This window comes from Nocardia sp. NPDC050406 (assembly GCF_044459025.1).
GTDB lineage: Bacteria > Actinomycetota > Actinomycetes > Mycobacteriales > Mycobacteriaceae > Nocardia.
This window is the reverse complement of the sequence record NZ_JBITIM010000001.1, coordinates 2,354,144-2,581,535: the sequence shown is the minus strand read 5'-3', so window position 1 is coordinate 2,581,535 and position 227,392 is coordinate 2,354,144. Positions and strand designations below refer to the sequence as shown.

211 protein-coding genes, 7 tRNA genes and 3 pseudogenes (2 of these 221 cut by a window edge) are annotated in these 227,392 nt (G+C 67.7%); 103 read left to right on the top strand and 118 right to left on the bottom strand.

The genetic code is table 11. From position 1 onward, the window contains the following. On the bottom strand, window positions 1-47 hold the 5' portion of the coding sequence (locus ACIBH2_RS12330; protein ID WP_397116276.1) for an Lrp/AsnC family transcriptional regulator. The gene continues 436 nt to the left of window position 1, outside the view; 47 of the gene's 483 nt are visible here — the first part of the coding sequence; it begins with the start codon at window positions 45-47; its stop codon lies off the left edge, out of view. A 43-nt stretch (window positions 48-90) separates the two neighbouring features. After that, on the bottom strand, window positions 91-1,014 hold the full coding sequence (locus ACIBH2_RS12325) for a LysR substrate-binding domain-containing protein (protein WP_397116274.1): 924 nt from the start codon (window positions 1,012-1,014) through the stop codon (window positions 91-93). Between the two features lie 159 nt (window positions 1,015-1,173). Between ACIBH2_RS12325 and fdxA the strand changes: the two genes are divergently transcribed. Beyond that, on the top strand, window positions 1,174-1,512 hold the full coding sequence (gene fdxA / locus ACIBH2_RS12320; RefSeq protein WP_397116272.1) for a ferredoxin: 339 nt from the start codon (window positions 1,174-1,176) through the stop codon (window positions 1,510-1,512). Window positions 1,513-1,582: 70 nt separating this feature from the next. Further along, on the top strand, window positions 1,583-2,131 hold the full coding sequence (locus ACIBH2_RS12315) for an LppP/LprE family lipoprotein (RefSeq protein WP_397116270.1): 549 nt from the start codon (window positions 1,583-1,585) through the stop codon (window positions 2,129-2,131). On the opposite strand, the gene ACIBH2_RS12310 is transcribed toward ACIBH2_RS12315, so the two are convergent. Next, complete coding sequence (locus ACIBH2_RS12310; protein WP_397116268.1) at window positions 2,076-3,302, bottom strand: MFS transporter; 1,227 nt, start codon at window positions 3,300-3,302, stop codon at window positions 2,076-2,078. The genes ACIBH2_RS12315 and ACIBH2_RS12310 overlap by 56 nt on opposite strands. Window positions 3,303-3,397: 95 nt before the next feature. Here ACIBH2_RS12310 and ACIBH2_RS12305 point away from each other — a divergent pair, with 95 nt between their 5' ends. Next, window positions 3,398-4,303 carry a LysR family transcriptional regulator gene (locus ACIBH2_RS12305; RefSeq protein WP_397116266.1) on the top strand — a complete coding sequence of 302 codons (906 nt, stop codon included), beginning with the start codon at window positions 3,398-3,400 and terminating at the stop codon, window positions 4,301-4,303. Window positions 4,304-4,394: 91 nt separating this feature from the next. On the opposite strand, the gene ACIBH2_RS12300 is transcribed toward ACIBH2_RS12305, so the two are convergent. Further along, window positions 4,395-4,467, bottom strand: a tRNA-His gene (locus ACIBH2_RS12300). Between the two features lie 84 nt (window positions 4,468-4,551). Continuing rightward, window positions 4,552-5,172, bottom strand: a complete 621-nt coding sequence (orn, locus tag ACIBH2_RS12295) for an oligoribonuclease (RefSeq protein ID WP_397116264.1) — start codon at window positions 5,170-5,172, stop codon at window positions 4,552-4,554. Window positions 5,173-5,352: 180 nt separating this feature from the next. Between orn and ACIBH2_RS12290 the strand changes: the two genes are divergently transcribed. After that, window positions 5,353-7,089: a helicase HerA-like domain-containing protein gene (locus ACIBH2_RS12290; protein WP_397116262.1), complete on the top strand. Its 1,737-nt coding sequence runs from the start codon at window positions 5,353-5,355 to the stop codon at window positions 7,087-7,089. Here ACIBH2_RS12290 and lysA read toward each other — a convergent pair. The 5 genes from lysA to ACIBH2_RS12265 form a co-directional block, all read right to left on the bottom strand. Next, window positions 7,086-8,426, bottom strand: coding sequence for a diaminopimelate decarboxylase (gene lysA / locus ACIBH2_RS12285; protein ID WP_397116260.1), 1,341 nt, complete (start codon window positions 8,424-8,426; stop codon window positions 7,086-7,088). The two genes, ACIBH2_RS12290 and lysA, sit on opposite strands and share 4 nt — an antisense overlap. Window positions 8,427-8,569: 143 nt before the next feature. Beyond that, on the bottom strand, window positions 8,570-9,364 hold the full coding sequence (gene cmrA / locus ACIBH2_RS12280; RefSeq protein WP_397116258.1) for a mycolate reductase: 795 nt from the start codon (window positions 9,362-9,364) through the stop codon (window positions 8,570-8,572). A 28-nt stretch (window positions 9,365-9,392) separates the two neighbouring features. Beyond that, window positions 9,393-9,980, bottom strand: a complete 588-nt coding sequence (locus tag ACIBH2_RS12275) for a VOC family protein (RefSeq protein ID WP_397116256.1) — start codon at window positions 9,978-9,980, stop codon at window positions 9,393-9,395. Continuing rightward, window positions 9,980-12,007, bottom strand: a complete 2,028-nt coding sequence (locus ACIBH2_RS12270) for an FAD-dependent oxidoreductase (RefSeq protein ID WP_397116254.1) — start codon at window positions 12,005-12,007, stop codon at window positions 9,980-9,982. Before ACIBH2_RS12270 ends, ACIBH2_RS12275 begins: the two co-directional genes overlap by 1 nt. Then, window positions 12,004-12,600 carry a PadR family transcriptional regulator gene (locus ACIBH2_RS12265; protein ID WP_397116252.1) on the bottom strand — a complete coding sequence of 199 codons (597 nt, stop codon included), beginning with the start codon at window positions 12,598-12,600 and terminating at the stop codon, window positions 12,004-12,006. Before ACIBH2_RS12265 ends, ACIBH2_RS12270 begins: the two co-directional genes overlap by 4 nt. Window positions 12,601-12,673: 73 nt before the next feature. Between ACIBH2_RS12265 and ACIBH2_RS12260 the strand changes: the two genes are divergently transcribed. Continuing rightward, window positions 12,674-13,318, top strand: a complete 645-nt coding sequence (locus ACIBH2_RS12260; RefSeq protein WP_397116250.1) for a GNAT family N-acetyltransferase — start codon at window positions 12,674-12,676, stop codon at window positions 13,316-13,318. 351 nt (window positions 13,319-13,669) lie between these two features. Further along, window positions 13,670-15,061, top strand: a complete 1,392-nt coding sequence (locus ACIBH2_RS12255; RefSeq protein ID WP_397116248.1) for an MFS transporter — start codon at window positions 13,670-13,672, stop codon at window positions 15,059-15,061. A gap of 37 nt (window positions 15,062-15,098) precedes the next feature. Here ACIBH2_RS12255 and ACIBH2_RS12250 read toward each other — a convergent pair whose 3' ends face one another. Then, window positions 15,099-15,719 carry a TetR family transcriptional regulator gene (locus tag ACIBH2_RS12250; protein WP_397116999.1) on the bottom strand — a complete coding sequence of 207 codons (621 nt, stop codon included), beginning with the start codon at window positions 15,717-15,719 and terminating at the stop codon, window positions 15,099-15,101. A 199-nt stretch (window positions 15,720-15,918) separates the two neighbouring features. On the opposite strand from ACIBH2_RS12250, the gene ACIBH2_RS12245 reads away from it, so the two are divergent. Genes ACIBH2_RS12245 through ACIBH2_RS12235 form a run of 3 tightly spaced genes read left to right on the top strand, consistent with a single transcriptional unit; the run spans window position 15,919 to window position 18,497 of the window. Beyond that, a complete protein-coding gene (locus ACIBH2_RS12245; protein ID WP_397116246.1) occupies window positions 15,919-16,995 on the top strand; it encodes a ferredoxin reductase in 1,077 nt (358 codons plus the stop codon). 17 nt (window positions 16,996-17,012) lie between these two features. Continuing rightward, on the top strand, window positions 17,013-18,161 hold the full coding sequence (locus ACIBH2_RS12240; RefSeq protein ID WP_397116244.1) for a fatty acid desaturase family protein: 1,149 nt from the start codon (window positions 17,013-17,015) through the stop codon (window positions 18,159-18,161). After that, entirely contained in the window at window positions 18,162-18,497 is a 336-nt protein-coding gene (locus tag ACIBH2_RS12235; protein ID WP_397116242.1) for a hypothetical protein, read from the top strand. It begins immediately after the preceding gene. Window positions 18,498-18,552: 55 nt separating this feature from the next. On the opposite strand, the gene ACIBH2_RS12230 is transcribed toward ACIBH2_RS12235, so the two are convergent. After that, the gene (locus tag ACIBH2_RS12230) at window positions 18,553-19,260 is read right to left on the bottom strand and encodes a DUF4254 domain-containing protein (RefSeq protein WP_397116240.1); all 708 of its coding nucleotides are present in this window, start codon (window positions 19,258-19,260) and stop codon (window positions 18,553-18,555) included. 432 nt (window positions 19,261-19,692) lie between these two features. Here ACIBH2_RS12230 and ACIBH2_RS12225 point away from each other — a divergent pair, with 432 nt between their 5' ends. Then, window positions 19,693-20,013, top strand: coding sequence for a hypothetical protein (locus ACIBH2_RS12225; protein WP_397116238.1), 321 nt, complete (start codon window positions 19,693-19,695; stop codon window positions 20,011-20,013). A gap of 329 nt (window positions 20,014-20,342) precedes the next feature. On the opposite strand, the pseudogene ACIBH2_RS12220 reads toward ACIBH2_RS12225, so the two are convergent. The 7 genes and pseudogenes from ACIBH2_RS12220 to ACIBH2_RS12190 all read right to left on the bottom strand — a co-directional run. Further along, a pseudogene (locus ACIBH2_RS12220) lies at window positions 20,343-20,861 on the bottom strand (GTP-binding protein); the annotation flags it as partial. Between the two features lie 40 nt (window positions 20,862-20,901). Beyond that, complete coding sequence (locus ACIBH2_RS12215) at window positions 20,902-21,246, bottom strand: DUF742 domain-containing protein (RefSeq protein ID WP_397116236.1); 345 nt, start codon at window positions 21,244-21,246, stop codon at window positions 20,902-20,904. Next, window positions 21,243-21,671: a roadblock/LC7 domain-containing protein gene (locus ACIBH2_RS12210; RefSeq protein WP_397116234.1), complete on the bottom strand. Its 429-nt coding sequence runs from the start codon at window positions 21,669-21,671 to the stop codon at window positions 21,243-21,245. The genes ACIBH2_RS12215 and ACIBH2_RS12210 overlap by 4 nt, the downstream gene beginning before the upstream one ends. After that, window positions 21,668-24,022, bottom strand: a complete 2,355-nt coding sequence (locus tag ACIBH2_RS12205) for a nitrate- and nitrite sensing domain-containing protein (protein ID WP_397116232.1) — start codon at window positions 24,020-24,022, stop codon at window positions 21,668-21,670. The genes ACIBH2_RS12210 and ACIBH2_RS12205 overlap by 4 nt, the downstream gene beginning before the upstream one ends. Before the next feature lie 219 nt (window positions 24,023-24,241). Continuing rightward, a complete protein-coding gene (locus tag ACIBH2_RS12200; protein WP_397116230.1) occupies window positions 24,242-25,222 on the bottom strand; it encodes an ATP-binding cassette domain-containing protein in 981 nt (326 codons plus the stop codon). Next, window positions 25,219-26,058 carry an ABC transporter permease gene (locus tag ACIBH2_RS12195; protein ID WP_397116228.1) on the bottom strand — a complete coding sequence of 280 codons (840 nt, stop codon included), beginning with the start codon at window positions 26,056-26,058 and terminating at the stop codon, window positions 25,219-25,221. Before ACIBH2_RS12195 ends, ACIBH2_RS12200 begins: the two co-directional genes overlap by 4 nt. Then, entirely contained in the window at window positions 26,051-26,854 is an 804-nt protein-coding gene (locus tag ACIBH2_RS12190) for an ABC transporter permease (RefSeq protein ID WP_397116226.1), read from the bottom strand. The genes ACIBH2_RS12195 and ACIBH2_RS12190 overlap by 8 nt, the downstream gene beginning before the upstream one ends. A 160-nt stretch (window positions 26,855-27,014) precedes the next feature. On the opposite strand from ACIBH2_RS12190, the gene ectB reads away from it, so the two are divergent. After that, window positions 27,015-28,277: a diaminobutyrate--2-oxoglutarate transaminase gene (gene ectB / locus ACIBH2_RS12185; RefSeq protein ID WP_397116224.1), complete on the top strand. Its 1,263-nt coding sequence runs from the start codon at window positions 27,015-27,017 to the stop codon at window positions 28,275-28,277. Between the two features lie 95 nt (window positions 28,278-28,372). Here the strand turns inward: ectB and ACIBH2_RS12180 are convergent, their stop codons facing one another. Beyond that, window positions 28,373-29,251 carry an oxygenase MpaB family protein gene (locus ACIBH2_RS12180; RefSeq protein WP_397116222.1) on the bottom strand — a complete coding sequence of 293 codons (879 nt, stop codon included), beginning with the start codon at window positions 29,249-29,251 and terminating at the stop codon, window positions 28,373-28,375. Window positions 29,252-29,400: 149 nt separating this feature from the next. On the opposite strand from ACIBH2_RS12180, the gene ACIBH2_RS12175 reads away from it, so the two are divergent. Then, on the top strand, window positions 29,401-30,339 hold the full coding sequence (locus ACIBH2_RS12175) for an alpha/beta fold hydrolase (RefSeq protein ID WP_397116220.1): 939 nt from the start codon (window positions 29,401-29,403) through the stop codon (window positions 30,337-30,339). A gap of 36 nt (window positions 30,340-30,375) precedes the next feature. Here ACIBH2_RS12175 and ACIBH2_RS12170 read toward each other — a convergent pair whose 3' ends face one another. Next, complete coding sequence (locus tag ACIBH2_RS12170; protein WP_397116218.1) at window positions 30,376-32,619, bottom strand: serine/threonine-protein kinase; 2,244 nt, start codon at window positions 32,617-32,619, stop codon at window positions 30,376-30,378. Window positions 32,620-32,716: 97 nt separating this feature from the next. After that, complete coding sequence (locus tag ACIBH2_RS12165; RefSeq protein ID WP_397116216.1) at window positions 32,717-33,997, bottom strand: oxygenase MpaB family protein; 1,281 nt, start codon at window positions 33,995-33,997, stop codon at window positions 32,717-32,719. 62 nt (window positions 33,998-34,059) lie between these two features. Here ACIBH2_RS12165 and ACIBH2_RS12160 point away from each other — a divergent pair, with 62 nt between their 5' ends. After that, window positions 34,060-34,671, top strand: a complete 612-nt coding sequence (locus tag ACIBH2_RS12160) for a TetR/AcrR family transcriptional regulator (protein WP_397116214.1) — start codon at window positions 34,060-34,062, stop codon at window positions 34,669-34,671. On the opposite strand, the gene ACIBH2_RS12155 is transcribed toward ACIBH2_RS12160, so the two are convergent. After that, entirely contained in the window at window positions 34,658-35,476 is an 819-nt protein-coding gene (locus ACIBH2_RS12155) for an alpha/beta fold hydrolase (protein WP_397116212.1), read from the bottom strand. The genes ACIBH2_RS12160 and ACIBH2_RS12155 overlap by 14 nt on opposite strands. A 299-nt stretch (window positions 35,477-35,775) precedes the next feature. Between ACIBH2_RS12155 and ACIBH2_RS12150 the strand changes: the two genes are divergently transcribed. Both ACIBH2_RS12150 and ACIBH2_RS12145 read left to right on the top strand, forming a co-directional pair. Then, window positions 35,776-37,221: a DUF1254 domain-containing protein gene (locus tag ACIBH2_RS12150; RefSeq protein ID WP_397116210.1), complete on the top strand. Its 1,446-nt coding sequence runs from the start codon at window positions 35,776-35,778 to the stop codon at window positions 37,219-37,221. Window positions 37,222-37,245: 24 nt separating this feature from the next. Then, window positions 37,246-38,652, top strand: coding sequence for a DUF1254 domain-containing protein (locus ACIBH2_RS12145; RefSeq protein ID WP_397116208.1), 1,407 nt, complete (start codon window positions 37,246-37,248; stop codon window positions 38,650-38,652). On the opposite strand, the gene ACIBH2_RS12140 is transcribed toward ACIBH2_RS12145, so the two are convergent. Continuing rightward, window positions 38,653-38,994: a hypothetical protein gene (locus tag ACIBH2_RS12140; protein WP_397116206.1), complete on the bottom strand. Its 342-nt coding sequence runs from the start codon at window positions 38,992-38,994 to the stop codon at window positions 38,653-38,655. 55 nt (window positions 38,995-39,049) lie between these two features. Between ACIBH2_RS12140 and ACIBH2_RS12135 the strand changes: the two genes are divergently transcribed. After that, the gene (locus tag ACIBH2_RS12135; RefSeq protein WP_397116204.1) at window positions 39,050-39,214 is read left to right on the top strand and encodes a hypothetical protein; all 165 of its coding nucleotides are present in this window, start codon (window positions 39,050-39,052) and stop codon (window positions 39,212-39,214) included. 25 nt (window positions 39,215-39,239) lie between these two features. After that, entirely contained in the window at window positions 39,240-39,782 is a 543-nt protein-coding gene (locus tag ACIBH2_RS12130) for a YaeQ family protein (RefSeq protein ID WP_397116202.1), read from the top strand. Between the two features lie 24 nt (window positions 39,783-39,806). Here ACIBH2_RS12130 and rbsD read toward each other — a convergent pair whose 3' ends face one another. The 5 genes from rbsD to ACIBH2_RS12105 are packed head-to-tail and all read right to left on the bottom strand — an operon-like array spanning window position 39,807 to window position 43,920. Further along, complete coding sequence (gene rbsD, locus ACIBH2_RS12125; protein WP_397116200.1) at window positions 39,807-40,196, bottom strand: D-ribose pyranase; 390 nt, start codon at window positions 40,194-40,196, stop codon at window positions 39,807-39,809. A gap of 28 nt (window positions 40,197-40,224) precedes the next feature. Further along, window positions 40,225-41,163: a ribokinase gene (locus ACIBH2_RS12120; RefSeq protein ID WP_397116198.1), complete on the bottom strand. Its 939-nt coding sequence runs from the start codon at window positions 41,161-41,163 to the stop codon at window positions 40,225-40,227. Further along, window positions 41,160-41,927 carry an ATP-binding cassette domain-containing protein gene (locus tag ACIBH2_RS12115; RefSeq protein WP_397116196.1) on the bottom strand — a complete coding sequence of 256 codons (768 nt, stop codon included), beginning with the start codon at window positions 41,925-41,927 and terminating at the stop codon, window positions 41,160-41,162. Before ACIBH2_RS12115 ends, ACIBH2_RS12120 begins: the two co-directional genes overlap by 4 nt. Window positions 41,928-41,935: 8 nt before the next feature. After that, complete coding sequence (locus tag ACIBH2_RS12110; RefSeq protein WP_397116193.1) at window positions 41,936-42,901, bottom strand: ABC transporter permease; 966 nt, start codon at window positions 42,899-42,901, stop codon at window positions 41,936-41,938. After that, a complete protein-coding gene (locus tag ACIBH2_RS12105; protein ID WP_397116191.1) occupies window positions 42,898-43,920 on the bottom strand; it encodes a substrate-binding domain-containing protein in 1,023 nt (340 codons plus the stop codon). Before ACIBH2_RS12105 ends, ACIBH2_RS12110 begins: the two co-directional genes overlap by 4 nt. A 158-nt stretch (window positions 43,921-44,078) precedes the next feature. Between ACIBH2_RS12105 and ACIBH2_RS12100 the strand changes: the two genes are divergently transcribed. Next, window positions 44,079-45,083, top strand: coding sequence for a LacI family DNA-binding transcriptional regulator (locus ACIBH2_RS12100; RefSeq protein ID WP_397116189.1), 1,005 nt, complete (start codon window positions 44,079-44,081; stop codon window positions 45,081-45,083). 7 nt (window positions 45,084-45,090) lie between these two features. On the opposite strand, the gene ACIBH2_RS12095 is transcribed toward ACIBH2_RS12100, so the two are convergent. The 5 genes from ACIBH2_RS12095 to ACIBH2_RS12075 form a co-directional block, all read right to left on the bottom strand. Next, entirely contained in the window at window positions 45,091-46,212 is a 1,122-nt protein-coding gene (locus ACIBH2_RS12095) for an acyl-CoA dehydrogenase family protein (protein ID WP_397116997.1), read from the bottom strand. Window positions 46,213-46,356: 144 nt separating this feature from the next. Continuing rightward, window positions 46,357-47,355 carry an AraC family transcriptional regulator gene (locus ACIBH2_RS12090; protein ID WP_397116187.1) on the bottom strand — a complete coding sequence of 333 codons (999 nt, stop codon included), beginning with the start codon at window positions 47,353-47,355 and terminating at the stop codon, window positions 46,357-46,359. Window positions 47,356-47,421: 66 nt separating this feature from the next. Continuing rightward, the gene (locus tag ACIBH2_RS12085) at window positions 47,422-48,600 is read right to left on the bottom strand and encodes a cation:proton antiporter (protein WP_397116185.1); all 1,179 of its coding nucleotides are present in this window, start codon (window positions 48,598-48,600) and stop codon (window positions 47,422-47,424) included. Between the two features lie 7 nt (window positions 48,601-48,607). Next, a complete protein-coding gene (locus tag ACIBH2_RS12080) occupies window positions 48,608-49,090 on the bottom strand; it encodes a cation:proton antiporter regulatory subunit (protein ID WP_397116183.1) in 483 nt (160 codons plus the stop codon). Between the two features lie 64 nt (window positions 49,091-49,154). Further along, complete coding sequence (locus tag ACIBH2_RS12075; protein ID WP_397116181.1) at window positions 49,155-49,967, bottom strand: DUF72 domain-containing protein; 813 nt, start codon at window positions 49,965-49,967, stop codon at window positions 49,155-49,157. Between the two features lie 257 nt (window positions 49,968-50,224). Between ACIBH2_RS12075 and ACIBH2_RS12070 the strand changes: the two genes are divergently transcribed. Both ACIBH2_RS12070 and ACIBH2_RS12065 read left to right on the top strand, forming a co-directional pair. Then, window positions 50,225-51,490, top strand: coding sequence for a cytochrome P450 (locus ACIBH2_RS12070; protein ID WP_397116179.1), 1,266 nt, complete (start codon window positions 50,225-50,227; stop codon window positions 51,488-51,490). 10 nt (window positions 51,491-51,500) lie between these two features. Next, entirely contained in the window at window positions 51,501-52,742 is a 1,242-nt protein-coding gene (locus tag ACIBH2_RS12065; RefSeq protein ID WP_397116177.1) for a cytochrome P450, read from the top strand. Between the two features lie 103 nt (window positions 52,743-52,845). Here the strand turns inward: ACIBH2_RS12065 and ACIBH2_RS12060 are convergent, their stop codons facing one another. Then, window positions 52,846-53,283 (bottom strand): DoxX family protein, encoded by a 438-nt coding sequence (locus ACIBH2_RS12060; RefSeq protein WP_397116175.1) that lies wholly within the window; start codon window positions 53,281-53,283, stop codon window positions 52,846-52,848. A gap of 188 nt (window positions 53,284-53,471) precedes the next feature. Here ACIBH2_RS12060 and ACIBH2_RS12055 point away from each other — a divergent pair, with 188 nt between their 5' ends. Beyond that, window positions 53,472-53,972, top strand: coding sequence for a hypothetical protein (locus ACIBH2_RS12055; RefSeq protein WP_397116173.1), 501 nt, complete (start codon window positions 53,472-53,474; stop codon window positions 53,970-53,972). Window positions 53,973-53,984: 12 nt separating this feature from the next. Here ACIBH2_RS12055 and ACIBH2_RS12050 read toward each other — a convergent pair whose 3' ends face one another. Together ACIBH2_RS12050 and ACIBH2_RS12045 are read right to left on the bottom strand one after the other, a co-directional pair. Then, a complete protein-coding gene (locus tag ACIBH2_RS12050) occupies window positions 53,985-54,728 on the bottom strand; it encodes a nuclear transport factor 2 family protein (protein ID WP_397116171.1) in 744 nt (247 codons plus the stop codon). A 90-nt stretch (window positions 54,729-54,818) separates the two neighbouring features. Continuing rightward, window positions 54,819-55,772, bottom strand: a complete 954-nt coding sequence (locus ACIBH2_RS12045) for an aldo/keto reductase (protein WP_397116169.1) — start codon at window positions 55,770-55,772, stop codon at window positions 54,819-54,821. 97 nt (window positions 55,773-55,869) lie between these two features. On the opposite strand from ACIBH2_RS12045, the gene ACIBH2_RS12040 reads away from it, so the two are divergent. From ACIBH2_RS12040 to ACIBH2_RS12030, 3 genes are all read left to right on the top strand, one after another. Further along, entirely contained in the window at window positions 55,870-56,457 is a 588-nt protein-coding gene (locus tag ACIBH2_RS12040; protein ID WP_397116167.1) for a TetR family transcriptional regulator, read from the top strand. Beyond that, window positions 56,454-57,524, top strand: coding sequence for a hypothetical protein (locus tag ACIBH2_RS12035; RefSeq protein ID WP_397116165.1), 1,071 nt, complete (start codon window positions 56,454-56,456; stop codon window positions 57,522-57,524). The genes ACIBH2_RS12040 and ACIBH2_RS12035 overlap by 4 nt, the downstream gene beginning before the upstream one ends. Window positions 57,525-57,626: 102 nt before the next feature. Further along, a complete protein-coding gene (locus tag ACIBH2_RS12030; protein WP_397116163.1) occupies window positions 57,627-58,886 on the top strand; it encodes an oxygenase MpaB family protein in 1,260 nt (419 codons plus the stop codon). A 4-nt stretch (window positions 58,887-58,890) separates the two neighbouring features. Here ACIBH2_RS12030 and ACIBH2_RS12025 read toward each other — a convergent pair whose 3' ends face one another. Continuing rightward, window positions 58,891-59,481: a TetR/AcrR family transcriptional regulator gene (locus ACIBH2_RS12025; protein WP_397116161.1), complete on the bottom strand. Its 591-nt coding sequence runs from the start codon at window positions 59,479-59,481 to the stop codon at window positions 58,891-58,893. A gap of 118 nt (window positions 59,482-59,599) precedes the next feature. On the opposite strand from ACIBH2_RS12025, the gene ACIBH2_RS12020 reads away from it, so the two are divergent. Then, window positions 59,600-60,658 carry a DUF6301 family protein gene (locus ACIBH2_RS12020; protein WP_397116159.1) on the top strand — a complete coding sequence of 353 codons (1,059 nt, stop codon included), beginning with the start codon at window positions 59,600-59,602 and terminating at the stop codon, window positions 60,656-60,658. A gap of 460 nt (window positions 60,659-61,118) precedes the next feature. Then, window positions 61,119-62,597, top strand: a complete 1,479-nt coding sequence (locus tag ACIBH2_RS12015; RefSeq protein ID WP_397116157.1) for an ankyrin repeat domain-containing protein — start codon at window positions 61,119-61,121, stop codon at window positions 62,595-62,597. Between the two features lie 54 nt (window positions 62,598-62,651). On the opposite strand, the gene ACIBH2_RS12010 is transcribed toward ACIBH2_RS12015, so the two are convergent. Next, window positions 62,652-63,293, bottom strand: coding sequence for a TetR/AcrR family transcriptional regulator (locus ACIBH2_RS12010; protein WP_397116155.1), 642 nt, complete (start codon window positions 63,291-63,293; stop codon window positions 62,652-62,654). Between the two features lie 66 nt (window positions 63,294-63,359). Between ACIBH2_RS12010 and ACIBH2_RS12005 the strand changes: the two genes are divergently transcribed. Continuing rightward, a complete protein-coding gene (locus tag ACIBH2_RS12005; protein ID WP_397116153.1) occupies window positions 63,360-64,265 on the top strand; it encodes an alpha/beta fold hydrolase in 906 nt (301 codons plus the stop codon). A gap of 664 nt (window positions 64,266-64,929) precedes the next feature. On the opposite strand, the gene ACIBH2_RS12000 is transcribed toward ACIBH2_RS12005, so the two are convergent. Then, window positions 64,930-65,277, bottom strand: coding sequence for a YbaB/EbfC family nucleoid-associated protein (locus tag ACIBH2_RS12000; protein ID WP_397116995.1), 348 nt, complete (start codon window positions 65,275-65,277; stop codon window positions 64,930-64,932). Between the two features lie 261 nt (window positions 65,278-65,538). Between ACIBH2_RS12000 and ACIBH2_RS11995 the strand changes: the two genes are divergently transcribed. The 5 genes from ACIBH2_RS11995 (at window position 65,539) to xerC (ending at window position 68,883) form a co-directional block, all read left to right on the top strand. Then, complete coding sequence (locus ACIBH2_RS11995; protein ID WP_397116151.1) at window positions 65,539-65,865, top strand: WXG100 family type VII secretion target; 327 nt, start codon at window positions 65,539-65,541, stop codon at window positions 65,863-65,865. Between the two features lie 63 nt (window positions 65,866-65,928). After that, window positions 65,929-66,234 (top strand): WXG100 family type VII secretion target, encoded by a 306-nt coding sequence (locus ACIBH2_RS11990; protein WP_397116149.1) that lies wholly within the window; start codon window positions 65,929-65,931, stop codon window positions 66,232-66,234. 8 nt (window positions 66,235-66,242) lie between these two features. After that, entirely contained in the window at window positions 66,243-67,496 is a 1,254-nt protein-coding gene (locus tag ACIBH2_RS11985; protein ID WP_397116147.1) for a hypothetical protein, read from the top strand. Between the two features lie 2 nt (window positions 67,497-67,498). Next, the gene (locus ACIBH2_RS11980) at window positions 67,499-67,873 is read left to right on the top strand and encodes a DUF6188 family protein (protein ID WP_397116145.1); all 375 of its coding nucleotides are present in this window, start codon (window positions 67,499-67,501) and stop codon (window positions 67,871-67,873) included. A 65-nt stretch (window positions 67,874-67,938) separates the two neighbouring features. Then, entirely contained in the window at window positions 67,939-68,883 is a 945-nt protein-coding gene (gene xerC, locus ACIBH2_RS11975; RefSeq protein ID WP_397116143.1) for a tyrosine recombinase XerC, read from the top strand. Window positions 68,884-69,248: 365 nt separating this feature from the next. On the opposite strand, the gene ACIBH2_RS11970 is transcribed toward xerC, so the two are convergent. From ACIBH2_RS11970 to ACIBH2_RS11865, 22 genes are all read right to left on the bottom strand, one after another. Further along, a complete protein-coding gene (locus ACIBH2_RS11970; RefSeq protein WP_397116141.1) occupies window positions 69,249-70,196 on the bottom strand; it encodes a hypothetical protein in 948 nt (315 codons plus the stop codon). 373 nt (window positions 70,197-70,569) lie between these two features. Beyond that, complete coding sequence (locus tag ACIBH2_RS11965; protein WP_397116139.1) at window positions 70,570-71,214, bottom strand: hypothetical protein; 645 nt, start codon at window positions 71,212-71,214, stop codon at window positions 70,570-70,572. Window positions 71,215-72,595: 1,381 nt separating this feature from the next. Then, window positions 72,596-72,997, bottom strand: coding sequence for a hypothetical protein (locus ACIBH2_RS11960; protein WP_397116137.1), 402 nt, complete (start codon window positions 72,995-72,997; stop codon window positions 72,596-72,598). A 151-nt stretch (window positions 72,998-73,148) separates the two neighbouring features. Further along, on the bottom strand, window positions 73,149-73,661 hold the full coding sequence (locus ACIBH2_RS11955) for a hypothetical protein (protein WP_397116135.1): 513 nt from the start codon (window positions 73,659-73,661) through the stop codon (window positions 73,149-73,151). Window positions 73,662-73,956: 295 nt separating this feature from the next. Continuing rightward, window positions 73,957-74,163 carry a hypothetical protein gene (locus ACIBH2_RS11950; RefSeq protein WP_397116133.1) on the bottom strand — a complete coding sequence of 69 codons (207 nt, stop codon included), beginning with the start codon at window positions 74,161-74,163 and terminating at the stop codon, window positions 73,957-73,959. After that, window positions 74,150-74,329, bottom strand: coding sequence for a hypothetical protein (locus tag ACIBH2_RS11945; RefSeq protein WP_397116131.1), 180 nt, complete (start codon window positions 74,327-74,329; stop codon window positions 74,150-74,152). The genes ACIBH2_RS11950 and ACIBH2_RS11945 overlap by 14 nt, the downstream gene beginning before the upstream one ends. After that, a complete protein-coding gene (locus tag ACIBH2_RS11940; RefSeq protein WP_397116129.1) occupies window positions 74,326-74,658 on the bottom strand; it encodes a hypothetical protein in 333 nt (110 codons plus the stop codon). Before ACIBH2_RS11940 ends, ACIBH2_RS11945 begins: the two co-directional genes overlap by 4 nt. Before the next feature lie 147 nt (window positions 74,659-74,805). Then, complete coding sequence (locus tag ACIBH2_RS11935) at window positions 74,806-75,012, bottom strand: hypothetical protein (protein ID WP_397116127.1); 207 nt, start codon at window positions 75,010-75,012, stop codon at window positions 74,806-74,808. Then, a complete protein-coding gene (locus tag ACIBH2_RS11930) occupies window positions 75,012-75,407 on the bottom strand; it encodes a hypothetical protein (RefSeq protein WP_397116125.1) in 396 nt (131 codons plus the stop codon). Before ACIBH2_RS11930 ends, ACIBH2_RS11935 begins: the two co-directional genes overlap by 1 nt. Then, window positions 75,407-75,874: a hypothetical protein gene (locus ACIBH2_RS11925; RefSeq protein WP_397116123.1), complete on the bottom strand. Its 468-nt coding sequence runs from the start codon at window positions 75,872-75,874 to the stop codon at window positions 75,407-75,409. The genes ACIBH2_RS11930 and ACIBH2_RS11925 overlap by 1 nt, the downstream gene beginning before the upstream one ends. Window positions 75,875-75,876: 2 nt before the next feature. Further along, window positions 75,877-76,125, bottom strand: coding sequence for a hypothetical protein (locus ACIBH2_RS11920; protein WP_397116121.1), 249 nt, complete (start codon window positions 76,123-76,125; stop codon window positions 75,877-75,879). A gap of 2 nt (window positions 76,126-76,127) precedes the next feature. Beyond that, window positions 76,128-76,607, bottom strand: a complete 480-nt coding sequence (locus tag ACIBH2_RS11915; protein ID WP_397116119.1) for a single-stranded DNA-binding protein — start codon at window positions 76,605-76,607, stop codon at window positions 76,128-76,130. A gap of 173 nt (window positions 76,608-76,780) precedes the next feature. Further along, window positions 76,781-77,623, bottom strand: a complete 843-nt coding sequence (locus ACIBH2_RS11910) for a hypothetical protein (RefSeq protein ID WP_397116117.1) — start codon at window positions 77,621-77,623, stop codon at window positions 76,781-76,783. Window positions 77,624-77,629: 6 nt separating this feature from the next. Further along, window positions 77,630-78,004, bottom strand: a complete 375-nt coding sequence (locus ACIBH2_RS11905) for a hypothetical protein (RefSeq protein ID WP_397116115.1) — start codon at window positions 78,002-78,004, stop codon at window positions 77,630-77,632. 23 nt (window positions 78,005-78,027) lie between these two features. Then, a complete protein-coding gene (locus tag ACIBH2_RS11900; protein ID WP_397116113.1) occupies window positions 78,028-78,486 on the bottom strand; it encodes a hypothetical protein in 459 nt (152 codons plus the stop codon). Next, the gene (locus ACIBH2_RS11895; RefSeq protein WP_397116111.1) at window positions 78,483-79,436 is read right to left on the bottom strand and encodes a helix-turn-helix domain-containing protein; all 954 of its coding nucleotides are present in this window, start codon (window positions 79,434-79,436) and stop codon (window positions 78,483-78,485) included. Before ACIBH2_RS11895 ends, ACIBH2_RS11900 begins: the two co-directional genes overlap by 4 nt. Continuing rightward, window positions 79,433-80,278 (bottom strand): hypothetical protein, encoded by an 846-nt coding sequence (locus ACIBH2_RS11890; RefSeq protein ID WP_397116109.1) that lies wholly within the window; start codon window positions 80,276-80,278, stop codon window positions 79,433-79,435. The genes ACIBH2_RS11895 and ACIBH2_RS11890 overlap by 4 nt, the downstream gene beginning before the upstream one ends. Before the next feature lie 3 nt (window positions 80,279-80,281). Continuing rightward, window positions 80,282-80,938 (bottom strand): hypothetical protein, encoded by a 657-nt coding sequence (locus tag ACIBH2_RS11885; RefSeq protein WP_397116107.1) that lies wholly within the window; start codon window positions 80,936-80,938, stop codon window positions 80,282-80,284. Beyond that, the gene (locus ACIBH2_RS11880) at window positions 80,935-82,860 is read right to left on the bottom strand and encodes a hypothetical protein (RefSeq protein ID WP_397116105.1); all 1,926 of its coding nucleotides are present in this window, start codon (window positions 82,858-82,860) and stop codon (window positions 80,935-80,937) included. The genes ACIBH2_RS11885 and ACIBH2_RS11880 overlap by 4 nt, the downstream gene beginning before the upstream one ends. A 152-nt stretch (window positions 82,861-83,012) precedes the next feature. Further along, window positions 83,013-83,252 carry a hypothetical protein gene (locus ACIBH2_RS11875; protein WP_397116103.1) on the bottom strand — a complete coding sequence of 80 codons (240 nt, stop codon included), beginning with the start codon at window positions 83,250-83,252 and terminating at the stop codon, window positions 83,013-83,015. Between the two features lies 1 nt (window position 83,253). Next, window positions 83,254-84,009: a hypothetical protein gene (locus tag ACIBH2_RS11870; RefSeq protein WP_397116101.1), complete on the bottom strand. Its 756-nt coding sequence runs from the start codon at window positions 84,007-84,009 to the stop codon at window positions 83,254-83,256. Then, complete coding sequence (locus ACIBH2_RS11865; RefSeq protein WP_397116099.1) at window positions 84,006-84,242, bottom strand: hypothetical protein; 237 nt, start codon at window positions 84,240-84,242, stop codon at window positions 84,006-84,008. Before ACIBH2_RS11865 ends, ACIBH2_RS11870 begins: the two co-directional genes overlap by 4 nt. Before the next feature lie 606 nt (window positions 84,243-84,848). Here ACIBH2_RS11865 and ACIBH2_RS11860 point away from each other — a divergent pair. Both ACIBH2_RS11860 and ACIBH2_RS11855 read left to right on the top strand, forming a co-directional pair. Further along, on the top strand, window positions 84,849-85,610 hold the full coding sequence (locus tag ACIBH2_RS11860) for a helix-turn-helix domain-containing protein (RefSeq protein ID WP_397116097.1): 762 nt from the start codon (window positions 84,849-84,851) through the stop codon (window positions 85,608-85,610). Further along, entirely contained in the window at window positions 85,607-86,077 is a 471-nt protein-coding gene (locus tag ACIBH2_RS11855) for an NUDIX hydrolase (RefSeq protein WP_397116095.1), read from the top strand. The genes ACIBH2_RS11860 and ACIBH2_RS11855 overlap by 4 nt, the downstream gene beginning before the upstream one ends. Here ACIBH2_RS11855 and ACIBH2_RS11850 read toward each other — a convergent pair. The 3 genes from ACIBH2_RS11850 to ACIBH2_RS11840 form a co-directional block, all read right to left on the bottom strand. Further along, complete coding sequence (locus tag ACIBH2_RS11850; RefSeq protein WP_397116093.1) at window positions 86,068-86,616, bottom strand: HD domain-containing protein; 549 nt, start codon at window positions 86,614-86,616, stop codon at window positions 86,068-86,070. The genes ACIBH2_RS11855 and ACIBH2_RS11850 overlap by 10 nt on opposite strands. Before the next feature lie 39 nt (window positions 86,617-86,655). After that, window positions 86,656-87,588, bottom strand: coding sequence for a tyrosine-type recombinase/integrase (locus ACIBH2_RS11845; RefSeq protein WP_397116091.1), 933 nt, complete (start codon window positions 87,586-87,588; stop codon window positions 86,656-86,658). A 98-nt stretch (window positions 87,589-87,686) separates the two neighbouring features. Next, window positions 87,687-87,760 (bottom strand) — tRNA-Arg (locus ACIBH2_RS11840). A 222-nt stretch (window positions 87,761-87,982) separates the two neighbouring features. Here ACIBH2_RS11840 and ACIBH2_RS11835 point away from each other — a divergent pair. The 8 genes from ACIBH2_RS11835 (at window position 87,983) to ACIBH2_RS11800 (ending at window position 101,032) form a co-directional block, all read left to right on the top strand. Then, the gene (locus ACIBH2_RS11835; RefSeq protein WP_397116089.1) at window positions 87,983-90,025 is read left to right on the top strand and encodes a cytochrome c oxidase assembly protein; all 2,043 of its coding nucleotides are present in this window, start codon (window positions 87,983-87,985) and stop codon (window positions 90,023-90,025) included. 35 nt (window positions 90,026-90,060) lie between these two features. Next, window positions 90,061-90,999, top strand: a complete 939-nt coding sequence (locus ACIBH2_RS11830) for a threonine/serine dehydratase (protein ID WP_397116993.1) — start codon at window positions 90,061-90,063, stop codon at window positions 90,997-90,999. A 111-nt stretch (window positions 91,000-91,110) separates the two neighbouring features. Next, window positions 91,111-91,632 carry a single-stranded DNA-binding protein gene (locus ACIBH2_RS11825; protein WP_397116087.1) on the top strand — a complete coding sequence of 174 codons (522 nt, stop codon included), beginning with the start codon at window positions 91,111-91,113 and terminating at the stop codon, window positions 91,630-91,632. Between the two features lie 85 nt (window positions 91,633-91,717). After that, window positions 91,718-93,394, top strand: coding sequence for an energy-dependent translational throttle protein EttA (gene ettA, locus ACIBH2_RS11820; protein WP_397116085.1), 1,677 nt, complete (start codon window positions 91,718-91,720; stop codon window positions 93,392-93,394). A gap of 688 nt (window positions 93,395-94,082) precedes the next feature. Continuing rightward, window positions 94,083-98,984, top strand: a complete 4,902-nt coding sequence (locus tag ACIBH2_RS11815) for an NAD-glutamate dehydrogenase (RefSeq protein ID WP_397116083.1) — start codon at window positions 94,083-94,085, stop codon at window positions 98,982-98,984. A gap of 89 nt (window positions 98,985-99,073) precedes the next feature. Beyond that, a complete protein-coding gene (locus tag ACIBH2_RS11810) occupies window positions 99,074-99,445 on the top strand; it encodes an acyl-CoA thioesterase (protein ID WP_397116991.1) in 372 nt (123 codons plus the stop codon). Between the two features lie 13 nt (window positions 99,446-99,458). Next, the gene (locus tag ACIBH2_RS11805; protein ID WP_397116081.1) at window positions 99,459-100,133 is read left to right on the top strand and encodes a hypothetical protein; all 675 of its coding nucleotides are present in this window, start codon (window positions 99,459-99,461) and stop codon (window positions 100,131-100,133) included. A gap of 38 nt (window positions 100,134-100,171) precedes the next feature. Continuing rightward, window positions 100,172-101,032 (top strand): virginiamycin B lyase, encoded by an 861-nt coding sequence (locus ACIBH2_RS11800; protein WP_397116079.1) that lies wholly within the window; start codon window positions 100,172-100,174, stop codon window positions 101,030-101,032. A gap of 1 nt (window position 101,033) precedes the next feature. Here the strand turns inward: ACIBH2_RS11800 and ACIBH2_RS11795 are convergent, their stop codons facing one another. From ACIBH2_RS11795 to ACIBH2_RS11785, 3 genes are all read right to left on the bottom strand, one after another. Further along, window positions 101,034-101,678: a hypothetical protein gene (locus tag ACIBH2_RS11795; RefSeq protein ID WP_397116077.1), complete on the bottom strand. Its 645-nt coding sequence runs from the start codon at window positions 101,676-101,678 to the stop codon at window positions 101,034-101,036. A gap of 90 nt (window positions 101,679-101,768) precedes the next feature. Continuing rightward, entirely contained in the window at window positions 101,769-102,086 is a 318-nt protein-coding gene (locus tag ACIBH2_RS11790; RefSeq protein WP_397116075.1) for an AzlD domain-containing protein, read from the bottom strand. Next, window positions 102,083-102,841: an AzlC family ABC transporter permease gene (locus ACIBH2_RS11785; protein WP_397116073.1), complete on the bottom strand. Its 759-nt coding sequence runs from the start codon at window positions 102,839-102,841 to the stop codon at window positions 102,083-102,085. Before ACIBH2_RS11785 ends, ACIBH2_RS11790 begins: the two co-directional genes overlap by 4 nt. Before the next feature lie 76 nt (window positions 102,842-102,917). On the opposite strand from ACIBH2_RS11785, the gene ACIBH2_RS11780 reads away from it, so the two are divergent. After that, window positions 102,918-103,490, top strand: coding sequence for a helix-turn-helix domain-containing protein (locus ACIBH2_RS11780; protein ID WP_397116071.1), 573 nt, complete (start codon window positions 102,918-102,920; stop codon window positions 103,488-103,490). 300 nt (window positions 103,491-103,790) lie between these two features. Here the strand turns inward: ACIBH2_RS11780 and ACIBH2_RS11775 are convergent, their stop codons facing one another. Next, window positions 103,791-104,483: an HNH endonuclease gene (locus tag ACIBH2_RS11775; RefSeq protein ID WP_397116989.1), complete on the bottom strand. Its 693-nt coding sequence runs from the start codon at window positions 104,481-104,483 to the stop codon at window positions 103,791-103,793. A 294-nt stretch (window positions 104,484-104,777) separates the two neighbouring features. Here ACIBH2_RS11775 and ACIBH2_RS11770 point away from each other — a divergent pair, with 294 nt between their 5' ends. The 5 genes from ACIBH2_RS11770 to ACIBH2_RS11750 all read left to right on the top strand — a co-directional run bounded on the left by ACIBH2_RS11770 (window position 104,778) and on the right by ACIBH2_RS11750 (window position 108,673). After that, window positions 104,778-105,194, top strand: a complete 417-nt coding sequence (locus tag ACIBH2_RS11770; protein ID WP_397116069.1) for a globin — start codon at window positions 104,778-104,780, stop codon at window positions 105,192-105,194. A 132-nt stretch (window positions 105,195-105,326) separates the two neighbouring features. After that, window positions 105,327-106,913: an alpha-amylase family glycosyl hydrolase gene (locus tag ACIBH2_RS11765; protein ID WP_397116067.1), complete on the top strand. Its 1,587-nt coding sequence runs from the start codon at window positions 105,327-105,329 to the stop codon at window positions 106,911-106,913. 77 nt (window positions 106,914-106,990) lie between these two features. Continuing rightward, the gene (locus tag ACIBH2_RS11760; RefSeq protein WP_397116065.1) at window positions 106,991-107,269 is read left to right on the top strand and encodes a hypothetical protein; all 279 of its coding nucleotides are present in this window, start codon (window positions 106,991-106,993) and stop codon (window positions 107,267-107,269) included. A 10-nt stretch (window positions 107,270-107,279) separates the two neighbouring features. Next, on the top strand, window positions 107,280-107,723 hold the full coding sequence (locus tag ACIBH2_RS11755) for a DUF5130 domain-containing protein (RefSeq protein ID WP_397116063.1): 444 nt from the start codon (window positions 107,280-107,282) through the stop codon (window positions 107,721-107,723). A gap of 359 nt (window positions 107,724-108,082) precedes the next feature. Further along, complete coding sequence (locus tag ACIBH2_RS11750) at window positions 108,083-108,673, top strand: helix-turn-helix domain-containing protein (RefSeq protein ID WP_397116061.1); 591 nt, start codon at window positions 108,083-108,085, stop codon at window positions 108,671-108,673. A 205-nt stretch (window positions 108,674-108,878) separates the two neighbouring features. Here the strand turns inward: ACIBH2_RS11750 and ACIBH2_RS11745 are convergent, their stop codons facing one another. The 3 genes from ACIBH2_RS11745 to pepN form a co-directional block, all read right to left on the bottom strand. After that, the gene (locus tag ACIBH2_RS11745) at window positions 108,879-109,469 is read right to left on the bottom strand and encodes a ClpP family protease (protein ID WP_397116059.1); all 591 of its coding nucleotides are present in this window, start codon (window positions 109,467-109,469) and stop codon (window positions 108,879-108,881) included. Beyond that, on the bottom strand, window positions 109,466-110,068 hold the full coding sequence (locus ACIBH2_RS11740; protein WP_397116057.1) for a ClpP family protease: 603 nt from the start codon (window positions 110,066-110,068) through the stop codon (window positions 109,466-109,468). Before ACIBH2_RS11740 ends, ACIBH2_RS11745 begins: the two co-directional genes overlap by 4 nt. Window positions 110,069-110,226: 158 nt before the next feature. Next, entirely contained in the window at window positions 110,227-112,815 is a 2,589-nt protein-coding gene (pepN, locus tag ACIBH2_RS11735) for an aminopeptidase N (protein WP_397116055.1), read from the bottom strand. 130 nt (window positions 112,816-112,945) lie between these two features. Here pepN and ACIBH2_RS11730 point away from each other — a divergent pair, with 130 nt between their 5' ends. Further along, entirely contained in the window at window positions 112,946-113,779 is an 834-nt protein-coding gene (locus ACIBH2_RS11730; RefSeq protein ID WP_397116052.1) for a phosphoribosylaminoimidazolesuccinocarboxamide synthase, read from the top strand. A 95-nt stretch (window positions 113,780-113,874) separates the two neighbouring features. Here ACIBH2_RS11730 and ACIBH2_RS11725 read toward each other — a convergent pair whose 3' ends face one another. Then, window positions 113,875-114,570, bottom strand: coding sequence for an NAD(P)H oxidoreductase (locus ACIBH2_RS11725; RefSeq protein WP_397116050.1), 696 nt, complete (start codon window positions 114,568-114,570; stop codon window positions 113,875-113,877). Between the two features lie 119 nt (window positions 114,571-114,689). Between ACIBH2_RS11725 and ACIBH2_RS11720 the strand changes: the two genes are divergently transcribed. Further along, window positions 114,690-115,619 carry an AraC family transcriptional regulator gene (locus tag ACIBH2_RS11720; protein ID WP_397116048.1) on the top strand — a complete coding sequence of 310 codons (930 nt, stop codon included), beginning with the start codon at window positions 114,690-114,692 and terminating at the stop codon, window positions 115,617-115,619. A gap of 74 nt (window positions 115,620-115,693) precedes the next feature. Here the strand turns inward: ACIBH2_RS11720 and ACIBH2_RS11715 are convergent, their stop codons facing one another. The 3 genes from ACIBH2_RS11715 to ACIBH2_RS11705 all read right to left on the bottom strand — a co-directional run bounded on the left by ACIBH2_RS11715 (window position 115,694) and on the right by ACIBH2_RS11705 (window position 118,729). Then, complete coding sequence (locus ACIBH2_RS11715) at window positions 115,694-116,944, bottom strand: RNA polymerase sigma factor (RefSeq protein WP_397116046.1); 1,251 nt, start codon at window positions 116,942-116,944, stop codon at window positions 115,694-115,696. Window positions 116,945-117,001: 57 nt separating this feature from the next. Then, window positions 117,002-117,403 carry a YciI family protein gene (locus ACIBH2_RS11710; RefSeq protein WP_397116044.1) on the bottom strand — a complete coding sequence of 134 codons (402 nt, stop codon included), beginning with the start codon at window positions 117,401-117,403 and terminating at the stop codon, window positions 117,002-117,004. A gap of 105 nt (window positions 117,404-117,508) precedes the next feature. Continuing rightward, window positions 117,509-118,729 carry an NAD(P)/FAD-dependent oxidoreductase gene (locus tag ACIBH2_RS11705; protein ID WP_397116042.1) on the bottom strand — a complete coding sequence of 407 codons (1,221 nt, stop codon included), beginning with the start codon at window positions 118,727-118,729 and terminating at the stop codon, window positions 117,509-117,511. Between the two features lie 170 nt (window positions 118,730-118,899). Here ACIBH2_RS11705 and ACIBH2_RS11700 point away from each other — a divergent pair, with 170 nt between their 5' ends. Next, the gene (locus tag ACIBH2_RS11700) at window positions 118,900-119,535 is read left to right on the top strand and encodes a DsbA family protein (protein WP_397116040.1); all 636 of its coding nucleotides are present in this window, start codon (window positions 118,900-118,902) and stop codon (window positions 119,533-119,535) included. A gap of 248 nt (window positions 119,536-119,783) precedes the next feature. Here the strand turns inward: ACIBH2_RS11700 and ACIBH2_RS11695 are convergent, their stop codons facing one another. Together ACIBH2_RS11695 and ACIBH2_RS11690 are read right to left on the bottom strand one after the other, a co-directional pair. Continuing rightward, a complete protein-coding gene (locus ACIBH2_RS11695) occupies window positions 119,784-120,794 on the bottom strand; it encodes a M48 family metallopeptidase (protein WP_397116987.1) in 1,011 nt (336 codons plus the stop codon). 451 nt (window positions 120,795-121,245) lie between these two features. Further along, window positions 121,246-122,241 (bottom strand): M48 family metallopeptidase, encoded by a 996-nt coding sequence (locus tag ACIBH2_RS11690; RefSeq protein ID WP_397116038.1) that lies wholly within the window; start codon window positions 122,239-122,241, stop codon window positions 121,246-121,248. 174 nt (window positions 122,242-122,415) lie between these two features. Here ACIBH2_RS11690 and ACIBH2_RS11685 point away from each other — a divergent pair, with 174 nt between their 5' ends. From ACIBH2_RS11685 to ACIBH2_RS11670, 4 genes are all read left to right on the top strand, one after another. After that, entirely contained in the window at window positions 122,416-122,889 is a 474-nt protein-coding gene (locus tag ACIBH2_RS11685) for a ribose-5-phosphate isomerase (RefSeq protein WP_397116036.1), read from the top strand. A 162-nt stretch (window positions 122,890-123,051) separates the two neighbouring features. Next, window positions 123,052-123,864 (top strand): Fpg/Nei family DNA glycosylase, encoded by an 813-nt coding sequence (locus ACIBH2_RS11680; RefSeq protein WP_397116034.1) that lies wholly within the window; start codon window positions 123,052-123,054, stop codon window positions 123,862-123,864. A 160-nt stretch (window positions 123,865-124,024) separates the two neighbouring features. Then, on the top strand, window positions 124,025-124,432 hold the full coding sequence (locus ACIBH2_RS11675) for a hypothetical protein (RefSeq protein ID WP_397116032.1): 408 nt from the start codon (window positions 124,025-124,027) through the stop codon (window positions 124,430-124,432). A 100-nt stretch (window positions 124,433-124,532) separates the two neighbouring features. Next, window positions 124,533-124,982 (top strand): hypothetical protein, encoded by a 450-nt coding sequence (locus tag ACIBH2_RS11670; RefSeq protein ID WP_397116030.1) that lies wholly within the window; start codon window positions 124,533-124,535, stop codon window positions 124,980-124,982. A 37-nt stretch (window positions 124,983-125,019) separates the two neighbouring features. Here ACIBH2_RS11670 and ACIBH2_RS11665 read toward each other — a convergent pair whose 3' ends face one another. Together ACIBH2_RS11665 and ACIBH2_RS11660 are read right to left on the bottom strand one after the other, a co-directional pair. Further along, window positions 125,020-125,883, bottom strand: coding sequence for a DUF1542 domain-containing protein (locus tag ACIBH2_RS11665; protein ID WP_397116028.1), 864 nt, complete (start codon window positions 125,881-125,883; stop codon window positions 125,020-125,022). A gap of 45 nt (window positions 125,884-125,928) precedes the next feature. Then, window positions 125,929-126,939, bottom strand: coding sequence for a diguanylate cyclase domain-containing protein (locus tag ACIBH2_RS11660; protein ID WP_397116026.1), 1,011 nt, complete (start codon window positions 126,937-126,939; stop codon window positions 125,929-125,931). A 507-nt stretch (window positions 126,940-127,446) separates the two neighbouring features. Here ACIBH2_RS11660 and ACIBH2_RS11655 point away from each other — a divergent pair. Continuing rightward, a tRNA-Gly gene (locus tag ACIBH2_RS11655) sits at window positions 127,447-127,517 on the top strand. Between the two features lie 57 nt (window positions 127,518-127,574). Continuing rightward, a tRNA-Pro gene (locus ACIBH2_RS11650) sits at window positions 127,575-127,651 on the top strand. A gap of 8 nt (window positions 127,652-127,659) precedes the next feature. On the opposite strand, the gene ACIBH2_RS11645 is transcribed toward ACIBH2_RS11650, so the two are convergent. Next, complete coding sequence (locus ACIBH2_RS11645; RefSeq protein ID WP_397116024.1) at window positions 127,660-128,328, bottom strand: response regulator; 669 nt, start codon at window positions 128,326-128,328, stop codon at window positions 127,660-127,662. 134 nt (window positions 128,329-128,462) lie between these two features. Between ACIBH2_RS11645 and ACIBH2_RS11640 the strand changes: the two genes are divergently transcribed. Both ACIBH2_RS11640 and ACIBH2_RS11635 read left to right on the top strand, forming a co-directional pair. Next, window positions 128,463-129,668, top strand: a complete 1,206-nt coding sequence (locus ACIBH2_RS11640) for a GAF domain-containing protein (protein ID WP_397116022.1) — start codon at window positions 128,463-128,465, stop codon at window positions 129,666-129,668. A 22-nt stretch (window positions 129,669-129,690) separates the two neighbouring features. Then, complete coding sequence (locus tag ACIBH2_RS11635) at window positions 129,691-130,170, top strand: NUDIX domain-containing protein (RefSeq protein ID WP_397116020.1); 480 nt, start codon at window positions 129,691-129,693, stop codon at window positions 130,168-130,170. A gap of 46 nt (window positions 130,171-130,216) precedes the next feature. On the opposite strand, the gene ACIBH2_RS11630 is transcribed toward ACIBH2_RS11635, so the two are convergent. Both ACIBH2_RS11630 and ACIBH2_RS11625 read right to left on the bottom strand, forming a co-directional pair. Then, window positions 130,217-132,790 (bottom strand): polynucleotide kinase-phosphatase, encoded by a 2,574-nt coding sequence (locus tag ACIBH2_RS11630; RefSeq protein ID WP_397116018.1) that lies wholly within the window; start codon window positions 132,788-132,790, stop codon window positions 130,217-130,219. Continuing rightward, on the bottom strand, window positions 132,790-134,382 hold the full coding sequence (locus ACIBH2_RS11625) for a 3' terminal RNA ribose 2'-O-methyltransferase Hen1 (RefSeq protein ID WP_397116016.1): 1,593 nt from the start codon (window positions 134,380-134,382) through the stop codon (window positions 132,790-132,792). The genes ACIBH2_RS11630 and ACIBH2_RS11625 overlap by 1 nt, the downstream gene beginning before the upstream one ends. A gap of 154 nt (window positions 134,383-134,536) precedes the next feature. On the opposite strand from ACIBH2_RS11625, the gene ACIBH2_RS11620 reads away from it, so the two are divergent. From ACIBH2_RS11620 to clpX, 5 genes are all read left to right on the top strand, one after another. After that, window positions 134,537-135,106 carry an FKBP-type peptidyl-prolyl cis-trans isomerase gene (locus ACIBH2_RS11620; protein WP_397116014.1) on the top strand — a complete coding sequence of 190 codons (570 nt, stop codon included), beginning with the start codon at window positions 134,537-134,539 and terminating at the stop codon, window positions 135,104-135,106. Between the two features lie 110 nt (window positions 135,107-135,216). Further along, a complete protein-coding gene (gene tig / locus ACIBH2_RS11615) occupies window positions 135,217-136,611 on the top strand; it encodes a trigger factor (protein ID WP_397116012.1) in 1,395 nt (464 codons plus the stop codon). Between the two features lie 207 nt (window positions 136,612-136,818). Continuing rightward, window positions 136,819-137,400 (top strand): ATP-dependent Clp protease proteolytic subunit, encoded by a 582-nt coding sequence (locus ACIBH2_RS11610; protein WP_397116010.1) that lies wholly within the window; start codon window positions 136,819-136,821, stop codon window positions 137,398-137,400. A 38-nt stretch (window positions 137,401-137,438) separates the two neighbouring features. Beyond that, entirely contained in the window at window positions 137,439-138,116 is a 678-nt protein-coding gene (locus ACIBH2_RS11605; protein ID WP_397116008.1) for an ATP-dependent Clp protease proteolytic subunit, read from the top strand. 283 nt (window positions 138,117-138,399) lie between these two features. Further along, window positions 138,400-139,680 (top strand): ATP-dependent Clp protease ATP-binding subunit ClpX, encoded by a 1,281-nt coding sequence (clpX, locus tag ACIBH2_RS11600; protein WP_397116006.1) that lies wholly within the window; start codon window positions 138,400-138,402, stop codon window positions 139,678-139,680. A gap of 60 nt (window positions 139,681-139,740) precedes the next feature. Here the strand turns inward: clpX and ACIBH2_RS11595 are convergent, their stop codons facing one another. From ACIBH2_RS11595 to ACIBH2_RS11575, 5 genes are all read right to left on the bottom strand, one after another. Beyond that, complete coding sequence (locus ACIBH2_RS11595) at window positions 139,741-140,319, bottom strand: carboxymuconolactone decarboxylase family protein (protein WP_397116984.1); 579 nt, start codon at window positions 140,317-140,319, stop codon at window positions 139,741-139,743. 352 nt (window positions 140,320-140,671) lie between these two features. After that, on the bottom strand, window positions 140,672-141,235 hold the full coding sequence (locus ACIBH2_RS11590) for a hypothetical protein (RefSeq protein ID WP_397116004.1): 564 nt from the start codon (window positions 141,233-141,235) through the stop codon (window positions 140,672-140,674). Between the two features lie 83 nt (window positions 141,236-141,318). Further along, window positions 141,319-141,693, bottom strand: a complete 375-nt coding sequence (locus tag ACIBH2_RS11585) for a nuclear transport factor 2 family protein (protein WP_397116002.1) — start codon at window positions 141,691-141,693, stop codon at window positions 141,319-141,321. A gap of 61 nt (window positions 141,694-141,754) precedes the next feature. Beyond that, entirely contained in the window at window positions 141,755-142,591 is an 837-nt protein-coding gene (fdhD, locus tag ACIBH2_RS11580; RefSeq protein ID WP_397116000.1) for a formate dehydrogenase accessory sulfurtransferase FdhD, read from the bottom strand. After that, on the bottom strand, window positions 142,588-144,909 hold the full coding sequence (locus ACIBH2_RS11575; RefSeq protein WP_397115998.1) for an FdhF/YdeP family oxidoreductase: 2,322 nt from the start codon (window positions 144,907-144,909) through the stop codon (window positions 142,588-142,590). Before ACIBH2_RS11575 ends, fdhD begins: the two co-directional genes overlap by 4 nt. A gap of 1,450 nt (window positions 144,910-146,359) precedes the next feature. Between ACIBH2_RS11575 and ACIBH2_RS11570 the strand changes: the two genes are divergently transcribed. The 5 genes and pseudogenes from ACIBH2_RS11570 to ACIBH2_RS11550 all read left to right on the top strand — a co-directional run bounded on the left by ACIBH2_RS11570 (window position 146,360) and on the right by ACIBH2_RS11550 (window position 152,032). Continuing rightward, window positions 146,360-146,638, top strand: coding sequence for a hypothetical protein (locus tag ACIBH2_RS11570; protein WP_397115996.1), 279 nt, complete (start codon window positions 146,360-146,362; stop codon window positions 146,636-146,638). Continuing rightward, a complete protein-coding gene (locus ACIBH2_RS11565) occupies window positions 146,635-148,362 on the top strand; it encodes a hypothetical protein (protein ID WP_397115994.1) in 1,728 nt (575 codons plus the stop codon). The genes ACIBH2_RS11570 and ACIBH2_RS11565 overlap by 4 nt, the downstream gene beginning before the upstream one ends. A gap of 883 nt (window positions 148,363-149,245) precedes the next feature. Then, window positions 149,246-150,040 (top strand): annotated as a pseudogene (locus ACIBH2_RS11560) (serine/threonine-protein kinase); the annotation flags it as partial. A 236-nt stretch (window positions 150,041-150,276) separates the two neighbouring features. Further along, window positions 150,277-151,098, top strand: a complete 822-nt coding sequence (locus tag ACIBH2_RS11555) for a hypothetical protein (RefSeq protein ID WP_397117025.1) — start codon at window positions 150,277-150,279, stop codon at window positions 151,096-151,098. Window positions 151,099-151,243: 145 nt separating this feature from the next. Beyond that, window positions 151,244-152,032, top strand: coding sequence for a hypothetical protein (locus tag ACIBH2_RS11550; protein ID WP_397117023.1), 789 nt, complete (start codon window positions 151,244-151,246; stop codon window positions 152,030-152,032). A gap of 4 nt (window positions 152,033-152,036) precedes the next feature. On the opposite strand, the gene ACIBH2_RS11545 is transcribed toward ACIBH2_RS11550, so the two are convergent. After that, window positions 152,037-152,831, bottom strand: a complete 795-nt coding sequence (locus tag ACIBH2_RS11545) for an FHA domain-containing protein (protein ID WP_397115992.1) — start codon at window positions 152,829-152,831, stop codon at window positions 152,037-152,039. Between the two features lie 2,686 nt (window positions 152,832-155,517). Between ACIBH2_RS11545 and ACIBH2_RS11540 the strand changes: the two genes are divergently transcribed. Both ACIBH2_RS11540 and ACIBH2_RS11535 read left to right on the top strand, forming a co-directional pair. After that, window positions 155,518-156,357 (top strand): patatin-like phospholipase family protein, encoded by an 840-nt coding sequence (locus ACIBH2_RS11540; protein ID WP_397115990.1) that lies wholly within the window; start codon window positions 155,518-155,520, stop codon window positions 156,355-156,357. A 31-nt stretch (window positions 156,358-156,388) separates the two neighbouring features. Beyond that, window positions 156,389-156,709 (top strand): hypothetical protein, encoded by a 321-nt coding sequence (locus ACIBH2_RS11535; RefSeq protein WP_397115988.1) that lies wholly within the window; start codon window positions 156,389-156,391, stop codon window positions 156,707-156,709. A gap of 84 nt (window positions 156,710-156,793) precedes the next feature. On the opposite strand, the gene ACIBH2_RS11530 is transcribed toward ACIBH2_RS11535, so the two are convergent. Next, entirely contained in the window at window positions 156,794-158,332 is a 1,539-nt protein-coding gene (locus tag ACIBH2_RS11530) for a glycerol-3-phosphate dehydrogenase/oxidase (RefSeq protein WP_397115986.1), read from the bottom strand. A gap of 16 nt (window positions 158,333-158,348) precedes the next feature. Next, a complete protein-coding gene (locus ACIBH2_RS11525; protein WP_397115984.1) occupies window positions 158,349-158,921 on the bottom strand; it encodes a TetR/AcrR family transcriptional regulator in 573 nt (190 codons plus the stop codon). Between the two features lie 118 nt (window positions 158,922-159,039). Here ACIBH2_RS11525 and ACIBH2_RS11520 point away from each other — a divergent pair, with 118 nt between their 5' ends. Further along, the gene (locus ACIBH2_RS11520) at window positions 159,040-160,617 is read left to right on the top strand and encodes an FAD-binding oxidoreductase (protein WP_397116982.1); all 1,578 of its coding nucleotides are present in this window, start codon (window positions 159,040-159,042) and stop codon (window positions 160,615-160,617) included. Then, the gene (locus ACIBH2_RS11515) at window positions 160,614-161,549 is read left to right on the top strand and encodes a diacylglycerol/lipid kinase family protein (RefSeq protein ID WP_397115982.1); all 936 of its coding nucleotides are present in this window, start codon (window positions 160,614-160,616) and stop codon (window positions 161,547-161,549) included. The genes ACIBH2_RS11520 and ACIBH2_RS11515 overlap by 4 nt, the downstream gene beginning before the upstream one ends. A 49-nt stretch (window positions 161,550-161,598) precedes the next feature. Here ACIBH2_RS11515 and ACIBH2_RS11510 read toward each other — a convergent pair whose 3' ends face one another. The 3 genes from ACIBH2_RS11510 to ACIBH2_RS11500 all read right to left on the bottom strand — a co-directional run bounded on the left by ACIBH2_RS11510 (window position 161,599) and on the right by ACIBH2_RS11500 (window position 163,432). Continuing rightward, entirely contained in the window at window positions 161,599-161,961 is a 363-nt protein-coding gene (locus tag ACIBH2_RS11510; RefSeq protein ID WP_397115980.1) for a hypothetical protein, read from the bottom strand. Window positions 161,962-162,090: 129 nt separating this feature from the next. Further along, window positions 162,091-162,762, bottom strand: a complete 672-nt coding sequence (locus tag ACIBH2_RS11505; RefSeq protein WP_397115978.1) for an AAA family ATPase — start codon at window positions 162,760-162,762, stop codon at window positions 162,091-162,093. A gap of 79 nt (window positions 162,763-162,841) precedes the next feature. Further along, window positions 162,842-163,432, bottom strand: a complete 591-nt coding sequence (locus ACIBH2_RS11500) for a helix-turn-helix domain-containing protein (RefSeq protein WP_397115976.1) — start codon at window positions 163,430-163,432, stop codon at window positions 162,842-162,844. Window positions 163,433-163,523: 91 nt separating this feature from the next. Here ACIBH2_RS11500 and ACIBH2_RS11495 point away from each other — a divergent pair, with 91 nt between their 5' ends. The 6 genes from ACIBH2_RS11495 to ACIBH2_RS11470 all read left to right on the top strand — a co-directional run bounded on the left by ACIBH2_RS11495 (window position 163,524) and on the right by ACIBH2_RS11470 (window position 173,536). Continuing rightward, entirely contained in the window at window positions 163,524-164,444 is a 921-nt protein-coding gene (locus ACIBH2_RS11495) for an NAD(P)/FAD-dependent oxidoreductase (RefSeq protein WP_397115972.1), read from the top strand. Between the two features lie 249 nt (window positions 164,445-164,693). After that, entirely contained in the window at window positions 164,694-167,381 is a 2,688-nt protein-coding gene (locus ACIBH2_RS11490; protein ID WP_397115970.1) for a valine--tRNA ligase, read from the top strand. Between the two features lie 71 nt (window positions 167,382-167,452). After that, entirely contained in the window at window positions 167,453-168,823 is a 1,371-nt protein-coding gene (locus ACIBH2_RS11485; protein ID WP_397116980.1) for a bifunctional folylpolyglutamate synthase/dihydrofolate synthase, read from the top strand. Beyond that, entirely contained in the window at window positions 168,820-169,227 is a 408-nt protein-coding gene (locus ACIBH2_RS11480) for a DUF4233 domain-containing protein (protein WP_397115968.1), read from the top strand. The genes ACIBH2_RS11485 and ACIBH2_RS11480 overlap by 4 nt, the downstream gene beginning before the upstream one ends. Before the next feature lie 94 nt (window positions 169,228-169,321). Continuing rightward, window positions 169,322-169,738 (top strand): nucleoside-diphosphate kinase, encoded by a 417-nt coding sequence (gene ndk, locus ACIBH2_RS11475; RefSeq protein ID WP_397115966.1) that lies wholly within the window; start codon window positions 169,322-169,324, stop codon window positions 169,736-169,738. A 486-nt stretch (window positions 169,739-170,224) separates the two neighbouring features. Further along, a complete protein-coding gene (locus ACIBH2_RS11470; RefSeq protein WP_397115964.1) occupies window positions 170,225-173,536 on the top strand; it encodes a translation initiation factor IF-2 N-terminal domain-containing protein in 3,312 nt (1,103 codons plus the stop codon). A 67-nt stretch (window positions 173,537-173,603) separates the two neighbouring features. On the opposite strand, the gene ACIBH2_RS11465 is transcribed toward ACIBH2_RS11470, so the two are convergent. Next, window positions 173,604-174,251 carry a pentapeptide repeat-containing protein gene (locus tag ACIBH2_RS11465; protein ID WP_397115962.1) on the bottom strand — a complete coding sequence of 216 codons (648 nt, stop codon included), beginning with the start codon at window positions 174,249-174,251 and terminating at the stop codon, window positions 173,604-173,606. Window positions 174,252-174,540: 289 nt separating this feature from the next. Between ACIBH2_RS11465 and rplU the strand changes: the two genes are divergently transcribed. The 5 genes from rplU to ACIBH2_RS11440 all read left to right on the top strand — a co-directional run bounded on the left by rplU (window position 174,541) and on the right by ACIBH2_RS11440 (window position 178,737). Further along, window positions 174,541-174,852, top strand: coding sequence for a 50S ribosomal protein L21 (rplU, locus tag ACIBH2_RS11460; RefSeq protein ID WP_397115960.1), 312 nt, complete (start codon window positions 174,541-174,543; stop codon window positions 174,850-174,852). A gap of 41 nt (window positions 174,853-174,893) precedes the next feature. After that, window positions 174,894-175,160, top strand: a complete 267-nt coding sequence (gene rpmA, locus ACIBH2_RS11455; protein WP_397115958.1) for a 50S ribosomal protein L27 — start codon at window positions 174,894-174,896, stop codon at window positions 175,158-175,160. Window positions 175,161-175,279: 119 nt separating this feature from the next. Next, window positions 175,280-176,734 (top strand): GTPase ObgE, encoded by a 1,455-nt coding sequence (gene obgE, locus ACIBH2_RS11450; protein ID WP_397115956.1) that lies wholly within the window; start codon window positions 175,280-175,282, stop codon window positions 176,732-176,734. 39 nt (window positions 176,735-176,773) lie between these two features. Continuing rightward, on the top strand, window positions 176,774-177,925 hold the full coding sequence (gene proB / locus ACIBH2_RS11445) for a glutamate 5-kinase (RefSeq protein WP_397115954.1): 1,152 nt from the start codon (window positions 176,774-176,776) through the stop codon (window positions 177,923-177,925). A 389-nt stretch (window positions 177,926-178,314) separates the two neighbouring features. Then, window positions 178,315-178,737 (top strand): DUF4254 domain-containing protein, encoded by a 423-nt coding sequence (locus tag ACIBH2_RS11440; RefSeq protein ID WP_397115952.1) that lies wholly within the window; start codon window positions 178,315-178,317, stop codon window positions 178,735-178,737. Window positions 178,738-178,853: 116 nt separating this feature from the next. On the opposite strand, the gene ACIBH2_RS11435 is transcribed toward ACIBH2_RS11440, so the two are convergent. Both ACIBH2_RS11435 and ACIBH2_RS11430 read right to left on the bottom strand, forming a co-directional pair. After that, on the bottom strand, window positions 178,854-179,939 hold the full coding sequence (locus ACIBH2_RS11435) for a methyltransferase (protein ID WP_397115950.1): 1,086 nt from the start codon (window positions 179,937-179,939) through the stop codon (window positions 178,854-178,856). A 61-nt stretch (window positions 179,940-180,000) separates the two neighbouring features. Continuing rightward, a complete protein-coding gene (locus tag ACIBH2_RS11430; protein ID WP_397115948.1) occupies window positions 180,001-180,843 on the bottom strand; it encodes an NAD(P)H-binding protein in 843 nt (280 codons plus the stop codon). A 123-nt stretch (window positions 180,844-180,966) separates the two neighbouring features. Between ACIBH2_RS11430 and ACIBH2_RS11425 the strand changes: the two genes are divergently transcribed. Next, the gene (locus ACIBH2_RS11425; protein ID WP_397115946.1) at window positions 180,967-181,449 is read left to right on the top strand and encodes a MarR family winged helix-turn-helix transcriptional regulator; all 483 of its coding nucleotides are present in this window, start codon (window positions 180,967-180,969) and stop codon (window positions 181,447-181,449) included. A gap of 66 nt (window positions 181,450-181,515) precedes the next feature. Here ACIBH2_RS11425 and ACIBH2_RS11420 read toward each other — a convergent pair whose 3' ends face one another. Then, the gene (locus ACIBH2_RS11420; protein ID WP_397116977.1) at window positions 181,516-183,633 is read right to left on the bottom strand and encodes a RecQ family ATP-dependent DNA helicase; all 2,118 of its coding nucleotides are present in this window, start codon (window positions 183,631-183,633) and stop codon (window positions 181,516-181,518) included. Window positions 183,634-183,826: 193 nt separating this feature from the next. Here ACIBH2_RS11420 and ACIBH2_RS11415 point away from each other — a divergent pair, with 193 nt between their 5' ends. Continuing rightward, the gene (locus ACIBH2_RS11415) at window positions 183,827-185,467 is read left to right on the top strand and encodes a hypothetical protein (RefSeq protein ID WP_397115944.1); all 1,641 of its coding nucleotides are present in this window, start codon (window positions 183,827-183,829) and stop codon (window positions 185,465-185,467) included. A 6-nt stretch (window positions 185,468-185,473) separates the two neighbouring features. On the opposite strand, the gene ACIBH2_RS11410 is transcribed toward ACIBH2_RS11415, so the two are convergent. From ACIBH2_RS11410 to ACIBH2_RS11380, 7 genes are all read right to left on the bottom strand, one after another. Continuing rightward, on the bottom strand, window positions 185,474-186,697 hold the full coding sequence (locus ACIBH2_RS11410; protein ID WP_397115942.1) for an RtcB family protein: 1,224 nt from the start codon (window positions 186,695-186,697) through the stop codon (window positions 185,474-185,476). An 83-nt stretch (window positions 186,698-186,780) separates the two neighbouring features. Further along, a complete protein-coding gene (locus ACIBH2_RS11405) occupies window positions 186,781-187,992 on the bottom strand; it encodes a glutamate ABC transporter substrate-binding protein (protein ID WP_397115940.1) in 1,212 nt (403 codons plus the stop codon). A 44-nt stretch (window positions 187,993-188,036) separates the two neighbouring features. Beyond that, entirely contained in the window at window positions 188,037-189,296 is a 1,260-nt protein-coding gene (locus ACIBH2_RS11400) for a glutamate ABC transporter substrate-binding protein (protein WP_397115938.1), read from the bottom strand. 118 nt (window positions 189,297-189,414) lie between these two features. Further along, window positions 189,415-189,828: a DUF4189 domain-containing protein gene (locus ACIBH2_RS11395; protein WP_397115936.1), complete on the bottom strand. Its 414-nt coding sequence runs from the start codon at window positions 189,826-189,828 to the stop codon at window positions 189,415-189,417. Between the two features lie 119 nt (window positions 189,829-189,947). Next, on the bottom strand, window positions 189,948-190,907 hold the full coding sequence (locus tag ACIBH2_RS11390) for an alpha/beta hydrolase (RefSeq protein WP_397115934.1): 960 nt from the start codon (window positions 190,905-190,907) through the stop codon (window positions 189,948-189,950). Between the two features lie 55 nt (window positions 190,908-190,962). Then, a complete protein-coding gene (locus ACIBH2_RS11385; protein ID WP_397115932.1) occupies window positions 190,963-191,715 on the bottom strand; it encodes a glucose 1-dehydrogenase in 753 nt (250 codons plus the stop codon). Window positions 191,716-191,725: 10 nt separating this feature from the next. After that, window positions 191,726-192,853, bottom strand: coding sequence for an LLM class flavin-dependent oxidoreductase (locus tag ACIBH2_RS11380; RefSeq protein WP_397115930.1), 1,128 nt, complete (start codon window positions 192,851-192,853; stop codon window positions 191,726-191,728). A 215-nt stretch (window positions 192,854-193,068) separates the two neighbouring features. Between ACIBH2_RS11380 and ACIBH2_RS11375 the strand changes: the two genes are divergently transcribed. The 6 genes from ACIBH2_RS11375 (at window position 193,069) to ACIBH2_RS11350 (ending at window position 198,892) form a co-directional block, all read left to right on the top strand. Next, window positions 193,069-193,824: a glucose 1-dehydrogenase gene (locus ACIBH2_RS11375; RefSeq protein WP_397115928.1), complete on the top strand. Its 756-nt coding sequence runs from the start codon at window positions 193,069-193,071 to the stop codon at window positions 193,822-193,824. A gap of 34 nt (window positions 193,825-193,858) precedes the next feature. Further along, window positions 193,859-195,556 (top strand): 3-oxosteroid 1-dehydrogenase, encoded by a 1,698-nt coding sequence (gene kstD, locus ACIBH2_RS11370; RefSeq protein WP_397115926.1) that lies wholly within the window; start codon window positions 193,859-193,861, stop codon window positions 195,554-195,556. Between the two features lie 2 nt (window positions 195,557-195,558). Continuing rightward, entirely contained in the window at window positions 195,559-196,290 is a 732-nt protein-coding gene (locus ACIBH2_RS11365) for a glucose 1-dehydrogenase (RefSeq protein ID WP_397115924.1), read from the top strand. A gap of 38 nt (window positions 196,291-196,328) precedes the next feature. Next, window positions 196,329-197,144: an SDR family NAD(P)-dependent oxidoreductase gene (locus tag ACIBH2_RS11360; RefSeq protein ID WP_397115922.1), complete on the top strand. Its 816-nt coding sequence runs from the start codon at window positions 196,329-196,331 to the stop codon at window positions 197,142-197,144. A gap of 24 nt (window positions 197,145-197,168) precedes the next feature. Continuing rightward, window positions 197,169-198,035: a helix-turn-helix domain-containing protein gene (locus ACIBH2_RS11355; protein ID WP_397115920.1), complete on the top strand. Its 867-nt coding sequence runs from the start codon at window positions 197,169-197,171 to the stop codon at window positions 198,033-198,035. 65 nt (window positions 198,036-198,100) lie between these two features. Beyond that, the gene (locus ACIBH2_RS11350; protein ID WP_397115918.1) at window positions 198,101-198,892 is read left to right on the top strand and encodes an SDR family NAD(P)-dependent oxidoreductase; all 792 of its coding nucleotides are present in this window, start codon (window positions 198,101-198,103) and stop codon (window positions 198,890-198,892) included. A 5-nt stretch (window positions 198,893-198,897) separates the two neighbouring features. On the opposite strand, the gene ACIBH2_RS11345 is transcribed toward ACIBH2_RS11350, so the two are convergent. The 3 genes from ACIBH2_RS11345 to ACIBH2_RS11335 form a co-directional block, all read right to left on the bottom strand. Then, window positions 198,898-198,989: transfer RNA gene (locus ACIBH2_RS11345), tRNA-OTHER, on the bottom strand. Between the two features lies 1 nt (window position 198,990). Further along, a tRNA-Glu gene (locus ACIBH2_RS11340) sits at window positions 198,991-199,066 on the bottom strand. A gap of 14 nt (window positions 199,067-199,080) precedes the next feature. Next, a tRNA-Tyr gene (locus tag ACIBH2_RS11335) sits at window positions 199,081-199,161 on the bottom strand. Window positions 199,162-199,426: 265 nt separating this feature from the next. Here ACIBH2_RS11335 and ACIBH2_RS11330 point away from each other — a divergent pair. Both ACIBH2_RS11330 and ACIBH2_RS11325 read left to right on the top strand, forming a co-directional pair. Further along, a complete protein-coding gene (locus tag ACIBH2_RS11330; RefSeq protein ID WP_397115916.1) occupies window positions 199,427-200,269 on the top strand; it encodes a patatin-like phospholipase family protein in 843 nt (280 codons plus the stop codon). Window positions 200,270-200,335: 66 nt separating this feature from the next. Continuing rightward, window positions 200,336-201,708, top strand: a pseudogene (locus tag ACIBH2_RS11325) (FAD-binding protein). Here ACIBH2_RS11325 and ACIBH2_RS11320 read toward each other — a convergent pair. After that, entirely contained in the window at window positions 201,705-203,288 is a 1,584-nt protein-coding gene (locus tag ACIBH2_RS11320; RefSeq protein ID WP_397115914.1) for a FadD3 family acyl-CoA ligase, read from the bottom strand. The pseudogene ACIBH2_RS11325 and the gene ACIBH2_RS11320 sit on opposite strands and share 4 nt — an antisense overlap. Window positions 203,289-203,580: 292 nt before the next feature. Between ACIBH2_RS11320 and ACIBH2_RS11315 the strand changes: the two genes are divergently transcribed. Together ACIBH2_RS11315 and ACIBH2_RS11310 are read left to right on the top strand one after the other, a co-directional pair. Next, window positions 203,581-205,749, top strand: coding sequence for a pyruvate, phosphate dikinase (locus ACIBH2_RS11315; RefSeq protein WP_397115912.1), 2,169 nt, complete (start codon window positions 203,581-203,583; stop codon window positions 205,747-205,749). A gap of 25 nt (window positions 205,750-205,774) precedes the next feature. Next, window positions 205,775-206,566, top strand: coding sequence for a tyrosine-protein phosphatase (locus tag ACIBH2_RS11310; protein WP_397115910.1), 792 nt, complete (start codon window positions 205,775-205,777; stop codon window positions 206,564-206,566). On the opposite strand, the gene ACIBH2_RS11305 is transcribed toward ACIBH2_RS11310, so the two are convergent. Beyond that, on the bottom strand, window positions 206,552-207,655 hold the full coding sequence (locus ACIBH2_RS11305) for a winged helix DNA-binding domain-containing protein (RefSeq protein WP_397115908.1): 1,104 nt from the start codon (window positions 207,653-207,655) through the stop codon (window positions 206,552-206,554). The genes ACIBH2_RS11310 and ACIBH2_RS11305 overlap by 15 nt on opposite strands. A gap of 60 nt (window positions 207,656-207,715) precedes the next feature. Then, entirely contained in the window at window positions 207,716-209,971 is a 2,256-nt protein-coding gene (locus ACIBH2_RS11300; RefSeq protein ID WP_397115906.1) for a M20/M25/M40 family metallo-hydrolase, read from the bottom strand. Between the two features lie 265 nt (window positions 209,972-210,236). On the opposite strand from ACIBH2_RS11300, the gene ACIBH2_RS11295 reads away from it, so the two are divergent. The 3 genes from ACIBH2_RS11295 to ACIBH2_RS11285 all read left to right on the top strand — a co-directional run bounded on the left by ACIBH2_RS11295 (window position 210,237) and on the right by ACIBH2_RS11285 (window position 213,357). Beyond that, entirely contained in the window at window positions 210,237-211,649 is a 1,413-nt protein-coding gene (locus tag ACIBH2_RS11295) for an L-fucose/L-arabinose isomerase family protein (protein ID WP_397115904.1), read from the top strand. Beyond that, window positions 211,649-213,124, top strand: coding sequence for an FGGY-family carbohydrate kinase (locus ACIBH2_RS11290; RefSeq protein ID WP_397115902.1), 1,476 nt, complete (start codon window positions 211,649-211,651; stop codon window positions 213,122-213,124). Before ACIBH2_RS11295 ends, ACIBH2_RS11290 begins: the two co-directional genes overlap by 1 nt. Before the next feature lie 68 nt (window positions 213,125-213,192). Continuing rightward, window positions 213,193-213,357, top strand: a complete 165-nt coding sequence (locus ACIBH2_RS11285; protein ID WP_397115900.1) for a ribbon-helix-helix protein, CopG family — start codon at window positions 213,193-213,195, stop codon at window positions 213,355-213,357. Window positions 213,358-213,361: 4 nt separating this feature from the next. On the opposite strand, the gene xylB is transcribed toward ACIBH2_RS11285, so the two are convergent. The 6 genes from xylB to ACIBH2_RS11255 all read right to left on the bottom strand — a co-directional run bounded on the left by xylB (window position 213,362) and on the right by ACIBH2_RS11255 (window position 221,436). Then, window positions 213,362-214,762 carry a xylulokinase gene (gene xylB / locus ACIBH2_RS11280; protein WP_397115898.1) on the bottom strand — a complete coding sequence of 467 codons (1,401 nt, stop codon included), beginning with the start codon at window positions 214,760-214,762 and terminating at the stop codon, window positions 213,362-213,364. A 15-nt stretch (window positions 214,763-214,777) separates the two neighbouring features. Further along, window positions 214,778-215,800, bottom strand: coding sequence for a zinc-dependent alcohol dehydrogenase family protein (locus ACIBH2_RS11275; protein WP_397115896.1), 1,023 nt, complete (start codon window positions 215,798-215,800; stop codon window positions 214,778-214,780). 62 nt (window positions 215,801-215,862) lie between these two features. Then, window positions 215,863-216,861: a glycoside hydrolase family 172 protein gene (locus ACIBH2_RS11270; RefSeq protein ID WP_397115894.1), complete on the bottom strand. Its 999-nt coding sequence runs from the start codon at window positions 216,859-216,861 to the stop codon at window positions 215,863-215,865. Window positions 216,862-216,988: 127 nt separating this feature from the next. Next, on the bottom strand, window positions 216,989-217,960 hold the full coding sequence (locus ACIBH2_RS11265; RefSeq protein WP_397115892.1) for a tyrosine-protein phosphatase: 972 nt from the start codon (window positions 217,958-217,960) through the stop codon (window positions 216,989-216,991). Between the two features lie 51 nt (window positions 217,961-218,011). Then, window positions 218,012-218,926 (bottom strand): tyrosine-protein phosphatase, encoded by a 915-nt coding sequence (locus ACIBH2_RS11260; RefSeq protein WP_397115890.1) that lies wholly within the window; start codon window positions 218,924-218,926, stop codon window positions 218,012-218,014. Between the two features lie 125 nt (window positions 218,927-219,051). Then, window positions 219,052-221,436, bottom strand: a complete 2,385-nt coding sequence (locus ACIBH2_RS11255) for a PEP-utilizing enzyme (RefSeq protein WP_397115888.1) — start codon at window positions 221,434-221,436, stop codon at window positions 219,052-219,054. Between the two features lie 165 nt (window positions 221,437-221,601). On the opposite strand from ACIBH2_RS11255, the gene ACIBH2_RS11250 reads away from it, so the two are divergent. The 4 genes from ACIBH2_RS11250 to ACIBH2_RS11235 all read left to right on the top strand — a co-directional run bounded on the left by ACIBH2_RS11250 (window position 221,602) and on the right by ACIBH2_RS11235 (window position 225,798). Beyond that, on the top strand, window positions 221,602-223,128 hold the full coding sequence (locus tag ACIBH2_RS11250; RefSeq protein ID WP_397115886.1) for an FAD-dependent oxidoreductase: 1,527 nt from the start codon (window positions 221,602-221,604) through the stop codon (window positions 223,126-223,128). A gap of 102 nt (window positions 223,129-223,230) precedes the next feature. Further along, window positions 223,231-224,391 carry a 3-hydroxy-9,10-secoandrosta-1,3,5(10)-triene-9,17-dione monooxygenase oxygenase subunit gene (hsaA, locus tag ACIBH2_RS11245; RefSeq protein ID WP_397115884.1) on the top strand — a complete coding sequence of 387 codons (1,161 nt, stop codon included), beginning with the start codon at window positions 223,231-223,233 and terminating at the stop codon, window positions 224,389-224,391. Beyond that, window positions 224,392-225,246, top strand: a complete 855-nt coding sequence (locus ACIBH2_RS11240; protein ID WP_397115882.1) for an alpha/beta fold hydrolase — start codon at window positions 224,392-224,394, stop codon at window positions 225,244-225,246. A gap of 30 nt (window positions 225,247-225,276) precedes the next feature. Beyond that, window positions 225,277-225,798 carry a DinB family protein gene (locus ACIBH2_RS11235; protein WP_397115880.1) on the top strand — a complete coding sequence of 174 codons (522 nt, stop codon included), beginning with the start codon at window positions 225,277-225,279 and terminating at the stop codon, window positions 225,796-225,798. A gap of 3 nt (window positions 225,799-225,801) precedes the next feature. Here the strand turns inward: ACIBH2_RS11235 and ACIBH2_RS11230 are convergent, their stop codons facing one another. Next, window positions 225,802-227,392, bottom strand: partial view of a LuxR C-terminal-related transcriptional regulator gene (locus ACIBH2_RS11230; protein ID WP_397115878.1) — the 3' portion only. 716 nt of this gene lie beyond the right edge of the window; the window shows 1,591 of its 2,307 coding nt (coding positions 717-2,307); its start codon lies off the right edge, out of view; its stop codon occupies window positions 225,802-225,804.

The window sequence follows — 227,392 nt, the reverse complement described above, 5'->3', positions numbered from 1 at the left end:
AACTCCGCCAACAACGCGGAATCCAATGCGTCGATCTTGATGGTCATGCCGCATTCTGGCACAGCGCCTCGGCCGCGCCGAAGGCCCGAATCAGCGTGCGCCGCGCTGCCGCTCGAACAGCTCGGCATAGCGCACGAGCAGGTCCGCGGGGTCGGCGGGCGGGGCCTGCCGTCGCCAGATCGCCCGGAATTTGCGGGTAAGCACCGTATCGGCGAGCGGTATCTCGACCAGCGCACCGGATCGCAGATCGGCCTCGGCGATCAGGCGACTGAGAATGGCGGGTGCGAGGCCGGTGCGGGCGGTCGCCAGAATGGCCGCCGCCGAACCCAATTCGGCGGCGGGGCGCGCGGGCTCGGTGGTGGCGGCGAGGATCTCCCAGACCGTATCGCGGGTGCCCGAGCCGGGTTCGCGCCACAGCAGCGCCGTGCTCGCCAGCTGTCGCACCGTCACGGGCTCGCGGTGTCGCGCCCACGGATGCCCGCGGCCGACGACCACCACGAGATCATCGGTGCCGAGTATCTGGTTGCCGAGTTCGGGTGGGGAATGCGGGCCTTCGACGAATCCGAGATCGGCCTCGGCCTCGCGCACCCAGGCTTCCACCTGACGGGAATTGCCGACCTCCAGAGCCACCTGCACCTCCGGGCGGGCCTCGCGCAGCGCCGCGAGCCACTGCGACATGCGGTGGTCGGCAATGGTTTTCGAGGCCGCGATGCGCAGTTTCGGCCGATCGCCGACCCGCAGGGCGGCGACCCCATCGGCGAATGCGTGCGCCGCCGCCAGCATCGGGCGGGCGTGCTCCACCACGGCGCGGCCGTGCTCGGTGAGCGTGGAGCCGGTGGGTCCGCGCTCGAGCAGGCGCAGGCGCAGCCGCCGTTCCAGGGCGGTGATCCGCATACTCGCGGCCGGTTGGGTAATGGCGTGGCGGCGGGCCGCCGCACCGAGGCTGCCCAGTTCCGCCACCGAGACGAGCAGATCCAGCACCTCCAGGTCGGGTGTTCCCGGGGGCAGGGTCATAAGGGTCGATTATGCGGGACCCGGGCCGCTGGCATAAGCGTGGCTTATGGGGTGGTCGGCATTCGACGGCTACCGGACGGCCGTCGGGGCGGCAATGCTCGAGCCGTGCCCTGTCGGCGGCCGGTCGGTCGCGGGGGTAGTGAATCGCGAGGAGAGATCATGACTTTCGTCATCGGAGCGGATTGCGTCGACGTCCTGGACCGGGCGTGCGTGGAGGAGTGCCCGGTCAACTGCATCTATGTCGGTGACCGGATGGCCTACATCCAGCCCGACGAGTGCGTGGACTGCGCGGCCTGCGAACCGGCCTGCCCGGTCGAGGCGATCTACTTCGAGGACGATATGCCCGCCGGGCAGGAGATATTCGTGGCCGAGAACGCGCGGTTCTTCGAGGAACCGCTGCCTGGGCGCACCGAGCCGCTCGGTGCGCCGGGTGGTGAGTCGAGAATCGGCGTCGTGGGTGTGGACACCCCATTCGTCGCGGAGTATCCCCGGGCTTAGCGGGCCGGGTCGTTCGCAGGTCAGAGGCGGTCCGCGAAACGCTCGCCGGGTTACGGGCGATCTTTCGGACATGAAGGCCGAGTCGGGGATTCTGAGTGCGCTGGTCGCGGCAGCGGCGCTGGTGCTGGGCGGATGCGGCGCGTCGCCGACACCGCAGGTGGAACCGTCGAATGTGCCGGTCCAACAGCAGAAGCCGGTCACGCCGGTGGGCAGCGGCCACGGCCTGTGCTTCGACCTGAACTCCGACCTCGCCCGATCCGCCGTGGCTCGCCTGGCCCCGCCGCCGATAGGTGACTGGTCGATCGGGCAGGCGAGCGACGATTCGGTCGACGCGGGCTGCGATGGCGTCCTGTCCTGGATGACCGTCAACACCGACACCAACCACCCGTACACCCATGTGCTGTTCTTCACCGACGGCACCTACCTCGGCACCGCGACGGCCGAGCCGTACATGTACACCATGGTGACCGGCGAAACCCGCGATTCGGTCTCGCTGACCTATCACTGGCTGACAGACACTGACCCGATGTGCTGTCCGCAGGGTGGGCCCAGCGTCGTGACCTTCACACTGGACGGGACGACCGTGCGGGCGAATGGTGAGTTCCCACCGCACAATTGAGCGGTCGCGCCATGGTCAGGGCGGCCACGGCCGCCACACCCGCGGACACCCAGAGCAGCACCGACAGTCCGGCGCCGTCGAGGATCACTCCGCCGAGGAAGGATCCCAACGCGATACTGCCGGTGAAGGCGCCGACAAAGAGGCCGGTGACGGCTTCGCGCCGTTGCGGTGCGGCTTGCACCGCCCAGATCTGGGCGCAGACCGAGACGCCGCCATAGGAGCATCCCCACACCACCAGCACCACGGCGGCGCTGATCGGAGCCGTGCCGACCAGTGGCAGCGCCAGCAGGGCAGCGGATGTGCCGATCGCCAGGACGAGCATCGTCGATCGAACGCGGCGGGCGGCGGCGGCTCCCGCGGCGAAGTTCGCGACGATCCCGCAGAGGCCGTACAGGAGCAGCAGCAGCGAGATACCGGGGCCGTGGACGCCTGACACTTCCTCCAGCGCGGGCCGCACGTAGGTGTAGGCGGCGAAATGCGCGGTGACCAGGAGGATCACCGCGATCAGCCCACGGCGCACCGCCGGAATCGCCAGGAGCGCACCAGCATTCCCGCCCGTTCCGATGTCCTGTTCCGGTGGTAGTGCGGGCAGGAGCGCGGCCAGCCCCGCGGCGAGCGCGAGAGCCGCCAGCGCGAGCGCGGCGAAGGCGATGCGCCACCCCGCCACATCACCGAGGAAGGTGCCGAGCGGGACCCCCAGCACGGACGCGACCGCTACGCCGCTGACGACGATCGACACCGCCGTCCCCGCGCGATGAGCATCGACCAGTCGGGTGGCGAGTGCCGCCGCGAGCGCCCACACCGTCGCCATGGCGAATCCGACGACCACGCGGCCGAGCGCGAGCACGGCGAAACCCGGGGCGAGCGCGGTGATCAGATTCCCGGCGGCGAGAACGAGCGCGGCCGCCATCAGGACGCGACGGCGATCCGCGCCGCCGATCGTCCGAGAGACGAAGGGTGCGGCCACCGCGGCCACGACCCCGGTGACGGCCAGACTGAACCCGGCTGTTCCCGGCGTGATGCCCAGCCCTTCGGACATCGGCGTCAGCACGCCGACCGGAAGCATCTCCGAGGTGACAACGAGAAAGGTGGACAGGGCGAGGACGGCGATCGAGGACCAGCGGCCACCGAATTCGGCTGCGGGCGCTCGTGATTCACGCACAGTGGACATGAATCCAGTCAAGGATGCCCGCCGGGTCGGAACAACAGTGATCAGCTCATTGTTCGATCAGCTGGACTCATCGATGCCGCGACGGAAGGAGTCGGATGCCGGACCTTCCCGTTCGCGAACTGGAATGCCTGCTCGTACTCGCCGAGGAACTGCACTTCGGCCGGACGGCCCAGCGGCTGCGGGTCTCGCAGAGCCGGGTGAGCCAGCTCGTCGCCGCGTTGGAACGCAAGCTCGGGACACAGCTGGTGGAGCGCACCAGCCGCCGGGTGGCGCTCACCGAGAGCGGTGCGGATCTCGTGGATCGCGTGCGGCCGACCTACACCCGGCTGGTCGAGGTGGTCGACAGCGCTCGGCAGGAGGCCCGGCGGGCGGCGCCGATCCGCCTCGGTTTCCAGGGCCTCGCCTACGAGACGATCACCTGGACCCTGGCCCGATTCACCCAGGAGAACCCCGGCGTGGACCTGTCGCTGCGGGAGATACCGCTCGGCGACCCGTTCGGCGCGCTGCTGGCCGGAGATATCGATGCCGCCGTCGCGCTGCTCCCGGTCCGCGAGCCGGGACTGTCGGTCGGATTCGCGTTCCCTCCGGCGCCGCGGATGCTGGCCCTGAGCCATGACCATCCGCTGGCACGGGCGGAGCGAATCGATGCCGAGCGCCTGGCCGACGTGGACCTCGTATCGGTGGACGGACCGGCGCCCGGGTACTGGCGGGATATCCACTTCCCGCGCTTCACACCGCTGGGGAAACAGATCGCCGCTACGGTCCGCGTCGCGACTCTTCAGGAGGGAATGACCCTAGCCGCGACCGGTCGGTACGCCATGCTGACCTGCCGCCCGGTGGCCGAGCGCAACCAGCGCGCCGACCTGCGTTACGTGCGCGTCACCGGCTTCGACGAGGAGTCCAGAATGGCACTGATCTGGCGCTCGGCCCAGCGCCCCGCCCAATTGACGAAACTGGCGGCCCTGTTGGGCACACTCCCCGACATCGCGGAATCGGCGTGAACATCGCACCGGAACGGTGCCGCGGCAGCGGGGTACCCGGATAACGGAAGAGGCCCAGGCCGGAGATTTCTCTCCGGCCTGGGCCTCGCAGGGTGACCGACGGGACTCGAACCCGCGACAGCCAGGATCACAACCTGGTGCTCTACCAACTGAACTACGGTCACCATTGCCGGGTAACTTCCGGCGCGATAGATCGTAACGTGTACCCGCGTTCAGTACCTAATCGGCTGGTTATGCGGATTTTCGGGTCAGTTCGAGGTGGCGGATCCGGGTGGGCCGAGTTCGCTCGCGACGGCCGCGATCTCGGCGGTGGAGGGGCCGGGCGGGGCGACGAAGGCGGTGCGGCGGTAGTACTCGAGTTCGCGGATGGATTCCTTGATATCGGCGAGGGCGCGGTGGGAGAGGCCCTTTTCGGGCTGGCCGAAGTAGATGCGGGGGTACCAGCGGCGGCACAGTTCCTTGATGGAGCTGACATCGATCATGCGGTAGTGCAGGTGCGAATCGAGCGCGGGCATATCGCGGGCGATGAAACCACGGTCGGTGGCAATGGAATTGCCCGCGAGCGGCACGGTGCCGGGGGCGGGCACGTACTGCTTGATGTAGTCGAGGATCTGCTGCTCGGCCTCGGCGAGGGTCACGGTGGAGCGACGGACCTCGTCGGTCAGCCCGGAGCGAGCGTGCATCTCGGTCACCACCGGCGGCATGGCGGCCAGGGCGGCGTCATCGGCGTGGATCACGATGTCCACGCCGTCGCCGAGGATATTGAGGTCACTGTCGGTCACGAGCGCGGCCACCTCGATCAGCTTGTCGCTGTCGAGACGCAACCCCGTCATCTCGCAATCCATCCACACCACGAATTTGTCGGACACTCGGCAAAGGGTAGTCGTTTCGCCCGGGTCTACCTGTTCACCCGGCCGCGTCGGGCGGTCGAAGCGGACCGACCGCGCGTTATCGTTGCCAGCAGATCCGCGCGTGATCAGGCGGTCATTTGTTGTTCGGCGGTGCATTCGGCAGAGCAGGCAGTGGCAGACCATACGGAGGACAGCGCGATGAGCAGCCCGCAGGAAAAGGCAGCGGCGGCACGGAAGGCGGCCGAGGAGGCGCAGCGGGTCGCGGCGGAGGCGGCGGCCGCGGCGGAGGCCGCCGAGCGGGAGGCGGCGGAACAGGAGGCGGCCGAACAGGCGAAGGCGGCGAAAGCCGATGCCGCCAAGGGCGATTCGAAGACAAAGGCGAAAAACGCCGCGGGGGACGATAACTCGTCTGCGGCGCAGACCATTGCCGACGGCTACGCCTTCGAGGGCCTGGCTCTGGAACTGGGGACCGTGGTCGTGGGCGAACAGGTGAATCCGGATGCGCGCGTGCGTATTCCGATGAAGACCATCAACCGGCACGGCCTCATCGCCGGAGCCACCGGTACCGGTAAGACCAAGACCGTGCAGGGCATCGCCGAGCAGCTGTCGGCGGCGGGTGTGCCGGTGGTCGTGGCCGATGTGAAGGGTGACCTCTCGGGTTTGTCGGAGCCGGGCGCGTCCAACGACAAGATCCTGGCGCGGGCCAAGGAGACCGGCGACCCGAACTGGGCCCCCACCGCGTTCCCGTGCGAATTCGTCTCCCTGGGCACCGGTGGGATCGGTATCCCGATTCGCGCCACCATCACCTCGTTCGGGCCAATTCTGCTCAGTAAGGCATTGGGGCTCAACGAGACTCAGGAATCCACGCTCGGCCTCGTCTTCCACTGGGCCGACGGCGCGGGCCTGCCGCTGCTGGACCTCAAGGATCTGCGCGCCGTCATCCAATTCCTCACCAGCCCGGAGGGCAAGGAGGACCTGAAGGGCATCGGCGGGGTGTCGGCCGCGACGGCGGGGGTGATCCTGCGCGCGCTGGTGAACCTCGAGGCCGACGGTGGCGACACCTTCTTCGGTGAACCGGAATTGGATCCGAACGACCTGTCCCGCGTCGATGGCGGGCGCGGCGTGATCACCCTGTTCGAACTCGGGGCGCAGGCGGCCCGGCCGCAGATGTTCTCGACCTTCCTCATGTGGGTGCTCGCCGACCTCTTCCAGACCCTGCCCGAGGTCGGCGACCTGGACAAACCCAAGCTGGTCTTCATCTTCGACGAGGCGCACCTGCTGTTCAACGGCGCGTCGAAGGCTTTCCTCCAGCAGGTCGAGCAGACGGTGAAGCTCATTCGCTCCAAGGGCGTCGGCGTATTCTTCTGCACCCAGCTGCCCACCGACATCCCCAATGCCGTGCTCTCGCAATTGGGCGCGCGCATCCAGCACGCCCTGCGCGCGTTCACCCCGGAGGATCAGGCGGCGCTGTCCAAGACCGTGCGCACCTATCCGAAGACGGCTACCTACGACCTCGAAAAGGCGCTCACCTCACTGGGAATCGGCGAGGCCGTGGTGACGGTGCTGTCGGAGAAGGGCGCGCCCACCCCGGTGGCCTGGACCCGCATCCAGCCGCCGCGCTCGCTCATGGACACCATCGGCGACGACGCCATCAACGCCAAATCCAAGTCGAGCGCGCTCTACGACAAGTACGGCCAGTCCATCGACCGTGATTCGGCCTACGAGATCATGGCCGAGAAGCTCGAAGCCGCCGCCCAGGCCGCCGAGAACGAACCGCCCCCGGCCCGGCCCCGCTCGCGCAAGGCCGCACCGGAGGACGAGTCCATGGCCGAGAAGATCGTCAACAACGCGGCGTTCAAGAACTTCCTGCGCTCGGCCGCGACCGTCGCCGGTCGCGAGATCGGCCGCAGCATCTTCGGCACCAGGAAGCGCTAGCCCACCTCACGGCGCAGCAGATCGTCGATCGTCTCGCGCCGCAACAACTCTCGGCAGCGGCCGCCCGCGATCGCCACGATCGGCGGGCGGCCGACGCCGTTGTAGGTGGAGGCGAGGCTGTGGTGGTAGGCGCCCGTGCACGGGATCGCCAGGACTTCACCGGGCCGCAGGTCGGCGGGCAGCCGGACGTCGGCGGCGAGGATATCGCCCGCCTCGCAGTAGCGGCCCGCGACGGTGGCGATCATCTCCGGTCCGATCGGGTGCCGGTTGGCGACCACGGCGTCGTAGCGCGCGCCGTACAGCGCCACCCGAGGGTTGTCGCTCATCCCGCCGTCCACGGTCACGTAGGTCCGACCGTTGTCGATGTGTTTGACCGACAGCACCCGGTACAGCGTGATCCCGGCCCGCGCCACGATCGCCCGCCCTGGCTCCAAAGCGATTGTCGGGCGCGGGAATCCGTGCCGCACACAGGCGGCGTCGAGGGAGTCGTCGATGATATCGGCGAGTTCGGGCAGATCCAGTTCGGCGTCACCGCAGCGGTAGGCGACCGCGTGCCCGCCGCCGAGATCGAGATCGGTGAGGACGACGCCGTGTTCGTCGCGCACCCGCGCCATGGCGGCGATGAGTCGGCGCACCGCCTCGCCGTAGGGGAAGGTGTCGTGAATCTGCGAGCCGAGGTGGCAGTGGAAGCCGACGAGGCGCAGATTCGGTTGCCGCAGAATGCGTTCCACGGCTTCGTCGGCCAGCGCGCTGCCCACCGGGAAGCCGAACTTCTGGTCCGCGATTCCGGTGCGCACGGCCGGGTGGGAGTCGATGTCGATATCGGGTGAGATTCGCAGCAGCACCCGCTGCGGCGTGCTGGCCAGCGCCGCCAGCAGCGGTATCTCGGTGAGCGAATCGATGACGATGCGCCCGACCCCGGCGCGCACCGCCGCCTGCATCTCGTGGAACGGTTTCCCATTGCCGTGCAGGATGATTCGTTCCGGCTCGACTCCGGCCGCCAGGGCGATGGCGAGTTCACCGGCCGAACACACGTCGAGCGAAAGTCCTTCGGCGGTAACCCATTCGGCCACCGCGCGGGTGAGCAGCGCCTTTCCGGCGTAGATGATCTCCGCGTCCGGGAAGTGCTTGCGGTAGGTGCGGCAGCGGCCGCGCACCTCGTCCTCGGCGAGCACATAGGTGGCGGTGCCGTACTGGTCGGCTATATCGGAGAGCGCGACCCCGCCGACGGTGATGCGGCCGTCGGTGTCGTAGTGGGTGTCGCTCGGCCACACCGATGGCGCCAGGCGCGGCACCATGGTCGATCCCAGTGAAGGAAACATGTCGAGCAGCGTCACGGTTACTCCCGGTGTCGTCCCCGCCGTTCCGTATGCGGGGCCTGACTCCTGGCTACGCCGCTTCCCCGGGGAAGCGGCAGGCCGGTAACGCTGCTCTGACGGGGTGAGGGCCGATCTTGACGGCTTCCTGACCCCTCAGCTGATCAGCTGCCCAGTTTCTTGTAGGCGGCACCGGCCACCATCGAGGTGATGGAGCGCGGGCCGAACTGTCCGGCCAGGCTCATCCCCTTGCTCAATACGCCCGGGACGATGCGCATCTTGTTGCGGGCCAGCCCGTCGATGGACATCTTGGCGGCATTGGCGGCGGAGACCCAGACGAATTCCGGGATCTTGTTGCTGACTTCTTCCTGGTCCGGATTGTCGGTGCGGACCGGGCCGGGGGCCAGCAGCGTCACGTGCACGCCGGTGTCCTTGAGCTCGCCGCGCAGGGATTCGGAGAAGGTATTGGTGAACGCCTTGCTCGCGGCGTAGGTGGCATTGTTCGGAATGGGCATATTGCCCGCCGCCGAACCGGTGATGAGAATGCCGCCCGCGCGCCGCGCCAGCATGCCCGGCAGCACCGCGAGGGACAGATCGTGCACGGCGACGGCATTGAGTTCCATGATGTCGCGCTCGTAGTCCAGATCGAGGTTGGCCAGCGGCCCGAAGGTCGCCACCCCGGCGTTGTTGCACAGAATGGCGATATCGCGGCTGGCCAGCTCCTTGGCCAGCGGCGTGCGCTGTTCGCGGTCGGACAGGTCCACGGCCCGCACCTCGGCGATGACGCCGTACTTCTCGCTGAGCCGCTGCGCCAGCTGGTTCAGCAGCTCCTCGCGCCGGGCGACGAGGATGAGGGAGTAACCGCGCGAGGCGAGCTCCTCGGCCAGGGCGGTTCCGATACCGGAGGAGGATCCGGTGACGACGGCACGGTTGTCGGCGGTGGGTGCAGGCAGGCTCACGCTTGGCGAGCCTACAGAGCCGCGCGGGTCAGCGCGCGGGCGCTTCCATGAAGGCGATACCCCAATCGGTATGGCCGTGCCACACGCTGGCGATGCGGCCGCCCTGGACGGCGGGTTTGGGATCGCCGATGGGGCCGCCCGCCGCGCGCACGGCCGCGACGGTGGCATCGAGGTCCGAAGAGCGGAAGGCGACGCCGACGAGGGCCTCCGGCTGCCCGGAGGTGACCACCTCGACGAACGCCTCGCCGACACGGTAGAAGGCCATCTCGGGGCCGTCCGGGCCGCGCGGGTGGAAGCGGCGGCGGGGTGGATCACCCAGCACCGCTGTGAGATTCGTGATGGCGGTGTCGAGGTCGGGCACCCAGTAGACGACGTGATCAACCTTGGTCACGGCATTGGGGTGCGTCGCTGCGCCGTCCGGGGGACTGCCCTCTACAGGCGATTCGGGGACTCCCAGGAGCTTCATCTCGGCGTGCGTTTCGTCGAAGCCCCAGGACGCCTCGCCGAAGGTGCACGTCAGCTGGCCGACCCGCATCGCGCCGTCGCGGACCGTGAAACCCAGTGCCGCCCAAGCCTGCTCGTCGCCGGGCAGGCCGAGGCGGGTGAGCAGCGCCATTACAGCGCCGCCGCGAGCCGCGTGCCCTGGTTGATGGCGCGCTTGGCATCGAGCTCCGAGGCCAGGTCCGCGCCACCGATGAGGTGCACCTTGACGCCCGCGGACCGCAACGGCTCCTCCAGTTCGCGCACGGATTCCTGTCCGGCGCACAGGATCACGTTGTCGCACTCGATGATCCGGGGGCGCTGGCGCTTCTCGCCGAAGCTGATGTGCAGGCCGCGGTCGTCGATGCGCTCGTAGTTCACGCCGCCGATCTGCTCCACGCCCTTGGCCTTGACGGCGGCGCGGTGCACCCAGCCGCTGGTCTTGCCGAGATCCTTGCCGAACGACGACGACTTGCGTTGCAGCAGCACCACTTCGCGGGCGGCGGGGGAGGGCTTGGGCGTGGTGACGAAACCGCGCACGGTCTCGTCGTCGGTGACGCCCCACTCCTCCTTCCACTCGTCGAGCTTCAGGCTGGGATGGCCGTCGACAGTGAGGAATTCGCTGACGTCGAAACCGATACCGCCCGCGCCGATCACGGCGACCTTCTTGCCGACCGGCTTGCCCTCGCGCACCAGCTCCGCGTAGGTGAGCACCTTCGGGTGGTCGACGCCGGGGATGTTCGGGATGCGCGGCTTCACGCCGGTGGCCAGGATGACCTCGTCGTAGCGCCCGTCGATGAGCTGCTGTGCGGTGGCGCGGGTATTGAGATGCAAACGCACACCGGCGACTTCGATCATCCGGGTGTAGTAGCGGATGGTCTCGTTGAACTCCTCCTTGCCGGGGATGCGGCGGGCGATATCGAACTGGCCGCCGATCTTGTCATCGGATTCGAAGAGGTCCACGTGGTGGCCGCGCTGGGCCAGGCTCACCGCCGCCGAGAGCCCGGCCGGGCCCGCGCCGACCACGGCGAAGCGGCGGGTGCGCCGGGTCGGCAGCAGCTTCAGCTCGGTCTCGTGTCCGGCACGCGGATTCAACAGGCAGGACACGTGTTTCGCCTGGAAGGCGTGGTCGAGGCAGGCCTGGTTGCAGGCGATACAGGTATTGATCTCGTCGGTGCGGGCCTGCTGCGCCTTGTTCACCCAGTCGGGATCGGCGAGCAGCGGGCGCGCCATGGAGATCAGGTCGGCGTCGCCGCGGGTGAGGATCTCCTCGGCGGTCTCCGGCATATTGATGCGGTTGGAGGCGATCACCGGAATGTCCACCACGTCTTTGACTTTCGCGGTCCACTCCACGAAGGCGGCGCGCGGGACCGAGGTCACGATGGTGGGGACGCGGGCCTCGTGCCAGCCGATATCGGTATTGATGAGGGTGGCACCGGCGGCCTCGACATCGCGTGCGACAGCGGCGATTTCGTCCCAGGTCTGGCCGTTCTCCACGAAATCGGCCATGGAGAGCCGGAAGACGATGATGAAGTCCGGGCCGGTGGCCGCGCGCACCCGGCGCACGATCTCGCTGGCGATGCGGCGGCGGTTCTCGGAGTTGCCGCCCCACTTGTCCTTGCGCTTGTTGGTGCGCGGCACCAGGAACTGGTTGATGAAATAGCCTTCACCGCCCATGATTTCGACGCCGTCGTATCCGGCGAACTTGGCCAGGTAGGCGCAGCGGGCGTAATCGTCGATGGTCTGCTCGACGCCCTTGCCCGACAGGGCGCGGGGGCGGAAGGGGTTGATGGGGGCCTTGATCGAGGAGGCCGAGACGCTGCCGGGCATATACGAGTAGCGGCCCGCGTGCAGGATCTGCAGGGCGATCTTGCCGCCCTCGGCGTGCACCGCCTTGGTGATGGCGCGGTGCCGGTAGGCCTCGGTCTTGTTGGTCATCTTCGCGCCGAAGGGCAACAGCCAGCCGGTGCGGTTGGGGGCGTAGCCGCCGGTGATGATCAGGCCCACACCGCCTTTGGCGCGCTCGGCGAAGTAGGCGGCCAGGCGATTGGTGTTCCAGGCGCGGTCCTCGAGGCCGGTGTGCATGGAACCCATGACCACGCGATTGCGCAGCGTGGTGAAGCCGAGGTCGAGCGGTTCGAAGAGGTGCGGGTAGGAACTCATCGCTGAGCACTGCCTTTCTCAGGACGCGGGCGGCCGGGCTGTGCCGCGTGCGGGTCGGTATCGCGCCGCAGGGCGGCGAGCACTTCGTCGCACCAGTCGACGAACCCCTCCTCCACGCGGACGCCCGCGCGCAGGACGAGGTACTGGTGCAGAGCCGCGCCGGAGAGCTGTTCCGGGGCGGAGAAGTCCTTCTTCTCGAACGCCCGGAACAGTTCCAGGCGTTGGGCGTGCTGGTCGCGGTGGCGCTCGACCTCCGCGCACAGGGCCGGGATATCGCCGTGCGAGGCGGCGCGCAGTTTCACGCCGAGCTCATTGCGCATGGGCACGATATCGGTGGGTTCGGCGATCCAGCGGGTGAGTTCGGCGCGTCCGGCGTCGCTGACGGTGTAGACCTTCTTGTCGGGTCGGCCGTCCTGGGCGATGGCTTCGGCGGTGACCCACCCCTGCTCCTCCATCCGCTTCAAGACGCGGTAGATCTGCTGGTGGGTGGCGTTCCAGAAGAAGCCGATGGATTTGTCGAAGCGGCGCGCCAGTTCGTAGCCCGAACTGACGCGCTCGGTCAGCGATACCAGGAGCGCATGTTCGAGAGCCATACCGCCGAGGATAACTGCGACTCTATGTACTATGCAACTTGGTGCATAGTGGTGCGGCGGTACATTCGTCCGCATGGAGATTCGCGCCTTCACCGAGGGCGATCGTGCGGAATTGCGGGGCCTGTTCGCGCGGGCGGGGGAGGGGTCGCCGACCGCCTCGTTGTGGGGTGATCCCGAGTCGGAGGCGTCGATCTATCTCGATCCCTACATGGATCTGGAACCGGAATCGCTGTTCGTCGCGGTGGTCGACGGCGGGCTGGTCGGGTACCTGACGGGGTGCGTGGACAGCTCGGAGTTCCCGGGCGAGGACGAACTGCTCGAACGGGCGATACGAGAACATCGGCTGTTCCTGCGCCGCGGACCCGCGCGGTTCTTCGCCCGCAGCATGCTCGACATGGCGGTGGGCACCCTGCGCCGACAGCCTCGGGCAGGCGAACTGCGCGACCCCCGCTGGCCCGCGCACCTGCACATCAACGTCGCGCCGGAGGCGCGCGGAACCGGTGCCGCGCAAGGGCTGATGAAGCACTGGCTCCAGCGATTGGACGCGCTGGAATCTCCCGGCTGCTATCTCCAGACGCTGGTCGAGAACACCCGCGCGGTGCGATTCTTCGAGCGCATGGGGTTCACCGAATACGGTGAGGCGGCAGCGGTCCCCGGCCTGCGTTACCAGGGCAAACGGGTGCATCAGCGGACGATGGTCCGGACCCGTCGAGCCTAGGGTCTGCCTGCCGTCCGAATTTCTACCGTCGCGAGCCTGACCGTGTGAACGAATGCTGTTGGTGTGAGCGCTATCGGCATTCGCGAACTACATGCCAACTCGGCGAAATATGTCAACGCCCCGAGGCGGGCGTGATGGTCCGCCTGTCGTCGCGCTGGTACCGCGGGGGCGATGCCGAGGATGAAGTGCGGGCGCGGGAGGCCGTAGCACTCGGGCGGTGAGCCGACCGTCGGCGTGGCCAATGTGCTGGCCTTGCTCGTGGACGCGGATGCCGAGGGGTGATCCCTGGTCAGGACCGGTCGGGTGGCGTGTTTTCTGGTGGTAGGTGCGGGCGTCGCATACTCTGCGCAGATGGCGGAGGTTTCCGGGCAGGCGACGATCGGGCAGGCCAGTGCGCGGGGGCAGGTGGTCGCGTGGAGTTTCTGGGATTGGGGCTCTTCGGCTTTCAATGCCGTGATCCTCACCTTCGTGTTCTCGGTGTACCTCACCGACAAGGTCGGCGAGGATCTGCCCGGTGAGATCTCGGCGAGCGCCTGGTTGGGCTGGGCGCTGGCGGCGGCGGGACTGGTGGTCGCGCTCACCGCGCCAGTCAGCGGTCAATGGTTCGACGCGACGGCCAAACGTAAACTCTCCCTTGCGGTTCTGACCGGCTTGACGATTCTCTCGATGACGGCCATGTTCTTCGTGCAGGCCGACTACCACTATCTCTGGCTGGGCCTGGTGCTGTTGGCGCTCGGCTCCGCCTTCTTCGAATTGGCGAACGTCCCCTACAACGCCATGCTCCGCCAGGTCTCCACACCCGCCACCGTCGGCCGTGTCTCCGGATTCGGTTGGGCCATGGGCTATTTCGGCGGCATCTTCCTGCTGCTCATCTGCTATTTCGGCTTCATCAGCGGGGACGGCGACTTCCGCGGCCTCTTCGGCATTCCCACCGACGAGGGCCTCAACATCCGCCTGGTAGCGGTCCTGGCCGCGGTCTGGTTCGCCGCCTTCGCCCTCCCCGTACTCTTCGCCGTCCCCGAATTACCGCGCACCACAGCCGATCCCGGTGCGGCGGTACCCCTGAAACCCGCGGGCGGTCCGGCCGCGCTGGGCTGGTGGCGTGCCCTCACCACGTCCTACCGCATCCTCTGGCGCGACCTGCGCGACCTGTGGAACGCCGACCGCCGCACCGTCTACTTCCTCCTCGCCAGCGCCGTCTTCCGCGACGGCCTCGCGGGCGTGTTCACCTTCGGCGCGGTCCTGGCCGTCCGCGTCTACGACATCGCCGAGGACGACGTTCTGCTCTTCGGCGTCGCCGCCAATGTCGTTGCCGCCCTTGGCGCGATCATCGCGGGCCGCTTCGACGACCGCATCGGCCCCAAACGCGTGATCATCGCCTCCCTCATCTCGATGATCGTCTGCGGCATCATCCTCCTGGCCGTCTCCGGCCCCCTCATGTTCTGGATCTTCGGCCTGGCCCTCACCGTCTTCGTAGGCCCCGCCCAAGCCTCCTCCCGCTCCTTCCTCGCCCGCCTCGCCCCACCCGGCCGAGAAGGCCAAACCTTCGGCCTCTACACCACCACCGGCCGAGCCGTATCCTTCCTGGCCCCCGCCCTTTTCGGCCTCTTCGCCTGGCTCTTCGCCACAGACCGAGCAGGCATAATAGGCCTCCTCCTAGTCCTGACCGCAGGCCTCCTAGCCCTCCTCCCCGTCCAACCACCCCAAAAAACCCCGGTGGACATGACGAAGCCCCAATCCTGACCGAGCGTCGCGTCCGGCAGGCGGTTTCGGGAGCAGCTCAGGGCCGCCAGGCGCCCATGCCGAGGGAGATGAGGCGGACTTGGCGGATGGCGTTGTCGACTATGCGGGGGCGGTCTCGGGTTTCGGCGGGGATGTATTCGGCTATGCGTTCAGCGACGGTCGAGACGATGAGGTCTGCGGCTAGTTCCAGGTCGTCGGGGGACCAGGCGTCGAGGGTGCGGACTCGGGAGAGGTCTACTACCAGTTCACGGACTATGAGTTGCATTTCTACGGAGATCGCGGAGCGTAGGGCGGCGGAGCCGCCGTGGCGTTCGCGGATCAGGAAGCCGTAGAGGTCGTGTTTGCTGGCTACCTGGGCGAAGACGAAGCGGACCGTTTCGGCCAGGCGGGCATCCGGGGTTCGGCGCAATTCCCGCAGGGCCAAGCGCAATTCGCGGACGCCCTGGGCCACCAACGTGGCGCCCAACTCGTCGAGGGAGGAGAAGTGGCGGTAGAAGGCCGTGGGGACGATGCCCGCGGAACGGGCTATCTCGCGCAGGCTCAAGGCGGCGAAACCGCGATCGGCGGCTAGGGCGAGGGTGCCTTCCAGGAGGGCGGCGCGGGTGCGTTCCTTGCGCTCGACTCGGGTTGCTGCCTGCTCGCTCACGTCGATGAGCATACATGCGTTCACATTCGGTCCCTTCACAAGATGTCGTGTGCGTCACACGAAGCGCAGGTTGAACTATGAGGTGGGTACCCGGCACACTAACTCAGTGTACAGATGTGCACCGAAAGTACAGTGGTATGGGTACGGACTCGGTGCACCCGAGAACGACGGGGCGTGCCGAGCGATTTCGGTTACGCGACAGGAGGCCCGCATGGTTGGACTACTCGACCTCGTGCAGACACTCACCAGCCCGCACCCGCTGGACCGCTACCTGGAGCTGGTGCGCCCGACGCTGACCCTGCGCGATATGCGCGCCGAGATCACCCATGTCCGCCGCCACCCGGCCCCCGGCAGCGCCGAGGGTTCGGTGACGCTCACCCTGCGCCCCACCCGACAGTGGGCCGGGCACCTCGCGGGCCAGTACGTGCAGATCGGCGTGGTCATCGACGGTGTGCGCCACACCCGCTGCTATTCGCCGGTCAATACCCAGGGCCGCCGCGATCGGCATATCGAGCTCACCGTCAAGGCGCACCCGAACGGCCTTGTCTCCCAATACCTCAACGCCCACGCCATCCCCGGCATGGTGGTGGACCTGGCCCCGGCCGCGGGCGTTTTCCACCTGCCCGAACCGCGCCCGGACAAGATCGTGCTCATCAGCGGCGGCAGCGGCATCACCCCGGTGCTGTCCATGCTGCGCACCCTGGCCGCCGAGAGCTTCGCCGGAAAGGTGGTGTTCCTGCATTACAACCGTTCGCCGGAAATGGTCCCGCACCGCGCGGAGCTCGAGGCGATCGCCATGCAGCACACCAATTTCCGCATCGAACTGCTCTATCCCGAGCGCGATGCCGACGATCGCTTCTCCTACGACCAGCTGGAACGGTTCGCGCCGTGGTTCGCCACCGCGCAGACCTACCTGTGCGGTCCGCCCGGGCTCATGAGCGCCGTGCGCACCGCCTACGAGGCCGAGCAGCTGGGCGACCGGCTGCACAGCGAGGAGTTCACGCTCAGCCTCGCCCCGGCCGACACCGAGGCCGCCGAGGGCGACATCACCTTCTCCGGCAGCGGCATCACCGCCGCCAACTCCGGCGAGACCCTGCTCGAGCAGGCTGAAAACGCCGGTATCACACCGGAATACGGCTGCCGCATGGGTATCTGCTTCACCTGCACCGCGGTCAAGCGCAGCGGCTGCACCCGCAATCTCAAAACCGGCGAAATCGACAACGATCCGGATCAGCCCATCCAGCTCTGTATCAACGCCCCCGTCGGGGACGTCGATATCGCCATCTGAATCAGGAGGGAATCATCATGGCGATTCTGACCGAAACCAAGGACGGGCCGCTCGTACTGTCCGCCGAGCAGGTCGAGGAGATCGGCCGCGAACTCGACGAACTGCGCGCCCGTATCGTCGCCGACCTCGGCGACCGCGACCGCGAATACATCTACAAGATCATCAAGGCCCAGCGCGGCTTCGAGATCGCGGGCCGCGGGCTCATGTATCTCGGCTTCCTGCCCCCGTTCTGGCTGGCGGGCGTGGCCTCGCTGAGCATCTCCAAGATCCTCGACAATATGGAGATCGGCCACAACGTCATGCACGGCCAGTGGGACTGGATGCGTGAACCGGGCCTGAATTCCCGTGTCTTCGAATGGGATACGGTCTGCCCTGCCGACCAGTGGCGGCACTCGCACAACTACATGCACCACACCTACACCAATATCCACGGCAAGGACCGCGATATCGGCTACGGCATCCTGCGCGTGGACGAGGACCAGCCCTGGAACCCGCTGCGCCTGGGCAACCCGCTCTACGCCTTCATCCTCATGGTCGCCTTCGAGTGGGGCGTCATGGGCCACGACCTGGAGGTGGAGAACATCGTCCGGGGCAAGCGCAAGTGGTCGGAGATCAAGGCGCTGGTCAAGGGCCAGTCCAAGAAGGCCGGACGTCAGGTCCTCAAGGACTACGTGGTCTTCCCGCTGCTGACCGGCCCGCTGTTCGCCTCCACCCTGGCCGGTAACTTCACCGCCAATATCGTCCGCAATCTGTGGACCTTCTCCATCATCTTCTGCGGTCACTTCCCGACCGGCGTACAGACGTTCACCGAGGAGGAGTGCGCCGAGGAGACCCAGGGCGAGTGGTACGTGCGCCAGATGCTGGGCTCGGCCAACATCACCGGCACCCCGCTGTTCCACATCATGTCCGGCAACCTCTCGCACCAGATCGAGCACCACCTGTTCCCGGATATCCCCGCCAACCGCTACCCGGAGATCGCGCCGCAGGTGAAGGCGCTGTGCGAGAAGTACGGCCTGCCCTACAACACCGGCCGCTTCAGCAAGCAGATCGGCTCGGTCTGGGGCAAGCTGTTCAAGCTGGCCCTGCCCCCGTTCCTCGTCGGGAAATCGTCCCAGCCAGGTGTTATCGTCATGCGTCGGGGGAAGCCGAGCGAAGTGGGCGTATAGATGATCGGAAAATTCGAGAGCAACAAGGATCTGATCCAGGAGCTGACGGCCTCGGGCGCGAAGCATGTCGGCAATATCGCGAACATCATCACCGGCACCGTCGCCGAGGTGACCCGCGAGATCGGGGATTGGATCACCGACGCCATCGAGATGCGGGAAGCGGCGGCCGCCGCGGCTGCCGACGCCGCCGCCCAGCGCGCCGCCGAATCCGAGGCGGATCTCGACGAGGTATCGGAACCCGCGGCGCCGCAGGAAGATTCGGTGCCGGAGCGGCCAGCGACAGCGGCGGAGTTCATTGACGCCGAGGTCGTGGTGGAGCCGCGCCGACCGTACTGACGCCGTAGCAGCCGGGCGGTACTCCTTCGGGGTACCGCCCAGCGCGCTGCGCGGGTCACCACACCGGCAGCCGCCGCCGGTGCTGGGCCACCTCGGTGATGAGATCCCGGTAGCCGTCGGCCAATTCGGCCAGCCGGTACCACTGCAGATGCGCCTCGCGGTCGACGCCGTGCCCGTTGGTCTCGCTCGTGCGCGGTGCGGCCTCCTCGGCCCGGCGGCGCGCGTCTTCGGCAGCGCGCCAAGACATCTCGTCCTCGCCGCGATTGGGCGGACCCTCACCGCGATGCGGCCCGGTATGCCTGCGGGCCCGGCCCTCGCCGTTCTTGCCCCCGGCCCGTGCCGATCTCGGCGGCATTCCCAAAGCCTGTTGTGCCGCAACCCATTTCGCGGCCATTCGATCGATCACCGCGCCGAGCGTCTCGGTGTGCAGCGAGGCTCCGCTGCGGTGCGCGATATGGGCGGCCACCCAATCGTCGATGCGGTCGACGAGTTCGGCGCGACGGGCGTCGATCCGCTCCATCGCCTGACTGCACTGCGCCACGCGGCCCGGCGACACCGGGTTGGCGTGCGCGGACTGTTTGGCGTGCAGGCGGCGCTCATGGCACAGCACCAGCTCGTGGGCGGCATCGAGGACCTCCCGGTCGACCCGGTCGGCGAGTACGGGTTCGCGGAAGGCGCGCAGCAGCGTGGCGGGCGAGGGAAGCTGGGCCCCGGACATCGGCAGTTCGGCCCCGAAACCCGCAGCTCTGTAGTCGGTTGCCATATTTCCCACCCTCGACTGTTTCGGCATGGATGCGCCAGGGCCGAGGGGGTTTCGGGGAGGGGCTCCCCTCGGCTCCGGCGCAGTCCCGTACGTCGGGACGCACAGCCCACCAATCAGCGACACGGTGAAGAAACCGGGAAATCCGCGACGATGCGATGGGGAGACTGTCCGAAATACGGGACATATTCAGGTTGGCGCGATACCCCAGGACGCGCAACCGGCGGGCGCGCGATTCGCCGAAGCTGCCGGAAAATCGTTATAGACCATTACAGTCCGGTCACACGGGGGGTGCGTTTCGAGTCGGATCGACACCTGTACCCGGGTCGGAGGGCCCGCGGCGGCCGCACGCGGCGAGATCGAGGGCGCACCGGTGGCAATCGGACCGGGCGTGGCGACTCGCTCGCGGGGCCCGGTCCGATAGCCTGGATATTCGTGCCCGCATACGTGTCCTCACCGGAACTGACCTTCGGTTTCATGTTCGCGCTGGAAGACCCGGAGCGAATCGCGGAAGTCGTGCGCACGCTCATGGTTCGCCGGACGATATCGGTGTTCCGGCTCGCGCACCTATCCAATGACGACGGCCCGCCGGAGCGCTACGTCGTCAACTGGGCGTCGATCCCGCAGATCTCCATCACCACCGCCGCGCCGGAGCCCGACGAATTGCATTCCAGCGGAACGATGCTGGTCAACGCCTTTCTCGGGGAGGACGGCGAGGTGAGTCTCTACTCGGCCGGAGCGCAGCCGCCGCGATAGCCGCACAACGGCTTTCGTTACGGTGACACTTGCCATACCCCCTCTAAGCAACCTCTCAGCAACCGACCAGTGCCCTATCAGGGAGCCTCGGCAGAGTCGGTCACGTCGTCGGAGGGAAATTCCTTCCGGGGGCGTCACACAACAGAGAGGTTGAAACCATGATTCCGGTTATCATCGACACTGGTAGCGCTGCCCTCAACGGCCTGTTCAGCACCGGTTCGGCTGCGCTGAGCGGCATCTTGAACACCCTCTTCACGGGTTCCTTCGGCGGCTGATCCCGGCCGCGAAGGGTTTTCGGGCTTCCGCCCCGGATGTATGGCATCCGGGGCGGTTTTTCGTAGCAGCACCTGTTCCAGCAGCGCCACCAATACCAGTTTCACCGATTCCCGGTCGCGCGCATCGCAATCCATGAGATGAATGGCCGGATCGATATCGAGGGCCTCGCGCACCTCCGCCAGATCGAAGTGCGCCCCGGTGTCGAATCGATTGACCGCCACGACGAATGGCACGCCGCGTCGCTCCAGGAAGTCGAGCACCGGATAGCAGTCCTCGACGCGCTCGGTGTCCACCAGCACCACCGCGCCCAGCGCGCCGTCGAGCAGGTCGTCCCAGAGGAATTCGAACCGTTCCTGCCCGGGCGTGCCGAACAGGTACAGCACCAGGGACCGGTCCAGGGTGATGCGGCCGAAGTCCAGCGCCACCGTGGTGGTGGTCTTTCCGCTGCGGCCCGGATCGTCGACGCCCACCGACACCTCGGTCATGGCCGCCTCGGTGGCGAGCGGCTCGATTTCGGAGATGGCCCCGATGAAGGTGGTTTTGCCGACGCCGAATCCGCCGCTGACCACCATTTTCACCGACGAGGCGAGGGGCTGCGGGTGCGGTGTGCGGTCAGAGTGCCCGGACAAGATCGCGAATCCTTTCGATGGCGGCGGTGGAGAGTTCGTCGGCCGCGCGCACCGACACCTGGCCCGCGCTCACCAGATCGCTGACCAGTACGCGCGCCACCCCGACCGGAACCCGCAGGGCCGCGCCGATTTCGGCGATGGAGTGGGGCTGCTGGCACAGCCGCACCACGCGTTCGAGTTCGAAGCGCAGCGGGGCCGAGAGCGCGGCGGGTGCGGCGTGCACCAGGGTTTCCAGACGCAGGCCGTCGACCAGCGGGGTGGTGCGGCCGGAGGTCATCATGAACGGGCGCACCACGGGGTCGTGGTCGGCCGGGAGCCGGTGGTTCATCGCGCCAGCGATTCGCGTAATTCGGAGACGAGCGCCGGGGTGAGCAGATTTCCGGCGCGATCGGCCAGCACCGCCATCTGGTAGCCGACCAGGCCCACGTCGGCGTCGCTCTCGGCGATGACGCCGATGCAGCTGCCGTCGGAGACCGCGGAGACCAGCAGGAAGCCACGGTCCATCTCGATCATGATGAGCCGCAGACCGTCGAAATCGTAACTGCGGGAAGCACTTCGGCTCAGACTACTGAGTCCGGAGACAATGGCCGCGAGCCGGTCCGCGCCGGTGCGGTCCAGGCCCGCGGACATGGCCGTGAGCAGCCCGTCGGAGGAGACCGCGACGGCATCGCGCACGCCGGAGGTGGTGCGCACGAAGTCGGCCAGCAGCCAGTTGAAGGTATGCGGATCGGTCTCGCTGTAGTGGGTCGTCACCTGCGGTTCTCCTGTGTGGTCGAGCCGGTCCGCTCCCCGCGCTGATGTCCGGCGCGGAATCCGGCCAACATGCCGCGCACCTGTTCGGGGGAGCGTTCCGGCGGCGGTGCCGTGGGCTGTCGGCTGGGCGCGGGACGGGTGGCCCCGGGCGTCACACCGGCATGGTCACGAGTCTTCCTGCTGCGCTTGACAAGCCCGTTTCGCGTACGTTGCACCTCTACACCGGATGCGATGTCGCCGCTGTGAGATCCACCTTGCGCGCCAGGGGGATTCGCGCTGTCGGGGGCCGTGGTCGACGGGATGGAGTTCGAGACGCCCGCACCGCCGAGCCGCGCCTGCCGGTGCCGCCCGGCAGGGGAACCGGCCTCGGGCAGCGCGGGTTGTTGGGCCGCAGCGGGTTTCGAGCCTAGAACTGGTCCATCGGTCGTCGAAATCAGGTTCTCCGGCAGCAGCATGCGCGCGACCACGCCGCTCACCGGTGAGGCGGCGAGCTCCACCTCGACGCCGAGCCGTCTGGCCAGTCGGCCCACCACGTAGTGGCCGAGGAAGCGGGTGGGCGCGACCAGGAAGTCGGCCTCGCCGCGCAGGCGGGCATTGGCGATGGCGAGATGGTCCGGGGCCATGCCGACGCCGTGGTCGACAATGGCGATCAGGTAGCGCTGGCCGACGCGGCGGCCGTACACCTCGACCTCGAGATCCGGTGGGGAGAACGACAATCCGTTCTCGATGAGTTCGGCCAGCATATGCGCGAGCTCGCTCACCGCGGTCCCGCTGACGGCGATATCGTCCACCCGCCGCAGCACCACGCGCCGGTAGTCGTCGACCTCGGAGAGTCCCGCGCGAATCACATCGCCGAGTGGAATCGGCTCCGACCACCGGCGCGGGCTGGATTCGCCGATGAGCACCAGCAGGCTTTCGGCATTGCGCCGCATGCGCGTGGCGAGGTGGTCGAGCTCGAACAGATTGCCCAGGGCCTTGGGGTCGAGCTCCTCGCGCTCGAATTCGCTGATCAGCCCGAGCTGACGGCGTACCAGATTCTGATTGCGCCGCGCCAGATTCGCCAGCGATTCGGTGGTATTGCGCCGCAGCAGCGCCTGATCCGAGGCCAGTTCGTAGGCCGTTGTCTGAACGCGGTCGAAAGCCTGTGCCACCGAGGCGATTTCGCTTCCGGCACGGTCATCCAACCCCACCGGCTCCGGGGGCGGCGGATCCACGCCGTCATTGCCGCGCCAGGCCGCGATGAGACCGGGCAGACGACGCGTGGCCACATCGTCGGCCTCGGCCGCCAGTCGCGCCAACGGCCGTGTGATGGCACGCACGGAGGCCACCACCAAGGCGACTTGCACCGCGATGGCCAGGAGCGCCGCCAACAGATACGCCGCGAGCACCAGGGTCGCGCGATCCCGCAATTGCTCGGCGCGAGAGCGGATCTCGTCGCCCACGGCCTGCTGCACCCCGCGCTCGGCGTCGATCACCGTGGTCATGTGCCGCCACCAGTCCGCCGCGGCCACCGGCTCGACGAGCGGGCCCGCCGTGGAGCCGATCGCGATCGCTTCGGCGGCACCGGCTTTCACCGCCTCCTCCGACCGCATGGCCGAGGTCAGCGAGCCGCGCTGCGCCTGGGTGGCATCGCGTTCGAAGGCGGTGACGGCGGCCTGCTTGGCGGCGCGAATATCGAGGAATCGCACATATTCGCCCTGCCCGAATCCACCGGCGGCGAAGACGCCGTTGAGGAACCCGCGTTCCTGCGCGGTGTACTCCTTGGCCGCACCGAGGGCGTAGAGCGCCTGTAATCCCCTCCACAGCACGGTGTCCCGAGCCAGATCCACACCCGGGCGCGCATGGTTCAGGGCCGCGATCGCGCCGCTGTAGAACTGGAAGGCCGCCGACCGGTCCACCCGCCGGGCATCCACCTCGGCCCGGGTGGCGCTCAATCCCGCCACTTGGCCGAGTGCCGCGCGCACCTCGTCGGCCCCGGCCGGATCATCGGCCAGTGCCCGATCCAGGGCCACCAGCGCCGCGTCGGTGGCGGTGCGCTGATCCTCCACCACCGCCCACAGCGAATCGTCCCCGCCCAGTAGGCCATTGGTGAGCCCGCGCTCGCGCTGCGTCTCGTGCACCAGATCCTGGACCGCCAATGCCAGCGACACCGCCCGCACGGTCGCCCCGGTATCACGATAGCGCCCCACCTCACCGGCGATGATCACGGCCAGCAGCGCCAGCGCACAGGCCACCGATACCAACAGAATGCGCCGCAGTCGCGCCCGAATGGTGCGCGGGCGCAGCAATCCCGCTGGCGGCGTGAGCTTTACGTTACCTCTCGGCAACAGCAAGGCTTTGCGGATATTCACTGCATGACTCCTGATGAATCGGCCATGGTGCCCACGCGCGCCGCACTCACGGAGAATTATCAGCAACGTGTCATAGGGGTGCGTGCTCCGCAATCGGGGCGAGAACTTTGTGGCGCGTGAAACTGCTTGCGGGCGTCGGCTATTACGAATGCACCCACAATCATCACCGAGGGGATGTGCGTCAGGAGTCGGACACGAAACAATCGTGTGTCCATCGCCTCACCGCAGCGGACCGGTGGCGGATTCGTAGATCCGCCGCACCACATCCTCGATATCGGGTTCCTCCAGCGAGAGATCGCGCACCTGCGCGCGCGCCGAAATCGCCGCGAGCAGTTGCGCGGCCGTGGTGTTCTCGCTGTCGAAGGCCAGGCGCTGCCGCATGCCCGCCCCCTCGCTGTCGAGGAGTTTGGCGCCGGGCAGATCGGTGAGATCGGCGGTCGGCTCGGCCAGATCCACCGTGAGCACGCGTTGCGCGCCGACGGTGGCGGCCAATCCGGTCAGCGATCCGTCGTAGACCAGGCTGCCGCGATCCACCACCAGCACCCGTTCGCACAGCCGCTCGATATCGCCCATATCGTGGGTGGTGAGCAGCAGCGTGGTGCCGCGCTGGGTGCGCTCGTAGCGCAGGAATTCCCGCAACCGCTGTTTGGACAGCACATCCAGGCCGATGGTGGGCTCGTCGAGAATCACCAGCTCGGGCGAGTGCAACAGGGCCGCGGCGAGTTCCGCGCGCATGCGCTGCCCCAGCGACAGCTGCCGCACCGGGGTGTCGAGGGTTTCGCCCATCTCCAACTGCTCCACCAGTTCGCGCATGCGATGCTCGGCGGTGTGCTCGTCGAGCCGGTGAATGGCCGCCAGAATCGAAAACGATTCGCGCAGCGGCAGATCCCACCACAGCTGCGAACGCTGCCCGAACACCACCCCGATCCGGCTCGCCAATTCCCGGCGCTGCCGAACCGGATCGAGCCCGCAGGTGCGCACCGTGCCCGAGGTCGGCACCAGGATTCCGGTGAGCATCTTGATGGTGGTGGACTTTCCCGCGCCGTTCGCGCCGATGTAGCCCACCGCCGCTCCGCGCTCCACGCGAAAAGTCATGGCGTCCACCGCCGTCAGCACCTCGCGGCCGCGTCGCCAGCGCCCCTGTTTGGGACGCAGCACGAAAGTGCGTGTCAGCTCCTGGATATCGATGATCCCGGTCATCCGCCGCCTCCCTGATAGTGCCTGGTGCCCGCCCGCCACAACCACAGGGCCGCCACCCACACCCACAGTGCCGCCAGCGGCGACGCCCACGCCAGCCAGGACGGCAGCAGCGCCGGACCCGGCAGCCCGAGCAGCGCGATCGCGGGCAGGTAGGACGTGAAGGCCACGGGCACAAGGAATCCGAATACGAGTTTCATCGGTGTCGGGAACACCGAGGTCGGTTGCATCGACGCGTAGGACCCGCCGTAGGTGAAGGCATTGGTCAGCTCGGCTCCGTCGATGAGGAAGAACTGCAATCCGGCCGCGCAGATGAACAGTCCGGCGAATATCGCGATACCGGAGAGCAGGGTGACCGCGAAGAGTACGAGATGCGCTGGCGTCCAGTCGATGTCGTTGCGCGCCACGCCGAATCCGAGCACGACGGCGGCCACCGCTATGCGCGCCACCCGGCGCAGCTGAATATCGCTGATGGCCAATTGCAGCAGCAATGGCTGCGGCCGGAGATAGAAGGCGTCCAACTGCCCCATCCGGATATAGGTGGGCAGCGTATCGACATGTCCCACCAACATATCCGCGATGGTGAAGCAGGTATTGCTCATGCCGAACAGCAACAGCATGGCGGTCAGATTCAGCCCGCCCAACTGCGGCACATTGTTGAAAATGACGTACATCTCGGCGAATTCGACGAGACCGATGAGGAAGGCGCTGAACAGATCCGTCGCGAAGGACAGCGGATAGGAGCGCTGTGCCCGCATGCGCGAGGAGATGACCGCCCGATACGGTGCGAGCCGGGAGCGAGGCCGCGCCGCCGTGGGCCGGGTCGGCGTCTCAACCACCCTGCACCTCCAGTTTGCGCCGCCCGGCACGCAAGACCAGCTGCCCGACGACCACCAGGGCCACAAACCAGAATAGCTGGGCCGCAACGAGTCCCACGGCGGGCCAGCCGGTGGTGCGGCCGGAGAGCACATCGATCGGCCACTGCATCATGGACGGGAACGGCGTGCAGTAGGCGAGGACGCGCAGCCACTCGGGGAACAGGTGCACCGGCGCGAACAGCCCGGCCAGGAAGGTCCCGCAGATCATGTGCAGCGCCCGCAGCCCGCGCGTCTCCACCATCCAGAAACCGGCCAGGCACACGGCGAACATGGACAGGAACGACACGGCCATGGCCAGGACCAGGCTGATCGCGCCGAGCACGTAGGGGCCGACCGTGGAGGGCACCGCGAGCCCGAAGGTGAGCGCGCCCACGGCCACGCTCGGCAGGCCGCGCGGCAGCAGCGCGTACACGGCGCGCCCCATGTACTCCGACAGGTGCGCCCACTGCATGTCGATGGGCCGCAGGAAGTCGATGGCCACATCGCCGGTGCGGATGCGCTCCACGATGGTCGGCACGCCCCAGAAGGCGATCGAGCCGAGCAGTCCCTGGGAAAGCCAGGTATACGCGCCGATGGTGCCGTGGTCGTACCCGCCGAAATGGCTGCCGCTGGCGACCGCCGCCGTCAGCACCGCGGCCCGCACGAAGCCGAAGACGACATTGGTGACCAGGCCCGCGACCATGGCCAATCGGTAGTACGACTGTCGGCGGAACCCCGCCCGGACCAGCTGCCAGTAGACCCCCACGTCGGCGCGCACAAGAGATTGACACTACGGCGAGCGCGCGGACGGGGCAATTCGTTTCCTGTCGTGCGGTACCGTCGCGGTCCCGCGGGTTTCGGCGAAAACGATCCGGGAGACCCGCCTCCGGTGGTAGAAACATCAGCGTTTCACTTTCCTGCGAACGCTAGGACCGCCGATGACCACCACCGAGACGACCGTTTTCGAAACGCTCGAATCCAATGTGCGTGGCTACTGCCGGTCCTGGCCGACGGTCTTCGCCACCGCGCGCGGAGCCCGGCTCACCGATGAGGACGGCAAGGAGTACCTGGATTTCTTCGCGGGGGCCGGTGCGCTCAATTACGGGCACAACAATCCGGTGCTGAAGCGGGCGCTCATCGACTATCTGGTCGGCGACGGACTCACCCATGGTCTCGATATGTCCACGGTCGCCAAGCGCGCACTGCTGGAGACCATGGGAGAGTTGGTGTTCGAGCCGCGCGGCCTGGATTACAAGGTGCAGTTTCCGGGGCCGACCGGAGCCAATGCGGTCGAGGCGGCCCTGAAATTGGCGCGCAAGGTGACCGGGCGCACCACGGTGCTGAATTTCACCAACGCCTTTCACGGTATGAGCCTGGGCGCGCTGTCGGTCACAGGCAATGCCGCCAAGCGCGCGGGTGCGGGCGTGCCCCTGGTGCACGCCATGCCGATGCCCTATGACGGATATTTCGGCGTGGCCGACGATCTGGTGTGGATGCGGCGCGCTCTGGACGACAGCTCGTCCGGGGTGGACCGGCCCGCCGCGGTGATCGTGGAGACCGTGCAGGGCGAGGGCGGGGTGAATGTGGCTCGCGCCGAATGGCTGCGCCAGCTCGCCACGCTGTGTGCCGATCGCGGGATTCTGCTCATTGTCGACGATGTGCAGATGGGGTGCGGGCGCACCGGGCCGTTCTTCTCCTTCGAGGTCGCCGGAATCACCCCCGATATCGTCACGCTCTCGAAATCCATTGGCGGGTACGGCCTTCCGATGGCGCTGGTACTGATGAAGCGTGAACTCGACCAGTGGACGCCGGGTGAGCACAATGGCACCTTCCGCGGCAACAATGCCGCCTTCGTCACCGCCGAGGCGGCATTGCGGCACTACTGGTCCGATGATCGCCTGGTCGCCGCCACCCTGGCCAAGGGTGAGCGCGTGCGCGCCAGCCTCACCGCGCTGGTCGATCATTTCGGCGGAATGTCCACGCGCGGAAGAGGTCTGGTCCACGGGCTGGTCTTCGACGATGCCTCACAGGCGGCCAAGGTGGCGCGGGTGGCCTTCGAACTCGGTCTGCTGGTGGAGACTTCCGGAAGCGACGACGAAGTGGTGAAATTGCTTCCACCCCTGACCATTACCGACGACGAGCTCACCCTCGGGCTCGACCTGCTGGCCCAGGCCGTGGATTCCGTCCGCCACGGCCACTGACTCCCCGAGACGGGGACACGATCTCGGCTCACCGCCCACACCGGTGCGCCGATCGGGGCCGGGCTCCCCGCTGCGGAGGGAGCCCGGCCCCACTCTCATGCCGAAGCGCTGACCTCGTAGGCGGCCGGATCGGTGCGGTAGCGCCGCATTCCGGCCCACGAATCCGGGATGTAGCGCAGCCGTTTCGGCGCGATCTGCCAGGCCGTGCGCACCGTGCGGCGGAACACCTCGAAAGCGGCCTGGTCGAGGCGAGTCCACCGCCAGCCCAATATCTCTCGCGCCTCGGGCGGCATGGTCGCGTTGGAGATCCACACGCCGATACCCATGATCGGATAGCGCACCAGCCGCCAGACGGCGTCCGGAACGCCCGGCGGGGGCGGCACCTTCTCCCGGTGGATGTTCGCGGCGAAGTCGGTGGTCTTGTTGGAGCCCAGCGACTCTCGCAGCGTGTGCGCCCAATACCGTTGATAGCTCTCGTAATCGCCGAAGGCGGGGCGCTCGCTCATGCCGTAGAGCCGCCACCACGTCAAACCCTCCGCCACGATTTGGCGCTTCTCGTCCTCGCTCAGCGGCGTGCCGAAGAACTCCTGAGTGGCGATGATCGATTCGTAGAAGGTCACATGTGTCCACCAGAACACGTCCGGATCGAGGGCGTGATAGCGGTTGCCCTGCGCGTCGACGCCTTTGATCGGCTTGTGGAAATCTCGCACGACGCCCGCGTTCTCCACCGGCCGGGGTTCGTAGATCATGGCGTGAATCGGCTTGATGGAGCGGTCGAACCGGTCCATCGGATTGTCGAAGAAATTCGAATGCTCCCGCAACGCCGCGTCGAGCACCGGGTGCATGTTCTGCAGGGTTCCCGCCCGGCCGAGCATGAGCATCGAGCGGATGTCGCCGAAGTGCTTCCAGGTCAACGACTTCGGGCCCAGCGGTGCGGATACGTCCCAGTCGTCGCTCTTGACGAATGTGCTCATAGGTCGAGCTCCCTCCCATGGTGGCGGCGCGGCTCGACCATATCTGGAAATGGTCCCTACCTGATTGATAAAACCGGTCGCCGGTGTGCGGGAAACACGTTCGCGGGGCGCACAATGGGCGTGGGGGACCGACGACTGGGCGGAGATCGATGAGCGGGTACGAACGGCTGCCGGAGAGCGCTCCGGTGGCGCCGCAGCCCAAGGGCATCGGCTGTTTTCGCAGCACGGCGGGGCGGTCCGACTTCGTCTCGGCCTACCGCGACGGGATGTCGGTGCTGCCGCCGGTCGAGGAGGAGCGGACGGTGCGGACCGCGTTCGGGCGGGTGACCGCCTACCGGTTCGGGCCGCCCGGCGAGGACCCGATCGTGCTGCTCTCGGGCCGACAGGCGTCGACGCCCATGTGGCGGGCGAATATTCCGGGACTGCTGCGGCATCGCACGGTGTGGTCCATGGACAGCATCGGCGAACCCGGCGCGACCGCGCAGAGCGCACGGCTGACCGGGCCGGAGGATCAGGCGCGCTGGGTCGACGAGGCGCTCGGCGAGCTGGGGCTCGACCGGGTGCACCTGCTCGGGGTGAGCATCGGCGGCTGGCTCGCAACGCAGACCGCCATACACAGACCGACACGATTGGCCTCGGTCGTATTGCTCGATCCCGCCGTCACTTTCGCGCCGGTGACCTGGAAGATGATCGTCGTCTCACTGGGCAGTGCCATCCCGGGGATGCCGGATGCGTTGCGGCAGAAGCTGCTCGGCTGGATCTCCGGTGGGGCGCGGGCCGACGACTCGGTGCCCGAGGCCCGGCTCATCAGCACCGCGATGCGGGAATTCCAGCAGCGGCAGCCGACGCCGAGTCAGCCGAAACTCGAACAGCTGCAAGCAATTACGGCTCCAATGCTGGTCATCCTCGCCGGGTCGAGCATTATTCACGATCCGGCGAAGGCCGCCGCCCGAGCGCGGCAGCTACCCGGCGCGCAGGTGGAAGTGTGGCCCGGACGCTCACACGCCATCAATGGCGAGGCCCCCGAGGAAATCGCCACCCGGGTAGGGAAATTCCTTTCGGAACTACCCGAGCGCGACAACGCGTAGTGGCCAGCGGATGGTCGTAACTGCCTGACTCGCGAGCTATTCCGTACCGAACCGTTCCTGGAACCAGGCCAGCAGTTCGGTCTCCGTCTTCGGTCCGGGCTCCGGAGAATCGGGAGGCAGCGCGCAGACGCCAACCGTCGTCATGTACTCGTCGTTCACCGCCATCAGGCAGTCGCGATCCGGGTCGAGGCTGCTGTCGATGTAGCAGAAGTAGCGTCCGACCGGCACTCCGCCCTTGCGCCAGACCTCATCGGCGGCGGTGCCGCCGCCACAGACCCGGCCGCGAAACTGGCCGAGCAGCGCCTGGTAGGTGCCGGTCGCCAGACGTCGTTCGGGGAATCCGAAGAAGCTGACGCCGGGTGCGCCGACCGGTGCGCCGCAGTCCAACACCGTATTCGCCGTTCCGCCCGGGGGAGGGTCGTAGTGTGAGCACGTGTCGGCGGTGTACGAAGTGCCGAGATGTGCGAGCAGGGCGCGATCGGCCTCGGTGAAGTAATCCGGGTCGCGCCCCTTCCCCGGGGCCGCGAATTGCCAGTTCCGATCGTATGTGGCGGCATGGTCGCGCAAGGGCTTCTCGGTCGGGTCTTCCCAGATGTAGATCGCCAGTGCCAGCGATGCCTCGTTGGTGAGTACCAGTACGGGACTCGGATTCGTCGGACTCCTGGTCAAGTCGTCGTAACAGGCCTTGCGGCCGACCTCCTTGCCGTCGACCACCGAGCCGGAGTCGCGGCCGGATTCGCTGCCCGCACATCCGTCGCTGCGGAAGGACTCGAGCACCGCGGTGTAGAACGATCGCAGATCGTCCACGCTGGCGAAGCTGCGGAATTGCGCCATCGGCGTGCTCGTCGACGGCTTCGCCGAACAGGACAGCAGTGCGGTCGTGGTCGCGTCGCCGTCGAGGTGATTGCAGTTGGCGCGCTTGTAGCCAACGGAATTGACCATGGACAGCAAGGCGATATCGGCCCCCCGCGGCGCGGAGGCATTCGCCGTGGCCGTCCCCGAACTCTCCCGCTGCGTCCACGCCCAGCCCGCGAACCCCAGCGATCCCGCCACCAAGGCCAGAACAGCCAGCACGCTCACGGCCCGCCGAATGTGCTGGGACCGCACCGAATTCCGCTCGCCCGCGGTGTGCCCGGTGTCGGGCGGCTGCCCGGTCAGCCGCGGCCCAGAACCCTCGCGGCTGTTGTGCGCCGACGAATCCGACGGCACACCAAGGTGATTCGCCTCGGACGCCACGGGCTGTGAGCCGGAACGCTGCGCCTCCGCCGCGCTTGGTCGCGGCCCCGAGTGCTGCGCCCCCTGTGCCAGCGGCTGCCGCTCGGAGCGCCCCGCCTCGGAGGACTGCCACCAGGTATTCGACCCCGGCAGCGTCGATTCCGTCGCGGATTCCGCCGCGCCCGGACTCGTCCGCGTGACGGCCGTGCTGGCCGCCGCGGCCGCCGTGCCGCCCAGCGCCGTCGCGGCCGCCTCCGCCAAATCCCCGGCGCTGGAGTACCTTTCCCGCGGCTGTTTCGCCATGCCGCGGGCGATGACGGCATTGAACCCGGCGGGCACCGTCGACCGCACCATGGTCGGTTTGGGGACGGGGTCGAACAGGTGCGCGCGCATGATCTCGGCATCGGTGCGGCCCGAATACGGCCGGGTGCCGGTGAGGCATTCGAACAGGACGCATGCCAGGCCGTACACATCGGCGGCCGGGGTGAGCGGGCTGTCGGTGAAGCGCTCCGGAGCCATGTAGCGATAGGACCCGACCGCCGTGCCGGTGCTGGTGAGCGCGGGATCGGTACTCGATTGGGCGATACCGAAATCCACCAGGTACGCGAAACCATTGCGGCTGAGCAGAATATTGTCGGGCTTGATATCGCGGTGCAGCAGCCCCTCGGCGTGGGCCGCGTCCAGCGCCGAGGCCACCTGCGCGATCACCCCGACCGCGCGCTCCGGCGACCCCGGCCCGGCGCGGTGCAGCAGCGACCGCAGGCTGTCGCCGTCGACGAGGCGCATATCGATGAACAGGCGGCCGTCGATCTCACCGTAGTCGTGAATCGGAATGACATGCGCCTCGCGCAGGCGTGCCGCCGCGTGCGATTCCCGTTGGAACCGTTGCCGATACACCGGATCGTCGGCCAGCCGCTCGGGTAGCACCTTGATAGCAACCGTCCGGTCCTTGACGGTGTCGTAGGCCTCGTACACCTCGCCCATACCGCCGCGCCCGATCAGCCGGTCCAGCCGGTAGGGCCCGAACCTCGACCCCACGGCGAGTGGCTCGTGCCGCGTACTCATAGCGCCCTCAGATCCACTCGGACCCAGTACTACCCGCCTAAGAGTAGAGCTCGCGGCCCGCGCGTGCGCCGCGTTCGCCAGCCTCGATATCCGACACTCAGCGGCGGAACTCCTCGACCGGCTGGAAATCGGCCTCGCGGTCGCCGACCTCGTTGCGGTACCACTGTTCGCGGCGGCGGCGCTGCACCCGGTCGGCGACCCGGTCCAGACCGGGCACGGTGCGGCGCAGCGTCTCCGCGCCGAAGATCAACGGGGCCTGCGCGATCGGATGCAGCAGCCAGGGGAACCGCCGGGGCATGGCGTGCCGGGCATAGGTGGCGGGCGGCAGCCAGACGCCGGTGTAGCCGATCTGGATGCGGTAGTTGATCTCGTCGCGCAACCGCTTGCGCCACGGCGTACCCGGTTTCGGGGCGAAGGCCGGAAGATAGGACTCCACCAACTCCGCACCGTCAGCACCCGCGGTGTGCGCGCGTTTGACGAAGGCCGCGAACATGAGCTGCACCGATTCACGGAAATCGCGCGGATACCACTGCGGCTGTACCCCCAGCAGATGCCCCACGTACCGCCAGAAGTGCAGTGTCGCTTCGATTTCCCGCACTGTGGTCTGGTATCCGATACTCCACAGCGCCAGCCCCGGCACCACGCTGCCGCCCATGAGGGTGAGAGTGGCGTCGCCGATGCTGATCGGCACACCCCAGGCGTCGTAATCCCATTCGGGTTGTTGCATGAGCTTGCGGCGAATGAACACGTGCATGATGCGGACCCGCATGGCGGTCTGACGGCCGCGCGCGCCCGGGTCCAGGCCGCCGGGATCGGAGACGTCGATCCAGAAGCGCACGGTCTCCAGCTGCCGCTTGTGCGCCTTGTCGCCCGCATACCCGCCGGTGTAGGAGAGCGGTTTGGCGATGGAGCTCTCCGAGTACATCTCCAGGGTGCTGGTGGTGGCGAAGCTGAAAACCGATGTGCCCCACCGGCGGAACACGGCCGCGCCCTGGGCGACCAGGTCGGGGTCGAGCCACTCCGGGGCGGTCTCGAACTCCTCGAACAGCCGCACCAGCGAGCGCGGGGCGTCCGGGACCGACTCCACGCCGTGGGTGAGCGCCTGATCGAGCATGGCGCGTCCGGCCTTCGGGCCCAGTTCCCCCAGGTACACCTCGTCGACGAACGCCTCGGCCACCGGATCGGCCTGGTAGTAGGCGGTTCCGAAGGCCCGTACCAGCTCCTCGGAGGGCTGCGGATCGAAGCGGAACACGGTGCGGAACATCGTGCGCGCCCGCTGTACCCGGGGATCCCAGAGGCGTTCCCAGTAGCGGAATTCGGTCGGAATCTTGCCTGCCGCTGCGGCTTCGAGCGTCGCGGACACCTTTTCACGAGCCATGCCGTCAGCGTAAAGTGAGCTTGTGCTCACCTTCTACTCACTTTTCCGACGGTCTCGCCCGAATGTCTGAAACCCGGCCTGTCCAGCGGAGAAAGCCGACTCAGGAGCGCGCCCGCGAGACCCGCGAGCACATCCTCGACACGGCAGCTCAGCTTTTCGCCGAGCGCGGTATCGCCGACACCTCCACCAATCGCATCGCCGCGCGCGCCAATATGAGTATCGGCACGCTCTACCGGTATTTCACCGACAAACACGAGATCGTGGAGATTCTGCGCGCCCGCCTGCTCGCCGAACTGGAGGAGTGTTTCACGGCGGCGGTGCTCGGTGGGCTCGGACTGTCCCCGCGCGACTCGGTGGCGACCAGTCTGCGCGCCATCGTCGCGGTGCTGGCGAATCAGGAACCCCTGGTGCGCGCGCTGACGGCCGAGGCGACCGTGGCGGGCGCGGGCTTCGGCGGCCTGGAACGCCGCCTGTTGCTGCTCACCCGCGCCTACCTGCTGCAACAGCTGGGGCCGCTGCCGGACGACGAACTCGATACGCGGGCCTTCGTCATGGTGAACGCCGGTCTGGCCGCCGCCCTGCGCATCGGATTGAAACCGCCGCCCGGACTCGATCGCGACCGCCTCATCGACGAGACGGCCGATATGATCGGCGGCTGGCTCAGGCCTTCATGAATTCCATGATGTCGGCATTGATTTCGGCGGCATGGGTGACGTACATGCCGTGCCCGGCGGTGGGCAGCTCCTTGTAGACATTGTTCGCGATGAGCCGGGCCGCCCGCCGCGAGGTGGGGTCGATGGGAACCGACTGATCGGCCGGGCCGTGCATGATGAGCGTCGGCACGGTGAGCGCCTCCAGATCCGCGGTGTGGTCGCCGAACATGAGCGCGCGCTGCACCTCCAGCGACGCGTACGGCGAGACCGACATGCAGCGGCGAATCTCGTTCTCGATCAGCGCGGGCGAGACGTCGTTGCCCAGATGGGTGGCGAAGTAGCCCTGGGCGCGCTCGGTGAGCCATTTGAAGCGATCGGTGCGCAGCGCGTTCAGCGTCCAATCCAGCATCTCCTTGGGCACGCCGAGCGGATTGTCCTCGGTCTGCAGCAGACTCGGCACCGCGGCGGCCAGCAATACCAGCCGGTCGACGCGCGCTTCGCCGTGCCGGGCGAGGTAGCGCACCGCCTCCGCGCCGCCCGCCGAATGCGCGACCATCGTCGCCCCGGTCAGGTCGAGGTGCTCGAGCAGGGTGGCGATATCGTCGGCGCGGGTGTCCACGTCGTAGCCACTCGACGGCCGGTCGGAGCGGCCGTGTCCGCGTCGATCCAGCAGGACGCAGCGGTAGCCGTGCTCGAGGAAGTAGTACAGCTGGTGTTCCCACATATCGGAGAACAGCGACCAGCCCGCGATGAAGACGATCGGGGTTCCGGTCCCGTAGTCCTCGTAGGCCAGGGTGGTTCCGTCCGCGGTCTGGAAGTTCGGCATGTCGTTCTCCTTGTGAATCGTTCGGTGAGAACAAGATTCGCAGCCGCGGCGGCGTGAAGCGATTACGCGCGAGGTAAAGATTTCCGCGAGCGTCATCCGCCGCGATCATCCTGCGCCGCGCCGACGACGCGGGCAAGGTCGTCGGACTGACGGTGCACGCGCTGGACTGGTGGCGGCCGGTGGTCGCCCGGGTTGCGGCGGGTGCGGCGTAGCGCCACCCCGATCCGGTGCGGGCGGCCGAGCCTTCCGCGTGTGCCGCGACTGCCGAACAGTCGGCTAACCCGTGGCTATACTTCGCCGTGGATCTTCCCGAACGCCCAGTGCTCGGTTGGGAGAACACCATGCTCGACGCGCCCCGTCGCCGGTCGCTGGCGGCGGTCGGAGCCGCCCTGGCGATGCTCGCCACCCTGATGACCGCCTGCGCGGACGACTCCGATTCGGCGCGGTCGCGCCCGAGTTCGGCCTCCGACGATCCACTCGCCGTGGCCACCGACGCCTACACCTTCGGCTTCCCCCTGGTGCTGATGGACGCCACCCGCGCGGCGAGTACGGCGCAGGTGCCCGCCAATCACATGGCCGTGGTCGGGCCCGTCGACCCGGAACTGACCACGGTGGTCATGCCCAATGTCGACACCCTGTACGCGTCGGCGTGGCTGGACCTGGCGCGGGAACCGATCGTCCTCGAGGTGCCCGCCATGGCGGACCGGTACTGGCTCATGCAGGTCATGGACGCCTGGACCAATACCGCCCACGATCCGAGCAGCACCGCGCCGCGGGCGGCGGGCTCGAATGCGCCTTACACCTACGCGATTACCGGACCCGACTGGTCGGGGACGCTGCCCGAGAACATGACTCGGCTCAGCGTGCCGACGGATACCGCCTGGCTGCTCGGTCGCATCGAGTACCGCGACAACACCGATCTGCCTGTGGCACAAGAACTTCAGCGCCAACTGATCATGGCTCCGCTCGGTGCGTGGGAGCGCGGCGAACGCCCCGCCCCCACACCCGCGCCGCCCCCGGCCGGGATCTCGCCGCCGGACCGGGTCGGGCAGCTGACCGGACGGGCGTTCTTCGAGCGGTTGTGTCAGCTCATGACGACGAATCCGCCCGCCGCCGCCGACGAACCCGCCCTGGATCGGTTCGCCGGTATCGGCATCGAACCCGGCGGCGCGGTCGACGCGGTCTCCGACGCTGTCCTCGACGCCGCCGTGGCGGCCGCCCGCGAAAGCATTCCGGCGTACCGCAATCCGGACGCGCGGCGGGAGAACGGCTGGGAATTCGCCACCAATCTGGGCGCTTACGGCACGGACTATCCGCTGCGCGCCGCCACCGCATGGGACGAGTTGGGGGCGAATCTGCCCAGGGACGCGGTCTATCCGGCCCTGGAGGCCGCGGCCGTCGACGAGCACGGGGCGGCGATGCGCTACCGGCTGACCTTCGCACCCGGACAGACCCCGCCCGCCGCGGCGTTCTGGTCGCTGACCGCCTACACCGCCGACGGTTACCTGGTGCACAATGCCGCGAACGTCTACTCGGTCGGCCATCAGGTGCCCGTGGTCGCCGGGCCGGACGGCTCGGTGGAACTGGCGATGCAGACGCAGAACCCGGGAAGCGCGGTGCCGCCGGGCAATTGGCTGCCCATACCGAACGCCGGGCGTTTCCGGCTCACGCTGCGGCTGTACGGTCCGGCCGCCGAGGCGCTCGACGGTCGGTGGCAGCCACCGGCTTTGATCCCTGTCGGCTGAGAACCACCGTTTCCGAGGAGAGTCATGAAGCGCGATATCGACGCGGCACGAGTTTCGCGGCGGACCGTCTTCGAGCTGGCCGCCGTGACCGCCGGGGCGGTGGCACTGACCGCCTGCGGGAAATCCGACGGCGGCGCTGCCGACGACGACCCGAAGGCCATCGCCACCGACGCCTACGTCTTCGGCTATCCACTGGTGCTCATGGACGCCACCCGCGCCGCCGCCCAGGCGCGGACGCCGGTCAACCACTTCCAGCACGCGCGCCAATTGCCCACACCCGAGCGCCGGGACGTGGTGCGACTCAATCTCGACACCTTGTATTCCATTGCGTGGCTGGACCTCTCCGCCGAGCCCTTGGTGCTCCAGATACCGGCCGTCGCGCCCGACAGGTACTGGCTCATGCAGCTCATGGACGCCTGGACCAATACCGTCCACAATCCGGGTAGCGAGCGACCCCAGGTGAAGTTGGGTGTGACCGCGCCGCCGTACACCTACGCGGTCACCGGGCCGGGATGGCAGGGGGAACTGCCCGACGGGGTGACCCAGCTGGCCATGCCCACGCCGACGGTGTGGCTGCTCGGCCGTATCCAGGTCAACGGCGAGGCCGATATCCCCGCCGTAGCGGCCATTCAGGACGAGATGAAGCTGGTGCCGCTGCGCGATTGGACGGCGGGCACCCCCGCGCCGGTCGCCCCGACCGTGCCCGCCGATACCGCGACACCGCCCGCCGAACAGATCGCGAACATGAAGGCCGAGACCTTCTTCGAGAAGCTGTGCGCGCTCATGGCGACGAATCCGCCCGCGCCCGAGGACGCTCCGGTCATGGCCAGGTTCGCCGAGATCGGCATCACCCCGGGCGGGGCCGTGACCGGACTCTCGCCCGAGGATCTGACCGCCGCCGCGGCCGCGGGCCTGAAACGGATTCCGACGTACCAGGATCCGGGAATGAAGCACGAGAACGGCTGGCAGTTCACCACCGATCTCGGCGCGTACGGCATCAACTACGCACTGCGCGCCCTGGTGGCCATGCGGGGTCTCGGGGCGAATCTCGCGCGGGACGCGGTGTACCCCAGCATCTTCGGCACCGCCGACGACAAGGGCACCCCCAATCGCTACCGCCTGCATTTCCCGGCCGGGCAGACTCCGCCGGTGCGGGCGTTCTGGTCGCTGACCGCCTATGACGGCGACAGCTATCTGGTGGCGAACCCGGCCGGGATCCACGCCATCGGGCATCTGATCCCGCCGGTGCTCAACTCCGATGGCTCCCTCGATATCACCGTGCAACATGCCGACCCGGGTTCGGCTGTGCCACACGGCAATTGGCTCCCCATCCCGGCATCGGGCACGTTCTCGCTGACCATGCGGCTCTATGCCCCGGAGGAGAGCGTCCTCACCGGTGCGTGGCGACCGCCCGCGCTGCGCGAGCTGTGATCAGTTGGTCTGAATGCCGGTGGCCAGCCGGACCACCACCTGGTCGGCGGTGACCTCCTGCACCGTCACATTCATGCCGTCGGCGGGCGCGGTCTCGCCGACGGGCACCGAGACCTCCTGCCCGGCGACGCGCAGGGTGGCGGTATTGCCGTTCACCGCCACCAGTTCCGCGTCCACGCCCAGGACGCTGGCCTTGGCGTTCACGCCCCGGTCGAAGGTCACCGTGCATCCGCTGACCTGGCATTCGGTCTTGGAGCCCGGCCCCTCCGAGGTGCAGGCGGCGGCCCCGAGGGGGACGACCGCGACGAATACGGACAGGGCGAGGAGCCGTCGAAAACGCACGCGGTCAGTGTACGGCGCGCGTGCCGTCGCGGGGGTCGCGAACTATCGTGGAGGCGTGGGTGTCTTCGGCGAACTGTTCGGCAAGAAACTGACCGACGAGAGCGGCGGGGACAGTGATGGCCAGACGCATCGGCCCCGCCTCGATATCGACCTCGACGCCGGGGTCGTCCGGGTCTCCGCCCCGAAGCCGCCGCCGACCGAGGCCGAGCAGACCGATTAGTCGCGTCCACTAAGCTCCTGCGGCTATGGCCCTCAGTGCGACGCTGCATCACTTCACCCTCCAGATCGCGGATGTCGATCGCGGCGTCTACGAGGAGTTGGAGCTGCGCGTGGCACGCCACCCCTCCGAAACCGACGAGTTCATGCTGACCCGGCTGCTGGCCTACTGCCTCGAATACGAGGAGGGCATCGCCTTCAGCGGTGGCGGCGTCTCCGCCACCGACGAGCCCGCGGTGCTGGTGCGTGACCTCACCGGCCGTCTCACCGCCTGGATCGATATCGGCGCACCCGACGCCGACCGCATCCACCGCGGCAGCAAACTCGCCGACCGCACCGCCGTCTACACCCACCGCGACCCCGCCAAGGTGCTCGCGCAGCTCACCGGCAAGCGGATTCACCGCGCCGAGGACATTCCGCTCTACAGCTTCGATCGCGCGTTCATCGATGCCGCCGTCACCGCCATCGACCGCCGCAACACCGTCACGGTGTCGGTGACCGAACGTGAGCTCTACCTCGAGATCAACGGCACGAGCTTCGGCACCACGATCGAGGAACACCGGCTCGGCTGAACTGCGAGGATCTCGGGTCGTCGCTCAGAGCCACGGCACGCCCGCTCGGAGAAGGACATTCGCGTAGGGGCGTGCCTCCCCGGTGCGGACCACGAAGCGGCACTGGCCGATTCGGTTCTTGAAGTCGGCGTGGTCGAGCAGTTCCGGCTGTAGCCGGTCGGTGAGCATGGTGGCCGCCTCGGGGTTGTGCTGAGTGATGTCGCGGCTGGTCCAGGCCGCTTCGACGGTGACCTCGGCGAGGACGAGGTCGAGGACCGGCTCGAAGCGGGGGAGTCCGTAGCTGATGCCGAGGTCGATGACGGGCACCCCGGCGGGAACCGGGAGGCCGGAGTCGCTGACGGCGAAGAGGTCGGTGTGGCGTAGCGTGGTGAGGGCCGACAGCAGGTCGGCGTGGATGATTCCGGTGGTGCGCACGGTCGAATTCCTTTGCTGACGAAGGGGATCAGTCGAGACGGGCTGCCGGTGGCAGGGTGGCGAGCGCCGCGGTGATCCGGTCGCGGGTGGGGTAGGCGGCGTGGGTGCCGGGGGACTGGACCGCGAGAGCGGCCGCGGCGGTCGCGAAGGCGACCCCGGCGGGCAGGTCGTCGCTCTCCGCGAGCGCGGTGGCGAGCGCGCCGACGTAGGCGTCGCCCGCTCCGGTGGAGTCGGCCGACCGGATCTCGGGCGCGGGCTGGTACCCGCCGATCACGGTCGCGCCCGCGCGTCGAACCCACACGGACCCGGCCGCGCCCAGCGTCGCCACCACGGCGGGCACCCCGCGCGCACACAGCAGACGCGCTTGGTCGAACGCATCCCGTGGTGATGTGACGGCCGTCCCGGTGAACGTCGCGAGCTCGGATTCGTTGACTATCAACGGATCACACCGGTGCAGCAGGTCCGTGGGCAGTTCGCGGGCGGGGGCGGCATTGAGGATGAAGCGGCGGGCGCGTCCAGCCGCCCACGCCACCACCCGGACCGGCACCTCCAATTGCGCCACGACCACCCCCGCCGTCGCGATCAGCTCCGCGGCCACCGACGCGTCGAGCTCCGCCTCGGTCTCCCAGTGGAAATTGGCTCCGGGGTCGACCACGATCTGGTTCTCCCCGGCGGCCACGGTGATGTACGCCGTGCCCGTGCGCGCACCCGGCACCTCCCGCACCGCTTCGATCCCGACGCCGTACTCGCACAGCGACTTTCGTAGCGACGGATCCGGATCCTCGCCGATTCGAGCGACGAACTCGACCAGCGCCCCGGCCTTGGCCGCGGCCACCGCCTGATTGGATCCCTTGCCGCCCAGGTTGGTTCGCGTCCCCGACGCGAGGACGGTCTCACCGGGCGACGGCAGTCGCGACACCTCGCACACCACATCCCGATTGACCGATCCGAGCACCACCACCGTCACGAGGCCGCCTCGGCGGTGCGATCGGAATCGCCGGGCGCGGCACCGGTGATCAGGGCGACCAGGCGGTCGCCGTCCACCTCGTCGATGCGGTGTGCGGCAACGGATCTGCCGCGTCGCAGCACCACCACGTTGTCGCAGACCCGCAACACCTGATCGAGGTCGTGGCTGATGATGAGCACGGTCACCCCTCGATCGCGCAGCCCGCGCACGAGTTGCTCCACCGCGGCGGTCTCCCGTACGCCCAGCGCCGCGGTCGGCTCGTCCATGATGACCATGGACTTGCCCCACGCCACGGCCCGCGCGATGGCGATGCTCTGGCGCTGGCCCCCGCTCATCCGCCGGACGGTGGTGCGCACCGAGGGCACGTCCACATCCAGATCACGCAGAATCTCGACGCTGCGCGCGATCATGGCCTTGCGGTTGACGATCCCGAGCGGACGCACGAGTTCGCGATTGAGAAACAGGTTCTGCCACACGGTCAGATCGTCGATGAGCGCGAGATCCTGGTAGACGGTCTCGATGCCCATCCGGCGGGCATGTTCGGGCGACCGCAGCCGCACGGGCTCGCCGCGGAACAGTATCTGCCCGGTATCGGGCGACTGCACGCCGGTGAGACAGCGCACGAGGGTGGACTTGCCAGCGCCGTTGTCGCCGACCAGCGCGGTGACCTCACCCTCGGGAATCGACATGGTGACCCCGGCGAGCGCGCGCACCGAATCGAAGGACTTGGTGAGCTCCCGGGCCTCCAACAGGGGAATCGTCATGTCCTGACCTACTTTCGGAAGCGGGAGATGCCCGCGGCGAGCAGCAGTACCGCGCCGACGGCGACCGGCTGGTAGTACTGCGAGATGCCGAGAATGGTGAACCCGTTGATGAGCGAGGTGAACAGCACCGCACCGCAGACGGTTCCGAGCACCGAGGCCTTGCCGCCGGAGAGCGAGGAACCGCCCAGCACCACGGCCGCGATCGAACTCAGCAGGTAGGTGGTCTGCAACGACGGGTCCGCGCCGCCGTTGCGGGCCACCAACATGACACCCGCTATGCCGCAGAGCAATCCGGACATGGCGTAGGCGAACAGCCGAATCCGGTTCACCGCGATACCGGTATCGCGGGCGGCCTCCAGGCGGCCGCCGGTCGCGAGCAGATGGGTGCCGATCCGGGTGCGGAAGATGATCCCCGCCACGACCAGCGCCGCGATCAGCGCCAACAGCCAGAACCAGCGCACCGGCCCGATACCGTCGAGCGCGAGTCGTTGCAGGAAGCGTGAACTCACCGCCTGGGTGTTGCCGTGGGTCAACAGCAGCGTGATGCCGTTGAGGACGCTCAGCATGCCGAGCGTGACCACGAAATCGGTCATCCCCAGGCGGCCGACGAGCAGGCCGTTGACCATCCCGACGGCCAGCCCGCCGAGAATCGCGGCGACGATACCGACGAACAGCGAATACCCGTGCGCGGTCAGGTATCCGAGAATCGCCGCCGCCCACGGCAGATTCGCGCCGACGGACAGATCGATACCGCCCGCCGTGATGGCGTACTGCTGCCCCAGCGCGAGCACGGTCAGAATCGTCGAGGCGACCAGGAGATCGCCGATATTGTCCAGGGTGAGGAAGTGCGGGGTGGCGATGAAGAACGCCACCCAGAGCACCACCAGGGCCAGCGGAGCCGCGAATTCCGCTAGCCGGGAGAGGATCTCGGTGCGCCTCCGGGTGTCGACCGGGGCATCCGCGGTGGCCGTCACTTGGTCAGCAGCCCTTCGATCGGATTGTCGAAGGTGACGATCGGGCGCGGGAACGCCGAGATCTGCTGTTCGACATTGTCTTTGCCGATGAACGCGATCGGCGCGACCACACGCTCGGGCAGCGTCTTGCCCTGATGCAGGGCCAGGCAGCCCTGAACGGCGAGCTGGCCTTCGGCATACGGGTATTGGGTCACCGTGCCGTACAGGTCCCCGGCCTTCACCGCGCTCAGCGCGGCCTGGATGCCGTCCACCGAGATCACCTTGATCTGGCCCGACTTGCCCGCGTTCTTGATCGCCTGTGCCGCACCGAGTCCCATGGTGTCGTTGGCGGCGAAGATCCCGGTGATATCGGGGTGCGCCCGCAGGATCGCCTCGGTGACCTGAAGGCCCTTGTCCTGCTCGTAGTCGGCGGGCGCCTTCTGCACGATCTCCAGCTTGCCCGCCACGGTTTCGCTGAAGCCCTGATCGCGGTTGATGCCGTTCTGCTCGCCCGCGATGCCTTGCAGAATAACGACTTTGCCGCTGCCGCCGAGGGCCTCCAGCATCTTCTGGCCCGCTATCCGGCCCGCGTCGAGATTGTCGGAACCGATGAAGCTGGCATAGGAGACCCCGGCCGCCTCGGAGGCCTTCGCGTCGATCTGGGTATCGAGGTTCAGAATCGGAATGTCCTTGCGCGCCACCGCCGTCAGCGGGGTGATGACATTCGTGGCATTGACCGGGACCACGCCGAAACAGTCGTAACCCTGGGCGGCCATGGTGGATATCTGGGAATTCTCGCCGTCGGCGTCGGTCTCGGACTGCCCGGCCTGCACGGTCACCTTCACGCCGAGCGCCTCGGCTTCGGCCATCGCACCGTCCCGCAGCGCCGCCCAGTACGGATTGGTGAAGTTCCTGGTGACAATCGCGATCGAGTAGTCCCCGGATCCGGAGTCGTCACCGCGGCCACAGCCGGTGGCCAGCGCCGCCACCGTGCTGACCAGGGCGAAAGGTATGAGAGCGCGGCGGAATCGTGCGTTCATCGTGAACCGACCTCATCTGTCTCGTAGCATCAACTCGTGTTGATCAACACGAGTTGATGAGTAGTGTGTGACCCGGGTCACGAACTGTCAAGGGCCGTCTGTTCGTTGCCGCGCGGTCCGATGCTTGGATAGACGTTGCGCGACAAGGAGATAACTCGATGGCAGTCACCCGGGCCGATGTGGCCCGCTTGGCGGGTACGTCTCCCGCGCTGGTCAGCTACGTGCTCAATGGCGGGCCACGGCAGGTCGCGCCCGCGACCAGGGCCCGGATCGAGGCGGCCATCGCCGAACTCGGCTACCGGCCCAATATGTCGGCGCGCAGCCTGCGCACCAATCGCGGTCACGCGCTCGGCATGGTGATTCCCGACGGGGCCAACCCCTTCTTCGCCGAACTGTCGGCGGTCATCGAGGCGGCGGCCTTCGCGCGCGGATACCCGCTGTTCATCGGCAATGCGGACGGTGATCCGGCGCGGGAACAGGCGTATGTGCGCTCGTTCATCGACCGGCGCGTGGAAGGGCTGCTGGCCATCTCCTCGGCGTGGGAGACCGGTATCGCCGACGCCTGTGACGAGGCGGGCATGGTGTTGGTCGCGCTGGACCGGATCATCGACCCGGCGCGCTGTACGCATGTGCTCTGCGATTCGGTGGCGGGCGCGCGGGCGGCGGTGGCACACCTCATCGACCACGGCCACCGGCGCATCGCCTGCCTGAGCGGTCCGCATGTCTCGACGGCCGAGGACCGCGTGCAGGGCTATCGAAATGCCCTGGCGGAGGCGGGATTACCGGAGGGGACCATTGTCCGCACCGATTTCGGCGGCTCCGCCGGGTACCGGGCCCTGGCCGAACTGACCACCGGCCCGGACCCCGCCACCGCCGTCTTCGTCACCAGCGATCTGCAGGCGATGGGCATGCTCCGCGCCGCCTACGACGCGGGCCTGCGGGTGCCCGACGACCTCGCCGTGGTCGCCTTCGACGGCATCGAATACGCCCGCTACACCCGCCCCGGCCTGACCACCATGGTCCAGCCCACCCGCCGCATGGGTGAGCTGGCCGTGACCCTGCTGCTCGAGCAGATCGCCAGCCGCGCACCGGATCCGGGTGTGATCCGGCTGGCCGCCGAATTGCGGACGCGCGGCTCGTGTGGCTGCTCCGACGAATTCTGAAGCGGCCCTACAGCGTCCGGCTGATGATGAGCTTCATGATCTCGTTGGTGCCGCCGTAGATCTTCTGGATGCGGGCGTCGGAGTACATCCGGGAGATGGGGTACTCGGCCATGTATCCGTAGCCGCCGAAGAGCTGGAGGCATTCGTCGGCGACCTTGCACTGCTGCTCGGTGAGCCACCACTTCGCCTTGGCGGCGGTGGGCACATCGAGTTCACCGCGCAGGTGCTTGGCGACGCAGTCGTCGGTGAAGCTCCACGCGATGGTCTTGATGGTGTCGCATTCGGCGAGCGTGAACGCGGTGTTCTGGAAGGCGAAGATCGGTTTGCCGAAGGCCTCGCGCTCCTTGGTGTAGGTGAGGGTGACATCGACGGTCTTCTCGATGGCGGCCGCCGCGACGACGCCGAGGATCAGACGCTCCTGCGGCAGCTGCTGCATGAGCTGGATGAAGCCGATGCCCTCGGCCGCACCGAGCAGATTCGACTGCGGCACCCGCACATTGTCGAAGAACAGCTCACAGGTGTCCTGGCCGTGCTGGCCGATCTTCTCCAGATTGCGGCCGCGACGGAACCCCTCGCGCTCGGTCTCGACCAGGACCAGCGAGACGGTGTCCGCGCCCTTGCCCTCACCGGTCTTGCAGGCCACGATCACCAGATCGGCGAGGTAGCCGTTGGTGATGAAGGTCTTCGCGCCGTTGATGACGTAGTCGTCGCCGTCCTTGACCGCCTTGGTCTTGATGTTCTGCAGATCCGACCCGGTGCCGGGCTCGGTCATGGCGATCGCGCCGACCACCTCGCCCGAGACCATCTTCGGCAGCCAGTGCCGCTTCTGCTCCTCGGTGCCGTAGGCGAGCACGTAGTGCGCCACGATCCCGCTGTGCACCGGATTGCCCAGGCTGGGGGCCAGACCGCGCACCTGTTCGGTGAGCATCACGGCCTCGTGCGCGAAGGTGCCGCCACCGCCGCCGTACTCCTCCGGAACGCTCAGGCACAGCAGGCCGAGTTCGCCCGCCCGGTTCCAGACTTCGCGGTCCACATGGTGCTGGCGCGCCCACCGGTCCTCGTTCGGGGCGCATTCCTTCTCGAAGAAGCGGCGCGCGAGATCGGACAGCGCGTCCAGGTCCTCGTCCATCCACGGCGAACGATGCAGGGCCACGAGTGAACTCCTCTGTTCTAGTCGGCTCTGCCTGGACGGTAAGGGGTGCGGGGGCGCAATCCTATGACCGTCCCGTTCGAATTCTTGACCGGATCGCTCAGCTTCGGGTTCGGCGTCGGTTCAGCGCTGATACGAACCGGGAGCGCTGCCGGTCCAGCGGCGGAAGGCGCGGGAGAAGGCGCTGGGTTCGGAGAAGCCGAGGCGGCGCGAGAGCGCGGTGACCGTCTCGTCGCCGCGCACCAGGCTCGCGACGGCCATATCGCGCAGGATCTGTTCGCGGATCTCGCGGGGTGTGGTGTGCTCCTCGCGGAGCTTGCGGCGCAGGGTCTGTGGGCTCATGGCGAGTTCGGCGGCCAACTCCTCGACGGTGGGCCAGTCGTCCGGGCGACCGCGTTCGAGCAGTTGGCGCACGCGCGAGGCGAGCGAGACCGAGTACTCGCGCGGGCCGAGGACGGCGGCGGGCGCGTTGCTCAGGAACTCCAGCAGCTCGTCCTCGGTGCGGTCGATCGGATGGTCCAGCAGCGCGGCGTCGAACACGAGTGCCGGGGTCGGGGCCGAAAAGACCACGGGCGCACCGAAAATCACGTCGTAGTCGTCGAGGTCGGGATCGCGGGCGTAGGGCACCTCCACCCGGCGCAGGCGCAATCGCCCGCCGATCGCCCAGGCCAGGAACCGGTGCGTGACGGTCAGCACGGTGTCGATCACGATATCGACGGGCTGGCGGACACCGCTGATATCGAAGCTCACGCGCGCCTCGCCCTCGTGCAGGGTGAGGCTGGGCGGCGGTAGCCCCGGCAGCGACCGGCGGAAACTCTCGAACCGGCGGATCGCGCCGCCCAGCGTCGACGCGCCGACTAGTCCGAAGCACAGGAGCCGCAGGGTGCCGCGCGGCATGGGGTGCAGGCCCAGGCCGAGCAGTTCGTCATCGGTGGTGCGCCACAGGCGCTGCACCATCTCCACGGCCTGGGCGGTGGTCACCCGAGAACGGCCCTCCGCCAACAGTTCCGGTGAGATTCCCGCCTCCGCGAGCATGCCCGCCACATCCCAGCCGCGGCGCTCGGCGAGTTCGACAATGGCCCGAACGCGCTGGATGGGCAGGGTGGAATCACTGGGCGACATTTGCCCTGACCGTATCAATCACCGGGGTGCGCGGCGGGTGTGGGTGACCCGCCGCGCCGGACGGCGTCAGGCCGGGGCGGGGCGCGGTTCGAAACGAGCCAGCAGCGGCTCCACCACGCGGGCCGCCACCGGGCCGACAATCGCCATGAGCAGCACGTAGGTCGTGGCCAGCGCCGCGAACTCGCTCGGCACCGCACCGGCGGCCACCGCCAATCCCGCGATGACAATGGAGAATTCGCCGCGCGCGACCAACGCGGCACCGGCGCGGGCCCGGCCGTTGCGGGACGCGCCGAGGCGTTTGGCGGCCCACCAGCCCGTGGCCACCTTGGTCGCGGCGGTCACCACCGCGAGGGCCACGGCCCAGCCGAGGACCGGCGGAATACTGGCCGGGTCGGTACTCAATCCGAACAGGACGAAGAACAGGGCCGCGAACAGATCGCGCAGCGGCTCCAGGATTTTGGTGGCATTGTGCGCGGTGGAATCGGAGATGGCGATACCCAGCAGGAACGCGCCGACCGCCGCCGACACCTGCATGGCGGAGGCCACCCCGGCCACCAACAGGGCCGAGCCGAGCAGCTTCAGCAGGAAGATCTCACGGTCGTCGCTGTCGACGATCATGGAGACGTATCTGCCGTACCGCAGGGCCACCACCAGAACGACGGTCACCACGGCGAGGGCGATGCCGACGGTCTGGAGTCCGGCCAGGAAACCGGCCCCGGCCAGCACGGCGGTCAGCACGGGCAGGTATCCGGCCATGATGAGGTCCTCGAACACCAGCACCGACAGGATGGCCGGTGTCTCGCGGTTGCCGAGCCGTCCGAGATCGCCGAGTACCTTGGCCACGATGCCGGAGGAGGAGATATAGGTGACGCCCGCCATGGCGATGGCCCCGGTGAGGCCCCACCCCAGCCACAGCGCGACGAGGACCCCCGGCGTCGCGTTGAGCACGATATCGAGGACACCGGCCGCCCAGGAGCGGCGCAGTCCGGTGACCAATTCGCTTGCGCTGTACTCCAGTCCGAGCAACAGCAACAACAGCACCACGCCGATCTCACTGGCCAGGTGAATGAACTCGTCCACATGCCGGAGCTCGACCAGACCACCAGTGCCGAACACCAGGCCGCCGATCAAATACAAAGGGATCGGTGACATTCCGATCCGCGCGGCCACCCTGCCCAACAAACCCAGACCAAAAAAGACCGCGCCCAGCTGAATCAGCGCGAGCGCGGTTTCGTGTGCCACCATCTACCGTTCAGCCATCCGTCAAAATTGTGGCGGCAGCCGCTAGGCCCTCCGCGGTACCGACAACAACCAACACATCCCCGCCGAGGAAGATGAACTCCGGGCCCGGCGAGGGGATCGCGTGCCCGGCCCGCATCACCGCGACAATGGAAACCGTTGTGCGGGTACGCATCTGCGTATCGCCGAGCGGGCGTCCGTCGTACGGTGATCTGGTCCGGACCGGCAGTTGCCGGGTGGTCAGCTCACCGAATTCGCGCTGCTCCTCCTGCAATTGCGCCACCAACTGCGGAGCGCCCAGCAGATTCGCGAGCGTCGTCGCCTCGCGGGCGTCCAGCGGAATCTGGTCGGTCACATCCGGATTGCCGGGTCTGCTCACGATCAGGTCGATCGTACCGTCCTTGTGATCGATGATTCCGATCCGGCGGCGGGCGCTCACCAAGGGAAAGTCTTTGCGTACCCCGATACCGGGCAGCGGCGTAACCTCGACGTTCACGAATCTCACACTATCGGCTGGGCAACCCGCCGCGACAGGGAAAGACGCTGTCGCGCAGAAAGCTTCACCAGGGCGTGTTCCATTCCCGCGACACCTCGGGCGGATCGGCGGCCGGTGCCAGTGGGTCGGGGGTGCGGGTGACGGTCCAGCCCGCGGCGCGGGCGAGTTCGGCGAAGCGAATCGCATTGTGAATCGCCGCTCCGCCGGGATCGTTGTTGAAATAGACGAAGACGTCGCTCGTGGTGTCCCAGGTCTCGCTGATCCGCCGCACCCAGTCGGAGAGAACCGCCTCCTCATAACAGGGCCACGGCTCGCCCGTGCCCTCGTGAAACCGGACGTACCCCCACTCCGCGGTCCGCCACAGCGGCCCGACCGGCTTGTCGAGGCGATCGGCCCAGCACAGCGTCGCATTGTGCCGCTCCAGCACGGCGCGCGTGGCATCGCTCCACCAGCTCTCGTGCCGAGGCTCGACCACCACGCGCAGATCGGAGGGGACGAGGCCCAGCACCGTATCGAGTCGCTCGGGCGCCCCGGCCAGATTGGGCGGCAGCTGAATCAACAGCGGCCCCAACTTCTCGCCCAGGCCGCGCGCCGCCTCGACAACCCGTTCGATCGGAATCTCCACATCCACCAACCTGCGGTGATGGGTGACCACCCGGCTGACCTTCACCGCCATGACGAAGTCGTCCGGCGTGCGCTCCCGCCACCCCTCGAACGTGCCCCGCACCACCGGCCGATAGAACGCCGCGTTCAACTCCACCGTCGCGAACGCGCGCGCGTAGTGCTCCAGCCACCGGCGCTGCGCGACACCGCGCGGATAGAAGACCTCCCGCCAATCCGCGTACTGCCAGCCCGACGTACCGACGATCATCGACATACTCGGGAGGTTCCCAAGGATTCGCTCCGCAATCGGTTCGCGGTTGTGAGCGGGGGAGATGCCTTTCGGACAAGGGGAGTCGCCCATCCGCGGCAGATTCGTCCCCGGCATCGGTCGGATTCGCTGATCATCGGCCGGGCGGGCCGGGGGCCCAAGCGGTACGGTATGGGTTGCCATTGCTGAAAAATGCTCTGGGGCAACGAGTGTGACGCTCCCGCAGCGCAGACGACAACCGAGACACAGGGGTTCGGATAGCCGTGCGGAAAACGTACTCGCCCAGACCGGATTTCAGCATCGACGAACGCCGCTACGCGCTCTACAGCCCAGAATTCGCCGAGGACCCCCATGCCGCCTACGCGGCGCTACGGCGACAGTACGGTTCGCTGGCCCCGGTCGACCTCGCCCCGGGCGTGCCCGCCACGCTGGTCCTCGGACACCAGACGGCACTGCGGATCCTCAATGATTCCGAGCACTTTCCCGCGGACCCGCGGATCTGGCAGCAGTCGGTGCCGTCGGGATGCCCCATTCTGCCGATGATGGAATGGCGGCCCAACGCGCTGCGCAGCTCCGGGCACGAACACCACCGCTATCGCACGGCCAATGTGAACGCCCTCGCGACCGTCGACCTGCACGGCATGCACGAGGTCGTCGAGCGCATCGCCGTGCCGCTGATCAACGGCTTCTGCACCGGGGCGGGCAACAGCCGCTACCACACGATGGCCTACGCGGATCTGTTGGCGCAGTACATCTATCCGCTGGTGTACGGCGTCCTCGACTACGTGCTCGGCTTCGACGCCGACACCAGCGAACAGGTCGGCGCCGGAATGGCCGCGATCTTCGATGCGGCGGGGGAGGCCGATCGCGGCAATGCCATGCTGGCGGCGGCCTTGGACGAGCACATTCGGCGCAAACGCGGGCGGCCCGGGGCCGACGTCACCTCGCAGCTGATCCGGTCCGGGGATCTGAGCACCGAGGAGCTGATCCATCAGCTGGTGACCCTGCACGGCGGCGGCAGCGAGCCGCAGGTGCACCTGATCTCCAACACGTTGCTGCTGATGATGACCGATCGGCGGTTCGCCGGTGACCTGCTCGGCGGCAGTCTCTCCACCCGCGACGCCCTCGACGAGGTGCTGTTCGCCAATCCGCCGCTGGCCAACTACTGCGTGACCTATCCACGCCAGCCCAGCCTGATCGACGGCGTGTGGCTGCCCGCCCATCAGCCGGTGGTGATCAGCATGGCCGGATGCAATGCCGACCCCGCCATCCAATCCGATCACGGGGCGCGCTTCGGCAACCGCTCGCATCTGGCCTGGAGCGCCGGGCCGCATCAGTGTCCCGCCCGCCGCCTCGGCTATCAGGTCGCTCAGGACGCCATCGACTATCTGCTCGACGCGCTGCCCGAAATCCATGTGGCCGTGCCCGTCGAGGACCTGGTCTGGCGGCCGGGGCCGTTCCATCGGGCCCTGGAGTCGCTGCCCGTGGTCTTCCCGAAAACTCCGCCGCTGCCACAGCTCCATCAGTGAGGAAACGAATATGGAACACAGCCCGCTCGTCCTCGATCCCACCGGCTCCGATATCCAGGGCGAGTCCGCGCGCATTCGGGCGCGCGGCCAGATCACCCTGGTCGAACTGCCCGGTGGCGTCCGCGCGTGGTCGGTCACCGATCAGGCGATCCTGCACGACCTGCTGCGGGATCCGCGCGTCTCCAAGGACGCCCGCCAGCATTGGCCCGACTTCATTTCCGGTGCGGTGGGCCAGGATTGGCCGCTCTACACCTGGGTGGCGGTCAACAATATGTTCACCGCCTACGGCACCGACCACGTTCGGCTGCGCAAGCTGGTGCGACCCGCCTTCGCGCCCCGCCGCACCCAGGCGTTGCGGCCACGGGTGGAGGCGATCGCCGCCGAACTGCTCGATTCCCTCGCCCAGACCCCGCCCGGGCAGCCGGTGGATCTGCGCGAGGGCTACTGCTATCCGCTACCGATCCGGGTCATCAGCGAACTGATGGGTGTGCCCGAGCACCTGCACGCGGGCCTGCGGACCTGTGTGGACGGCATCTTCGACACCTCGTTCACGCCCGAGCAGGCGCAGGCCAATTTCCTTGATATGCAACGCATCCTGCGTGACCTGGTGACCTACCGTCGCGAGACGCCCGGCGACGACATGACCAGCGTGCTGATCGCCCACCGCGACGAGGACGACGGCTCGACCCTGACCGAACAGGAGCTCATCGACACCCTGCTGCTGGTGATCAGCGCGGGCCACGAAACCACCGTCAACCTGCTCGACCAAGCCATCTTCCTACTGCTCACCCAGCCCGAGCAGCGCGCGAAGGTCGACTCCGGGGTGGTGGATTGGGCCGATGTGGTCGAGGAGTCGCTGCGCCTGGAGGCGCCCGTGGCCCATCTGCCGCTGCGCTACGCCGTCGAGGACCTGGATATCGACACCGACACCGGTCCCGTCCGCATCCCCAAGGGCGACCCCATTCTCGCCTCCTACGCGGCGGCCGGACGCGACCCGAAAGTCCACGGCGACACCGCGAACGACTTCGACGTGACCCGAGACAACAAGGCGCACATGGCCTTCGGCTACGGCGCACACCTGTGCCTGGGTGCCCCGCTCGCCCGCCTGGAGGCCGACACCGCCCTCTCGATGCTGTTCCGCCGCTTCCCCGCCATGCACCTGGCCAAGGATCCGGCCGAACTCGGAGCCATCTCCTCGTTCATCTCCAACGGCCACGCCTCGCTCCCGGTTCATCTGGGGGACAAGGGCTGAACGCGCGGGACCGATCGCCGCCAACCCGACAGCGATCGGTCCGAGAACGCGCGAATGACGAGCGGTGCAGAGCCACCGCTCGTCATTCGTGCTTATGGATTTGTCATCGCGAGAGCGAGTTGCGCAGATCGGTGATGGTGGCGCGGCGCTCGTAGGCGATCCAGGCGAAGATGGCGGCGAGAACCAGCGGGAAGATCGCCATGGCGGGCTTGTCGGCAATGAAAGCCTGTGTCCCCGCAGCGAGTACGGTCAGCACCGACAGCCCCGCGGCGGCCAGCGCGCTGAGCCGCGGCACCATCAGGCCGATACCGCCCGCGACCTCCACCACGCCGATGAAGATGAGCAGTCCCATGGGGATGGTCAGGTTCTCGGGAGCGTTCTCCATCAGCGTGTTCGGAATGACGAGCTTCGGCCCGCCGGAAGCGATGATGAAGAACAGCCCGAGGAAGATCTGCAGCGCCCACAGCACACGATTGCGGATCTTGCCCGGACGGTAGGTGGCGTCGTTGGAGAAGCTGGCGGAGGGGTTCGCGGTGGTCATTTCTGGTCCTTCTGGTCGGTCGCGCCGGGTTGGTAGCGCGTTCACCAGATAGGACGGCCCACACTCCAAAGATTCATCGCTCCCCGAAAAAATTTTTCGAAACCCTGGTCCGACCCCGAAACCCCCTGCCACCGAGCCCAAGCCACAAGCGCTCATCGACAACACCGCGGAGGTTAGGCTGTGCCATCATGACCACCTACGACCGCCGCGCGTTCGCGTTGGCCTACATCGAAGCCAGCAGCATCGCCGACATCGGTATCGACGGCGAGCGCACCGGCTACCCGGAAGCGTTGCGGGAGCACCGAACTGCCGTGCTGACGGGTCTCGAGCGGCTGTTCGGACTCACCCTGCGACAGGAGGCGATGCCCACGAACCTCTCGCCGGTATTCATGGTCTTCCGCAGCGTGGCCAGGTCGTATCTGTCCATCACCGGGCCGATGGACGGCTACCTGGAGGCCGGGCTGATCCACAAACGGTTGGAAGAAGCCGGTGTTCACGACGACTTCCTACGCGGAATCGGCAGGATCGCCGACCTCAACGCCGAGTCCAGGGCGGCCCACCTGCACCTGTTGACCACCCTGCTCGGCGTCCTCCTCGGCGACCACGCCGACCGAGTGGTCGAGGCCGAGGAGTTGCGGGCGATCGGCGTGAACACGGTGCCGCCCAATCCATCCGACTACGAGTTCTGAGTCCCCGGCATCTCACCCGCGTAGTCGGTCGCCGACCTTCTTGACGATCGCGGGAATCTTCGAGGCCGCCATCAACGTGCGGAAAGGCCAGCTGTCGTCGCGCGGCAGGACTCCCGCGCGCTGCACGGCGTCGAGGAAGTCGTAGAGCGTTTCCCCTTCCTCCATGAGGCCGTCGCTGTTGAAGTGGTACCGGTCCACCGCGGGCGCTTGGACGAAGCGGCCGGTGCCGTAGATCGTCGGCGCGGACTCGTCATACGGGTACAGCCGCAGCGGCCCACTCCAGTGCCCACTGCCGATGTAGCGAATGACCGTACGCACCGTCCCATCAGGCTTGACGTCGATATACACCTGATCCGGCAGCGGGTCGTAACGCCAATCCGGTATGGCGTCGAAGAACGCGAAGTTGTACTTGACGAACTCATCGATCCCCACAATGGTCCGCCCGAACGTTGTCACATCCGTGTACCGAACATCCTGCGTATAGAGCTCGTCATTGACGCTCATATCCCGCACCAGAAAACTCCACCAGTACTTCTTGGCCCACCGCATCAGCCACGACAGATCAGTCCCATGCCGCTCGCTCAGATAGTCCAACTTCACCGCGAACGAGTCGAACCACTCCTTCGTACTGGCCTGCAACTCGTCCTCCGGCACAGCCCGAATCGGCACCGCCCGATTGGACTCCAGAAACTCGGGCACCGGCCGAGCCAACCGAGGCCGACTCAACGCCCGCTGAAACTCTTCCTCATCGAACACGCCGACTCCCGTCTGCCCCGAGCACTCAGCATCGAGCCCTCTTCCTGAATCATATGATTCAGGAAGAGCTTTCGTCCCGGACTACGTTCACTACAACCAAGGCGAAGGAGTACCGCGGCCACCCTGTCCACCGGTAGGAGCGATGGCGGCAATACTCGCGAGATCCTCGTCGGTGAGCGCGATGTCGCTGGCCCCGACGTTCTGAACGACGCGATCCGGGTTGCGGGATCCCGGAATCGGAACGATGTAGTCGCGTTGCGCGAGAGTCCACGCCAGCGCCAGCTGCGACAGCGAAATCCCCTTGGCGGCAGCGAGTTCGGTGAGCTGGTCGACAATCTTCGCGTTGGCGTCGAAGTTGTCGACGCTCCACCAGGGCATATAGGTCCGAAAGTCGGTCGGATCGTAGTCGCCAGCCGGTTTCGCTGTGCCGGTGAGGAATCCGCGCGCCAGCGGCGAGTAGGCGACGAACCCGATGCCGAGTTCCTCGAGCAGGGGGAACAGGGGCTCGACGTCCGGGGCGAAGATCGAGTACTCGGTTTGCAACGCCGAAATCGGATGCACGGCATGCGCTTTGCGAAGTGCCTCGGGCGTCGCCTCCGACAGTCCGAGATACCTCACCTTCCCGGCATCGACGAACTCCGCCATCGTGGCGACGACCTCCTCGATCGGCACGGCCGGGTCCATCCGGTGCTGATAGAGCAGATCGATGCAATCCACCCCCAGATTCCGCAAGCTGGCCTCGACCACCTCGCGAATGTGCTCCGGCCGCGAATCGGTGCCGAAGCGCCGCGTGAACCCGAACTTGGTGGCGATCACCACCTCCTCGCGAAACGGTGCCACCGCACGGCTGAGCAGTTTCTCTCCCTCGCCCCAGCCGTACATCTCAGCCGTATCGAAGAAGGTCACCCCGAGCTCGTGCGCCCGCCGTATCGCGGCCACCGACTCGCTCTCATCGCTGGCCCCGTACCCGACCACCGTGCCCATCGACCCGTAGCCGATCGCCGAGACGATCAATCCTTGTGTCCCCAACGCCTTGTGCCGCATTCCCGAACCCCACTGTCAAACCGAACTGTTTGGTTTGACGTTACGCTCGCAGCCTCGGGCCGTCAAACCAAACAGTTTGGTTTGTTAGGCTGGTCGTATGCCGCATTCGTCTCGGACCGACTCGACCCGCGACCGCATAGTCGACGCGGCCAAGGCCGAGTTCGCCCGGCACGGGATAGCGGGCGCGCGCATCGACCGCATCGCGAAATCCGCCAGAACCAGCAAGGAACGCGTCTACGCCTACTTCCGCGGCAAAGAACAGCTATACGGATTCATCGCCGCCCGCGAACTCGACGCGATTGCCGCCGCAACCCATATGGACCCCGCCGACCTCCCCGGCTACGCCGGACGAGTCCACGACTACTTCGTCGCCAACCCCGACAACCTACGCCTGATGCGTTGGGGCCAACTCGAATTCGCCGACGCCAACCCCGCCACCCAAGACACGATCACCCGCAAGGCCGAAATCCTCCGCCACGCCCAACAGCAGGGCCTGCTCGACCCATCATGGGACCCCCTCGACATCCTCGTCTTCGTCAATCAATTGGCAACGGCCTGGGCCGAGCACCCCGGCCTCACCTCCCTCGAACCCGCTGCGCGCGAACAGTTCCTGACAGCCCGCCGAGCAGCCACCATCGCCGCAGTCGAACGCCTCTTCCCCGCAGCGCCTTCTGTCCGTGAATGACCGTCGGAGGCGAAGGTTATCTTCAGCGGATGAGCGCGATGGCCGACGGCCACTTCACCGAACTTCTTGCCAGCCTCCGGGATTCGGCCTTCGGCACCTGTGCGAGGGAGAAGGTTGTGGCCGCCTGCCATGAATTGGGCTGGGCGGTAACCGGTAACGACGTCGAGATCCCCAACACTCCGAACGGTGGGCGACTCGTGGAATACGACGCCGAGTATGAAGGGTCGTCCTGTGTGGAGCTGCACATCGACGTAGCGACCATCGCCGCCGAACAGTTCCGCACCTATCTCGTTCTCGCCGTGGGTAGTTGGGGCAACCCGACCTGGTATTACGGCGCTGACGACCTGAGGGGCTGCTGGCTGGGTGACGACACCGCCCGCCAGCTCATCATCGACTTCGACGGCAACCTCCAGCTGACTATCGGCTCATCGGATGCCCTGATTCACGACATCGACCATTCCGCCCACCAGCAGGACGCGTACCTCGACTGGATCGACGACGAACTCGATCTCACCGAAGAGGACAGCGACCAAGCCCTCGCCCTGAGCTACGAGTCCGACCTTTCCTACACCTGGTTCGGTTGGACCGGCGAATTCACCTACGCCCCAAGCAATGGCTGGACTGCCTACACCCCGCACCACCTCCGCGCCCTACTCACCCGCCTGCTCCGTGACACCCACTTCGCCATGCGCGCTGTGGGTCCCGGCCCCGACTGCCTACGCCTCGAATTCCCGCCCAACGCGCGCCTGGAGCTCTCCCTCGCCGAAGCCCGCCTCTACGCCGAATACACCGACCTCACCCACGACTACCTGACAGACCACGGCTTCACCGACCGCGGTGACGGCTGGGCCGAGCGTATCTGGCCAGCCGACCCCGATGGCCTATTCGAAACAGCCACTGCCACAGTGCTTTTTCTCGAAGCCCACGGCGACGACGAACTCACCATGACCGGCCCAGGCGAAAGCATCGAAGACGGCACTCTTACGCGGCAGACAGTTATGGCCAAGTCGTCGCTCCCTCTTCCGCTGGACGGCTTCTACGTCGACATCCACCCCGACTTCGATTGAAGACGTGGTCGACCTCCGGCGCAATCTGGTGAAGCACTTGTACAGATTTCGATTCTGGGGAAGACTGCCTACAGAATTGCCCGATCTCGGAGAGGCCAGACAATGACGTCACCCCAGTCCATCAGTGCGCCGAGTGTCGGCTCGGCGCAGTTCGATCTGCCGAGCCGCGTGGCGCTGGTCGGCGAGGGCTTCGCTGGGTTCATCGACTACCTGCTGCCCGATGCGCGAGCGGAATTCCTCGGCGTGCCGAACGAGTACGTATCCACGCTGCTGTCGACGGCGTACCTCCCGGACGAGACCGCCGACGCGGTCAATCTGGCGAGCCGCCGCACCAGCGGGCTGGCGCGCCGCCAATTCGAGCAGGCCGTCGAGCAGGGGATCGAATCGGTCAGCGACCCGCTACCCGAGGTGACCGCTTTCTTCGAAACGGTGGATCGGATGCCGCCGCAGATCGATATGGCGAAGGTCGAGGCGGGTGCCCGCGCGCTGCGTCGCATCGACCCGGTCACCTTGTTCGGCGCGGGGTGGACGATCGGATTCATCCTGGCCGCGATCCTCCCGAACACCTCGAGCGCACTGTTCAGGTCGAAGCGAACGCTCAACAATCCCGGCAACCGTCTGGTCGAGACCGGCGCGTACGTGCTGGAGTCCTACACGCCCGGCGGCTATGAAAGGTTCGGTCCCGCGACCAAGACAGCGTGTCGACTGCGCCTGATGCATTCGAACCTCCGCATGGGCATGGTGAAGAGCGGCACCTGGGATGCGGAGAACATCGGCGTACCCGCGTCGATCGGCGACACCATCGGCGGCGCGCTGCCGCATACGCTGTGGACCGCGCTGGCGGCCCAGGGCGCGGGATATCGCTTCTCCGACGAGGAGATGGAAGCGATCGCGCACTTCACGGCCTGCGCGATCTTCCGACACGGCGCGCCGCAGGAGATGATTCCCTTCACACCTGCCGAACAGCGTCTGTTCACCTACGCGTCGCTGCGCGTGTCCAGCGCCTTCTCGGACGTCGAAGCCACCAGCCGGTTGATACCCGCCATGACGTCGATCGAGCTGCCGTTCATGCCCGCGGCGATGCAGCCGATAGCCAAAGGGCTGTTCAACGGCTACACGCGATTGATCATCGGCGACGAGCTCTGCGATGCGACCGGTGTCCCCGACAGCAAGTACCGCCGCGCGATCACCCTCGGCGGCCGAATCATCGCCGCGAGCGAAGTCGCCCGCCGCACGTTGCCGCCGGTCGCCTGGGCCAACGAGCAAGTCGCGAATCTGCTGTGGGACCGCTGGATGCCTCGACTGTTCAAGATGCCGGAAGACACCCACGCCCACCTGGAAAAACTGGCCTCGGCGGCGTGACCTGCTAGCTGGACGTCGGCTTGTCGGTCACCACGGTGGTGTAGGTGTACTCGGCAAGCCCGACGAGCAGATCGGCACACAGATCGATCAGCTCGTCGCGCGTGACCTCGAGATCCCCGGACGTCCAGGCGCTGACCGCCTCCAACGTCGCCCCGAACGCCTGCACGCCAATCACATCGAACAGACTGCCCAACTGCGCCGCGGCCGCATCCCCGTACTGGCGCTGAAAGCCCGTCCTCATCAGATCGATGAAAACCCGCCGAATCTCGTTGCGCCGCTGTGCAACCGCCCGATGCACCTGAGCTTCCACCAGCAACAGCCGCACCCGCGTCGGATCATCGGTCAAATACTCGATACAAGCACTCATGCCCGCCCGAACCGCACTACGCAGCTCCGGCTCACCCGTCATGATCGCCGCGGCCGTCACCACCCCCAACCGCGCCGCGATCTCATCGACCAACGCCACGACAACGTCATCGACACCATTGAAGTTCTCGTAGAAGTACCGGTCATGAACACCGGTCGCCCGACACAGCCCCGACACCGTCAGTGCCGCGAGCCCATCTCTGCCCGCGATCTCCCACGCCGCATCCAACAGCGCCGTCCGCCGCTGAGCCCGCCGCTGCTCCGCCGACACTCCTCCGTACGGACGCTTCGCCATCGATCAATTCTGGGGAACCGCTCTGACAAAATCAACCCCGTAGGCTCCGCGCATGCAAGTTGATCTCCACGGAGCCGTCCGCATCGCCTGCCGCGCAGCAGAATTCGATTGGACATGGGCAAGCGACGACATCGAACGGTTCTGCGCGACGGTCGGGTGGACCGAGGAGTCTCGGAATGAATATGGCGTAGACGCGCGGACCGGACTCGAAATCGAGGACCCCGGAGCCCTGTTCGTCTTCGGCGGTGATTTCCTCTCGCGCCGTGGCATGCCTGGACAACAAATATCGGAGTTCATGCTGACGGTTTCGGACCAATATTCGACCGACGGAGAATCCCGTTACGCACCCACCCTGGATCCGGTCCTCCGCCAGAACCATCGGCTGCTGACAGATGGTTTCGCCGCACTCGCGAGCCGAATCGCCGCAGAGCTGGGCGCGCCGGTGTATTCGAATCCCGGCTCCGAACCGAGCATCCGTTGGCGGCCCTCCCACAAAACCGAAGTCGTGATCGCACTCCACGTCCGGAACGGGTATCTGGAGCTGCGCGTAACCAACCCTGTAGTTCAAGCCAGGTGGGATGCCTGGGCGGCCGACACAACAGAAGACGAGGAGATCGCGGAGGACGAAGACGGCACCTGGGAGGCTTCCCATTTCGAGGACTTCCACCGCCCCATCGACGTGATGCCGAACAAGCCCCGAACGTGGCCGGAGTTCTCAGCGGCCTTGGCATTGACATTGACCCGGCTCTCCGACGTCGGCGTCTTGATGCTGAAAGCGGGCGACCAGAACAGTGCGGAATTCAGGCTGGCACCCTTCACGATCACCTGTCGCCTGAAGCGAGCCCCGCTCCGACCCGGCGACGCAGAGGCTATGACAAACAACGGGTGGTCCCTCGACCGAGACAAGGCCGTCGACTCGTGGACCCGCTCCATGCAATGGCCAGCCGCCTACCACGATTTCGAAGCCTTGGCCGACGCAGCACTCAACGCCATGCGGAACCTTTTCCCAGTAGCCGACCCCGCCGACCTCCAGGTCCGCGGATGGGATGACTACCCGTCCACCCACCCAGACCTCACAGCCTTCGGCATCTGCAGCTACTGCGACCGCTGACCGTTCGCAAGTACCCCCCGACTTCAATGGAAAGGCGCACCCCACAACAGCTTTGGGATGATCGCCGAATGAGCCGCACCAAGTTCGTCGAAATCGACGGCCGAGGATTCTGGGGATAAGCCAGATCGCCCAAAGCGCCCGCACCGAGGGCGGCGTACCCGTAGAACGCTTGCGGCAGTGGGTGATCGTGGCCGACCTCCCCGTATCCGGCGGCTACTCCCGCACACCAGACGGTGTGGGTGCGGACCGGATCCTCGAAGTGGCCGACGGCTTCATCGGATTGGTGGACGGCACCCTCCCCGCTGACCCACGGGGAGGCTGGTGGTTCCTAGGAACAGGCCTGGGCATGCGGACAATCGATCGCCGGACGTAGAACTTGGGTGAATCGCGCCGTCGCGGAAGTCGATGCCCGGCGTGAACTCCGTTGACACACAACCCAGTTCTCGGTCAACCTTCCGACATGGACAGCGACGGCAAGGTGTCGGCGGCGGCACTGTCCAGGCCCGTACGGGTGTGGTGCCGGGGTGGCTACCATGTGGTCGGTCTGGTGGGCGGGAAGGTCCACGCACTCTCACATACCGCGGCCGAGGTCGAGCACGAACTGGCCACGCAGACCGGGAGCGGTCGACAGGTCTACGGTTGCTTCGCGATGCTGGCCGAAGGTTATCGGCAGCGTTTGCGGCAGTTGCTGCGCTCCGCGATCGGGCGCAACGATCTCGCCGATGTCCTCGACCTCGTGCGCGCGGGGGTAGACCCCAACACACGGGTGCGGTCGCATCGCAGCGCATTGTCGGTCGCGATCATGCACCGGTCGCCGGATGCTGTTCGCGAGTTGCTGCGAGCGGGCGCTGACCCGCGATTGCTGGGGAGATACTGGGGATCGCCATTGTCCCTGGCGGTCGCGGTGGGCGACCCGGAGATCATCCGCTTGCTGATCGACGCCGGTGCCGATCCGACCGCGCCCGATTGGTTTGGGCAAACCTGCCTGGACCTCGTCATCGACCGCGGTGACGCCGACGTCGCACGCGCGGTAGTGGCCTCGCGCGCACCCGTCGACAGCTCCGAGCTACTGAGCCGAGCGGTGACCGCCGGAAACACACCTGTCGTGCGGGTCGCCCTGGCCGCGGGCGCGGACCCGAATACGCGCTCGGCCCAAGGGAATACGCCCTTGCACCTGGCCGCCCGCGCCAACCAGATGCCATCGGCACAGCTGTTGCTCGCGGCGGGAGCCGACCGTCGCGGACGCAACCAGACCGGCCAGACTCCTGCGGCTCTCGCATCGACACATCGGCACAACGACATGATGCTGCTGTTGATCAGCGACGATCCCACGCTGCCGGACGCCGCGCCGATGTACCCGCCTGCTGTCCGGGATGCGGCCACACCGGATCGAGATCCGCCCGAGCCCGCCATCCCGGATATTCGCCACGGGTGGACACCACTGCATCACGCGGCCCACAACGGACATGGACAACAGGTCGAGGAGTTACTGGCAGCGGGCGCGGACCAGAATGCCCGGACCCCAACAGGATTGACCGCACTTCACCTCGCGATCGCCTTTCGGCACCCGGTAGTCGCGCGGAAACTACTGGCCGCGGGCGCCGACATCGACAGCGAGACGCACGGGGGCGTCACTCCACTGGGCCTCGCTGTCTTCCTGTCGCACTACGGCATGGTGCGACTTCTGCTCGCCGCCGGAGCCGACGTCACGCGGGACCAGGGTTCTCTCTTGCACGAGGCAGTGCGGGGCGGCAACCGGACGATCATCGAGTTGTTGCTCAGCCACGGTATCGACCGCACAGTTCGCGACGGTGACGGAAGGACAGCAGCAGACGTGGCGGCCGAGCAGGGCGACGCCGACCTGGTGCACCTGCTCACCGCGACCGACCAGGGGAACGTCGCGCGAGTGATCCGGCTTCGTCGCCGGACGGCCCGCTGATCGTCGCTTCAACTCGACGAGTACAACAGCCGATTCGGAAGTGCGAGTCCGTCCTCAACCGCGGGAGACAACTCCGTCGCGTTCGGCGCGACTTCGCGTTGTGCCGTCGAAGAGTTTGTCGAGGTAGTAGTCGATAGCGGCCGATGCGGCGGCGGGATCAATGACGTCGAGGTCGAGAAGCGGGGTGAAGCCGGTCAGAGCGAGCAGAAGGTTTGTCTCTATGACCGGATCACGGTCGGGAGCGATGTGCCCTTCGGCGATTGCCTGCCTGATCAGGCGTTCGGTCAGTGCCCTGCCGTTCTGGAGTCCGAGTCGGGCCCGTTCGTGCAGCTCTGGGTCGTGCAGTGCCTCGAGGGTGTAGGCGGCACTCATCCGGCTGGTGGCGCGGGCGTCCGCGTGCAGGGGGAGCATCTCTATGAGAGTCACGCGCAGTGCGTCTCGAGGGTGCGGAGGCGATCCGAGTCGCTCGAGGCCGTGGGTGATGCGCTGCGAGGTCTGCTCGGCGGCGAACTCCATCGCGAATTCGAGCATCGCTGTCCGAGAAGCGAAGTAGTGCTGCACCTGCCCGAGGGAGACGTCCGCCTCGCTGGCGACCTCGCGCATCGTCGCCCTGCTCCAGCCTTGTTGTTCCACTACTCGCCACAGTGCGCGCGCGATGGTTTCGCGGCGTTCTCGGTGGTCGACCTGCTTCGGCAAGCGATTCCTTCCCTCTATTTCCATACAGCTGACATAATACAGTTGACTTGGAAAGGAGTGGTGAGAATGACCAGTCGACCAAGGAACGTCGAAGCACTCACCGAGGACCGCTCATTCGCCGCCCCCGAGCTGGAGACGGCATACTTCTCGGCCTACGACGCGGTGATGTCATATTGGCCGGTACCGGCCGAGACGGTAGATCTTCCGGGTCGATACGGAACGACACGAGTCACATCCGCGGGCCCGACCGCAGCACCGCCGCTGGTCCTACTCCACGGATATGGCGGGACGTCCGCAATGTGGTACCCGGTAATCGGTTCGCTGGCCGAAGAGCACCACGTGCGGGCCGTGGACACCATGGGCGAGCCGGGCCGCAGCAAACACACCGGCACCGCCTTGACCAGCATGGACGATCTCGTGGACTGGCTGGCCGAAACCTTCGATCTGCTCGACCTACCCGCCGCCGACCTGTGCGGCCAGTCGCTGGGCGGACACCTCGCGCTCCGCTTCGCGCTCGCCCACCCCGAACGGGTACGGCGGCTGGTCCTACTCGATCCACCCCTGGTCTTCGCCGGTCTCAGCCCCGAATTCGAAAAGCTGGGCCGCAACCGCGACCCGCACCCGACTTTCGACAATGCCCGCGCGATGCTGGCACCAGGTCCCCCCGGCAGCGCGTCGGCAGACGTGGAGGCCTACCTCGACCTACTCGCCCACGGAGCCGCACACTTCCCGTCCTCGCCGATCGTTCACCCCCACCTGCCGGACGGACTGACCCACCTGCCGGTCCCAACCCTCGTCGCCCTGGCCGGAGCGAGCCAGGTGCACGATTCGAAGGCGGCCGCCGAGGCCGCGCAGCATGCCGGGGCCCACACGGTAATTCTCCCCGGCGCCGGACACGGCCTCCTGGCCGACGTCGAACCGGTCCGCAGCCTCGTCCTCGAACACCTCCGACAAAAGGACTCGCCAACCTGACCCCGCGCCAGCGACCCCTCTGCTGCGAGTCAGTCAGGCGGTTCCTGCAGGTCCTCGGGATTGGAGCCAGGGATATCAGGCGGCTGTGGCGCAACCACAGTGCCCCCCAGTCCACCCGCCCCATCGTCGCTATCTCGCCCCGGATCTCCACCCGCAGCCTTGATAGCTTCGTCCAAATCCCCCCGCAATCGCTCGGCGGTCGCATCGTCCCCGGCGTCCTGCGCAGTAGTGATGTCCTGCCGAAGCTGGGCGATGACGTCGTGAATACCCATGATCCTCCTCGCTCGTTCGGACCGTGCGAACCGATTCCGCACACTCGGGCGCTACCCGCCAACCTCGGAACTAATCGGACGAGTCACGCTGGGCATGAAGCTACTGGGAGCTGGGGTCAACTTCGGGCTTCCCGGCAAAAGGCCACAGCGCAAATTAGGGAGCTTCATCGCGCTTGATGCCGGAATACCTGCCGAGACGAATCCGCGTCAGCAGACTGGTGTGCTCGGACTGTCGCTGGCCGATGGAGCAAAACGATGGCAAAGGGAATTCCCGGGTTATACGGCGCCTGTTCACCGTGAAGTAGCTGGCAGCGTGGTTGTGGTGCCGTCTCCGGTGTGTAGAGGCTCCGTGGGTGGCTCCCACTTTTGCCACCATCTTGCGCGGTCGCCGCCTACAGCGAGTGGGTGATACGGAGCGGGGTCAGTTCCTCCCATTCGGGTGAGCCGGGAGGATTTCGGGGGTTCGACGCTGGTTGCCGCAGTGATGTCTCGGGTGCGTCCAATAACTCGGTGTACAGCCGGACGGCCTCGGTTTGGGCTCGTTGCCGGGCGGTCTCATGACACCGCGCGATGGCGTTCGCCAGCCGGTCGGGCTCGACGGACATGGCGGCATGAGATATCCGAAGCTCCGTGATCGTGCCATTCACATCGGCTTCTACCGTTATAGTGCCGCCAGCGGTCTGAGCTTGGCCTCGAACCTGCGAGATCGCTTGGAGCCTACGCGCATTGCGCGCAGCCATCTGCTCCGCGTCATCACTCATCTGGTGGCCCCCTATTTCGTAGCGCGGTGCGCAGCCCACGCTCTCGAGCATCGAACCGAACGGTAGCGACTCCGGTGAGGCACGGCAACCGACGATCGGTCAAGGTCAGCACGGCATCTCGGCGTATCAACGCACGGCATGCCGTGCGTTGATACGCCGAAGGTGTGCTCTGGCACGTTGTCCGGGCGTGCGGCGGGCGGGTAAGTTGATCACGGCTCCGTTGCAGAGGGTGAGGGGTTCATGGTTTCTGAGACAGGTGTGCCCGGCGGTGAATTCCAGGTCGTGCCCGCCGAGGTCACAGACGCGGGCAAGTATGTGCAATTGACCGCCGAAGAGTTGATCAACGGAGTGCGGTCGCTCGATACCGACGTAGCCGATCTATTGACGCGGTGGACGGGCAGTTCCGCTGATCACTACCGTCTTGGTTGGGAAGAAGCCCGCGCGGGCGCGGTCCAGGTTCTGGCGGCCTTGCAGACGATGGCGGAGCTCTTGGGTGTGGCTGGCACCGACTACGCGAACATGGACGCAGGCAACGCCGACGATTTCTGTTCACTGAACCTGCCGTGAACCGACCAGACGGTGCGGTGGCAAGATTTTGACGATTCACGTCGATAGTTAAAGGGTGGAGTTTTGGTCGACGACTCGCAGGCGTTCCAGGTCAGGCTATCGGAGCTGGAGAGCATCGCCGATCGTATATCCGCATTCGTTACATTTCTCTCCGACAGTATGTCGGGTTTGGAGCAGCGGATCGGCACGGTGCAGCAGAACTGGATCGGCGAAGGAGCCGATGCTCAGGCTGCGGCTTTCCAGAAGTGGTTAACTGGAGCCGCCGAGGTCTCCGCAGGAATCGCGGACATGAAACAGGCTGCTGCCGACGCGCATTCACGGTATAGCTCCGCTGCCGCAGCGAACCTCGCCATGCTCGGCAGGGCATAGCTCCCGTCGTGTCCTATTTCAACGTCGATCCGAGCGTCTACTCCACCGCTGCGACCAATCTCAACCAGTATGGAACCGACTTCCATACCGTGTTCCAAGCGCAGATGACCGCGTTATCCGATACCAAGGATATGGGCGGAACTGTCGGCGACTGCGGGCTGTGGGCAACCTCGTACGATACGACGACGTCCGAGGCTTACGGGCTGGCGAGTTCGCTCGTACAGGCGATCGACAATTACGCCGGAATTCTGCAGCAGGCCGGATACAACTACGCGGTCGCCGACTACAAGCCAGGAACAGGCCGCTCGGAGCCGACGGCTCCGGCGGAGTTGCCGATGGCATGGAGTACCTGCCCGATCCCGCCACCATCCGCGGGTGGGCCTGGTAGCGGTTTGGTCGACGATGGGTTCGAACTCGCCAGTCAAGCAGGAGTGCCCATCCCCGACGGCGACCCCGACAAGCTCCTGAAAGCCGCCGACCTGTGGGACGCGTTGGCCAAGCACGACAGTGTGGCGGGATTGCCCGCCAAACTCGAAGCGATCGCCACGGGCTTTATCGCGGTGACCACGCCTGAAGCATCCTTCATCGACGAAGACCTCCGCGAGATGAAGACCGCAGCCGAGGACGTCCGCGACATCTTCGCTGATATCGCGCAATCGTGTCGCGACCAGAAAGTGGCGATAGACGACCTGCGTTCCCAACTCAAGACTCTGCTCGAGGACCTCGCCGAGGACATCGCCCAGGAAGTCGCTGTTACCGTGGTCTTCTCCGCAGTCGCGGGGGCGTTGTCGGCAGGGTTCGGTGCTGCGGCGGTGGCTGCATACCGCGTGGGCAAGATCGCGATCAAGGTAAAATCCTACGCCACCAAGATCAAAAATATTGTTGACAACGTCAAATTGTTGAACAAGATAGTCAAAAAGAAAGATACGGCCACCACCCAACAAAAGCTGCAACGCATTGTGGATCTGGTGAAGAGGGCGCGACAGCTCGGCACGCCTACGCGGCCATCCCATGTTCCGGAGGGCTGGGAAGCGCGTATCGCTGACAACGGAAAAGGCTGGGTATGGCAGAAGCCGGGTTCTGTAAAGAACCAAAATATGTTCCGTGATGCTTTGCCAACCGACGATTATCCGAACGGTTATGTGCGCTTCTATAACGAGCAGGGACAGCCCATAAAGTTGGATGGAAAGCCGGGTAGCAAAGCGGACACGCATATACCCAAGAATCCGGATGGAACCTACCCCACGCCAGAAGGTTGGTGAGTATGAAGCTGGAAATAGTCGGGCAGAGTGTGGCAGCCGTCAGCGCGGAGTTCACAGTCACGATAGAGATGGGGGCGGAGTTCGAACTGCAGATCGAAGGCGATCTGACGCTGCGGACAGCCAACGGAGCTGAGTTCCACGCGACCTCCGATGACTATGCCGCTATCGATTCCGAGCTCCAATCCATCTTGGGAACGACAGTGATGAGGGCTGATGCTGATGAAGTCAGAGGTCTGACCCTGGAATTCGACTCTGGCGCTGCGATCCACATTCCGGTCGACCAGCACTACGAGGCATGGGGGGTTGTAGGGCCCGGCGGCTACCGGGTCATCTGTATGCCGGGTGGGGAGCTCGCCATATGGTCCGCGCGAAAATAGGCCGGGACGTGGTCGCACCTCATCGGTAACGAGCGAGATAGAGCGGGCTCGCACTCGGCGTCTGTATGGATCTGACCCTCACCGAGGTCACAACCGGTGGGGCGGAGAAGTTTCTGATCGACGTTGGTATCGAGCAGGGCCCGGGATCCATGGCCAGCGCCCGCTCGGTGCTGTCTGGCATGTTCCGCTACGCCGTTCGCCGAGGCGCGCTGGTGGTCAACCCGATCCGTGAAGTAGAACTGCCGCAAAATTTGGAACCCAAGGGGCGCACTGGCGGGGCCCGCGACATCACCGTCGACGAGCTGCGCTTCATCCTCGCCGCGGTGCGTACCTCGATACTGCCGTGTCCACGAAAACTCACGAAGCGGGAACGCGAGCGGTCAACGCCGATCAAGGCGTACCGCCCGCCCACAGTTGCCGACTACTGTGCCAGCGCAGACCTTGCCGACTGGGTGACTCTGCTGGCGGCCACCGGGCTCCGCCGCAGCCAAGTGCTCGCCCTGTTGTGGTCGGACATCGACCTCGACGCCAAGACCCTGCGGACGACCGGGAAGGTGGTCCGTGTCGCGGGGCAGGGACTGGTCCGGGTTGTGCAGGACGACGATCCGAAGAACCGCAAAGGCCGTATCGCCCTGCCGGAATTCGCGGTGGTCATGCTTGAGCAGCGCAAGGCGGCGCTCGAGGAACGCAAGCGAACGCGCCCGCCGAGCGAGCCGCCCGAATACGATCTGGTGTTTCCCTCCGCGAGGTGGACACTGCGCGATCCGGACAACGTCCAAGACCAGTGGCAGCGCGTGCGCGAGGCGCTGGGTATCCCCGACGACATCACCGCACACAGCTTCCGCGGCGCGGTCGCGACGATCCTCGACGACGCGGGGCTGTCGGCCCGAGTGGCGGCCGACGTACTCGGTCACGCCGATCCCTCGATGACCCAGCGGCGCTACATGGCCCGCGGTCGCGTCCACCCCGCGGCCGCTGTCGCGTTGCACAAGGCGGTCAGCGCCGACTGAATTGGTTGGGACTTTGTTGGGGCACCGGTCGGGGTTTGAGGCGTTCCCGGGGCGGGTACAGGTGTAGGCGACCCCGTTGTCGCTGGTCGGTCGTTTGGTGAGTGCCCCCGGCAGGAATCGAACCTGCGACCTAGGGATTAGAAGTTCCTAACCTCAAAACGATGTCCTGACCTGCATAGATACAGCACTTGAGTGAGCGGAATCGTAAAGTTCCTAGGTGAGCAGTCGTTGGATCTCCGATCTTGAAAATGCTCATCGATGATTGGCTTCACGTTGACGATCGCACTAAACACGTCCGCCGCGAACTGGATCCGTCGAAGTTGTAGCTGATCTCGTCGCAACTGGTGTGTAAAAGCCGGTGACTGTCAGTCCGTTTCCACGTACAACTTGGACCACGCGGTCACGGTGGGCTGAAGTCGGGGCGGGTAGCACCTCTTCCGAGTCGTGGCTTCCTGTACCCGCTGTGCCTGAGCTTCGAACAGGGCAACACCACACTCGGTCATGTTGACCGCAGTCGCGAAACTGTCTGCAATGAGCGCGAACAGGTCACCGTTGTAGAGATAGTCGTTCACCCACTTATAGCCGTGCATCACGGCAGAGGTCAGCGCGTAGATCCTCTTTGCACCCAGAGACATGCTGTTCTCACGGATCTCGCCCTCGTCATGAGGCGGAACATGTTGCTCGATCCACATCGCAGCCAGTTCAGCGGTCGTGCCGAACGGTCTAACCTTTTCCCGATCTGGGTTCAAGGTGTATTCCGCTTCGAGCTCGCTGAAACGATCCAGCAGGTCCTTGCTCCCTGCTATGAACTCGCGCATTTGCTCTGGCGAGGACGAGAGGGCTCCCTGTCGCAAACTGGCGACTTCGTTCGAGTTGTACTTGGTTTGTTCCTTCATTTCAGCAAGAACGACAGCAGTGCAACGATTCCGACGCACCTGACGATCTTCGGGGGAGAGGAGCCAGACGACCCGCCCCGCGGACTCCACAGCACTGCGGCATAGCGCCGCGAGAGCCGGAGCGTGGAGCTGCCGTGTCTGGGAAGCCTGCACGAAGATCTTTGCCGCTGCACTGATGCTGTCGGTGGCACTCATGAGCGGCCAGAGTGCGGCAGCCTCAAACTGACGCTCGCCGAAGTTGGCCATCAATCCTTCGTTGTCTGTCGCCATACAACTGCCATCGTCGGCCATCTGTGGATGCAGCCCCCAGTTAAGGAGTTCGTTGGCACGCACCGCTCGCTGTGTGATCCGGAGAAGCCGATTGACGAAGACTGTGGGATCGCCGTAGAGGTTGGACGTCACTATCACATCATTCATCGGGGATGTCCTTGGTGGCCACTCATTTGGGCCACCCTATTGCGGACATCCACTGCAATCGCCACTTGCCCCGTGCAACCTTCGGGACTTGGCTAGCAGTCAGCTAACGAAGTCAGCTATACAGATGGCCAACATGAACACCATTCAAGGTCAATGCTGCTTCACGAAACCAATCGTACGATCGAACCCCCGACCGCTGGTGTGTAAAACCAGTTTGGCGTCCAATCCCGACATAGGACGCCAACCAGCCTTCACGTGGTGAAACATCCACGCAGATCAGGCACTTTCATGGCTTTCGATCGCGGACAGGAGGGGACACTAGAACCCTTGCCTAGACACCTGTCTGCCCCACATTTGCCCCATGCCAGCGAACCTACTGCCCCACGCTTAGCCCGACGAACGACCCTCCACAGACACCACAACAAATAGGACCAGCGTCAAAAACTCCACGCGAGACACGGATCTTTCGACCGCACTCACACTCTGCGGTAATGCCGTTGTTGTTGGACCTGCGCCCGCCACGTCGGTTCGGTTCGCTGCGACGGTAGGCCACCAGCGCGAACACCAGTTCGTCGAGTACGTCGTGGTACTGCTCGCGGGTCTTGTCCGGCACGGTGGTGACCGACCATCCGATCTTCGGGTGATGGGTCAGGGTGAGCCCGAGCTCTTCGGCCAAGGTGCGGAATCGCTCGTTGTGCCAGCGTCCTTGGCGGCTGGTGTCCTTGATCCCGCGTGTGACAGCAACACCGTGGGCGGCCTCGTGCAGCAACGTACCGAGGACGCCGACCGCGCCACGTTGAAGCCCCTCGCCGCCGACGAACAACTCGTGGATCTCGTACTCGCCGCGTACCCACCGGTTCGGCGCGAAGTGTCCGAGAGTGAGATCGCTGCCGCCGGTCGACCCGGCCCCCACCGTCAGTACGACCTGGGGTACGTCGGGGTGGCGGGATCGGATTGCTGCCCAGGTGTTTTCGAGCGCGGTGACGAGCAGGCCGGTAATGGTGTCGGAATCTGCCATGGCTCCGGGTCCTTCCGGGGGAGCATTGACACGTACGTGTCAAACGGCGGCCCAACGGTGTTGACACGTACGTGTCAAAGGGGTGGGGTCCCGACCGAGCGTGGAATTCCCTGGGCGCGCGCCGCGCTCTGATCGGGGCAGGCCCGCGGCCTGCCCTCACCGCCTGGCCAGCGGCCGCAGAGGCTCCAGATTCCAGGAGACGCGCCACGGCGTGCACGACCGAATTTCCCTCACATACCGCGGCTTTCGTACCGGATCGCGGCAGGGAAATTCGGTCGTGCCGGGCGCGGTCCCTGGAATCGATGGGAGGGGCGGCCGCGCACAATGCGGCGCGCGCCCAGGGGGTTTACCGAGCCACACGAGAGCACCGAACCGTGGACTACGCCCAACTGAACTACGCGGACCGCCGCGTCCGCACCGTGCGGCACCCGTGCGCCAACACCCCGGGCGTCACCACCTACGCCACTGCCACGGACGCACCCTCGTCATGCAACGCCACCAGGTACTCAACCCCAACGATCTATATCCAACTTCACCTACCCAACCTCACCTACTACTCCACTTCTCTCAATGTTTGCTCTCTGTACTGTCTTCCGTCCCACCCACCCCTGATCTCTACTCACTGCTTCACTTTTTTCAGGTCACCAACTACCACCGAAGGGGGTATTTGGTGACCTGAAAAAAGTGAAGCGCCATTCTCGCCAACGTGCCTGATCAGGGGTGGGTGGGACGAAAAACCAGTGTGCACAAAACGGGGAACGATATTCACCGCGTTTGTCCATGTTGTGCAGAGGTGTTCGGTTTTGTGCAGGGGTTGTGCACGCCATGTTCGGTTTTGTGCATGGTTTTTGCGGCCTCTGTGCATCGAAATCACCTGGACTCCAGGCAGTCTCGGAGGCTCTTCTGTCACGTAGCCACCCCCGGTGATCGGTTCGCTGACCGAGTGCCCGCAGCGCCCGGAACGGGTGCGGGGGCGCGGGATTGTACGGGTGCCGCCCCTCCAGCGATTCCAGGGTCCGCGCGCCCGCTCGACCGAATTTCCCTGCGCGGCAGGGTGCTCATGCGGCGGTCGAGTGTGGGAAATTCGGTCGGCGCGTCCCCTGGAATCGGGAGGTACTGCGGCACCCTGCGGCGGGCCGATGAGCGGCCAGGCGGTGCCTGCCCGCCTCGACCCGCGCCCCGCACCGTTTCATCGTCGAGTACCGATTCCTGGCCTGCCGTGCCGTCGGCTATCGGAAGTGTGCGTTTCGCCGGTGCGCGGCACCTCACCGCGGACTGGCGTCGCCCTGTTAAGAGCGCGGTACGCGGCATGATGGTGCGTTCGGCCGACCGCGGCCTGGCCAGTCCGAACGACCTTGTAAGCGGCGGCAGTAGCGGATGTTCAGCGAGCGCTTTCACGTTCCGCGAGGAATTGGTCGAGAAGGTCGAACAGCACGTCGAGGACGCGGAGTTCCTGCTCGGGGCTCAGGTCTGTGACGAAGTCCCAGTCGGGCAGCGCGATCTGTTTGATCACACTGGACCAGGCGAAGTTGCTCTCGCGGCGAAGGTGTTTGGCCAGCAGCCAGTCACGAAAGCCGTCAAGCCCAGCCCCGCCCGACCGACGTGCGGCGTAGTCGTAACCCTCGAGGAAGCACGTCACGCCACGAACAGTTGTAAAGCCGATGTAGACACCTGGGCGCGCGGCGAACCGCCGGAGGTATTCGCGCTCGGTAGGGCTATCCGGGTTCATCGGCTTAGGCTCGATCTCTCGTGCCCGCCGAGCGAAGTGAGCATCGAGGTCCACTGGTCGTTCCACTCCGCGAGTAGACCACGCCGATGGTGACCGAGGAGACACGGCACGTCGCCAGCCTCGAATCGCCACGCCGGCTCGATCTTCCGCACATTTCGTGCTGGCCGATTCGGTCAGCACGGGAAGCGGCATGAGCGTGCGTTCGTCAACTCGTTTCGTTCACCGACCAGCGTGCGGTCCAGTCTGCAAGCGGAATCGGCGGCGTCAGGTCGCTCGACACCCCGAGGTCCGCCCTGGCCTCTCGATAGAACTCATAGCGGGCCATGACCGCAGCATCGTAAAGCTCCTCGAAGCGGGACCTCCCTCCGGCAAAGTCAGAAGCGAGTATCGCTGCGATTCGCCAAACCGAGGATTGCCACTCTCGAGCGGCGTCGATCACTCGAGGCGCGCCGATCAGTTGGACGATAGCGAAGCGCTCGGTGCGAGCGTGTTCGGCCTCGGTTAGCAAGGTGAGAAGGGCGGAAAGCTCTGTGGTGCCAGTGATTTGACCAGGAAACACGCCTTTGGCGTTCGCGATTTTCAGGTAGAGGATCGTTTCCGCTTTCACCGCTGAGGCGTACTCTGCGTACACCGCCTGACGGCGCTCATCCCACCGGACCGCCTGAGTTCGATTCCATCGCACGAGTTCCGCTACGAATCCGCCCGCGAACGTGAGCACTCCACCGAGGAGAACTCCGATCAGTGGCAAGTATTGGGACACTATGAGATTCCTCCCCACTGCGGGAGGCAGGACCGAGACGGTATGCCCCGAGCCGTTCGTACTCCCGAGTCCTATGATCCACGCGGTTCCGTCTGCACGCACGTCGGCATTACAGGGCGTTCGGAGTCCCGCAGACGCCGTGGGATGCGACCGGCGGCCTGGTACACATAAGGGCGGAGCCCGTGCCTGGTAAGCACAGGCACGGACTCCGCTTTCTTACTATTCAGTTGGTATTCGGTTGTGTCCGGAGGGTTCAGCCGAACAAGGGCAGCTGATGTCGGCGGGCCTTCTCGTCGCAGTCCTTGCGGGAGAGCTTCGCCAGCTGCTGCACCCTCGTCTTCGACAAGTCGAAGTCGACGGCGATCGCGGCCCAGCTGCTCCCGTGGTCGTACTGTTCTTGAATCTCCCGTCCCAGCCTCAACTGCTCGCGGCGGCTGAGCTGTTGTCTAGCGGGTGCCATGCTCGTCACCTCGACCGTGGTCGTAGGCGTCTTCGCGTTGGCATTCGCTGTCGCCGATCACGCAGCCTGCCTCGTCGCAGAGTCCGCACAACGACCGCGTCCCGACCATTCCGACGGCGATGTCGAAACAGTCTCCGTACCCGCAGAACTGGTATTCGCCGCTCATGCTGATACCTCCTCGGTGGCGGTGAACACGGCCGTCCATCGGGTGTGGATCGCTGACACGATCTGCTCGTCGGCGACATCGATGTCACCCACGATCACCCCGACCTCGGCCAGGTCCGCCAACGCGCTACCGATCACGGTGTACAGCTGGGAGCGGTCGATGACGTGAACATCGGCCATCATGGTCACCACGTCCTTCCGAGCCGCGTTGCTCGGCGACCGGCCCAACGGCTGTAGCCGCACTTGGGGCACATGCGCGATGCGCCCTTGTACGCCTTGAGTCGTCGTTCCAGCCCGCGGCCACCCGACCACGTGCGCACGCACTGCCATCCAATCCCGTTCTCGGCCAACACTTCCAGCAACCTGGCACCGCGCCCGGCCTTGTGAGTCGCGAGCCGTGTGTCTAGATCTCGGGTGTAGCCGAGGTAGTGGGCCGCGTGGTGGTAGGGGCGGTCGAAGTGCAGCAGATACACCACCTCACTCATCGCCCGCCTCCGCACGCCGCGTCCAGCACTCGGGGAGGAATCCGCCGCGCGAGATCCACCGGTCCAGTCCCTCAACGGCTTCGGTGAGGTCGTAGAGGATCGAGTGGACCTCGCTGTCGTCGTGGCACAGTGACGCGCTGAGGGCGTCGGCCTCGATGATCAGTTCCCGGATGCGGGTCAGGGCCGTGTTCGGGTCCATCACCGCCTCCTGGTGGCCGACTGTGGCGGGCACAGGTCGTGCTGAGCCTGGAGCGCTCCGAGATCCCATTGCAGGCACTGCACCTGATCGAGCAGTTCCTTGCAGTGGTCTTTCAACTCGTCGCGTTCCTTGATCAGCTCAGCTACCCAGATCCCGAACGCTTTGCCGTCCGCGACAGCGGGTTCGCTGTCATCGACGGGCACCGCGTTCTGGAGCACTTCGGTGATGACCTGCAACAGATCCTCGGTTCCCGGGCTCGCCAGCTCGGCCGTCACCGACCGGTACTGTCCACCCAGGCTGTAGAGGAACGTGAACCGGAACTTCGAACCCGGCCCCATCGCGACCAGCAATCGGCCCAATCGGTCGGCGCGCATGACCATCTGGCTGGTGTTCATCACGCGACCTCCGTCCCGGACTCGGACTCGGGTTCGGCCGCAACGGCGTCGTGGCCGAAGAACGGCTCGTCCGCGTGCTCCCACCAAGTACCGAATGTGCTGCGTACCTGCCAGATCCGGCCACGACACACATCGCAGAACACGAACTCCTCCGGCTCGAACACGGCACCGTCACCATTGACGATCTCCGTGTCCTCGACCTCGTTGTCGATGCCGTCGAGTTCGGCGATGACCGCGGTGAGACGGTCGCGCAGGGTGCGTGCTTCCTCCACGGCGAGGTAGACCCGCACGCCTTCGAAGCTGTCGATGGTCCAGCTGATCTGGATATCGCCAGCGTGACTATCCTCGGGTAGTCGTCGAACGGCCGCGTCGGGCATGGCATGCCACGACGATTCGAGATAGCCGCGTCCGCCTCTGCCGTAGTCCTCGCTGGAGGTCGCGCGGACCTCGGTGCTCAGCTGCGCCATGATCAGTTTCCTTTCTGGTTGTGGTGGTTGAGGGCGTCGAGCAGAGCGGCATCGAACAGGTCGTGGACGTCGAGGGCCTGTTCGATGCTCATCGGGGTCATCAGCCCGCAGCCACACGCGAACGCGACACCGAACACGACCTGATCGAGGATGTCGTCGTAGGAGGTGTAGAACCTCGCTTCGCCGACCCCCTCGGGCAGATGACTGTCGGGGCCATGGCCGTGGTCGTTGGGCTGCACCGGATTCGACATGATCACGCCACCTCGTCGGTTCCGGGCTTGTACTCCGCGTACGGGTCGTCGCCGACACCGCGCGTGGAGTTCCCGCCGGTCGTGGTGGCTTGTGCGCCGCCGCTGGCCCGGGAGCGGTTGGACCGCTTGATCGGTTTGGCGACGGCGTATTTGAGTGACACCCCCACCTCGTCGGCGACCAGTTCGACGATCGTGCGCTTGTTGCCCTCACGGTCGTCGTAGCTGCGCTGTTGAAGCTTGCCGGTCACGATCACACGTGCTCCCTTGGTGAGGGATTCGTGGACGTTCTCGGCGGCTTCGCGCCACAGTTGGCAGCGCATGAACAGCGCGGCCCCGTCGACCCAGGTGTTGGTTTTGCGGTCGAACACGCGCGGGGTCGCGGCGACGGTGAAGTTCACCACGACCTCCCCGCTGGTGATCTGGCGCAGTTCCGGGTCGGCGGTGAGGTTGCCGATGATGGTGATGGTGGTCTCTCCGGACATTTCAGATCTCCTAAAAAGGTTGTGTTAGTTCGGTTTTCGAGACCGAAGTCTCGAACGATGAGGCTGTCCGCAACCTCGAAGTGATGCGGAAGCATCACCGGTTGTCAGCTGTCGTAGCGGTATCTCCTTTCGTGTGTTGTTGTGTGAAAACCTTTGGGGCGCATCGGCAATGGTCATGCTTCGGCTTCCATTTGCGCGGTGCCACCGTCGCCGTGGTCGGGGTCGATATCGACTTCGGCAGCGTCGTGCTCGGCCTGCTGCGCCTGCTGATCGGCGTGCTGAGTGCCGTGGCCATTGGTCGACACCTCAGCGCTCGCGGTGGCGCGGGCTTCGAGTCGGGCTTCGAGGGTCTTCACCTGCGCCTGCAAGGCGGTGTTCTCGGCGGTGAGCTTGGTGACGCGCTCGGTCAACGCCGTGTTGGCCTTCTTCAGCGCGGCGAAGCTGCCCGCGGCGTCGGCGGGTGCGTCGTGGACCGCGATACGGCGGGCGGTTTGTTCTTCGCGGTGCTCGATCGCGGTGGCTTCCGAACGGGCGGCGTCGTGGCGGGCCACGGCCTTCTCCCGCTGGGTCATCGGCCCGAACACTCCGTGCTTCATCCGGACCTCGGGGTCGACGTCGATCGCGTCGAGGGCCTGCACGACTTGGCCGCGTTCCTCGGGGCTGAGATTGGTGTCGTGGATGGTGCGTTCGATCCCCGCCCTCATCCCCGACAGGTACGCGGTCGCTTTCAACCGTTCCTCGTCGGTGAGTTCACCCGTCTTGTGCCGCGCCGCGACATCAGCGGCCTCGCGCTGGTATTCGGCGACACGCGCCTTGTACCAGGCCACGGTCACCGCGCGTTCGTGCTGTTCGAGGCGGATACGTTCTTCGAGATCGCGTTGGAACTGCTTGTACTGCGCGTGGGTGAGCTTGGGCAGGCGTTGCCGGGTGCGCGCGTATTGGTAGGACAGGTGCAGGATCACCTGGAGGAACTGTTGATAGCTGCGGCTGGTGTCGTCGACTTCGTTGCCGGACATGATGATTCACTCACCTCCGCCGCTTCGGGCGCGGTCGTCCGCGAACCGGTGCCGGAACGCGATGGCTAGGGCGGGGATAACCGGGGGCCTCGAGGTCTGCATCGCATCGATCTCGACCGCGACGTGGGGATCGGACTTCCATGCGGCCTTCAGCCAGACCGGATCCGGCCGCAGGAGGAACTCCTCCGGGGTCCTCGGCGGCGACACATCCGGTGCGGTGCATGCCAGGGTGATGGCATGGCGGCGGCAGTCGGCGAAGTATTGCTCGCTCATGGTGGCGGGGTGGTCGTCGATGATCGCCGTCAGCGCTGCGGCTAGTTCGCGGCCGCTCGCACCATCGAGGTCGTGCGGCCAGTGGACGGGGAATGTCTTGTCGTGCATGGGGATTGGCTTCTTTCGGTGTGTCAGGCGATGGTGGGGGTAGTAGCGGCGTCGCGAGTTGCTCGTTCGCGATTGCGGGCGACTTTCCAGGCACGCCAGCGCGCACGTGCTGGGCGGGTATGGCGGAAGATGAACCGGGTGGAGGCCCGGAATCCACGGACGCTCAGGTCTTTGGTCATGGTGAGGATGGCGGCCCAGTCGGGGCGGCCGAATCCGATCCAGATCCAGTAGCCGATCCAGCCCGTCAGCCACACGCACAGCGGGCCGGTCGCGGCGGCGGGCGCACCCGAATGCGCGGCCCACCACATCACGGCGAGTGTCGCGGCGATCGCATAGAACACGCTGCGGGCGTTGCGGATTCGATGCCATACGCGGGTTTTCCAGGGTGGGCGTTGGGCGTAGCTGGGGTCGATGCCGCTGGCTTCCATGAGTGCTTGCAGTTCGCCGTCCCAATCGATGCCGGGGTTGCGGTCGTTGTTCATGTGAGGGCTCCTTCCAAGGGGCGGTGATGGTTGGTTTCGATCTCCTCCGACACGGCCGGGGCGGTGTTCGCCGACGCGGGGGCCTCGGGTCCGGAGAGCGCGGGTGCGGGGGTGCGGTCGGTGTCCGGCGGGGTGGACAGATAGCGGCGGACGGTGCGCTTGCTGACCTGAAGTTCGGCCGCGATACGGCCGTGCGACCAACCCCGCGCCTGCAATTTCCATGCGGCGTGGCGGCGGGTGTCCGCCCCGGTGTCCTCGCTGTCCGGGGCCATGGCCAGGGGGAGGTCACCGTCGATAGCCACCGGACGCGGTGAGACGGTTGGGGCAATCGGGTCCGATCCCGACCGGACCGGCACGGGAACCTCTGGTACCGCGTCCCCATTCACCGAAGCGGCGATGTCAGTGCTCGCGGGGTTGGTCGCGGCGGTCTTGGTGGTGGTCATCGACAGCAGGGCGAACCCGGATACGACCATCAACCCATCGAGGGTGAGTGGTCCGACAGACGCCCCGAGTTGCCCGTATCCCCAGGCCAGCAACACATCTCGGACGTGACCGTAGGAGATGATCGCCGATCCGAGAGCGACGGTGCCCGCGCCGCCGTAGCGTGCGAGCCGCCACAATCCGCCGCGTTGCCACCGAGCCCGTGACAAGACCTCCACGCTCAACAGCAGCCCGATCGGCCAGATCGCGGCCCCGACCTGTGGGGCGATGCCAGGTGTCCACCCTGGAGGCATGGTGTCCGCTGGTAGCCAGGCATGTAGGACATTGGCCGCGATCGAGGTCACCGACCCGAATACGAAGCCCGCCCATGCCATCACGCGGCCGTGCGTCGATTCAGCGGCAGTGGCTGTGGTGTCCGCCCGCTGTCCGCCCTCGATGTCCGCCCTGTCCGGGCGTGGCCGTGGGGTGGCCACCTCTTCTTGGCAGTGTCCGCCTCGGGGCGTGGTCATCGGGGCTCCGGGAAGTTGTCTGCGGTGAACCCACCCTTGGGCCGCAACAGCTTCGACACGGTGCGGCCGCGCCGCCACAGGTTCCAGGCGGTCACGATCAACCCGATCTGGTCACGGTCGCTGGTGCGCGTCTGGGTGCGGGCGGCGATATCGAGACGCTGCCGCAAGGCGAGCACCGGAGACCCGGCGGGCAGATCCGCGCCCGAATCCCACAAGCGCACGAACTCCGTGGCAGCGTTCTCGTCGACCTCGGTGAGCCGGATCAGCACCGCGCACGCCACGGCGGGGCGGCACTTGAGCCGGGACGCGACCGAGGTGAATCTTTCGGCCAGGGCGATGGTTTCGGGATAGACGGTGGCGAATTCGACGATGCGGGTGGTGGCGATCTTGGCCTTGGTGAAATCGCCGAACAGGTTGCCCTCCAGCCACGGGATATAGACCCGCAGCGCGGCGGCGACCAAGGTCGTGTTGTGCCCGGTGATCCCGGAAATGGTCAGCTGATCGGCGGGAGTGCGTTTCGCGCCCTGGTCCATCGTCACCTGGGTATCGCGGGCCAAACCGCGCACGACCAGCATCGGGAACTTCTGCCCGCTGGTACGCGCGATCGCCAACAGACGATGCTGGCCATCGAGCAGTTCACCGTCGGGGCCGAACTTGATCGCTTCGCCGTTGAAACGCCAACGGCCCGAGATCATGTCGTCGTAGTACTGCTGCACCCGAGTCTGACGGATAGCGCGGTTGTTGGGATTGTGTTCGAGCAGACGGCGGGCGAGAGCGGCGTCGATCTCGATGATCTGGCTCACGACGGGGCCGCCGGGCTGGTCGGGGTTGACGAGATGCATGGGTTATCCCTCCTCGGGATGAGTGGAGTGTTCGGGTAGGCGGTCGATGACGGATTGCAGGGCGTCGCGGGCGCGGATGAGGTCGCTGCGGTGGCTGTGGGCGAGTTGTGCGGCGTAGCGGTCGAACCGCTCGTCCTGAGCCAGTCGCACAAGCGATTTCGTGTTCTTGACCAGCTCGTAGCGCGTGGCGTCGAACGCCTTGGTGATCGGGCGGCGCTTGGGCTTCGCGGCGTCGCCGCCATCACTCGGTGCTGGTGAATCCGATTGCGGTGCGACCGGTTTGGGTGGGTATTGCTTGCCGTCCAGGCCGATCACGGTGTCAGGTGATCCATTTGGATCACCTGAAGGCTCACGCAGATCGCGTTGCACGGTGCCGTATCCGAGACCGGTCGCGGCCGCGATGGCGCGGGTGCTCATGCCGATCTCGCGCATGGAGGCGACCACCTCGGCGCGGTCCTCGCGTGGGATGCGGACGCGGGCGTTGTCGAACTCGCCCGCGCAATAGTCTTCCCACGACCCGTAGCCCAGCGCCGACCACGCTCGGGAAGCGAACGCCTGCTTGATCAGCTCGCACGCAACTTCCAGGTGCGTTCTGATGCGGTCAGTCAGTTCCCGCGCCGCGTCGGCGGTCATCACGACCTCGGGGGTGTCGCCATTCATGCGGCTTCACCGCCCTCGTCGCCGAGGTCCGCGCGGCGGGCACGCCCGGAATCGAGGTCTCGAACTTGCATGAGCGGGACTCGCGGGCCGGTGCCGGTCGCCCACCGTCGCGGGTCCGGATCGGCGGGCAGCGGGGTCAATTCGTCGAGTTCGATCGGTACGATGTGTCCCCAGTGGGCTTGGAGTCCGTGGACCCACACGACATCGCCGCGTTCGAATTCGGTGAGCCGGTTCGGGTCGATGAAGAACGTCTCGCGCTGCCCGAGCGAACCTTCGTCGCCGATCTTGCCGCTTTTGGTGTGGCGGGTGTTCTCAGTGACCGGGCGTGATCCGAAGACTTCCGAGACCTTGCCCCCGCCTTCAAGTTTCATGAGCATTGCACCGCAGGGGCAGGACTCCATGAGGCGGCGGCGTTCGTCGGCGGTCTGGCCGAGCCCGTATTGGTTCTGGGCGGCGAAGATCGCGACCACGCCCATCCCGAGGAGGCGTTCGGCGATGTTGACTTGGTTGATGCCGCCGGTCTTGTCGGCGACCGCCGACATCTCATCGATGATCAAGATGACCTGCCGGTCGTGCTCGCCACATGCGAACTGTTCGATCAACGTCGTCAACGCGGCGACTTGGGCACGGGCGTACTCTCCGCGCACGGTACCGGGCACCGTCGCGTAGATCATGTCGAAGCTGTCGAGGGGGCGACCGCCGTCGAAGCCCTCACCGATCGCGGTGAAGATATTGCGGAACTTGCCCGACACATCACCCACGGCGGGAGGCTTGTTCTTCTCCAACGCGTCGATCTCGTCCAGGATCGACTGATCACCCGCGTACGCGGTTTTCAGCCACGACACCGACAGCCGTTCCAGGAACTGCTGTTTCGACCGGGGCGGCCCACCCGGCGCGAACACCGCGAGTTTGGTGACGCGGATGCGGTTCTGCTTGAAGTGCTCTGCCCCGGCGTCGGTGGAGGCGACCGGGTTGATCATCGCTTCCAAGGTGGCGGCCATATCCTCGGCGTCCATCGCCCACAGGTCCAGGCGATTGGTGACCGGCCACAACGCCACCCGGCGCGGGTCCACCTTCAACCGCGCGGCGATCTTCACCAGCTCTCGCCCGGTCGCCAACCCGGGCTTGCCGCCCTTGCAGTCGACGAAGATCAGCAGCGGGCGTTTCTCTCCGGTGCGGACGTAGCGGTGCCAGTACGCGCAGTACAGGCCGACGCCGAACCGCACGAGCAGGGTGGTCTTGCCCGCCTTCTGCGACATGCCGAGCAAGACCATGTGCCCGAGACCGTCGATGGGGATCTCCAGCTTCGACCCGCGTCGCTGTGCCAGCTGGGTGATGGTGGTCGGTTGGGTGGCGTCGGTGTACTCCGACAGCGTGCCCAGCACCGCCTTGTTGTTCAGCCAGCTCGCCGTGATCGGTGCCCCGTGCTTGGCGGCCTGACGCGCGGCGTGGGCCTTGCCCTGATGTTGACGGCGTTGCAGGCGACGCGTTTTCGACGGTGACCCGATGCCCTCGGTGCCGAGGCGTTCGAGAAACCGTGCCCGCCACAACGCCGCACCCCACAGTGCCAGCGGGGCCGCGCCCGCAGTCATCGCCGCCACCGCCCCCGACCACGACCACGGCCCCTGACTCAGCAGCACCTGCGCGCCCTGCCACCACAGACTCACCGGGGTGGTCCATTCGCCCGAGGACCAGACGGTGCCGATCGGCAGGACCAGCGACCCGGCGGCGTAGTTGCGGACCTGCCGCGCCTCCCACCGCTTGTGCGCGGCCAGAGAGTTCATGCCGATCCCAAGAGCGGCCAGGAACCCCGCACCCACCAAGGAGGTGCCCGCGAAGTCGAACACCTGCGCCACCGAGGGCATGTTCACGTCCCAGGACGGGGCCTGCCACCCGTTGGGCAGCGTAGGGTTCTCGAACAACTCCGGCGCGGGACTGGGCTGCGGCGCAACCACATTCGACGGAGCGCTCGCGATATCCGGCGAGGGTGCCTCGGCCGACGGAGCGGCCGACGTGGCTGCGGGTGGATCACCGCAGTCATAGGGGGTGATCAATGGCGTGCACTCTCCACCCATCACCGATCACCTCCCTCGGTGGCCGAGTCCGGGTCGATCAGGCGTGCCAGCACCGCGCGCACCTCGGTCGCAGGCAGTGCCCACAGGTCGGCGGTGTTCGTCTTCGGCCACATCGCGATTCGTTCGGGGCGCACCCCGGACCGAGACAGGGCGTCGGTCAGTCGTCGGGCGACGCGTGCGGGTTCTTCCCCGCCCGCGATATCGGCGACCACGACCAGAGATCGGTTCTGCTCGTTCATGTCAGCGCACTCCTTTCCGCGCCAAAGTCGCGTCCAAATCATGGATTTCGAGATTCAGCAGCCGATCGACGCCACGCTGATGCGCCAACCTGGTGGCGATGCCGTCCAGGGCGCGGCGCAGTGATTCACCGCGCGCGAAGTACAGGACCCCGGCCAGGCCGTGATGGTCGGCGGCGTCCAAAGCCGCTGCCACCGAACGCATCAAGCGGCCCTCGCCGCGCTTGCGACTCAGCTCGACCTCGATCGCCCACACCTTGTCCGGGTCGGTGAAGTCTTGGAACCACGCGTCATGGATGTGCGAGCCCGGCTGTCCTGGTTCGGTTTTCGTCAACCGGCGCAATAGACGCTCGCTGCGCCACACCTCCGGGTCGGTGTTCAAACCGGTCAACGCCAACCGCAGTTCCGACACAGCGGTCAGATGCGCGGCCGTCGACGCCTTCGGATGCCACTCGCCCGGGTCGAATTCCAGGTAGCCCCAATTGATTTCGCGAGTCAGATACAGCCACAGCGGGCCGTGCGGCATGGCGTCGGTCTCGTCGAAGTTCGTCGACCGCCGCCACGGTCCCGGCGACCCGTAATCGATACGCACCACGTGCGCGCGGCCCGCGTCCTTCAGCTTCTTTGCGAACCCGTACGCCGCGCGCTGCCGCCGGTTCATCGCCGTCATCAGCAACGACAGCGGCACCGCGTACTGCTGGGCGATCCACTCCTCCAACAACGTCTGCCACGGCTGCAACCGAAACTCCGGCGCGCTCACGGTGCCACCGCCTCACGCGGGCACTCCTTGGGCCACACCGCCACGTTCTCCGTCCCCGGCGCGGGGCACACGATCGTGGTCTTCGGCAGGCCCTCGCGCGAACCGAAGAGCAGAACCCCGACAAAGAGGCCCGAAACGAATACGAAACCCAGGAGCACCAGGCCCGCGAGGACGTGCGGCGGTACCGACGTCGCTGTCCGGTGCTGCGAGGTACCGAAAAGGTCGCTGGTCATTGCCGACCACCTCGGCGGGGACGCATGAATGTCCACTTCGCACGCATGACGGTCAGCCAGATGATTCCAACCAGGATCGTCACGACAAGCAGTACCGATGCCAGCTGGGGTACTGCCGCGCCGACAAGAACCAATAGGGTCGTGACCAGTAGTGTGCGCATCATGCCGTACCACCGTTGTGCTGGTTTCGGCAGTTCCGGCGTCGCCGTGCCTGTGCCGACTTCCTGCTCAACCGCAAGTAGTGCTCTTTGCGGGCGTGTTCAGCGCGGAATGCTCGCTCTTCCGGCGTAAGCAGGCCATCCGGGTCAACCGTGCGCTCGAACTTGTCCAGCAGGGCCTGGCGTGCCTTGGCCGTTCGAGCCGTGCGGTCCTTTGTTCGCGCCCATGATGCGTGTGCCGCAATTCTTGCTTGCAGCACACGATCAGCATTGTCCTGTACCACGTCGAATGCCTCCGATCAGTTCTTGGAGTGACTTCCTCACGAGCCGTGTACTCGCTTGTCTCCCAAGAGAACTGGATGAGGCTGGGACAACATCACCGCTGTGCGGGACTAGTCGGGACGTCTGCGGGACACTAAACTCGTCCCTGTCCTCATGGAGGTGGGACGTGTCGAATGAACGTCTGCGAGATGTGCTGCTGCGCAAAGGATTCACACCGTCCAGTGCGGCGGAATCGATCGGTGTCGACGCGAAAACGATTGAGCGATGGATCAATAACGGCAGCAGGAAGCCGTACCCGAAGCATCGCCGCGCGCTCGCTGCCCTGCTGAAGGAATCCGAGAATTATCTGTGGCCCGACGCGATAGCTCCCGAGCGGCGGGCTAGTGTAGCCGAGGCCGAGGTGGTCAAGGTATATCCTCACCGGAGTCTGATTCCGGCGGACCTATGGTCGCGGCTCCTTCGAGATTGTTCGGAGCGGCTCGACATCTTGGTCCTGGCTGGTTTGTTCCTGGCCGAGGAACCAGCGTTCACGAAGACCGTCAAAACCAAAGTGCAACAAGGGCTGTCAGTGCGAATGCTATTTGGCGACCCGCTTGCGGACGAAGCGAACAAGCGTAGCGGCGAGGAACGACTCGCGGACGGTACCGTGCCCGCTCGGATCAGAAACGCACTAGCTCTCGTGGAGCCGCTGAGCAGTGCCGACGGGGTGGAAATCCGCTTCCACGGCACCACGCTCTACAACTCGATCTTCCGGTTCGATGATGAAATGATCGTGAATATGCACGTCTTCGGCCAACCGGGGGCTTACGCGCCCGCGATGCACCTACGGAGGCTGCCCGCTGGCGATCTTTTCGAGACATACATGACTAGCTTCGAGCACGTCTGGACGATTGCCGATGCCGCCGACTTCTCCAGGATCAGGACATGAGCCGGACCGACTTCTACCGCGACCCGAACGCACCGAAGGCAAACACCATCAAGGTCGCAGTGAGTGCCTTGGTGCGCAATGAGCGCGGCCAGATCCTGATGATCCATCGCACGGACAACAGCAAGTACTCCATCCCCGGCGGTGGTCTGGAGGTGGGAGAGACCCCGGCTCGAGCTGTGGTCCGCGAAGTCAAAGAAGAGACCGGCATCGATGTCACGGTGACTGGCTTGGTCGGTGTCTTCTCCAACCCCGAGCATGTGATCGCGTACGACGATGGCGAAGTGCGGCAAGAGTTCTCGATCTGCTTCACAGCCGACCCGCTGGGCGGGGAATTGCGAACAAGCTCTGAATCCAAGGCCGTCAGCTGGGTTGCTCCCGAAGACCTGGATGCTCTCGACATCCATCCGTCTATCTGGCTCCGTATCGAGCAGGGGCTGGACGACCGTGCCGAGCCCTATTACACATGAACCTCGTCGGCGAGTAGCCGCTCGGTTCGCCGAGCCGCGGCGAGCAGTTCTTCAGACGCCTCGGCAACCGATCGCGCCACCACGTGCTCAGCTCCGTACCGCTCCAACACTTCTTCGATGCGTTCACAGACATCGGTGATTTCGCCGGTCGGCGTTGTGGTCATATCCGCCCACCACAAGGCATCACGCAGGGCGGTTCGTTCATCGGTCCACCGGATCGAAAGGCCACGGTTCCGCGCCTCCACGCACGCACACGAATGATGTGCCACAAGTGCGCAAAGGCGTTCAGCGACACCCTGTTCCGCAAGGAATTCGGCACCATCTATGGGGTGAAATCCGGTGCGGACCAGATGAGGTGCGTATCCGACGTCATGCAGCCACGCTGCCGCCACGAGCAGATCCGGCTCATCTACTGCGGGGCTGACCCGTTCGGCCCGGCGAGCGACACCCTGAGTGTGCTCCCACCGACGCGGCAATGATTCGAGTTGGGCGCGCGCGGTAGCAGCGGCCCAGTTGCGTAAGTCTGCGGTCGCACTCACACCTCAAACGGTAGTGGCAACCTGGCTCTCTGTCTGTGCCTACAGTTTGTCGCCGAGGCGAGCCTTGCGGTGGGCATCACGAGCCCGGCTCTCGGCCGTCGCGCGTGCGTACCGGCCGATCATCTGCCGAGATCTCCAGCCTGCCAGCATCATGAGATCTTGTTCTTGTCCACCGCTGGCCAGCCAGTTGTGGGCGAAGAAGTGCCGCAGCTGATGCGGGTGCAGATGACCGATCCCGGCCGCTTCCCCTCGGCGGTACAGCATTTGCTGAATGCCGGAGCCGGTCATCCTGCCGCGCTGGCCGAGCCACAGCGCGGGGTTGTCGTTCGCTGCCTGAGGGTGTGACTTTCGAGCCCGGAGGTAGCGCCGCAGCGCGATGCGAGTCTTGTCACTGAAAGGCAGAATCCGTGGTCGGCGACCCTTGCCGATCACAAGAACGGTGTTCTCTCCGAAGTCCAAGGCGTCGACATCAAGGGGAGCGATCTCGTTGATCCGCGGACCGATGTCCGCCATGAGCCTGATGATGGCTGTGTCACGTCGCGCGGCGAAGTCCGTCCCTTCGCATTCGGCGAGCAACTGCCGCAGCATGTCGAGCGTTGGAACCGGGACCGGCTTTTCTGGAACGAACGGAGGGCTCATCCGGTCGAAGGGGTTCTCGATCAAAATCTCTTCGGCTTCCAGATACTTACAGAACTGCTGAAGGCTCCGGTACTGGCGGTTGGCGTACTCGGCGGTGACTGGTCGACCGCTGCGCCGGTTGGGGCGGTTGAGGGTGTCCTCTATGTAGCTGCCGATGTTGTCGCGGGTCAACGCATCGCCCGTGGGCTCGATGCTCCGCGCCTTCAGGAACTCGACGAAGTATCCGACGTCGCGGCTGTAGGTGTCGATTGTCGACTTCGTCCTGTTCGCCCTGCGAAGCTCGGTTGTGAAGTCCTCCAACAGCTCCGGGATGGCGTCGAGATCCTGCCCCATCTCGTGATTCTAATCCTGATAATCCCTAGCTGTTTAAGCGCTGTACGGGCTGGGTATCCCTGAGTCTGTGCGCGTACGCGCAGGTCAGAGATGGAAAGTGCCCCCGGCAGGAATCGAACCTGCGACCTAGGGATTAGAAGGCCCTTGCTCTATCCAACTGAGCTACGGAGGCAGTCGGGTTGTGCTCGGCTGTCCGGGTTCGTGCTTGGTCGAACAGCCACCAAACACCTTGACCCATATTGATCGTGGTGTCCAGCTCGTTAATTATAGCGACCGTCCAGATCAGGACGGTGGTCGTTGGGTGGGTGGGGGCGGCGAGTCTTGGGGTGTGCGGACCGGAGGTCGGCAAACCCCCTCGGAGTCCGGACCGCCGCTCCGAACTACCCTGAAGCCTATGTCGTCACCGCAGGACCCGCCCGCCGCCGCCGACGTCCAGGCCAACCGGTCGGGTTCGGGGTCGGCCTTTGCTGTTGTCGCGGCGGTCGCGGGGGCGGCGGCCGCTATGGTGGCGGCGCTCGTGGTCGGGTTGTCGGCGGCGCAGGCGTTGACGCTGCTGGGGATTCCTGATCCGGGGCCGCTCACGACCTATGGGTTGCCCGCGGTGCGGGCGGTGGCGGATCTGTCGGCTGCGCTCACCGTCGGGTCGCTGTTGTTCGCGGCTTTCTTGGTGCCGCCGCAGAAGGATGGGCTGCTCGATGTGGGCGGGTATCGGGCGCTGCGGCGGGCGGGGACCTCGGCTCTGGTGTGGGCCGGGGCGGCGGCGTTGCTGGTGCCGTTGACGCTGTCGGATACGACCGGGCAACCTTTGGGCGATTCGCTGCGGCCGGAACAGGTGTGGCGCGCGGCGGATACCGTCGACGTGGCCAGCTCGTGGCGGCTGACCGTGTTCTTCGCGTTGATTCTCGCGGTCGGCTGCCGGGTCGCGTTGCGGTGGGGATGGACTCCCGTGCTGCTGGTGTGGTCGGTGCTGTGTCTGCTGCCGGTGGCGCTGACGGGGCACTCGTCCTCGGGCGGGTCGCACGATATCGCCACCAACAGCTTGATCCTGCACCTGCTGGCCACCGGTTTCTGGGTAGGCGGACTGTTCGCGGTGCTGGCGTACGCGCTGCGCGACGGCAAGTGGACCGGGCTCGCGACCAGTCGGTTCTCCAAGATCGCGACCATCTCGTTCATCGTGATCGCGGTCAGCGGCGTGCTCAATGCCTGGGTGCGGGTGCCGCGCCTGTCGGATCTGTTCGACACCACCTACGGACAGCTGGTGCTGGCCAAGGCCGCCGCGCTCATCGTGCTCGGCGTCGTCGGATATATGCAGAGACGCGCCGCCATACCGGCACTGGAAGCCGACCCGTCGGATCGCCGGGCGCTCATTCGCTTCGCGGGTGTCGAGGCCCTGATCTTCGCCGCCACCGTGGGCCTGGCCGTCGGCCTCGGCCGCACGCCGCCCCCGGAACTGCTGAGCATCCCCAGCCCGGCGGAGGTCGAACTCGGCTACAACCTCGCCGGACCGCCGACCGCCGCGCGCCTGCTGTTCGACTGGCGATTCGATCTGATCTTCGGCACCCTGGCCATCGTTTTGGCTGTCCTCTATATCCGCGGTGTGCTGCGGCTGCGCAAGCGCGGCGACGCCTGGCCGGTCGGGCGCACCATCGCCTGGTTGAGCGGCTGCGTTGTGCTGCTGATCGCCACCAGCTCCGGAATCGGCCGCTACGCGCCCGCCATGTTCAGCGTGCACATGGGTCAGCACATGCTGCTGTCGATGCTCGCGCCCATCCTGTTCGCGCTCGGCGGCCCGGTGCTGCTGGCTCTGCGCGCGCTGCCGCCCGCGGGCCGCGATGCCCCGCCCGGACCGCGCGAGTGGATTCTCGCGGCCGTCCACAATCCGGTGTCGCGCTTCATGACTCAGCCCGTGGTCGCCTCGGTGTTCTTCGTCGTCGGTTTCTACGCGCTCTACATGGGCGGGATCTTCGACAAGTTCGTCGATTCGCACGGCGCGCACCTGCTCATGAACGTGCACTTCCTGCTCAGCGGCTATCTGTTCTATTGGGTGGTCATCGGCATCGACCCCAAACCGCGCCAGGTGGAACCGCTCACCAAGGTGGGCATGGTGTTCGGATCGCTGCCGTTCCATGCCTTCTTCGGCGTCGCGCTCATGAGTATGGAGACCGTGATGGGCGGTTGGTTCTACCGGAGCCTCGCGCTCGGATGGAACGACAATCTGCTCCAGGACCAGCGCAATGGCGGCAGCCTGGCGTGGGCCAGCGGCGAACTCCCGCTCGTGGTGGTGATGTTGGCGCTGCTCATCCAATGGTCGCGTAGTGATCAACGCCTGGCGAATCGACTCGACCGTGCGGCCGATCGCGACGACGATGCGGATCTGGCCGCCTACAACGCCATGTACGCCGAGTTGGCGCGGCGTGACGGAGAGGTACGCAAGTGAGTGAGCGGATCGCCGCGCACACCGGTGAGGATCCGGTGCGAAAGGTCAAGCGGCTCTATCGATCCGATGTGCGGCGGGCGCGACGGCGGCTGCGCGGGCAGGTCCGGGTCACGCCGGTGTTCCACACCGAGATCCAGGGGCCGCGCGGGCCGGTGCCGGTCACGCTGAAGCTCGAGTACCTGCAGCACGGTGGGACGTTCAAGGTGCGGGGCAGTTTGAACGCGCTGCTCGAAGCGCGGGGGCGGACCGACAGCGTGGTGCTGGCCTCCGGTGGCAATGCCGGAATCGCGGCGGCGCTGGCCAGTGCGCTGCGCGGGCTGTCGTGCACGGTTGTGGTGCCCGAATCCGCGCCGCACACCAAGGTGGCCGCCATGTGGTCGCACGGGGCCGAAGTACTGTGGCACGGAACGACTTACGCCGAGGCGCACCGCTTCGCGTCCGAACTCGCCGCCGAGCGCGGGGCCATGCAGTTGCACGCCTACGACCAGCCCGCCGTGGTGGCCGGGGCCGGTGTGGTGGGGCTCGAGATCGAGGAGCAGGTGCGCGGACGGCCGCCGGTGCTGGTGGCGGTGGGCGGCGGGGGACTGGTGTCCGGAATCGCCGTGGCGCTGGGTATGCGCGGCCGGGTGATCGGGGTGGAGCCGCATGGCGCGCCGACGCTGCACGCGGCGTTGAAGGCCGGACGGCCGGTGAACGTGGATGTCGCGAGCGTGGCCTCGGATGCGTTGGGGGCCAGCCGAATCGGCAATATCGCCATGGAGGTGGCGCAGCGGTACGGGGTGCGATCGCTGCTGGTGAGCGATGACGCCATCGTGATGGCGCGCGAGTATCTCTGGCGGGAATTCCGGATCGTGGTGGAGGCGGCGGGCGCGGCGGCGCTGGCGGCGATTCAGAGTGGGGTGTACGTGCCCGCGCCAGGGGAGCGGCCGGTGGTCGTGCTGTGCGGGGCGAATACGGATGTGGCAACCCTGTAGTTCACAGGGGTTGGAGTTATCCACACTCGCCGAAGAGGGGCTGTCGCCACGTCGTGTCGTCGATCACGCTGGAAGCCGGATCGATATGACGAGACAGCAAGGGGGACAGCGATGTACGAGGTCAGCACCGCGATTGTCGGCACGGTGGTCACACAGCCCATGCGGCGGCAACTGCCCAGCGGCGAAGAGGTCGTGAGCTTCCGAATGGCCAGCAATCCGCGCCGATTCGATGCCAATACCGGGCAATGGGTCGACGGCGACTCCATGTATCTGACGGTGAGCTGCTGGCGTCGCCTGGTGGCGGGGGTCAACGAATCGCTGCACCGGGGCGATCCGATCATCGCGTACGGGACGCTGAGTTCCCATGAATACCGCACCCGATCGGGGATGGAGCGTAGCGATGTCGAGATGCGCGCCACGGCGCTCGGCCCCGACCTGGGCCGCTGCACCGCCCCGGTGCTGCGCAAGCGCTTCGGCCGCGCGGATTCCGATCAGTCCGCGTCCTACCGTGCCGCGGAACACACCGGTGGCACGGAGAAGAGCTTCGGTGTCGCGAGTGAGACGACGCACGTCGAGGCGGCTGAGCCACCGATTCCGGTGGGCGACAACATCGGTGACCTGCGCGCTGGATAAGCTGTCGGTTTGGCATCACCACGCAGTGGCGTCGGTGGTAGCTCTGCTTCGTCCGAACTTTTCACACACCGATAGGCTTGCCGATATGGCTGAGTTCATCTACCAAATGCGCGCGGTGCGCAAGGCGCACGGCGACAAGGTCGTGCTCGACAATGTGAACCTGAACTTCCTCCCCGGAGCGAAGATCGGCGTCGTCGGTCCGAACGGTGCCGGTAAGTCGAGCGTGCTGAAGATCATGGCGGGACTGGACCAGCCGAACAACGGTGATGCCTGGCTCGCCCCCGGAGCGACGGTCGGCATCCTGCTGCAGGAGCCGCCGCTGAACGAGGAGAAGACCGTCCGCGGCAATGTCGAGGAGGGCCTCGGCGAGATCAAGGTGAAGCTGGACCGCTTCAACGAGATCGCCGAACTCATGGCCACCGACTACTCCGACGAGCTCATGGAAGAAATGGGCAAGTTGCAGGAGGAGCTCGACCACGCCGATGCCTGGGACCTCGACTCCCAGCTCGAGCAGGCCATGGACGCGCTGCGCTGCCCGCCGCCGGACGAGCCGGTCACCAACCTCTCCGGTGGTGAGCGCCGCCGCGTCGCGCTGTGCAAGCTGCTGCTGAGCAAGCCCGACCTGCTGCTGCTCGACGAGCCCACCAACCACCTCGACGCCGAATCGGTGCTGTGGCTCGAGCAGTTCCTCGCGCAGTACGCCGGTGCCGTGCTGGCCGTCACCCACGACCGGTACTTCCTCGACAATGTGGCGGAGTGGATCCTCGAGCTCGATCGCGGGCGCACCTTCCCGTACGAGGGCAACTACTCCACCTACCTGGAGAAGAAGGCCGAGCGGCTCGAGGTCCAGGGCAAGAAGGACCAGAAGCTGCAGAAGCGCCTCAAGGACGAGCTGGCGTGGGTGCGCTCCGGCGCCAAGGCGCGTCAGGCCAAGAACAAGGCGCGTCTGGGTCGCTACGAGGAGATGGCGGCCGAGGCCGAGAAGATGCGGAAGTTGGATTTCGAGGAGATCCAGATTCCGGCCGGTCCGCGCCTGGGCAATGTGGTGGTCGAGGTCGAGCACCTGGACAAGGGCTTCGGCGACCGGCAGCTCATCAAGGATCTGTCGTTCACCTTGCCGCGCAACGGCATTGTCGGCGTCATCGGCCCGAACGGTGTGGGTAAGTCGACGCTGTTCAAGACGATTGTCGGGCTGGAGCAGCCGGACAGCGGCACGGTGCGCGTCGGTGAGACGGTGAAGCTGAGCTACGTCGACCAGAACCGCGCGGGCATCGACCCGAACAAGACGGTGTGGCAGGTGGTCTCCGACGGGCTGGACTTCATCCAGGTCGGCAATGTGGAGATGCCTTCGCGCGCTTACGTTTCGGCGTTCGGCTTCAAGGGCCCGGATCAGCAGAAGCCCGCGGGCGTGCTCTCCGGCGGTGAGCGCAACCGTCTCAACCTGGCGCTCACCCTCAAGCAGGGCGGCAACCTGATCCTGCTCGACGAGCCCACCAACGACCTCGACGTCGAAACCCTCGGCTCGCTGGAGAACGCCCTCGAACAGTTCGCGGGCTGCTCGGTGGTCATCTCCCACGACCGCTGGTTCCTGGACCGCACCTGCACCCACATCCTCGCGTGGGAGGGCAATGACGACAACGAGGCCGCCTGGTTCTGGTTCGAGGGCAACTTCGAGGCCTACGAGGCCAACAAGATCGAGCGGCTCGGCCAGGAAGCCGCCCGCCCGCACCGCGTGACCCACCGCAAGCTCACCCGCGGATAGTCGTCACCGCGCCACCCCGCCGCTCGAACAGGGCGGGGTGGGGCGGGAACCTCACCGCGCGGGAACCTCGCCGCGCGGGAACTGGTCGCGCGGGAACCTCGCCGCGCGGGAACTGGTCGCGCGGGAACCTCACCGCGCGGGAACTGGTTACGCGGGAATCTCGCTGTGCGGGAAACTGGTCGCCCGGGAAACTGGTCGCGCGGGGACTTGCTTCGGCCGGTCGAGGTCAGATGTGTCGGTGCATTGCGACTTCGGGGTCCGGTGGGCTTCGGGTGGTGGTGTGGGCAACTGTCGGCGTTCGCTCTTCGGGGGATCTTCGGGGGTGGGCTGGGGGTATGCGGCTCGCGCCGATGACCGGTGGTCATGGGCGTGGGGCGAGGGATCGGTTGCTGTCTCGGAAGCGACACGGGTGGGTGGCGCATGTGTGTCACCCGGGGGCTGGCAATCGAAGAGCGAACTCAGCGGTTTCGCGGACGCATTACTGCGCGAAATCCTTTTTGGGGCAAGGTTTGTCGTACGCCACCTGGCGATTCGGTAGCGCGGAGGTTACGTCCGCACCGCCCGGTTTGTCGGATCCGTACGACGCGTCGTGGCATTGGGAGGATTTGAGAGCGGCGGATGCCGCGCCCAGCTACTCTCGGACCCGGCGTCACTTTGTTACGGAACCGAATCCGAGGAGCTGGCGAAAATGACCGTCTCGTCCGAATTGTCCAGCGCGGCTTGGGCTGCGAGTTTGCCAGCGTCCTTACGCGGCAACCTGGTATCGCTGGAGGAGGCGTATTTCCGACACGTCGACGCTGGCGACGCGGACTGTGCGATCCCGGCGACCTCGACCCAGATCTTCCGCAACCACATCGAGCTGGCCATTCGCCGCGCCCGCGGCACCGCGCGGGTGAAGGTTTACCACCCCGACGACGACTCCGGACTCGGCGCGGCGGTGCAGATGGTCACCGACGACATGCCCCTGCTGGTGGAGTCGGTCACCTCCTCGCTCTCGCGCATGGGCGTGAGCGTGAGCGAGGTCGTCCACCCCATCTTCGAGGTCACCCGTGACGCCGACGGTGAACTCGAGACCGCCGTCCCGCACGAGGTCGACGGCAATGGCTCCACCGGCCTGCGCGAATCCTGGATGCACGTGCAACTGCACCCCTCCACCAGCCGCGAACTCCTGACCCGCGTCGAATCCACCATTCCGGACGTCCTCACCGATGTGCGGCAGGTCAGCGGCGATACCGAGGCCATGCGGGAGGCACAGGAGGCGGTGGCCGACGGGCTCGACGCGGCCGCCTCCGACGGCATCTCCCCGTTCTCGCCCACCGACCTGCACGATTGCGCGAATCTGTTGCGCTGGTTGGCCGATGGGCATTTCACGGTGCTCGGCTACGCCCGCTACGAGCGCACCACCGTCGACGGCGACACCAAATCGGTGGTGCGCCCCGACAGCTGCCTCGGCGTGCTGCGCCCCAATGTCGGCACCGACTTCCGCGTCCCGGACAACAGCGGTGATCAGCCGCTGCTCATGCTGACCCAGGGCCTGGTCCCCGCCACCGTGCACCGCGCCGTCTACCCCTATTTCGTCGGCGTCGCCGAATTCGACGAATCGGGCACGGTCGTCGGCGAGCACCTGTTCATCGGCGTCTTCACCGTGACCGCCATGCACGAGAACGTCCTCGACATCCCGGTCATCGAACGTCGGGTGCGCACGGTCATCGAATCCAGCGGCTTCGATCTGGACTCCTTCTCCGGTCAGGAGATGCTCGAGGTCATCCAGTCCTTCCCGCGCACCGAACTGTTCTCCTCCGATACCGAGACCCTGCGCCGCACCGCCAGCGCCGTCCTCAATGTCGGTATGCGCCGCCAGGTTCGGCTCTTCATGCGCATGGACGGTTACGGCCGCTTCGTGGCCTGCATGGTGTACCTGCCCCGCGACCGCTACACCACCGCGGTCCGCCTGGAGATGCAGGACACCCTGGTGCGCGAACTCGGCGGCGTCTCCATCGACTACTCGGCGCGCGTCTCCGAAAGTGAGCTCGCCAGCGTGTATTTCACGGTGCGCCTGCCCGATCAGGGCGCGGCCGCCGACACCTCCGAGCCGAACCGGCTGCGCATTCAGCACCTGCTGGCCGAGGCCAGCCGCACCTGGGAAGACCGTCTCAACGACGAGGTCGCCACCTCGGCGGTGCTCGATCCCGCCGTCGTCGCCACCTACGCCGAGGCCTTCCCGGACGCCTACAAGGAGGACTTCGGCTCCGCCCGCGGTCTGGCCGATATCGTTCGGCTGCAACGGCTTCAGGACGGTGGCATCCACCAGCACCTGTACCGGCGCTCCGACTCCGAGCCCGGCTCCTGGCGCTTCAGCCTCTACATCGGCGGGTGCGGCATCTCCCTGAGCCAGGTGCTGCCGGTGCTGCAGAGCCTCGGCGTCGAGGTGGTCGACGAACGGCCGTACCAGATCGATTTCGACAGCGGGCCCGAGCGCTGGATCTACGATTTCGGCCTGCTCGCCAGACCCGAACTGTTGCGCGGCGCCCTCGACCGCAATATGGACGCCGAACTCGTGGAGTCGGCCGACCGGATGAATATGCTCGACGCCGAGGTGCGCGGGCTGCGCGAACGGTTCACCGAGGCGTTCGAAGCGCTCTGGTACGGGCGCGCCGAGGCCGATGGCCTCAATGAACTCGTCCTGCGCGCGGCCCTGCCGTGGCGGTCGGTCTCGATTCTGCGCGCGTACGCGAAGTACTTGCAGCAGGCCGGTTTTCCCTACAGCCAGGCCAATATCACCCGCGTCCTGCTGGCGTATCCGGATGTGGCGCAACTGTTCGTCGACCTGTTCGGGGCCATCTTCGACCCGGATACCGTCGACGGCGAACACGCCCGCGATCTGGAGGGAGCCGTCCGCCGCCGCATCGACGATGTGGTGAGCCTGGACGCCGACCGCATTCTGCGCGCCATCCTGGGGCTCATCCGAGCCACCCTGCGCACCAACTACTACGTCACCGACGCCGAGGGCCGCCCTCGCGAGTACCTGTCGTTCAAGGTGGAACCGCAGGAAATCGCCGAATTGCCCAAGCCCCGACCGCAATTCGAGATCTTCGTGTACTCACCCCGGGTCGAGGGCGTGCACCTGCGCTTCGGTCCGGTGGCGCGCGGCGGGCTGCGCTGGTCGGACCGGCTGGAGGATTTCCGCACCGAGATCCTGGGCCTGGTCAAGGCGCAGGCGGTCAAGAACGCCGTCATCGTGCCGGTCGGGGCCAAGGGCGGCTTCGTGGTGAAGCAGCCGCCGCCCGCCACCGCCGATCCGGTGGTGGACCGCCAGAACCTGCAGGCCGAGGGCGTGGCCTGCTACCGCACCTTCATCTCCGGCCTGCTCGACGTCACCGACAATGTGGATCGCGCCACCGGCCAGGTGCTACCGCCCGCCCGGGTGGTGCGCCGCGACGGCGACGACACCTACCTCGTGGTCGCCGCGGACAAGGGCACCGCCACCTTCTCCGATATCGCCAACGATGTCGCGCAGCAGTACGGTTTCTGGCTCGGCGACGCCTTCGCCTCCGGCGGTTCGGCCGGGTACGACCACAAGGCCATGGGCATTACCGCCAAGGGCGCGTGGGAGAGCGTCAAACGGCACTTCGCCGAAATGGATATCGACACGCAGACACAGGATTTCACCGTGGTCGGCGTCGGCGATATGAGCGGCGACGTCTTCGGCAACGGCATGCTGCTCTCGCGGCACATCCGGCTGCTCGCGGCCTTCGACCACCGGCACATCTTCCTGGACCCGAATCCGGATCCGGCCACCTCCTTCGCCGAACGCGAGCGCATGTTCGCGCTGCCGCGCTCGTCGTGGGCCGATTACGACAAGACGCTCATCAGTGCGGGCGGCGGGGTCTGGGATCGCACCGTGAAATCTGTTCCTATCAGCGAACAGGCCCGCGCCGCACTGGGTTTGGCGGACGACGTCACCGCGCTCTCGCCCCCGGAACTGATTCGCGCGATCTTGAAATCCCCGGCCCAGCTGCTCTGGAACGGCGGTATCGGCACCTACATCAAGGCCAGCACCGAATCCAATGCCGAGGTGGGCGACAAGTCCAACGACGCGGTGCGGGTGAACGGAAACGAATTGCGGGTCAAGGTGATCGGCGAGGGCGGCAACCTCGGCGTCACCGCGCACGGGCGCATCGAGTTCTGCCGCCACGGCGGCAAGATGAACACCGACGCGCTGGACAATTCGGCCGGTGTGGACTGCTCCGACCACGAGGTCAATATCAAGGTGCTGCTCGACGGCGTGGTGAGCAGCGGCGAACTGCCCGAGGCCGAGCGCAATCCGCTCCTGGCGTCCATGACCGACGAGGTCGCGCGACTGGTATTGCAGGACAACGTCTCCCAGAACTACCTCATGGGCATGTCGCGGGCCGAGGCCCCGCGCATGATGAACGTGCACCAGCGCGTCATCCAGGATCTCGAGGACCGGCGCGGGCTCGACCGCGAACTGGAGGCGCTGCCCTCCGACGCGGATATCAAACAGCGTGCCGAGCAGGGCGCGGGACTCACCTCGCCGGAGCTGTCGAATCTCATGGCGCACGTGAAGCTTTCGCTCAAGGCGGATCTGCTGGGCAGCGATCTGCCCGACACCGCCTACTTCTCCGCGCGACTGCCGCACTACTTCCCGACGCCGCTGCGCGACCGGTTCGGCGCGGCCATCAAACGGCACCCGCTGCGGCGCGAGATCACCACCACCATGTTGGTGAACGAGGTGGTCGATCTGGGCGGTATCAGCTACGCGCATCGGCTCAACGAGGAGATCGGGGCGACCGCGTCCGACGCGGTGCGCGCCTTCACCGCCGCCACCCAGATCTTCGACCTGCATTCGATCTGGGAGCGCATTCGCGACGCCGACAGCTCCATCGCCGTCAAGGACGTGCTGGAACTGGAGACCAAGCGCACCCTCGACCGGGCGTCGCGGTGGCTGTTGAACAATCGTCCGCAGCCCATCGCGGTCGGTGCGGAGATCCACCGCTACGCCAATGCGGTGCGCTCGCTCGCGCCGAAGGTGCCGGGCTGGCTGCGCGGACATCACATCGACACGCTCAACGAGCAGTCGCAGGCGCTGATCGGGCGCGGCGCGTCCTCGGAGCTGGCGACCGAGGTGTTCGGGCTGCTGAATCTCTTCCCGCTGTTGGATGTGATCGATATCGCCGATATCACCGATCGCGGCGGTGAGGAGGTGGGCGCGCTGTACTACGCGCTCAACGATCACCTCCGGATCGACTGGCTGTTGCAGGCGGTCAGCCACCTGGAACGCGGTGATCGCTGGCACGCGTTGGCCCGGCTCGCGCTGCGTGACGATATGTACGGCTCACTGCGCTCGTTGACCCTCGATGTGCTCTCCGCCGGTGACCCGGAGGAGACGGCGGAGGAGAAGATTGCATACTGGGAGTCGAAAAACCAGTCTCGGCTGGGTCGCGCCCGCGCGGCACTGTCGGAGCTGTTCGAATCCGGAACCCACGACCTCGCCACGCTGTCGGTCGCGGCGCGGCAGGTGCGCAGCATGGTGAGCGGGGTGGGCGCGCAATCGGAGGTACCGCGTTGACGAGTGTCGGTTCGCTGAACGGAACCGGAAAGGCGGCAGCGACCCTGCCGCCGCGATTCCACACCAAGGTCGAGGTGCGCTGGTCCGATATGGACATCTTCCAGCACATCAACCATGCGCGCATGGTGACCCTGTTGGAGGAGGCGCGCATCCCCTGGCTGTTCACCGAGGACCGGCCGACCGCGCGGCTGGGGCAGGGCTGTGTGCTGGCCGACCTGCGCGTGCAGTACAAAGGCCAGCTGCGGCACGAGGATTCGCCGCTGGATGTGTCCATGTGGGTGTCGCAGCTGCGGGCGGTGGATTTCACGGTGTCCTACGAGGTGCGCGCGGCCGGGACCGATCCGCAGTCGCGGCCCGCGGTGGTCGCCTCGACGCAGCTCGCCGCCTTCGATATCGACACCCAGCGACTACGGCGGCTGACCACGCCCGAACGCGACTACCTGGCGCAGTGGCTGGACTGACCCACCGACGACCGTGGTAGGCCAACAGACCCTGCATATTCCGGATCCGGCCGAGCGAGAGAATCTGGCCACCTTCATCTCTCGCGCGGTGCGGTTGGATCCGGCCGCCGTCATTCGGCTGCGCCGTCGCGGCGAGCGTTACGTATCGGCGTGGGTCGGTACGGGTTTCGAAGCCCTCGCCGTGCGCACGGTGGTGGCGCGGTTGAGCGTCGACGATGTCACCGTGGACGGCAATACCGTGCTGTCCGGGCTGCACGGTCCCGATTCGGCCAATCCCATCGAACTCGGCTACTCGATGGATTCGGCCTGGCACACCGCGTTGCCGCCCGCCGCGGGGTTCGTGCACGTCGACGATGTTCCGGCCCGCATGCTCGTCGAATTGGCCGAGCGCGGCGCGGAGGTGGCGCAGGAGCACGGCAGCGGGCACGGGCCGCCCGCCTCGCTGCTCGACCAGACCGTCCTCACCGTCTCCGGGGCCGAGGAGGAGGTCGAGGTGCCCATGCGGGTCGTCTTCGCGCTCACCGCTATGGATTTCATTCCGCACGGGGGTGAGAAGGCGGATTCGCGGCGTATTCACGTCGATGAGATCGTCCGCGTCCGAGCCGCGCGCACCTGGCTGCGGCTCGATGCGCGGTACGGCTCGGTGGCGCGTCGCCGTGGACCTGCGTTTCCGCTCACTCCGCAGTGAACGGCGCCGACCTTTCACCATTCGTCTAGGAGAAACCCTTGCCCCTCAGTGAGTTCACCGTTGCCACCCCGCAAGAAGGGCCCTACGGGGTAGTCGTTCGGGCTGCGGACGTGTGGACCACGCTGGTGCACGCCGGAGCATTGGCTCGAATCGCCGACGGGCAAATAGAGCGAATCGACCTGGGCGCGGCCGATTCTCGCCCCAGCGTGCTGGCGGCCGGGCCGGACGGGTCGATCTGGCTCACCCGCAGCGGCGACAACCGCATCGGACGCGTCGCACCGGACGGTGTCGTGTCTTCGGTGGAGGTCGCCAGCGGCTCACCGTACGGTATCTGTATCGGCCCGGATGGATTGCCGTGGTTCACCGTCATGACCTCGGACCGCATCGGTCGGATCGAAACCGATGGCACCGCAACGGAATTCCCGATCGGCACGACGGGTGCGTTCCCCTCCACGATCACATCGTTCGCCGACGACCTGTGGTTCACCCTCAATGCCGGAAACGCCATCGGCCGAATGTCGTTGGACGGCAAGGTCACCGTCTATCCACTGCCCACCGAGGCGGCCGGTCCGGTCGGCATCAGCGCGGGTTCGGAGGGAATCTGGTTCACGGAGATCCTCGCGGGGCGGATCGGGCGTATCGACGTCGATGGCTCGATCACGGAATATCCACTGCCGGACAGGGATTCGAAGCCACATGCGGTGGCCGCGATATCCGACGGTGGTTGTTGGGTCACGCTCTGGGCCTCCGGTGCGCTGGCTCGGCTCGATGCCAGCGGAGCGGTCGTCGACACCATCGTTCTGGGTGAGGGATCGGAGCCCCATGGGCTGGCTGTGGCCGACGACGAATCCGTGTGGGTCGCGTTGGAATCGGGCTCGGTTGTGCGCGTGGGGTTCTGAGTCACGCGCGACGGTGCCGGGCGTAGTCGGCGACGTAATTCGCCGGGGTGTTCAACTGTCCCGGTAGCGGACTCCAGAGGCTGTCGTGGCGCACGACTTCGGCACCGAAGTGGCGCAAGGCCATAGCCGCTTGCTGATCGCGCACCGGATCGAAAGGCCAACTCGCCATGCGCCTTTGGTCCGACAATGCCGTCACCAGCTGTCCGGCTCGCCCGTACCCGGACACATGGAGCACCGTGAGCGAGGCGAGGCGGTTGCCGTCGTGGGTGAAGATGTCCACGCGTGAGCTCGCCAGGCCGAGTAGGCGCGGGACCAGCAAGAACATGCCGACGATGACCTGCACGGCCAATTCCACCAGTGCGCCCGCGAGGAGAACCACGAACAGCAGGAACATCAGCAGTTCGAGGGCTTGACCGAGCAACGCGATGAACGCGATGTACACCAACAACAGTGGGAACTTGTACAGCCACTGCCAACCGCCGAGCCGGTTCAACTTCTCCTCGCGGTCGGCCTGGCGGTGTTGCCGTCGGGCGGCACTCGGACGGAGCTCCGAACCCGCTGGTGTCGCCCCGGGCGGTGGCGCGCCGACCGGCACCCGGTAGCGAAAGTAGGTGCCCTCGAACGCGATATTGTACGGCTGGATCACCATGCGCCACGGCAAGAACCTGTGCCGCAGAAACCACACGCGTTTGCCCGAATCCTGAACTCTCACAGCCGTCTATACAACAGCACGGCGTCAGTGCACGCCGAGTAAGCGGAGTACGGCGGTGGTGGCCGCGGCGGCGAGAATGACCACGAGCAGCGGCGCGCGACGCCAAGCGAGGACGATCGCGACCAGAACGCCCGCGGGCAGAGCGAAGCCGACAGCGCCCTTGCCGGACGGCATCAATGTGGTCACGGCCAAGGCGGTGAGCAGCACCATCGACGCGATTTCCAGCAGCCGCACCACACGGGGCGAGATGTTCACGCGGCGACGCAGGACCGGTCCGGCGAAGCGAAAAGCGTAGGTGCCCAACGCGAGTGCGAGGGTTCCGGCGAGCAGGGCCTTGGTCATGAGCGGTATGCCTCAGCGGTTCCGGGCGCATCCACCACGGTTGCCTCGCCGCCGAACGGCTTGGGCGCGGCCGCTGTCGCCTCCTCGGTACCCGCCCGGCGGGCGACCAGCAGCACGGCCGCCAAAGCCAGCAGCACCGGCAGCCCCGCACCCAGGAATGGCGTGGTCACCGCGGCCACGGCAGCGCCCACCAGTGCCGCTGTGCGCGTGAGGGGGTCACGCAGCGAGGGCAGCACCAGGGTGATGAGGACGGCGGGGAAGACGGCGTCGAGGCCGAAAGCGTTGGGGTCCGGAACCACCGAGCCCAGGATCGCGCCGATGGCCGCGCCGAGCGGCCAGCTGGCCAGCACACCCAGCCCGCACAGCCAGTAGGCGGCGCGGCGGCGGTCGCGGTCGGGTTGGGACAGGGCGAGGGCGACGGATTCGTCGTTCATGATCTGGGTGCCGACCAGTCGCCGCCACCCGGAACCGACGACGTCGGGGACCGACAGCCCGTAGGGCAGGTGGCGGGCATTGACGAGCAGGCCCGCGAGGACCGCGGCGACGAGGCTGCCGCCCGCGGTGACAATGCCGATGAAGACGAATTCGGCGCCGCCCGCCACGACCGCGACGCTCATCAGCATGGGCAGCCAGACGGGCAGACCCGAGGTGACGGCGGTCGCGCCGTAGGAGATGCCGATCATGGCGACCGCCAGGCAGATCGCCGCGATACCGGTGAGCACACCCCGATCCAGTGTTCGCCATATCGAACGCATGTTGTCTATAGTGAACGCATCGGGGTCGATTCGTCAAAGAGGTTGGCGGGTGCGCCCGGTAACCTATGAACCCGTTATGACCCAGAACGACAGCCCCACTCCCGCGTCGCCGCAGGAGGCGATCGCCGCCGCCCTGCGCCGGGAACGTACCCGTGCCGGACTGTCGCTCAGCGAGGTCGCCAAACGCGCCGGAATCGCGAAATCGACGCTGTCGCAATTGGAATCGGGTGCCGGAAATCCCAGCATCGAAACCCTGTGGGCCCTGTGCGTCGCCCTCGATGTGCCATTCTCCCAGCTGCTCGATCCGCCGCGCCCGCAGGTCCAGGTGATCCGCGCGGGCGAGGGCGCGATCCTCGCCTCCGCCCAGGCCGAGTACCGCACCACCCTCCTCTCGGCCTCCCCGCCGAATGCCCGCCGCGACGTCTACCGCGTCACCGCCGAACCCGGCCACCCCCGCGAATCCGACCCGCACACCCGCGGCGTGGTCGAACACATGGTCCTCGGCGCGGGCCGCGCCAAAGCCGGTCACGCCGACGCCCCCGTGGAACTCCAACCCGGCGACTACATCTGCTACCCCGGCGACATGCCCCACATCTTCGAAGCCCTCGAACCCGGCACCTGGGCCCTACTCATCAGCGAATACAGCTGACCCACGTCTGCGGACCGTGCTTCAACGCGTCCCACGCAAGCCGAGACTTACGCCACCGTGGCGTCCAGATGCCTCGATACTTGGTCGCACGCTCTTGGGGTCTCAGGGGTGACGCCCCGGGGTCCTCACGGGTTGGTCGCACGCTCTTGGGGACTCAGGGGTGACGCCCCGGGCGTCCTCACGGGTTGGTCGCACGCTCTTGGGGACTCAGGGGTGACGCCCCGGGCGTCCTCACGAGTTGGTCGCACGCTCTTCGGGTTTCAGGGGCGCAGCCCCTGAGAGCCTCCCCGAGAGTTGGGGTCAGGCTACTTCCTCGCCGAGGTACTGCAACCAGGCCGGATCAAGGTCCGAGGTGGCGGAGAGCAGCCGCCAATGCGGGCCCTTCGGGGCGACCATTTGGTGGCGCATGGTCCAGCCCAATTCGCTGAGCAGCTTGTCGGCCTTGCGGTGGTTGCAGGGGGCGCAGGAGGCGACGCAGTTCTCCCAGGAGTGGGCGCCGCCGCGGCTGCGGGGGATGACGTGGTCGATGGTTTCGGCCTTGCCGCCGCAGTAGGCGCAGCGGTAGCGGTCGCGGTGCATGAGGGCGGCTCGGGTCATGGGGACGCGGGCGCGGTAGGGGACACGCACGTAGTTGCGTAGTCGAATGACCGAGGGGAGGGCGACGGAGCTGCCCGCGGAGTGGACGACGGGGCCGTCGGGGTTGTCGTGGACCGCATCGGCCTTGTCGCAGATCAGCAGCACGATGGCGCGGCGCGCGGACAGGGCGGTCAGGGGCTCGTAGGTGGCGTTGAGCAGCAGCACCCGGCGCTTGGCCCAGCTGGAACCGGGGGGAGTGGAATCGGTGGAACGGTGCGCGTGATCATGATGCGCACCCGGATAGTGATCGGTCAGAACATGCAGCGGAGTAGCCCCCGACCCACGATTGTGGACGTCGGCGGGCTGGAGTTGTCGGTGGGTCCGCGCCTCGTGCCGGGCGCCGTGCCGCTGCTTCATGGTCAACCCCGAATTCGTATTCGCTGGAGTGTGTGGTATCCGGCAGACTGCCACCCAGTTGACCATGGAACGCCGCTGATTGCACGGTGATTTCACACATTGTCGGGCACATTCGGGTGAACAAAGCATGACGATGTAGAACAGGCGACCAAACAGCCTGGGAATGCGCCTCTGAGGGGCGCGAATGCCGTCCGGCCGCGGCTCGTCGCCGTGCCGTGGCCGAGCGGATGCGACAACCCAGCGGAATCGAGCTTGCGGGGCCGCGAATCCGCCCGGAGCGCGGCGGAGGGCAGAATGGACCCTGTGACTTCGGGCGAGCAGCAGACGGCGACATCGTTCTACGAGGCGGTTGGGGGCGCCGAGACCTTCGAGCGGATCGTCGCCGCGTTCTATCGGGAGGTCGCCGCCGACGAGATCCTGCGTCCGCTCTACCCCGAGGAGGACCTCGGTCCGGCCGAGCGACGGCTGCGCATGTTCCTCGAGCAGTACTGGGGCGGCCCGCGCACCTACTCCGACGAGCGCGGGCATCCGCGCCTGCGGATGCGCCACCATCCGTTCAAGGTCGGCCCGATCGAGCGCGACGCCTGGCTGCGCGCCATGCGCATCGCGGTGGCCGAGATCGAGCCCGAGGTGCTCGACGAGCAGCACCGTAAACAGCTGCTCGACTACTTCGAGATGGCCGCGAATTCGCTCATGAACTCACCGTTCTGAACTTTCGGCTCGGAAGGCCGTGACGCCCAGAGCCTTTCCGGCAGGTTGCGCCGTCAACTGACGATTTGCTGAATCTGGTCGAGTGTGGCCGACATGCCCGCATGATGCGGTTTGCTTTGGCACACTACGGCTGTGACAGACATATCTGCGGGGGCGGGCACTGCGCCGTGGTGGCAATCGGCCGTGTTCTATCAGGTATATCCGCGCTCCTTCGCGGACTCCAACGGCGACGGCGTGGGCGATCTGGGCGGATTGCGGGAGAAGCTGGGCTATTTGGAGCTGCTCGGGGTGGACGCGCTGTGGATCTGTCCGGTCATGCGCTCGCCCATGGCCGATGGCGGGTACGACGTCTCCGATCCGCGCGATGTCGATCCGTTGTTCGGGGGGCTGGCGGCGCTGGACGCCGTCATCGAGGAGGCGCATTTCCGGCATATGCGGGTGACCATGGACCTGGTGCCCAATCACACGAGCGATCAGCACGTGTGGTTTCGGCAGGCTTTGGCCGCGGGCCCGGGTAGCCCGGAGCGCAATCGCTATATCTTCCGAGACGGCAGAGGTCCGGATGGCGCTGCGCCGCCGAACAATTGGCCCAGTATCTTCGGCGGGCCCGCGTGGACTCGCGTCCTCGAGGCGGACGGTCGGCCGGGGCAGTGGTATCTGCACATTTTCGCGCCGGAGCAGCCGGATCTGAATTGGGACAATCCCGAGGTCGCCGCCGATTTCGAGCAGACCATGCGATTCTGGCTGGACCGGGGTGTGGACGGTTTCCGTATCGACGTCGCGCACGGTATGGCCAAACCCGATGGGCTGCCGGATATGTCGCAGGTCGACAATCGCATGCTCATTCACGACGACAGCGATCCTCGGTTCAACAATCCCGGCGTCCACGAAATCCATCGCCGCCTGCGCAAAGTCATGGACGAATATCCGGACGCGGTGGCCATCGGCGAGGTCTGGGTCGACGACAACACCCGTTTCGGGGAGTATGTGCGACCCGACGAACTGCATCTGGCGTTCAATTTCCGATTAGCCGAGACGCCCTTCGAGGCGGTGCGAATTCGGGACGCCGTGGACAATTCGCTGGCCGCGGTGGCGGCGGTCGCGGCCACGCCCACCTGGACGCTGTCCAATCACGATATCGAGCGCGAGGTGACGCGCTACGGCGGCGGTGGAGTGGGGCAGGCGCGGGCGCGGGCCATGCTCTTGTTCGAATTGGCGCTGCCGGGTTCGGTATTCGTCTACAACGGGGCCGAATTGGGTTTGCCGAATGTGGACGATCTGCCCGAGGAGGCGCTGCGGGATCCCGCCTGGGAGCGTTCGGGATATACCGTGCGCGGTCGGGACGGCTGTCGGGTGCCGCTGCCCTGGGAGGGCGCGCGGCCGCCGTTCGGCTTCACCACGGGGCGTCCGTGGCTGCCGATGCCGTCGCGCTGGGCGGGGCTCACGGTGGAGAGTCAGCTGGAACGGCTGGACTCCATGCTCTCGCTGTATCGGATGGCGATCGAATTGCGGGCGATCCGTCCGGAATTCGGTGGTCCGGGACTGGAGTGGTACGGCAGTCCGCCCGGCTGCCTGGCATTTCGTCGCGTCGGCGGATTGGTGTGTGTACTGAATGCGACGGATGCGCCGATCACATTGCCCGCCGGAGAGGTATTACTGGCGAGCGCTCCGATTTCTGCCAGAAAACTTCCAGCAAATTCTGCTGCGTGGCTGGTGTAACCCATTGCGCGACGACACGTTCGCGCATGGGCTCACCAGTCGGCGGTGCCGTGAGAGCCATCGACTACCGTTGATCCGTGAGCATTCTCCAGACAGTGCTGATCTACGTCGGCATCCCGTTGGCGATCTATCTGGTGATCGCTGGTTTGTCGTTCCTCAGCAAGCCGCTGCCCGGCAAGAAGCCGGAGCACTTCGCACTCGGTGACCGCTGGACCGCGCCGCCGGTGCTGTGGAGCGCGACCGACGAGGTGACCGGCCGTGGTCACCACGACATTGCTGAATCGCATGGCAACCATGCGGCTATCGAATCCGCTACGGCGGACCTGATCGGAGGCCGGGCAAGTGGCAAGTTCTAATTGGCCTGCGGTGAACGAAGCCGAACTCCCGCACGGCTACGCGGTCACCACGAGCGGGCGGGTGTCCGGCGTGCACGAGGCCGGTGCCGTGTTCCAGGAGGTGCCGTTCACCGATCACGAGCGGCTGCTGATGGACAACGCCCTCACCGACGCGACCCGCGCCACCAAGGTGCGGTTCAACATCTTCATCGGTGATCTCGGCGCGGATCCCGCCAACGGGGCCGACGCCGTCTTCCCGGGCACCCCCGAGGCCGCGCGTTCCGTGCTCATCGCCGTGGACCCGAACGCCCGCGCCGTGGAGGTGCGCTCCGGCCGCGATGTGGCCGAACGCGCCAACGACCGGGTCTGCCAGCTGGGCGCCACCGCCGCCCTGAGTTCGTTCCGCCAGGGCGATCTCATCGACGGCCTGGTCTCCGCCATCCGCGTGATGGCCGCCGCCATCGGCCGCGTGTAGCACCCACCGGTGCCGCGAGACGCGCGGCACCGGGAAGATCGCGCCCCTTCCGTGTGGGCACCCGCCTCCCTGAGGAGCCAGGTGCCGAGACGGAAGGGGCGCGGCGTTTTCGGGGCCCGCGTTCGTGACGCTGTCGCTGCGGCAGGACCCCTGTGCGGGTCGCGTTCCAGCGAAGGCAGAGCTGTGGCTGCGGCACGACGCCCTTGTGCTGGGTACGGCCGGTGCGGCATCGGGCCGTGCGCCGTCGTTCCGGCGTGATCATGGCCGGAATCACTCGGCGAACGGCAATTCCGCCCATCTTGTACGCCCACAGCAGAACGAGTGGGCGTGGGGCGGTGGTGCGGTCGTACGCTCCGACTATGAGCGAGCATTCGAGCGCCGAGATTCAGCGGACAGAACTTCCCAGACTGCGCGCGATTCCCGGCGGTCGTGGCGCGGCCGACGACGGGGTGGAGAAGCGCGAGCTCCAGCCTCCGACGGCGGTACACCGCTCGCGACTGCGCCCCCTGCCGGGTCATGATCCGGGCACCTCGGAAGAGTCCCCGCAAGAGTCGGGCTCCCCTCAGGGGCAGGTGCGCGGTCTGCGCTCCCCAAGCTCCCCGCAAGAGACTGTGCGCGGCCTTCGAGCCCCACATGAGCAGCAGCGCGAACCGCTGTGGCGCGAGGCGCTCGGTCAGCGGCTGCGCACCATCCGCCAAGAGCAAGGCTCGACGCTGGTGGAAACCGCTGGGCGGGCCGGTGTCTCACCCCAGTACCTCTCGGAAGTCGAGCGCGGCCGCAAGGAACCCTCGAGCGAAATGATCGAGGCCATGGCGGGCGCGCTCGGCACGTCCCTGGGCGGCCTCATCCAACACGTCGCCGACGACCTCCTCCGCCACAGCCGCACCTTCGGCCGCTCGGTGGCCCCACGCGCCAGCACCACACCCCAGATCCTGATGATGGCCGCGTGACGAGTCGCCTGCTGATGCTGGCCGCCTGACACGGGCCTGTACGGTCCCGCTCCGCGTGCGTCGAAACGGCCCCGGGCGGTGGAGGTTAGTGCGACTCCCACCAGTCGGCCCTAGGAGGCCGCCCGACATGTCGCCGGTTTGCGCTGGCCCGAACGTCCTCGTTCGGGCCAACTGCCGCTCGCCCCAGCGCCTTTGACTCACGCGGTCAGGTGCGGGGGTCCAGGACTCGGTCCACCAGGCCGTAGTCGATGGCGGCCTGGGCGGTGAAGACACGGTCGCGGTCGGTGTCGTGGCGGAGGGTTTCCACGGTTTGGCCGGTGTGCTTGGAGAGGATGGATTCGATTTCGGCTCGCATGCGCACCAGCTCGTCGGCTTGCAGGATGAGGTCGGGGATGGTGCCTCGACCCTGAGCGGCCGGTTGGTGCAGGACTATGCGGGCGTGGGGGAGCAGGGCGCGGCGACCTTGTTCGCCGCCCGCGAGCAGGACCGCGCCGACGGCGATGGCCTGGCCTACGCAGGTGGTGACCACCGGCGACTGGAGGTGCTGCATGGTGTCGTAGATGGCGAGCATGGCGGTGAGATCGCCACCCTCGCAATTGATGTAGAGGTTGATGTCCTGGCCGGGGCTGTCGGCTTCGAGGTGCAGCATCTGGGCGATGAGCGCATTGGCCACACCCGAATCGATCGGCGTGCCGAGGTAGACGATGCGCTCGGTGAGCAGATGCGAGTAGACGTCCATGATCCGCTCGCCGCGCGGATGCTGGGCGATGACATTCGGAATCGTGTAGCTGCTCATGAGATTCCCACCTTGTGCCGCTGCGGAACTACCTGCCAGAAGGAGTCGACGATGCCGTCGATGAAGCCGTACTCGCGCGCCTGCGTCGCGGTGAACCACCGGTCGTGCAGGGAGTCGTCGTAGACCTGGGCGTAGGGCTGCCCGGTGTCCTCGGAGATGAGCCCGAGCACGGTCTGCACGGTGTAGCGCAGATCGTCGGCCTGCACCTCGACCTCGACCGCGCTGCCGCCGATTCCGGCCGAACCCTGATGCATGAGAATCCGCGCGTGCGGCAGCGCGTACCGCTTGCCCCGGGTACCCGCCGAGAGCAGGAATTGCCCTGCGCTGCACGCCAATCCGAGCGCCAGCGTGGACACCTCGCACGGCACCAGCCGCATCACGTCGCGAATGGCGAGCATGGAGGGCACCGACCCGCCCGGCGAGTGAATCCACAGCGAGATCGGCGTCTCGGCGTCCTCGGCCGCCAATTGCAGGATCTGCGTCATCAGCAGCGTCCCGTTGTCGTCGTCGAGCGCCCCGTCGAGCACCAGAATCCGCTTGCTGAACAGTTGTTCGCGAGTGCGCCAGTTGAACATCGGCGTCTTGTCGTCGTCTGCCATGACCCCACGGTGCCCGAGCGGCACCCGGAAAATCTCGCCACGCTGCTGTGAGCGGATCTGCTCACAGCAGCAAGGCGGCCCACAGGGCGACCGGCGGGCGAGGTAACGCGACGAAAAGCGGCCCGGATCAGCGAGATCCAGGCCGCTTCACACGTGGGCTACTGCGCGTCGAAAGCCCTTGCGCGCAAAGACCGTTCGATTCCGGCCTTGCCCTCGACCACCAATCGGCGCAACGCGGGCGGATGGTCCCCGGCGAGGAACTTGTCGGCGACCGCGACCGCGTCATCGGAGATCGCCCAATGCGGGTACAGCCCGACCACCACGGTCTGCGCGACCTCGCTGGAGCGGCGGTCCCACACCCCGGGCACCTCGGCGAAATACCGCTCCACATAAGGGCTCAGCAACTCCGCCTGACCCACCGGCGCGAAGCCTCCGACAATCGCGCGCGCGGTGATGTTCGGCACGCTGTCGTCGCCCATGACCGTCTCCCAGGCCTGCTCCTTGACCGTCGCCAAGGGGCGCGCGGTCGCGGCGGCGGCGGCCTGGCGGCGACCCGCGGCGGTGGGGTCGCGATCCAATTCGGTATCGATGACCGGGGATTCGACACCGTCGGCATCGATCTCACCGGCGGCCGCCAGCGCCTGGATGAGTCGCCAGCGCAGATCGGTGTCCACGGTCAGCCCCGCCAGACCCACCGAAGCCGGGTCGCCGTCGAGGATTTCGCGCAGCACCTCGGTGTGACGCGCCGAGAGCAGCGCGCCGGTGAGCGCGTTGACGAAGGCCAGCTGGTAGTCCGAACCGGCCTCGGCCTCCCGGGCCAGCTCCAGCAGCCGGTCGGCGAAGGCGGGCCACCCCGCCTCGGCCGCCCACGCGGGTTCGGCGTAGCTGCCCAGCGCGGTGTGCGCCTGCATGAGAAGCCTTTGCACCACGCCGATCTCGGTCTCCGCGCCGATTCCGCGCTGCACCAGCGCCACGAAATCGCGGGCCTTCATCTCCGCCTGCCGGGTCATCTCCCACGCCGCCGACCAGCACAGCGTGCGGGGCAGCGGTTCGGCGATATCGGCGATCCGATCCACCACGGTGGCAAGGGAATCCGGGTCCAGCCGCAGCGAGCAGTAGGTCAGATCGTCGTCGTTGACCAACACCAGCTTGCCGCGCTCGACGCCGACCAGCTCCGCCACCTCGGTGCGTTCGGCCGCATCGACATCGAGCTCGACGCGCTTGGTGCGCACCAGCTTTCCGCCCTGATCGTCGTAGACGCCGATGGCGATGCGGTGCACGCGCCGCTCACCCGCACCGGGCGTCGCGCCGTCCTGCACCACGGTGAACGATGTGAATTTGCCGTCGGCGACCTCGAATTCGGGACGCAGGGTGTTCAGGCCGGTGGTCTTGAGCCACTGCGCGCCCCAGTCGGACAGATCGCGTCCGGACGCCTTCTCCAGCGCGCCCACCAGATCATCGAAAGTGGCATTGCCGTAAGCGTGTTCGGCGAAGTAGTCGCGCAGACCCGCCAGGAACGGCTCCCGCCCGACGTAGGCCACCAGCTGCTTGAGCACCGAAGCGCCCTTGGCATAGGTGATTCCGTCGAAGTTCACCTCGACGGCGTGCAGATCCGGGATATCGGCCGCGATCGGGTGCGTGGAGGGCAGCTGGTCCTGCCGGTAGGCCCAGGACTTCTCCACATTCGCGAAAGTGGTCCAGGCATTGGTGTATTCGGTGGCATCGGACTGGCACAGCACCGAGGCGAAGGTGGCGAAGGACTCGTTCAGCCACAGATCGTCCCACCACTTCATGGTGACCAGATCGCCGAACCACATGTGCGCCATCTCGTGCAGCACCGTCTCACAGCGACGCTCGTAGGAGGCGCGGGTCACCTTGGAGCGGAACACGTAATCCTCGAGGAAGGTGACCGCGCCCGCGTTCTCCATGGCACCGGCATTGAACTCCGGCACGAACAGCTGGTCGTACTTGCCGAAAGCGTAAGGGACGCCGAAGTTCTCGTGATAGAAGCCGAAACCCTGCTTGGTCTCGGTGAACAGCCGCTCGGCATCCATGAACTCGGCCAGCGAGGCGCGGCAGTAGATGCCCAGCGGAATCGAGCCGTGCTCGTCGGTGTAGGTGTCGGTCCACTTGGCGTACGGCCCGGCGATCAGCGCGACCAGGTAGGTGCTCATACGCGGGGTCGTCGCGAAGGTGTGCCGCAGCACCGTGCCGACCTGCTGGGTGTCGGTGATCGCGCCATTGGAGATGACCTCCCAGTCCCGCGGCGCGGTCACGGTGATGTCATAGGTCGCCTTCAGGTCGGGCTGGTCGAAGCAGGCGAACATGCGCTTGGCGTCGGCGGTTTCGAACTGCGAGTACAGGTAGACCTTGTCGTCGGTGGGGTCGACGAAACGGTGCAGGCCCTCACCGGTGTTCGAGTACTCGCCGTCGGCCTCGACCACGAGTTCGTTGTGCTCGGCCAGGCCGGTCAGCGTCAGGCCCTCGGACTCGTCGTAGCCGCTCACATCCACGGCCGTGCCGTTGAGGACGGCCGAGCGGATGCCCGCGCCCACGAAGTCGATGAAGGTCGTCGCGCCCGGCGTGGCGGTGAAGGTCACCGTGGACCGCGTGTGGAACCGCTCACCGACGGCGGCTCCCGGATTGGTGGGCTGCCCCGTCAGGTCGAGTTCGACGCGGTAGTTCTCCACCCGGATGGTCGCGGCGCGTTCGATCGCCTGTTCCCGGGTGAGGTTCGGTGCGGACAAGGGGACTCCTTCGTCGTTCGCCAGGACTGTGCCGCTGCCCAGAATGCCACCTCGGTAGGGTGTTGGGCGGCCCACCTGGACATCCGACGGTCCCGGAGATCCCGCCGCACCCCAGTACGAGGAGGAGTTTGTGAAGCACATCCACGCCGGTAAGGTGCGCGATCTCTACGAGGACGGCGACGAGCTGATCCTGGTCGCCTCCGACCGGGTGTCGGTGTACGACGTGGTGCTGCCCACCCCGATCCCGGACAAGGGCGCGCTGCTCACCCAGCTGTCCAACTGGTGGTTCGAGTACTTCGACAATGTGCCCAACCACCTCGTCTCCACCACCGATGTGCCCGCCGAGTTCGCGGGCCGCGCGGTGCGCGCCAAGAAGCTCGACATGGTGAAGGTCGAGTGCATCGCCCGCGGCTACCTGACCGGTTCGGGCCTGGTCGAATACCAGCGCACCGGCGCGGTCTCCGGCGTGGCGCTGCCCCCCGGCCTGGTCGAGGGCGACAAACTGCCCGAGCCCATCTTCACCCCCACCACCAAGGCCGACGAGGGCCACGACGAATTCATCACCTTCGACGATGTGGTGAACCAGGAGGGCAAGGAGGTCGCCGAGCAGTTGCGCGAGCTGACCCTGTCCGTCTACTCCCGCGGCGCGGAGCACGCCGCCACCCGCGGCGTCATCATCGCCGACACCAAACTCGAATGGGGTTGGGACGGCGACGTTCTCACCCTCGCCGACGAGGTCCTCACCTCCGACTCCTCGCGCTTCTGGCCCGCCGCCGACTACGTCCCCGGCCGCCCCCAGCCCTCCTTCGACAAGCAGTTCGTCCGCGACTGGTCCACCTCCACCGGCTGGAACAAGGAAGCCCCCGGCCCGGAGATCCCCGCCGACATAGTCGAAGCCACCCGCCAGAAGTACGTCCAGGCCTACGAACTCATCACCGGCGAAACTTGGGCCGGAATCCAGTAACCCCCACAGGAATCATCCACCGACCAGGTACTGGTGGTGGCATCTGTCGAGAGGCCTCCGCCACCAGTACCTGGTGATCGTTTGTCCAACGCCGCTCAGGCCGGGACGCGGTCGGCGGCGAGGAACTCGTCGACGAATCGCGTGGCGCGGCGGTCGAATTCGGCGTACTGGGTGATGCGCTCGGCCTCGGCGGCGACGCTGTCGAGGATGAAGTTGCCGTTGGCGTCGAGGCGCTGGCGGCGCTCCTCGGCATCGGGGAGCAGCCCGACCGCGGAGTGGGCGAAGCCGGAGTAGTAGGCCAGGCCCGCGCTGAGCTGGGTTTCGAGGGCGAGCTGCATATCCGACAGGGCGGGGTCGTCGGCCGCGATACCGCCGAGTCCCAGCCACAGAATGCGCTTTCCGGCCAGGCGGGGCTTGCTGCGGCCGTAGGCGAAACCGTAGTTCCACACGCGGTCGATCCAGCCTTTGAGCAGGGCGGGAACGCTCATCCAGTAGACCGGGAACACCACCACGATCGCGTCGGCGGCGAGGATGCGCTCCATGTGCGCCTGCACCTCGGCGGAGTAGACCTTGTCTCGATTGCCCCACTCGGGCTGGTCCGCCACCGTCATGCGCGGATCGAATCCCTCGGCCTGGAGGTCGAGCAGGTCGATGCGGTATCCGGCGGCCTCGAGCTGCGCGGTGGCGCGTCGGGCGGTGTGCGCGGTGAGCGAATCGGTGCGGTGATGCGCGACGACCACCAGGGCGGTGCGGGTCTCGGTGTCGATTGCGTCAATGCTGTTGTGCTGCACGGGATTTCTCCTTGACTGGAAACTGCGGTCGAGTGCGATGTGTCCAGTAAACCCATGATCGAATGGACGATCCATGGGAGAAACTCTCCGATGGATAGGAGATCGTCTACGATGTCCGTATGGATCCGGTGAGTTCACTCCTGAACGGAATTCGCGCCGAGGGCTCGGTGGTGAGTCATGCGGTGCTGCGCGCCCCGTGGACCATTCGCTTCGCCGACCGCGCGCCGCTGACCATGGTCACCGTCCTGCGCGGTGGCGGCACCCTGGTGCTCTCGGACGGCACCGAGACGCGAGTCACCAAGGGGGACACCGTGATCGTGCGCGGACCGGAGCCGTTCCACCTCGCCGACGATTCGGGTTCCCTGCATCGTCCGCACGTCGAGTACGAAATCGCCTGCTTCGCCGGGGATTACGAATGCCCCGACGACACCGAGGAGCTCAAGGGCATTCAGTGGGGCGGTGATTCGGCCGAGGCCACCGCCCTCATCGTCGGCGCCTACCGCGCCTCCGGCCGCCGCCACGACCGGCTGCTGCGCGCCCTGCCCCCGGTCCTCGTCATTCACGAGGATGCCGACACCTGCGATTGGCTCGAGCGCGCCGCCGTCGACTGCGCTTCGCTCTCCGCCGGATCCCAGGCGCTCATGGACCGCCTGCTCGACTGGGCGCTGGTCTGCACCCTGCGCACCTGGTTCGAGAACGCGGGTTCGGCTGCCCCCACCTGGTACCGGGGCCTCGCCGACCCGGTGGTCGCGCCCGCGCTCCAGGCCATTCACAGCAGCCCCGCCCAGGGGTGGACGGTGGCATCCCTGGCCGCCAAGGGTGGGGTGTCGCGGGCGCTGTTCGCCAAGCGGTTCACCGAGCTCATGGGGCGGCCGCCGCTGGGGTATCTCACCGACTACCGGATGGACGAGGCCGAGGATCTGCTCGCTGATACGGATCTCACCGTGGCACAGGTGGCGAAGGCGGTGGGGTATGCGGATCCGTTCGGGTTCAGTGCGGCGTTCAAGAGGTATCGGGGGATGAGTCCTAGTGCGTTTCGGGCGGCTTAGTTGGCCTGGACGGTCGAAAATCGCGTCGATGTGCCGAAATCCGTTGTCTCGGAGCGATTTGTGACCGCTCAGGCCTAACCCCCCAACTGCCGCAACCGCGCCGCCCGCAACATCAGATACTCCCGCTCCGGCAAACTCGCCGTCCTGCGCGCCGCCGCGGCGTAACAGGCGGCCGCCGCGCCGAAATCACCTGCCATCTCGTGGAAGTGCCCGCGCACCGCGTCGAGGCGGTGGTTGTCCTTCAGCGTCTCCTCGAGGGTCCCCGCCAGGTCCAGGCCCGCCTGGGGGCCGTCGACCATAGCTGTCGCGATCGCCCGGTTCAGTGTCACCATCGGGTTGGGGTTCACCTGTTCGAGCCTGTTGTACAGCACCAGGATTCGGTCCCAGTCGGTGTCCTCCGCGCGTGGGGCCTGCGCGTGCAAGCCCGCGATGGCCGCCTGGATCTGGTACGGCCGATTCAGTCCGCCCGAGATCGCATGGGTGGCCAGGCGCATGCCCTCGGTGAGCATGCCGCGGTCCCAGAGGGTGCGATCCTGTTCCGCCAAGGGGATGAGCTCGCCGCGTGGGCCGCTGCGGGCGGCGCGGCGGGCGTCGGTGAGCAGCATGAGCGCCAGCAGGCCGGTGACTTCGGGGTCGTCGGGCAGCAGCGCGTGGACGGCGCGGGTCAGGCGGATCGCCTCGGTGGACAGGTCGCCGCGCCGCAATTGGGGACCGGTGGTCGTGTGGCCCTCGGTGAAGATCAGGTACAGCACGTGCAGGACCGCACCGAGTCGCTCGGTGGAATCGCCGTCCGCGGGCGTGGCGAACGGTCGGTCCAGGGCGGCGACCTTCTTCTTGGCTCGGGTGATCCGTTGCGCCATGGTCGCTTCCGGCAGCAGGAAGGCGCGCGCGATCTCCGCCGTCGTGAGTCCGCCGACGGCGCGCAGCGTCAACGCGATGGCGCTGGCCGGAGGCAGCGCGGGGTGACAGCACAGGAAGAACAGGGTGAGGGTGTCGTCGCGGGCCTCGTCGGCCCCGGGCACGCCGTACCCGTCCGGCGCGGTGGTGTCGCGAAAGGCATTGGCGCTCTCCCGATTCCGTCGCGACACCTCCGCGCGCACGGTGTCCACCAGCCGTCGCTGCGCCACCTGGATGAGCCATCCGCGCGGATTGTCCGGCACCCCTTCCTGCGGCCACTGGGTCGCGGCCGCGAGCAAGGCTTCCTGCACCGCGTCCTCGGCGGTGTCGAAATCGCCGTATCTGCGCACCAATACGCCGAGGACCTGCGGCGCGAGTTCACGCAGCAGGTCCTCGATCGTGGGGGAGATCCGGGTCGATTCGCTCATGGTCTCCCCTTCGTGTCCGGTCGCAGCGGGTGGCGGCCCGCTGCGATTATGCCCGGCTCACGCGTCGGTGGTGGGGGCGCTCATGATCGCGCGCACCTCGATGTACTCGCCGATCGGCTTACCGCCCGGGCCGGGTCCGGCCGAGGCTTTGGCGGCGATCTCGATGGCGCGCTCGGGGCTGTCGACATCGATCATCCAGTAGCCCGCCAGGAATTCCTTGGACTCCGGGAACGGGCCATCGGTGACCACCGGGGCCGATCGGCCGTCGGAGCTGACGATGCGCGCTTCGTCCGGTCCGGCCAGGCCCTGGGCGTCGACCAGCTCACCGGATTTGGCGAGTTCCTCGCCGAGGGCGCGCTGGAAGTCGATGTGCGCCCGGATGTCCTCGGGGGCCCACTCGTGGATGGGGGTGTCGCAGAATGCGGCGGGGGCGTAGGTCTTGATCAGCATGTACTTCATGGTTCGGCTCCTTGTTCGTGATGCGCCCCTTCGGCGCTCTCGTGGGAAGGTCGGAGCTCTGCCCGCGATCTCTACACAGTTGTCGACAGAATTATGTGACGGTGGTCACAGGGGCGTGGTGGGGTCGGACAGGCGGTCCGGGTCCACGGGGTCGCCGCTGAGGATGAGTTCCTTGATGCGGTCGCCCACATCCCAGACGTTCACATTCATTCCGGCCAGGACGCGATGGCCGCTGTCGAGCCAGAAGGCGACGAACTCGCGCTTGCCGAGATCGCCGCGCACCACGACCTCGGTCTCCTGGCGCGGCGCGACATAGCCGGTGTACTCCATGCCGAGGTCGTACTGATCGGTGAAGAAGTAGGGCAGTCGGTCGTAGACGGCCTGTTTGCCGAGCATGGTCTTGGCCGCGACCTCCGGCTGATTGAGCGCGTTCGCCCAGTGCTCGACGCGGATTCGCCGTCCGAGCACCGGATGCTGTTGGTCGGCGATATCGCCGACCGCGACGATATCCGGATCGCTGGTGGCGAGGCTCTCGTCGACCAGGACGCCGGTCTCGGTGGCGAGTCCGGCATCGGCGGCCAATTCGATATTGGGGCGCGCGCCCACCGCCACGAGCACCGCGTCGGCCTCGATGCGGGTGTCGTCTGCCAGGCGCACCCCGGCGGCCTTGCCGTCGGCGACCAGGATCTCGGCGACCTTGGCGTCGCAGCGCAGGTCCACGCCGTGCTCGCGGTGCAGGTCCGCGAAGACCGCGCCCATCTCCTCGCCGAGCGCGCCGCGCAGCGGCACCGACTCGGTCTCCACGACGGTGACCTCGACGCCCGCGTTCCGGGCGGCGGCGGCCACCTCGAGGCCGATCCAGCCGCCGCCGACGATCACCAGGCGGCGGGCGGTGCCGAACATGGCCAGCAGGGCGTCGGAATCCTCGATGTAGCGCAGGGTGTACACGCCCTCGGCGTCGCAGCCCGGGATGGGCAGGCGGCGGGGGCGGGAGCCGGTGGCCAGCGCCAGTTTGTCGTAGGGCAGCGTCGTACCGTCCGGCAGCGCAACGGTTTTGGTGGTGCGGTCGATGGCCGTGACCGTGGTGCCGAGCAGGACGTCGATGTGGTGGTCGCGGTACCACTGGGCGGGGTCCACGGTGAACTCCGGGAGCGATTTCTTGCCCAGCAGATGGTCTTTCGACAGTGGGGGACGCTCGTAGGGCAGCGCCTCCTCGGCGGTGATGAGGGTGACCGTGCCGTCGAAGTCGTTGCCCCGCAGGGCTTCCGCGAGCTTGGCCGCCGCCAGCCCACCGCCTGCTATGACGAACCTGGATGCTGTGGTCAATGCCGACACCTCCCTGCGCGCGGTTATTGCGGCCGCCGATGACCAGGCTGCTCCTGCGACCCTAACGCGCATCGGTGTGGCGTCGGAGGAAATATCGGCACAATCGGGAAACGTTGCCTTTGGCAGGACGGTCTGGACCCGGCCGCGCCCCGCCTCGAAAGGATGACCCCGTGAGCAAGAAGGACACCGTCGACTTCTGGTTCGATCCGCTGTGCCCGTGGTGTTGGATCACCTCCCGCTGGATCCTCGAGGTCGAGCAGGTGCGCGATATCGAGGCACGGTTCCACGTGATGAGCCTGTCGGTCCTCAACGAGGACAAGGAGGATCTGCCCGAGCAGTATCGCGAGCTGCTGGCCACCGGGTGGGGCCCGGTGCGCGTCGCCATCGCCGCCGCGCAGCAGCACGGTGACAAGATCCTGTCGCCGCTGTACACCGCGATGGGCACCCGCATCCACAACCGCCGCGAGGAGTACGAACTCGATTCCCGCGCCGACTCCCTCGCCGCCGTCATCGCGGACTCCCTCGCCGAGGTCGGCCTCCCCGCCGAACTCGCCGCGGCCGCCGACAGCACCGACTACGACGAGGCCCTGCGCGCCAGCCACCACGCGGGCATGGACAAGGTTGGCAAGGACGTCGGCACCCCCACCATCCACGTCAACGACGTAGCCTTCTTCGGCCCCGTGCTCTCCCGCATCCCGCGCGGCGAGGAAGCGGGCAAACTCTGGGACGGCGTCGTAGCCCTCGCCTCTTACCCCCACTTCTTCGAACTCAAGCGCACCCGCACCGAAGACCCCACCTTCGACTGACCCAACCCTCTGGAACCTCTCAGGGCCCGGCCCCTGAAACCCGAACGACCGCGGCCCCGGGCGACTCGTCGCCCGGGGCCGCGGTCGCCGCGACCTAGCTCCTCGCGGTGGGTGACGCGGGTTCGCTAGTCGCCGCCCGCCAGTCGTGACCTCCGCGACTCTTCCGGCCGCCAGGGTTGTCGGGTGCGTCTCTTCTCACTCAGGGGTTTCAGGGGTGAAACCCCTGAGAGTTTCGAGAGTTGAGCTTTCTACTTCGGTGGGGTGTAGGGGTTTTGGGGTGGGATGGGGTAGCCGCCCGCCGGGGGCTGGTAGTGGTAGCCGACAGGGGTGCCGTAGGCGGGAGGTCCGCCGACCGGCAGCTGGTGGGGCGCGTCGGGGCGGAGGAAGAGTTTGCCGTGGCGGCTGCGGTCGCGCAGGGCCCACATGCGCCAGGTGAGGACGGGATGGCTGGACATGGCGTTGACCATCCAGACGAAGAAGCCCTTCTCCTGCGGTGCGCGGTTGGCCATTTCGTCGAAGGCGACCAGCGTGTTGAGGTACTTGCCCGCGGCGAGGGTCTGCATGGCGGTCGGCGCGCCGGTGGGGCGGTTGCAGTAGCCGTGGTTGTCGGCGGTGTACTCCTGGGAGCGGATGAGCGAGTTGCCGAGGATCGGCAGGAACGGCACCAGGAACATGCCGAGTTGCCGCCAGTAGGAGACGTGGCCCGCGGCGATGTGCCCCACCTCGTGGCCGATGATGAACGCCAGGGCGTCGGGTTCGCGTGCCGCACCGCTGATTTCGAACAGATCGCTGTAGACGACCACGAAGCGGCGGAAGCCGTGACCGGAGGCCATGGCGTTGATCGCGCCATTGCCGAGAATCACGTACGCGTCGGGAACGTAGTCCATGCCGAAGCGCGCGGCGGCCTCCTGCACCATCCGGTACCCCTCGGGGAACTGGGTGGGAGACATCTTCACGCCGTTGACCCGCATGCTCGCGTAGTTGGTGCCACGGCCGAACCACAGCAGCACCGGCGCGAACAACAGCAGCAGCACGTACTGGTTGATCTCGCCGATCAGCATGAGCAGCGCCGAGAACAGGTAGGCGAACGCGGTCAGCGTCACCACGATCACCAGCAGCGGAATCTCCCAGCTGTGCCGCGCGGGCATGCCGAACGGGGACAGTCCGCGGGTCTGCTGATGCGGCGGGATCACCGGCGGCGTGTAGGCGGGCTGCCCGGACCACCCGGGCGGGCCGAGCTTGGGGTTCCAGCCCGCCATACCGGTGACCGGATTCCACGCGGGTTGGCCACCGGTCGGCGGACTCGCCTGCCCGGTCGGATACGGCTGCGGCGGCGCGGAATAACCCCACGGCTGCCCGGACTGCGCACCGGGATAGCTGGCGGTCCCCGGATATCCGCCCGTCGGGTACGCGGCGGGCTGGGGTGTCCCGCCCGTCGGCGTGGCGGCTCCCCACGCCGTCTGCGCGGGCGCGGCGTGCGGTGTCTCCCCCGACACGCTCGGCGACTCAGGTCCCCCCGCGCCCGGCGATTCCGGTTCCCCCGTCGGATAATTCGCTGCCGGTTGCTCCGGCTGCCCACTCGTGGGGCTGGTGGTCGGCTGCTCCGGCTCTGGCGTCGGCTGCGGTCGATCATCGGACGTCATGGCGGCCACTCTATTCAGTTGTGCGACGCCTCGGTCGGTTCAACCGACAACCGGCGCGGACCTGGGCTTACCGCCCGGTGTCGGCGTTACCGGTGGTGATCGGTGAGAGGGCAACGGGCGCAGGTGGTTTCGGACGCAACAGCATACTGCCGTGGCGGCTGCGGTCGCGCAGCGCCGACATGCGCCAGGTGAGCACCGGATGGCTGGACTGGGCATTGACCAGCCACACGAAGAAGCCGCGTTCCTGGGCGGCCCGATCGGCCATCTCGTCGAAGCCGACGGTGGCGTTGAGGTACTTGCCCGCCGCGAGCGTGTTCATCGCCATGGCGCTGCCGAACGAGCTCACGCAGTAGCCGTGGTTGTCGGCGGTGTACTCCTGCGCCCGGCTCAACGCCGGGCCGAGGATCGGCAGAAACCCCATCAGCACGGTCCCCAACTGCCGCCAGTACGACGCGTGCCCCGCCGCGATATGTCCGACCTCGTGCCCGATGACGAAGGCCAGCGCCTCCGGATTCCGCGCCCGCCCACCGATTTCGAACAGATCGGAGTGCACCGCGACGAACCGACGGAATCCGTGTCCGGAGGCGAAGGCGTTGATCACGCCATTGCCGAGCACCACGTAGGCGTCCGGCGGCTGCGCCATCCCGAACCGCGCCGCCGCGTCCTGAACCATGCGGTAGCCCTCCGGGAACTGCGTCGGCGACATCTTCACGCCGTCCACGCGCAACCGCCCGTACTGCATTCCGCGATACACCCAGATGAGCAGCGGCGCGAACGCGAACAGCACCAGATAGTCGGGGGTGCTGCTGGAGAACAGCAGGTCGAGCACGGCGAAGGGATACACCAGCACCGTGATCACGACCACGACGATCAGCAGCGGAATCTCCCAGCTGTGCCGGGCGGGCAACCCGAACGGCGACAGACCACGCGGTCCAGTAGGCGGGGTCAGCGGGGCGGGACTCTCCACCGTGGGCGGTCCGGTCCACCCCGCGGGCGGGTGGGTCGTGACCTTGGTGGTGGTGGCGAAGTGGGCAGGACGGGGAAACTCGTTGTCGGAGTGCATAACACACGCTCTGTTCGGGATACCGGGTCTGGGCTGGACCGCGCGGTCCGCGGTGTGACGCGAATCGCGGTGTCCACCTGTTATTCGGGCCGCCGACAATCCGGTGTTAATGCCGTCGGCACGCCGGTCATCCCCGGGCGAGTCCGCTCACGACGGCCTGACACAATCGCAGCCATGCGCGTATACCTTGGTGCCGACCATGCCGGTTTCGAACTGAAGAACCATGTGAAGGATCACCTGCAGGCGGCGGGCCACGAGGTCGTCGACTGCGGTGCCCTCGAGTACGACGCCCTCGACGACTACCCCGCCTTCTGCATCGAGGCCGCCCGCCGCACCGTGGCCGACCCGGGCAGCCTGGGCCTGGTCTTCGGCGGCTCCGGCAATGGCGAGCAGATCGCCGCCAACAAGGTCCCCGGCGCGCGCTGCGCCCTGGCCTGGAGCGTGGAGACCGCCCAGCTGGCGCGCCAGCACAACAATGCCCAGCTGATCGGCATCGGCGGCCGCATGCACAGCACCGAGGAGGCGCTCGCCATCGTCGACGCCTTCCTCGCCACCCCGTGGTCCAACGAGGAGCGCCACCAGCGCCGCATCGACATTCTCGCCGAGTACGAGAAGACCGGCGTCCCCCCGGCGCTGCCCGAGAACTGATCGATCGGCCGGAATCCGCTGTGCCGCATCGGACGCGGTGGATCCCGGCCAACCGGCCCGATCGCGCGGTCTGCCCGCAACGGCGGAGCGCGCTCGAGCCCGGTTCGCGAGTGTCGGGGTTGGGCAAGCAATCCGGGCAAGTGGAAAGGACTTTGGTGGCCCGTGCCTGAGGGGCATACGCTGCATCGGCTGGCGAAGCTGCATCACAAGCGCTTCGCCGGGGGAGTCGTGCGGGTGTCGAGCCCGCAGGGGCGCTTCGCCGACGGGGCGGCGCTCATCGACGGCCGGACCCTGGTCAAGGCCGAGGCGTGGGGTAAACACCTGCTGCACCACTACGATTCGGGCCTGATCGTTCATGTCCACCTCGGCCTCTACGGCAAGTTCACCGAATCCACCGTGCCCATGGACCCGCCGGTCGGCGAGGTCCGCATGCGCTTGATCGGCGCGGGCCGCCACGGCGAACCGCACGGCACCGACCTGCGCGGCCCGAACGCCTGCGAAATCCTCCTCGAACCCGAAGTAGCCGCCCTCACCGACCGCCTCGGCCCCGACCCCCTGCGCCGCGACGCCGACCCCGACCGCGCCTGGCACCGCATCCACCGCTCCCAGCGCCCCATCGGCGCCCTCCTCATGGACCAGAAGATCCTCGCCGGAGTCGGCAACGTCTACCGCGCGGAAGTCCTGTTCCGCCATGGCATCTCGCCCCACCTCCCGGGCGCGAAGCTCTCCGCCCCGGAATGGGACGCCCTCTGGTCGGACCTCTGCGAACTCATGCGCGTGGGCGTACGCCGCGGCAAGATCGTCGTGGTCCGCCGCGAACACGACCGCGGCGCACCCTCCTACGCCCCGGACAAACCGCGCACCTACGTCTACCGCCGCGCCGGTGAACCGTGCCGCCTGTGCGGATCGACGGTGCTGCACTCGGTCATGGAGGGCCGCAACCTCTTCTGGTGCCCTACCTGCCAACCCGGTTGACCGGCGGCTTCCACCCTGAGTCGCTCGATTCCGTGTCTCGTATGTGACAGCGGCGGTATTGCGGCCGTCGGTGTGGCGAGCGCCGCACTCGGAGTTTTCGACGGCCGGGAATCGGGAACTATTCGGTAACGTCGCAAACAAATCGGGATGGATGCGAAACATGTTCGGCAAGAAAGCAACAGCCGCCACGATGGTCGCGCTCGCGACCGTGCTCGGCGCTGCCGGAACCGGCGTGGCCACCGCTGAGCCGACTCCGAGCGACGCCGCGCCGCCGACCAGGCACGATATGAAGCAGGTGCTCGCCGACTACCGTGAGCACGCTGGGGAACGGTTCCAGGTGCATGGCCTGGTGTACTCGGACGCGGCCGTGTGGACGCTCGTCTTCCTCACGGACGGGCCGTCGGAGTTCTACACCATCAACGGTGCACGGGCGGAGATCGCGGGGCCCGGGTCCGAGGCCGTGCGACAGGGGGACGTCTTCACCGGCACGGTCACGATCACGGATCGGGCCGGTGCCAATGATCCGGTTGTCGTCCTCGAGGATGTGCAGGTCATCGGGCATCAGTGACCGGCCGTTCGGGACGGGATGACGAAATCACGCCGCACAAGTGGTGCGAGCCCGCGCTATTGGGTGAACGGGCACTTCCGCGCGCGTAACCTCGGCAGTGATGGTCGAGCGGAGGTCGGGGATGGACTCGGTGACGGCGCAGGTACGTGACGCGGTGGATCAGGCGGTCGCGATGGAGGAGGGGACGGCGGTGGTCAGCGCGGATTCCGGTACGGTGCAATGGCTGGCATCGCCCGACGGGGTGTTCCACATCGAAGTGCTGGACGCGGCGCCGCAGCGCCGCCGCACGCGGTGGCAGCGACTACGTGGTCGAGCGGAGCCCGCCGCGTCGGGCTTCGACGAGCGCAAGCGTGCCGCGCTGGCCAATCTCGGCTTCGCCAAGGCGAACGAGGGGGTCGACCGTCGGACTCCGGAGGAGTTGCGGCCCTACGTACTTCGCGCGGACGCGGCGGGCCTGGACCGCGATCATGTCGTTCACGTCATCGTCACGGTGTTGCACGATGTGCTCGAAGTCCGTGACAGCTCCGGACTTTCGGTGGAGATCTTCTGACCGAGTGGGGGCGGCCGGAAGCGCGGGGTGCGCGGGCTCAGAACCCGCCGTCGAAGCCGCCGCCGGAATCGAAACCGCCACTGTCGAATCCGCCGCCGTCGAATCCGCCACTGTCGTAGCCGGAGTCGTAGCCGCCCGCGTTCGGATCGTATCCGGGGTCGCCACTGCCGTATCCGGGGTCGCCGCTGGCATAACCAGGGTCGCCGCTGTCGAACCCGGGATCGCCGCTGCCGTCACCGGCGTCCAATCCGGCCTGATACCCGTCGTCGTACCCGTTCTCGAACGCGGCCGCGTCGTAGTGCACGCCCGCCATACCGCTGAACAGCGCGTCGAACAGCAGCACCGATCCCACACCCCAGGCACCCGCGACAAGCGCTGTCTTCCACCAGGGTTCGGAGTACCACCCCGCGGGTACCGGCCGCCCGGCCACGCGGCCGCCAGGGTAGTAGTTGGGCGTCTGCGCCGAGGGCGTGGGTGAGGCTTCGATGCGGCGACCGTCGAAATCGACCGAGCGGTCCTCGGTGACCTCGCCCGCCGAGCTCTGCCCGTCGAGCTCGGGTACGGCCGGTCCGGGATCGAGGCCCATGGCGGTACGCGCCGCGCGCACGTAGTAGAGCCCTTCCAGCGCAGTCTCTTTCGCCAGGCGCGCTTGGGTGGGCGTGGTCGCCTGTTCGATCTGCGCCCCGGCGGCATTGAACCGTTCCCCGGCATCGGCGAGCGCCTGTTTGGACGGCTCGTCGGTGCCGGTGAGGCTGTACACCTGCCCGCCGAGCCGGTCGATCACCCGGCGCGCATCGGCTTTCGCATCGGCCAGCCGGGTGGCGGCCCGCGAGCGCTGGAGCACCGCGAACGCGAGCACCGCGAGCAGCACGATGACCATCACGACCAGGAGAGTCAGCACGCCCCCAGCCTACGCGGGGTCGTTAGCCTGCGATTTGCTGCGCGGTCAGCCAGCGACCGCCGCGTACCCGGCCCGGTCGTTACCTGGGTCGGGTTCCTCGGCGTCGAGTTCGGAGACCGCGAACTGTCGTTTGCCCGCGGTCTTGGCCGAATACATGGCTCGGTCGGCGCTGCGTAGCAGGTCGGAGAAATCGCAGTCGCGGCCCGGCGGGCAGAAGGCGGTGCCGACGCTGGCCGAGACCGGGACAGGCGCGGTGTTGATGGCCGAGGGCACCGGCTCGCACAGGGCCGCCAGGACCCGCATGGCCAACTCCCCGAGCCCATTTCGGCGCGCGGGCACCGCCACCACGAACTCGTCGCCGCCGTAGCGGCAGATGACCGAATCCGGGGGACAGGTCGCTCGCAGGCGTTCGGCGATGGCGACCAGCACCTCGTCACCGACCGCGTGCCCGTATCCGTCGTTGATCTGTTTGAAATCGTCCAGATCGATGAGCAGCAGCCCGACCCCGCGGGCCGGATCCTGCGCCATCAACCGCACCCGCTCCTGCAGCAGTGAGCGATTCGCCAGATCGGTGAGCGCGTCGTGCGTCGCCTCGTGCCGCAGCCGGTGCTGCAACGCCGCGATCTCCTGTACCCGCACCGAGACCGCCTCGGTGAGATTGCGCTCCTGCTGAATGAGCGCGCGCTGTTGCAGCTCCTCGGCATAGCTGTCGATGGCCTGGCTGGCCACGAACGCCCAGCGGGTCGCGATCAGCGACCCTGGTTCGCCCGGCGTCAGCCCGAGCAGCGCCCGGCTGGCCGGAGCGAGCATGCGGGTGCGCTCGAAAGGCGGTGCGGCCAAGCGACGTCCGATACTGCGCGCCGCGAGCACCGGGAAGGGCTCGGACGCCGCCAGTTCCAACAGATCGTCGATGACATCGGCGAAGACCCGCGCCAGGCTGTCTGGATGAAGGGTCGGAACGGTACCTGTTTCACTACCCCGGTAGACCGCTCGTACCCATTCTTTGGTGGTTGCCGCGATGATCGCGGTGGTCCGTGTGTCGAGTCGGATGGGCACGGTCCGTCACCCCGCGCTGGGACAGATCGGATCGAGGCCGCCGCGATCCCTCGCGGAGACCCTCCGGCCGCTCGCACCACTCGGCTCGGGTCCATTCGGCTCGTGCTCAAAGCTACGCGGTTGGTCACACCACACTCGGCGCATGCTCACCGCCCCCTTTCCAGATACCCCCGTCCGGACAAAAAGGATCCTAGCAAGCCACTCGGCAATGAAAACCCTAGTTATAGAACAGGTTCGCGTTTGCCTCGCGAATGGCGACGGATGGGTGATCGGTGACCTCCCCCTCGGCGTTACAACCAATTTTCGCGTGTCTTCCGCGACGCGCCGAACGGGTTCCGCTCGCACCCCTACCCGCCAGCGCCCCAACCCCCTAGCTGCCCGCCGCGCCGTCCACGACATGCCGAGACAAGCCCGGTGACGAGCCTGATTGGCATTCTGCGAGTGAGGTTCGGTACAGTCTCAGGCGCACACGACGAACACGGTGCGCGCACCGACGTCGTAGGCCTTGCGGGTGTAGTTCAATGGTAGAACCTCAGCCTTCCAAGCTGATGGTGCGGGTTCGATTCCCGTCACCCGCTCTGACCGGGGATTCTTCCCGTTCCGGTGGGGCGTCCGGCGGATCCGCCGGACTGTAACGGGGTGTAGCGCAGCTTGGTAGCGCATCCGCTTTGGGAGCGGAGGGTCGCAGGTTCAAATCCTGTCACCCCGACCACATATCCGTCAGCCGCGATCGGCGGCCCAGTTCTCGCCGTGGCGTTGGCGTAGTTGTTCGGCCAGGACGGCGGCTTGGGAGCGGCGGACCAGGCCCAGTTTCGCCAGTAGGGACGAGACGTAGTTGCGGATGGTCTTCTCGGACAGGAACAGGGTGGCGGCGATTTCGCGGTTGCTCAGGGCTTGGCCGATGAGGGCGAGGATCTGGCGTTCGCGGTCGGTGAGTTCGATATCGGCCAGGGGATGGGCGCGGCGGTGGGCGCGCGCGGTGACCGCGGCGGCGGTGCGGGCGTCCACGAGGGATTCTCCGGCGGCGACGCGGCGAACGGCGGTGACCAGTTGGGGGCCGCGGAGTTGTTTGAGGACATAGCCTTTCGCGCCCGCCAGGACCGCGCCGAGCAGCGCGTCGTCATCGGCGAACGAGGTCAGCACGAGGACATTGAGGCCGGGTAGGGACGAGACCAGGTCGCGGCAGACGCTCACGCCGTCGCCGTCCTCGAGCCGGACGTCCAGGACGGCGATATCGGGTCGCACCGCGGGAATGCGGCGCAGCGCTTCGGCGGCGGTGCCCGCCTCGCCGACCACGTCGATATCGCCCTCGGCCTCCAGGAGATCTTGGAGGCCGCGGCGCACGATCTCGTGATCGTCGAGTAGAAAGACTCGAATCCGGTCGCTCACACCACCATCCTCAGACCGCATGCCCGAAATTCGCTGGCGACTTGCTCAGACTTCGCCCAACTCCGATGCTCGTCTCCCGCGGGTGCGTCGGCTAGAGGCAAATGTCCCTAGTAGCCGATGGGTAGCCTGTGGACATGACACGGGATCCATGGGGAGCCGTACCGGAGGAACTGCGTGAGCTGTCCGCTCCTGGCGAGCGGCTGCACGGGCTGCTCGAGGCCGTGTACACCGTGGTTTCCGATCTGGATCTGACGGTCATCCTGCGGCAGTTGGTGCAGGCGGCGACGCGCCTGGTCGACGCCCGCTACGGAGCCATGGGGTTGCTGGCGCGCGATGCCGGGCCGGGGGAGCATCGGCTCGCGGAATTCGTGCAGGTCGGCATGGATGCCGAGACGGCCGCGAGGATGCCGTGGTGGCCGCGCGGTGTCGGCGTGATCGGCGAGGTGCTCGACGGCGAACGGCCCGTCCGGCTCGATGATCTGACCACCCATCCGGCCTATCGAGGCTGGCCGCAGCGGCATCCGGCCATGCGCAGCTTCCTCGGCGTCCCGGTGCGCATTCGCCAGGAGGTGTTCGGCAATCTCTATCTCGCCGATGAGCGCGTGGGCATGTTCACCGAGGAGGACGAGCGGATCATCGAGGCGCTCGCCGTCATCGCCGGGGTGAAGATCGCCAATTCGCGCCTGTACGAACAGGCACGGCGCGATGCGGTTCGGCGGCAGGAGGATTCGATCACCATCGCCCTCATGCGGGACCGTGACCGCATTGCCCGCGACCTGCACGACACGGTGATCCAGCGCATCTACGCGGCCGGGTTGACCCTGGAGGGCGCGCTGCGCCGCAACCCCTCGCCCGAGGTGGCCGAGCGAGTCGAGCGCGCCGTGCGCGCGCTGGACGACACCATGCAGGACATTCGCGCCACCATCTTCTCGTTGCAGACACCGCACGGCGAGAACGGATTGCACAGCGGCATCACGGAATTGGTCACCACCGCCGCCCGGCATCTCGGGTTCACGCCGGTGCTGCGGCAGGAGGGACCCATCGACTCGGTCCCGCCCGAGGTGAGCGTGCAGGCCCTGGCGGTCGTGCGCGAATCACTGTCGAATGTGGTGCGCCACGCCGACGCCACCCGCATCGACGTGCGAGTCGGCGTCGAGGACGGCGAGCTGCGAATTACGGTCGCCGACAACGGCATCGGACTCGGCGACGCACCCCGCACCGGCGGGCTGCGCAATATCGCCGAGCGCGCCGCCGCGCTGGGCGGCGTGCTCGAATTGGGGCACGGACTCGACGGTCGCGGCACCCGCCTGCTGTGGCGGGTACCGCTGCCGACGACCTGAGCGACGCTGGCAGACTGCTGCCATGACCAGGTACAGCGCAGGAGTCCTGTTGTTCCGCCGCTCGCCGGACCTCGAAGTGCTCATCGGCCATATGGGCGGCCCACTGTGGGCGCGCAAGGATGCCAGCGCCTGGTCGATCCCCAAGGGCGAGTACGACCCCCACAGCGAGAACGCGCCCGACGCCGCGCGACGCGAATTCACCGAGGAACTCGGTCTGCCCGTCCCCGACGGCGACTGGGTGCCCCTGGGCGAGGTGGAGTACGGCAGCGGACGTAGCCGCAAACAGGTCACCGTCTGGGCGGTGGAGGCGGATCTCGATCCCGCACAGGTGAATCCGGGCACCTTCGAGATGGAGTGGCCCCCGCGCTCGGGCCGCTTCGAGAAATTTCCGGAGATCGACCGAGCGGAGTGGTTCGCGCCGGAGGTGGCGCACGAGAAGCTGGGCAAGGGGCAGCGGCCGTTCCTGGACCGGCTGGCCGACTGGATCAACGCCCAAGGCTGACCGCGCGGGGCTAGGCCCGCCGAGGCGTGCTCGGCGGGCCGGATCCCTACAGCCGCGGGTCCAGGGGTTCGGTCTCCAGGGCCAAGACCGCGAACACCGCTTCGTGCACCCGCCACAGCGGTTCCCCGCCGACGAGGCGGTCCAGCGCCTCCAGACCGAGGGCGTACTCGCGCAGGGCGAGTGAACGCTTGCCGCCCAGGCCGCGCTGGCGCAGGCGCTTCAGGTTGGCCGGGCGCAGGTACTCCGGGCCGTAGATGATCCGAAGGTATTCGGCACCACGGCATTTCACGCCCGGCTGTACCGGTCGTCCACTGCGCGTACCGGTTCCGTTGACGAACGAGTCCAGCGGCTTCACGACCATGCCCTCGCCACCGGCTGCCGTCAGTTCGGTCCACCACGCCGTCGCGGCGGCCTCGCTGCCCTCGTCGGTGAGGTCGACGACCATCCGGCCGGTGCGGGTGAACAGCTCCGGGTCGGCGTCGACCAGGCGATCCACCCGTTCGAGGTGCCAATTGTGGTCGCGCAGGGCGTGATTCGCGCCCTGGGCGGCCAGGATCTGGAACGGGGCGAGGCGGACGCCGTCCAGGCCGTCCACCGGCCAGCAGTAGCGGCCGTAGGCGGCGGTGAAGGCCTCGGCGTCGGAGCGGCGCGCGGTGGTGCGGTCGGCGAGGTCGCCGACGTCGAGACCGCGCGCCGCCGTGGCGGCCAGGACGCCTTCGGCGGCGCTCAGGGCCGCCCGCGCCGCCGCGCCCACGGCGGCGTACTGGTTGCGCAGCAGGCCCATGGCCTTGGCCGACCAGGGCAGCAGCTCGGTGTCGAGCAGCAGCCAGTCCGACGCCAATTCCTCGAAGAGCCCGGCCTTCTCGGCCGCCGCGCGCACGCCCGCCAACAGCGTCTCGGTCTGGGTCGCGTCATCGAAGAACGGTCGACCGGTGCGGGTGTAGACCGCGCCGGTACTGCCGTCGTCGATGCCGAACCGATCTCGGGCGGCCGCCGCTGAACGGGCCACCACGACCACGGCTCGCGAACCCATGTGCTTCTCCTCGCACACCACGGTGGTGACGCCCTCGGAGCGGTAGTACTCGAATGCCTGCGCCGGATGCTCCAGATACCCGTCCAGGGTCGAGGTGGCGCACGGTGACATGGTCGGCGGCAGGTACACCAGCCAGCGCGGGTCGATGGCGAAGCGGCTCATGACCTCCAAGGCTGCGGCCGCCGCGTCCTCCTGGACGCCGACGCGGTCGAGATAGCGTGTCTCGACCACGCGGCGGCCGGTCACATCGTCGAGGTCGAGTACGCCCGGATCGCGGTGCACGGCACCGCCCACCGGCACCGGAGCCTCGAGCGGCCGTGTCGGCTCGAACCACACCTGTTCCGCCGCAACGGAAACCGGCTCGCGCTCCGGATACCGCAGGGCGCTCAACCGGCCGCCGAACACCACGCCGGTGTCCAGGCACAGCGTGTTGTTCACCCACTCCAGGTGGGTGACCGGCGTGTGCCCGTAGAGCACCGTGGCGCGCCCTCGGTAGTCGTTGGCCCACGGGTAGCGCACCGGCAATCCGTATTCGTCGATCTCGCCGGTGGTTTCGCCGTACATGGCGAACGAACGCACCCGGCCGGACGCGCGACCCTGGAACTGCTCCTTCAGACCCGCGTGCGCGACAACGAGATTGCCGCCGTCGAGTACGTAGTGGCTCACCAGGCTGCGGCAGAATTCGTGCGCCGCCTTGCGGAACACCTCGTCCTCGCGTTCCAACTGCGCGAGCGACTCCGCCAGCCCGTGCGCGATCTTCACCTTGCGGCCGTCGAGGGCGCGCACCAGCTTGAACTCGTGATTTCCGGTGACGCACAAGGCGTTTCCGGAGGCCACCATGCCCATGACCAGACGCAGCACGCCCGGGGTGTCGGGCCCGCGGTCGACCAGGTCGCCCACGAAGACCGCGGTGCGCCCCTCGGGGTGCCGCGCGTCCACCGGACGGCCCTGCTCGTCGCGGTGCAGCGCGTAACCCAATGCGCCCAGCAGCGTTTCGAGTTCGGCGCGGCAGCCGTGCACATCGCCGATCACGTCGAAGGGCCCGGTGAGGTCGCGCTTGTCGTTCCAGAGCCGCTCGTCCACGACGGTCGCGGCGTCGATCTCCTCGACCCCGCGCAGGATGTGGATCTTGCGGAAACCCTCCTTCTCCAGGAAGCGCAGGCTGCGCCGCAGATCCCGCTGCTGACGGGTGACCACGTGCGCGCCCAGCCCGGCGCGGTCCGGTCGCCGCGAGTTGCGCTCCAGGCAGACCGCATCGGGTACGTCGAGGACGACGGCGACGGGCAGCACATCGTGCTCTCGCGCCAGGGCGACCAGTTCCTTGCGGGCCGTCGGCTGCACACTGGTCGCGTCGACGACGGTGCGCAGGCCGCGCCGCAGCCGCACCCCGGCGATGTGGTGCAGCAGCGCGAACGCGTCCGGGGTGGCCGACTGATCGTTCGGGTCGTCGCTCACGATGCCGCGGCAGGCATCCGAGGAGACGATGGCCGTCTCCGGAAAGTGCTTGCGCGCGAACGTGGATTTGCCGGAACCGGTGCTGCCGATCAGGACGACCAGCGACAGTTCCGGAATGGACAGCTCGGCCATTACGCGGCTCCCTTCGCATCGCTCGTCGTGGTGGATTTTCTGAATATCGCCATCTGCGTTGGCGCTCCGAGGTTCCCGTCGACGGTGCCGATGGGTTCGAAGCGCACCTCGTACCCGTACTCTTCGCCGACGCCCTCGGCCCAGGCGGTGAATTGCGCACGGCTCCACTCGAAGCGGTGATCCGAGTGCCGGAACTTGCCCGCGGGCAGTGTCTCGTAGAGCACGTTGTACTCGCTGTTGGGCGTGGTGACGATGACCGATCCCGGTGCGGCCGAACCGAATACGGCCCGCTCCAGGGCTCCCAGCCGGGAGGCGTCGACATGTTCGATCACCTCCATGAGCACCGCCGCGTCGTACCCGCGCAGCGAGGCGTCGGAGTAGGTCAGCGCGCCTTGGCGCAGACTCACCCGCCGCGCCTGCCACTCGGGCAGCCGCGCCAGCCGCCGCTTGGCGATATGCAGCGACCGCATGGCCACATCGACGCCCACGATCTCGGTGAACTCCCGCTCCGCCACCAACTGTCGCAGCAGCGCGCCCTCACCGCAGCCGAGGTCGAGCACGCGGCGCGCACCGACCTGGTGCAGTGCCCGAACGACACTCGCGCGCCGGATGACGGCCAAGGACGGCGGGCGCGGATCATCATCCGCGACGTTCGCCGGATCGGCCGCAGAAGTCCCCGCCGCCACCTCGGAAGGCCCTGCCGCCACCCCGGAAGGCTGTGTCGCTCCACCGGCCGCGAGAGCCCCAGCCGCCTCGCTGCCCTCACTGGCCACGGCGTTCTCGGATTCCGTTGCGTCATCGAGGTTCTCCTCGACCGCGCCCAAATCCTCCGGCTCCAGATCATCCACTTCGGCCAGCCGCGCCAGCGCCACCCGCACCAGCGACTGCCGCCGCGACAGATACCGCCGGGTGATCCACGCCCGCTCCGGATGCCCGACCAACCAGCCCTCACCGAACCGGAGCAGCTTGTCGATCTCGGCCTCGTCGAGCCAGTAGTGCTTGTTCCCATCGAGCACCGGCAGCAGCACGTACAGATGCGTCAACGCATCGGACAACCGCAGCTCGCCCTCGAGTTCCAGTCGCACGTAATGGGATTCGCCCCACTCCGGAAACGCCGGATCCAAGGGCAGGGGAGTAGCCGTCACCGTCCAGCCCAGCGGCGCGAACAACCGCTCCGCCGTCTCCGGTCCGCCCTTGCACGCCACCGCGGGCAGTTCGATGCGCAGCGGCAGCGCGGTCACGGCGAGTTCGGCCCGCTGCCCGCACCGCCCGTGCAGGGCCGAACCGAAGACCTTCGCGATGGACACCGACAGCAACGACGAGGCCGCGTACGGCCGATCGTTCACGTACTGCGCCAGACTGAAATCCGGTGTGCCACGCTGCTTTCCGCGTACCAGCCGCACCGGGTCCACCTCCAACAGCAGCGCCGCCGTGCAGCGCTCGTCGGTGGCCTCGGGGTACATCACGTGCGCCATTCCGTACGACTGCTCGAAGGTCTGAATCCGCGCGGGATTCTTGTGCAGCAGATACCCCAGATCGCTCGCCGCCCATGCGGCGTCGTCCGGACGCGTACAGGAAATGGTCAACAACATTCGGCGATGGTCCCGCACCCCATGGTGGCCCGCAATCCAAATACGCGGCCCGCGCGCCCTCGTCGCGACCGGGCCCTCGAGACCGGTCGTGTAGTTTCGGCGCGGACATCGCCGCCCGCGAGGTGGCCGCCAACACTTCAGCGAGGAGGCACGCATGCGCGTGGTGGGCAAGATCGGTTCGGTCGGTGTGGTCGCGTGCGCGGTCCTGGCATTGGCCGCGTGCGGCAGCGACGACAAGAGCGAGACCGCCACCCCGACCACCACGGCCGCGGCGAGCTCCGCGAACGCCGCCGCGCAGCCCGAGTCCAAGGGCCGCGAGTGCACCGCCGACGATATCGCCGTCCAGGGCGGGTACGGCGAGACGCCGACCATCACCATCCCGGACGACTGCGATCCGCCCAAGACCCTCATCACCAAGGACCTCGTGGTCGGCACCGGCCCCGCCGCCAAGGCCGGGGACAAGCTGAGCACCAACTACACGCTCATCACCTGGTCGGACAAGAAGAAGCTGGACAGCTCCTTCGACCGCGGCAAGGAACTGCCGCTGACCCTCGGCGCGGGCCAGGTCATCCAGGGTTGGGATCAGGGCCTGGAGGGCGCCACCGAGGGCACCCGCCGCCTGCTCGTCATCCCGCCGGATCTGGGCTACGGCGCGAGCGGCAAGGGCGGCATGAAGCCGAACGAGACCCTGGTCTTCGTGACCGACGTCGTCAAGGTGGGCTAGATCCGATTACAAGGTGTCGACAACCGTCGACTAACCTGGTCGGGATGCCTACGGGGGGACCGAGCCGTCACCACGAACACCAAAGACACCAACGAACAAGGAGCATGTCCGTGAAGAGCACCGTCGAGCAGCTGAGCCCGACCCGGGTCCGGATCAATGTCGAGGTGCCCTTCGAGGAGCTGAAGCCGGACTTCGACAAGGCCTACAAGGCGCTCGCGTCGCAGGTCCGCATCCCCGGCTTCCGTCCGGGCAAGGCCCCGGCCAAGCTTCTCGAGGCCCGTCTCGGCCGCGGCGCGGTGCTGGAGCAGGTCGTCAACGACGTGCTGCCCAAGCGCTACAGCGAGGCCGTGCAGACCTCCGAGGTGAAGGTCATCGGCCAGCCCGAGATCGAGATCACCAAGATCGAGGACGGCCAGGAGCTGGCGTTCACCGCCGAGGTCGACGTGCGCCCCGAGATCACCCTGCCCGACTTCTCCAGCCTCGCGGTCACCGTCGACCCGATCGAGATCGCCGACGAGGATGTCGAGAAGCAGCTCGATTCGCTGCGCCAGCGCTTCGGCACCCTCAAGAGCGTGGACCGCGCCATCGAGAACGGCGACTTCGTCTCCATCGACCTGTCGGCCACCGTCGACGGCGAGACGGTCGAGGAGGCCTCCACCACCGGCCTGTCCCACGAGGTCGGCTCCGGCCAGCTCATCGAGGGCCTGGACGAGACCCTGATCGGCCTGAAGGCGGAGGAGTCCAAGGACTTCACCTCCAAGCTGGTCGCCGGTGAGCACGCGGGCAAGGAAGCCGTCATCACCGTCACCGTGCAGTCGGTCAAGGAGCGCGAGCTGCCCGAGGCCGATGACGAATTCGCCCAGATGGCAAGCGAATTCGACACCATCGACGAGCTGAAGGCCGATCTGGGCAAGCGCGTCGAGCAGGCCAAGAAGGTGCAGCAGGCGGGCGAGATCCGCGACAAGGTGCTCGAGGCGCTGCTCGAGGCCACCGAGATCCCGCTGCCGGAGAAGGTCGTCCAGGCCGAGATCGACGCCGTGCTGCACGACGCCGTGCACGGCTTCGACCACGACGAGGCCAAGCTGGCCGAGGCGCTCGAGGCCCAGGGCTCCTCGCGTGAGGAGTTCGACGCCGACACCAAGCAGGCCGCCGAGAAGTCGGTCAAGACCCAGCTGCTGCTCGACGCCGTCGCCGAGGCCGAGAACACCCAGGTCGGCCAGGACGAGCTGACCGAGCGCATCATCTTCCAGGCGCAGCGCTACGGCATGTCGCCCGACCAGTTCATCCAGCAGGTGCAGCAGGCCGGTCAGCTCGGCGCGATCTTCGCCGACGTGCGTCGCGGCAAGGCGCTGGCCGGTGTGGTCACCTCGGCCACCGTCACCGACACCGCGGGCAACACCGTGGACACCGCCGAAATGTTCGGCGCGCCCGAGGAGGAGGCCGAAGAGGTTTCCGCCCAGGAGCTCGCCGAGGTCGCCGACGCCGCCGAGGCGGACGCGAAGTAAGGACACAGGCCCTCACGTACGGGCCACACGGCGCGTGTAGGTTTTGCGCTGTGAGCGAAGCAGGGCGGTACCGGGAGTTCGGTGCCGCCCTGCTTCGTTAGGGTTTGTGTCAGCGCTGAAACTTCCTAAGTGATCAGAAGGGCTTGGTGGGACCGAGCCGGTGAGAGAGGGCAGGTATCCGTGACAATCAATCAGGCAGGGGTGCAGATGGCATCCGCGACTGCTGGTCTCAACCTCAGTGATTCGGTGTACGAGCGCCTGCTGCGCGAGCGGATCATCTTCCTGGGCAGCCAGGTCGACGACGACATCGCCAACAGGCTGTGCGCGCAGATCCTGCTGCTGTCGGCCGAGGATCCGACCCAGGACATCTCGCTGTACATCAACTCGCCGGGTGGGTCGGTGACCGCGGGCATGGCCATCTACGACACCATGCAGTTTGCCGAATGCGATATCAAAACGGTGGCAATGGGTCTGGCGGCCTCCATGGGCCAGTTCCTGCTCGCCGCGGGTACGCCGGGCAAGCGCTACGCACTGCCGCATTCGCGGATCATGATGCACCAGCCGTCCGCCGGTATCGGTGGCTCGGCCGCCGATATCGCCATTCAGGCCGAGCAGTTCGCCTACACCAAGCGCGAACTCAACGAGCTGCAGGCGCAGCACACCGGCAAGTCCGTCGAGCAGGTGACCGCCGACGCCGACCGCGACCGCTGGTTCACGCCGACCGAGGCCCTGGAGTACGGGTTCATCGATCACGTGGTCGCCCACGCGCGCCAGACCAACGGCAGCTAGTCCCGCAGCCCAACCACCCAGACTTATTGGAGACATCCATGTCGAATATGTTCGATCCGCGGGACGCGGGCATCACCTTCGCCGCCGCCGGTACGCGGATGCCGCAGTCGCGCTACATCATTCCGGAGTACGTCGAGCACACCAGCTTCGGCACCAAGACCCAGAACCCGTACGCCAAGCTGTTCGAGGAGCGCATCATCTTCCTCGGCAGCCCGGTCGACGACACCTCCGCCAATGACGTCATGGCGCAGCTGCTGGTGCTGGAGTCGCTGGACCCCGACCGCGACATCACGCTCTACATCAACTCGCCCGGCGGCTCGCCGACCTCGTTGATGGCCATCTACGACACCATGCAGTACGTGCGCTCCGACGTGTGGACCGTCTGCCTGGGTCAGGCGGCGTCGGCGGCGGCCGTGCTGCTGGCGGCGGGCACCCCCGGCAAGCGCGCCGCGCTGCCCAACGCCCGGGTGCTCATCCACCAGCCGTACACCACCGGCGCGGTATCGGGTCAGGTCTCCGACCTCGAGATCCAGGCCGCGGAGATCGAGCGCGTCCGCAAGCAGATGGACACCATCCTCGCCAAGCACACGCACAAGGACGAGGCGACCATCCGCAAGGACACCGACCGCGACAAGATCCTCACCGCCGAGGACGCCAAGGCCTACGGAATCATCGACACCGTGTTCGAGTACCGCAAGGCCAGCACACAGAAGTAAGCAGTGCACGGGTGGCGGGGCGGTGCGGCTCCGCCACCCGGCAGGGGTGAGTCCACGCACATGTCCGGCGAGAAACGTGCCCAAGTTATCGACCTCGGTCGGGAATTCCGGGTACGGTCACTACAGGGACCTTTGCTCGTGGTTGTCGGCTCTGCCGAACCGCCGCACCCGACGCAGGAATCGGATACTGCCATCTGGGTACGGCTACGCTTGATTAGGTGGCAGCTCGCCTGACAGCCAAGACGGATGGTTGCACGCGGACAAGGAAGTAGGGACCCAGGAGATGGCGCGCATCGGTGATGGCGGCGATCTGCTCAAGTGCTCGTTCTGCGGAAAGAGCCAGAAGCAGGTCAAGAAGCTCATTGCGGGACCGGGGGTGTACATCTGTGACGAGTGCATCGATCTGTGCAACGAGATCATCGAGGAAGAACTCGCCGAATCGAGCGAGGTCAAACTCGACGAACTGCCGAAGCCCGCGGAGATCCGCGACTTCCTCGAGCAGTATGTGATCGGGCAGGATCCAGCCAAGCGCGTGCTCGCCGTCGCGGTGTACAACCACTACAAGCGAATTCAGGCGGGCGACAAGGGCCGCGACTCCCGTGGGGAATCGGTCGAGTTGGCCAAGTCGAACATTCTCATGCTCGGCCCCACCGGCTGTGGCAAGACCTATCTGGCGCAGACGCTCGCCAAGATGCTGAATGTTCCGTTCGCCATCGCCGACGCCACCGCGCTCACCGAAGCCGGTTATGTCGGTGAGGATGTCGAGAACATTCTGCTCAAGCTCATTCAGGCCGCCGATTACGACGTGAAGCGCGCCGAGACCGGGATCATCTACATCGACGAGGTCGACAAGATCGCCCGCAAGTCGGAGAACCCGTCCATCACCCGTGACGTGTCGGGCGAGGGCGTGCAGCAGGCGCTGCTGAAGATCCTGGAAGGGACGCAGGCGTCGGTGCCGCCGCAGGGCGGGCGCAAGCATCCGCATCAGGAGTTCATCCAGATCGACACCACCAATGTGCTGTTCATCGTGGCGGGTGCGTTCGCGGGTCTGGAGAAGATCGTGCAGGACCGAGTCGGCAAGCGCGGCATCGGATTCGGCGCGGAGGTGCGCTCCAAGGCGGAGATCGACACCGTCGACCACTTCGCCGATGTGATGCCCGAGGATTTGATCAAGTTCGGTCTCATCCCCGAGTTCATCGGCCGTCTGCCCATGATCGCCTCGGTCACCAACCTGGACAAGGAATCCCTCGTCCGTATTCTGGCCGAGCCGAAGAACGCCCTCGTCAAGCAGTACGTGCGGTTGTTCGAAATGGACGGCGTCGACCTGGAATTCACCCAGGACGCGCTGGAAGCCGTTGCGGATCAGGCGATTCTGCGCGGCACCGGCGCACGTGGTCTGCGGGCCATCATGGAGGAAGTCCTGCTGCCGGTCATGTACGACATTCCCAGCCGCGACGATGTCGCCAAGGTGGTCGTGAACGCCGACACCGTGAACGACAATGTGCTGCCGACGATCGTGCCGCGCAAGCGCCAGCAGCCGGAGCGCCGCGAGAAGTCGGCGTAACCCGACGCTACGACGAAACGACCCCGCGAGGATTTCTCGCGGGGTCGTTTGCTGTTGGTCTCAGTCCTCGGCCCAGGGCACGCGGCAGGCGTCCTTGCTGAAGCCTTGGTCGGTGATGCCGAGGGCGGCGTAGCCGCGGGCGCGGGAGTTCTCCAGGGCGATCTGGTAGGTCAGTTCCATGACGCCCTGGGAGCCGAAGCGGCGCTTCAGGTCGGTGACCTGTTCGTCGGTGACGGTGGGCGGGGTGGCGGTCATGGCATCGGCGTAGGCGATGGCGGCGCGCTCGTCGTCGCTGTAGTGCGGCGAGGTCGCGAAGTCGTCGATGTGCTGGAGCTTGTCGATGTTCAGATCCGAATGCCGCATGAGCATGGTGCCGAAATCGACGCACCAGGAACAGCCGATGGTGCGAGCCGTGCGATAGACGGCGATCTCGCGAATATTCGCGGGCAGCACCGTGGAGGCGCGTTCGACGAGCGTCTCGTGCACACCGGCCGCCCGCATGAGCTTGGGGTGATTGGCCATGACCGCGAAGGGCTCGGGCACCGCGCCGAACCGACGCTTGCTGTACCAGTAGCCGATTCGGGTCAACAGACCCGCCTGTCGCGGGGTGACGGTGGGAATTCGAGTGCCGACCACAATGGTCTCCTTCGCTCCGAACGGTAGCTGCCTACCCCTTGGACGAGGAAGGGCGACCGAACGTGACGGCTGACCGTCGGTGACTCGGCTCACAGGCCGTGGTCGATGCGTCGAGCACTATGAAGATCGTGAGCGATAGGCCCATGGAGTTCCCCCTCCCGGTACAGGAATCGGTGACGATCGGTTGAGCGGTCGCGGCCGGTGTCGGGAATCGCCATTGATCCCCCGTGGTTCGCCATTGAACCTTCATTCCTGCTTTGGAAATCGGCGGTCGCGCTACACCTGTTACGACGGTGCGGCGGCGCGGAATTCATCGCGGGTCGCGAGAATCGTCGTGCGCGGGCGGGCGGCGGGGCTAGCGCGGCGGACGGTTGCCCTGACCGCGCGTCTGTCGGGTGGTGCGGCGGGGGAAGCGCAGCGTGAAATCCGAGGGCTCCGGCACCGGGCGGCGTTCGCGCGGCGCGACGATCATGCAGGCCAGGCCGAGGGCGGGCAGGGCGATGAGGCCGACGGCATTGAGTACCGTGCTGATCGCGCTCTGCTCGACCCAGTGCGTGAAGTGGTACAGCAGGTGCGGCAGTCCGAAGACCAGCCAGGCCAGGCCCGCGATCCGGGCGATCAGACTGTCCAGGTAGTACAGCGCGGCCAGGGTCACCGCCGCCAGCGCGAGGAAGAACGCGCCGACATCCGCGGCGAGATGGTGGTTGTAGGGGCCGTCCACCCGCACCCAGTGCAGGCCGAAGCCGGGGAAGCTGTCGTACCAGGATTGCGGCGCGACCACCGCCCACAGCCCGATCACCAGTCCGACCAGCGCCAGTATCCCCAACATGATCTGCAGGGCCAGCCACCGTCGCCGGTTCACATCCAGGCGCATCCGCACCCGTAGGCCGTCTCCGGTGCCACGCAACGAGATTCGCACGGGGTCCCCTCCCGTCCCTTGCCGAATCACTGGTGCTTGTCACCGTAATTCGGCTGGCCGGGAGGGGCAAGCGTGCGCAGGTCTCAGATCTGTTCCATGACCATGTCGTCGGGGCCCCAGTAGGCGCGCATGGCGACGATCTTGCCGTCGTCGTCGAACTCCATGATGTCGATGGGGGACAGCGTCATTCGCTTGTCGCCGAAGACGGTGACGAGGGTGAACGACACCGCGGCGTGCTTGCCCGCCACCTTCACATCGTGCAGTTCGGTGCTGCGCTCGGCGACACCCTCGAGGGCGGCGTACAGCTCGCGAATGGCGGCGTGGCCGACCCGGGTCGGGGTGCCGATCGGGTCTTCGACGGTGGCATTGTCGGCGTAGAGGGCCACAATGTCGTCGGTGGGTCCGGTGGCGACCAGCTTCACATACTGTTCGACCACGTCGCGGGGCTGCGCTGCCATGAGAACTCCCAAAGAATTGAAACGTGTTCTAGGTCGGAGCGTAGCAGCGCGCGGGGCGTGATCACACCGGGTGACTCGGTGAATGGATATCGAGAATCCGGTGGGTGCCGGTGTAGACGTTCATCGAGTCCCCGCGCAGGAAGCCGATGAGGGTGAGTCCGGCGTCCTCGGCCAGGTCGACCGCCAGCGAGCTGGGGGCCGAGACCGCGCCGAGCACCGGAATGCCCGCCATGGCGGCCTTCTGCACCAGCTCGAAGGAGGCGCGGCCGCTGACCATGAGCACGAGATCGTGTGCGGGGACGCGGTTTTCGCGCAGCGCCCAGCCGATGACCTTGTCGACGGCATTGTGGCGGCCGACATCCTCGCGGACGGCCAGGGCGGTGCCGTCGGCGGTGAAGAGCCCGGCGGCGTGCAGTCCGCCGGTGGCGTCGAAAACCGTTTGGCGGGAACGCAGTTCATCGGGCAGGGCGGTCAGCACGGAGGTCTTCACCGCGAGGCCGTCTTCCGGTATCGGGAAGGGCAGGCGGGTGCGGACCTCGTCCAACGCCGTCTTGCCGCACAGCCCGCACGCGCTGTTGGTGAGGAAATTGCGCGGCGTCACCGGAACCGGTTGGCGCAGCTGCACATCCAGGAGGTTGTAGGTGTTCTGGCCGTTCTCGTCGGTACCGGCGCAGTAGCGGGCGACCGCGATATCGTCGGCCCGCTCGATCAGGCCCTCGCTGAAGAGGAAGCCGTGCACGAGGTCGATATCCGCGCCGGGGGTGCGCATGGTGACCGCCAGCGATTGGCCGCCGGTGCGGATCTCCAGGGGCTCCTCGACGACGAGGGTGTCGGGCCGCCGCACCACTCCGGTGGGGGAGATGCGCAAGGTCCTGCGGCGCGCGGTGACTCGGCTCATGCGCGGTGCACGTGGCGCTCGAGGCGAATGGTGATCGCCTTGGAGGCCGGGGTATTCGACCGCCGCGCGACATGGTCGAGCGGGACGAGCGGATTGGTTTCGGGGTAGTAGGCGGCGGCATTGCCGCGCGGGGTGGAGTACGGCACCAGGCGGAAGCCCTCGACACGGCGTTCTCGCGGCGGGGCCTCGGGTGCGGCCGGGTCGGTCCATTCCGAGATCAGGTCCACCAGTTCGTCTTCCACGAAACCGAAGGCGGCGATGTCGTCGGGGTGCACCAGCACCACGCGGCGGCCGTTGTGAATGCCACGGTAGCGGTCGTCGAGGCCGTAGATGGTGGTGTTGTACTGGTCGTGGCTGCGCAGGGTCTGGAGAATCAGGCGGCCCGGCGGCACAGGGAGCCAATGCAATTCGTTGGCGGCGAAATTGGCCTTGCCGGTGGCGGTGCGGAACTCGCGAGCGTCGCGCGGGGGATGTGGCAGCTGGAAGCCGTTGCGGCCCCGCACCTTCGCGTTGTAGTCCGCGCAGCCGGGTACGACCTTGGCGATGGCGTCGCGGATCTGGTCGTAGTCGCGCTGGAATCGCGCCCACGGCACCGGATGGTCGGGGCCGAACAGGGCTCGGGCCAGCTCACACACGATGGCGACCTCGCTGCGCAGGTGCTCGCTCACCGGCTTCAGGCGGCCGGTGGACAGATGCACCATGGACATCGAATCCTCGACCGAAACCTGTTGGCGGACACCGTCTTGCAGGTCCTCGTCGGTGCGGCCCAGGGTGGGGAGGATGAGCGCGGTGCGGCCGTGCACCACATGGCTGCGATTGAGCTTGGTCGAGACGTGCACCGTGAGTTCGCAATTGCGCAGTGCCGCCTCGGTGACCTCGGTATCGGGGGTGGCGGAGACGAAATTGCCGCCCATGCCGAAGAAGAACTTGGCCTTGCCGTCGCGCATGGCGCGAATGGAATCGACGGTGTCCCAACCGTGTTCGCGCGGACTCGTGATGCCGAACTCGCGGTCGAGGGCGTCGAGGAAGGCGTCGGGCATCTTCTCCCAGATACCCATGGTGCGGTCGCCCTGCACATTCGAATGACCGCGCACCGGGCACACGCCCGCGCCCGGCTTGCCGATCATGCCGCGCAGCAACAGCAGATTGGTGGCCTCCTCGATGGTGGCGACGCCGTGCACCTGCTGGGTGAGGCCCATCGCCCAGCAGACGATGGTGGCCTTGGATTCGGCCAGCAGGCGGGCGGTGCGGTCCAGATCGGCGCGGGTGAGGCCGGTGGCCTGTTCGACAATGCCGAGATCGACCGCGCGGACCTGCTTTTCGTACGCCTCGAAGCCCGCGGTGTGCGCGTCCACGAAGGCGCGGTCCACCACGGTGCCGGGTGCGCGGTCCTCGGCCTCGAAGAGGAGTTTGCCCAAGCCCTGGAACAGCGCCATATCGCCGCCGAGGCGGATCTGGAGGAAATCGTCGGCAATGTTTATACCGCCGGTGAGGCCCTTCAGCGTCTGCGGGTCGCTGAAGCCGATCAGGCCGGTTTCGGGGAGCGGGTTCACCGCGATCACCTTGGCCCCATGGGCTTTCGCCTCGCCGAGGGCGGAGAGCATGCGCGGATGGTTGGTGCCTGGGTTCTGTCCGGCCACGATGATGAGGTCGGCCTTGGCGAAATCGTCGAGGGAGACCGAGCCCTTGCCGATGCCGATGGAGGAGGTCAGCGCGGCGCCGGAGGACTCGTGGCACATATTGGAGCAGTCCGGCAGGTTGTTGGTGCCGAAGCTGCGCACCAGGAGCTGGTAGAGAAAGGCGGTCTCGTTGGCGGTGCGGCCGGAGGTGTAGAACACCGCCTCGTTGGGGGAGTCGAGGCCGCGCAGCGTATCGGCCATCAGGCGGTAGGCGTCGTCCCACGCGATGGGGGTGTAGTGGGTGTCGCCGGGGCGCAACACCATCGGATGGGTGATGCGGCCCTGCTGGCCGAGCCAGTAACCGGACTTCTCGGACAGCTCGTCGAGGGAGTGCTGGGCGAAGAACTCCGGGGTGACCGTGCGCAGTGTCGCCTCCTCGGCGACCGCCTTCGCGCCGTTCTCGCAGAATTCGGCGGGGCGGCGACGGCCGGTGGGCTCCGGCCAGGCGCAGCCCGGGCAGTCGAAGCCGTGGCGCTGATTGACGCGGACCAGGGTGCGCGCGGTGCGGACCACGCCCATCTCCTCGACGGCCCGCTCCAGCGCGACGGCGACCGCTTTCACACCCGCCGCCTCGGTTTTGGGCGGGGTGACGGTCAGTACTGCCTCATCGATGTCGTTCTTCGGCGCGGCACGATGCATGGCGACCATTGTCCTCTCCGGCTCTGAGCGGGCTGTCTCAGCCAATCCGATCGTAGGCCCCGGATGAACACTCCCGTCATGCGGCGCGATATATGAGCGCGGGAACCGCGTAGTCGGCTACCCGTGTTCGGCCGCCGCATCGGGCCTAGCGTGATTGCCACTGCATAACGCCTGGGTGAGATGGTTCCACGGCCGGGCAGGCGGCCTTACCATCGAACGAGCGAGGTCACGTCCGATGAAGACATCTGTACAGGTCGGTTCGCGTGCCGCCGCAGTGCGTCGGCGGATGAAAAGTGCTCTGGGAGAGCGGAATCGAGCTCTGGCGCGCTCGGGGGTGGCGGTCGCCGCGGCGGCCGTGCTCGGCGGATCGGTGATGGTCGCGGCCGCGAATCCGGGGGTGACGCCAACGAATTCGGTGCGGTCGGTTCCGGTGGTGCAGGTACCGGCGGTCGAAAACCCTCCCGCCGTGGTGAATTCGCCGGGGAGGCCCCTCGTACCAGTTGTCACGACAAGTGTGTTGCCGGATACGCAGGACGGTGGGGGGACTCGGGACGGAACCGGGCCGACCCAGGAGCCGCAGCCGGACGGGCAGGGCGGGAGCGGGACCCAGGACGGGGCGGGGACGCCGGATGGGCCGTCGCCGCAGCAGCCGTGCGGGGCGGCGTGTGAGGTGCCGGATCCTTGCGTGTCGGGGTGTGAGGGGTCTGGTGAGAATCCAGGGCCGGTGGAGCCGAATCCGGGGCCGGAGGGGTGTGGGACCGAGTGTGAGGGGTCCGGGGAGAACCCGGGGCCAGTTCAGCCGAATCCGGGGCCGGACGGGTGTGGGACGGACTGTGGTGGATCGGGGGAGAATCCGGGGCCGAGCGGGAATCCCGGGCCGGGGGAGAACCCTTGGCCGGGCGGGAATCCGGGTCCCAGTGGCAATCCTTGGCCGGGTGAGAATCCGTGGCCCGGTGGCAACCCTGGCCCGGGGGAAAATCCGGGGCCGAGTGGGAATCCTGGGCCGGGGGAGAATCCGGGACCGAGTGGGAATCCTGGGCCCGGGGAAAATCCCGGGCCGAGTAGTAATCCCGGTCCGGGTGAGAATCCTGGGCCGAGCGGGAACCCTGTGCCGGGTGAGAATCCTGGGCCGAGCGGGAACCCTGCGCCCGGTGAGAATCCCGGGTCGGGCGAAAACCCTGGGCCTGGTCCGCAGCAGGGTGAGAACCCCGGGACCACCGGGAATCCCGGGCCGGGCGAGATCGCTGGACCGACCGGCAACCCGAACCCGCCGGATGCGATAACGCCGGTAGCCCCTCCGCCGCAGACGGATTCGCCCGCGCCGGGTACCGGCACTCCGAACCCTGGTGCGCCGGATGTGTTCCCTGCTGGACTCGAGGTCAATCCGCCAGCCGTATCGCCCGGCGGTGAGGTCACGGTGACAGGGCGGGGCTGCAATCCCGGTGCGGCCGTGGCGCTTTCGATCGGCTCGGGCCGCGTAGGCGATACCACCGCGGGGGCCGATGGCGGCTTCGACGTGAAGCTCTCCACCGGTGCCACCGATATCGGCCACCACCGGGTGACGGCGGCCTGTGGCGCGACGCTCGCCGGGCCGCTGGACATCGTCCTGGTCAGCCGGGTCGGTGGTGGGGCGTCGACCGTCACGGTGCTGCTGTTCTTCCTACTCATCGGCGCGTGGTTCTACGGCCACCGACTGGTATCCCATCTGCCCGACCGGAGGTCTCGATGAGTAACCGGCACACCGCATTCGGCATGTTGGTCGCCGCGCTGCTGGTGGTGTTCGCGGTCGGCGGCGGAACAGCCGCGGCGGCCGACGGCGTCACCGCCACCGCCACCCTCGACGGCGAACCGCTGCTCGGAGCCAATGCCAGTGATCCGATCCGCCTGGACCCCAGCGAAGTAGCTCAGATCACCGTCGAAATCACCAATGGCACCGGGGAATCCATCTCGGTACGCCGCGCCGACTTGACCGGTCATGTGCTCGGCCTGAACTTCTTCTCGTACTCGACCGCGGTCGAAATGACCATTGCCGCAGGGAAAACCGAGAAGCTCACCTATCGCCTCGACGCCGCCGGACTGGACGGACAGGCGACCGGCCTCATCGGCGCGGACCTGACCATCATCGGCTCCGACGGCGAACCCGTCGCCGAGGTTCCCACCGTCGTCGACGTACGCGGCTCGCTCTTCTCCGTCTACGGCCTGTTCGGCATCATCCTCGCCGTCCTCACCGCTCTGGCCCTGGCCGACGCCGCCCTGACCGTAGCCCGCCACCGCCTCTCACCCAATCGCTGGCAGCGCGGCCTCCGACTCCTGGCCCCCGGCATAGGCATCGGCCTCATGATCGGCTTCACCGCCTCGGTAGCCCGCTGGTGGGTCCCCGCCACCGGCCTCTGGCTGGCTCTCGCCGGATCCACCGCCACCATCTTCTTCCTGGCCGGATACTTCTCACCCACCCCCGACCAGGGCGACGGCCTCGACCTGGACGCCGCCGACCTCGCCGCGGCACGGGAACTCGACGCCCACGGATACAGGGAACCGGCGGCCGCACGGGATGTACACGCATTGAGCGGCAAGCCAACCCGCGGTTCAGGCTCGGACGCGATGCGTGGCGGCATGCCAGCGCAGGGTTTCGGCATGGCCGCCGAATCCGTAACGGGCGCTGCGGTATTCGGCGCGCCGGGCGCAGCCGGTCCGGGGGCGCGAAGTTTCGCCACACCGCCCGGTGGAGGCGCGCGAAGGCCCGCGGCCGACGCCGGGGATGCTCCCACAACGGTATTCGGCCACGAGTTTGGTGCGGGCCGTCCACCCGGCCAAGGAGGTCCACCTCGGCGGCCAGGAGCGCCGAGTCCGTTCGGGCCCGCTGTACGAGCCAACGACGAGGCGGCCGGAGGAGGCTCACGACGCCCACCCGGGCCCGGCTGGCACGACCCGGCGGACGAAGACACCGTCGCCATTCCGCCACCCGCCAATTCGGGCAGATCGGACGTTGCTGCGGTGGGCGCGCCCAACCCGCACGGGCAGCGGCCTCCCCGGGAGCGTGAGCAGCGGACGCCCGGCGGCACCTTGCACGATCTGGGCGGCACCCTGGCGGATGCCACCAGGACGGACACGGCGAAGACCACCACCGCCAATGCGGCGCGTGGTCGGTCGCCCCATGTGCGCCCGGTGCCCGGCGCGTCGCGCGGGGAGGACGCGGTGACTCGCGAGGGGCCCAGCGGGTCTGGTTCGCGAGGCGAGGCTTCCGATTTGGACGGGCCCGTGACTGCGGCGGGAAGTGCCACCACCGCGAATACGGGGCGTGGTCGGTCGCCCCAGGTGCGACCGGTACCCGGCGCGTCGCGCGGGGACGACGCGGTGACGATCGGTCGCGAGGGGCCTAACGGGTCTGGTTCGCGAGGCGAGGCTTCCGATTTGGACGGGCCCGCGAGTGCGGCGGGAAGTGCCACCACATGAGCGCCCCGAAATCGGATAACGCCGTCGCGGAGCGGATGATGCGAGGGGAGAGCGTTACGGCCGAGGGACGAGGAGGTTGGCGCTCCGGCCCACTGGTGGGGCGGGCGGTAGTTGTTCGACCAGCCCTCGGCGCTCTGCCAGCCCTCGGCGCTCTGCCAGCCCTCGGCGCTCTGCCAGCCCTCGGCGCTCTGCCAGCCCCCGGTACTCGGCCAGCCTCCGGTGCGCGGCCAGCCCCCGGCGCTCGGCCAGCCCTCGGCGCTCGGCGTGCCTCCGGCGCTCGGCCAGCCCCCGGTACTCGGCCAGCCCCCGGTACTCGGCCAGCCTCCGGTGCGCGGCCAGCCCCCGGCGCTCGGCGAGCTTCCGGCGCTCGGCCAGCCCTCGGCGGTCGGCCAGCCCTCGGCGCTCGGCGTGCCTCCGGCGGTCGGCCAGCCCTCGGCGCTCGGCGAGCCTCCGGTGCGCGGCCAGCTCCCGGCGCTCGGCCAGCTCCCGGTGTTCGGCCAGCCTCCGGCGCTCGGCTGGTCGCCGGTGTTGGGCTGGACTCGGGTCTTCGATGGATGTCCGGCTTTTGGCAGCCGCCTGGTGCGTGGTGGTTACCCGGTGTTTCGCGACTGCCTGGTATCTGGTGGGTATCCGGTGTTCCGAAGGCGCCCGATGTATTTGGGCCGCAGGGTTTTTCGGGGGTACCCGATGTCTGGGTGCCGCAAGGCGTTTCGGAGGTGCCTGATGTCTGGCGGCCGCCCGGTGTTTCCGGGGTGCCTGGTGTCCGGCACTTGCCGGGTGACTTCCTGGCCGGTGACGTTTCGCCTGTTCTCCGCGAGACGCCCAATGCGGCTGTGCGGGAACGGGGTAGCTCGATCACGTGCACGGCGGGAGGGGCTCGGATATGAGCGTTTCGGATGTGGATGGGATTGAGGAGGAGCGGGTGCGGGCCGCGTTGCCCGGGTATGTGATCGAGGGGCAGGTGGGGCGGGGCGGGTGTGGGGTGGTGTTGGCGGGGCGGCATCGGGGGTTGCGGAGGGCGGTGGCCATCAAGCGGATTCCGGCGCAGTTCGCGCATGATGCGCAGGTGCGGCGGCGGTTCGTGGCGGAGGCGCGGTTGATGGCGGCCATCGACCATCCGCATGTGGTGCCGGTGTACGACTTCATAGAGCACGAGGATCTGTGTCTGCTCGTCATGGAGTATCTGCCGGGTGGGACGGTCGAGAGCCGGTTCGCCACAGTGGGTTTCGATGCGGCGGCGGCGGTCGCGGTGGCGTTGTCGTGTGCGGCGGGGCTGGAGTCGGCGCATCGGCACGGGATTCTGCATCGCGATGTGAAGCCGTCGAATCTCATGTTCTCCGCCACCGGGGCGCTCAAACTCACCGATTTCGGTATCGCGAAGATCGTCGGCGGCGAGGACACGCTGGTGACGCGCGCCGGGGAGATCATCGGTACGCCCTCCTACATCGCACCGGAACAGGTTCGTGGGCAACCGCTTTCGCCCGCGACGGACGTCTACGCGCTCGCCACCATGCTCTACCAACTGCTCTCCGGCGTACTGCCCTTCCCGCCCGGCGAGGACCACCTCGCCATGCTCTTCGCGCACGCCTACGGCGAACCGATCCCCCTCCACCAGGTCTCCCCGACCGTCCCGGAACCCATTGCCGACGTGGTCATGCGCGGTCTCGCCCCCGACCCCGGCGACCGATTCGACCGCGCCGAAACCTTCGGCATCGCCCTCGCCGAACCGGCCGCCCACTGCTGGGGCACGAATTGGCTCACCCCCGTGGGGATTCCGGTCATCGGCGCGGACACGATCGTCGCCGCCGCCACCGGCGGCAGCCGCAGAAGCCTCGGCCCCGCTGCACCCCACGACCCTTACCCGAGCGGCCGCACGCCCCGACCCGAACCGGCAGCGCCGCGCAGCGCGGCCGAATGGACACCGCCACCAGGCTCACCCACCGAAACAACACCGCCACCAGGCTCACGCGCCGGTTCGACACCGCCAGCAGGCTCACGCGCCACTTCGACACCGCCACCCGGGTCGCGCGCTGGATCGCCGTCGCAGGGTTCGCCGATGGGTTCGCAGACGCGGACCTCCTCGTCGGGGCCGTGGATGCCGGGTTCCCCCACAGCGTCGCCGACGCGAGGCGCATCCACGGGCTCACCGCAGGGCGCATCCACAGGATCATCATTCCCGGGCTTACCCATGGGGTCGCCGTCGCCGGGTTTGCCGAGGGAGGCGCTGGGGTCGGGTGCATCTGGGGGGTCGTCGTCGCCGGGTTTGCCGAGGGAGGCGCGGGGGTCGGGTGCATCTACGGGGTCACCGTCGCCGGGCTCACCGAGGGGGCCGCTGGGGTCGGGTGCATCTGGGGGGTCGTCGTCGCCTGGTTTGCCGAGAGGGGCGCGGGGATCGGGTGCATCTACGGGGTTGCCGTCGCCGGGTTCGCCGATGGGGACGCAGCCGTCGGGATCAACTGCGGGTCCGCCGTCAGGTCCCACGGGAGCTATTCCGCCCGATTCTCGGGCGGGATCAACTCCGCCGCCTGGCTCACGGGTTGGTTCGACACCGGGCTCACGTGGCGGATCGACAATGCCTCCCGGACCGCGTGGTGGTTCGACTCGACGCCCGGGGGATTCGGCGCAGGCGGAGGCCGCCGACTCGTCTCCGACCGTTCGGCGTGGACAGTGGAGGCAGCCGTCCGCGCCCGAAACCGTCGTCGCGTGGCCGGGGGTGCAGCCGTCGTCGACTGCTGACACTGTGCTGCGGCCGGTGGTGCCGAACGCGGGACGTGGGGCGGGGCAGGGGGATTGGGGTGGGGGCGGTGCGCCGTCATTCGGGGCGCGGGGGCCTGTGCCGACCGAGCGGGTGCGGCCGCGACAGGCGATGGAGCACGGGGGTGTGCGGCTCGTTGATGTCGAGCGCGGGGATTTGGTGCCGGTGCAGCAGGTCGTCAAGTTGCCGTCGCCGCGGCTGCCACTGCTCGCCGCCGGGGTGTTGGCGGTGGTGGCCGGAACTGTGGCTGTCTTCGGGGTCGGGGCGGTCGAGAAGGGGGATGTCGCCCCCGCCAACACGATTCGCGTCGCGGGGGTGGATATCGCCGGTGGGGAACGCGTCGAGATCGACCTCTCACGGCCGGTGCCCATCACCGTGAGTGGCGGCGATGTCGATGCCGTGAAGCTCTCGTGGAATGTATTGGGAGCCAAGCTCGGTGGTGCCGCGACGTCGGTACATCCGGGGGCGGAGACTGCCGTACCCGTTCCCGTGAACCAGTATGTCCTCGCCGGTGACCTCACGGGCGAGGTGACCGTGTCGCGCGGTGGAATCGACACGGCCGCCTACGGGTTCGGCGTCCACACCACGCAGCGGCCGTATCTGACCGCCGCCGCCATTGCCATCCTGCTGCTGGCGCTGTTCTCCGGTGCGTACGCGGAATCCAACTCGCGCGCGCTGCGACGCGGCAACGCGCCCTTCGCGGCAACCGTCGGACTCACGGTCAGCACAGCGCTTTTCGCGGTCGCTGGCGCGGGAGCGGCCTGGGTTCTCTTGGGGACCGCGCTCACTCCCGTCGGGCTGATCGCCTGCGCCGCCCTCGGTGCCGCCGCCGGGTTCGTCGCCGCCATCGCCGGTCGCCGTATGGGCCGACGGTACCGCTATCTGCGGCTACGGAGGATTCGAGATCTGCTGTGAATCCTCAGCGTCGGGCGCGACCGGGCCCGGTGCTGTAGGTGAGGATGCGGTCGCCGATCCGCAGGCTCCACCCCGGTTTCAGCTCGAAGCGCTGCGCGCCTAGGCGTGTCCAGTCCGAGGCTCCCGGCGGAGCCACGTAAGTCCCGCCCGGCGTGGACGAATCCTGCACGAAAACCGCTGCGCCCTCGATGAATACGCGCGCGTGAATCCGCGAGATATGCCTGTCCCCGGAGAGTAGAATCGGCGACGCCTTCGCCTTCTGCACCGCCTCGTCCGTCAGCGGATCGCGTCCGATGACGTATGCCCGGTCCAGGGGATAGGTCGTGCCCCCGGCCGCGGTGAGCACGCCGGGCGGGCGGGCCACAGTGGTGGAATCCCGCCCCGGCCTCCCGACCACCGGCGGGCCGATCCCGGGTGCAGCGCTCGCGCTCTCTCCGGATTTCCCTCCGGGCCAACGCTTCCCAGCCCGCGCCACCGCCTCGGACTCCGACGAGTCGGCATCGGCCGAAGCCGCGGCCTGGGCATCGAATGCCGCGGTCGCCGGAATATCGTCGTCCCGGCTCTCAGCCTGCTCGGCCGCCTCGTCGAGCGCGGCAGCCCGAGCATCGAACGCCTGCGTGGGCTGCGGCTCGACCACATTCGCGCGCTCGCCCCCACCGCTCGCCGCTCCAGCTTGCTTCTCGAAAAGCACTGTGGCTGGCGGCGTTTCCTCAGGCACCGGCGTCGAAGGCTCCAACTTCTCAGTAGCCCAATCCGCGGAACGCTCGGTGCGAGCATTGGCCACGGCATCGTCGTCCATTGCCGCACCCGCCTCACCGCGCGTCGTGGACGGCCCACCCGAGCGAGCTTCCCCGGGCGCGTGATAGTCCGACGCGGCAGAACTCCCCGGTGCCGGAATGGTCTCCGCCGTCCGCTTACTCAGCGAACTAGCCCGCCGCCCCCAATCAGCGGCCCGAGTTTCATCCAACCCCCGATCCACAGGCGTAGTCCCCGCGGGATTCGGCGTCGTCCGATCCAACGGACCGAGCGGCTCCGACGACACCTCCCTGCGCCCGATTTCAGAGGATCGCCCGGAATGTGGTGTATCGGAGGGTGTCTCGCCGTGCGGAAGGGCGGCCGAGTGCCCTGATTGTGGTGCTCCAGCGGGCAGGCCGCCAGGCGGAAGTTCAGATTTCTCGGCCCGCGGCCTGCCAGCAGGCGTGTATGCGCGCGAGGGTTCGGGCGACCCCGCAGGGGGTGCGCCAGCGGGCTCGTGACCGCTCGGCCCGTCGGATGACTGTCCGGCCGATGTGTCAGCGGGCGTTTGGCCGTGTGAAAGGCCGGAATGTCTACCGGTTTGTGGGCCATCAGCGGGTGTGTGGTCACGCGCGAATCCGGATGACTCGTCCACCCGTGGTGCCGCCGAGGTGTCGCCGCCTGGCGGGAGCGAAGAACTCTCGGCTCGTGGTGTCTCGGTGGGCTTTTCGCGAGGCGACGCGCCGGTGTCCGCAGCCGGGTCCCTGCGCGGCGTATCCATCGATGTTCCGGCGAGCGGGGTGCCGGGTGACGTGTGGCCGGGCTTTCGCGGGGGTGCGGAGTTGTCGTCGGGCTGGGTGAAGCGGGTGTGCGAGGGGGTGGGTAGTGGGGTGCGTTTGGTGGAGTCGGTGGGTTGGGGTGCGGCGGATTTCGGAGTAGCGGCCCGGCGGCGGTCGGTGAGGCCGGTGGGCGGGGCGTGCATGACGAAGCCGCCACTGGGGACGATGCCGGAGCGTAGGTCGGTATGGGCGACCTCGGCGGCGGTGCCGTCGGTGCTCACGGTGATGCGCCGCACCGGATCGCGCACGATTTCGTCGGCCCAGGTCATGGCCCGGTCGCCGGATAGCTCGCGGGCACCCTCCGGCCCGTCGATCACCGCCCGCACCGGCCCACGCAACAGGATCAACAGCCCGCCGGAGGTCGGCGCGACCACCCCGAACGACGGCGACTGCGCCGACCCGCTCGAAAAGATCGCCGCCGCCAACCGCTGCGCGATCGCGACCCCCGGATCCGCGGCCCCCGCCGCCGCCTCCACCGCCCCGAGAATCCGCTCCGTAGACGAGGTCTCCCCACTCAAATACAGCACCACCGCACCGAACCGCGCGACCAGTCCCTCGCCGCGCGTCAACCGCACAGTGGACGGAATTCGCCCCATTCCGCGCCTCCTCTCCCCGGCGCCCCCAGCATTGCAGCCCAGAATAGGACCTTCCCCCGCTCCAGGCGCCATCTCGTGTCAACGGCTTGGACGGTGTACACCCACCAACTGCCCGGCATCCCCAAGTCTCCGCAGGCAGGGCGACCCCCGGACCGGCAAGCACCGCCCGGGGGCACCACAGCGATATGGCCGCTCTCCGAAACAGAAACAGGCACCCGGCCACCGGGACCAACTCTCGTGCAGGTCTCTGGTGCTGGAACCTCCGGGCGAAGGTGTCGGGCGGCTGCCGCGCGGGACGGAGGTGAGTCGGATGGAGGGTTGATTGGCCTGAGCGGTCGAAATTCGCGCCAAGCCCCCGAAATCTGCCGCCTGGATGCGTTTTCCGACCGTTCAGGCCAATGCGCTCCGAGGGGGGCACGCGCCCGCCACATGCGGCTCGTCCGCAAGTTCCAGCACGGCCACCATCATGTCCAGGGCGCGACCTCCTACTACGCCCTGATCTGGTCGCCGGATTTCCATGTGGAGGGTATGGGCCCCGGGCGGTCGGCCGGAGGTGCGAGATGGTCGGGTGGCGGAAAGGAGGCTTAGCCTAAGCGGTCGAAATTCACCCCCAGACGGCAAATCAGCCACCTATATGTGATTTCTGACCGCTCAGCCCAATCCACTTCTATCGTTTCTCGCCAGATTCCGCGTGTTCTAGTGCGGTGGGAACACCGGCGGGGCACGATCGACAAAGAGATCGTCGGCGCACCCGGCGTCGGCTCGGTATGGCGAGGACTGCTTTATGGGCGTGACCACCGGGAAGGGAAGTACCTATCGACTGCGCGCGGCCGGGTGGGGGCGGCGTGGCGGGGTTGTGGCTGTGGGGTTGGTTGGGGTGGCGGGGAGTTTGGTGGGTGGGGGTGTAGAGGCAGGGGCTACGGCTACCCGGGTAGGGGTTGAGCCGGGGATCAGTTTTGGGTCGGCTACGAACTATGGGACCGGGTGTTCGTATGCGGTGAATGCCTATGTGAATGATCCGGTGACCGCGGTTGTGTTCTACGACAACGGGGTTCCGTTCGCGACGGCGCGGCCGTCGGGACAGATCGCTACCGCTGACTGGCGGCCGTCGACCACGGGGGCACATCGGCTGGAGGTTGTGCAGCACAGCGTGGGAGGGCCGGATGTGGTGCCGTACGTGGATTTGCACGTGGGGACCGGGTTGCACACCGGGTCGGGGTGCAACGTGCTGCATTGACCGGTCGAATTCGACGCCTGCGCCACCTGTCCGCCGATAGCTGTAGTTTGGCTGTCACTGGAGGCGAGAGGAGTCGGTATGGCGGGCGATCGTGCACTGGTACTCGGCGGCGGGGGAGTCGCCGGGATCGCGTGGCAGAACGGCGTGCTGGCCGGGCTGGCGGACGCGGGGGTGGATGTCAGCGACGCCGACCTGATGGTGGGCACCTCGGCCGGTGCGAACGTCGCCGCCCAGTGGGCCAGCGGGCTGTCGCCGGAAGAGCTGTACCGCAGGCAGATCGAGCCCGGGCTGCAGAGCCGCGAACTGATGCCACCGGGTAACCCGCTCGCCGACCTCATGCCCACGTGGGCGGAGATCATCGCCGAGACCGAAGGCGATCCCGCCGCGGCGCGGCGACGAGTCGGTCAGGTCGCGCTCGCGACCCGCTCGGTGCCGGAGGCCGCGCGCCGCGCGGTGGTGGAAACCCGCCTCCCCGTGCACGATTGGCCCGACCGCCGACTATTGGTCGTCGCCGTCGCTGCCGAGACCGGCGAACCGCGCGTCTTCGACCGTGAGTCCGGCGTCCCCCTGGTCGACGCGGTCACCGCCAGCTCCGCCGTCCCGGGTGTGTGGCCCGCGACCACCATCCACGGCGTCCGCTACACCGACGGCGGCACCCGCAGCCCCACCAACGCCGACTACGCGGCGGGTTGCGCGCGAGTCCTCATCCTGGCCCCCATCGCCGCCCCACCCATGGACCAGGAGATCGCCGACCTCACCGCCCGCGGCACCCGCGTCGAACTCATCACCCCCGACGAGGCCTCCCTGGCCGCCTTCGGAGACAACTCCCTCGACACCGCCACCCGCATCCCCGCCGCCAAAGCCGGTCGCGCCCAAGGCGAAACGGAAGCCGCCCGCATCGCGACCCTCTGGCGCTGAGCCGCCCGACAGCTGGCGACAAGGTCGGGTGGTGCCGCCGGACAAAGGTCACTCGAACGTGGTGTGGGCGACGCGGCGCGATCAGCCGGACGCGGGTCCGCCGGTCGAGGTGCGCCACGTCGAGCGTCGCAGGCACGCGCTCATCGAGGATCTGCTCGCGGGACCGGCCCACGACGCCAGCTTCGCCGCGCGGGCGGCGCGGGAGCTGAATCTTCCCATCGAGGGCGAGTACTTGGTGGTGGCGGTGCGCGGCGGCGACGGGCGACCGCTGCACGGTCCAGGTAGCCGAACAACTGGAAGAAGTCCGCGCCACCGCCGCCGAACAGCGCACCTGGCTGCGCTGAACCCCTAGATCGTCGGTGTCCCGTGCGCCCTCATGCGTTGTGGCAAGGCGAATTCGGCGGCGAGGACGTCCATGGCTTCGAACGCCAGATCGCTATTCGAACGCGGCCTTGGCCGCCGGTTCCGCTGCCGCGCGATCCCGCGCGACCAGACCGATGCGGGTTCGGCGGTCGAGGAGGTCGTCGATGCTCAGTGCGCCCTCATGGGTTGTGGCGAAGGCGAATTCGGCGGCGAGGACGTCCATGTCCGGGGCGACGGGTTCGGCCAGGGCCGGATCGCGTTGGGCCAGTTCGAGGATGGTGGTCGCCTCGCTGCCGTAGCGCCCCACCAGACGAGGTGCGGCCGCGATTCGATCGCGCGCTGCCCCGGATACCGCGCCGACCAGGGGGACGCGACGGGTGCGGCAACCGCGGGCTACCAGGGCGGCGTGGGTGGTCGCTGCGTCCACTGCGTCCTCGGCCATCTTGCGGTACGTGGTGAGTTTGCCGCCGACCACCGTGATCACACCGTTCGGGGAGGTGAGGATCGCGTGCTCGCGGGAGATGTCGGCCGTGGAGTTCTCGGCGGTGCGCAGCAGCGGGCGCAGGCCCGCGAAGGTGCCGCGAATGTCGTTGCGCGTCAGCGGCTCTCGCAGCACCGTATTGACGGTGTCGAGCAGGAAGTCGATCTCGGACTCGGTGGCGTGCGGTACATCCGGCACCGGGCCGGGCGCTTCCTCGTCGGTGAGACCGAGATAGACCCGGCCGTGCGCCGCCGGGAAGGCGAAGACGAACCGGCTGATGCTCCCGGGAATCGGCACCGTGAGCGAAGCGCTCAGCCCGCCGAAGGCCGCCGCGTCGAACACCAGGTGCGTGCCGCGTGAGGGGCGCAGTTCGATACTCGGATCCACCTCGTCGGCCCACACACCGGTGGCGTTGACCACCGCACGCGCCCGCACGGTGAGACTTTCGCCGGTCAGCCGGTCCACCAGTCGAGCGGACGTACCGCTCACCTCGCTCGCCTCCACCCGCGTCAGAATCGACGCACCGTACAGCGCCGCCGTGCGGGCGATGGCCACCACCAGCCGCGCATCGTCCACGAGTTGCCCGTCCCAGGCCAGCAATCCGCCGCGCAGCCCCGCCCGGCGCACCGTCGGAGCGAGCTTCAGCGCCTCCGCCGCCGCCACCCGCCGCGAACGAGGCAGTACCGCGGCCGACGTTCCGGCGGTGCGCCGCAACACATCTCCGGCCACGAACCCGGTGCGAATCAAACTCCGCTGTGCCGCACCGATTCCCGGCAGCAACGGCACTACCTGCGGCAGCGCCCGCGTCAAATGCGGTGCCGTCCGCGTGATGAGGATGTCGCGCTCCACCGCGCTCTCGTGTGCGATCCCCACTCCGCCGCTGGCCAGATACCGCAGCCCGCCGTGCACCAGCTTGGAACTCCATCGACTGGTCCCGAACGCCAGATCGTGCTTCTCCACCAACACCGTGCGCAGGCCCCGCGTCACCGCGTCGAGAGCGACCCCGACCCCGGTGATGCCCCCGCCGATCACCAGCACATCGATCTCACCACCGTCGCCCAGCGCAAGCAGTTCCCGTTGTCGCCGAGCGGCATTCAGCGCGGAGTCGGCGGTGGCGGATGTTCCGGTCATGAGTCGGCCTTTCGAATTACGGTGCGAGATAGGCGTCTACGGCGTAGGCGAGTTCGGCATCGAGGTGGTCGCTGTCGAGCAGGTGCGCGACCGTGCCCGCGGACTGCACGGCGGATTGAGCCATCAGCAGCAGCATGGTGGCGAGGTGGCGGGGGTCGCCGTCACGAATGGAGCCCTCCCGCTGGCCGAGTTCTATCGCCTCGCAGAACATCTCGATGAGCTGGCGCTGATTGCGGCCCAACCGCTCGAACACGTAGGTGAGCATCACGTCGGCGTCCGCGCGAAAGATCTTCTGGAACAACGGGTTCTCCCGCAACGCCGCACCGCCGCCGACAATGCCCTGGCACAACCGCTCCCGCGCCGAACCCTCTTCGGGCAGGGCGCGCCCGACGATCTCGCGCAGTTCGCGCACCAGCAGATCGGCCACCAGCGAGCCGGTGTCGGGCCAGCGCCGGTACACCGTCGGACGGCTCACCCCGGCGCGGCGCGCCACCTCGGTGAGCGTGGTCCGCCGCACCCCGAATTCGGCCACACAGGCCCGCGCCGCATCGAGGATCGCCCGATCGACAGCGGACGACGGTTCGGTCATCGATCACCACCAGTATCGTTACTGCTTGACATTCTATGTCAGACTGTAACGCATGGTCGACACGAAAGCACCCGCCGCATCCACGGGAAACCCGGGCGAGCCGCCGCTGGGCTCGAGTATGGTTTGGGACGCCTGGGGCAGCCCGGCCGGACATCAACCGCTTCCGGAGAAGATTCGGGGCCTGCTCGCGCAGGTGTTCGGGGTGTCCGGTGAGCCGGTAGCCCGTCGCGATGAGGGCGACGTGCCGCTGCGCCCATCCACCCTGACCGATGCGCACCGCGCCGGGCTCGTCGCGGTGGTCGGGGCGGACCACGTATCCGTCGACCACCGCGACCGGCTGCGGCACGCGGGCGGTAAGAGCACCCTCGATCTGCTGCGCCGCCGCGCGGCGGGCGACCAGGACGCCCCCGACGCCATCGTCTTCCCGGCCGACCACGACGAGGTCCTCGCCGTGCTCGCCTACTGCGCCGAAAACGCCATCGCCGTAGTGCCTTTCGGCGGCGGCACCAGCGTCGTCGGCGGACTCGACCCGCTGCGTGGACAATTCGCCACCGTCATCGCCGTGGACCTGCGCCGCCTCGACACCCTCGCCGACGTGGACCCCATCAGCGGCACCGCCACCCTCGGCGCGGGGCTCACCGGCCCGCGGGCCGAGAAACTCCTCGCCGAACACGGGCTTTCGCTCGGCCACTTCCCGCAGAGCTTCGAATACGCCAGCATCGGCGGTTTCGCCGCCACCCGCTCCTCCGGTCAGGCCTCGGCGGGCTACGGCCGCTTCGACGACATGATCCAGCGCCTGCGCATCGCCACTCCCGGCGGCAGCCTGGAGATCGGCCGCGCCCCCGCCTCGGCCGCCGGACCCGATCTGCGCGAACTCTTCTCGGGTTCGGAGGGCACCCTCGGCATCATCACCGCCGTCACCCTGCGCGTGCACCCGGTCCCGGAGACCACGGCCTACCAGGCGTGGTCGTTCCCGGATTTCAGCACCGGCGCGAATGCGCTGCGCTCGGTCGTCCAGACCGGCGCGGCCCCCACCGTGCTGCGGCTGTCCGATGAGGCGGAAACCGGCCTCAACCTCGCCCGCGCCGGGGATATCGGCGGCGCGAATGTCGGTGGCTGCCTGGCCATCACCACCTTCGAGGGCACCGCCGCCCATGTCGCGGCCCGCAAGGCCGAGGCCGACGCCCTGCTCGCGGCCGCGGGCGGCACCGCCCTCGGCGAGACCCCCGCCCAGGAGTGGGAGCACGGCCGCTTCAATGCCCCGTACCTGCGCGACGCGCTCCTCGATGTCGGAATCCTCTGCGAGACACTGGAAACCGCTACGAGCTGGTCGAACCTCGCGCATCTGAAGGCGAAAGTCACCGGGGCCCTGACGGATTCGCTCACCGCCCAGGGCACCCCCGCCCTGGTGATGTGCCACATCTCGCACACCTACCCGACCGGCGCGTCGCTGTACTTCACCATTGTCGCCAAGCAGACCGACGATCCGATCGGCCAGTGGGCCAAGGCCAAACACGCCGCCGGGGACGCCATTGTCGCGGCAGGAGGCACCATCACCCACCACCACGCGGTCGGGGCGGACCACCGTCCCTGGATGACCGACGAGATCGGCGACCTGGGCGTCCAGGTGCTGCGCGCAGTCAAACAGGCCATCGACCCCACCGGAATCCTCAATCCTGGGAAGCTCGTTCCGTGACAGAGATTCGTTCGGTCGCCCTGGTGACCAATCCCATGTCCGGGCACGGTCGCGGCCTGGAGGTCGGCGCCGCGGCCGTCGCCCGGTTCACCACCCACGGCGTCCGTGTTCGTGAACTGTGCGGCAACTCCGCGGCCGATACCGCGAGTCTGGTGCGCGCGGCGCTCGCCGATCCCGACCACCGTCCCGACGCCGTCGTGAGCGCGGGCGGCGATGGCCTGACCTGCGTTGTGCTGCAAGAACTCGCGGGCACCGGCGTCCCGCTCGGGCTGGTCCCGGGCGGCACCGGCAACGATCTCGCGCGCCAGCTCGGCATTCCCGACGAGACCGACGCGGCGGTCGATGTGGTGCTCGGCGGCAAGACCCAGGCCATCGATCTGGGCACCGTCGAATCCACCACCGCCCCAACCGGTTCCGACCCGTTCTGGTTCGCCACCGTCACCGGCACCGGCCTCGACGCCCGAGTCACCTTGCGCGCCAATGCCTTGCGCTGGCCCAAGGGCGCGTCGCGCTACACCGTGGCGGCGCTGATCGAGCTGTTCAACGGCTTGGCCGTGCCCTACCGCATCGAACTGACCGGCTCCCCGGACCATCCGGACGGCACCGTCATCGAGAATCCGGCCATCATGGTCGCGGTCGGCAATACCAAGACCTACGGCGGCGGCATGCTCATCTGCCCGGACGCCATCCTCGACGACGGACTCCTCGACCTGACCGTGGTGGGCTCCATGTCGCGGCTGGAAATGCTGAAGATGCTGCCCTCGCTGTCCTCGGGCAAACGCATCGACCACCCCGCCGTGACGCAGTACCGCGCCGCCGCCATCACCCTGTCGGCCCCGGGCGCGCCCGCGACCGCCGACGGTGAACCGGCGGGCGTGCTCCCGGCCACCTTCCGCGCCGTGCCCGGCGCGCAGCGGGTCCTGGTGCCGTAACGACGCGACAGCGCCCCCGACGACCATCCCGGCCGGGGGCGCTGCGTGCTCACCAGTTCTGAACGATCACCAATCCGACGCCCGGCCCATAAGCGACATCCACGCCGCCGCCCGGCTTGCTGCCAGCCTCGCCGACGATGTCCTTCAGCGGCGCGTACACATAGTCGGCGTCCTGCGGGAGCCCCGAATCGGGCATGGTCGCCACGGTGACCTGATCCTTGGGGACGTAGCGGTCCACCAGCGCGGGCACCGGGCTGTTCGCAAGTGCTTGCGTCTCACCGGTATTCAACTCCACACCCACCACTCCGGCCTGCGGTACGGCGAACGGCGTCGCGGCCGAGGCGGTTGCGGCGCCGACGATTCCGGCGGCGACGAAGCCCGCCACCACGGTGACATAGGTCCGAGTGCGCATGAGAACTCGCTTTCCTGAGGGATCGAGAATCCGGGATTGCGCTCGAGCGTGAAACAGACTGGCCAGTCGTGATAGCTAGTAAGCATCACCGCTGCGTACGAGGGCAAGAGAAAGCGGCGCAGCTCACCCTCACGCCGCGAAGGAGACCTCGTGCAGTGCGGTGACGGCGGCCCGGTCGAGAATCACCACCGAGGCCGGTGCGGGCCGAGGCATGGTGCCCGCCGTGACCGAATCGACCAGTCGCCGCCACTTCAGGCAGTGCACCTTGAAGCTCAGACGGCTCACCTCGCGACCGCGCGAGACCTGACCGGCCAGCGCCGCCTCGGCCGGGGCGTCGATCATGATGATGTGCACCTCGCGGCCCGCCGTGCGCGCCCACAGCGCCACCAGTCGGCGCACCCACTGTCGCGTCCCACAATCGTGAATGATGACCGGACCGGCGGCCCGGTACATCTGCGCACGAATGCGCCGATAGTGGGTGAGGTGCACGATCGGCAGCCAGAAGGCGTAGGGGATCGCGCCCAGGCGCAGCTGCCACCAATTGCGCGAGTGCTGCGAATCCAACAGCACCGCCCCGGTCGGACCGGCGGTCGGGACGAGGGCGTCGCCGGTGGCCCCGAAGAGCCTGCGCAGCGCCGTGCTCTTGCCCGCGCCCGGAACGCCGGTGACGATGACGGCAGCCGTTGCCGGATAACGCAATTCGCGGATCGGGCGACCGCGTAGATCCAGCACCGCACGCGGCGTCAACCCGTGCGGTTCGGGGGAGAGGTGCAACGGGCCGGAGTCGAGCGGGGGGTTCACGTCTACCAGAGTCCGTGCACCGACCCGGTTCGGCAACCGGGAAAACCCTGAGTTCGCCCCCAGATCGCCTGGGACACGGCTATTTGCGCTGCCCGGTGGTTCGCGCGCGCAGATGGATCCGCTCGCCCTGGCCCCCGAAAATGCTCAAGATCTCCACGGGTCCGGCCCCCGCGCTGCCGAACCAATGTGGTTGGCGCGTATCGAATTCCGCCGCCTCGCCGGGTCCGAGGACGAGGTCGTGCTCACCCAGAATCAGCCGCAGCCGACCCGACAGCACATAGAGCCATTCGTGGCCCTCGTGCACCTTCGGATCCGGTTCGGTGTCCTCGGCGGGTATGACCATCTTGTAGGCGTGTTGCGGCCCGGGTCGCTTGGTGAGCGGCAGCACGGTCCGGCTGCCCACCCGCCGCGCCGTGCTCTGCACCCGAGGATCGGCCACGCGGGTACTGCCGACGATCTCGTCCAGGCCCACATCGAGGGCGTGCGCGATCGGCAGCAGCAACTCCAGACTCGGCTTGCGCTGCCCCACCTCGAGGCGCGAGAGCGTGCTCTTCGAAATCCCGGTCTCGGCGGCCAGGGCCGTGAGCGTCATGGCGCGCCGGGTGCGCAACTGCTTGAGCCGGGGACCGACCTTGGCCTGCACGGCGGCGAGGCTCGGATGCGTCGTCATGGGACCACTTCAGCCCGAATTCCCTGAAACGGCAACAGTCTTTGCCTCCGTGTCCGGGTATCCGCGAGTGTCGTCCGCGGAGGTGATCGCAATGAGCGAAACGAAATACGACGTGGTGATCGTCGGCGGCGGTGCGGCCGGACTGTCGGCGGCGCTGGTACTGACCCGGGCCCGACGCGCGGTCGCGGTGATCGACGCGGGGGAGCCACGCAATGCGGCGGCCTCCCATATGCAGGGCTTCCTGTCCCGCGACGGCATGCCGCCCGCCGAACTGCTCGCGGCGGGCCGGGCGGAGGTCGCCGGATACGGCGGGGACCTGATCGACGACCGGGTGGTGTCGGCCGAACCCGCCGACCGGGGTTTCCGCATCGGCCTGGCCAGCGGGCGCACCGTCCACGCCCGTCGAGTGCTGGTGGCCGCCGGACTACGCGACGAATTGCCCGCGCTGCCCGGCGTCCGCGAACGCTGGGGTCGCGATGTGCTGCACTGCCCGTACTGCCACGGCTACGAGGTCGCCCACCGGCCCCTCGGCATTCTGGGCGGCACCGAACCCGGTGCGCTCGAGCGGGCGGTCCACCTGGCGCTGATCCTGCCGCAGTGGTCCGGCGACGTGGTGTTCTTCCCGCACACCATGACGGTCTCCGACACCGACCGGCAGCGGCTCGCCGCGCGCGGGGTGAAGATCGTCGAGGGCGAGGTGGCGCGCCTGGTCGTCGCCGACGATGCGCTGCGCGGCGTCGAACTCGTCGACGGCAGCGCGGTGCCGCGGGCCGCGGTCTTCGTGGCCTCCACCATGATTCCCGACAACGCCGTCCTGAACGCCCTCGGCTGTGATCTCGATCCCAAGGGCTGGGTGGTCGCCGACCCCGCCGGTCGCACCAGCGTCGCGGGGGTCTGGGTGGCGGGCAATGTGGCCGACCCGCGCATGCAGGTGATCACCGCCGCCGGGGCCGCCAGCGCCGCGGCCATCGCCATCAACGGCGATCTGGTGGAAGAGGATTCGAGGCTCTGACAGCTCGGTCGATGCAACGGGAAAACAACGAAAGTTGGTCTACCCTGGGCGATTCGGCCAAAACCTGAGAATTGCATATGGATTCGGGAAGGCCGCTCGAAACGGCGGTAGTCTGGCTTTCGAGGGCGAGGCTCTCGGTGTCCCTCATCCGCCGAGAGTCTCGCCCTTCGGCTATCCGCCACCACTCCGGTCACGACGCGGAAAACAACCTGCTCGCTAGCCCAGGTTGCCAACAATTAGAATCGCCCGGTGACCAGCACAGCCTCTGAGAACCCGCGTAATCGTGCCGACGCCCTCCCCAAGAGCTGGAACCCCGGCGAAGTGGAGGCCGACCTGTACGAGCGCTGGGTAGCCGCTGGTTACTTCGCCGCCGACCCGTCCAGCGACAAGCCGTCGTACTCGATCGTGCTGCCGCCGCCGAACGTCACCGGCTCCCTGCACATGGGCCACGCCCTCGACCACACCCTCATGGACACCCTCACCCGCCGCAAGCGCATGCAGGGCTACGAGGTGCTGTGGCTGCCCGGCATGGACCACGCCGGTATCGCCACCCAGTCCGTGGTGGAGAAGCAGCTCGCCGTCGACGGCAAGACCAAAGAGGACTTCGGCCGCGAACTGTTCATCGACAAGGTCTGGGACTGGAAGCGCGAATCCGGCGGCCAGATCCAGTGGCAGATGCGCCACCTCGGTGACGGCGTCGACTGGAGCCGCGACCGCTTCACCATGGACGAGGGCCTGTCGCGGGCCGTGCAGACCATCTTCAAGCGGCTCTACGAGGCCGGGCTCATCTACCGCGCCGAGCGACTGGTCAACTGGTCGCCGAAGCTGCGCACCGGCATCTCCGACCTCGAGGTCGACTACAAGGACGTCGAGGGCGAACTCGTCTCGCTGCGCTACGGCTCGCTGAACGACGACGAGCCGCACGTGATCGTGGCGACCACCCGCGTCGAGACCATGCTCGGCGACACCGCGGTGGCCGTGCACCCCGACGACGAGCGCTACGCCGCCCTCGTCGGCACCACCCTGTACCACCCCATCACCGGCCGTCAGATCCCGATCGTGGCCGACGACTACGTCGATCCCGAATTCGGTTCCGGCGCGGTGAAGATCACCCCGGCGCACGACCCCAACGACTTCGAACTCGGCCTGCGCCACAACCTGCCGATGCCGACCATCATGGACGAGACCGGCAAGATCGCCGACACCGGAACCGAATTCGACGGCATGGACCGCTTCGAGGCGCGGCTGAAGATCCGCGAGCGCCTCGAGGCCGAGGGCCGCGTGGTCGCCCGCAAGTTCCCCTACGTGCACAGCGTCGGCCACTCCGAGCGCTCCGGCGAACCCATCGAACCGCGCCTGTCCATGCAGTGGTGGGTCAAGGTCGAGACCCTCGCCAAGGCCGCCGGTGACGCGGTCCGCAACGGCGACGTGAAGATCCACCCCACCAGCCAGGAACCGCGCTGGTTCGAGTGGGTCGACAATATGCACGACTGGTGCATCTCCCGACAGCTGTGGTGGGGCCACCGCATTCCCATCTGGTACGGCCCCGAAGGCGAAATCGTCTGTGTCGGACCGGATGAGCAGGCCCCCGAGGGCTACGTCCAGGACCCGGACGTGCTCGACACCTGGTTCTCCTCGGGCCTGTGGCCCTTCTCCACCATGGGCTGGCCCGACGCCACCCCGGAGCTCGAGAAGTTCTATCCCACCAGCGTTCTCGTCACCGGCTACGACATCCTGTTCTTCTGGGTGGCGCGCATGATGATGTTCGGCATGTTCGTCTCCGACGATCCGGTGCTCACCGCGGGCAAGACCGCCAAGCAGGTGCCGTTCCAGGATGTGTTCCTGCACGGCCTGATTCGCGACGAACACGGCAAGAAGATGTCCAAGTCGCGTGGCAACGGCATCGACCCGATGGACTGGATCAGCGAATACGGCGCGGACGCCACCCGGTTCACCCTGGCGCGCGGCGCGCAGCCCGGCGGTGACCTGTCGGTCGGCACCTCGCACGTGACCGCCTCGCGCAGCTTCGTCACCAAACTGTTCAACGCCACCAAGTTCGCGCTCATGAACGGCGCGCAGCCCGGTGAGCTGCCCGCGCGCGACACCCTCACCGACGCCGACCGGTGGATCCTGGACCGCCTCGACGAGGTGGTCGCCGAGACGGATTCGGCGCTGGACCGCTACGAGTTCAACAAGGCGTTCGAGGGCCTGTACCACTTCGCCTGGGACGAATTGTGCTCGTGGTACCTGGAATTGGCCAAGGTGCAGTTCGCCGAATCCGACGAGCGCGCCGCCGCCACCCGCATCGTGCTCGGCAATGCCCTCGATGCCGTGCTGCGCCTGCTGCATCCGGCCATTCCGTTCGTCACCGAATCGCTGTGGCTGGCGCTCACCGGCGGCGAATCCATTGTCATCGCCGCCTGGCCGACGGTCTCCGGCGTTGCGCCGGACCAGGTTTCGGACCGCCGCATCGCCGATATGCAGAAGCTCATCACCGAGATCCGCCGCTTCCGCAGCGACCAGGGCCTCAACGACAAGCAGAAGGTCGCCGCCAAGCTCATCGCTCTCGACGCCGCCGACCTCACCGGTCAGCTGCGCGAAATCGCCAGCCTGGCAAGCCTCACCGAGGCGGACGCGGATTTCGCCGCCACCGCCTCGCTCGAGGTGCGCCTGACCCAGGCCACCGTGACCGTCGAGATCGACACCTCCGGGACCGTCGACCTCGACGCCGAACGCCGCCGCCTGGAGAAGGATCTCGCCGCCGCGCAGAAGGAACTGGCGGGCACCACCGCCAAGCTCGGCAACGAGGCCTTCCTCGCCAAGGCCCCCGACGAGGTGGTCGCGAAGATCAAGGGCCGCAAGGAGATCGCCGAAACCGATGTCGAGCGCATCGGCGTGCGGCTGCGCGAGATCGCCGAGCTGGCGGCGCGCCGGTGAACGACGAGCCGGAACGCCAGTACGCGGAGGGGCCGCTCACCGACGGCACCTCCCCGGTGGACCTCGCCGAAATGGCCCTCGTCGAAGCCGAACTCGACCAGCGCTGGCCGGAGACCAAGATCGAGCCGTCGCTCACACGCATCGCGACGCTGATGGATCTGCTCGGCAATCCGGAGCGCAACTACCCGGCCGTCCACATCGCGGGCACCAATGGCAAGACCTCGGTCACCCGCATGATCGACGCGCTCATGACCGCGCTGCACCGGCGCACCGGGCGCATCACCAGCCCGCACCTGCAGCTGGCCACCGAGCGCATCGCCATCGACAACGCGCCCATCACACCGGGCCGCTATGTCGAGACCTACCGCGAGATCCAGCCCTACATCGCCATGATCGACGCGCAGTCCGAGGCGGCGGGCGGGCCGCGCATGAGCAAATTCGAGGTGCTCACCGGCATGGCGTACGCGGCCTTCGCCGAAGCGCCCGTCGATGTGGCCATTGTCGAGACCGGCATGGGCGGCACCTGGGACGCCACCAATGTCATCGACGGACAGGTCGCGGTCATCACCCCCATCGGGTTGGACCACACCGAGTACCTCGGTCCCGATCTCTCCTCCATCGCGGGGGAGAAGGCCGGGATCATCAAGAAGGCCCCCGCCGACGAGCTCGTGCCGCGTGACACCGTGGCCGTCATCGCCCAGCAGGAGCCCGAGGTCATGGAGGTGCTGCTGCGTCGCGCCGTCGAGGTGGACGCCGCCGTAGCCCGTGAGGGTTCGGAGTTCCGGGTGCTGTCGCGCGCGGTCGCCATCGGCGGCCAGATGCTCGAATTGCAGGGCCTGGGCGGGGTATACGACGAAATCTTCCTGCCGCTGCACGGTGAGCACCAGGCGCGCAATGCCGTACTGGCACTGGCTGCCGTGGAGGCGTTCTTCGGCGCGGGCGCACAGCGTCAGCTCGATATCGACGCCGTGCGCGCCGGATTCGCGGCCGCGGTGAGCCCGGGGCGCATGGAGCGCATGCGCAGCGCGCCGACCATCTTCCTGGACGCGGCGCACAATCCGGCCGGGGCTCGAGCGCTGGCGCAGACCCTCACCGAGGAGTTCGACTTCCGCAAACTGGTCGGCGTGGTCGCGGTGCTCGGCGACAAGGACGCCGGGGGCATCCTCGACGCCCTCGAGCCGATCTTCGACGAACTCGTCGTCACCCAGAACGGCTCGCCGCGCGCCCTGCCCGTCGACGATCTCGCCAACCTCGCCGTGCAGCGCTTCGGCGACGAGCGCGTGGCCGTCGCCCACGACCTGCCCGACGCCATCGAGACCGCCATCGCCCTCGCCGAAGAGGGTGAGGATGGCGAACTGGTCTCCGGTGCGGGCATTGTGGTGACCGGATCGGTCGTCACCGCCGGGGCGGCCCGCTCGCTGTTCGGAAAGGACCCCGCATGAGCGACGAACCCACCGCGGTCCCGCCGCCCGCCACCGACCCCTGGAAGGGCTTCCGTGGCGTCATGGCCGGAGCGCTCATCCTGGAATCCATCACCATCCTGCTCGCCCTGCCCGTGGTCGCCACGGTCGGCGGCGGGCTCACCTGGTGGTCGACGCTCTACCTGGTGCTGCTCGCCGTCGTCATGATTCTCGGCGCGGGCGTGCAGCGGAGGTCCTGGGCCATCCCGTTCAACCTGGGCCTGCAGGTCCTGGTCATGGCGGGCACCTTCATCCATCTGTCCATCGGCATCATCGGCGTCGTCTTCGCCGCCGTCTGGGTCTTCATGATGGTCCTGCGCGCCGACCTGAGAAAGCGCATGGAGCTGGGACTTCTGCCCAGCCAGCGCACGCAGGGCGCCTCCTGAGCGACCGCCCCGCGACCAGCGCGCGGGGCCGATCCTTTCGCCAGGTCACCCCGGGATTCGAGACTCGAACACCCACCCCGCTAGGCTGTGCGCCGTGACTGAGCAGACGTTGGTACTCATCAAGCCGGACGGCGTTGCCCGGGGCCTGATCGGGGAGATCATCACCCGTATCGAGCGCAAGGGGCTGAAGATCGCCGCGCTCGAGCTGAAGAATGTCTCCGAGGAGCTCGCGGGACAGCACTACGCCGAACACGCCGAGAAGCCGTTCTTCGGTTCGCTGATCGAGTTCATCACCTCCGGCCCGGTCATCGCGGCCGTCCTCGAGGGCCCGCGCGCCATTGCCGCCTTCCGCCAGATCGCGGGCGGCACCGACCCGGTCGAGAAGGCCGTCCCCGGCAGCATTCGCGGCGACTACGCCCTCGAAACCCAGTTCAACCTGGTCCACGGCTCCGACTCCGAGGAGTCCGCCAAGCGCGAGATCGCGCTCTGGTTCCCCGAATTCGCTCTCTGAGCGGGATTCGCCACATCGTTGCCAGTCCCCGCACCACGCGCGGCTCGCGGTCCGAGCCGCGCGCTGAGCGGGGCCGGTCGACGCGTATCCACGACCCGAAAATGGGGTGTTGGGGGTTCGTGGCGCAGGCACTCGCGGGTACGTGTGGGATACTGGCCTTGGATGTAGCCGACGCCCGTCATTAGCGGCAGGTAGCGGCGACAACCGAATGGCACCGCAGCATGACGGACGATCATCGCTGCCGCCGACAGCTTCCGAGACTCGGCTGTCGGGCGGCACGCTGGATGAACGCTCGTGCGGTGGTGTTGAGCCAACCAGCCAGGCGCCGCGTGACCAGTTAGCCGAACGACGAAGACAAAGGCGAACACCGGACACGCGGGGCGAGACCATATCGACTTCGCGCCACTGGGCGTGAGGCGAGCGAGTACCCCCGCGTCGGCCGCGTCACTCTCCGGAGGGACGCGCCCGGGGGCCCGAGGAGATTTCGTGGCCGAACAAGAGCCGCAGGAAGCATCGCAGGTGAACGGTGAAGGGGAGGCGGGCCGTTCGGAACGAGCGCAGACGGACCCGACTCCGGCTGCCGAACAGTTGCCGGAACGGATCCGAGTGCACGCACTGGCGAAGCTGCTGGGAACGACCAGCAAACGCATCCTGGCCCACCTGACCGAAATGGGCGCCCAAGCCCGCAGCCCCCAATCCAGTCTCGATCGCACGGTCGCCGAAACGGTGCGCGATGCCTTCGGACCGCGTGACGTGGAGGTCACCGCCGAGACCGTGGTGGTCGAATCCAGCACGCCTACGACGGTGACCGAGGCCATCGCCGCGGGCGACGATCCGGTCGCCGACGAACTGGCCGCCGAGGAGGTCGAGCAGGCCGAGGCCGCCGCCACCTCCGAACCCGCGCCGAAGAAGCAGCCGACGCTGTTCGCGAGCCCCTTCCAGCCGCAGCAGGTCGACGAGCCGGTGGTGTTCACCCAGCCCGCCGCCGTCGCCGCCCCGCTGTTCCTGCCGCCCGACGCGCAGGCCGCGGAGGATCTGCGCCGCAAGGTCCGCGCCGAGCGCACCGAACGCAAGACCAAGGTCGTCGAGGAGCCGGTCGAGGAGACCCCCGAGGCCGTCACCCCCGCCACCGCCGACGAATCCGCCGAGGACGCGTCGGAGGACGGCGACTGGGACGACTCCCGGGAGAAGAACGACGGCGCGTCGCGTCGCCGCCGCCGGGGCCGCCGCGGCCGCGGCCGGGGTCGCGGTGAACAGCAGGCCGACGGCGAGGAGAACTCGTCGGAGTCCGAGGACGCCGACGAGGACGAGGACGCCAGCACCGACGCCGAGGATTCGGCCGAGGACAACGGCGAGGACGACAACGACACCGACGACGCGGCCGTGCCGGAGGGCGCGAGCACCCGTCGCCGCCGTCGTCGCCGTCGCCGCAAGGGCTCCGGTGAGGACGGCTCGGACGAGGCCACCTCCGAGGACGATCCGCCGAACACCGTCGTGCACGAGCGCGAACCGCGCAACAAGCGCCGCGCCGCCGCCGCTGCCGCGGCCGCCGACGAGGTGCAGGGCATCTCCGGCTCCACCCGCCTGGAGGCCAAGCGCCAGCGCCGCCGCGACGGCCGCGAGGCCGGTCGCCGCCGCCCGCCGATCCTGACCGAGTCGGAGTTCCTGGCTCGCCGCGAATCGGTGGACCGCGTCATGGTGGTGCGCGAGAAGCACTTCTCCGAGCATCCGACCTCCACCACCCAGGTGGCGGTGCTCGAGGACAACATCCTGGTCGAGCACTTCGTCACCAGCACCGGCTCGGCCTCCATGGTCGGCAATGTGTACCTGGGCAAGGTGCAGAACGTGCTGCCGTCCATGGAAGCCGCGTTCGTCGATATCGGCCGCGGCCGCAATGGCGTGCTGTACGCGGGCGAGGTGAACTGGGAGGCCGCCGGACTCGGCGGCAAGGAGCGCAAGATCGAACAGGCGCTCAAGCCCGGTGACACCGTGCTGGTGCAGGTCTCCAAGGATCCGGTGGGCCACAAGGGCGCTCGCCTGACCACCCAGATCAGCCTGGCCGGTCGCTTCCTGGTGTACGTGCCGGGCGGCACCTCGACCGGTATCTCGCGCAAGCTGCCCGATACCGAGCGCAAGCGGCTCAAGGAGATTCTGCGCGATATCGTCCCGCCGGACGCGGGCGTCATCATCCGCACCGCCTCCGAGGGCGTCAGCGAAACCGAGCTGGCTCGCGATGTGGAGCGGTTGCAGAAGACCTGGCGCACTATCGAGGAGCAGGGCAAGAACACCTCCGGCGCGCCCAAGACGCTGTACGAGGAGCCCGACCTGTTGGTCAAGGTCGTGCGCGACCTGTTCAACGAGGACTTCTCCAAACTGGTCATCGAGGGCGAGCGCGCCTGGACCACGGTGGAGAACTACGTCCGCACCGTGGCCCCCGACATGCTCGAGCGCGTCGAGCGCCACGACAACAACGGCGTGGACGTGTTCGGCGCGTACCGCATCGACGAGCAGCTGGCCAAGGCCCTCGACCGCAAGGTGTGGCTGCCCTCGGGCGGCACCCTGGTGATCGACCGCACCGAGGCCATGACGGTCATCGACGTCAACACCGGCAAGTTCACCGGTTCGGGCGGCTCCAATCTCGAGGAGACGGTCACCCGCAACAACTTGGAGGCGGCCGAGGAGATCGTCCGCCAGATGCGTCTGCGCGATATCGGCGGCATGATCGTCGTCGACTTCATCGACATGGTGCTGGAATCCAACCGGGATCTGGTGCTGCGCCGCCTCACCGAGGCGTTGGGCCGCGACCGCACCCGCCATCAGGTCTCCGAGGTGACCTCGCTGGGCCTGGTCCAGATGACCCGCAAGAAGCTGGGCACCGGACTGGTCGAGGCGTTCTCCACCACCTGCGAGCACTGCCACGGCCGCGGCCTCATCGTGCACAACTACCCCGTCGAGGCCTCCCCGGCCGAAGAGGGCGGGGGCCGTCGCGAGGGTCGCCGCCGCCGTAAGGACAAGGGCGACAAGGCCGCGGCTCCCGAGCCGGTGGCCGCCGCCGCACCCGAGGCGCCCGAGTCGGAGGAGAAGATCGCCGCCAAGCGGGCGCATCCGGTGGCGCTGGCCATGGCCGCTCATCACGCCGACGACCATGCGACCGAGGCCGCCGAGGACGCCGCCACCGCGGCCGACGCGGCGGATTTGGCCGTGGCCGAGGCGGAGACCGTGGGTGTCGAGGAGGCGGTCGCGAACGCCGAGGCGATCGCCGCCACCGCCGCGCAGGCCGCCGCCGACGCCGAATCGGCCGCCGCCAAGGCCGCCGAGGTGAAGGCCGCCGCCCAGGGTTCGATCGAGGCGGTCGCCAAGACCAATGGCACCGCCCCCGTGGCGGCCGCGGCCGCCGACGAGGTGGTCGCGGGCGAGGCCGAGGAAGCCGCCGCCGAGGCCGCGGTCCTGGTGTCCGAGGCGCAGGCCGCCAGCAAGGCGCAGACCGCGAGCGATGCCGTCGAGCCGAAGATGGCCGTGGCCGAGCCGAAGGTGACCGAGCCGGAACGCGACGCCCACGCCTCGGAAGCCCCGGCCGCCGACGCGGGTTCGACGGGTCGCCGTCGCCGCCGCGTGGCCCGCACCGCCGCCGCACCGGCGACGGACAGCAAGGGCGCGGTCTTCGTGCTCTCCAGCGCGGATCAGCCATCCGCCCCGGCGCTGTCCCTCGAGGACGCGGCTCCGGTGGAGGTGCCGGTGCGCCGTCCCCGCCGTCGCGCCGCCGGTCGCCCGGCCGGTGCTCCGGAGGGCGGCAACTAGCCGCACGCGCTCGTGAACGACCGTGGCCCCACTGCTTCCGGCAGTGGGGCCACGGCTGTGTTCGGGATCAGTCGTCGCGCACGGTGATGCCGAAGGTGCGGGCGAAGGCCGGGGCCAGGTCCATGAGCTGTGCCGGGCGGATGACCGCGCCGCGCAGCGACTCGATACCGACCGTGATGTCGAGGGTGACCGCGCCGCGCAGATCGACCTCCTTCAACTTGGCCTGGTGCAGGGAGATGCCCGCGAGCGTCGAGCCCGGGAAGCTCACCCGGGTGATCTTGGCCTCGGCGAAATCGGTGTCGCGCAGCACGCAGTCGACGAATTGGACCTCCTGCAGGTTGGCATTGCGGAAGTTCACCGAATCGAATTTGCAGCCCTCGAAGCGCACCCGCCGCAGGCCCGCGCTGATCAGGTCCACCCCCGACAGCGCGGTGTCGATCATCTCGGCGTCGAGCCAATTGGTCTGGCCGAGGTTCGAGCCGACCCAGCGGGTGTCACGCAGCCAGACATCCGAGAAGCGGGCGTAGCGGAAGTTGCAGCCCTGGAAGGAGATCCCGGTGAAGGCCGATTCCTCGAACTTCGTCCCGCTGGCTTCCACCTCCTCGAAGCGCTCGCCGTCGAGATGTACGGTGTCGTAGCCGCTGTCGGATTCCAGTTCGGTGGCGAAGGGTTCGAGGTAGCGGGCATAGGCGAGATCGCTCAGCTCATGGGGCACGTCGGCACAATAGGCTCGGCCACCGACACATTCACGCTGGGAGTGTGCCCGAGGCCATTGGCCCCCGGTTTGGAGGCGTCGGCCCGAGTCCTGTAGCCTAGGACGGTCGCTGCCCGGTGACAGCAGTCTGCTGTGAGCCCGTGGCCCGGTTCATTCGAGAGCCACCAGGCGCTGAGGCGGCGGTGATTACCAGACCAGTCGTGCGGCGGTGCCCGGCCCTGTGCCGGAGGACCAGCCGCGTGAGCAAAGTGCCGTAGCACTTACGTAGAGGAAGAAGGGCAGCCGACCGATGGCAACGTACGCGATCGTCAAGACCGGCGGAAAGCAGTACAAGGTCGCGGTCGGTGACCTGGTGAAGGTCGAGAAGCTCGAGGGTGAGCCGGGCACTTCGGTGTCGCTGTCGCCGGTGCTGGTTGTGAATGGCGCCGAGCTGACCACCGATGCTGACAAGCTGGCGAAGGTTTCCGTGTCCGCCGAGGTCGTCGAACAGACCAAGGGCCCGAAGATCCGGATCCACAAGTTCAAGAACAAGACCGGCTACCACAAGCGTCAGGGCCACCGTCAGAAGCTGACGGTCCTGAAGGTCACCGGCATCAAGTAAGTCCGACCAGGGGTCCCCACCCCGGCACGAGGAGTTCTGACATGGCACATAAGAAGGGTGCATCCAGCTCGCGCAACGGTCGCGACTCGAATGCCCAGCGGCTCGGTGTGAAGCGCTTCGGCGGTCAGACCGTCAAGGCGGGCGAGATTCTCGTTCGTCAGCGTGGCACGCACTTCCACCCCGGCGTGAACGTCGGCCGTGGCGGCGACGACACGCTGTTCGCCCTCGAGGCGGGCGCGGTCGAGTTCGGCACCAAGCGTGGCCGCAAGACCGTCAACATCGTGGTTCCGGAGCCGGTTTCGGCCTGACGCCGTCACCGGAGCCTCTCCACAAACTTTCCGAAACGGGTCAGGGTGCACACACCCTGGCCCGTTTTCGTGTTCGCGGCAACCCAGCCGACCAGTCCTGAAGGAGGATGATCAACGGTATGTCCAAATTCATCGACCGTGTCGTGCTGCATGTGCGCGCGGGTAAAGGCGGGCACGGCGTCGCCTCGGTGCATCGGGAGAAGTACAAACCCCTCGGTGGTCCCGATGGCGGCAATGGCGGCAATGGCGGGGATGTGATCCTCGAGGTCGACCCCAATGTGCACACCCTGCTGGACTTCCACTTCCACCCCCATGCCAAGGGCGGTAACGGCAAGCCCGGCGAGGGCGGCAACCGCAATGGCAAACAGGGCGAGGATCTGCTGCTCAAGGTGCCCTCGGGCACCGTGGTGATGAGCACCGACGGTGAGGTGCTGGCCGATATGGTCGGCGCGGGCACCCGTTTCGTCGCGGCCCAGGGCGGTCGCGGCGGGCTCGGCAACGCGGCGCTGGTGTCGAAGGCGCGCAAGGCCCCGGGCTTCGCGCTGCTCGGCGAGGAGGGGCAGGAGCGCGATCTCGTGCTCGAGCTCAAGTCGGTGGCGGATGTGGGCCTGGTGGGCTTCCCGTCGGCCGGTAAGTCCTCGCTGGTCTCGGTGCTCTCGGCGGCCAAGCCCAAGATCGCGGACTACCCGTTCACCACGCTGGTGCCGAATCTCGGTGTGGTGCAGTCGGGTGACACCACCTTCACCGTGGCCGATGTGCCCGGTCTGATTCCGGGTGCGAGCCAGGGCCGCGGACTGGGCCTGGACTTCCTGCGCCATCTCGAGCGCTGCGCGGTGCTCGCGCATGTCGTGGACTGCGCCACGCTGGATCCCGGCCGCGATCCGGTCTCCGATGTGGATGCGCTCGAGGCCGAATTGGCCGCCTACAAGCCCGCTTTGGTGGGCGATGCCGGGTTGGGCGATCTGGCCGACCGGCCGCGGGTGGTCATTCTCAACAAGGCCGATATTCCCGATGCCGACGAGCTGGCCGATTTCGTGCTGCCCGAATTCGAGAAGCGCGGCTGGCCGGTGTTCAAGATCTCCGCGGTGAGCCGGGACGGCCTGCGTCCGTTGACCTTCGCGCTGGCCGAGATGGTCAAGCAGTACCGCGAGGCGCATCCGGAGGCCGAGCCGAAGCGTCCGGTGATTCGACCGATCGCCAAGGGCGACAGCGGATTCCGCGTCGTGCGCGATCCGGAGATCGAGGGCGGGTTCATCGTCTACGGCGAGCGTCCGGAGCGTTGGGTCAACCAGACCCAGTTCGACAACGACGAGGCCGTGGGCTATCTGGCCGACCGTCTGGCCCGCCTCGGAGTCGAGGAGGAGCTGGTGAAGCTGGGCGCTCAGCCGGGCGCACCGGTCACCATCGGCGACGTGTGCTTCGACTGGGAACCGCAGATCTCCGCCGGTGTCGAGGTCATGATGACCCGTCGCGGTGTGGATCCGCGCCTGGATCAGAGCGAGCGCATCGGCGCGGCCGAGCGCAAGCACGCCTCGCGGGTGCGCCGCGGGCTGGTATCCGACGACGAGGACTAGCGAAAGACCCCCATCGCGGGCGAATAGAGGTGTGGTGCAATGAGTTCGGGTATCACGCGGGGCTCGGTCGACACGATCGCCGGGACCGAGCCGAGTGCGGCACGCGAGGCCGTCGCCTCGGCGCGCAGCGTGGTGGTCAAGATCGGTTCCTCGGCGCTGACCAGTCTGAAGGGCGGTCTCGACACCGAGCGGCTGGACCGGCTGGCCGATGCGGTGGAGGCGCGTATGCGCGCGGGATCCGATGTGGTCGTGGTGTCCTCCGGTGCGATCGGCGCGGGTATCGCCCCGCTCGGATTGTCTTCGCGGCCAAAGGATCTGGCTACCAAGCAGGCCGCCGCCAGTGTGGGTCAGCTGGCGCTGGCGCACGCCTGGGGCACCTCGTTCGCGCGCTACGATCGGGTCGTCGGCCAGGTCCTGCTCAGCGCGGACGACTTCTCGCGGCGGGAATCGCACCGCAATGCCCAGCGCACCCTGGATCGGCTGCGCTCCCTGCACGCCATCGCGGTCGTGAACGAAAACGACACGGTCGCAACGGAAGAGATCCGGTTCGGTGACAATGACCGGCTCGCCGCGCTGGTGGCCCATCTGGTCGGAGCCGACGCGCTGATCCTGCTCTCGGATGTCGAGGGCCTCTACGACGGTGACCCCCGCAAGGGCGACGCCAATTTCATCCCCGAGGTGCGCAGCAGCGCCGACCTCGATGGCGTAATCGCCGGTAGCGGAGGCGCTTTGGGCACCGGCGGCATGGCTTCGAAGCTCTCCGCCGCCCGCCTCGCCGCCGATGCCGGTGTCCCGGTCCTGCTCGCCGCCGCCTCCGATGCCGCCGCCGCGCTCTCCGGCGCGTCGGTCGGCACCGCCTTCGCCGCGCGCCCGGTTCGCCTGTCCGCCCGCAAGTTCTGGGTACGCCATGCCGCGGATTCGCGCGGCGCGGTCCATCTCGACGCGGGGGCGGTGCAGGCGGTGGCGCAGCGCCGCAGTTCGCTGCTGGCGGCCGGTATCACCGAGGTGCGCGGGCGTTTCTACGGCGGCGATGTGATCAGTCTGGTCGCGCCGGACGGGCAGGTGGTCGCCCGTGGCATCGTCTCCTACGACAGCGATGAACTGGAAACCATGAAGGGGCGCTCCACAACAGACCTACCGGAAGGTATGCAGCGTCCGGTCGTGCACGCGGACGATCTCGTCAAGGTGTAGTCCGGTCCGTGCGACCGCGCGACCGAGTCCGGCTGCGCGGCAATCGCTTTGATGATTAGCCAACCGCACGGAATTCGCGCCGCCGCGGCGGGGGTATACGGGGTACATCCGCCCTAGGGGCGACGGAAGGCCACCGAAAGGGCAGTGGGCGGGCGGCCGGGGCGGCGCATCCTGGAAGTGCACCCGGTGCCGTATCGCATGTGCCCTTCGCCGATACGCGGTTCCGGATCCGGCGCGGTCCGCCCTTGCCGCGCCGGGCTCGCGGTCCGGTGACCGCCCGCGGCATCGGGTGCGCCCGCACCGCCCCGGAGGTAGGTATGTACGTACCGGACAGTACGCAGATGTGGCGGGCGAGTGGCCGTGATTCTCATGTCGAAACCCGCCCCCTATTGCCCGATTGGCATGAACTGTTGGCCGCGTTCTGCGGTCATATCGGCGATCAGCCGGAGGACCACCCCGTCACGCGGTGGGCCCGGTTGCTCGCGGAGCTGCATCTGGCGCGGCGGCGGCAACCCGATCGCCTGGTCGAGATCGACCGGCGACGGGCGCAGGTGGTGCGGAGCATCGACGATTTCGTGATCATGCGGGCCCGGCGGCGGGCCGAGCGCGCGATGGCGACTCGGGAATCGCTCGGCGCGGCGGTGGATGCCATGGCCGCCGCGCACGTTCGGGCGGTGCATCTGCTGCGCACCGTCGAATCGGTCTCCGACGAGCGGGTGCACGCGGCGTGGTTTCTGTTGGCGTCCATGGCCGATGGCTGGACCGATCGGGTGCACGGGGTGATCGGCGAGAGTGTGCGGCGCAGTGCGTAGTGCCCGGAGGCTGCCGCTCCCAACAGCGTGAGCGGGCAGGTCCGCGAGCTCGCAGGGGGGCTCGCGGACGGCGGGATCGGATTCGCGGCGGTATCGGGGCCGCCGCGAATCGGGTGTCAGGGCGTGGGGCGCGCCTCCAGAATGCTGTCGGGCGCGGCGGTGCCGATCACGCGATCGAGGGTGAATCCGCTGCGGGACAACAGGTCTCGGAACTGCTCGGCGGTGCGTTCGCGGCCGGAGGCATTGACCAGCATTTCGAGGTCGATGAACTTGCCCGCGTGCGGACGGCGGTGTTCGGGCAGGACTATGTCGATGACGAGCACGACGGCCTCGGGTCCCATGGCGGCGCGCACGGTACGCAGCAGCCGTTCGGCCTCGGCGTCGGACCAGTCGTGGACTATGTGTTTGAGCAGGTAGGCGTCGCCGCCCTCGGGCACCGCGTCGAAGAACGAGCCGCTGGCAACGGTGAGCCGGTCGCGCGGCCCGAGCTCCGGCAGCCGTTCGACCACTTCGGGGAGATCGAAGAGGATGCCCCGCGTGGACGCGCTGCGCCGCAGGATTTCGGTGAGCAGACTGCCGTGGCCGCCGCCGACGTCCACGAGGGTGCCGAAGCGGCCGAAATCGTATGCGGCGAGCAAGGGTTCGGTGGTGAGGGTGGTGACACTGGACATGGCGCGGTCGAACAGCTCGCCGATCTCGCGGTGTTCGGCGGCGTAGGCGAAGAAGTCGGCGCCGTCGAGGGCGGGACCCACCGATGTTCCGGTGCGCACCGCGTCGGCGAGATGGGTCCAGTGGTTGCGGTGGTATTCGGAACCGAAGAACAGGAACAGATCTCGCAGCGTCACCGGCGAATCGGAGCACAGCGCCCGCGAAATCCCGTTCAGCGCATAGGAACCGTCGCGCCGCTGAGTGAAGATGTCGAAGCTGAGCAGCAGCCGCATGAGTCGGCGCAACCCGTCCTCGTCCACCCCGAGGGCTCGAGCGAGTTCCGCCGGGCGCTTGGGTCCGTCGACGAGCGCGTCGGCGATACCGAGTTCGGCGGCCGCGGTGATGGATTGGCTCAGATAGCCGGTCATCTGCAACTCCAACAGCGCGAGATGCCCCGGAACCAGCCGCCGGTGCAGTGCCGCGAGCCCATCGCGCAGTAATCCGATGGCGCGCACCAAGGGTGGTGGCGGTACTGCGGGAAATCCGGACGCCATGACGACTCCATACCTCGCTCGACCGATCGAAACGACTGATTCGCGCGATTCGACCCTACCGTCAGACCCCCGAGAACGCCGCCGCGTTCTCGCCGACCCACTGTGCGAAGCCGCGCGCGGGGACGCCGAGCAGGGTTTCGGTGGTGTCGCCGAGCATGGCGGGCCGCGCGGCGGCGGTGGCCCAGTAGGCGAGCAGCGAGCGGACCAGCGGGGGCGGCATGTGGCGGCTCATCTGTTCGCGCGCTGCCTCGACGGAGATTTCGGTGACCGGGATATCGCGACCGAGTACCTCGGACATGAGGGCGAGTTGCTCGCGGAAGGTCAGCGGCTGTGCGCCGGTGAGTACCACGGTGCGGCCGCGGACCGGGCCGTCGGTCAGGGCGTCGACAGCGATATCGGCGATATCGTCGGGGTGAATGGGCGCGAGTTGGGCGTCCGGATAAGGGAGTTCGATCGGCAGCCCGTTCGCGATGGTGTGGGCCCAGCCGAGCGCATTGCTGGCGAAGGCGTCCGGGCGCAGCACGGTGACGGTGAGATCCGAAGCGGCGAGGGCTTTTTCGACCACGAGATGGTGGGAGCCGAGCGGATCGTCCTCGGCATCGGGGGCCAGTACCGAGGCGGAGGAGAGCAGGACGATGTGCTCGACGCCCGCGTTCTCGGCGGCGGTGAGGAAGGCGTCGATGCCCTCCGGGTTCGGGTAGAGGAATACCTGTCCAACGCCTTTCAAGGCGCTGTCGAAGGTTTCGGGGGCGTCGAGTCGGACCTCGACGGTCTCGACGTCGGCCGGGACGGTGAGTCCGGTGGGGTCGGCGCTCGCCGCGCGCACCGGCAGATCGGCGGCGTGCAATCGAGCGATGACGGCTTGGCCGACCTTGCCGCGGGCACCGGTGACGAGGGTGGTCATGGATTCTCCTGGGAACTTTGGATTGCGATGGCAGATACGTGCCAAATGACATATGCATGCTGTCATGCATGTATTGGCGCGTCAACACATATATACCTTCGGGCATGGATATACGATGTGCACATGACTTCGAAGGACGCGCGGACCGCCGATGAGCTGCTGAATGCGGTGGGTCCGGCGTTCAGCAAGCTGCGACGCACGGCCCTGCTCGAGGTGGAGAACCCCGTCTCCGCCAAAGATCTGAGTCGGACGCTCGTGCTCAATATCGTGCTCGAGCACAGCGACGACTCGGAGGTGACCGTCGGCATGGTGGCCGAGATTCTCGGCGTGGACCCCTCGGTCGCCAGCCGGATGGTGAGCGACAACATCAAGGCCGGGTATCTGCTGCGGGCCGCCTCACAGCAGGACGGGCGGCGGACCGTGCTGAAGTTGAGCCCCGAGGGTGTCGCGCTCATGGAGCGATTCCGCAAGCATCAGCGCGACGCGTACGACTACATCACCGCGGAGTGGGAGCCGGGAGAAGCCGTGGAGTTCGCGCGGCTGATGTTGAAGTACGTGGATTCCCTTGCGGGACTGAAGGATCGCAAGCGCGTCGAGGACGCCTAGACCGCGTGCCGACCCGTTGGTGGGAGGGGGCGGGAGGGTGTGGCTGGAGCAAAGTGTGGGGCCGCGTCAGGATGGCGTGGCCAGGGCGAAGGGGAGGACCGCGTCCGCGCCTGCCTGGCGTAGGGTGCGCGCGGCCATGGTGAAGGTCCAGCCGGTATCGGTGAGGGTGTCCACCAGGAGGATCGGGCCGTCCACGTCGCTGAGATCCGGTGTCTCCCAGGCGTTGTGGAGGGCGGCTACGAGGTGGGCGGAGTTGGCGGCCGAGACCGGGGGGAGATCCGGGCGCAGGTGCAGGATGCCGAGGTCGCGGAGGCGGCCGACCTGGGCCAGGCGGGCGGCGAGCGAGGCCGCGAGGATGGGGTGGGTGGCGGATTCCATGGCCATGACCGACATGGGGCGCTGTGCCCAATCCCATTCACGCAGTACCACTGTCACGGCTTTGAACACCTCGTCGGGTACGGGGCCGTCGGGGGAGTCGAGGAGGGCGCGCAGGCGCTGGCCCCAGCCGAGGTCGCTGAGGCGGCCGAGGACGCGGCCGGTCTCCGCGCCGTCGGAGATCTTGCCGGACAACGAGATTCCGAGTTTGGCCATACCGGTCGGCCACTGTTTGCGCGGGGCCAGGTCGATGCCGGGGCGGTCCAGCCGGGTGCGGATGGCGGCGAGGGAGGCGGTGTCGACGGCCGTGTCGAGGCGGGTGCCGGTGCAGTTGTCGCAGCGTCCGCAGCCGGGGGAGTCGGGGCGCAGGCCCGGGTCGTCGAGTTGGCGGCGCAGGAAGTTCATCCGGCACTCGTCGGTGGCCTGATAGTCGATCATGGCCTGCTGTTCGGCGTCGCGGGCGATACTGAGCCGCTCGTAGCGCTCGGTGTCGTAGACCCAGGGCTGGCCGGTCGAGATCCAGCCGCCGCGAACGCGTTTGACCGCGCCGTCGACGTCGAGGACCTTGAGCACCATCTCCAGGCGGGAGCGATTGAGCTCCACCAGCGGTTCCAGCGCGGCGGTGGAGAGGGCCCGATCGCCGTCGAGGGCGTCGAGGACCGAGCGCACGATATGTTCGCGCGGGAAGGCGACCGAGGCGAAGTAACTCCAGATGCGGCGATCCTCCGGGCCGGGCAGCAGCACCACCTCGGCGCGCTCGGTGCCGCGGCCCGCACGACCCACCTGCTGGTAGTAGGAGATGGGTGAGGAGGGCGCGCCGACGTGCACCACGAAGCCCAGATCGGGTTTGTCGAATCCCATACCCAGGGCCGAGGTGGCAATGAGGGCCTTCACCTCGTTGTTCAGCAGCGCCGCCTCGAGGCTTTCGCGTTCGGTGGGGTCGGTCTGGCCGGTATAGGCGGCGACGTGGTGGCCGTGCGAATTCAGCACATCGGCGAGATCGTGCGCCGCGGCGACGGTGAGCGTGTAGACGATGCCCGAGCCCGGCAGCGCCCGCAGATGTTCGCTGAGCCAGGCCGTGCGCGCCACCGCGTCGTCGATGCGCAGCACCGACAGATGCAGCGATTCGCGGTCCAGGGTGCCGCGCAGGACCAGGGTGTCGGTGCCGATCTGGGTGGCCACATCGGTGACCACCCGGTCGTTGGCGGTGGCGGTGGTGGCCAGCACCGGCACCTCCGAGCCGAGATCGGCGATCAGCGTGCGAATGCGGCGGTAGTCGGGGCGGAAGTCGTGGCCCCAGTCCGATACGCAGTGCGCCTCGTCGATGACCACCAGACCGGCGTCGGCCGCCAGCTTCGGCAGGACCGCGTCGCGGAAGTCGGGATTGTTCAATCGCTCGGGACTGACCAGCAGCACATCGATCTCGCCCGCCGCGACGCTGGTGTGAATCTCGTCCCATTCGGTGACATTGCCCGAATTGATGGTCGCCGCAACCACTCCGGCGCGTTCGGCCGCCGCCACCTGGTTGCGCATGAGCGCCAGCAGCGGCGACACGATGACCGTCGGCCCGCGTCCGGCGGCGCGCAGCAGTTTGGCGGAGATGAAGTACACCGCCGATTTACCCCAGCCGGTGCGCTGCACCACCAAGGCCCGTCGCCGCTGGACGACCAGCGCTTCGATGGCGGTCCACTGGTCCTCGCGCAGCCGGGCGGCGGGCCCGGCCAGCTCCCGGAGCAGCCGTTCGGCATCCGCCCGCAGGTCGGTCGGCGTCGTGGTGTCGGTCGCATCGGTCGAGGTCACGCGCTCCATGGTGCACCACCGCACCGACACCGCGCCCCGCGCACCGCGTTCGCGCACCAGTTGTCGGTTCCCGCACCGCGTCTCGGGCGCCCGGCGCTCGCGAGCGTGGAACCCAGGCCATCGAGCTGTTATCGTCTGCGGTGCTTGCAGATGGCGACGTAGGGGCGCTGTCGGATTGATGGGGGTTCGAGGTGGCCGGGGTATGAGTTCCGAGAACGAATCGAACCCGGACGGCCGTATCTACTGGCAGACGCCGGAAGGCCAGCCCGGCACACCGCCGGGGCAGGCGGGTCAGCCGGAGTCGCAGCAGCCGTCCGGTCCGGTGCCGGGCCAGCCGCCGTCGCAACCCGCGGCCCCTGTCCAAGGCCAGCCGTCGGAACCCGTCCCGGGTCAGCCGTACTCGCAGCCCTCCGTTCCCATCCAGGGGCAGCCACACCCGCAGCCTTCGGTTCCCGTCTCTGGCCAGCCGTACTCGCAGCCTTCGGCTCCCATTCAAGGCCAGCCGTACTCGCAACCCTCGATGCCGGTTCAAGGCCAGCCGTACCAGCAGCCATACCCGGGCCAGCCGTACCCGCAGCAGCCCTTCCAGCAGCAGCCGTTCCCCGGGCAGCCCTTCCAACAGCAGCCGTTCCCGGGTCAGCAGTATCAGCAGCAGCCCTTCCCCGGCCAGCCGTTCCAGCAGCAGCCCTTTCCCGGCCAGCCGTATCCGGGTCAGCCGCAGCAGGGTTCGCGCAAGCGCGTCTACGCCCTGATCGCCTGCGCGGTCTTCGTCGTGCTCGCCCTGGCGGTGGGATCCGCCGTATGGCTCACGGGCTCGGAATCCTCCGGCAACAAGCAGGCTTTCGACAAGGCCATCGCCGACGTCTCCGGTTCGCCCGGCCTGCACTACGTCACCGCCTCCCGCGATGGCACCGCGAAGTGGGATGTCACGGTCTCCGCCGCCGGGGACACGTTCGGCACGGTGACCGACTCCAGCGGCGAGACCCGCGTCCTGCGCGTCGACAAGACCGTCTACCTCGATCCGCCGGACGAGGCCGATCAGCCCGCCAGCAAGGGCAAATGGCAGGCGGGCTCGACGCAGTTCGAGGACGAGCTACCCGGGTTCATGTCCCCGAAGGAGTTCGCCGACGCCCTGACCAAGGCGGTCGAAGCCGCCCTGGACAGCGGCGCGGAGGCCACCGAGACCACCGTCGACGGCACCCCAGCCCTCGAACTGAAGACCGAGGACGGCACGCTGTTCGTCACCACCGACGAGCCGCACCGCGTCCTGCGCTGGGACCCCGACTACCTGACCTCCAACAGCGCCTGGGCGGTGCTGGACGCCATGGACTTCACCACGATCACCACCGACCGCGTGGACTGGATGTACATCCAGCTGCGCGACCGGGTGAACCAGCTGGTCGGCGCCGTCGACGCGGGTCTGCGCATCACCGCCAACGGGCAGGGCAGCGTCAACTGCTCCGAGGGCGGCTGCACCATCACCCAGGCGTTCAACGGCGCGGTGAGCGGTAGCGGCAACCGCACCCAGGCGGTCGCCACCCTGTCGGCCACCTTCACCGTCGAGGGCAGATTCGCCGGAACATGCAGTAGCTCGGGCACTTTCCCGATCACCGCCGCCAGCTTCTCCGGTTCGCTGTCGTGCACCTCCCCGGAGGCGGGCGGCGTCTTCGGCTCCGTGCGCGCGGGCCAGCAGGCCGATGCCGACCGCCGGGCGCAGGCCGAACGCCGCGATATCCAGTTCCAGACCAGTTACGCCGCCGACTACGACATCTACGCCGAGGCGGTGAGCCAGGCCGAGGTGACCCGGCTCCTCGACCAGCTGGAGAAGAACCGCCCGCGCTGAGAGGTATCAGCCCTTCACGCACAGCACCTGTCGCAGCGTGGCGACAATGTCGACCAGGTCGCGCTGGGCCTCGATCACGGTATCGATGTCCTTGTAGGCCGCCGGGATCTCGTCGATCACCCCGGCGTCCTTACGCGACTCCACGCCCACGGTCTGCGCGATCAGATCGGCGACGGTGAACTGCCGCTTGGCGGCGTTGCGGCTCATGCGCCGCCCCGCCCCGTGTGACGCGGACTGGAACGACGCCGGATTCCCCTTGCCCCGCACCACATACGACCGCGTACCCATGGAGCCGGGAATCAGCGCGAGGTCTCCGTCGCCCGCGCGCACGGCGCCCTTGCGGGTGACGAGCATGGGCACGCCGTCGATGACCTCCTCGGCCACATAGTTGTGGTGGCACGAGATCGGCTCGTCGAAGCGCACCTCACGTCCGGCGAACTCCTCCCGCACGGCCTTGCAGACGAGGGCGAGCATGACGGCCCGATTGCGCGCCGCGTACTCCTGCGCCCAGGTCAGGTCGCGGCGGTAGGCATCCATTTCCGGTGTGCCGGAGACGAATACCGCCAGATCCCGATCCGGGAGGTCCCGGTTGTGCGGCAGCGCCCGCGCCACGGCCATATGCCGTTCCGCGAGTTCCTTGCCGATATTGCGGCTTCCGGAGTGCAGCAGAATCCAGACGCACTGTTCGGTATCCAGGCACACTTCCACGAAGTGGTTGCCACCGCCCAGCGAGCCCATCTGCTTCTGCGCCTTCGACTCCAGCGACCGCACGGCCGGATCGAGGGCGTCGAACGACTTCCAGAACCGCTCCCAGCCGCTGCGCAGCGTGGTCCCGGCGGCCTTCTGCCCGCGCAGCTCGGCCTCCAGCCGCTGCACGTTCACCGCCGAGGAGTGCGCCGAGAACCCCACGGGCACAGCGGCTTCGATGCGCGAGCGCAGCACGCCCAGATCATCGGGCAGGTCCGAGGCGGTCAGCGAGGTGCGTACCGCCTCCATACCGCAGCCGATATCCACGCCCACCGCAGCGGGCGCGACAGCGTCGCGCATGGCGATCACGGAGCCGACGGTCGCGCCCTTGCCGAGATGCACATCCGGCATGACGCGCACGCCGTACACCCACTCCAGCCCCGCGATATTCCGCAGCTGTTGCAGCGCGGCCGGTTCGACCTCGTGCTCGTGGGCCCACATGAGCGTCTGCGCGCGCGTTCCGCGCAGCTCGACGGGAAACATCGTCCGGTCCTCTCTGTTACTGATGATGCCCCACGGTAAGGACCGGATGCCCCCGCGCGCACCTCATTAACGCCGTCCGCGCCTCACGGCTCCACGAAATCGGCGGCGATCGAGCACAGCTTCCACGCGCCGTCGCGGCGGACCATGGTGCCGGTGTAGTCGATGTCCTTGAAGTAGTGGCGGTACTTGTCGGGGATGTTCGAGAAGGATTCGTGGGCGAGGTAGGTCGCCGAATCGGGGCTGGTCTGGGTGATGCCGGTAATGGTCTTGGTGAATCCGGCGGCCTTGACCTCGGGGCCGAGGGTGCGGTCGTACTGCGGGGTGTACTGGATGACGAGATCGTCGATGTCCTGGGCGGTTTCGGGACAGACCAGCTGTTGGAAGCCCTCCCAGTCCTGGGCGTTGAAGGTCGCCGCGATGGATTGGGTGATCTGCACCAGCTCCGGATCGAGCTGGGTGAGGTCGCCGGGGGCGATCTCCTTGTCGGGGGCATTGAAAACCGGTGGGGGCGGCAGGGTTCGGTGTCCGGAGGTGCCGAGGTTCTCGGCGATGGAGCGTCGCCAGCTGCCGTCGTCGATCATCATGCGAATGGCCTGGGTGATGCGGGCCTGCAGGTCGATATTGCCCTTGCGGACGCCGACGCCGTAGCGCTCGCGGGTGAACCGGTGGCCGGTGACCCGCAGCGTGCCGGGGTGCTGGGCCGCGAATCCGGCGAGAATCACGTCATCGGTGGAGACCGCGTCGACGGTGCCGTTGATCAGATCGCCGACGCACTGCACATAGGTGTCGCGGGTGACGAGTTTGGCTCGGGAGGCGAAGTTCTTGCGGATCTTGTCGGCGGAGCTGGACCCCTCGGCGGTGCAGACGGTGCGACCGTTGAGGTCCTCGGGGCGTTCGATGCTCTTCTCGCTCTGGCGCACCAGCAGGTCCTGCCCCGCCACGAAGTACGGTCCCGCGAAGGACACCTGCTCCTGCCGTCCGGCGGTGATCGAGTACGAGGCGACGACGAAATCCACCGCGCCCGAGTTCAACAGCTGCTCACGCTGATCCGAGCGCGCCTCGCGCCAGATGATGTGCTCGGGCGCGACACCCAATCGCCCCGCGATGTAGGTGGCGGTATCGGCGTCGAAGCCGCGCGGCCTGCCGTCGGGGCCCATGACCGACAGTCCGGGCTGATCGAACTTGATTCCGACCGTCAGCGTCGGTGGTTGCTGCACAACGGGTTTCACTTCCTCACCGCAGGCGGCGACCGTCAGTCCGACGGCGATCGCACCGGCTAGACGCACAGCCTTCATCTACTCTCCCGTTCTCGTGATCGATACAGGCGAATACCTGGTGCTCAGGATTCGGCGAAATCCGCGGCTAGCCCGCAGAGCAGCCACTGTCCGTCGCGGCGCTGCATGGTGCCGGTGAGATCGATGTCCTCGACATAGTCGCGGTACTTGTCCGGCACGTCGGTGAAGGTCTCGTGGGCCAGGAAGGTCGCCGCGTCCGGTCCGGTCTGGGCGATACCGGTGATGGTGTAGGTGAATCCGGCGGATTTCACCTCGTCGCCCAGGGTGTCGTCGTACTGCGGGGTGTAGCGCAGTACGAATTGGTCGACGGCGTCGCGGGACTCCGGGCAGACGTGCTGGGAGAAGCCCTCCCAATCCCGGGCATTGGCGGTGGCGGCGAGGGTGTCGACCGCGCGCACCAATTCCGGATCCAGGGAATTCGGATCACCGGCGACCACCGGCTGATCGGGTGCGTTGAATACCGGCGGGGGCGGCACAGGCCGGTACCCCGACGGCGCGATATCGGCGGTCATGAATCGTTCCCACGATCCGTCCGCAATCATCTCGCGAATAGCGGAGGTGATTTTGCCCTGTAATTCGGTATTGCCCTTCTTCACGCCGACGCCGTAACGGTCGCGGGCGAATGGATGGCCGACCACCCGTAGTTTCCCCGGATGCCGCGCGGCGAAACCTGCCAGAATCACATCGTCGGTGGTGACGGCGTCGACCGTGCCCGCGAGCAGTTCGTCCACACAGGCCGAAACCGATTCGCGGGTGACCGGTTTCGCCCCGGTGGCGAAATGCCGTTGAATCCATTCGGCGGAGGTCGAGCCCGTTGGCGCGCAGACGGTGCGCTCGTCGAGATCCTCGGGTCCCTCGATGCCGGTCTGCTCGGTCCGCACCAGCAGGTCTTGGCCGACCACCAGATACGGCCCGGCGAAGGAGACCTGGCGCTGACGCTCGGGGGTGATGGAGTACGCGGCGACGATGAAATCGACCGCGCCGGAGTTCAACATCTGTTCGCGCTGATCCGGGCGCGCCTGCTTCCAGGTCACCTTCTCGATTTTCACGTCGAGCCTGTCGGCGATATACCGGGCGGTGTCCGCGTCGAATCCGACGGGCTTGCCGTCCTTTCCCATGACCGACAGCCCGGGCTGGTCGTAGTCGATGCCGATGGTCAGCGCGGGTTCACCGGTGGCGACCACGGAGGGCGGTTTGTCCTCCGTTCCGCAGCCGGTCGTCAACAGACCACCTGCCAAGGCGAGGGCGAGGATTGTGCGCCATATCGATTTCGCGTCGCGGCAACCTGTCAGCACATCGTGCATCCAACCATCCGACGGCGAAAAATCCGGTGAACATCGAATATTTCCCGATCAATTCCCGCAATTGCGCCGAGGAGTAGTAGGCACTAATGCGAATGCGGCCGGTCGGACGCTCTCCGGATTACGCGGCGTTGGCGGTACAGGAGGAGTGCACCACCTGCGCGGGCTGCGCAGTGGCGCTGCCGAGATCGGGGAAGGGCGGATTGCTCTGACCGAGTCCGGCGACGGCGGCCTGTTCGGCCTCCACGCGCGAACCCGCCGCCGCCCACCCGTAGGCGCCGTCCGCGCCTCGGGCGACCGCGGCGCACCCGTCGGTGAACCGCAGCACGATCTGGCAGTCGTAGACCGCGCAGTCGCGGATGGCCGCGGCGTCGGCGGTGACCTTGCTGGGCTGGTCGGTCGAGGTGACCACCTTGCCCTGGAGTTTGGACAGGGCCACGGTGCCGTATTGCGTGGCCGCGTGCGCGGATCCGGCGGCGGACAGGGTGAGTGCGGCGGCCGCGGCGGTGAGCGCGGCGGTGCGTACGAGCGACAAGAGAATCCTCGACGTTTCAGAAAAGGGCGAACGAGGCCGATGCTAGACGACGCGCCGGTCGCCGCGCTCGCGCTTGCCCGAACTGTCCCGCTATTCGGGCCGCCCGCAACGCTTTTCGCTCAACGGGTGGCCGGGACGGATCGGCTCAGGGCGGTGCGCAGGGCGGCGAAGGCGGCGGCATTGGCCTGTGCGGTTTCGGGGAGGTGCCAGGCCATGGACATGAAACCGTGCACGGTGCCGTTCCAGCGCTGGATCTCGGTTTCCACCCCGGCCTCGCGCAAGCGCTGGCCGTAGGCCTCACCCTCGTCGCGCAGCGGATCGAATTCGGCGGTGGCGATATAGGCGGGCGGAAGCCCGGAGAGGTTGGCGCGGAACGGATTCGCGTACGGCTGCTCGGCGTCGGCGGGCCCGTCGAGATACTGCTGCCAGTACCAGCGCAGGTGCACGGCGGTGGTGAAGTAGCCCTCGGCATTGTCGGTGTAGGAGCCGGAGTCGCAGGCCGGATCGAGCATGGGGTACATGAGCAGTTGGAAGGCGATATCGGGGCCGCCGTTGTCGCGGGCTTGGAGGGCGGCGACGGTGGCGAGATTGCCGCCCGCGCTGTCCCCGGCGACCGCGACACGGGCCGGATCGCCGCCGAGGGATTCGGCGTGGTCGGCGACCCAGCGCAGGACGGCGTAGGCATCCTCGGCGGCCGCGGGGAAGCGGGCGTCGGGCGCGCGGCGGTAATCCACCGACATCACGATCACGCCAGCCTCGTTCGCCATGGTGCGGCAGAAGCGGTCATGGCTGTCGAGGCCGCACAGGACGAATCCGCCGCCGTGGTAGAAGACCACCACGCCGGGCACCTTGTCCGCGTCCAGGGGACGGTAGAGGCGCATCGGGACCTCGGGTGCGCCGAGGGGGCCGGGGACGAGCCACCCCTCCACGCCCGCAACGGGAATCGACTCGGCTACCGGCGCCGGTCGTGCGGCCAGAAAGGCGCGGGCCTCGGCGGCGTCCAGCACGGTGGTGCCGATCGCGGGAAAAGCCGCGCTGGCCGCGTCGACGAAGACTTGCCATTGGGGGGAGAGGGGCATCGCGCATTCCTTCCGGTGGGCCGCCGCCCGGCGGCGGCCCGAAGGGGTTGGGTTACTACATGTTTCGCGGGATGAACTTGCCCGCAGCGAGGCCGCCGTCGACGGTGACTTCGGCTCCGGTGATGTAGGCGGCGGCATCGGAGGCCAGGAAGGCGACCAGTTCGGCCACCTCCTCGGGCAGGCCGGTGCGCTCCAGCGGCAGGGTCGGGAAGCTGCCCGGGCCCGTGGTCAGGTACGGCACCATCGGGGTGGCGATGGGCCCGGGGTGCACCGAGTTGACGCGAATCTGGTTGGGGCCCAACTCCAGTGCGGCGATCTTGCTCAGGCCGCGCAGACCCCATTTGGAGGAGCCGTAGGCGGAGTGGTTCATGAGCCCCTCGATACCGGCCTGCGAGGAGATGTTCACGATCGATCCGCCGCCCGCCGCGGTCATGGTGGGCACGACCGCCTTGATGCCGTTGAACGCGCCGACGAGATTGACCTTCAGAATCCGCTCCAGCTCCTCGGAGGTGGTCTCGACGAGCGGCTTCATGGTGTAGATCGCGGCATTGTTCACCAGGACGTCGAGTCCGCCGAAGGACGAAACGGCCTCGCCCACCGCGCTTTCCCAGCTCTCGGTGTCGGTCACGTCGTGGCGGACGAAACGCGCGGCGTCGCCGAGGGATTCGGCCAATTCCTTGCCCTCGGTGTCGAGGACGTCGGTGATGACCACCTTCGCGCCCCGGGCCACGAACAGCCGTGCCTCCGCCGCGCCCTGCCCGCGGGCCGCGCCGGTGATGAGGGCGACTTTGCCGTTCAGATCGACCATTTCGGTTCCTTTACTTGTTGCGGAAGTGGGGGATGACCTTCTCGCCCCACTGACGGATTGTCTCCAGGCACGCGTCCTGCGGCACGGTGCCCATCTGGATGAGGCACAGAATCTCGTCGGCAGCCGCCTCGGACAGCCGCTCGACGTAGGCAATGGCGTCGTCGGCATTGCCGTAGGCGTGTTCGGCGTTGAAAATCGCTGTGGAGCCGGACTTCACGGGGATCTTGGCCTCGTGCAGGAAGGCCACGTGTTCCTCGGCGGCCTCCTTGATCTTGGCCACCTCGTCCACGGTGGGGTCGACGGCCTCGTCCGGGACCGGGCCCGCGCCGTAGTAGTGCTTGATGGACTGGGCGAAGAACCGCTGTCCGCGCGCGCCGATCTGCTGCGCCTTGTCCCGGTCGTCGAGCACGATGGTCGGGCACAGCGCCGCGAAATGGTCGTTCACCACGGTGGAGACGAAACGCTCCCCGGTGCGCGCGGCGATGGCGCGGTCGTAGGTGCGGCGCAGTTCGGCGATCTCCTCGATGCCCGCGAAACCCAGTACCAGCGCGCCGATTCCGTATTCTGCGGCCAGCTTCAGGGTGTCCTTCTTGGTGCACGCCATGAACAGCGGCGGATGCGGCCGCTGCACGGGGCGCGGCAGCAGGTGGTGCGGGCCGATATCGAGAAGTTCACCGTGGAAGGAGAATTCGGCCTCCGGGTCCTGCCAGGCGGTGGCGATCATACGCAGCGATTCCTCCACCTCCTGATAGGTGCGGTCGGGATCGACTCCGCACATGGAGGTTTCGACGGCGGTGGCCCCGCGGCCCGCGCCGAGGTTCAGCCGTCCGCCCGAGAGCACGTCGAGCATGGCGGCGCGTTCGGCGGTGCGCACCGGGTGGTTGAAGTTGAACGGCATGCACACCACGCCGTGCCCGATGCGAATGCGCTCGGTCTTGGCGGCCACCCAGGTCAGGAAGATCTCCGGCGCGCTCATGTGCGCATACCACTTGAGACCGTGGTGCTCCACCGCCCAGACGGTGTCGAAGCCCATCTCGTCGGCCAGCACCGCCTGCTCCACGCAGTCGCGCAGCACCTGCGCCTCGTGTTCGGCGGTCGGGTTCGTCATCTGCGCTTCGAAGATCATCGAGAACTTCATCGCCACTCCTCGCCGCTCCCGTCCCGGATCGGGGCCGGAGCTATGCCTGAACGGAATAGTTCTGTACGCATAGGCGGTGGTCATCGGTATGTCCCAGTGGCCGGGACCACACCGTGCCGGGTGGCGGCCCGCCGCCTTAGCGTCGATTCCACAACCCAACCCCTGTGCTGTCGTGGCCCTGCCGCGCCGGGGGACATGAGGAAGGACGCGATTCGGTGGGACAGCTGGACGGCAAGGTGGCGCTCGTGACGGGCGGTGCGCGCGGCATGGGAGCCGAACATGTGCGCCGGTTCGTCGCGGAGGGCGCGCGGGTGGTGTTCGGCGATGTGCTCGACGACGAGGGCAAGGCGCTGGCCGCCGAGATCGGCGCGGACGCCCACTATGTCCACCATGACGTGACCAGTGAAAGTGACTGGGCCACAGCGGTATCGGAGGCCGTATCCCGTTACGGACGGCTCGACGTCTTGGTCAACAACGCTGGCATCCTGCGCTTCAAGCCCATTCTCGAGATGGCCCTGGACGAGTTCAACGCCGTCATGAACATCAATGTGACCGGCACCTTCCTCGGTATCAAGACCGCCGCGCCCGCCATGATCGCCGCTGGTGGCGGGTCGATCGTGAATGTCTCCTCGGTCGAGGGATTCGTGGGGGCGGCCAAGCTCTCCGCCTACAGCGCGAGCAAATTCGCGCTGCGTGGACTCACCAAATCGGCGGCCCGCGAACTCGGGCACTCCGGTATTCGCGTCAATTCCATCCATCCGGGCGGTATCGCCACGCCCATGACCGCCGCCGTCTCCGGTGCGAGCGGCGTGGACGGCGATTCGTTCTTCTCCGGTCTGCCCATTCCGCGCTGGGGTCGGCCCGTGGAGGTCTCCGAGGTGGCGCTGTTCCTCGCCTCGGATGCCTCCAGCTACTGCACCGGCGGCGAATTCGTCGTCGACGGCGGCATGCTCACCAGCTGCGGATACTGAAAGGGATTCCAAGACAGTGGTATCGAAGAAGTCAGTGGCGGCCAAGGTTTCGGCGACGGAGCCGAAACCGGTCGAATTCGAGTTCGATGTCGTGGTGGTCGGCTCGGGGGCGGCCGGTATGACCGCCGCGCTCACCGCCGCCTATCGCGGGCTGTCGGTGACCCTCATCGAGAAGAGCCGCCTGTTCGGCGGCTCGACCGCGCGCTCGGGCGGCGGCATCTGGGTGCCGAACAATCCGGTGTTGCAGGCAGCGGGTGTGCCCGACAGCGCTGAGATGGCGCGCACCTACCTGAAAGCCGTTGTCGGCGACCGGGTTCCGGAGGCCAAGCAGCGCGCCTTCCTGGACAATGGCCCGGAGATGTTCCAGTACATCGGCGCTCGCTCGAAGTACTGGGAATTCGTCTACGACCGTGGCTATTCCGACTACCACCCGGAGTTTCCGGGCGGGCTGTCGCAGGGCCGCTCGATCGAGCCCAAGCCCATCGACGGGCGGCTGCTCGGGGCGGATCTGCACAAGATCAATCAGCCGACCATGTCCGCGCCCAAGGGCATCGCCATCACGGTCAGCGACTTCCACGATCTGAATATGATCGCGCGCACCTGGGCGGGCAAGAAGACCGCCGTGAAGGTGGGTGCGAAGACCGCGCTGAACATGCTCAAGGGCGCGCTGCCGCTCAGCCTCGGCAAGGCCCTGGCCGCCCGACTGTGGCTGTCGCTGCGCGATGCGGGCGTGCCGGTGTGGCTGAGCACCCCCCTCACCGAGATCATCACCGAGGGCGGTGCGGTGGTCGGTGTGCGCGCCGAGCACGAGGGCCGGTCGGTGGTCATCAGGGCGCGGCGCGGTGTGGTGCTCGCCGCAGGCGGTTTCGAGCACAACCTCGAGATGCGCAAGCAGTACATCGCCGGTCCGCAGTCCACCGACTGGACGGTGGGCGCGACCGAGAATGTCGGTGAGGGCATCGTGGCGGGCCAGAAGGTCGGCGGCGCGGTGGATCTCATGGACGACGCCTGGTGGGGTCCGTCGGTGCGCAATCCCGAGGGACCGCCGTTCTTCTGCCTGGCGGAGCGGTCGCAGCCGGGTGCGATCATCGTTAACGACAATGGCGAGCGGTTCGTCAACGAATCCGCGCCGTATGTGAATGTCGTGCACAAGATGTACGCGGACGAGGCGGCGGGCAGCGGCAGCATTCCGGCGCACTTCATCTTCGACCAGAACTTCCGGGACCGGTACCTGTTCCTCGGCAATTTCCCGAAACGTCCACTGCCGCAGAAGTACTACGACGCCGGGATCATCAAGACCGCCGATACCCTCGCCGAGTTGGCCGCCAAGATTGGCGTACCCGCCGACAAGCTGGCGGCGACCGTCGCGCGCTTCAACGGCTTCGCCAGCAAGGGCCGTGACGAGGATTTCGGGCGTGGCGATTCCGCCTACGACCGGTACTACGGCGACCCGACCGTCAAACCCAATCCGACGCTGGCACCGCTCGAGCGCGGGCCGTTCTACGCGGTGGAGATGGTGCCCGGCGACCTCGGCACCAAAGGTGGTCTGGTCACCGACGAGTACGCCCGGGTGCTCGACCACGACGGCGCTGTGATCTCGGGACTGTATGCGGCGGGCAATAATTCGGCCGCCGTCATGGGCAACGACTACGCCGGTGCGGGCGCGACCATCGGCCCCGCCATGGTGTTCGGCTATATCGCCGCCAACCACCTTGCCGCTCAGGAGAACTGACCATGGGACGAGTCGAGACCAAACATGTCGTGGTGACCGGTGGCGCGCGTGGCATGGGGGCGGCCTTCGCCCGCAAGCTCGCGGCCGAGGGCGCGAAGGTGACCATCACCGACGTGCTCGCCGACCAGGGTGCGGCACTCGCCGCCGAACTCGGTGACAGCGCACTGTTTCTCGCGCTCGACGTGACCGACGAGGCGGCCTGGAACGCGGTGGTGGCGCGGGCCGAGGAGCGGTTCGGGCCGATCTCCGGTCTGGTCAACAATGCCGGAATCGTGCATGTCGATCCCATCGAGAAGCTCTCGGAGGCCGACTACCGCAAGGTCATCGACGTCAATCAGGTCGGGGTGTTCCTCGGTATGAAGGCGGTGATCGGGTCCATGCGGCGCGCGGGCGTCGGGTCGATCGTGAACATCTCCTCGACCGGCGGGCTCATCGGCTACTCCAATATTCTCGGCTACGTCGCCTCCAAATGGGCGGTGCGCGGTATGAGCAAGACGGCCGCACAGGAGTTGGCGGGCGACAATATTCGCGTCAACTCGGTGCATCCGGGCATTGTCGCCACCGAGATGACCGCCGACTCCGATCGGTCGCACGCCATTGCCGCGACCCAGCCGATCAAACGGCCCGCCACCCCCGAGGAATTGGCCAACCTGGTGCTGTTCCTCATCTCCGACGAGTCCTCCTACTCCACCGGCGCGGAATTCATCGCCGACGGCGGCTTCACCACCCAGTAGCACCCGGCGGGCTCCGCCGCTGTCAGACAAGGACATTCATGAAGAACTTCCACGGCAAAGTCGCCGCCATCACCGGTGCCGGTGCCGGAATCGGACGGGCGCTGGCCATCGAATTGGCGCGCGGTGGGGCGCAGTTGGCGCTGTCGGGGCGAAATCTCGACAGTGTGGCCGAGACCGCGGCGCTGTGCGAGAAGGAAGGCGTGCGGGCCCGCGCCTATCAGCTCGACGTCACCGACCGCGCGGCGGTGTACGCGCACGCCGACCAGGTGGCCGCCGATTTCGGCAAGGTCAATCTCGTGGTCAACAATGCCGGTGTCTCCCTGACCGCCAATATCGAGGATGTCACCTGGGAGGACATGGAGTGGATCTTCGATATCAACTTCTGGGGTACCGCGCACGGCACCAAGGCGTTCCTGCCGCATGTCATCGCCTCGGGTGACGGCCATATCGCCAATGTGTCCTCCATGTTCGGATTGGTGGCCTGCCCGAGCCAAAGTGGTTACAGCTCATCCAAATTCGCCATGCGCGCCTTCACCGACGCGCTGCGCCAGGAGATGATCATCGCGGGCCACAACGTCGGTGTCAGCAGCGTGCACCCCGGCATGATCAAAACCGAGATCGCCTGGAAGGCCCGCGCGTCCGCCAACCGCGACCGCGACGCCCTCGCCTCGAACTTCGACCGCCTGGCCAAGACCTCCCCGGAGCAGTGCGCCCAAACGATCCTCAAAGGCATCCAGAAGAACAAGCCCCTCATCCTGATCGGCACCGACGCCAAGGCCATGAACTTCATGCAGCGCCTCCTCGGCTCGGGCTACATGAAGCCCCTGACCGCCCAGATGCGCAAGGAGATCTGATCGCTCGGCTCGTAACCTGGGAGGGTGCGAGCCACCGGGTATGAGGCCGCGTCGGTCTGGGATATCGCGCGCCCGGCCCGGCGCTGCCGCGTGCCGGGGATCGCCGTGGCCGGATTTCGCCATGCGGGCGCGGGGCCGATCGCGCTGCCGGTGATTCCGAACCCCTCGGTCACGCTGGTGGTCGAGTTCGGGCAGGGTTCGCTGCTCGTGGGCGACGAAGCCCGGCAGCAGCGCGGAAGCCTCGTGGCCGGGCTCGCTCCCGGCGCTATGTGTATGCGCGGCAACGGCTTCGAATGCGTGGAGGTCCGGCTCTCGCCGGTCGTCGCACGGGCCGTGCTGGGTACTTCCGCCGCGGACCTGGGACGCGCCGTGGTCGGCCTCGATGACCTGTGGGGCCGGGAGGCGGTCCGGATCCGGGAACGTCTGGACGGTATGTCGTTGTGGGACAGCAGGTTCGCTGCCCTGGACGAGTTGCTCACCGATCGGGTGGCGACGGGTCCGACGATGGATCGGGAGGTGGTCTGGGTCTGGCAGCGGATCCTACGCAGTGGTGGCCTGGTGCGGGTGGAGGAGTTGGCCGACGAATTGGGTTGGAGTCGAAGGCGATTGTGGGGGCGGTTCCGGTCAGAGGTAGGTGTGGCTCCCAAACGTGCGGCGCAGCTCGTGCGCTTCGATCACGCCGTCCAGCGCTTGGGGGCCGGGGAGGATCTGGCGTCGGTCGCCGTCGAGTGCGGGTATGTCGATCAGTCGCATCTGCATCGAGAAGTGTTGGCGTTCAGCGGAACAACGCCTGGATACCTCGCCGGTGACGTAGGGATCGCGGTGGAGCGGGCCGCGTTCGCGGCGGGAACATTCGTACAAGACCGTCGGGTGTCGGCCACGCCAAGGTGAGGTCATGCGCACACATGATTTCTCCCGCGAAGCCGCGTCGATCGTCCCGAATCGGAGCGTCTGACATGGACTTGCGTACCGCGAAGGTGCTGATCACCGGGGCGACCGGTGGAATAGGGCAGGTGTTGGCGGAGGCTTTCGCCGAGCGGGTCGACGAGGTGGTGCTCACCGGCCGCCGCACCGACCTGCTCGAAGCAGTGGCCGAGAAGGTGGGCGGCCGCGCCGTTCCGGCCGATCTGACCGATCGAGCCGCGATCGAGAAACTCCTGCGGGAAGCGGGGGAGATCGATGTACTGATCGCCAATGCCGCTCTCCCGGCGACGGGTCCGCTCGACGACTTCTCCCTCGAGCAACTCGACCGAGCACTGGACGTCAACCTCCGCGCCCCTGTTGTCATGGCGAAACTGGCCGCTCAGCACATGGCCGCCCGCCGACGCGGCCACCTGGTCTTCATCTCCTCGCTCTCCGGTAAGACCGCCTCCGCCCAGGCATCCCTGTACAACGCCACCAAATTCGGCCTGCGCGGGTTCGCCCTCGCCCTGCGCGAAGATCTGCGCCCCCACAATGTCGGCGTCTCGTCGATATTCCCCGGCTATATCAGCGACGCGGGCATGTTCGCCGACTCCGGAGCCACCCTCCCGCCCGGCGTCACCACCCGCACACCCCACGATGTCGCCCGCGCGACATTGCGGGCCATCGAAAACAACCGCGCCGAAACAGATGTGGCCCCACCCGCCCTACGCCTACTCGCCCTGTTCGGCGGCCTGGCCCCCACCTGGTCCGCCGCTCTGCAACGCCGTGTGGGCGCCACCGAGATCACCGCGCAGCTAGCCGAGGGCCAACGCTACAAGCGCTGATGCTGTGGAGGAAGGCAGAGGTGTCGAGCCCCATCCCCGTGCTCGGGGGACCATCCGTTTTCAAGACGGTGACGGACGCCGGTCCGCATTACCTTCCGAGACGCAGGTCGGAATCGAACCGACGAGGGGCCTGAGTGAAAATCAGGCTGCCCGTACCAGCAGAGCAACTGCGTCGAGAAATAGGGTTGTGGGGGCGGCAGGGATCGAACCTGCCATGCGCTATGGCACCTGATTTACAGTCAGGGTGGGCCACCAGGCCCATCGCCCCCTCGACGAGAAATCGGCTGCGCCTCGGTGCGACCCTGAACAGGTGGTCCTGTCTAGGCGTCGCCCGCCGAATCACGCGACGAGGAATAGCGCGCGGATTCCGCGGCAGCGGCGGAGCGCTGGTATTCGTGGGCTGAATATTCGGTCATCGCCGTTCCTTTCTCGTCGTCGTTGCCACCGAAGTTAACAGGATCAACGGCGCGGCGGTACCGAATTATTTCGGGGCGAGATCCTTCGCGAGGGTCAGGACCTGGGTTACGGTGGGGTATGGCTGAAGTGGTGTCGCCCAATGGATCTCGGATCGCGCTTGTCCTGGGCGGGGGTGGTCCGGTCGGCATCTCGTGGTTGACGGGGATCGCCGCGGGCCTGCGGGAAGCGGGTATCGACCTGGCGCTGGCGGACCGGTTCGTGGGGACCTCGGCGGGAGCCGTGGTGGGGACCGTGCTCGCGGGCGGCGGCGACCCGATGAGCCTGCTGTCGCAGACCTCCTCGGACGCACCGGTCGTACAACCCGATCCGCGGCGGCTGGCGGAGATCTTCGCGGTCATGTTCACGCCGGGGGTGGAGCCGCTGGCGGCGCGGCAGCGCATCGGTGAATTGGCTCTGGCGGCCGAGGCGGGCGACCCGGAGGTGCACATCGCGCGCATCGCCGGGTTGGTCGGTTTCTCGGAGTGGCCGGACCGGGACCTGATCCTCACCTCCGTGGACGCGCGCAGCGGGGAGTTGCGCGCCTGGTCGCCCGGCGGGGCCGCCACTCTGGGGGAGGCGCTCGGGGCCACCACCTCGGTGCCCGGGGTGTTCCCGCCCATCCCGATCGACGGGAACAGCTACATGGACGGCGGCACCCGCTCGTCCATCAACGCGGATCTGGCGCTGCCCGCCGATATCGTCGTGATCATCGAGCCGCTCGCCCATATCTTCCCGCGCACCCCGGCCGACCGTGAATTGGGTTCGGCGCGTGAGATTTCCATCGTCCCGGACCAGGGAGCCATCGCGGCCTTCGGCAACGACCTCTTCGGCCAGGAAGCACTGCGACCCGCCTTCGAGGCCGGAGTGCGCCAGGCCGCCGACGCCGCGCCGCTGTTGAAGGACATCTGGCCGACGCGCTGAGCGTCCCTGCGCCGCGAGGGTTCGCCCGCTACCTTGGTCGGAGTGCATTCCACTACAGGGTCAGCGGTGATCCAGCAGCGTCGGTTGGCGGGGTGGAGCCGGACGGCTCCCACTGTCGCGCAGGTGCTCTCCACACCCGATATCGATACGGTCGCACGGGCGGTGCGGGAAGCGGGGCCGCGCGGGGTCATCGCGCGCGGGCTCGGGCGCAGTTACGGGGATCCAGCGCAGAACGGCGGCGGGCTGGTCGTCGATATGACCGCCTTCGACCGCATTCACCACGTCGATCCGGACTCCGGCATTGTCGATGTCGATGCCGGGGTGAGCCTGGATTCGCTCATGCGGTCCGTCTTGCCGTACGGGCTGTGGGTGCCGGTATTGCCGGGTACCCGGCAGGTCACCGTCGCGGGGGCCATCGCCTCGGATATTCACGGCAAGAACCACCACTCGCACGGCAGTTTCGGCAATCACGTGGCGTCGTTGGACCTGCTCACCGCCACCGGTGAGATGACGACACTCACGCCGGAAGGCGCTGGGGCCGAACTGTTCTGGGCCACCGTCGGCGGTATGGGGCTCACCGGAATCATCACCCGCGCCCGGGTGCGGATGAAGCACACCGAAACCGCCTACTTCATCGTCGACAACGATCGCACCAACAATCTCGACGAGACCATGGAGTTGCTCACGGGGGTTCCGACGACGGCTACGACTACTCCATGTCGGTGCCCGACACCATCAGCACGGGGTCCAAACTCGGCCGTGCCGCCTTCAGCCGGGGATCGCTCGCGACGGTCGATCAGCTGCCGATCAAGCTGCGCGGCAATCCCTTGAAATTCGATGCGCCGCAGCTGTTCACGGTGCCCGATATCTTTCCCGACGGCATGGTCAACAACCTCACCACGCGCGTCATGGGTGAGGTGGCCTATCGCTTCTACCCGAAGAGCGCGCGCGGTCGAATTCAGAATCTGACGCAGTTCTATCATCCGCTCGACCTGCTCGGGGAGTGGAATCGCGCCTATGGCCGCCGAGGGTTCCTCCAGTACCAGTTCTCCATGCCGTTCGGTGCGGAAAGTCAACTGGCGGAGGCTGTTCGGGCCATCGCGCACTCGGGACACCACTCGTTCCTGAACGTCTTCAAGCGGATGGGCGCGAGTAACCGGGCCCCGCTGTCCTGGCCGCACCCGGGCTTCATGCTCAGTCTGGACTTTCCGCTGAAGCCCGGGCTCGGCGCCTTCTGCGCCGAACTCGACCAGCGCGTTCTGGATGCCGGTGGACGCCTGTACTTCGCCAAGGATTCCCGGACCACGCCGGAGATGATTCGCGCCATGTACCCGCGGCTGGAGGAGTGGCGGCGGATTCGTGATGCGGCCGATCCGGAAGGCGTGTTCGTCTCCGATCTGGCGCGGCGGCTGCGCCTGGTCGACGCCGAACAGCGTTAGCGCAGCAGGTTTTTCAGGACCTTGCCGCCCGCATTGCGGGGCAGCGCCTCGGTGAAGACGATCTCGCGGGGCACCTTGTATCCGGCGAGGCGGGTACGCGCCCAGTCGATGATGGCGGTGGGATCGGCGGCGGTCGGGTCGGTGGGCACCACCACCGCCCGGCCCACCTCGCCGAGACGGTCGTCGGGGATGCCGACGACGGCCACATCGCGAATGTCGGGGTGTTGCAGGAGCGTTCGTTCGATTTCGGCTGGATAGGCGTTGAAGCCGCCGACTATGAACATGTCCTTGATGCGGTCGGTGATGCGGAGATAGCCGTGGTCGTCGAGGATGCCGATATCGCCGGTGTGCAGCCAGCCGTCGGGGTCGATGGTTTCGGCGGTGGCCTCGGGGTTGTCGAGGTAGCCGTGCATGACATTCGCGCCGCGCACGGTGATCTCGCCGGGTTCACCGGCGGGGACCGGATGGCCCGCGCGGTCGACGAGGCGGATCTCGGTGTCGGGGATGGCTTTTCCGACGGTCAGCGCGACCAGGTCGGCGGGAGCGTCGGGTGGGCAGACTGTGATGACGCCGATGGATTCGGTTTGGCCGTAGGCAGTGAAGACGTGGGGGACACCGAGTTCGGCGCGCATGCGCTCGACCAGTTCGGTGGGGATGGTGGTGCCGCCGGTTCCGGCCAGGCGCAGCGAGCTCAGATCGTGGGCGGCGTGGTCGCGGCGCAGCAGGTCGGTGAAGAGGGTAGGAGGCGCGGCGATGACCGTAATGCGTTCTCGGGCCACGAGTTCCATGACCTCGTCGGCGTCGAAGCGGGCGACCGGAACCATGGTGGCCGCGCGCAGCAGGCAGGCGATGATGCCCGCCTTGTAGCCGAAGGTGTGGGAGAACGGGTTGACCAGCAGGTAGCGGTCACCGTGGCGCAGGGTGACGGCATCGGCCCACGCGGTGAAGACCTCCAGGGTCTGGCGATGGGTGGCCAGGACGCCTTTGGGTGCGCCGGTGGTGCCGGAGGTGAACAGGATGTCGGAGATGTCGTCGGGGGACACGCTGGCGGCGCGCTCGACCGCCGCCTCCGGTGTCGTGCCGGTGCCGTAGTCGAGGAAGGTCGCCCAGTCGATCCCATCGCCAGGACCCCGCGATTCCCCGGTATCGCTCAGCAGGATGGTGATCGCCAACTCCGGCAGTTCCCGCCCCGCCTCGGCGAGCATGCGCGGATAGTCGTTGCCGAGAAACCCGCGCACCGTGAACAGCGCCCGACACCGGCTGCGCGCCAGCATATCCGCGGTCTCGCCGCCGGTCAGGCGCGTACTGATCGGCACCAGCACGGCCCCGGCCGCGAGCAGCCCCAGCGCCGTCACCACCCACCGTGTGCTGTTCGGGGCCCAGATCGCCACCCGATCCCCGCGCCGGATACCCATATCCATCGCGGCCCTGGTGACCAACAGCGCCTCCTCGGCCAGCGCCGCGTAGGTCATGCACCCCTCGGGCCCCCGAATGGCGAGCACCTCCGGATACCGCCGCGCCCGGCCCAGGACCAGCGCGGGAATGGTCGCGATATCCCCCGGGGCGTCCCGCCGATTCATGCGCCCATCCTGCCGTACGACCATGCCCAGGATGTCCGATTTCGGCCAGGGGTCTCGATGAACGGCCCAACTGCCAGCCGGGCGCTTGATTGGCCTGCGCGGTCGCAAATCGCTATTGGTGCCCGGATTTCGTCGTCTCGTGGCGATTTCCGACCGTCCAGGCCAACCCACCGTGACGTTCCGCTGATCGAGACCGGATTGGGCCCCGAACCTTCACACCCGGCACCCTCGGTACAAGACCCCGGTGACGGGAGGTGCGGGGGACAGCAATTCTCAGGATCGAAGGAGTGACATGACCGCGGGTGCGGAGCTGGCGCAGCGTGAGGTGGCCGACGTGACTGTTGTCGAGCTCGACGGTGGTTGTGGGTTGTCGCGGGAGCAGATCGGCGGCAAGGCGTGGAGCGTCGACCATATGCGGGCGCTCGGGCTGCCGGTGCCGCCCGCCTTCGTGATCACCACCGAGGGGTGGGCGGACTACACGCGGCGCGGCGCTATCGCGGAGGACATCTGGCGGCAGGTGCGGGCCGGAATCGAGATGATCGAGCGCGGCACCGGGCGGCGCTTCGGCTCGATCGAACGACCGCTGCTGGTGTCGGTGCGCTCCGGCGCGGCGATCAGTATGCCGGGCATGATGGACACCGTCCTCAACCTCGGCATGACCGACGCCGTGCAGCGGGCGCTGGCCGAGGAGACCCGGAATCCGGTGTATGCCGATGACACCCGGCAGCGTTTTCTGACCCAGTACCGCGAGACCGTGTTGAACGACGAGCACGGCGCGGTGCCGGAGGATCCGTGGGAGCAGCTGCGCGGAGCCATCGAGGCGGTGTTCCGTTCCTGGGATTCCCCGCGCGCCAAGACCTACCGCCGCAATCGCGGCGTCTCCGACGCCCTCGGCACCGCGGTCACCGTGCAGGCCATGGTCTTCGGCAATCTCGACGAATTGTCCGGCACCGGCGTGCTTTTCAGCCGCAACCCCAATACCGGCGACGGCCCGGTCTACGGTGAGTGGCTGGTCGGCGGCCAGGGCGAGGATGTGGTCTCCGGCCGCCTCACCCCGCGCCCGCTCGACGACCTGGCGCGCACCCAGCCGCAGGTGCACGAGCGCCTCATCGCCGCGGCGCGGCTGTTGGAGCGCGACGGCCGCGATATTCAGGACATCGAGTTCACCGTCGAATCGGGCACGCTGTGGCTGTTGCAGTCGCGCGCGGCCAAGCGCTCGGCCCGGGCGGCCGTACGCGCCGCCGTGGCCATGGTCGAAGAGGGCCTCATCGGTACCGACCAGGCCCTCGACCGTGTCACCGCCGACCAGATCCGCGCGGTGCTGCGCCCCGCCTCCGGCGACAACACCGGACAGGAGCCGCTCGCCCGCGGCGAATCCGCCTGCCCCGGACTGGCTTCCGGTGTCGTGGTCACCGATCCCGACGAGGCGGAGCGTCGCGCCGAGGCGGGCGAGGACGTCGTTCTGGTGCGCCCCACCACCAGCCCCGACGACCTGCACGGCATGATCGCCGCCCGCGCCATCGTCACCGAACTGGGCGGCACCACCTCGCACGCCGCCCTGGTCAGCCGCGAACTCGGCCGCCCCTGCGTGGTCGGCTGCGGCCCCGGCGTCGTCGCCGCCCTCACCGGAACCACGGTCACCGTCGACGGCGGCGCGGGCGTGGTCTGGCCGGGCGAAGTGGCCGGAAAACCCGTGGAGGAGGCCATTCTCGCGGATGTCCGCCGCCTCGCCGACTGGGCGAACACCGACCCCGACGGCCTGCTCGCGACCCTGGAGAACCGCACCGCACCCCCCGGCGGCGTCGCGTCGGAAGATGTGGTGGCGGAACGGCTTTCCTCCCCCGTCGAGGTGACCGAGCTGGATCTGCTGCGCCTGGTCGGCATCAAGGGCCGCGTCAATGCCGAGAATCTGGCCGCCAGCCTCGGCGCCGAGGTCGACGACATCACCGCCCGCTGCGCGGACCTGGTGACCGCCGGGCTCTGCGCCACCACCCCGGCCGGATTCCGCCTCACCCCCGATGCCCGCCCGCGCCTGGAGGAACTGCTGACCGCCGAGCGCGGCACCGTGGACCATGCCGCCATCACCGCCGCCTACGACGAATTCTGTCTCCACAACCAGGATTTGAAGGTCATCATCACCGATTGGCAGATGAAGGACGGGTCCACGGTCAACGACCACAGCGACGCCGCCTACGACGCCTCGGTCCTGGATCGGCTCAACGCCACCCATCAGCGGCTGCGGCCGCTCATCCAGCGGCTCGGCGGCATCGCCCCGCGCCTGGCCCGCTACGCCGACCGCCTCGACCGCGCGGTCGAGCGCATTGCCGCCGGTGACCTCACCTATGTGGCCCGCCCGATCATGGACAGCTACCACACGGTGTGGTTCGAACTGCACGAGGACCTGATCGGACTGTGCGGCCTGTCCCGCGCCGAGGAGGCGGCGGCCGGTCGTGCCCACTGACACCCCTACCGAGAATCCGGTGCCCATGAATTCCGCTTCCGGCGCATCCCCGCGCCATCCCTCCGTCGCCGGACAGCGGTGGGTGGAGTTCGCCCAGATAGACAACCTGCGTGATCTGGGCGGACTCCCCGTCCTCGGTGGTGGCACCACACGTTTCGGCGTCGTGTACCGCTCCAGCACCCTCCAGCAGGCCACCGCGGCCGATCTGGACCGCCTCTTCGACACCCTGGGCCTGCGCACCGTCATCGACCTGCGCCTGCCCGACGAGGTGGAGCGCGAGGGCTACGGCCTCATCGGCGAGGCCGCGGTCACCATCGCCAACCTGCCGATTCGCAAATCCCCGCAATCCTCGCTCGCCGCACGGGATCTCGTGCCCGACAAGACCCGCGTGGACATGGTCGACCTCTACGGCCAGTTGCTGCGCGGCAGCCCGGAGCACATCGTCGAATCGGTCCGGCTGATCATCGATCCCGACCGCGCCTCGGTGCTGTTCCACTGCGCCGCGGGCAAGGACCGCACCGGCGTCCTCGCCGCCGTCCTGCTGGACGCGGTCGGCGTGGACCACGCGGCCATCGCGCACGACTACGCCCTCACCAACGAGCGCATGCAGCGGGTGCGCGACCGCCTCGACGCCCTCCCGTCCTACGAGGGCCTGCCGCCGGTCAGTACCGGCATCCTCGCGGTCGAGCCGAGCGTCATGCTGCGCTTCTTGGACAATATCCATACCGAATACGGCGGCACGGCGAAATGGCTGCTTGCCAACGGGCTTTCGGAGCAAGAACTCGACCGCCTGCGCGAGGTGCTAGTCGAGCCCTGACCGGCCGTCGATGACGACCTTGCCGTCCATCCCCGGCACGATCACCGGCAGCATCCGCTCGGCCTCGGCCAGCACGGCGGCTTCCTCGGCCCCGTCGAGCGGATGCCACGGCAGAATCCGCACGGTCTCACCGTCCACGGCCCACCGGCCGTGCACGAACCCGTCGACGAGGTACATCGGCACCCCCGCCGACGCCTCCTTGTTGATCCGCGCGCGATCCTCGTCGCTGATCATGCGCCGCCGATCCTTGTGCCCCAGCACCGCATTGTCGAACGCGGGCAGAAACCGCACGGGCACAGGCAGATCCGCGTCCGCGAGCGGTGCGTCCGGCACATCGAACAGCTCCCGCCCGGTGTCGTCGCGATAGACCCGCAGCTGAGAGCGCAAGCGCGCCACCACCTCCGCGAGCCGGGTGACCCCCGACCATGCCTGCATATCCGCCACGCTCGCCGGACCGAAGGCGGCCAGATACCGCAGCACCAAGGTCTCCGGCCGCGGCCGCTCCTCCAACTCCCCGCCGATCCAGTCCTCGGCGAGGGTGACCGACACCCGCCGGTTGAACCAGCCGCCCCAGGCTCCGGCCTCCGCGTCGTGCAGTAGCGGCGCGACGGCGCCGAGCGCGTGCGCCAGCCGCGTCGGGTGCGGGGTCGGAAACCGTTCCGCCAGTGCGCGTCCCAGCTCGCTGCGGGTCAGGGTGCGTCCGGCGAGCAGTTCCCGCCCCGCCGCCGCCAGCGTCGCGCCATCCAACTCACCCAGGGCCTCGCGGTAGTAGGCGGCGGTCAGCACGCCTTCGACCATGCGCCGCAGCGTCGGGTACAGCCACCGGTAGTCCTCGGCATCGGCCAGATGCACGGTGCGCCGAATCATGGTGGAGCGCACCACCGTCCGCTCCCGCAGCAGCTCCTCGAGCTCCGCGTGCCGAAAATCCCGCAGCCGCGTCCACAGCCCCACATACGGCCAGTTGGGGTCCTGTCCCTGCACCGCGACGAGGTGGCGCACCAGATCCCGCGCGGGCATGTCCACCCGCTCCACCAGCATCTGTCGCAGCAGCAGGGTGCGATTCAGCTCACGCAGCGATAGCTCCTTCATGGCGCCATTGTCTCGGCGAGATAGGTCGGGTTCTGTCCTAGTTCGCCGGGTGGTTTCGTGTCAGAGCCCACGCACCGTCGTGAACACCGCGGCCATACTGTTCTGCCGCAGGTAGATGTCGGACGGCGGCGGCTGGTAGAACCCGAGCCCCGAATCCGGCAGCCAGGTGTAGTCGATCAGCCGTAGCGATATCGGCCCGGCCGGAGCCGTCAACTCCACCTCGAGCCCCTCGACCGGGGGAGCGAAGAACTGGAAACCGCTGCTCGGCACCGGCGTGATCTCGCGACCGCCGACCCGCAGCGCGCGAATATCGCTGTCGAACTTCAGATCCAGTCGCGTCCCGCCGCGCGTGGACTTGATCCGCAACTTCACCGTGCGCTGCCCGGCATCGGTGGTGTCGGAGACGATCTCGGCCACCGGTGCCGAGATCGGCTGCGTCGGAGCGGGTCCACTGGCCACGGCCTTCGGCCACAGCGCCGCGAACTGCGCCGTCGGTGCCCGGTCGTCCACGAACCCGTCGGTCCACCGGTCCGCCTCGACCGGCGAGAGCCATTGCGCCTCACCGCGATCCGCGTCGAAGGCGTAGATGAGCTGCGACGGCTGCGGATGGTCGGCGTCGAATCCGTCGATCGCCAGGCCGAGCGCCGCGACCGCGACGGTGAGCGCGAACGCCACCGCTGGAACCGCCCACCCCCGCCGCGGCCACGCGCGAATGAGCGTCACCGTGAGCACCCCGCCCAGCAGCATCACCACCGGGGCCACGAGGAACGGCGCACCCGTGATACCCGTCTGCAGCGCCGCCCAGGACGTTCCGCCCACGAATACCGCCGCCGGAATCAGCAAGACCGTGAGCACCGGCAGTTGCCAGCGCGACGGCACCAGCATCGAGGCCGCGACGGCGAGGACCGCGAAAAAGCCTGGCACAACCAGGATCTGCGCGGTCACCGGCGCGACAGCCGTCATGACCGTCGCGGCCAGCACCAGTCCGCCGAGCAGTCCGACGGCCGCGGCGGTGGTGTCGAAGAGCCGTCGCGCGAGCACCCACCACAGCGCCAGCACGGTCGCGCACACCAGCAGAATCGCCACGTAGAAGCTCTCCGGCCGATACGGGTCCACGAATCGCAGCGACCGGTACTCTGGCCGCACCGTCTGCAAGACCTCCCACAGCCCGTACACCGCGCCCATGGCCAGCGGCACGGCGAGCAGATAGGTGAACCCGGCCAGGACCACCGTGCGCAGCTTGGTCTCCGCATTGCGCCGCACCCTCCAGACCACCCACGCGAACAGCGCCACCATGGCCACCGCGAGCGCGATGATCACCCACACCGGTACCACGATCAGGACGTCGAACGGCAGCTGGAAGTAGGCGCGGTCGCTGCCGCCGGACAGCGTCGCCAGGTCGGTGTTCCCGTAGTCGCGCGCGAGGGAGAGGGCATTGTCGCCCATCTGCTGCACGGTCGGCAGATGTACGTGCGCGGGATCGTCGAGGACATTGTGGTAGTAGGCGCTGTTCCCGGCGTACGCCCAGTCGAGCACCTGCATGCCGCCCGGTTCCAGCGACGCGAAATCGGTATTGCTGGAGGTCTGCGCCTCACCGGCCGACGTGGAGAGTGAATCGGTATTCGGATGCGGCACACGGGCGACCGCCTCCATGAGCTTGCCGTCGGGATGGGTGATGCGCCACAGCAGCACCGGTCCGCCCGCACCCCGCGCCTCGTGATTGACGACCACGCCGGAGCGCTTCCCGTCCGGCCCCGACGCCACATACGCCTCCGCCCCCAGCAGCCCCATCTCCTCACCGTCGGTGAGCAGGACGACCAGGTCGTTGCGCAGCGTGGTGCCGCTCTCCTTCAGTGCGCGAACGGTTTCCAGAATCGAGGCCACCCCGACGCCGTCGTCGTTGGCACCCGGCCCGGAGTGCGTGGAATCGTAGTGCGCCGCAAGGTATACGGTGCCGGTGGAGTTCGTCCCCGGCATTCGCCCGACGATATTGAAGACTCGACCTATGCCGAGCCCGTCGCGCCGCAAGGCTTCGGGCCAGCGGCCGATACCCTCCTGCACCTCGGTCTCCAACCCGAGACGACGCAGCTCGCCCGCGAGATGGTCACGGACACGGGCGTGTTCGGCCGATCCCACCGGATGCGGCTGCCGCGCGATCTCCTCGACCGTGCGCAGCGCCCGCTCGGCACTGAACGCCGCCACGGGCGCGGCCTGGTCGCGATACCCGCGCGGCTGCGCATCCCAGGCCACCGCGGCCGCCACGGCCAGCAGAAAAACGAAGGCGAGCACACCGGATAGCCGAGACCCTGACCGCATCCTGTCGATGGTAGCGATCGACCACGACGCGACGGTGGTGATCGACCCCGCGCGGCGGTGACGCTGGAGGGATGGGCGACGGTGCCAGGGTGACCGGCGCGGGCTGGGCGCAGGGCGGGGTGTACCTCGCGCCGCTGCTGCTGCCGGGCGCGTAGCGAGGACACGGAAAGGGCTCGAGTCCCCGGAATCCGCCGTGCCGCACCGCCGCGGCTGCGATTCTGAATCCGAGTCGACCAGCCAACCCAGGCACGGGGAGGGACCGGCAATGGCCCGTATCGGCGTGATCAGCTTCTCCGACGGCCGCGACTACGTGCACGCGGGAATCGCGGACTTCATCACCGCCACCGAGGACCGGCTCGTCGCCGAGCTGAAGTCCGCCGGGCACACCGTGATTCGCGGCAGCGCCACGGTCAGCGGCAACGACCGGGCGGTGGCGGTGGCGCGCGAGGTCGCGGCGGCGGGCGTGGACCTGACCGTCCTGCACTACGCGGTGTGGGCGTTCCCGCACTTCACCATGTTGGCGGCCGGGGCGCTGCCCGGCCCACTGCTGCTGCTCTCCAATATCGACCCGGTGCAGCCCGGCATGGTGGGCATGCTGGCCGCCGGGGGAGCCCTGGACCAGATCGGCCGCAAACATTCGCGGCTCTGGGGCGATCCCGCCGATCCCGAACTCGTCGCTGCCCTCGGGGTACGCGCCGGTGCGGCGGCCGCGGTGGCGAGCCTGCGCGGCAGCACCTTCGGTCGCTTCGGCGGGCGACCCATGGGCATGAACACCGCCGTCGCCAATACCGATCAGTGGCAGCGCCAGTTCGGCATCGACGTGGAGGAGATCGACCAGTGGGAGATCGTGCGCCGCGCCGAGACCGCCGACGCCGCCGAGGCCGCCGCCGCCCGCGCCTGGCTGGAAACCCACACGGCCGGAGTGCATTACGACGGCCGCAAGCTCACCCCGGAGCTGCTGGACCGCCAGCTGCGCTCGTATCTGGCCGTGCGGGAGCTGATCGCGGAGTGGAAGCTCGACTTCTGCGGTATCAAAGGCCAACCGGAGCTCACCCAGTACTTCGCCACCATGGATATCACCGAGGCGTTGCTCAACGACCCCTACGACTGGAACGGCCCCAAGGAACCGCACGTCTGCGCCACGGAGGCCGATATGGACGGCGCGCTCACCATGCAGCTGTTCAAGCACATCGCCCACACGCCGGTGCTTTTCGCGGATGTGCGGCACTACCACGCCGACCGCGACATCTGGGATCTGTGCAATTCCGGCCAACACGCCACCTGGTACGCCGCCCGCAGCGACGACCCGCTGGAGAACCTGGCCCGCGTACACCTCTACCCCGAGGTGTTCTTCTTCCCGGCCGGTGGCGCGTCGGTGCACCACCTCGCCGCCCCCGGCATCATGACCCTGGGTCGGCTCACCCGGTGCGACGGCCGGTACCGGATGCAGATCATGCTCGGCGAATTCGAGAACTACGACAGCGCGACCAACGAGGCGCTCATGAAGCAATCCACCCGGGAGTGGCCGCACGCCTTCGCGCGACTGGACGCGCGCGCCTCGGAATTCCTGTCCCGATTCGGGGCCAACCATATTCACGCCGTGCCGGGCGACCATCGCGAGACCGTCGCGGCGGCCTGCGAACTGCTCGACATCACCCTCGACGAATTCGCCCGCTGATGTTGCTCGGCATCGATATCGGCACCTCCGCCTCGAAGGGCGTGCTGGTCGACCGCGACGGCACCGTGGTCGCCAGAGCCGAATGGCAGCACGGGGTTTCGACCCCGCGACCCGGCTGGGTGGAGCATCAGCCCGAGAACGTGTGGTGGGAGGAGTTCGTCAGCATCGCCCGGCATCTCGTGGAGGCGGCCGACAGCGATCGGTTGGATGCCCTCGCGGTCAGCGGCATCGGACCGTGTCTGCTGCCCGCCGACGCCACCGGCAGGCCCCTGCGCCCGGCCATCCTCTACGGCATCGACACCCGCGCCGGAGCCGAAATCGACGAGTTGAACGCCGAATTGGGTGCCGAGGCGATTCTCGCCCGCTGCGGTTCGCCGCTCACCAGCCAGGCCATCGGACCGAAACTGCGCTGGCTCGCCCGCCACGAACCCGCCGTCCACGCGCGCACCCGCATGCTGCTGATGGCCAGTTCCTTTCTGGTCCACCGCATTACCGGCCGCTACGTGCTCGACCACCAGTCGGCCAGCCAATGCGCGCCGCTCTACGACCTGCACGCCCGCGACTGGGCCGCCGACTGGGCCGAACTGGTCGCGCCGGATCTGGCGCTACCCGAATTGGCCTGGCCCACAGAGGTGATCGGCCATGTCACCGCCGACGCCGCCGCGATGACCGGCCTGCCCGCGGGCCTGCCCGTCACCACCGGCACCATCGACGCCTGGGCCGAGGCCGACAGCGTGGGCGTGCGCGCACCGGGCGACGCCATGATCATGTACGGCACCACCATGTTCCTGATCCAGGTGCTGACCGCGCCCCGACCACATCCGGGTCTATGGGGTACCTGCGGAACCTGCCCCGGCACCTACACACTCGCGGCCGGTATGGCCACCTCCGGCGCGGTCACCGACTGGCTGCGCATCCTGGTGGACAGCGAATTCGCCGACCTGGTCGACGAGGCGGCGCGCGTCCCGGCGGGCAGCCGCGGCCTGCTGGTGCTGCCGTACTTCGCCGGGGAGCGCACCCCGCTGTTCGATCCCGACGCCCGCGGCCTCATCGCCGGACTCACCCTCGGCCACCATCGCGCCGACCTCTACCGCGCGGTCCTGGAAGGGATCGGCTACGGCGTCCGCCACAATCTCGAGGCCATGGCCGCGGCGGGCGGGCGCGCCGAACGCCTGGTGGCCGTGGGCGGCGGCACCAAAGGCGGCCTGTGGACCCGCATCGTCTCCGATATCACCGGTCTGCCCCAACAGCTTCCGGCCGATACCGTCGGCGCCGCGCTGGGCGACGCCCGCCTCGCCGCCACCGCCGTCGGCCTGGACACCTCCGCCTGGAATCCGATCATCGCCACCGTCGAACCCGATCCGGAACGGCACGCGCGCTACGACGAGTACTATCGCCACTATCGCGCGCTGTACGAAAACACCCGGGAGACCGCCCATTTCCTCGCCGCGGAACAGCGCCGCGCCGCCGACTGACCCACCGTCGCCGCAGTCCTGGCCGATCACGCGGCGCGAAGTTTCCCTCGGGATGGTATGACTTCGCCGTGGCATGGACGTTGCGGCTCAGCGAGGACGACGAGGCTGCGCTGCGCGCGCAGGCGACAGTGGAGGGACGGTCGAAACAGGAGATCACCCGTGAGGCCATCCGGAACTATCTGATGCGACATCAGACCTGGGACGATTTCGTCTACGACGATCTGGCGTCGTAGCGGCTCAGCTCGCGGCGGGCGGATAGTACATATCCCGCACCTCGCCGTAGCGCTGCCGAATGGCCGTGCCGAAACGCGCGGCGGGCGGCGGGAATTCGGTGGCGGCCGGACTCGGCCACTGCGGCGGTCGCGGGCCGCCGCGCAGTGCCCACGCCGCCTGACGCGCCGCCCCACGGGCCACGTACTCCCCGGGTTCGGGCACGGTGACCGTCGCATTGAAGATGGTCGCGGCGGTATGGGCGATGAGTCGAGAGCGCGCCGCGCCGCCGATCAGCAGAATGCGCCGCGGCACCGTCGGCAGCCGGTCCAGGGCATCGGCGATATTGCACAGCATGCCCTCGATGGCCGCCCGCGCGAGATGATGCGGACGCATGGTGTGCGGGCGCAGACCGTGCAGGCTGCCGGAGGCGTGCGGCAGATTCGGGGTGCGCTCGCCGGTCAGATACGGCAGCAGGATGAGCCCGTCCGCACCCGGCGGTGACTGGGCGGCAAGGACTTCCAGCCCGGAGACATCGGTGCCGAGCAGCGCCGCCGTGGCATCCAGGACCCGAGCGGCATTGAGGGTGCACACCAGCGGCAGGAACCCGCCCGTGGCGTCGGCGAACCCGTTCACCGCGCCACTGGGGTCCGCGCTCGGCACGGCGGCGCGGGAGAACACCGTTCCGCTGGTGCCCAGCGACACCACCACATCGCCCTCGCCGATGCCCAGACCCAGTGCGGCGGCGGCATTGTCGCCGGTGCCCGCCGCCACCAGACGGCCGCCCGGGGTGTGTCCGGCCGCCTCGGCGGGAGCCAACACCCGGGGCAGCTGCGGGGTGCGTCCGCGAAAGGCCAAGGACAGCAGATCCATTCGGTAGTCGCCCGTAGCCGGAGACCAGTACCCGGTGCCCGAGGCGTCGCCGCGATCGGTGGTCGTCTCGAGATCGCGTTCCCCGCCGCGCAGCAGCCAGGTCAGATAGTCGTGCGGCAGGAGAACTTTGGCGGTGCGGTCGGCGAGTTCGGGTTCGTGGTCGGCGAACCAGCGCAGCTTCGCCACGGTGTGCGCGGCCAGCGGCACACTGCCCACGGCATCGGCCCACGCCTGCGGCCCGCCGAGCTCGCCCACCAGCTGCGCCGCCGACTCCGCCGAGCGGGTGTCGTTCCACAGCAGGGCATCGCGCACCGGATGCCCGGCCTCGTCCAGCACCACCAGACCGTGCTGCTGCCCGGCCACCGCGATGGCCTCCACCTCGCGCATCATGCGCTCGCACGCCGCCCGCAGCGCCTCCCACCACATGGCGGGCGGCACCTCGGTGCCGTCCGGATGCGGAATCTGCCGGTGCCGCAGCACCGTTCCGGTATCGGCATCGCAGACCAGCAGTTTGCAGGACTGGGTCGAACTGTCCACTCCGGCGACGACCGTCATTGGTCCACCTCGATGTCACGCGCCGAAGGCGCTGCGGGTGCGGGCGCTCGGGCGCACCTGGATCTTGCGGCCGACGCCCGCGTGGAAGGTGCGCAGGGCCTCGTCGAACTCGTCGAGCGAGAAGTCGTGGGTGATCATGGTTTCCGCGTCGATCACACCCTCGCCCATGAGGTCCACGGCCCGGCCGAAACTGTGCAGGACCGCCATCGACCCCACGATGGTGATCTCGTCGTTGTAGACGCGAAACGGCGAGATGCTCGCCCGCGCGTCGGCGGGCGCGACGCCGAACTGCTGATACGTGCCGCCCCGGCGCACCCGGGCCAACCCGTCCTCCACGGCCGCGATGGAGCCCGTGCAGTCGATGACGATCTCCCACCCCTGCGGCCGGTCCAACTCCTCGGCGCTGGTCGCCGCCGCGTCCGCGCCCAGGGCCCGCACCACCGCCAACCGCGCCGGATTGGTGTCCACCACCGAGACCGACGCCGCGCCACCGGCAATGGCCAACTGCTGCATGAGCAAGCCCATCGTCCCCGCGCCGTAGATGAGATAGTGCGCGCCCAGTTGCCGTGGCAGCACATCGAATCCGTGCACGGCGCACGACAGCGGCTCCACCAGCGCCCCGTGCGCGGCGGGCACGTGGCCGGGCAGCCGATAGCAGTTGGCGGCGGGCACTTTCACGAATTCCGCCATCGCCCCGTCCACGGTATCGCCGATAGCCCCCCAGTTCTCGCAGAGATTCCCGCGCCCGATCGCGCAGTAATGGCAGCGGCCGCAGAACAGCGACGGATCCACCGCCACCCGATCACCCACCCGTATGCCGTCGACATCGCGGCCGAGAGCCACTACCTCACCGGCGAATTCGTGTCCCGGAATGATCGGATAGGGCGTCGGCGGAAATTCCCCCGCGACAATGTGAATATCGGTGCCACATATCCCCACCGCATCCACCCGAACGACGGCATCACCGGCCCCCGGCGTGGGATCGGCGACGGTCTGCACCGAGAACTGTCCAGGCTTCTCGACGACCAACGCGCGCATATAAATACCATGCACCCGAGACGGCTACGGCCGATGCGTTTTCCGGCATTCCGACGCCGGGCTCACCCCTGGTACCACAGCGCGGTGCTGGCCACGCTGGCATGTTCCAACGGCAGGTAGTGCCCGTCCTCGCGCCACCCCAGCGCCTGCACGGTGACCCGCAGGGAATGCTCGAAGCAGATGGGATCGGGAATGTGCCAGCGGTACATGCCGAATCGCTGTTCCGGTTCATAGATACGGTCGGGCGGATGCGCCTGCACCAACCCCAGATACGGTGTGGAGTACGGCAGATACGCGCCATTGAGGTCGAAATTCCAGGCGCCGCCGAAATAGTCCTCGGTACCCGTCCCGCAGATGGTCGGGTATTCACCGTCGTCGTCGAGATAGAACTTCATCTCGCCCTCACCCCACCACCCGGGCGCGCGCGGTTCGACCGCCAGATAGGTGCCCACATACCGACCCGGGCCGCCGTGGGATTCGACGATCGGATGGACGGCGGGAGTGCCGAGAGGATCACTGCACCGCCACAGCGCGTGCAGTCGTCCGGCCGAATGCCCGACGTCCTCTTCGAGATAGGTGATCTGGTAGTACACCGGCGCGGTGCGCTCGCCGCCATTGTGCAACATGACCAAGGCGTGCGCCCCGAACGGCATGGGCCAGTAGCTGTTCAGCCCGCCCGCGGGAGCGACCACCACGGCCTCGGAGTTGACCAGCGCCAAGCGGTCCCAGCCATTGCAGAAGAAATCGCCCAGCGGCACCCGAATGGCCGGATCGGGCGCACCGTCCCAATAGACGTAGAGCGTGAAGTCGCGCAGCATGGTGCGGTCGGTGGTGAGCCAGAAGTGTCGGATCACGCCGGGTCCGGAAATATCGGCGAGGGTGACCGTTTCGCCCGGAGTCACATCGATGGAGGGGGATACCTTCCAGCCGCGGCCCAGTCCCGCCGCCGCGAAGGCCCCCGTGCCGGAAATGGCTCGCCCGCCCGCCCCGGGAGCGCCCGTCGGGTTCTCCGCGCTGATCGATCGGGTGCGCCGCCCGTCGAGCCGCCAGATCTCCTGCACCGGACCTATTTTCGCACGTGGCGGCCCCGGCGCGTGGCAAGATCGAACTGTTCGAACGACGAAGGGTCGGTACCGACCCACACGCGGTACCGACCCGAACTGTCGTGCCGAACAGGCTGTTTCGCCGTCAGCCGCCGTAGGGCGGATTCGGGATGGTCGGCATGCCGCCGGTCTGCTGCAACAGCTTGTCCTGGAGCTTGGCCACGGTCGCGGCGTCGATGCCCAGACCCCGCATGACGAACTGCTCCATATTGCTGTAGGACTTCGACACCTGGTCGTAGAACGACTCCAGGAAGTCGGCCTGCACGCCCAGCAGCGGTTCGATCAGCGACCGGTCCTCGATCAGACCCCGCGACACCAGGTAGTCCAGCGTGGCCTTGTTACTGGCGGCCAGCCGGTCGTTGGAGAGCAGGAAGTCCGACATGGCGTCCTCGCGCGACACCCCGAGGATGGAGAACAGGATCGCGGTGGTGATACCGGTGCGGTCCTTACCCGCGGTGCAGTGGTACAGGATCGGGCCCTCGGCGTCGGCGATCGCCCGAATGGCGGCGGCGAACTGTCCCCGGGTGGTGGCGTCGGTGACGAACCAGCGGTAGTAGGTGCGCATGATCTCCGCGCCCTTGCCATTGCCCAGCTTCTCCTGCTGGTAGGCCGGTCCGCCGCCGATGATCTGGTTGACCAGGGTGTAGAAGTCGTTGTTCGGATCGTAGATCGGCAGTTCGGTGCGCGGGATGGAGCCCGGCAGCTTGTCCGGATTGGCGGCGGTCTCGGTGGGGCTGCGCAGATCCAGCACCTCGGTCAGGCCCAGGGCCGTGAGCTTCTGGTGGTCGGCCGCGGTCAGTTTGTCGAGGGCGTCCGAGCGGAAGACCAGGCCGTTGCGGACGGTCTTGTTGCCCGACTGCGCCGCGTACCCGCCGACATCGCGGGCGTTCGGGGCGGTGATGCCCATCGAATCGGCCTTGGTCAGCAGCGGCGTCCGCAGCATGACCGTCGACGGTGCGGCGGTCGCGGTGGCCCCGGTGGCCGCGGCCGGGAGAACGGCGAGGAACGCCGCGGCTACGGCGGCGACACTGCCCCGTACAGCGCGTGAAATCGTCACTATGGGTTTCCCTTTCAATAACGGGTGGGGCAGTGTGCGCCCGACCCGGGTCTAGCGATCGAGCAATTTCGCCTTCAGCGCGGCCACGGTGGCGTCGTCGATACCGAGACCGCTGGCGAGGAAGTTGTCGAAGGAGCCGTAGCTGGCGTCGATCTGGTGGAACGAGGAGTCCAGGAATTCGCGGGAAACACCGAGCACCGGCTCGAACAGCGACGGGTCGGTGACCCGGCCGCTGGCCACGAGGCCGTCCAGGGTGGCCTGGTTGCTGGCCGCGAGCTTGTCGTTGGAGGCCAGGTAGTCGTTGTAGATCTGGCCGCGCGGCACGCCCAGGGCGCTCATGAGAATGGCGGTCATGAGGCCGGTGCGGTCCTTACCGGCGGTGCAGTGGTAGAGCACCGGGCCGGAGGAGTTCGCGATCTCCTTCAGGGCGGTCGCGAACTGCGCGCGGGCGGTGGCGTCGCTGATCATCCAGGCGTAGTAGTCGCTCATGTACTTCGCGCCGCCGCCATTGCCCAGCACCTGCTGCTGCATCTCCGGGCCGCCCTGCACGAGCTTGCCGAAGAAGACGTAGAAGTCGTTGTTCGGGTCGTAGATCGGAAGTGCCTGCGCCGGAATGGAACTCGGCAGCTTGTCCGGATTCGCGCCGCTCTCGGTGGGGCTGCGGAAATCGATCACCTTGACGATCCCCGCCGAGACCAGCGCCTGCTGATCGGCCGCGGTGATCTTGTTCAGCGCATCGGAGCGGTAGACCGAACCGGGCTTGATCTTGCCGCCGCCACCCTGGGTGGGGTAGCCGCCGAGATCGCGGGCATTGGGGGCGGAGATCTCGAGGGATCCGCCCTTGGGCGCCTGGAGCACCGCGATGGGGGTGTCCGCCGCGGCGGGGGTGAGGGTGGCGGGGAAGACGGCGATGAGGGCGGCGGCGAGGCCCGCCACGCTGCCGCGTACGGCACGCGAAATCGTCACTGGGGGTTTTCCTTTCGATGACCGGCCGCGGAGTGGGGGTTACGGCCGGGTACTGCCGAATCGGGGTGGGGTCCCGGTTCGGTGCGCGGACCGATGAGTGGGGGTCTCGGTCCGAAGCCTGAGGGTCAGTCGGCGTCGGCCAACAGCGTCACCGTTCCGGCCGCGCCGTCCACGCGCACGCGCTGTCCGTCGGACAGGCCGGTGCTGGCGGTCTTGGTGTCCACCACGCAGGGGACGCCGAATTCGCGGGCCACGATGGCGGCATGGGATGCCGCACCGCCGATATCGGTGACCACCGCGCCCGCGTAGGCGAACATGGCGGTGTGGCCGGTATCGGTGACCGAGGCGACCAGAATGTCGCCGGGCTCGATATCGTCGTCGAGGGTCAGCACGCGCTTGACGGTGCCCTCCACCACGCCGGGGCTCACGCCCAGGCCGGTGAGGGTGTCGCCGACCGCGATGGCGCCGCCGATCTCCTCGGGCTCCCAATGGCCGTTCACCAGATCCGGCATGCGCACACCCTGAAGCCGGGTGCGCTCGGCGCGGCGGCGGACCACGCGCTCCTTCAGATCGGCGGGGGCCCAGAGGATTTCGTCGAGGGTCAGGAAGGCCGAATCCTCGATCTCGGTGAGCTTGCCGACCTTCACCAGTCGGGCGGCGCGCTCCTGGGTGGCCAGGCGCAGGCAGTGGGTGACGCGGACCACCGCATCGCGGGCGCGTTCGCGGTAGACGGTCGCGCCGACGGCCATCTTGGCGGTGCGGGTGGTCGGCTCCGGCACCGGCTCGCGTTGCGGCGCGGGCATTTCCGCGGCGCGACCGGCGGCGGTCACCAGCAGTTCGGGTCGGTCGCCGAAGGTCGGGTTGAGCAGTTCGCACTCGCCCGGACCGCGGTGGCCCATGGCGGCGAGGACGGCGTCGAGGGCCTTGGCGAACTCCGGCGACTTCTCCCGGGCCGCGGCCACATCGCCGCTGCGCGCCACCTCGTGCAGCCCGGCGTCCTTGCGGCACAAGGCCGCCAGCCGCTCCACGGCCAGCATGGGGCGCGCCGATTCGAGGCGATCCAGATCGATCTTCACCTCGCCCTTGTGCACGGCGGTGGCCGCGCCGGTCATCATGACCCCGATGGAGGCGGCCTGCCAGGCCTGGTTGAGACGGTCGCGCCACAGCAGCGCGCGGGCGTGCAGCTGCTCGTCGGTGAGTTCGGAGATCTGGTCTCGGTCGAGGGCTTCCGCGCGGGAGGCGGCATTGATGAGCTCGGCGGTCTTGCGGTAGCTCAGGGCGGTGGCGGCCACCCGGCCGGTCGCCTTCAGCGTGCCGAGACGACCGCCGTCCATGGGCGGGCGGCCCAGCGGATGCAGCTCCATATCGCCGATCGCGCCGTAGACGTCCTTGCGAATGGACTCCTCGTCCCAGCCCGGCATGTTCTCGGCGGTGAAGACGCCGATGGAGGGATTGATGTACATGTTGTGGCCGAGCACGCTGGTGACGCGGGAAACCCAGTGCTCCAACGCGATTCCCTCGAGCGCGATCATGGCGCCCATGGCCTCGTTGCCGAGCCGGATGGCACCGGCCTGCAGGTCGATGGTGAGCGGGGTGAGCGGGCCGGGCAGCGCCTCGGAGGTGTTGGTGGCGGTGTAGACCGGGATGCGCTCGTCGATGAGATCGTCGAATTCGCCCTGATAGCCCTCGGGCGCGGCGGAGACCAGCGGATAGCCGTCGGAGGTCGGGGCCGATTGCGGGACAAGGTGACTCGGCAGCGGGATGGCCCCGCGGCGAGCGCGGAAGCCGGAGCCGTCGGCCTTGCGGCCGTGCAGGCCGCGCGCCACATCGGCGACCGTCTCGCGGGCGGTCCAGCCGTAGCGGAAGTTCCACTCGTCGCGGGCGGCGGTGGTGTCGATCAGCGCGCGGCTCGACGAGGAGCGCGGCAGCCACGCGGAGTACTTCACGCCCGCGTCCTGCAGAATGCGGCGCACGTCCTCGCCGGAAACCTCACCGGGAGCGGCCAATCCGACGATTCCGTCGCGCTGTGAGACGGCGGCCAGCACCAGGAAGCGCTCCAGATCGTCGTAGTGCAGCACCTGCAGGCTCTCGCCGCCGCGCGCACCGGCCAGATTCTCCAGCGCCCGCCAGCTGTCGCGGTCCACTCGGCGTCCGGTCACCACCGGGGTGCGCACGATGAGCGCGTTCACGCCGCTGCTGGCGACGATGCGCTGCACGGTCGAATCCGCGCCCGCGGCAACGGGAATCACCAGGCGCGCGCCGCCGTCGCGGGCGGCCGCGGCCATGGTGGCGACGGCGTGTCCGGCCAGATGCACCACGGTGTCGACCTGCTCGACCGCCCGGGCGCAGACCGCCGCATCGGACAGGTCGCCGACGGTCACCACGACGCGCGGGTCCACGTAGCGGTGCCGCTGCCGGTCCAGGCCGACCACCTCGTGGCCCGCGGCCAACAGCATGCGCGCCACGGCACGACCACTCGGCTCGGTGACTCCGGTGACCAGAATCCGCATTGACTCTCCTCCTCGTGAGGCGTCCGCAACCAAGGTGACGCCGTTCACACACCATCACCGCCGGGCCGACCGCCGCCCGGTCGCAGTCCCGGTGATCGGGATCGAAGAGTCATTGAGCAAGATGCGACGCTATGTCGTTCGCTTCGCGAAGGGAACGTCGTGGATATGACGGTGCGGAATTCGGTGCGCCCGCGTGCGGCGGCCGCGATCGACAACTACGACTTCGAGGCGGACGTGCTGGTCGTCGGGTACGGGGCGGCCGGTGCCTCGGCGGCCTTCGAGGCCGCGCGGGCCGGTGCGCGGGTGCTGGTGGTGGACCGGGCCGGAGGCGCGGGCGGCGCGTCGGCCCTGTCCGGCGGCGAGATCTACCTCGGCGGCGGCACACCCGTGCAGCGGGCCTGCGGCTTCGCCGATACGGCCGAGGACATGGCGGCCTTCCTCACGGCCGCACTGGGTCCCAGCGCGGATCCGGCCAAGATCGCCGAGTACTGCGCGGGCAGCGTCGAGCACTTCCAGTGGCTGGTCGACCGCGGCGTCCCGTTCAAGCCGTCGCTGTGGGACGCCCCGACCTGGGTGCCGCCCACCGATGACGGGCTCATGTGGCTCGGCGAGAACAGCTGGCCCTTCACGGAATTGGCGACGCCCGCCCCGCGCGGGCACCGACCGACAGCCAACGACTTCGGCGGGAAGCTGCTCATGGAGTGCCTCACCGAGGCCGCCGAATCCGCTGGAGCAGAAGCACTTTTCGATACCTATGTCACCAACCTGATAGTGGCCGAGAACAATACGGTCGTGGGCGTCGTCGCGCGCCGCTACGGCAAGGAACTCACCATTCGCGCCCATCGCGGTGTCGTCCTCACCACCGGCGGGTTCGTGGACAACGACGCCATGCTCGCCGATCACGCGCCGCAACTGCTCGGCCACACCAAGGTGAGCGCCGGAACCGATGACGGCAGCGGTATCCGCATGGCCCAGGCCCTCGGCGCCGCGGTCCGGCACATGGGCGCTGGTCAGGTCGGCATGTCCCTGATCCCCGGTCTGGCGGCGCGCGGCATGGTGGTCAATGCCCGAGGTCAGCGCTTCATGAACGAGGACACCTATCCGGGCCGCATCGGCCAGGCGGCGCTGTACCGCCAGAACATGGGCGGCGCGTGGGCGGGCGACGACACCGCCGTGTGGGTGATCGTCGACGAGACCGGCTTCGAGGATGTGCCCGAACCGCAGCGCTGGGGCGTCCAGCCCACCCATGTCGGCGAAACCCCCGAGGAGCTGGAGCAGTTGACCGGACTGCCCACCGGATCGCTCGTGGACACCGTGCTGCGCTACAACGAACTCGCCGCGCGCGGAGACGATCTCGACTTCCACAAGTCCCCGCGCTGGCTGCGCCCGCTCACGTCGCCGCTGGCCGCCATCGACGTCAAGGCCGGGGTCCGCCCGCCCTCGGAAGCCGGTGACCGGCGCGGCACCGGCGCGTCGGTGTTCACCCTCGGCGGTCTGCACACCGACCTCGACGGCCACGTGCTCGACGTGAACGGCGACCGCATCGGCGGGCTCTTCGCCGCGGGCCGAGCCGCCAACGGCCTGCACGGATTCGGCTACATCAGCGGCACCTCGCTCGGCGACGGCACCTTCTTCGGCCGCCGCGCCGGAGCCGCCGCGGCCGAGAAACCACGCGACGACCAGGGCCGCTGACCGGTCGCGCGGGTTCCGATCACCGGGACTATTCCCGCTGCTCGCGGGCCCGTCGCCCTAGCGTCGATGGTCAGAACCATTGGACCAGGAGGGACAAGCTCAATGACGAACAAGGTGCTCGATCGGGTCCGGGAACTGCTGCCCGCGATCCGGAAACGGGCCGTGGAGGCCGAGGAGCAGCGGCGGGTTCCCGATGCCACCATCGAGGAGCTCACCCGGGCCGGGGTGTTCCGCATGCTCCAGCCCGCCCGGTTCGGGGGCGCCGAGGAGTCGCCGGTCGCCTTCTACGAGGTCATTCGCGCCATCGGCACCGTCTGCCCGTCGAGTGCCTGGGTGGCGTCGGTGTTGGGCGCGCACCCGTGGCAGCTGGCCCTGTTCACCGATCAGGCCCAGCAGGACGTGTGGGCCGAGGATCCCGACACCCTGGTCTCCTCCTCCTACGCGCCGACCGGCAAGCTGACGGCGGTCGAGGGCGGGTACGAGATCTCGGGTCGCTGGAGCTTCTCCTCCGGCTGCGACCACGCGCAGTGGGTATTCCTGGGCGCGTTGGTGCCCTCGGAGAAGGGGATGGACTACTACACCGTCCTGGTCCCGCGCACCGACTACGTCATCGAGGACGTCTGGAACGTGTCGGGCCTGTCCGGCACCGGCTCCAACGACATCGTCATCGACAAGGCCTTCGTCCCGACGTACCGCACCTACAGCGCCACCGATCAGGCCGATCTGATCGGACCCGGCCAGGAGCTGAATACCGCGCCGCTGTACAAGATCTCGTTCGGCAGCGTCTTCTCCAACACCATCACCGCGCCGATCATCGGCGCCGCCCAGGGCGCGTACGAGGCCCATATCGAACGCCAGCAGGAGCGGGTGCGCCTGTCCTACGGCGGCCAGAAGGTCTCCGAGGACCCCTTCGCCCACGTCCGAATCGCCCGTGCCGCTTCGGAGATCGACGCCGCCATCCTGCAGATGGAGCGCAATATCACCGAGCAGCTGCGGTATGCCGAAGCAGGGGAACCGATTCCGTTCGAATCCCGCCTGCGCGCCCGCCGCGACCAGGTGCGCGGCACCGAACGCGCCCTGGAGGCCATCGACCTGCTGTTCAAGAACTCCGGCGGTCACTCCATTCGCAAACCCAATGTCATCGAACGGAATTGGCGCGACGCCCATGCGGGCAGCGTGCACGCCATCAATGACGTGGAGCGCGCGCTGGCCATGTTCGGCAAGGGCGCGATGGGCCTCGAGGTCACGGATAGGATGCTGTAGATGAGCCTGACCGCTGAGAGCACCAGCCGCTGGATCACCGTCGACGGCGTGAAACTGCGCTACCACGAGGCGGGTTCGGGCACGCCGTTGGTCTTGCTGCACGGCTCCGGCCCGGGCGTCTCGGGCTGGGCCAATTTCGGCAACAATCTCGAGGTGCTGTCGCGGCACTTCCGCTGCCTGGTCCTGGACCAGCCGGGCTTCGGCGGCAGCGAGCGGCCCGAGGTGTACGAGCGCAACTACCTGCGCATCGCCTCGGACGCCGTCATCGCCCTGCTCGACGAGCTCGGTCTCGAAAAGGCAAGCCTGCTGGGCAATTCCATGGGCGGCGGGGTGGCCGCGCTGACCGCGCTGGAGCATCCCGGCCGCGTGGACCGGCTGGTGCTGATGGCCCCCGGCGGCGTCGGCGTGAACATTCTCGGCCCGGAGCCGTCGGAGGGCATCAATCGATTGCTGGCCTTCAATGCCGACCCCACCGCCGAACGGGCCGTCGACTGGTTGAAGACCATGGTCTTCGATCCGGCCGTGTTGACCGAGGAACTGATCGCGACCCGCACCGCCGCCGCGACGGACCCGAAGCAGACCAAGGCGCTCGGCGACGCCTACGCCACCTTCTACAACCCGAAAATGGCCGAGGCACTGCCGATGTGGGCGCGCTTGAAGGGTCTGCGGCACGAGGTGCTCATGCTGTGGGGCCGCGACGACCGCGTCACCCCCGTGGAGGGTGCGCTGTTCCCGGCGCGTCAGCTGCCGAATGCGGACCTGCGCATCTTCGCCCGCTGCGGCCACTGGGTGCAGGTGGAGCGCAAGGACGCCTTCGAGCGTTCGGTGATCGACTTCCTGGAAAACGGGCTGTGAGCCACCGGCGATCGGGATTAGGGTGCGGCTATGGCTTGGACCGCACCCGACACCGATCGCCGCTCGTTTCTGCTCACCGGTGACGAGCGGGCGATGCTCCAGTCCTTCCTCGACCGCAGTCGCGACACGCTGCTGTGGAAATGTCAGGGCCTCACTGGAATTCAGCTCGCCACCCGCAGCGTCGAGCCGTCGTCCATGTCGCTGCTTGGCCTGCTGCGGCACATGACCGAGGTGGAGCGGGGCTGGTTCCGTCAGAAGGGCGCGGGGGAGCGGGTGCCCTACGCCTATTGCAGCGAGACCAATCCGGACGGCGATTTCGACGATGTCGACGCGGCCGCCGCCGAGGCCGACTACGCCCGTTACCTCGAGGAAACGGCCCTGTGCGACAAGGCCGTTGCCGCGCTGCCGCTCGACCATGTCGTCGCGCATCCGCACACCGGCCGCGATATCTCGCTGCGCTGGATCTACCTGCACATGATCGAGGAGTACTCGCGGCACAACGGGCACGCCGATCTGCTGCGCGAGCGCGTGGACGGCGACACCGGCTACTGACGCCTACAGGCCGTGCTCGTGCACCCAGGCGGCCACCTGCGTGCGTGACGTGAAGCCCAGCTTGGTGAGAATGTGCTCGACATGGGTCTCCGCGGTGCGCACCGAGATCACCAGTTCGGTGGCGATGCGCTTGTTGCTGTGCCCGGCGGCCACCAGTCGTGCCACATCCTTCTCGCGCCGCGTCAGGATATCCGTCTCGGCCGCCAGCGCGGCCGAGGACCGGGCGGGGCGAGTGGCGACCGCGATATCGGCGGTCCGCACCGGCGGTTCGGGCGCGCGCCGCAGCGCGTAGTCGATGGCCTCGTCCAGCGGCAGATTCGCACCCGCCCCGAACGCCTCTCGAAAAGCCTTCTCCCCGAGGGTGTCTCGAACCTTACGGCGCTCCTCGTCGGCGATGACGCTCGTTATGTGGTCGGCCAGCCGCACCGTACTGCGCTGGAGGTTCTCCGCCGCGCCCATGAGCCGCGCGGCCCGCTCGACCTCGCCGCGGGCGGCTTCGGTCCACGCCAAGCCCTCGAAGGCCGAAGCCAGCCACACACAGCGTTCGAACAGCGCCAGCTGCTCTATGGCGCGCGCGTGGAATTCGGCGGCGGTGTCCTGTTCGCCCCTGCGCCAGTGCACGATTCCCACCGTCCACAGCGCCAACCCGCCCAGCAGATGCGAGCCGGTGTCCTCGGTGAGCTTCAGGAACCGATCCGCCAGCTCCGCGCCGCCCGGTGCGTTGGTCACCTCCGCGCACATGAAAGCGAAGGCGTGGCTGTCCATTTCGATGGCGGGCTGACCGCCGTCGGCGGCCAATTCGATGGCGGTCCGGGCCAATTCCAGCGCCCGGCCCCCGTCACCCTCGGTGAAGGCCAGCAGCGACCGGTCGAGATTGACCTCCGGCATGATGTCGGTGGTGCCCAAAGCCGTTGCCAGCTGGAGGCATTCGGCCACCAGTCGGGAGGCCGAGGCCTGATCCGAGAGCAGCGCCGCCAGTGACGCCGCCGAGGAGAGCGCCCGCACCCGTGCCCGCGTCGGCTCCGGATTGAGCGCCAAAGCCTCGGTGAGCCACCGGTATCCCTCCGAGAGGAACCGGTGGTGCTCCCAGAACGGGCGCAGCACGCTCACCGTCTCCATGGTGGCCAGCGGCTCGTCGCGCAGCCCAGACCGCAGGGCCGCGCGCAGATTCGCGTGCTCGCGGGTGAGGTCCTTGAACCACACCACGTCCTCGCCCGTCCAGTAGGCGGTCTGGCCGCGCAGCGCGAGCTGGCGGTAGTGCTCGCGGTGGCGGGTCCGCGCCGCCGCCTCGTCGCCGCGCTCGGCCAGCCGGTCGGCCCCGAACTGCCGGATGGGCTCCAGCATCGAGTACCGGCCCACCTCGTCGTCGTAGCGCGGCGTCAGCACCGATTTGTCCACCAGCCCGGTCAGCGCCTCCATCAGCGAGGCCCCGCCCAGATCGCACACCGCCTCGGCGGCATCGATGTCGAAGCCGCCCGCGAAGACCGAAAGCTGTTGCCACAGCAGCTGTTCGGCCGGGGTGCACAGGTCGTAGCTCCACCGGATGGCGCCCTCGATGGTCTGCTGCCGCTGCGGCGCGGTCCGCGGCCCGGCG

Excerpts from the sequence above, each read along its gene's own strand:
- ACIBH2_RS11935 (WP_397116127.1), bottom strand. The coding sequence starts at position 75,012 with ATGGACCCGAACACGGCCCTGACCCGCATCCGGGAACTGATCATCGAG.
- ACIBH2_RS12020 (WP_397116159.1), top strand. The coding sequence starts at position 59,600 with ATGCAAGTTGATCTCCACGGAGCCGTCCGCATCGCCTGCCGCGCAGCA.
- ACIBH2_RS11965 (WP_397116139.1), bottom strand. The coding sequence starts at position 71,214 with ATGGCAGATTCCGACACCATTACCGGCCTGCTCGTCACCGCGCTCGAA.
- xylB (WP_397115898.1), bottom strand. The coding sequence starts at position 214,762 with ATGACGGTCGTCGCCGGAGTGGACAGTTCGACCCAGTCCTGCAAACTG.
- ACIBH2_RS11405 (WP_397115940.1), bottom strand. The coding sequence starts at position 187,992 with ATGAAGGCTGTGCGTCTAGCCGGTGCGATCGCCGTCGGACTGACGGTC.
- ACIBH2_RS11585 (WP_397116002.1), bottom strand. The coding sequence starts at position 141,693 with ATGGCAGCGCAGCCCCGCGACGTGGTCGAACAGTATGTGAAGCTGGTC.
- ectB (WP_397116224.1), top strand. The coding sequence starts at position 27,015 with ATGACCACCACCGAGACGACCGTTTTCGAAACGCTCGAATCCAATGTG.
- ACIBH2_RS11775 (WP_397116989.1), bottom strand. The coding sequence starts at position 104,483 with ATGAAGCAGCGGCACGGCGCCCGGCACGAGGCGCGGACCCACCGACAA.
- ACIBH2_RS11980 (WP_397116145.1), top strand. The coding sequence starts at position 67,499 with ATGAAGCTGGAAATAGTCGGGCAGAGTGTGGCAGCCGTCAGCGCGGAG.
- ACIBH2_RS12235 (WP_397116242.1), top strand. The coding sequence starts at position 18,162 with ATGATCGGAAAATTCGAGAGCAACAAGGATCTGATCCAGGAGCTGACG.
- ACIBH2_RS11495 (WP_397115972.1), top strand. The coding sequence starts at position 163,524 with ATGAGCGAAACGAAATACGACGTGGTGATCGTCGGCGGCGGTGCGGCC.
- ACIBH2_RS12075 (WP_397116181.1), bottom strand. The coding sequence starts at position 49,967 with ATGTCGATGATCGTCGGTACGTCGGGCTGGCAGTACGCGGATTGGCGG.
- ettA (WP_397116085.1), top strand. The coding sequence starts at position 91,718 with ATGGCTGAGTTCATCTACCAAATGCGCGCGGTGCGCAAGGCGCACGGC.
- ACIBH2_RS12245 (WP_397116246.1), top strand. The coding sequence starts at position 15,919 with ATGGTTGGACTACTCGACCTCGTGCAGACACTCACCAGCCCGCACCCG.
- ACIBH2_RS11565 (WP_397115994.1), top strand. The coding sequence starts at position 146,635 with ATGAGTAACCGGCACACCGCATTCGGCATGTTGGTCGCCGCGCTGCTG.
- ACIBH2_RS11555 (WP_397117025.1), top strand. The coding sequence starts at position 150,277 with ATGGACACCGCCACCAGGCTCACCCACCGAAACAACACCGCCACCAGG.
- ACIBH2_RS11300 (WP_397115906.1), bottom strand. The coding sequence starts at position 209,971 with ATGCGGTCAGGGTCTCGGCTATCCGGTGTGCTCGCCTTCGTTTTTCTG.
- hsaA (WP_397115884.1), top strand. The coding sequence starts at position 223,231 with ATGACGAACAAGGTGCTCGATCGGGTCCGGGAACTGCTGCCCGCGATC.
- ACIBH2_RS11540 (WP_397115990.1), top strand. The coding sequence starts at position 155,518 with ATGGCGGGCGATCGTGCACTGGTACTCGGCGGCGGGGGAGTCGCCGGG.
- ACIBH2_RS11430 (WP_397115948.1), bottom strand. The coding sequence starts at position 180,843 with ATGACCACCCTCGTCACCGGTGCCCGCGGCAAGGTCGGCCAAGCCGTC.
- ACIBH2_RS11910 (WP_397116117.1), bottom strand. The coding sequence starts at position 77,623 with ATGTCCGGCAACGAAGTCGACGACACCAGCCGCAGCTATCAACAGTTC.
- ACIBH2_RS12155 (WP_397116212.1), bottom strand. The coding sequence starts at position 35,476 with ATGCCGAACTTCCAGACCGCGGACGGAACCACCCTGGCCTACGAGGAC.
- clpX (WP_397116006.1), top strand. The coding sequence starts at position 138,400 with ATGGCGCGCATCGGTGATGGCGGCGATCTGCTCAAGTGCTCGTTCTGC.
- ACIBH2_RS11510 (WP_397115980.1), bottom strand. The coding sequence starts at position 161,961 with ATGCGCACTCGGACCTATGTCACCGTGGTGGCGGGCTTCGTCGCCGCC.
- ACIBH2_RS12085 (WP_397116185.1), bottom strand. The coding sequence starts at position 48,600 with ATGGTGGCACACGAAACCGCGCTCGCGCTGATTCAGCTGGGCGCGGTC.
- ACIBH2_RS12325 (WP_397116274.1), bottom strand. The coding sequence starts at position 1,014 with ATGACCCTGCCCCCGGGAACACCCGACCTGGAGGTGCTGGATCTGCTC.
- ACIBH2_RS12215 (WP_397116236.1), bottom strand. The coding sequence starts at position 21,246 with ATGAACCACCGGCTCCCGGCCGACCACGACCCCGTGGTGCGCCCGTTC.
- ACIBH2_RS11835 (WP_397116089.1), top strand. The coding sequence starts at position 87,983 with ATGTCGTCACCGCAGGACCCGCCCGCCGCCGCCGACGTCCAGGCCAAC.
- ACIBH2_RS11425 (WP_397115946.1), top strand. The coding sequence starts at position 180,967 with ATGACTTCGAAGGACGCGCGGACCGCCGATGAGCTGCTGAATGCGGTG.
- ACIBH2_RS12230 (WP_397116240.1), bottom strand. The coding sequence starts at position 19,260 with ATGGCAACCGACTACAGAGCTGCGGGTTTCGGGGCCGAACTGCCGATG.
- xerC (WP_397116143.1), top strand. The coding sequence starts at position 67,939 with ATGGATCTGACCCTCACCGAGGTCACAACCGGTGGGGCGGAGAAGTTT.
- ACIBH2_RS11770 (WP_397116069.1), top strand. The coding sequence starts at position 104,778 with ATGGACCCTGTGACTTCGGGCGAGCAGCAGACGGCGACATCGTTCTAC.
- ACIBH2_RS12175 (WP_397116220.1), top strand. The coding sequence starts at position 29,401 with ATGAGCGGGTACGAACGGCTGCCGGAGAGCGCTCCGGTGGCGCCGCAG.
- ACIBH2_RS11250 (WP_397115886.1), top strand. The coding sequence starts at position 221,602 with ATGACGGTGCGGAATTCGGTGCGCCCGCGTGCGGCGGCCGCGATCGAC.
- ACIBH2_RS11610 (WP_397116010.1), top strand. The coding sequence starts at position 136,819 with ATGGCATCCGCGACTGCTGGTCTCAACCTCAGTGATTCGGTGTACGAG.
- ACIBH2_RS11690 (WP_397116038.1), bottom strand. The coding sequence starts at position 122,241 with ATGCACTCCGACAACGAGTTTCCCCGTCCTGCCCACTTCGCCACCACC.
- ACIBH2_RS11750 (WP_397116061.1), top strand. The coding sequence starts at position 108,083 with ATGAGCGAGCATTCGAGCGCCGAGATTCAGCGGACAGAACTTCCCAGA.
- ACIBH2_RS12100 (WP_397116189.1), top strand. The coding sequence starts at position 44,079 with ATGGCAGTCACCCGGGCCGATGTGGCCCGCTTGGCGGGTACGTCTCCC.
- ACIBH2_RS11310 (WP_397115910.1), top strand. The coding sequence starts at position 205,775 with ATGAATTCCGCTTCCGGCGCATCCCCGCGCCATCCCTCCGTCGCCGGA.
- ACIBH2_RS11605 (WP_397116008.1), top strand. The coding sequence starts at position 137,439 with ATGTCGAATATGTTCGATCCGCGGGACGCGGGCATCACCTTCGCCGCC.
- ACIBH2_RS11890 (WP_397116109.1), bottom strand. The coding sequence starts at position 80,278 with ATGCATCTCGTCAACCCCGACCAGCCCGGCGGCCCCGTCGTGAGCCAG.
- ACIBH2_RS11485 (WP_397116980.1), top strand. The coding sequence starts at position 167,453 with ATGGCCCTCGTCGAAGCCGAACTCGACCAGCGCTGGCCGGAGACCAAG.
- ACIBH2_RS12270 (WP_397116254.1), bottom strand. The coding sequence starts at position 12,007 with ATGAGTTCCTACCCGCACCTCTTCGAACCGCTCGACCTCGGCTTCACC.
- ACIBH2_RS11380 (WP_397115930.1), bottom strand. The coding sequence starts at position 192,853 with ATGAAGTTCTCGATGATCTTCGAAGCGCAGATGACGAACCCGACCGCC.
- fdhD (WP_397116000.1), bottom strand. The coding sequence starts at position 142,591 with ATGAGCCGAGTCACCGCGCGCCGCAGGACCTTGCGCATCTCCCCCACC.
- ACIBH2_RS11305 (WP_397115908.1), bottom strand. The coding sequence starts at position 207,655 with ATGAAGGAGCTATCGCTGCGTGAGCTGAATCGCACCCTGCTGCTGCGA.
- ACIBH2_RS11315 (WP_397115912.1), top strand. The coding sequence starts at position 203,581 with ATGACCGCGGGTGCGGAGCTGGCGCAGCGTGAGGTGGCCGACGTGACT.
- ACIBH2_RS11410 (WP_397115942.1), bottom strand. The coding sequence starts at position 186,697 with ATGTTTCCCGTCGAGCTGCGCGGAACGCGCGCGCAGACGCTCATGTGG.
- ACIBH2_RS12045 (WP_397116169.1), bottom strand. The coding sequence starts at position 55,772 with ATGCGGCACAAGGCGTTGGGGACACAAGGATTGATCGTCTCGGCGATC.
- ACIBH2_RS11685 (WP_397116036.1), top strand. The coding sequence starts at position 122,416 with ATGCGCGTATACCTTGGTGCCGACCATGCCGGTTTCGAACTGAAGAAC.
- ACIBH2_RS12275 (WP_397116256.1), bottom strand. The coding sequence starts at position 9,980 with ATGGCGCTGCTCACCCGCCTCGGCCTGCCCGGCGACGAGCAGGCTTGG.
- ACIBH2_RS12240 (WP_397116244.1), top strand. The coding sequence starts at position 17,013 with ATGGCGATTCTGACCGAAACCAAGGACGGGCCGCTCGTACTGTCCGCC.
- ACIBH2_RS12200 (WP_397116230.1), bottom strand. The coding sequence starts at position 25,222 with ATGACCGGGATCATCGATATCCAGGAGCTGACACGCACTTTCGTGCTG.
- ACIBH2_RS11235 (WP_397115880.1), top strand. The coding sequence starts at position 225,277 with ATGGCTTGGACCGCACCCGACACCGATCGCCGCTCGTTTCTGCTCACC.
- ACIBH2_RS11945 (WP_397116131.1), bottom strand. The coding sequence starts at position 74,329 with ATGAGCGGCGAATACCAGTTCTGCGGGTACGGAGACTGTTTCGACATC.
- ACIBH2_RS11745 (WP_397116059.1), bottom strand. The coding sequence starts at position 109,469 with ATGAGCAGCTACACGATTCCGAATGTCATCGCCCAGCATCCGCGCGGC.
- ACIBH2_RS12290 (WP_397116262.1), top strand. The coding sequence starts at position 5,353 with ATGAGCAGCCCGCAGGAAAAGGCAGCGGCGGCACGGAAGGCGGCCGAG.
- ACIBH2_RS11330 (WP_397115916.1), top strand. The coding sequence starts at position 199,427 with ATGGCTGAAGTGGTGTCGCCCAATGGATCTCGGATCGCGCTTGTCCTG.
- ACIBH2_RS11710 (WP_397116044.1), bottom strand. The coding sequence starts at position 117,403 with ATGAAGTACATGCTGATCAAGACCTACGCCCCCGCCGCATTCTGCGAC.
- ACIBH2_RS12090 (WP_397116187.1), bottom strand. The coding sequence starts at position 47,355 with ATGTCGCCCAGTGATTCCACCCTGCCCATCCAGCGCGTTCGGGCCATT.
- ACIBH2_RS11630 (WP_397116018.1), bottom strand. The coding sequence starts at position 132,790 with ATGGCCGAGCTGTCCATTCCGGAACTGTCGCTGGTCGTCCTGATCGGC.
- ACIBH2_RS12145 (WP_397116208.1), top strand. The coding sequence starts at position 37,246 with ATGAAGCGCGATATCGACGCGGCACGAGTTTCGCGGCGGACCGTCTTC.
- ACIBH2_RS11915 (WP_397116119.1), bottom strand. The coding sequence starts at position 76,607 with ATGTCCGGAGAGACCACCATCACCATCATCGGCAACCTCACCGCCGAC.
- ACIBH2_RS11400 (WP_397115938.1), bottom strand. The coding sequence starts at position 189,296 with ATGCACGATGTGCTGACAGGTTGCCGCGACGCGAAATCGATATGGCGC.
- ACIBH2_RS11900 (WP_397116113.1), bottom strand. The coding sequence starts at position 78,486 with ATGAACAACGACCGCAACCCCGGCATCGATTGGGACGGCGAACTGCAA.
- ACIBH2_RS12160 (WP_397116214.1), top strand. The coding sequence starts at position 34,060 with ATGTCTGAAACCCGGCCTGTCCAGCGGAGAAAGCCGACTCAGGAGCGC.
- ACIBH2_RS11740 (WP_397116057.1), bottom strand. The coding sequence starts at position 110,068 with ATGGCAGACGACGACAAGACGCCGATGTTCAACTGGCGCACTCGCGAA.
- ACIBH2_RS11855 (WP_397116095.1), top strand. The coding sequence starts at position 85,607 with ATGAGCCGGACCGACTTCTACCGCGACCCGAACGCACCGAAGGCAAAC.
- ACIBH2_RS11620 (WP_397116014.1), top strand. The coding sequence starts at position 134,537 with ATGCGCGTGGTGGGCAAGATCGGTTCGGTCGGTGTGGTCGCGTGCGCG.
- ACIBH2_RS11885 (WP_397116107.1), bottom strand. The coding sequence starts at position 80,938 with ATGAATGGCGACACCCCCGAGGTCGTGATGACCGCCGACGCGGCGCGG.
- ACIBH2_RS12170 (WP_397116218.1), bottom strand. The coding sequence starts at position 32,619 with ATGAGTACGCGGCACGAGCCACTCGCCGTGGGGTCGAGGTTCGGGCCC.
- ACIBH2_RS11500 (WP_397115976.1), bottom strand. The coding sequence starts at position 163,432 with ATGACGACGCATCCGAGCCTCGCCGCCGTGCAGGCCAAGGTCGGTCCC.
- ACIBH2_RS12065 (WP_397116177.1), top strand. The coding sequence starts at position 51,501 with ATGGAACACAGCCCGCTCGTCCTCGATCCCACCGGCTCCGATATCCAG.
- ACIBH2_RS11995 (WP_397116151.1), top strand. The coding sequence starts at position 65,539 with ATGGTTTCTGAGACAGGTGTGCCCGGCGGTGAATTCCAGGTCGTGCCC.
- ACIBH2_RS11790 (WP_397116075.1), bottom strand. The coding sequence starts at position 102,086 with ATGACCAAGGCCCTGCTCGCCGGAACCCTCGCACTCGCGTTGGGCACC.
- ACIBH2_RS12035 (WP_397116165.1), top strand. The coding sequence starts at position 56,454 with ATGACCGTCGGAGGCGAAGGTTATCTTCAGCGGATGAGCGCGATGGCC.
- ACIBH2_RS11290 (WP_397115902.1), top strand. The coding sequence starts at position 211,649 with ATGTTGCTCGGCATCGATATCGGCACCTCCGCCTCGAAGGGCGTGCTG.
- ACIBH2_RS11350 (WP_397115918.1), top strand. The coding sequence starts at position 198,101 with ATGGACTTGCGTACCGCGAAGGTGCTGATCACCGGGGCGACCGGTGGA.
- ACIBH2_RS11925 (WP_397116123.1), bottom strand. The coding sequence starts at position 75,874 with ATGGCGCAGCTGAGCACCGAGGTCCGCGCGACCTCCAGCGAGGACTAC.
- ACIBH2_RS11625 (WP_397116016.1), bottom strand. The coding sequence starts at position 134,382 with ATGTTGTTGACCATTTCCTGTACGCGTCCGGACGACGCCGCATGGGCG.
- ACIBH2_RS11780 (WP_397116071.1), top strand. The coding sequence starts at position 102,918 with ATGACCCAGAACGACAGCCCCACTCCCGCGTCGCCGCAGGAGGCGATC.
- ACIBH2_RS12115 (WP_397116196.1), bottom strand. The coding sequence starts at position 41,927 with ATGACGATTCCCCTGTTGGAGGCCCGGGAGCTCACCAAGTCCTTCGAT.
- ACIBH2_RS11360 (WP_397115922.1), top strand. The coding sequence starts at position 196,329 with ATGAAGAACTTCCACGGCAAAGTCGCCGCCATCACCGGTGCCGGTGCC.
- ACIBH2_RS12095 (WP_397116997.1), bottom strand. The coding sequence starts at position 46,212 with ATGGACGAGGACCTGGACGCGCTGTCCGATCTCGCGCGCCGCTTCTTC.
- ACIBH2_RS11695 (WP_397116987.1), bottom strand. The coding sequence starts at position 120,794 with ATGGCGGGCTGGAACCCCAAGCTCGGCCCGCCCGGGTGGTCCGGGCAG.
- ACIBH2_RS11320 (WP_397115914.1), bottom strand. The coding sequence starts at position 203,288 with ATGAATCGGCGGGACGCCCCGGGGGATATCGCGACCATTCCCGCGCTG.
- ACIBH2_RS11675 (WP_397116032.1), top strand. The coding sequence starts at position 124,025 with ATGTTCGGCAAGAAAGCAACAGCCGCCACGATGGTCGCGCTCGCGACC.
- ACIBH2_RS11635 (WP_397116020.1), top strand. The coding sequence starts at position 129,691 with ATGACCAGGTACAGCGCAGGAGTCCTGTTGTTCCGCCGCTCGCCGGAC.
- ACIBH2_RS11785 (WP_397116073.1), bottom strand. The coding sequence starts at position 102,841 with ATGCGTTCGATATGGCGAACACTGGATCGGGGTGTGCTCACCGGTATC.
- ACIBH2_RS11240 (WP_397115882.1), top strand. The coding sequence starts at position 224,392 with ATGAGCCTGACCGCTGAGAGCACCAGCCGCTGGATCACCGTCGACGGC.
- ACIBH2_RS11905 (WP_397116115.1), bottom strand. The coding sequence starts at position 78,004 with ATGCACGACAAGACATTCCCCGTCCACTGGCCGCACGACCTCGATGGT.
- ACIBH2_RS11815 (WP_397116083.1), top strand. The coding sequence starts at position 94,083 with ATGACCGTCTCGTCCGAATTGTCCAGCGCGGCTTGGGCTGCGAGTTTG.
- ACIBH2_RS12040 (WP_397116167.1), top strand. The coding sequence starts at position 55,870 with ATGCCGCATTCGTCTCGGACCGACTCGACCCGCGACCGCATAGTCGAC.
- ACIBH2_RS12130 (WP_397116202.1), top strand. The coding sequence starts at position 39,240 with ATGGCCCTCAGTGCGACGCTGCATCACTTCACCCTCCAGATCGCGGAT.
- ACIBH2_RS12030 (WP_397116163.1), top strand. The coding sequence starts at position 57,627 with ATGACGTCACCCCAGTCCATCAGTGCGCCGAGTGTCGGCTCGGCGCAG.
- ACIBH2_RS12250 (WP_397116999.1), bottom strand. The coding sequence starts at position 15,719 with ATGCTCATCGACGTGAGCGAGCAGGCAGCAACCCGAGTCGAGCGCAAG.
- ACIBH2_RS12000 (WP_397116995.1), bottom strand. The coding sequence starts at position 65,277 with ATGGCTGCGCGCAATGCGCGTAGGCTCCAAGCGATCTCGCAGGTTCGA.
- proB (WP_397115954.1), top strand. The coding sequence starts at position 176,774 with ATGAGTTCGGGTATCACGCGGGGCTCGGTCGACACGATCGCCGGGACC.
- ACIBH2_RS12260 (WP_397116250.1), top strand. The coding sequence starts at position 12,674 with ATGGAGATTCGCGCCTTCACCGAGGGCGATCGTGCGGAATTGCGGGGC.
- ACIBH2_RS11255 (WP_397115888.1), bottom strand. The coding sequence starts at position 221,436 with ATGCGGATTCTGGTCACCGGAGTCACCGAGCCGAGTGGTCGTGCCGTG.
- ACIBH2_RS12265 (WP_397116252.1), bottom strand. The coding sequence starts at position 12,600 with ATGGCTCTCGAACATGCGCTCCTGGTATCGCTGACCGAGCGCGTCAGT.
- obgE (WP_397115956.1), top strand. The coding sequence starts at position 175,280 with ATGTCCAAATTCATCGACCGTGTCGTGCTGCATGTGCGCGCGGGTAAA.
- ACIBH2_RS11520 (WP_397116982.1), top strand. The coding sequence starts at position 159,040 with ATGGTTTGGGACGCCTGGGGCAGCCCGGCCGGACATCAACCGCTTCCG.
- ACIBH2_RS11420 (WP_397116977.1), bottom strand. The coding sequence starts at position 183,633 with ATGGAGCGCGTGACCTCGACCGATGCGACCGACACCACGACGCCGACC.
- ACIBH2_RS12060 (WP_397116175.1), bottom strand. The coding sequence starts at position 53,283 with ATGACCACCGCGAACCCCTCCGCCAGCTTCTCCAACGACGCCACCTAC.
- ACIBH2_RS12255 (WP_397116248.1), top strand. The coding sequence starts at position 13,670 with ATGGCGGAGGTTTCCGGGCAGGCGACGATCGGGCAGGCCAGTGCGCGG.
- rplU (WP_397115960.1), top strand. The coding sequence starts at position 174,541 with ATGGCAACGTACGCGATCGTCAAGACCGGCGGAAAGCAGTACAAGGTC.
- ACIBH2_RS11865 (WP_397116099.1), bottom strand. The coding sequence starts at position 84,242 with ATGACCAGCGACCTTTTCGGTACCTCGCAGCACCGGACAGCGACGTCG.
- ACIBH2_RS11480 (WP_397115968.1), top strand. The coding sequence starts at position 168,820 with ATGAGCGACGAACCCACCGCGGTCCCGCCGCCCGCCACCGACCCCTGG.
- ACIBH2_RS11435 (WP_397115950.1), bottom strand. The coding sequence starts at position 179,939 with ATGGCGTCCGGATTTCCCGCAGTACCGCCACCACCCTTGGTGCGCGCC.
- ACIBH2_RS11810 (WP_397116991.1), top strand. The coding sequence starts at position 99,074 with ATGGACATCTTCCAGCACATCAACCATGCGCGCATGGTGACCCTGTTG.
- ACIBH2_RS11525 (WP_397115984.1), bottom strand. The coding sequence starts at position 158,921 with ATGACCGAACCGTCGTCCGCTGTCGATCGGGCGATCCTCGATGCGGCG.
- ACIBH2_RS11365 (WP_397115924.1), top strand. The coding sequence starts at position 195,559 with ATGGGACGAGTCGAGACCAAACATGTCGTGGTGACCGGTGGCGCGCGT.
- ACIBH2_RS11275 (WP_397115896.1), bottom strand. The coding sequence starts at position 215,800 with ATGCGCGCGTTGGTCGTCGAGAAGCCTGGACAGTTCTCGGTGCAGACC.
- ACIBH2_RS11720 (WP_397116048.1), top strand. The coding sequence starts at position 114,690 with ATGGATCCGGTGAGTTCACTCCTGAACGGAATTCGCGCCGAGGGCTCG.
- ACIBH2_RS11530 (WP_397115986.1), bottom strand. The coding sequence starts at position 158,332 with ATGACCGGAACATCCGCCACCGCCGACTCCGCGCTGAATGCCGCTCGG.
- rpmA (WP_397115958.1), top strand. The coding sequence starts at position 174,894 with ATGGCACATAAGAAGGGTGCATCCAGCTCGCGCAACGGTCGCGACTCG.
- ACIBH2_RS12005 (WP_397116153.1), top strand. The coding sequence starts at position 63,360 with ATGACCAGTCGACCAAGGAACGTCGAAGCACTCACCGAGGACCGCTCA.
- ACIBH2_RS11940 (WP_397116129.1), bottom strand. The coding sequence starts at position 74,658 with ATGGCAGTGCGTGCGCACGTGGTCGGGTGGCCGCGGGCTGGAACGACG.
- ACIBH2_RS11845 (WP_397116091.1), bottom strand. The coding sequence starts at position 87,588 with ATGGGGCAGGATCTCGACGCCATCCCGGAGCTGTTGGAGGACTTCACA.
- ACIBH2_RS11390 (WP_397115934.1), bottom strand. The coding sequence starts at position 190,907 with ATGCCCCTCTCCCCCCAATGGCAAGTCTTCGTCGACGCGGCCAGCGCG.
- ACIBH2_RS11920 (WP_397116121.1), bottom strand. The coding sequence starts at position 76,125 with ATGTCGAATCCGGTGCAGCCCAACGACCACGGCCATGGCCCCGACAGT.
- ACIBH2_RS11385 (WP_397115932.1), bottom strand. The coding sequence starts at position 191,715 with ATGGTCGATCTGAACGGCAAAGTCGCCCTCATCACCGGCGCGGCCCGC.
- ACIBH2_RS12055 (WP_397116173.1), top strand. The coding sequence starts at position 53,472 with ATGACCACCTACGACCGCCGCGCGTTCGCGTTGGCCTACATCGAAGCC.
- ACIBH2_RS11930 (WP_397116125.1), bottom strand. The coding sequence starts at position 75,407 with ATGAACACCAGCCAGATGGTCATGCGCGCCGACCGATTGGGCCGATTG.
- ACIBH2_RS11640 (WP_397116022.1), top strand. The coding sequence starts at position 128,463 with ATGACACGGGATCCATGGGGAGCCGTACCGGAGGAACTGCGTGAGCTG.
- ACIBH2_RS12305 (WP_397116266.1), top strand. The coding sequence starts at position 3,398 with ATGCCGGACCTTCCCGTTCGCGAACTGGAATGCCTGCTCGTACTCGCC.
- ACIBH2_RS11970 (WP_397116141.1), bottom strand. The coding sequence starts at position 70,196 with ATGAATGATGTGATAGTGACGTCCAACCTCTACGGCGATCCCACAGTC.
- ACIBH2_RS12180 (WP_397116222.1), bottom strand. The coding sequence starts at position 29,251 with ATGAGCACATTCGTCAAGAGCGACGACTGGGACGTATCCGCACCGCTG.
- ACIBH2_RS11670 (WP_397116030.1), top strand. The coding sequence starts at position 124,533 with ATGGTCGAGCGGAGGTCGGGGATGGACTCGGTGACGGCGCAGGTACGT.
- ACIBH2_RS12310 (WP_397116268.1), bottom strand. The coding sequence starts at position 3,302 with ATGTCCACTGTGCGTGAATCACGAGCGCCCGCAGCCGAATTCGGTGGC.
- ACIBH2_RS11825 (WP_397116087.1), top strand. The coding sequence starts at position 91,111 with ATGTACGAGGTCAGCACCGCGATTGTCGGCACGGTGGTCACACAGCCC.
- ACIBH2_RS12105 (WP_397116191.1), bottom strand. The coding sequence starts at position 43,920 with ATGAACGCACGATTCCGCCGCGCTCTCATACCTTTCGCCCTGGTCAGC.
- ACIBH2_RS11950 (WP_397116133.1), bottom strand. The coding sequence starts at position 74,163 with ATGGCACCCGCTAGACAACAGCTCAGCCGCCGCGAGCAGTTGAGGCTG.
- ACIBH2_RS11545 (WP_397115992.1), bottom strand. The coding sequence starts at position 152,831 with ATGGACGACGATGCCGTGGCCAATGCTCGCACCGAGCGTTCCGCGGAT.
- ACIBH2_RS11895 (WP_397116111.1), bottom strand. The coding sequence starts at position 79,436 with ATGACCACGCCCCGAGGCGGACACTGCCAAGAAGAGGTGGCCACCCCA.
- ACIBH2_RS12165 (WP_397116216.1), bottom strand. The coding sequence starts at position 33,997 with ATGGCTCGTGAAAAGGTGTCCGCGACGCTCGAAGCCGCAGCGGCAGGC.
- ACIBH2_RS12015 (WP_397116157.1), top strand. The coding sequence starts at position 61,119 with ATGGACAGCGACGGCAAGGTGTCGGCGGCGGCACTGTCCAGGCCCGTA.
- fdxA (WP_397116272.1), top strand. The coding sequence starts at position 1,174 with ATGACTTTCGTCATCGGAGCGGATTGCGTCGACGTCCTGGACCGGGCG.
- ACIBH2_RS11715 (WP_397116046.1), bottom strand. The coding sequence starts at position 116,944 with ATGAGCGAATCGACCCGGATCTCCCCCACGATCGAGGACCTGCTGCGT.
- ACIBH2_RS11875 (WP_397116103.1), bottom strand. The coding sequence starts at position 83,252 with ATGAACGAGCAGAACCGATCTCTGGTCGTGGTCGCCGATATCGCGGGC.
- ACIBH2_RS11575 (WP_397115998.1), bottom strand. The coding sequence starts at position 144,909 with ATGCATCGTGCCGCGCCGAAGAACGACATCGATGAGGCAGTACTGACC.
- ACIBH2_RS11415 (WP_397115944.1), top strand. The coding sequence starts at position 183,827 with ATGAGTTCCGAGAACGAATCGAACCCGGACGGCCGTATCTACTGGCAG.
- ACIBH2_RS12315 (WP_397116270.1), top strand. The coding sequence starts at position 1,583 with ATGAAGGCCGAGTCGGGGATTCTGAGTGCGCTGGTCGCGGCAGCGGCG.
- ACIBH2_RS11295 (WP_397115904.1), top strand. The coding sequence starts at position 210,237 with ATGGCCCGTATCGGCGTGATCAGCTTCTCCGACGGCCGCGACTACGTG.